Origin of the sequence: Nocardioides ungokensis, assembly GCF_013466985.1 — a bacterium.
In the GTDB taxonomy this organism is placed as follows: domain Bacteria; phylum Actinomycetota; class Actinomycetes; order Propionibacteriales; family Nocardioidaceae; genus Nocardioides; species Nocardioides ungokensis.
The window spans coordinates 1373758-1603949 of record NZ_CP059164.1 but is presented as its reverse complement, the minus strand read 5'-3'; the positions used below and the strand labels follow the sequence as shown (position 1 = coordinate 1603949).

The 230192-nt window shown below is 69.3% G+C and carries 204 protein-coding genes and 13 pseudogenes; 94 read left to right on the top strand and 123 right to left on the bottom strand.

What is annotated here, in order from left to right:
• Together H0S67_RS07910 and H0S67_RS07905 are read left to right on the top strand one after the other, a co-directional pair.
• The gene (locus tag H0S67_RS07910; RefSeq protein ID WP_180936146.1) at positions 1-1629 is read left to right on the top strand and encodes an NAD(P)-binding protein; all 1629 of its coding nucleotides are present in this window, start codon (positions 1-3) and stop codon (positions 1627-1629) included.
• Between the two features lie 101 nt (positions 1630-1730).
• Positions 1731-2096: a cupin domain-containing protein gene (locus tag H0S67_RS07905; RefSeq protein WP_180936145.1), complete on the top strand. Its 366-nt coding sequence runs from the start codon at positions 1731-1733 to the stop codon at positions 2094-2096.
• On the opposite strand, the gene rocD is transcribed toward H0S67_RS07905, so the two are convergent.
• From rocD to H0S67_RS07855, 11 genes and pseudogenes are all read right to left on the bottom strand, one after another.
• A complete protein-coding gene (gene rocD, locus H0S67_RS07900) occupies positions 2078-3319 on the bottom strand; it encodes an ornithine--oxo-acid transaminase (RefSeq protein WP_425489898.1) in 1242 nt (413 codons plus the stop codon). The two genes, H0S67_RS07905 and rocD, sit on opposite strands and share 19 nt — an antisense overlap.
• Positions 3316-3777 (bottom strand): hydrogenase maturation protease, encoded by a 462-nt coding sequence (locus H0S67_RS07895; protein ID WP_180936144.1) that lies wholly within the window; start codon positions 3775-3777, stop codon positions 3316-3318. Before H0S67_RS07895 ends, rocD begins: the two co-directional genes overlap by 4 nt.
• A complete protein-coding gene (locus tag H0S67_RS07890) occupies positions 3774-5087 on the bottom strand; it encodes a Ni/Fe hydrogenase subunit alpha (protein WP_219635556.1) in 1314 nt (437 codons plus the stop codon). Before H0S67_RS07890 ends, H0S67_RS07895 begins: the two co-directional genes overlap by 4 nt.
• Before the next feature lie 9 nt (positions 5088-5096).
• Positions 5097-5900, bottom strand: coding sequence for an NADH-quinone oxidoreductase subunit B family protein (locus tag H0S67_RS07885; RefSeq protein ID WP_180936143.1), 804 nt, complete (start codon positions 5898-5900; stop codon positions 5097-5099).
• Complete coding sequence (locus tag H0S67_RS07880) at positions 5900-6757, bottom strand: FAD/NAD(P)-binding protein (protein WP_219635555.1); 858 nt, start codon at positions 6755-6757, stop codon at positions 5900-5902. Before H0S67_RS07880 ends, H0S67_RS07885 begins: the two co-directional genes overlap by 1 nt.
• Entirely contained in the window at positions 6747-7223 is a 477-nt protein-coding gene (locus H0S67_RS07875) for a cyclic nucleotide-binding domain-containing protein (protein ID WP_219635554.1), read from the bottom strand. The genes H0S67_RS07880 and H0S67_RS07875 overlap by 11 nt, the downstream gene beginning before the upstream one ends.
• Positions 7216-8403 (bottom strand): 4Fe-4S dicluster domain-containing protein, encoded by a 1188-nt coding sequence (locus H0S67_RS07870; RefSeq protein ID WP_180936142.1) that lies wholly within the window; start codon positions 8401-8403, stop codon positions 7216-7218. Before H0S67_RS07870 ends, H0S67_RS07875 begins: the two co-directional genes overlap by 8 nt.
• A 90-nt stretch (positions 8404-8493) precedes the next feature.
• Positions 8494-9879 carry an NAD(P)/FAD-dependent oxidoreductase gene (locus H0S67_RS07865; protein WP_180936141.1) on the bottom strand — a complete coding sequence of 462 codons (1386 nt, stop codon included), beginning with the start codon at positions 9877-9879 and terminating at the stop codon, positions 8494-8496.
• A complete protein-coding gene (locus tag H0S67_RS07860; protein WP_246355208.1) occupies positions 9780-10970 on the bottom strand; it encodes an aminotransferase class III-fold pyridoxal phosphate-dependent enzyme in 1191 nt (396 codons plus the stop codon). Before H0S67_RS07860 ends, H0S67_RS07865 begins: the two co-directional genes overlap by 100 nt.
• A pseudogene (locus H0S67_RS26540) lies at positions 10955-11116 on the bottom strand (aminotransferase class III-fold pyridoxal phosphate-dependent enzyme); the annotation flags it as partial. The pseudogene H0S67_RS26540 and the gene H0S67_RS07860, both read right to left, overlap by 16 nt.
• Before the next feature lie 94 nt (positions 11117-11210).
• Positions 11211-12746 (bottom strand): CoA-acylating methylmalonate-semialdehyde dehydrogenase, encoded by a 1536-nt coding sequence (locus H0S67_RS07855; RefSeq protein ID WP_180936140.1) that lies wholly within the window; start codon positions 12744-12746, stop codon positions 11211-11213.
• Positions 12747-12870: 124 nt separating this feature from the next.
• On the opposite strand from H0S67_RS07855, the gene H0S67_RS07850 reads away from it, so the two are divergent.
• Both H0S67_RS07850 and H0S67_RS07845 read left to right on the top strand, forming a co-directional pair.
• A complete protein-coding gene (locus H0S67_RS07850; protein WP_246355207.1) occupies positions 12871-14469 on the top strand; it encodes a PucR family transcriptional regulator in 1599 nt (532 codons plus the stop codon).
• A gap of 88 nt (positions 14470-14557) precedes the next feature.
• A complete protein-coding gene (locus H0S67_RS07845) occupies positions 14558-16387 on the top strand; it encodes a SulP family inorganic anion transporter (RefSeq protein WP_180936139.1) in 1830 nt (609 codons plus the stop codon).
• A gap of 165 nt (positions 16388-16552) precedes the next feature.
• On the opposite strand, the gene H0S67_RS07840 is transcribed toward H0S67_RS07845, so the two are convergent.
• The 5 genes from H0S67_RS07840 to H0S67_RS07820 all read right to left on the bottom strand — a co-directional run bounded on the left by H0S67_RS07840 (position 16553) and on the right by H0S67_RS07820 (position 21727).
• Positions 16553-16873, bottom strand: a complete 321-nt coding sequence (locus H0S67_RS07840; protein WP_180936138.1) for a hypothetical protein — start codon at positions 16871-16873, stop codon at positions 16553-16555.
• A gap of 202 nt (positions 16874-17075) precedes the next feature.
• A complete protein-coding gene (locus tag H0S67_RS07835) occupies positions 17076-17852 on the bottom strand; it encodes a hypothetical protein (RefSeq protein WP_180936137.1) in 777 nt (258 codons plus the stop codon).
• 298 nt (positions 17853-18150) lie between these two features.
• Entirely contained in the window at positions 18151-19845 is a 1695-nt protein-coding gene (locus H0S67_RS07830; RefSeq protein WP_180936136.1) for a M4 family metallopeptidase, read from the bottom strand.
• Positions 19835-20323 (bottom strand): HAD family hydrolase, encoded by a 489-nt coding sequence (locus H0S67_RS07825; RefSeq protein WP_180936135.1) that lies wholly within the window; start codon positions 20321-20323, stop codon positions 19835-19837. Before H0S67_RS07825 ends, H0S67_RS07830 begins: the two co-directional genes overlap by 11 nt.
• Positions 20324-20434: 111 nt before the next feature.
• Positions 20435-21727 (bottom strand): patatin-like phospholipase family protein, encoded by a 1293-nt coding sequence (locus H0S67_RS07820; protein ID WP_219635553.1) that lies wholly within the window; start codon positions 21725-21727, stop codon positions 20435-20437.
• Positions 21728-21826: 99 nt separating this feature from the next.
• Here H0S67_RS07820 and H0S67_RS07815 point away from each other — a divergent pair, with 99 nt between their 5' ends.
• The 3 genes and pseudogenes from H0S67_RS07815 to H0S67_RS07805 form a co-directional block, all read left to right on the top strand.
• Positions 21827-23044 carry an NAD(P)-dependent oxidoreductase gene (locus H0S67_RS07815; protein ID WP_180936134.1) on the top strand — a complete coding sequence of 406 codons (1218 nt, stop codon included), beginning with the start codon at positions 21827-21829 and terminating at the stop codon, positions 23042-23044.
• Positions 23041-26682 carry a hydantoinase B/oxoprolinase family protein gene (locus H0S67_RS07810; RefSeq protein WP_180936133.1) on the top strand — a complete coding sequence of 1214 codons (3642 nt, stop codon included), beginning with the start codon at positions 23041-23043 and terminating at the stop codon, positions 26680-26682. The genes H0S67_RS07815 and H0S67_RS07810 overlap by 4 nt, the downstream gene beginning before the upstream one ends.
• Positions 26679-27188, top strand: a pseudogene (locus tag H0S67_RS07805) (dihydrofolate reductase family protein); the annotation flags it as partial. The gene H0S67_RS07810 and the pseudogene H0S67_RS07805, both read left to right, overlap by 4 nt.
• A gap of 126 nt (positions 27189-27314) precedes the next feature.
• Here H0S67_RS07805 and H0S67_RS07800 read toward each other — a convergent pair.
• The 5 genes and pseudogenes from H0S67_RS07800 to H0S67_RS07785 all read right to left on the bottom strand — a co-directional run bounded on the left by H0S67_RS07800 (position 27315) and on the right by H0S67_RS07785 (position 32185).
• Positions 27315-28799 (bottom strand): WS/DGAT domain-containing protein, encoded by a 1485-nt coding sequence (locus H0S67_RS07800; protein WP_180936132.1) that lies wholly within the window; start codon positions 28797-28799, stop codon positions 27315-27317.
• A gap of 138 nt (positions 28800-28937) precedes the next feature.
• On the bottom strand, positions 28938-29417 hold the full coding sequence (locus H0S67_RS07795) for a hypothetical protein (protein WP_180936131.1): 480 nt from the start codon (positions 29415-29417) through the stop codon (positions 28938-28940).
• Positions 29418-29562: 145 nt separating this feature from the next.
• The gene (gene katG, locus H0S67_RS07790) at positions 29563-31272 is read right to left on the bottom strand and encodes a catalase/peroxidase HPI (protein ID WP_281368972.1); all 1710 of its coding nucleotides are present in this window, start codon (positions 31270-31272) and stop codon (positions 29563-29565) included.
• A pseudogene (locus tag H0S67_RS26535) lies at positions 31209-31439 on the bottom strand (peroxidase family protein); the annotation flags it as partial. The gene katG and the pseudogene H0S67_RS26535, both read right to left, overlap by 64 nt.
• A gap of 314 nt (positions 31440-31753) precedes the next feature.
• Positions 31754-32185: a Fur family transcriptional regulator gene (locus H0S67_RS07785; RefSeq protein ID WP_180936130.1), complete on the bottom strand. Its 432-nt coding sequence runs from the start codon at positions 32183-32185 to the stop codon at positions 31754-31756.
• A gap of 148 nt (positions 32186-32333) precedes the next feature.
• Between H0S67_RS07785 and H0S67_RS07780 the strand changes: the two genes are divergently transcribed.
• The 5 genes and pseudogenes from H0S67_RS07780 (at position 32334) to H0S67_RS07765 (ending at position 36375) form a co-directional block, all read left to right on the top strand.
• Positions 32334-32756, top strand: a complete 423-nt coding sequence (locus H0S67_RS07780) for a MaoC family dehydratase (RefSeq protein ID WP_180936129.1) — start codon at positions 32334-32336, stop codon at positions 32754-32756.
• A gap of 302 nt (positions 32757-33058) precedes the next feature.
• Complete coding sequence (locus H0S67_RS07775) at positions 33059-34234, top strand: globin domain-containing protein (RefSeq protein WP_180936128.1); 1176 nt, start codon at positions 33059-33061, stop codon at positions 34232-34234.
• Positions 34231-34320, top strand: a pseudogene (locus H0S67_RS27925) (hypothetical protein); the annotation flags it as partial. The gene H0S67_RS07775 and the pseudogene H0S67_RS27925, both read left to right, overlap by 4 nt.
• Before the next feature lie 74 nt (positions 34321-34394).
• A complete protein-coding gene (locus H0S67_RS07770; protein WP_180936127.1) occupies positions 34395-34952 on the top strand; it encodes a DivIVA domain-containing protein in 558 nt (185 codons plus the stop codon).
• Between the two features lie 4 nt (positions 34953-34956).
• Positions 34957-36375, top strand: a complete 1419-nt coding sequence (locus H0S67_RS07765) for a multicopper oxidase domain-containing protein (RefSeq protein WP_246355205.1) — start codon at positions 34957-34959, stop codon at positions 36373-36375.
• A 25-nt stretch (positions 36376-36400) separates the two neighbouring features.
• On the opposite strand, the gene H0S67_RS07760 is transcribed toward H0S67_RS07765, so the two are convergent.
• The 4 genes from H0S67_RS07760 to H0S67_RS07745 all read right to left on the bottom strand — a co-directional run bounded on the left by H0S67_RS07760 (position 36401) and on the right by H0S67_RS07745 (position 43076).
• Positions 36401-38542, bottom strand: a complete 2142-nt coding sequence (locus H0S67_RS07760) for an MMPL family transporter (protein ID WP_180936126.1) — start codon at positions 38540-38542, stop codon at positions 36401-36403.
• Between the two features lie 96 nt (positions 38543-38638).
• Positions 38639-40249 (bottom strand): phytoene desaturase family protein, encoded by a 1611-nt coding sequence (locus H0S67_RS07755; RefSeq protein WP_180936125.1) that lies wholly within the window; start codon positions 40247-40249, stop codon positions 38639-38641.
• Positions 40250-40251: 2 nt separating this feature from the next.
• A complete protein-coding gene (locus H0S67_RS07750; protein WP_180936124.1) occupies positions 40252-41451 on the bottom strand; it encodes an aminomethyl transferase family protein in 1200 nt (399 codons plus the stop codon).
• 173 nt (positions 41452-41624) lie between these two features.
• A complete protein-coding gene (locus H0S67_RS07745; RefSeq protein WP_180936123.1) occupies positions 41625-43076 on the bottom strand; it encodes an MFS transporter in 1452 nt (483 codons plus the stop codon).
• A gap of 105 nt (positions 43077-43181) precedes the next feature.
• On the opposite strand from H0S67_RS07745, the pseudogene H0S67_RS26530 reads away from it, so the two are divergent.
• Both H0S67_RS26530 and H0S67_RS07735 read left to right on the top strand, forming a co-directional pair.
• Positions 43182-43427, top strand: a pseudogene (locus H0S67_RS26530) (winged helix-turn-helix transcriptional regulator); the annotation flags it as partial.
• A 25-nt stretch (positions 43428-43452) separates the two neighbouring features.
• Positions 43453-43803, top strand: a complete 351-nt coding sequence (locus H0S67_RS07735; RefSeq protein WP_246355456.1) for a hypothetical protein — start codon at positions 43453-43455, stop codon at positions 43801-43803.
• A 34-nt stretch (positions 43804-43837) separates the two neighbouring features.
• Here H0S67_RS07735 and H0S67_RS07730 read toward each other — a convergent pair whose 3' ends face one another.
• The 5 genes from H0S67_RS07730 to H0S67_RS07710 form a co-directional block, all read right to left on the bottom strand.
• Positions 43838-45217, bottom strand: a complete 1380-nt coding sequence (locus H0S67_RS07730; RefSeq protein ID WP_180936120.1) for a TrpB-like pyridoxal phosphate-dependent enzyme — start codon at positions 45215-45217, stop codon at positions 43838-43840.
• 56 nt (positions 45218-45273) lie between these two features.
• Positions 45274-46134, bottom strand: a complete 861-nt coding sequence (locus H0S67_RS07725; protein WP_180936119.1) for a hypothetical protein — start codon at positions 46132-46134, stop codon at positions 45274-45276.
• 294 nt (positions 46135-46428) lie between these two features.
• A complete protein-coding gene (locus H0S67_RS07720) occupies positions 46429-46941 on the bottom strand; it encodes a SigE family RNA polymerase sigma factor (RefSeq protein WP_246355204.1) in 513 nt (170 codons plus the stop codon).
• An 83-nt stretch (positions 46942-47024) separates the two neighbouring features.
• On the bottom strand, positions 47025-47708 hold the full coding sequence (locus H0S67_RS07715; RefSeq protein WP_180936118.1) for a class I SAM-dependent methyltransferase: 684 nt from the start codon (positions 47706-47708) through the stop codon (positions 47025-47027).
• A complete protein-coding gene (locus H0S67_RS07710) occupies positions 47705-48631 on the bottom strand; it encodes an NAD(P)/FAD-dependent oxidoreductase (protein ID WP_180936117.1) in 927 nt (308 codons plus the stop codon). Before H0S67_RS07710 ends, H0S67_RS07715 begins: the two co-directional genes overlap by 4 nt.
• 91 nt (positions 48632-48722) lie before the next feature.
• On the opposite strand from H0S67_RS07710, the gene H0S67_RS07705 reads away from it, so the two are divergent.
• The 3 genes from H0S67_RS07705 to H0S67_RS07695 all read left to right on the top strand — a co-directional run bounded on the left by H0S67_RS07705 (position 48723) and on the right by H0S67_RS07695 (position 53235).
• A complete protein-coding gene (locus H0S67_RS07705) occupies positions 48723-49322 on the top strand; it encodes a helix-turn-helix domain-containing protein (protein ID WP_180936116.1) in 600 nt (199 codons plus the stop codon).
• 117 nt (positions 49323-49439) lie between these two features.
• Entirely contained in the window at positions 49440-50303 is an 864-nt protein-coding gene (gene ppk2 / locus H0S67_RS07700; RefSeq protein WP_180936115.1) for a polyphosphate kinase 2, read from the top strand.
• 43 nt (positions 50304-50346) lie between these two features.
• Complete coding sequence (locus H0S67_RS07695) at positions 50347-53235, top strand: cation-translocating P-type ATPase (protein ID WP_180936114.1); 2889 nt, start codon at positions 50347-50349, stop codon at positions 53233-53235.
• On the opposite strand, the gene H0S67_RS07690 is transcribed toward H0S67_RS07695, so the two are convergent.
• Positions 53139-53633, bottom strand: coding sequence for a DUF7144 family membrane protein (locus H0S67_RS07690; protein ID WP_219635552.1), 495 nt, complete (start codon positions 53631-53633; stop codon positions 53139-53141). The two genes, H0S67_RS07695 and H0S67_RS07690, sit on opposite strands and share 97 nt — an antisense overlap.
• Before the next feature lie 173 nt (positions 53634-53806).
• On the opposite strand from H0S67_RS07690, the gene H0S67_RS07685 reads away from it, so the two are divergent.
• The 3 genes from H0S67_RS07685 to H0S67_RS07675 all read left to right on the top strand — a co-directional run bounded on the left by H0S67_RS07685 (position 53807) and on the right by H0S67_RS07675 (position 56052).
• Positions 53807-54442 (top strand): GNAT family N-acetyltransferase, encoded by a 636-nt coding sequence (locus tag H0S67_RS07685; protein WP_180936113.1) that lies wholly within the window; start codon positions 53807-53809, stop codon positions 54440-54442.
• Positions 54443-54446: 4 nt separating this feature from the next.
• Positions 54447-55496: an AfsR/SARP family transcriptional regulator gene (locus H0S67_RS07680; RefSeq protein ID WP_180936112.1), complete on the top strand. Its 1050-nt coding sequence runs from the start codon at positions 54447-54449 to the stop codon at positions 55494-55496.
• Positions 55497-55698: 202 nt separating this feature from the next.
• Complete coding sequence (locus tag H0S67_RS07675; RefSeq protein WP_180936111.1) at positions 55699-56052, top strand: alpha/beta fold hydrolase; 354 nt, start codon at positions 55699-55701, stop codon at positions 56050-56052.
• A gap of 9 nt (positions 56053-56061) precedes the next feature.
• Here H0S67_RS07675 and H0S67_RS07670 read toward each other — a convergent pair whose 3' ends face one another.
• Together H0S67_RS07670 and H0S67_RS07665 are read right to left on the bottom strand one after the other, a co-directional pair.
• Positions 56062-56712, bottom strand: coding sequence for a response regulator transcription factor (locus H0S67_RS07670; RefSeq protein WP_180936110.1), 651 nt, complete (start codon positions 56710-56712; stop codon positions 56062-56064).
• Positions 56700-57395 carry a sensor histidine kinase gene (locus tag H0S67_RS07665; RefSeq protein ID WP_180936109.1) on the bottom strand — a complete coding sequence of 232 codons (696 nt, stop codon included), beginning with the start codon at positions 57393-57395 and terminating at the stop codon, positions 56700-56702. Before H0S67_RS07665 ends, H0S67_RS07670 begins: the two co-directional genes overlap by 13 nt.
• A gap of 755 nt (positions 57396-58150) precedes the next feature.
• Here H0S67_RS07665 and H0S67_RS07660 point away from each other — a divergent pair.
• The 4 genes from H0S67_RS07660 (at position 58151) to H0S67_RS07645 (ending at position 61118) form a co-directional block, all read left to right on the top strand.
• Positions 58151-58552, top strand: coding sequence for a hypothetical protein (locus H0S67_RS07660; protein WP_180936108.1), 402 nt, complete (start codon positions 58151-58153; stop codon positions 58550-58552).
• A gap of 255 nt (positions 58553-58807) precedes the next feature.
• On the top strand, positions 58808-59455 hold the full coding sequence (locus H0S67_RS07655; protein WP_180936107.1) for a hypothetical protein: 648 nt from the start codon (positions 58808-58810) through the stop codon (positions 59453-59455).
• Positions 59452-60363: an ABC transporter ATP-binding protein gene (locus tag H0S67_RS07650; RefSeq protein ID WP_246355203.1), complete on the top strand. Its 912-nt coding sequence runs from the start codon at positions 59452-59454 to the stop codon at positions 60361-60363. The genes H0S67_RS07655 and H0S67_RS07650 overlap by 4 nt, the downstream gene beginning before the upstream one ends.
• Complete coding sequence (locus H0S67_RS07645) at positions 60360-61118, top strand: hypothetical protein (protein WP_180936106.1); 759 nt, start codon at positions 60360-60362, stop codon at positions 61116-61118. The genes H0S67_RS07650 and H0S67_RS07645 overlap by 4 nt, the downstream gene beginning before the upstream one ends.
• A 41-nt stretch (positions 61119-61159) precedes the next feature.
• Here the strand turns inward: H0S67_RS07645 and H0S67_RS07640 are convergent.
• A pseudogene (locus H0S67_RS07640) lies at positions 61160-61739 on the bottom strand (NADPH-dependent FMN reductase).
• A 231-nt stretch (positions 61740-61970) separates the two neighbouring features.
• Between H0S67_RS07640 and H0S67_RS07635 the strand changes: the two are divergent.
• Positions 61971-63002 carry a hypothetical protein gene (locus H0S67_RS07635; protein ID WP_180936105.1) on the top strand — a complete coding sequence of 344 codons (1032 nt, stop codon included), beginning with the start codon at positions 61971-61973 and terminating at the stop codon, positions 63000-63002.
• A 261-nt stretch (positions 63003-63263) separates the two neighbouring features.
• On the opposite strand, the gene H0S67_RS07630 is transcribed toward H0S67_RS07635, so the two are convergent.
• Positions 63264-64166 carry a glycosyltransferase family 2 protein gene (locus H0S67_RS07630; RefSeq protein ID WP_180936104.1) on the bottom strand — a complete coding sequence of 301 codons (903 nt, stop codon included), beginning with the start codon at positions 64164-64166 and terminating at the stop codon, positions 63264-63266.
• Positions 64167-64360: 194 nt separating this feature from the next.
• Between H0S67_RS07630 and H0S67_RS07625 the strand changes: the two genes are divergently transcribed.
• The gene (locus H0S67_RS07625) at positions 64361-64738 is read left to right on the top strand and encodes a VOC family protein (RefSeq protein WP_180936103.1); all 378 of its coding nucleotides are present in this window, start codon (positions 64361-64363) and stop codon (positions 64736-64738) included.
• Positions 64739-64952: 214 nt separating this feature from the next.
• Here the strand turns inward: H0S67_RS07625 and H0S67_RS07620 are convergent, their stop codons facing one another.
• The 3 genes from H0S67_RS07620 to H0S67_RS07610 all read right to left on the bottom strand — a co-directional run bounded on the left by H0S67_RS07620 (position 64953) and on the right by H0S67_RS07610 (position 67807).
• Complete coding sequence (locus H0S67_RS07620) at positions 64953-65768, bottom strand: class I SAM-dependent methyltransferase (protein ID WP_180936102.1); 816 nt, start codon at positions 65766-65768, stop codon at positions 64953-64955.
• A 270-nt stretch (positions 65769-66038) separates the two neighbouring features.
• Positions 66039-66494, bottom strand: a complete 456-nt coding sequence (locus H0S67_RS07615; RefSeq protein WP_180936101.1) for a hypothetical protein — start codon at positions 66492-66494, stop codon at positions 66039-66041.
• Positions 66495-66763: 269 nt separating this feature from the next.
• On the bottom strand, positions 66764-67807 hold the full coding sequence (locus H0S67_RS07610) for an aminotransferase class III-fold pyridoxal phosphate-dependent enzyme (protein WP_180936100.1): 1044 nt from the start codon (positions 67805-67807) through the stop codon (positions 66764-66766).
• Positions 67808-68263: 456 nt separating this feature from the next.
• Here H0S67_RS07610 and H0S67_RS07605 point away from each other — a divergent pair, with 456 nt between their 5' ends.
• Positions 68264-69061, top strand: a complete 798-nt coding sequence (locus tag H0S67_RS07605) for an alpha/beta fold hydrolase (protein WP_180936099.1) — start codon at positions 68264-68266, stop codon at positions 69059-69061.
• A gap of 3 nt (positions 69062-69064) precedes the next feature.
• A pseudogene (locus tag H0S67_RS07600) lies at positions 69065-70221 on the top strand (PP2C family protein-serine/threonine phosphatase).
• 37 nt (positions 70222-70258) lie between these two features.
• Here H0S67_RS07600 and H0S67_RS07590 read toward each other — a convergent pair.
• Positions 70259-70402, bottom strand: a complete 144-nt coding sequence (locus H0S67_RS07590; RefSeq protein ID WP_180936096.1) for an ANTAR domain-containing protein — start codon at positions 70400-70402, stop codon at positions 70259-70261.
• Here H0S67_RS07590 and H0S67_RS07585 point away from each other — a divergent pair.
• The 9 genes and pseudogenes from H0S67_RS07585 (at position 70366) to H0S67_RS07550 (ending at position 76530) form a co-directional block, all read left to right on the top strand.
• Positions 70366-71871 (top strand): annotated as a pseudogene (locus H0S67_RS07585) (4-alpha-glucanotransferase). The gene H0S67_RS07590 and the pseudogene H0S67_RS07585 sit on opposite strands and share 37 nt — an antisense overlap.
• Positions 71872-72084: 213 nt before the next feature.
• Complete coding sequence (locus H0S67_RS07580; protein ID WP_180936095.1) at positions 72085-72573, top strand: hypothetical protein; 489 nt, start codon at positions 72085-72087, stop codon at positions 72571-72573.
• Between the two features lie 214 nt (positions 72574-72787).
• A complete protein-coding gene (locus tag H0S67_RS07575) occupies positions 72788-73288 on the top strand; it encodes an RNA polymerase sigma factor (protein ID WP_343050493.1) in 501 nt (166 codons plus the stop codon).
• Positions 73279-73398 (top strand): annotated as a pseudogene (locus H0S67_RS27920) (hypothetical protein); the annotation flags it as partial. The gene H0S67_RS07575 and the pseudogene H0S67_RS27920, both read left to right, overlap by 10 nt.
• A gap of 122 nt (positions 73399-73520) precedes the next feature.
• Positions 73521-74120, top strand: coding sequence for a hypothetical protein (locus H0S67_RS24685; RefSeq protein WP_246355202.1), 600 nt, complete (start codon positions 73521-73523; stop codon positions 74118-74120).
• Positions 74117-74956, top strand: a complete 840-nt coding sequence (locus H0S67_RS07565; protein WP_219635547.1) for an ATP-binding cassette domain-containing protein — start codon at positions 74117-74119, stop codon at positions 74954-74956. Before H0S67_RS24685 ends, H0S67_RS07565 begins: the two co-directional genes overlap by 4 nt.
• An 81-nt stretch (positions 74957-75037) precedes the next feature.
• The gene (locus tag H0S67_RS07560; protein WP_180936093.1) at positions 75038-75922 is read left to right on the top strand and encodes a hypothetical protein; all 885 of its coding nucleotides are present in this window, start codon (positions 75038-75040) and stop codon (positions 75920-75922) included.
• A gap of 4 nt (positions 75923-75926) precedes the next feature.
• Entirely contained in the window at positions 75927-76130 is a 204-nt protein-coding gene (locus H0S67_RS07555) for a hypothetical protein (protein WP_180936092.1), read from the top strand.
• 121 nt (positions 76131-76251) lie between these two features.
• On the top strand, positions 76252-76530 hold the full coding sequence (locus tag H0S67_RS07550; protein WP_180936091.1) for a hypothetical protein: 279 nt from the start codon (positions 76252-76254) through the stop codon (positions 76528-76530).
• Between the two features lie 45 nt (positions 76531-76575).
• On the opposite strand, the gene H0S67_RS07545 is transcribed toward H0S67_RS07550, so the two are convergent.
• The 3 genes from H0S67_RS07545 to H0S67_RS07535 all read right to left on the bottom strand — a co-directional run bounded on the left by H0S67_RS07545 (position 76576) and on the right by H0S67_RS07535 (position 79019).
• Complete coding sequence (locus H0S67_RS07545) at positions 76576-76776, bottom strand: hypothetical protein (RefSeq protein ID WP_180936090.1); 201 nt, start codon at positions 76774-76776, stop codon at positions 76576-76578.
• A gap of 471 nt (positions 76777-77247) precedes the next feature.
• On the bottom strand, positions 77248-77904 hold the full coding sequence (locus tag H0S67_RS07540; RefSeq protein WP_180936089.1) for a response regulator transcription factor: 657 nt from the start codon (positions 77902-77904) through the stop codon (positions 77248-77250).
• On the bottom strand, positions 77892-79019 hold the full coding sequence (locus H0S67_RS07535) for a sensor histidine kinase (protein WP_180936088.1): 1128 nt from the start codon (positions 79017-79019) through the stop codon (positions 77892-77894). Before H0S67_RS07535 ends, H0S67_RS07540 begins: the two co-directional genes overlap by 13 nt.
• Before the next feature lie 428 nt (positions 79020-79447).
• On the opposite strand from H0S67_RS07535, the gene H0S67_RS07530 reads away from it, so the two are divergent.
• Positions 79448-79807, top strand: coding sequence for a hypothetical protein (locus H0S67_RS07530; RefSeq protein ID WP_180936087.1), 360 nt, complete (start codon positions 79448-79450; stop codon positions 79805-79807).
• 27 nt (positions 79808-79834) lie between these two features.
• Here H0S67_RS07530 and H0S67_RS07525 read toward each other — a convergent pair whose 3' ends face one another.
• Entirely contained in the window at positions 79835-80203 is a 369-nt protein-coding gene (locus H0S67_RS07525; protein WP_180936086.1) for a cupin domain-containing protein, read from the bottom strand.
• Between the two features lie 451 nt (positions 80204-80654).
• Between H0S67_RS07525 and H0S67_RS07520 the strand changes: the two genes are divergently transcribed.
• The 4 genes from H0S67_RS07520 (at position 80655) to H0S67_RS07505 (ending at position 85139) form a co-directional block, all read left to right on the top strand.
• Positions 80655-80906, top strand: a complete 252-nt coding sequence (locus H0S67_RS07520) for a hypothetical protein (protein ID WP_180936085.1) — start codon at positions 80655-80657, stop codon at positions 80904-80906.
• 676 nt (positions 80907-81582) lie between these two features.
• Positions 81583-81876, top strand: a complete 294-nt coding sequence (locus tag H0S67_RS07515; RefSeq protein WP_180936084.1) for a hypothetical protein — start codon at positions 81583-81585, stop codon at positions 81874-81876.
• A 247-nt stretch (positions 81877-82123) separates the two neighbouring features.
• The gene (locus tag H0S67_RS07510) at positions 82124-83500 is read left to right on the top strand and encodes an alpha/beta hydrolase (RefSeq protein WP_219635546.1); all 1377 of its coding nucleotides are present in this window, start codon (positions 82124-82126) and stop codon (positions 83498-83500) included.
• 811 nt (positions 83501-84311) lie between these two features.
• Positions 84312-85139, top strand: a complete 828-nt coding sequence (locus tag H0S67_RS07505; protein WP_180936082.1) for a DUF305 domain-containing protein — start codon at positions 84312-84314, stop codon at positions 85137-85139.
• Positions 85140-85364: 225 nt separating this feature from the next.
• On the opposite strand, the gene H0S67_RS07500 is transcribed toward H0S67_RS07505, so the two are convergent.
• Entirely contained in the window at positions 85365-85781 is a 417-nt protein-coding gene (locus H0S67_RS07500; protein ID WP_180936081.1) for a hypothetical protein, read from the bottom strand.
• A 107-nt stretch (positions 85782-85888) separates the two neighbouring features.
• On the opposite strand from H0S67_RS07500, the gene H0S67_RS07495 reads away from it, so the two are divergent.
• Positions 85889-86164, top strand: coding sequence for a three-helix bundle dimerization domain-containing protein (locus H0S67_RS07495; RefSeq protein ID WP_180936080.1), 276 nt, complete (start codon positions 85889-85891; stop codon positions 86162-86164).
• A 258-nt stretch (positions 86165-86422) separates the two neighbouring features.
• Here H0S67_RS07495 and H0S67_RS07490 read toward each other — a convergent pair whose 3' ends face one another.
• From H0S67_RS07490 to H0S67_RS07475, 4 genes are all read right to left on the bottom strand, one after another.
• Positions 86423-86572, bottom strand: coding sequence for a BBE domain-containing protein (locus tag H0S67_RS07490; protein ID WP_180936079.1), 150 nt, complete (start codon positions 86570-86572; stop codon positions 86423-86425).
• A gap of 17 nt (positions 86573-86589) precedes the next feature.
• Entirely contained in the window at positions 86590-87855 is a 1266-nt protein-coding gene (locus tag H0S67_RS07485; RefSeq protein WP_180936078.1) for an FAD-binding oxidoreductase, read from the bottom strand.
• Positions 87856-88021: 166 nt separating this feature from the next.
• Entirely contained in the window at positions 88022-88651 is a 630-nt protein-coding gene (locus H0S67_RS07480) for a dihydrofolate reductase family protein (protein WP_180936077.1), read from the bottom strand.
• Positions 88652-88681: 30 nt separating this feature from the next.
• The gene (locus tag H0S67_RS07475; protein ID WP_180936076.1) at positions 88682-89518 is read right to left on the bottom strand and encodes a DMT family transporter; all 837 of its coding nucleotides are present in this window, start codon (positions 89516-89518) and stop codon (positions 88682-88684) included.
• Between the two features lie 83 nt (positions 89519-89601).
• On the opposite strand from H0S67_RS07475, the gene pdxR reads away from it, so the two are divergent.
• Positions 89602-91074 (top strand): MocR-like pyridoxine biosynthesis transcription factor PdxR, encoded by a 1473-nt coding sequence (pdxR, locus tag H0S67_RS07470; protein WP_180936075.1) that lies wholly within the window; start codon positions 89602-89604, stop codon positions 91072-91074.
• Positions 91075-91428: 354 nt separating this feature from the next.
• On the opposite strand, the gene H0S67_RS07465 is transcribed toward pdxR, so the two are convergent.
• Both H0S67_RS07465 and H0S67_RS07460 read right to left on the bottom strand, forming a co-directional pair.
• Positions 91429-92064 (bottom strand): response regulator, encoded by a 636-nt coding sequence (locus tag H0S67_RS07465; RefSeq protein ID WP_180936074.1) that lies wholly within the window; start codon positions 92062-92064, stop codon positions 91429-91431.
• Complete coding sequence (locus tag H0S67_RS07460) at positions 92061-94043, bottom strand: sensor histidine kinase (protein WP_180936073.1); 1983 nt, start codon at positions 94041-94043, stop codon at positions 92061-92063. Before H0S67_RS07460 ends, H0S67_RS07465 begins: the two co-directional genes overlap by 4 nt.
• A gap of 169 nt (positions 94044-94212) precedes the next feature.
• Between H0S67_RS07460 and H0S67_RS07455 the strand changes: the two genes are divergently transcribed.
• The 4 genes from H0S67_RS07455 (at position 94213) to H0S67_RS07440 (ending at position 101589) form a co-directional block, all read left to right on the top strand.
• Positions 94213-94950 carry a hypothetical protein gene (locus H0S67_RS07455; protein ID WP_180936072.1) on the top strand — a complete coding sequence of 246 codons (738 nt, stop codon included), beginning with the start codon at positions 94213-94215 and terminating at the stop codon, positions 94948-94950.
• A gap of 676 nt (positions 94951-95626) precedes the next feature.
• The gene (mobF, locus tag H0S67_RS07450) at positions 95627-99115 is read left to right on the top strand and encodes a MobF family relaxase (protein ID WP_180936071.1); all 3489 of its coding nucleotides are present in this window, start codon (positions 95627-95629) and stop codon (positions 99113-99115) included.
• Between the two features lie 57 nt (positions 99116-99172).
• On the top strand, positions 99173-100504 hold the full coding sequence (locus tag H0S67_RS07445; RefSeq protein ID WP_180936070.1) for a hypothetical protein: 1332 nt from the start codon (positions 99173-99175) through the stop codon (positions 100502-100504).
• Entirely contained in the window at positions 100501-101589 is a 1089-nt protein-coding gene (locus H0S67_RS07440) for a toprim domain-containing protein (protein ID WP_180936069.1), read from the top strand. Before H0S67_RS07445 ends, H0S67_RS07440 begins: the two co-directional genes overlap by 4 nt.
• Before the next feature lie 366 nt (positions 101590-101955).
• Here the strand turns inward: H0S67_RS07440 and H0S67_RS07435 are convergent, their stop codons facing one another.
• A complete protein-coding gene (locus H0S67_RS07435; protein ID WP_180936068.1) occupies positions 101956-102432 on the bottom strand; it encodes a hypothetical protein in 477 nt (158 codons plus the stop codon).
• 749 nt (positions 102433-103181) lie between these two features.
• A pseudogene (locus H0S67_RS27915) lies at positions 103182-104327 on the bottom strand (IS30 family transposase).
• Positions 104328-104742: 415 nt separating this feature from the next.
• Here H0S67_RS27915 and H0S67_RS07425 point away from each other — a divergent pair.
• The 3 genes from H0S67_RS07425 to H0S67_RS07415 all read left to right on the top strand — a co-directional run bounded on the left by H0S67_RS07425 (position 104743) and on the right by H0S67_RS07415 (position 106828).
• Positions 104743-105252, top strand: a complete 510-nt coding sequence (locus tag H0S67_RS07425) for a SigE family RNA polymerase sigma factor (RefSeq protein ID WP_180936067.1) — start codon at positions 104743-104745, stop codon at positions 105250-105252.
• Entirely contained in the window at positions 105249-106472 is a 1224-nt protein-coding gene (locus tag H0S67_RS07420) for a PASTA domain-containing protein (protein ID WP_180936066.1), read from the top strand. Before H0S67_RS07425 ends, H0S67_RS07420 begins: the two co-directional genes overlap by 4 nt.
• 152 nt (positions 106473-106624) lie before the next feature.
• Positions 106625-106828, top strand: a complete 204-nt coding sequence (locus H0S67_RS07415; protein WP_180936065.1) for a hypothetical protein — start codon at positions 106625-106627, stop codon at positions 106826-106828.
• An 81-nt stretch (positions 106829-106909) separates the two neighbouring features.
• Here H0S67_RS07415 and H0S67_RS07410 read toward each other — a convergent pair whose 3' ends face one another.
• The 3 genes from H0S67_RS07410 to H0S67_RS07405 form a co-directional block, all read right to left on the bottom strand.
• Complete coding sequence (locus H0S67_RS07410) at positions 106910-107344, bottom strand: hypothetical protein (RefSeq protein ID WP_180936064.1); 435 nt, start codon at positions 107342-107344, stop codon at positions 106910-106912.
• A 225-nt stretch (positions 107345-107569) separates the two neighbouring features.
• A complete protein-coding gene (locus tag H0S67_RS27910; RefSeq protein WP_425489894.1) occupies positions 107570-107734 on the bottom strand; it encodes a winged helix-turn-helix domain-containing protein in 165 nt (54 codons plus the stop codon).
• Positions 107691-108443 carry a hypothetical protein gene (locus H0S67_RS07405; RefSeq protein WP_219635766.1) on the bottom strand — a complete coding sequence of 251 codons (753 nt, stop codon included), beginning with the start codon at positions 108441-108443 and terminating at the stop codon, positions 107691-107693. The genes H0S67_RS27910 and H0S67_RS07405 overlap by 44 nt, the downstream gene beginning before the upstream one ends.
• A gap of 152 nt (positions 108444-108595) precedes the next feature.
• On the opposite strand from H0S67_RS07405, the gene H0S67_RS07400 reads away from it, so the two are divergent.
• From H0S67_RS07400 to H0S67_RS07385, 4 genes are all read left to right on the top strand, one after another.
• A complete protein-coding gene (locus H0S67_RS07400) occupies positions 108596-109069 on the top strand; it encodes a cupin domain-containing protein (RefSeq protein ID WP_180936063.1) in 474 nt (157 codons plus the stop codon).
• A gap of 42 nt (positions 109070-109111) precedes the next feature.
• A complete protein-coding gene (locus H0S67_RS07395) occupies positions 109112-109522 on the top strand; it encodes a DUF4267 domain-containing protein (RefSeq protein WP_219635681.1) in 411 nt (136 codons plus the stop codon).
• A 440-nt stretch (positions 109523-109962) separates the two neighbouring features.
• On the top strand, positions 109963-110493 hold the full coding sequence (locus H0S67_RS07390) for a DUF402 domain-containing protein (protein WP_180936062.1): 531 nt from the start codon (positions 109963-109965) through the stop codon (positions 110491-110493).
• 139 nt (positions 110494-110632) lie between these two features.
• Positions 110633-110998: a YciI family protein gene (locus H0S67_RS07385; RefSeq protein ID WP_180936061.1), complete on the top strand. Its 366-nt coding sequence runs from the start codon at positions 110633-110635 to the stop codon at positions 110996-110998.
• A gap of 46 nt (positions 110999-111044) precedes the next feature.
• Here the strand turns inward: H0S67_RS07385 and H0S67_RS07380 are convergent, their stop codons facing one another.
• The 19 genes and pseudogenes from H0S67_RS07380 to H0S67_RS07290 all read right to left on the bottom strand — a co-directional run bounded on the left by H0S67_RS07380 (position 111045) and on the right by H0S67_RS07290 (position 129009).
• Positions 111045-112142 carry a hypothetical protein gene (locus tag H0S67_RS07380; protein ID WP_180936060.1) on the bottom strand — a complete coding sequence of 366 codons (1098 nt, stop codon included), beginning with the start codon at positions 112140-112142 and terminating at the stop codon, positions 111045-111047.
• 50 nt (positions 112143-112192) lie between these two features.
• The gene (locus tag H0S67_RS07375) at positions 112193-113239 is read right to left on the bottom strand and encodes a hypothetical protein (RefSeq protein WP_180936059.1); all 1047 of its coding nucleotides are present in this window, start codon (positions 113237-113239) and stop codon (positions 112193-112195) included.
• A 21-nt stretch (positions 113240-113260) separates the two neighbouring features.
• Entirely contained in the window at positions 113261-114292 is a 1032-nt protein-coding gene (locus tag H0S67_RS07370; RefSeq protein ID WP_180936058.1) for a hypothetical protein, read from the bottom strand.
• A gap of 188 nt (positions 114293-114480) precedes the next feature.
• Entirely contained in the window at positions 114481-116877 is a 2397-nt protein-coding gene (locus H0S67_RS07365; protein ID WP_180936057.1) for a bifunctional YncE family protein/alkaline phosphatase family protein, read from the bottom strand.
• A 175-nt stretch (positions 116878-117052) separates the two neighbouring features.
• The gene (locus tag H0S67_RS07360; protein WP_180936056.1) at positions 117053-117196 is read right to left on the bottom strand and encodes a hypothetical protein; all 144 of its coding nucleotides are present in this window, start codon (positions 117194-117196) and stop codon (positions 117053-117055) included.
• Between the two features lie 299 nt (positions 117197-117495).
• Entirely contained in the window at positions 117496-117945 is a 450-nt protein-coding gene (locus H0S67_RS24680; protein WP_246355200.1) for a lytic murein transglycosylase, read from the bottom strand.
• A gap of 302 nt (positions 117946-118247) precedes the next feature.
• Positions 118248-119121, bottom strand: a pseudogene (locus H0S67_RS26525) (phosphate ABC transporter ATP-binding protein).
• Positions 119122-119321: 200 nt separating this feature from the next.
• The gene (locus H0S67_RS07345; RefSeq protein ID WP_180936054.1) at positions 119322-120791 is read right to left on the bottom strand and encodes a substrate-binding domain-containing protein; all 1470 of its coding nucleotides are present in this window, start codon (positions 120789-120791) and stop codon (positions 119322-119324) included.
• A gap of 69 nt (positions 120792-120860) precedes the next feature.
• A complete protein-coding gene (locus H0S67_RS07340; RefSeq protein ID WP_180936053.1) occupies positions 120861-121034 on the bottom strand; it encodes a hypothetical protein in 174 nt (57 codons plus the stop codon).
• Positions 120992-121831 (bottom strand): class E sortase, encoded by an 840-nt coding sequence (locus H0S67_RS07335; protein WP_180936052.1) that lies wholly within the window; start codon positions 121829-121831, stop codon positions 120992-120994. The genes H0S67_RS07340 and H0S67_RS07335 overlap by 43 nt, the downstream gene beginning before the upstream one ends.
• A complete protein-coding gene (locus tag H0S67_RS07330) occupies positions 121828-122652 on the bottom strand; it encodes a hypothetical protein (RefSeq protein ID WP_180936051.1) in 825 nt (274 codons plus the stop codon). Before H0S67_RS07330 ends, H0S67_RS07335 begins: the two co-directional genes overlap by 4 nt.
• On the bottom strand, positions 122636-123040 hold the full coding sequence (locus H0S67_RS07325; RefSeq protein ID WP_180936050.1) for a hypothetical protein: 405 nt from the start codon (positions 123038-123040) through the stop codon (positions 122636-122638). The genes H0S67_RS07330 and H0S67_RS07325 overlap by 17 nt, the downstream gene beginning before the upstream one ends.
• On the bottom strand, positions 123037-123507 hold the full coding sequence (locus H0S67_RS07320) for a hypothetical protein (protein ID WP_180936049.1): 471 nt from the start codon (positions 123505-123507) through the stop codon (positions 123037-123039). The genes H0S67_RS07325 and H0S67_RS07320 overlap by 4 nt, the downstream gene beginning before the upstream one ends.
• A 135-nt stretch (positions 123508-123642) precedes the next feature.
• Positions 123643-124425 carry a hypothetical protein gene (locus H0S67_RS07315; RefSeq protein ID WP_180936048.1) on the bottom strand — a complete coding sequence of 261 codons (783 nt, stop codon included), beginning with the start codon at positions 124423-124425 and terminating at the stop codon, positions 123643-123645.
• Positions 124425-124643 (bottom strand): hypothetical protein, encoded by a 219-nt coding sequence (locus H0S67_RS07310; RefSeq protein WP_180936047.1) that lies wholly within the window; start codon positions 124641-124643, stop codon positions 124425-124427. Before H0S67_RS07310 ends, H0S67_RS07315 begins: the two co-directional genes overlap by 1 nt.
• A gap of 478 nt (positions 124644-125121) precedes the next feature.
• Complete coding sequence (locus H0S67_RS07305; RefSeq protein WP_180936046.1) at positions 125122-126069, bottom strand: substrate-binding domain-containing protein; 948 nt, start codon at positions 126067-126069, stop codon at positions 125122-125124.
• Positions 126066-127331, bottom strand: a complete 1266-nt coding sequence (gene pstA / locus H0S67_RS07300; RefSeq protein WP_180936045.1) for a phosphate ABC transporter permease PstA — start codon at positions 127329-127331, stop codon at positions 126066-126068. Before pstA ends, H0S67_RS07305 begins: the two co-directional genes overlap by 4 nt.
• 4 nt (positions 127332-127335) lie before the next feature.
• Entirely contained in the window at positions 127336-128355 is a 1020-nt protein-coding gene (pstC, locus tag H0S67_RS07295; protein WP_246355199.1) for a phosphate ABC transporter permease subunit PstC, read from the bottom strand.
• Between the two features lie 144 nt (positions 128356-128499).
• Positions 128500-129009 (bottom strand): hypothetical protein, encoded by a 510-nt coding sequence (locus H0S67_RS07290; protein ID WP_180936044.1) that lies wholly within the window; start codon positions 129007-129009, stop codon positions 128500-128502.
• Positions 129010-129132: 123 nt separating this feature from the next.
• Between H0S67_RS07290 and H0S67_RS07285 the strand changes: the two genes are divergently transcribed.
• Positions 129133-129408 (top strand): three-helix bundle dimerization domain-containing protein, encoded by a 276-nt coding sequence (locus H0S67_RS07285; RefSeq protein WP_180936043.1) that lies wholly within the window; start codon positions 129133-129135, stop codon positions 129406-129408.
• 136 nt (positions 129409-129544) lie between these two features.
• On the opposite strand, the gene H0S67_RS07280 is transcribed toward H0S67_RS07285, so the two are convergent.
• The 10 genes from H0S67_RS07280 to H0S67_RS26515 all read right to left on the bottom strand — a co-directional run bounded on the left by H0S67_RS07280 (position 129545) and on the right by H0S67_RS26515 (position 139727).
• A complete protein-coding gene (locus H0S67_RS07280) occupies positions 129545-129754 on the bottom strand; it encodes a hypothetical protein (protein ID WP_180936042.1) in 210 nt (69 codons plus the stop codon).
• Positions 129755-130113: 359 nt separating this feature from the next.
• The gene (locus tag H0S67_RS07275; RefSeq protein ID WP_180936041.1) at positions 130114-130392 is read right to left on the bottom strand and encodes a hypothetical protein; all 279 of its coding nucleotides are present in this window, start codon (positions 130390-130392) and stop codon (positions 130114-130116) included.
• 34 nt (positions 130393-130426) lie between these two features.
• Positions 130427-132265, bottom strand: a complete 1839-nt coding sequence (locus H0S67_RS07270; RefSeq protein WP_180936040.1) for a M23 family metallopeptidase — start codon at positions 132263-132265, stop codon at positions 130427-130429.
• A 19-nt stretch (positions 132266-132284) separates the two neighbouring features.
• On the bottom strand, positions 132285-134165 hold the full coding sequence (locus H0S67_RS07265) for a hypothetical protein (RefSeq protein WP_180936039.1): 1881 nt from the start codon (positions 134163-134165) through the stop codon (positions 132285-132287).
• Positions 134162-136678: an ATP-binding protein gene (locus tag H0S67_RS07260; protein WP_180936038.1), complete on the bottom strand. Its 2517-nt coding sequence runs from the start codon at positions 136676-136678 to the stop codon at positions 134162-134164. The genes H0S67_RS07265 and H0S67_RS07260 overlap by 4 nt, the downstream gene beginning before the upstream one ends.
• Entirely contained in the window at positions 136656-137030 is a 375-nt protein-coding gene (locus tag H0S67_RS07255) for a hypothetical protein (protein WP_180936037.1), read from the bottom strand. Before H0S67_RS07255 ends, H0S67_RS07260 begins: the two co-directional genes overlap by 23 nt.
• Positions 137031-137036: 6 nt before the next feature.
• Entirely contained in the window at positions 137037-137297 is a 261-nt protein-coding gene (locus H0S67_RS07250; protein WP_180936036.1) for a hypothetical protein, read from the bottom strand.
• A 369-nt stretch (positions 137298-137666) separates the two neighbouring features.
• On the bottom strand, positions 137667-137987 hold the full coding sequence (locus H0S67_RS07245) for an STAS domain-containing protein (RefSeq protein WP_180936035.1): 321 nt from the start codon (positions 137985-137987) through the stop codon (positions 137667-137669).
• A 158-nt stretch (positions 137988-138145) separates the two neighbouring features.
• A complete protein-coding gene (locus tag H0S67_RS26520; protein WP_219635542.1) occupies positions 138146-138835 on the bottom strand; it encodes an alkaline phosphatase D family protein in 690 nt (229 codons plus the stop codon).
• A complete protein-coding gene (locus H0S67_RS26515; protein ID WP_219635541.1) occupies positions 138804-139727 on the bottom strand; it encodes an alkaline phosphatase D family protein in 924 nt (307 codons plus the stop codon). The genes H0S67_RS26520 and H0S67_RS26515 overlap by 32 nt, the downstream gene beginning before the upstream one ends.
• A 191-nt stretch (positions 139728-139918) precedes the next feature.
• On the opposite strand from H0S67_RS26515, the gene H0S67_RS07235 reads away from it, so the two are divergent.
• From H0S67_RS07235 to H0S67_RS07190, 10 genes are all read left to right on the top strand, one after another.
• Positions 139919-140227, top strand: a complete 309-nt coding sequence (locus H0S67_RS07235; protein ID WP_180936034.1) for a hypothetical protein — start codon at positions 139919-139921, stop codon at positions 140225-140227.
• Between the two features lie 127 nt (positions 140228-140354).
• The gene (locus H0S67_RS07230) at positions 140355-140876 is read left to right on the top strand and encodes a hypothetical protein (protein ID WP_180936033.1); all 522 of its coding nucleotides are present in this window, start codon (positions 140355-140357) and stop codon (positions 140874-140876) included.
• A gap of 44 nt (positions 140877-140920) precedes the next feature.
• Positions 140921-141862, top strand: coding sequence for a M23 family metallopeptidase (locus H0S67_RS07225; RefSeq protein ID WP_180936032.1), 942 nt, complete (start codon positions 140921-140923; stop codon positions 141860-141862).
• Between the two features lie 13 nt (positions 141863-141875).
• On the top strand, positions 141876-142175 hold the full coding sequence (locus tag H0S67_RS07220) for a DUF6112 family protein (protein WP_180936031.1): 300 nt from the start codon (positions 141876-141878) through the stop codon (positions 142173-142175).
• Positions 142176-142189: 14 nt separating this feature from the next.
• On the top strand, positions 142190-143521 hold the full coding sequence (locus H0S67_RS07215) for a hypothetical protein (RefSeq protein ID WP_180936030.1): 1332 nt from the start codon (positions 142190-142192) through the stop codon (positions 143519-143521).
• Positions 143518-144978, top strand: a complete 1461-nt coding sequence (locus tag H0S67_RS07210; RefSeq protein ID WP_180936029.1) for an SCO6880 family protein — start codon at positions 143518-143520, stop codon at positions 144976-144978. Before H0S67_RS07215 ends, H0S67_RS07210 begins: the two co-directional genes overlap by 4 nt.
• Before the next feature lie 71 nt (positions 144979-145049).
• Positions 145050-146333 carry an ATP-binding protein gene (locus H0S67_RS07205; RefSeq protein ID WP_180936028.1) on the top strand — a complete coding sequence of 428 codons (1284 nt, stop codon included), beginning with the start codon at positions 145050-145052 and terminating at the stop codon, positions 146331-146333.
• Positions 146330-147928, top strand: a complete 1599-nt coding sequence (locus H0S67_RS07200; protein ID WP_180936027.1) for a type IV secretory system conjugative DNA transfer family protein — start codon at positions 146330-146332, stop codon at positions 147926-147928. The genes H0S67_RS07205 and H0S67_RS07200 overlap by 4 nt, the downstream gene beginning before the upstream one ends.
• Before the next feature lie 70 nt (positions 147929-147998).
• Complete coding sequence (locus H0S67_RS07195) at positions 147999-148619, top strand: hypothetical protein (RefSeq protein WP_180936026.1); 621 nt, start codon at positions 147999-148001, stop codon at positions 148617-148619.
• Positions 148609-148812 carry a hypothetical protein gene (locus H0S67_RS07190; protein ID WP_180936025.1) on the top strand — a complete coding sequence of 68 codons (204 nt, stop codon included), beginning with the start codon at positions 148609-148611 and terminating at the stop codon, positions 148810-148812. Before H0S67_RS07195 ends, H0S67_RS07190 begins: the two co-directional genes overlap by 11 nt.
• Before the next feature lie 109 nt (positions 148813-148921).
• Here the strand turns inward: H0S67_RS07190 and H0S67_RS07185 are convergent, their stop codons facing one another.
• A complete protein-coding gene (locus H0S67_RS07185) occupies positions 148922-149791 on the bottom strand; it encodes an NPCBM/NEW2 domain-containing protein (RefSeq protein WP_180936024.1) in 870 nt (289 codons plus the stop codon).
• 392 nt (positions 149792-150183) lie between these two features.
• On the opposite strand from H0S67_RS07185, the gene H0S67_RS07180 reads away from it, so the two are divergent.
• Positions 150184-150945 carry a DUF6308 family protein gene (locus H0S67_RS07180; protein WP_180936023.1) on the top strand — a complete coding sequence of 254 codons (762 nt, stop codon included), beginning with the start codon at positions 150184-150186 and terminating at the stop codon, positions 150943-150945.
• A gap of 23 nt (positions 150946-150968) precedes the next feature.
• On the opposite strand, the gene H0S67_RS07175 is transcribed toward H0S67_RS07180, so the two are convergent.
• Complete coding sequence (locus tag H0S67_RS07175) at positions 150969-151532, bottom strand: hypothetical protein (RefSeq protein WP_180936022.1); 564 nt, start codon at positions 151530-151532, stop codon at positions 150969-150971.
• Between the two features lie 284 nt (positions 151533-151816).
• Positions 151817-152140: an Lsr2 family DNA-binding protein gene (locus tag H0S67_RS07170; RefSeq protein ID WP_180936021.1), complete on the bottom strand. Its 324-nt coding sequence runs from the start codon at positions 152138-152140 to the stop codon at positions 151817-151819.
• 932 nt (positions 152141-153072) lie between these two features.
• On the opposite strand from H0S67_RS07170, the gene H0S67_RS07165 reads away from it, so the two are divergent.
• Positions 153073-154236, top strand: coding sequence for a hypothetical protein (locus H0S67_RS07165; RefSeq protein WP_219635540.1), 1164 nt, complete (start codon positions 153073-153075; stop codon positions 154234-154236).
• A 1573-nt stretch (positions 154237-155809) separates the two neighbouring features.
• Here the strand turns inward: H0S67_RS07165 and H0S67_RS07160 are convergent.
• Both H0S67_RS07160 and H0S67_RS07155 read right to left on the bottom strand, forming a co-directional pair.
• Positions 155810-156517 carry a hypothetical protein gene (locus H0S67_RS07160; RefSeq protein WP_180936020.1) on the bottom strand — a complete coding sequence of 236 codons (708 nt, stop codon included), beginning with the start codon at positions 156515-156517 and terminating at the stop codon, positions 155810-155812.
• 291 nt (positions 156518-156808) lie between these two features.
• A complete protein-coding gene (locus H0S67_RS07155) occupies positions 156809-156979 on the bottom strand; it encodes a hypothetical protein (protein WP_180936019.1) in 171 nt (56 codons plus the stop codon).
• Between the two features lie 856 nt (positions 156980-157835).
• Here H0S67_RS07155 and H0S67_RS07150 point away from each other — a divergent pair.
• Positions 157836-158006 (top strand): hypothetical protein, encoded by a 171-nt coding sequence (locus H0S67_RS07150; RefSeq protein WP_180936018.1) that lies wholly within the window; start codon positions 157836-157838, stop codon positions 158004-158006.
• A 237-nt stretch (positions 158007-158243) separates the two neighbouring features.
• Positions 158244-158543: a hypothetical protein gene (locus H0S67_RS07145; protein WP_180936017.1), complete on the top strand. Its 300-nt coding sequence runs from the start codon at positions 158244-158246 to the stop codon at positions 158541-158543.
• Between the two features lie 147 nt (positions 158544-158690).
• Here H0S67_RS07145 and H0S67_RS07140 read toward each other — a convergent pair whose 3' ends face one another.
• The 7 genes from H0S67_RS07140 to H0S67_RS07115 all read right to left on the bottom strand — a co-directional run bounded on the left by H0S67_RS07140 (position 158691) and on the right by H0S67_RS07115 (position 177773).
• Positions 158691-158960 carry a nucleotidyltransferase domain-containing protein gene (locus H0S67_RS07140; protein ID WP_180936016.1) on the bottom strand — a complete coding sequence of 90 codons (270 nt, stop codon included), beginning with the start codon at positions 158958-158960 and terminating at the stop codon, positions 158691-158693.
• A 52-nt stretch (positions 158961-159012) separates the two neighbouring features.
• Positions 159013-160005 carry a Tc toxin subunit A-related protein gene (locus H0S67_RS27905; protein WP_281368970.1) on the bottom strand — a complete coding sequence of 331 codons (993 nt, stop codon included), beginning with the start codon at positions 160003-160005 and terminating at the stop codon, positions 159013-159015.
• A 53-nt stretch (positions 160006-160058) separates the two neighbouring features.
• Positions 160059-168293 carry a neuraminidase-like domain-containing protein gene (locus H0S67_RS07130; protein ID WP_180936015.1) on the bottom strand — a complete coding sequence of 2745 codons (8235 nt, stop codon included), beginning with the start codon at positions 168291-168293 and terminating at the stop codon, positions 160059-160061.
• Positions 168294-168605: 312 nt separating this feature from the next.
• Entirely contained in the window at positions 168606-173678 is a 5073-nt protein-coding gene (locus H0S67_RS23250) for an RHS repeat-associated core domain-containing protein (RefSeq protein ID WP_219635539.1), read from the bottom strand.
• On the bottom strand, positions 173675-176728 hold the full coding sequence (locus H0S67_RS23245) for a SpvB/TcaC N-terminal domain-containing protein (RefSeq protein WP_219635538.1): 3054 nt from the start codon (positions 176726-176728) through the stop codon (positions 173675-173677). Before H0S67_RS23245 ends, H0S67_RS23250 begins: the two co-directional genes overlap by 4 nt.
• 144 nt (positions 176729-176872) lie before the next feature.
• Positions 176873-177130, bottom strand: a complete 258-nt coding sequence (locus H0S67_RS07120) for a hypothetical protein (RefSeq protein ID WP_180936014.1) — start codon at positions 177128-177130, stop codon at positions 176873-176875.
• A gap of 46 nt (positions 177131-177176) precedes the next feature.
• Complete coding sequence (locus H0S67_RS07115; RefSeq protein ID WP_180936013.1) at positions 177177-177773, bottom strand: hypothetical protein; 597 nt, start codon at positions 177771-177773, stop codon at positions 177177-177179.
• 260 nt (positions 177774-178033) lie between these two features.
• Between H0S67_RS07115 and H0S67_RS07110 the strand changes: the two genes are divergently transcribed.
• Both H0S67_RS07110 and H0S67_RS07105 read left to right on the top strand, forming a co-directional pair.
• Positions 178034-180091: a hypothetical protein gene (locus H0S67_RS07110; protein ID WP_180936012.1), complete on the top strand. Its 2058-nt coding sequence runs from the start codon at positions 178034-178036 to the stop codon at positions 180089-180091.
• Positions 180088-180426 carry a Pepco domain-containing protein gene (locus H0S67_RS07105; protein ID WP_180936011.1) on the top strand — a complete coding sequence of 113 codons (339 nt, stop codon included), beginning with the start codon at positions 180088-180090 and terminating at the stop codon, positions 180424-180426. The genes H0S67_RS07110 and H0S67_RS07105 overlap by 4 nt, the downstream gene beginning before the upstream one ends.
• A 431-nt stretch (positions 180427-180857) precedes the next feature.
• On the opposite strand, the gene H0S67_RS27900 is transcribed toward H0S67_RS07105, so the two are convergent.
• Positions 180858-181205: a DUF7669 domain-containing protein gene (locus tag H0S67_RS27900; protein ID WP_425489893.1), complete on the bottom strand. Its 348-nt coding sequence runs from the start codon at positions 181203-181205 to the stop codon at positions 180858-180860.
• Positions 181206-181575: 370 nt separating this feature from the next.
• A complete protein-coding gene (locus H0S67_RS07100; RefSeq protein ID WP_180936010.1) occupies positions 181576-183201 on the bottom strand; it encodes a hypothetical protein in 1626 nt (541 codons plus the stop codon).
• A 137-nt stretch (positions 183202-183338) separates the two neighbouring features.
• Between H0S67_RS07100 and H0S67_RS07095 the strand changes: the two genes are divergently transcribed.
• Together H0S67_RS07095 and H0S67_RS07090 are read left to right on the top strand one after the other, a co-directional pair.
• The gene (locus H0S67_RS07095; protein ID WP_180936009.1) at positions 183339-184250 is read left to right on the top strand and encodes a tyrosine-type recombinase/integrase; all 912 of its coding nucleotides are present in this window, start codon (positions 183339-183341) and stop codon (positions 184248-184250) included.
• A 619-nt stretch (positions 184251-184869) separates the two neighbouring features.
• A complete protein-coding gene (locus H0S67_RS07090) occupies positions 184870-185679 on the top strand; it encodes a hypothetical protein (protein ID WP_180936008.1) in 810 nt (269 codons plus the stop codon).
• Positions 185680-185686: 7 nt separating this feature from the next.
• On the opposite strand, the gene H0S67_RS07085 is transcribed toward H0S67_RS07090, so the two are convergent.
• The 5 genes from H0S67_RS07085 to H0S67_RS07075 all read right to left on the bottom strand — a co-directional run bounded on the left by H0S67_RS07085 (position 185687) and on the right by H0S67_RS07075 (position 189034).
• The gene (locus tag H0S67_RS07085; RefSeq protein WP_180936007.1) at positions 185687-186514 is read right to left on the bottom strand and encodes a hypothetical protein; all 828 of its coding nucleotides are present in this window, start codon (positions 186512-186514) and stop codon (positions 185687-185689) included.
• Positions 186515-186708: 194 nt separating this feature from the next.
• The gene (locus H0S67_RS23240) at positions 186709-187038 is read right to left on the bottom strand and encodes an IS30 family transposase (protein WP_219635537.1); all 330 of its coding nucleotides are present in this window, start codon (positions 187036-187038) and stop codon (positions 186709-186711) included.
• On the bottom strand, positions 187017-187343 hold the full coding sequence (locus tag H0S67_RS23235) for a hypothetical protein (protein ID WP_343050395.1): 327 nt from the start codon (positions 187341-187343) through the stop codon (positions 187017-187019). The genes H0S67_RS23240 and H0S67_RS23235 overlap by 22 nt, the downstream gene beginning before the upstream one ends.
• A complete protein-coding gene (locus H0S67_RS27895; protein ID WP_219635343.1) occupies positions 187328-187753 on the bottom strand; it encodes a helix-turn-helix domain-containing protein in 426 nt (141 codons plus the stop codon). Before H0S67_RS27895 ends, H0S67_RS23235 begins: the two co-directional genes overlap by 16 nt.
• Before the next feature lie 261 nt (positions 187754-188014).
• Positions 188015-189034 carry a hypothetical protein gene (locus H0S67_RS07075; protein WP_180936006.1) on the bottom strand — a complete coding sequence of 340 codons (1020 nt, stop codon included), beginning with the start codon at positions 189032-189034 and terminating at the stop codon, positions 188015-188017.
• 1132 nt (positions 189035-190166) lie between these two features.
• Between H0S67_RS07075 and H0S67_RS27890 the strand changes: the two are divergent.
• The 3 genes and pseudogenes from H0S67_RS27890 to H0S67_RS07065 all read left to right on the top strand — a co-directional run.
• Positions 190167-190427: pseudogene (locus H0S67_RS27890) on the top strand (AAA family ATPase); the annotation flags it as partial.
• A 102-nt stretch (positions 190428-190529) separates the two neighbouring features.
• Positions 190530-191903: a hypothetical protein gene (locus tag H0S67_RS07070; RefSeq protein ID WP_246355198.1), complete on the top strand. Its 1374-nt coding sequence runs from the start codon at positions 190530-190532 to the stop codon at positions 191901-191903.
• A 612-nt stretch (positions 191904-192515) separates the two neighbouring features.
• Positions 192516-192761: a hypothetical protein gene (locus H0S67_RS07065; protein ID WP_180936004.1), complete on the top strand. Its 246-nt coding sequence runs from the start codon at positions 192516-192518 to the stop codon at positions 192759-192761.
• A gap of 133 nt (positions 192762-192894) precedes the next feature.
• Here H0S67_RS07065 and H0S67_RS07060 read toward each other — a convergent pair whose 3' ends face one another.
• Positions 192895-193344 carry a hypothetical protein gene (locus H0S67_RS07060; RefSeq protein WP_180936003.1) on the bottom strand — a complete coding sequence of 150 codons (450 nt, stop codon included), beginning with the start codon at positions 193342-193344 and terminating at the stop codon, positions 192895-192897.
• Between the two features lie 161 nt (positions 193345-193505).
• Entirely contained in the window at positions 193506-193856 is a 351-nt protein-coding gene (locus H0S67_RS07055) for a hypothetical protein (protein ID WP_180936002.1), read from the bottom strand.
• 65 nt (positions 193857-193921) lie between these two features.
• On the opposite strand from H0S67_RS07055, the gene H0S67_RS07050 reads away from it, so the two are divergent.
• Entirely contained in the window at positions 193922-194650 is a 729-nt protein-coding gene (locus H0S67_RS07050) for a DUF6454 family protein (protein ID WP_180936001.1), read from the top strand.
• Between the two features lie 652 nt (positions 194651-195302).
• On the opposite strand, the gene H0S67_RS07045 is transcribed toward H0S67_RS07050, so the two are convergent.
• On the bottom strand, positions 195303-195752 hold the full coding sequence (locus tag H0S67_RS07045) for a hypothetical protein (protein WP_180936000.1): 450 nt from the start codon (positions 195750-195752) through the stop codon (positions 195303-195305).
• Between the two features lie 1279 nt (positions 195753-197031).
• Here H0S67_RS07045 and H0S67_RS07040 point away from each other — a divergent pair.
• Entirely contained in the window at positions 197032-197388 is a 357-nt protein-coding gene (locus H0S67_RS07040) for a hypothetical protein (protein ID WP_180935999.1), read from the top strand.
• A 264-nt stretch (positions 197389-197652) separates the two neighbouring features.
• Positions 197653-198435 carry an alpha/beta fold hydrolase gene (locus tag H0S67_RS07035; RefSeq protein ID WP_180935998.1) on the top strand — a complete coding sequence of 261 codons (783 nt, stop codon included), beginning with the start codon at positions 197653-197655 and terminating at the stop codon, positions 198433-198435.
• 163 nt (positions 198436-198598) lie between these two features.
• Here H0S67_RS07035 and H0S67_RS07030 read toward each other — a convergent pair whose 3' ends face one another.
• From H0S67_RS07030 to H0S67_RS07015, 4 genes are read right to left on the bottom strand one after another with little or no spacing between them, the layout of a single operon-like run.
• Positions 198599-200080: an NAD-dependent succinate-semialdehyde dehydrogenase gene (locus tag H0S67_RS07030; protein WP_180935997.1), complete on the bottom strand. Its 1482-nt coding sequence runs from the start codon at positions 200078-200080 to the stop codon at positions 198599-198601.
• A 58-nt stretch (positions 200081-200138) separates the two neighbouring features.
• Positions 200139-200843: a GntR family transcriptional regulator gene (locus H0S67_RS07025; RefSeq protein ID WP_219635536.1), complete on the bottom strand. Its 705-nt coding sequence runs from the start codon at positions 200841-200843 to the stop codon at positions 200139-200141.
• Positions 200840-201343, bottom strand: coding sequence for a flavin reductase family protein (locus tag H0S67_RS07020; RefSeq protein WP_180935996.1), 504 nt, complete (start codon positions 201341-201343; stop codon positions 200840-200842). Before H0S67_RS07020 ends, H0S67_RS07025 begins: the two co-directional genes overlap by 4 nt.
• A 44-nt stretch (positions 201344-201387) precedes the next feature.
• Entirely contained in the window at positions 201388-201816 is a 429-nt protein-coding gene (locus H0S67_RS07015) for an ester cyclase (RefSeq protein ID WP_180935995.1), read from the bottom strand.
• Between the two features lie 252 nt (positions 201817-202068).
• Here H0S67_RS07015 and H0S67_RS07010 point away from each other — a divergent pair, with 252 nt between their 5' ends.
• The 12 genes from H0S67_RS07010 to H0S67_RS06955 all read left to right on the top strand — a co-directional run bounded on the left by H0S67_RS07010 (position 202069) and on the right by H0S67_RS06955 (position 215577).
• Complete coding sequence (locus H0S67_RS07010; RefSeq protein WP_180935994.1) at positions 202069-202689, top strand: amino acid synthesis family protein; 621 nt, start codon at positions 202069-202071, stop codon at positions 202687-202689.
• Complete coding sequence (locus H0S67_RS07005) at positions 202686-203237, top strand: amino acid synthesis family protein (RefSeq protein WP_180935993.1); 552 nt, start codon at positions 202686-202688, stop codon at positions 203235-203237. The genes H0S67_RS07010 and H0S67_RS07005 overlap by 4 nt, the downstream gene beginning before the upstream one ends.
• A gap of 25 nt (positions 203238-203262) precedes the next feature.
• On the top strand, positions 203263-203994 hold the full coding sequence (locus H0S67_RS07000; RefSeq protein ID WP_180935992.1) for an alpha/beta fold hydrolase: 732 nt from the start codon (positions 203263-203265) through the stop codon (positions 203992-203994).
• Positions 203987-205474 (top strand): aldehyde dehydrogenase, encoded by a 1488-nt coding sequence (locus tag H0S67_RS06995; RefSeq protein WP_180935991.1) that lies wholly within the window; start codon positions 203987-203989, stop codon positions 205472-205474. Before H0S67_RS07000 ends, H0S67_RS06995 begins: the two co-directional genes overlap by 8 nt.
• Before the next feature lies 1 nt (position 205475).
• Positions 205476-205697, top strand: a complete 222-nt coding sequence (locus H0S67_RS06990; protein WP_180935990.1) for a tautomerase family protein — start codon at positions 205476-205478, stop codon at positions 205695-205697.
• Positions 205698-205699: 2 nt separating this feature from the next.
• Positions 205700-206743 carry an LLM class flavin-dependent oxidoreductase gene (locus H0S67_RS06985; protein ID WP_180935989.1) on the top strand — a complete coding sequence of 348 codons (1044 nt, stop codon included), beginning with the start codon at positions 205700-205702 and terminating at the stop codon, positions 206741-206743.
• Positions 206744-207193: 450 nt separating this feature from the next.
• Positions 207194-208681, top strand: coding sequence for a purine-cytosine permease family protein (locus H0S67_RS06980; protein ID WP_180935988.1), 1488 nt, complete (start codon positions 207194-207196; stop codon positions 208679-208681).
• An 88-nt stretch (positions 208682-208769) separates the two neighbouring features.
• Positions 208770-209348: a cysteine hydrolase family protein gene (locus H0S67_RS06975; RefSeq protein ID WP_180935987.1), complete on the top strand. Its 579-nt coding sequence runs from the start codon at positions 208770-208772 to the stop codon at positions 209346-209348.
• 694 nt (positions 209349-210042) lie between these two features.
• A complete protein-coding gene (locus H0S67_RS06970; protein WP_180935986.1) occupies positions 210043-211779 on the top strand; it encodes a hypothetical protein in 1737 nt (578 codons plus the stop codon).
• Between the two features lie 78 nt (positions 211780-211857).
• Positions 211858-212925 (top strand): hypothetical protein, encoded by a 1068-nt coding sequence (locus H0S67_RS06965; RefSeq protein WP_180935985.1) that lies wholly within the window; start codon positions 211858-211860, stop codon positions 212923-212925.
• A 177-nt stretch (positions 212926-213102) separates the two neighbouring features.
• The gene (locus tag H0S67_RS06960; RefSeq protein WP_219635535.1) at positions 213103-214755 is read left to right on the top strand and encodes a tyrosinase family protein; all 1653 of its coding nucleotides are present in this window, start codon (positions 213103-213105) and stop codon (positions 214753-214755) included.
• Positions 214756-214941: 186 nt separating this feature from the next.
• On the top strand, positions 214942-215577 hold the full coding sequence (locus H0S67_RS06955; RefSeq protein WP_180935984.1) for a copper chaperone: 636 nt from the start codon (positions 214942-214944) through the stop codon (positions 215575-215577).
• 8 nt (positions 215578-215585) lie between these two features.
• On the opposite strand, the gene H0S67_RS06950 is transcribed toward H0S67_RS06955, so the two are convergent.
• The 10 genes from H0S67_RS06950 to H0S67_RS06905 form a co-directional block, all read right to left on the bottom strand.
• The gene (locus tag H0S67_RS06950; RefSeq protein WP_180935983.1) at positions 215586-216917 is read right to left on the bottom strand and encodes a hypothetical protein; all 1332 of its coding nucleotides are present in this window, start codon (positions 216915-216917) and stop codon (positions 215586-215588) included.
• 178 nt (positions 216918-217095) lie between these two features.
• A complete protein-coding gene (locus tag H0S67_RS06945; RefSeq protein WP_180935982.1) occupies positions 217096-217593 on the bottom strand; it encodes a hypothetical protein in 498 nt (165 codons plus the stop codon).
• Positions 217527-217952: a hypothetical protein gene (locus H0S67_RS06940; protein ID WP_180935981.1), complete on the bottom strand. Its 426-nt coding sequence runs from the start codon at positions 217950-217952 to the stop codon at positions 217527-217529. The genes H0S67_RS06945 and H0S67_RS06940 overlap by 67 nt, the downstream gene beginning before the upstream one ends.
• Positions 217952-218290 (bottom strand): hypothetical protein, encoded by a 339-nt coding sequence (locus H0S67_RS06935; RefSeq protein WP_180935980.1) that lies wholly within the window; start codon positions 218288-218290, stop codon positions 217952-217954. The genes H0S67_RS06940 and H0S67_RS06935 overlap by 1 nt, the downstream gene beginning before the upstream one ends.
• A gap of 10 nt (positions 218291-218300) precedes the next feature.
• The gene (locus H0S67_RS06930) at positions 218301-219407 is read right to left on the bottom strand and encodes a hypothetical protein (protein WP_180935979.1); all 1107 of its coding nucleotides are present in this window, start codon (positions 219405-219407) and stop codon (positions 218301-218303) included.
• A 3-nt stretch (positions 219408-219410) separates the two neighbouring features.
• The gene (locus H0S67_RS06925) at positions 219411-220442 is read right to left on the bottom strand and encodes a trypsin-like serine peptidase (RefSeq protein ID WP_180935978.1); all 1032 of its coding nucleotides are present in this window, start codon (positions 220440-220442) and stop codon (positions 219411-219413) included.
• A gap of 7 nt (positions 220443-220449) precedes the next feature.
• The gene (locus tag H0S67_RS06920) at positions 220450-222441 is read right to left on the bottom strand and encodes a DNA/RNA non-specific endonuclease (protein WP_180935977.1); all 1992 of its coding nucleotides are present in this window, start codon (positions 222439-222441) and stop codon (positions 220450-220452) included.
• Between the two features lie 26 nt (positions 222442-222467).
• Entirely contained in the window at positions 222468-223619 is a 1152-nt protein-coding gene (locus H0S67_RS06915) for a trypsin-like peptidase domain-containing protein (protein ID WP_180935976.1), read from the bottom strand.
• Positions 223620-223623: 4 nt separating this feature from the next.
• On the bottom strand, positions 223624-224784 hold the full coding sequence (locus tag H0S67_RS06910; RefSeq protein ID WP_180935975.1) for a trypsin-like serine peptidase: 1161 nt from the start codon (positions 224782-224784) through the stop codon (positions 223624-223626).
• 543 nt (positions 224785-225327) lie between these two features.
• A complete protein-coding gene (locus tag H0S67_RS06905) occupies positions 225328-225561 on the bottom strand; it encodes a hypothetical protein (RefSeq protein ID WP_180935974.1) in 234 nt (77 codons plus the stop codon).
• 1365 nt (positions 225562-226926) lie between these two features.
• Here H0S67_RS06905 and H0S67_RS27885 point away from each other — a divergent pair.
• Positions 226927-227025: pseudogene (locus tag H0S67_RS27885) on the top strand (DUF2510 domain-containing protein); the annotation flags it as partial.
• A gap of 111 nt (positions 227026-227136) precedes the next feature.
• The gene (locus H0S67_RS06900; RefSeq protein WP_246355197.1) at positions 227137-227952 is read left to right on the top strand and encodes an Ltp family lipoprotein; all 816 of its coding nucleotides are present in this window, start codon (positions 227137-227139) and stop codon (positions 227950-227952) included.
• Positions 227953-228108: 156 nt separating this feature from the next.
• Here the strand turns inward: H0S67_RS06900 and H0S67_RS06895 are convergent, their stop codons facing one another.
• The 3 genes from H0S67_RS06895 to H0S67_RS06885 form a co-directional block, all read right to left on the bottom strand.
• Positions 228109-228447, bottom strand: a complete 339-nt coding sequence (locus H0S67_RS06895) for an Lsr2 family DNA-binding protein (protein ID WP_180935972.1) — start codon at positions 228445-228447, stop codon at positions 228109-228111.
• A 163-nt stretch (positions 228448-228610) separates the two neighbouring features.
• Positions 228611-229390: a hypothetical protein gene (locus H0S67_RS06890; protein WP_180935971.1), complete on the bottom strand. Its 780-nt coding sequence runs from the start codon at positions 229388-229390 to the stop codon at positions 228611-228613.
• A gap of 195 nt (positions 229391-229585) precedes the next feature.
• Positions 229586-229948, bottom strand: coding sequence for a hypothetical protein (locus H0S67_RS06885; RefSeq protein WP_180935970.1), 363 nt, complete (start codon positions 229946-229948; stop codon positions 229586-229588).
• Positions 229949-230192 lie beyond the last annotated feature (244 nt).

The window sequence follows — 230192 nt, the reverse complement described above, 5'->3', positions numbered from 1 at the left end:
ATGGAGAAGCCCTTCGCGATCACCCTCGACATCGGCTCCAGCCGTGCCAACAAGACCGGCTCGTGGCGCACCGAGCGCGCGGTCTACACGAACCGGATGCCGCCGTGCAACGACGCCTGCCCGGCCGGGGAGAACATCCAGGGCTGGCTCTACGAGGGTGAGGAGGGCGGCGCCGGCTACGAGCGCGCTTGGCGGCGGATCATGGAGGACAACCCGTTCCCGGCGATCATGGGCCGGGTCTGCTACCACCCGTGCGAGACCGCATGCAACCGCGGACAGCTCGACGAGGCCGTCGGGATCAACTCCGTCGAGCGGTTCGTCGGGGACGAGGCCATCCGGCAGGGCTGGACGGTCTCGGTCGACGTGCCGCCGACCGGCAGGCACGTCCTCGTCGTCGGTGCCGGGCCGTCCGGCCTGTCCGCGGCGTACCACCTCGCCCGCCGCGGCCACACCGTCACGATCCGGGAGGCCGGCCCGATGGCCGGCGGCATGATGCGGTTCGGGATCCCCCGCTACCGCCTCTCCCGCGACGTGCTGGACGCCGAGGTCCGGCGCATCCTCGACCTCGGGGTCACCCTCGAGCTCGACGCCAAGGTGACGGACCTGATGGCGCTCAAGGACGAGTACGACGCGGTGTTCCTCGCCGTGGGCGCCCAGCTCGGGAGGCGCACCTACATCCCGGCCGGCTCGGCCGCCCACGTGCTCGACGCGGTGGACATGCTGCGAGACCTGGAGACGGGCGAGAAGCCGCTGCTGGGCCGGAAGGTCGCGGTCTACGGCGGCGGCAACACCGCCATGGACGCGGCCCGCACCGCCAAGCGGCTCGGCGCCTCCGAGGCGGTCGTCGTCTACCGGCGCACGCAGGATCGGGCGCCCGCCCACGAGTCCGAGCTCGCCGAGGCCGAGGACGAGGGCGTGCTCTTCAAGTGGCTGACCACCATCAAGCAGGTGGACGCCGGCAAGCTGGTCGTGGAGCGGATGGAGCTCGACGACTCCGGCTTCCCTCAGCCCACCGGTGAGCTCGACGAGCTCGACGCGGACTCGCTGGTGCTGGCGCTCGGCCAGGAGACGGACCTCTCGCTGCTCGATGGCGTGCCCGGCCTGGTCGTCGACGACGGCGTGGTCGCGGTCGGGCCGGACCTGATGACCGGCTGTCCGGGGATCTTCGCCGGCGGCGACATGGTGCCCTACGAGCGCTCCGTCACCGTCGCGATCGGCCACGGCAAGCGAGCGGCGCGCCACATCGACGCGTGGCTCTCCGGCGCCGCCCCGGAGCCGGTCGCGCGCCCGGCCCCGGCCACCTTCGACACCCTGAACACCTGGTACTACGCCGACGCCCCGCGGTCGCACCGCGCCGTGCTGGACCGGGCCCGGCGCGAGTCCACCTTCGACGAGGTCGTGCTCGGCCACGACGAGTCCACTGCGCTCCTGGAGGCCCGGCGGTGCATGTCGTGCGGCAACTGCTTCGGGTGCGACAACTGCTACGGGGTGTGTCCCGACAACGCGGTGATCAAGCTCGGCCGGCCCGGCGAGAGCTATCTGATCGACCTCGACTACTGCAAGGGCTGCGGCCTCTGCGTCGCGGAGTGCCCCTCCGGCGCGATCCAGATGTTCCCCGAGGAGATCTGACCGCAGCTCGCGGCGGCGCGGGGTCCCCGGGGCTTTCGCCTCTGTCAGCGCCTCGACCGGTCGTGCTGGGCTGCCACCGGGGGTGACCACGAGGAGGAGGAATGACAACAGCAACGATCGACACCCACAACATCGACGCGCCCGACGAGACGCGTCCCTTCAAGGCACACGGCCACATGGACGTCGTCACCATGGGTGACTTCACCCTCGGGCGCGGGGTCTTCGAGGCCGGGTGGCGCTGGTCCGAGGACGTCAAGCCGATCGCCGGGACCGAGAGCTGCCAGGTCCGGCACACCGGCTTCTGCCTCTCCGGCCAGATGCTGGTGCGGCACGACGACGGCACCGAGGTCACCATCAACGCCGGTGACGTCGTGCTGATCGAGCCGGGCCACGACGCCTGGACGGTCGGCGACGAGGCGTGCGTCCTGCTGGACACCGGCGTCGCCGCCTACGCCAAGCCGGACTGAGTTCTCGACAGCGGGGGCCGGGCGGCCAGCTCCTCGACCGCGTCGGCCAGCTGCTCGAGCCCCCACGCCAGGTCCTGCTCCTCGATCGTGAGCGGCGGCGAGATCCGCATCGACGACCCGTGGGTGTCCTTGGCCAGCACGCCTCGCCTCGCCAGCGCCTCGCACAGGTCACGGCCGGTGCCGAGCGCCGGGTCGAGGTCCACGCCCGCCCACAGGCCGCGCACGCGTACGCCGACCACGCCGCGACCGACCAGCGGCTCGAGCCCCGCTCGCAGGGTGCCCTCGAGGGCTGCGGCCCGGCGCTGGGGCTCCCCCGTCTCCAGGAGCCTGATCACCTCGCGTCCGACGGCGGTCGCGAGCGGGTTGCCGCCGAAGGTGCTGCCGTGGCTGCCGGGCGTGAGGACCCCGAGGACGTCGCGGTCGGCGACCACCGCGGAGAGGGGGACGATCCCGCCGCCGAGGGCCTTGCCGAGGACGTAGACGTCGGGGACCACCGACTCGTGGTCGCAGGCGAACGTCCGGCCGGTGCGCCCGAGCCCGGACTGGATCTCGTCGGCGACCATGAGGGCGTCGTGCGCGACGCAGAGGCGACGGACCTCGGCCAGGTAGCCCGGAGGAGGCAGGATGACGCCGGCCTCGCCCTGGACCGGCTCGACGAGCACAGCCGCGGTGGTGTCGTCGAAGGCGGCGGCCAGCGCCTCCGCGTCGCCGTACGGGACGGACCGGAAGCCTGGCGTGTACGGCCCGTAGTGGGCCTTCGCCACGTGGTCGTCGGAGAAGCTGACGACGCTGATCGTGCGTCCGTGGAAGTTGCCGCCCATGACGATCACGCTCGCCGTGCCATCCGGGATGCCCTTCACCTCGTGCCCCCAGCGGCGGGCCACCTTGAGCGCGGTCTCGACGGCCTCGGTCCCGGAGTTCATCGGCAGCACGACCTCCTTGCCGGCCAGCGCCGACAGCTCGGCGCAGAAGGGGCCGAGCTGGTCGTGGTGGAACGCGCGGCTGGTCAGCGTGAGGCGGTCCAGCTGCTCCCTGGCCGCAGCCACCAGTGCGGGGTGGCGGTGCCCGAAGTTCAGCGCGGAGTACGCCGCGAGGAAGTCCAGGTAGCGGTGCCCCTCGTCGTCGCTCAGCCACGCGCCCTCGCCGTGCGTGACCATCACCGGCAGCGGGTGGTAGTTGTGCGCCCCGTGGACGTCCTCGAGCTGGATCGGGGTGACGTTCACCGGTCCACCCGCTCCCGCAGCGACTCCACCACCGCGCGGACGGCGTCCTCGAGGCGGTCGCGGACCCGGTCCGACACCGCTGCCCCCACCTCGACGCCCTCCGCCTCGATCCCGACGAGCGTGAGCCGGCGCGGGAGCCGCCCGAGCGCCCGGGCCAGCTCGACCGCCTCGACGACGCCCAGCCCGTGGGAGCCCAGCGCCACGGGGTCGCGGTGCAGGGGGGCGGGGCCGACCCGGATGACGTGCACCGTCCCCGGGCGTCCGCGGCTGCTCCGCACGGCGTCGACGACCACGACGTCGTCGCGCCCGGCGAGGTGCTCGACCAGGGCCAGCGGCTCGTCGTGGGTCACCACGTCCACGTCCGCCAGCCCGAGCCGGGCGACGCGCTCGGCCACGAGCGGCCCGACCGCGTCGTCGCCCCGCGACGGGTTGCCGATCCCGACCACGAGCGCGCTCATGCCTCGTCCACGGTCAGGTCGAGGAAGTGGGTGGCGCAGGAGATGCACGGGTCGTAGTTGCGGATCGCCTGCTCGCACTGCCGGGTCAGCTCCTCGGTGTCGAGGTGCAGCCGGGCCTGCACGAAGCCGCGCAGGTCGGACTCGATGCTGGCCTGGTTCTGCGAGGTGGGCGGCACGATCTGCGCGCTGACCACGGTGCCGTCCGCGGCCAGCTCGTAGCGCTGGTAGAGCGTCCCGCGGGGCGCCTCCGTCGCGCCGTGGCCGGTGCCGGCGCGCGCCGGCACCTCCACGGCCGGGGCTGCGTCGGTGGCCGGGCCGTCCGACCAGTCGTCGATGATGCGCAGCGCCTCCTCGCAGGCCACGACGATCTCCACGGCCCGCACCACGATGGAGCGGAACGGGTTGCGGCAGGTCGCCCCGAGCCCCGCGGCGTCGGCCGCCTGGCGGGCCGTCGGCGGGAGCCGGTCGTGGTTGAGCGTGTAGCGGGCGAGCGGCCCGACGACGTACGGTCCGGCGTCCCGCAGCCGCGCGTGCAGCGCGTTGGAGTGCGCCACGTGCTCCTCGGCCACCCAGTCGCCGAACGCGTCGACCCCGAAGGCGTGGCCGCTGCTCGTGACGAAGGACCCCGCCTCGATCGGGTAGTCGTGGTCGGTGCGCAGGGAGACGTACTCGTGGTCCTGCTCGAAATCGGGGAACTCGAAGCCCGAGGCCATGGTCACGGTTGCGAGCGCGTCATCGAGGGCGCCCTGCAGCCGCGGCCGCAGGGCCCGCAGCTCGGCCCTGGTGGGGAACCGGTAGAAGCCGCCCACCTTGACGTTGACCGGGTGGACGGCACGTCCGCCCACCAGCGTCATCAGTGCGTTGCCGGCCTGCTTCAGCCGCAGCCCGCGCTCCACCACGTCGGGGTGGTCCGCCGCCATCTCGATGGCGCCGGGGTAGCCGAGGAAGTCGGGAGCGTGGAGCAGGTAGACGTGGAGCGTGTGGCTCTCGATCCACTCGCCGCAGTAGAGCAGGCGGCGCATCAGGGCGATGTCCCGCGGGATGTCGATCCCACAGGCGTCCTCGATCGCGTGGCAGGCGCTCATCTCGTAGGCGACCGGGCAGATGCCGCAGATCCGGGAGGTGAGGTCGGGCGGCTCGGTGTGCCCACGCCCGCGCAGCATGGCCTCGAAGAACCGCGGCGGCTCGTAGATCCGGAGCTGGACGTCGGTGACCAGGCCGTCGTGCACGACCACCCGCATGGCGCCCTCGCCCTCGACCCGGGCCAGGGTCTCGGCGGTGAGCTCCCGTCTCCCGTCCCTCCCCCACACCCTTGTGCGTCATCGTGCGCCCCCTGCTGCGGACGGGTGCCGCTCGCTCTCTGCAGCGAAGGCGGGGGCCGCGGCGTTGAAGGTGCGGAAGACGCGGTGCACGTCCCGCTCCGGCATCCCGAGCTCGACCAGCCGTCCGCTCAGCGACCCGGTGTTGGTGGTGTCGGCGGGGCCGAAGCAGCCGTAGCAGCCGCGGTCGTACGACGGGCACAGCGCGCCGCAGCCGGCGTGGGTGACCGGTCCCAGGCAGGGCGTGCCGTGGGCGACCGTGACGCACACGTTGCCCCGCCGCTTGCACTCCACGCAGACGCTCTCGGCGGTGACCCGGGGCCGGCGTCGCTGCACGAACGCCGCGATGACCTCGAGCAGCTGGGCGCGGTCGATCGGGCACCCGCGCAGCTCGAAGTCCACGGGCACGTGGGCGGAGATGGGGGTGGAGGTCGCCAACGTGTCGACGTACTCGGGCCGCGCGTAGACCACGGCGCGGAACTCGGCCACGTCGGCGAAGTTCCGCAGCGCCTGGATGCCGCCGGCGGTGGCGCAGGCGCCGATCGTCACGAGCCGCCGGGAGCTCGCACGCACCTGCTGGATCCGCGCCGCGTCACCGGCGGTCGTCACCGATCCCTCGACCAGCGAGAGGTCGTAGGGCCCCTCGACGACCGCGCGTGTCGCCTCCGGGAAGTAGGCGATGTCGACCCGTCCCGCCAGCTCGAGCAGCTCGTCCTCGCAGTTGAGCAGGGTGAGCTGGCAGCCGTCGCAGCTGGCGAACTTCCACACCGCGAGCGTCGGCCTGCGGGCCTCCACGGTGGTCATCACAGCTCCCGGATGCCGAGCTGCGGCCGGACCGCGTCGAGGGACAGCACCGGCCCGTCCACGCAGAGCAGGTACTCGCGCAGCTGGCAGTGGCCGCACAGGCCCACGCCGCATCGCATGTTGCGCTCCAGCGAGAGCCGGACCTGCGAGGCGGGCACGCCCCGCGCGGTCAGCTCGGCGCCGACGAACCGCATCATCACCTCGGGACCGCACACCAGCGCCAGCGTCCGGGGGGCGTCGAACGCCGCCGCCCGGACCAGCTCGGTGACCAGCCCGACCCGCCCCGGCCAGGAGGTGGCCGCCCGGTCCACGATGACCGCCACCTCGGTGTCCGGCTCGGCCGCCCACTCCTCGAGGTCATCCCCGAAGAGCAGGTCGTCCTCGGTCCTGGCGCCGTAGAGCACGTGCACCCGTCCGAACCCGGACCTGGCCCGGACGACCTCCAGCACCGCGGCCCGCAGCGGCGCCAGGCCGATGCCGCCGGCGACGACCACGACGTCGCCACCGCGGGCGTCCGACACGCCCCACCCCCGGCCGTAGGGCCCGCGGGCGCCGAGCACGTCACCCACCTCGGCCGCGCAGAGGGCCCGCGTCACCCCGCCCACGTCGCGGATCGTGTGCACCAGCAGACCCGGCCGGGCGGGGTCCCCGCTGATCGAGATCGGCACCTCGCCGACCCCGAACGCCTGCAGCATCGTGAACTGCCCCGCAGCGAACGCGAGGCCGTCGCCGTCGAGCGGCTCCAGCTCGAGGGTGACGGTGTCGCTCGTCTCGCGCCGGTTGGCGACGACGCGGAAGGGCCGCGGCAGCAGGGCGTCGGCCGCGGCGGTGGCAGGATCCGCGACGTCAACCGGCACGATCGGTCCCGTAGAGGTCGAGCAACCGGATCCGCGCCGACTGCAGCCGCTGGTACATCACCCCGGCCACCCGTTGCATCAGCGCGTAGCCCAGGGCCGGGTCCTGGTCGCACTTGTCGCGCAGGCACGACGCGTCGACGGCGACCGCGGACACCTCCTGGGTCGCGCGGGCGTCGAAGAACCACCGGTACGGCGGGACCAGCCACGACCAGCCGACCACCCCGCCCTCGTCGACGGTGTCGACCACCATCTCGGTCCGGCCGGGCCCGTGCACGTCGAGCGCCACCCGACCTCGTCGTACGACGAAGAAGCGGTCGGCCGGGTCGCCCTGGCGGAAGAGGTACTCCCCCGGCCGGTAGTGCACGTTGCGCGCACACCCGACCAGCATCCCGACGGTGTCCTCGTCGAGGCCGGCGAAGAAGGGGTGCTCCGCCAGCAGCTCCTGCAGCGACCGCACGTCAGCCACCTCCGCCCTGCTCGATCGGGGTCTGCTCGATCGGGGTCTGCTCGGCCGTGGGCCGCGGGTCGGCCCGGATCGCCGCGACCTCCTCGGTGATGTCGATGCCGACGGGGCACCAGGTCAGGCAGCGACCGCAGCCGACGCAGCCGGAGGTGCCGAACTGGTCGATCCACGACGCCAGCTTGTGGGTCATCCACTGCCGGTAGCGGGACTTCGTGCTGCTGCGGACGCTCCCGCCGTGCAGGTAGGAGAAGTCCGAGGTGAAGCAGGAGTCCCAGACCCGCCAGTGCTCGGCCGTGTCGCCCGCCAGCGAGGTGTGGTCCTCCGCCGACGTACAGAAGCAGGTGGGGCAGACCATCGTGCAGTTGCCGCACGACAGGCACCGGCTCGCGACGTCGTCCCAGCGAGGGTGGTCGGCGTTGTCGTAGAGCAGGGTCCGGATGTCCGTGGTGTCCATGGTGCGGCCCATCCGCCGCGTCGAGCGCTCGACGACCTCGTCAGCGGCCACGACCTCGCCGTCGGCAGCCGGTCGCGAGCCGAGGCGGTCGAGCACGGTCCTCCCGCGCTCGCTCCCCGCGCGCGCCAGGAACGTGTGCTCGTCCCCGAGCAGCTCGGTCAGCGCGAGGTCGAAGCCGGACTCGGCCCGCGGCCCGGTGCCCATGGACACGCAGAAGCAGGTCCCGCTGGGGTCGGAGCACGACACCGTGACGAGGAAGGCGTCCTTGCGGCGGGCGGCGTAGTGGACGTCGGGAAGGGCGCGTTCCTGCAGGACGCGATCGTGGATCGCGACGGCGTGCAGGTCGCAGGCGCGGATGCCGAGGATGGCGTACGGCGGGTCACCGAGGCCGCCACTACCCTCGCCGGCAGTGATGGAGAACCCGTCGGCCGTGCGCGTGCCCGACCACATCAGCTCGCGGGACGGGAACAGCACCGACTTCCAGCTGATCGCGTCCGCGGCGTACCCGAAGAGCGCCTCGTCGTCGCGGCGCCGCAGCCGGTAGCTCCCCGGCTCCTGGGTGTCGCCCCATCCGCGGGGCAGGTCGTCGACCGTCGTCACGCGCCCGGGGACCACGGCGCCGGCGCGGACGGTGGGACCCAGGACGGTGTAGCCCTCCGCTGCGAGCAGGTCCACCAGGGCCTGCAGTCCGGCGAGGTCGAGGGCGACGGCGGACTCCACGTCGGTCATGTCCGCCCCCCCCTGCTCTCCGAGGTCAGTCTGGGGAGGTGCGCGACGTCCTGGCTAGGGACCTCTGACCGTTGCCTTCGTGGGCGGTGCTCACGAGTCGAACCCCAGCCCGAGCCGGTCGAGCAGCCGGAGCCAGAGGTTCCGGCGCCCGGTCGCGTCCTCGTGGGCCAGCGACCAGCGGGTGAGCTGGATGCCCAGCCAGGCCAGCGGTTCGGGCGGGAACGGCACCGGTCGGGTGCGGACCATCCGGAGCCGGGTGCGCTCGGTGTCGGCGCCGGCGAGCAGGTCCAGCATCACGTCGGCGCCGAAGCGCGAGGCGCCGACGCCCAGGCCCGTGAAGCCGGTCGCATAGGCGACCCGCCGCCCGCGGGTGACCCCGAAGAACGCGCAGAAGCGGGTGCACGTGTCGATCGCCCCGGCCCAGCGGTGGGTGAAGCGGACGCCGGCGAGCTGGGGGAAGGTCTCGGCGAAGTGCCGGGCCAGCGTCTCGAAGGTCGCCGGCCGGTCCTCGTGCCCGGCGTCGACCGAGCGGCCGTAGTGGTAGACCGCGTCGTAGCCGCCCCACAGGATGCGGTCGTCCGGTGTGAGCCGGTAGTAGTGGAACTGGTTGCCGGTGTCGGAGATGCCGACCCGGTCGGTCCAGCCGATCTCCCCGAGCTGGGCAGCCGTGAGCGGCTCGGTGGCGAGCACGTAGTCGTAGACCGGCACGATCGAGAGCCGCAGCCGCCGCAGCAGCGGACGGAAGACGTTGGTGGCCAGCACGACCTGGTCGGCGTGCACCTGCGCGTGCGGCGTGCTGACGACGACGCGGCCGCGCTCGGTGCGGACGTCCGCGACCGGGGTCTGCTCGGCGATCCGCACCCCCAGGCCCTCCGCGACGCGGGCCAGTCCCCACGCCAGGCGGGCGGGGTCGAGGGTCGCGCAGTCGTCGCGGGAGACGCGGCCGCCCAGGTACGTCGGGGAGTCGACGACCCGGCGCACCTCCCCCGCGGCGAGGAAGCCCGCGACGTCCGGCTCGAGGGCCGCCACCTCGTGCGGGCGGGTGGCGACGGCGAGCGTCCCGGACCGGTCGAAGCCGCAGTCGATGCCGTGCCGCTCGATGGTGGCGGCGATCTCGTCGAGGTTCCGCAGGCCGAGCCGCTCCAGCTCGTCGTACTCCTCGGGCCAGCGCTGCCGGCCGTTGGCCTCGCCGTGGGTGAGGCTGGCCTCGCAGAAGCCGCCGTTGCGGCCGGTGGCGTGCTCGGCGATCCGGTCGGCCTCGAGCAGCAGCACCCCACGAGCGGGGTCGCGCTCCTTGGCCCGCACCGCCGCCCAGAGCCCGGTGAAGCCGCCCCCGACGATCACCAGCGGGACCGCCAGGCCGTCGTCGGCCCCGGTCAGCGCCGGCCGCGGCGCGGGCCGTCGCGGGGAGTCCAGCCACAGCGGCCGGAGCACCGACCCCGCGAGCATCGCCCGCGCCCCGCCCGGGTCAGGCATCCGGGCGCGCGCGGGGTGAGCGCGCGGTCGAGCATGTCGAGGCCGGTGCGGGCCTCCTCCGCGGAGATGGTCAGCGGCGGGACCACGTGGATCCGGTTGAAGTTGGCGAAGGGCAGCAGCCCCTCCTCCCGGCACGCCTTCAGGACGGCCGCCATCGCCGGGCTGCTCCCGCCGTACGGTGCCAGCGGCTCGCGCGTCGCGCGGTCGGTCACCAGCTCCAGGGCCCAGAAGACACCGGTCCCACGCACCTCCCCGATCCACTCGTGCCGGCCGGCGAGCTCGTGCAGGCCGGGTCCGAACACCTCCTCGCCCAGCGCCGCGGCGTGCTCGACGACCCGCCTCCTCCTCCCTCCATCACCTCGATGGTGGCGACGGCCGCCGCGCAGGCGAGCGGGTGGCCGGAGTAGGTCAGGCCGCCGGTAGGGCCGCTCCGCGAAGGTCTGGTAGATCGGCTCGCTGATCGCCACCCCGCCGAGGGGCACGTAGCCGGAGTTCACCCCCTTGGCGAAGGTGAGCAGGTCGGGGACCACGTCGTCGTGCTCGATCGCGAACCACCGGCCGGACCGGCCGAAGCCCGACATCACCTCGTCGGCGACGAGCATGATCCCGTGCCGGTTCGCAGAGCTCACGGACCCGCTGAGGTAGCCCGGCGGCGGGATCATGATGCCGGCCGTGCCCGGGATGGACTCCAGCACGATCGCGGCGATCGTGCTCGGCCCCTCGAGGGCGATCACCTGCTCGAGGTGCGCGAGCGCGCGCTCGCACTCCTCGGCCTCGGTGCTTGCCGAGAAGGCACTGCGGTAGAGGAACGGACCGAAGAAGTGCACGGTCCCGGTCGAGGCGGTGTCGTTGGCCCAGCGACGCGGGTCTCCGGTGACGTTGATCGCGAGCTGGGTGCCGCCGTGATAGCTGCGGTACGTCGAGAGCACCTTCTGCCGGCCGGTGTAGCCGCGCCATCCGGATCGCGTGCTCGTTGGCGTCCGCTCCCCGTTGGTGAAGAAGATCCGGTCGAGCCCCTCGGGGTGTGCGAGGCGATGAGCCGCGCCGCCTCCGACCGGGCGCTGTTGACCGTCGAGGGCGCGATCGTGCACAGGGTCGCGGCCTGGTCCTGGATGGCCCGGACGATCCGCGGGTGCTGGTGGCCGAGGTTGGTGAAGACCAGCTGGGAGGTGAAGTCGAGCAGCCGGTTGCCGTCGCCGTCCCAGAGCCATGAGCCCTCGGCCTTGGTCACGACCATCGGGTCGAGGGTCGCCTGGGCCGACCAGGAGTGGAAGACGTGGCGGCGGTCGAGCTCGTAGGCACGCGCGACGTCGTCGTGGGCGGTGTGCGTCTCAGTCATTCTGCGGGAACCCCAGCTCGAGGCCACCCTCGGGACGGGCGGCGGGATTGATCCAGCGCGAGGTCACGACCTTGCCGCGCGTGAAGAAGTGCACGCCCTCGGTGCCGTGGGCGTGGGTGTCGCCGAAGAGCGACCGCTTCCAGCCACCGAAGGAGTAGTAGGACACCGGCACCGGGAGCGGGACGTTGACGCCGATCATGCCGACCTCCACCTCGTTCTCGAAGCGTCGTGCGGCCCCGCCGTCGTTGGTGAAGATGGCCGTGCCGTTGCCGTACTGGTTGCTGTTGACCAGCGCCAGCGCCTCGTCGTACGACGCCACCCGGACCACGGAGAGCACCGGGCCGAAGATCTCCTCGGTGTAGATGTCCATGTCCGGCGTGACGTGGTCGAAGAGGGTCGGCCCGAGCCAGAACCCGTCCTGCTCGCCACGGGCCTCGACCTCCCGGCCGTCGACGACGACCTTGGCGCCGGCCCGCTGGCCGGACTCCACGAAGCCGGCGACCCGGTCGCGGTGCGCGCGGGTGACGAGCGGGCCCATGTCGGACTCCTTGTCCTCACCGGCGGCATCCGAGCGTCCGTCACCGATGACGAGGGTGCGGGTGCGGTCTGCGATCCGGGCGACGAGCTCGTCGGCGACCGGCTCGACGGCGACCAGCACGCTGATCGCCATGCAGCGCTCGCCGGCGCTGCCGTACCCGGCGTTGACCGCCGAGTCGGCGGCAAGGTCGAGGTCGGCGTCGGGCAGGACCACCATGTGGTTCTTGGCGCCGCCGAGGGCCTGCACGCGCTTGCCGGTGCGGCTCGCCTGCTCGTAGACGTACTCCGCGATCGGGGTGGAGCCGACGAAGCTGATGGCCGCCACGTCGGGGCTCTGCAGCAGCGCGTCCACGGCGACCTTGTCGCCCTGCAGCACGTTGAAGACGCCGTCGGGGAGACCGGCCTCCTTCCAGAGGGCGGCCAGCCAGAGCGAGGCCGACGGGTCCTTCTCGCTGGGCTTGAGGACGACCGTGTTGCCGGCCGCGATCGCGACGGGGAAGAACCACATCGGCACCATGGCCGGGAAGTTGAACGGGCTGATGATGCCGACCACGCCGAGCGGCTGGCGGGTCGAGTGCACGTCGACCCCGGTCGACGCGCCCTGCGAGTGGCCGCCCTTGAGCAGGTGCGAGATGCCGCAGGCGAACTCGACGACCTCCTGGCCGCGGGCGATCTCGCCGAGGGCGTCGGAGTGGACCTTGCCGTGCTCGGCGGTGATGATCGCGGCGAGCTCCTCCTTGCGGGAGTTCAGCAGCTCGCGGAAGGCGAACATCACCTGCGTTCGCCGCGCGAGCGAGGTCTCGCGCCAGCTGCGGGCCGCGCGGCTCGCCGCCGCGATGACGTGCGCGGCGTCCTCCTCGCCGGCCAGCGCGACCCGGCCGGTGACGCGGCCGGTGGCGGGGTTGGTGACGTCGGCGGCCCGGTCCGAGGCGCCCGCGAAGGGCGCACCGTCGGCCCAGTGCCCGATCGTGGGCACGGTGGTGTCGGTCATGTGATCTCCTCCTGGGTGACCCGTCCATCCTGTCGCAGCGCCAGCGCCGACCGGCTCGACAGAATGTACGATCGAGGGACCGATCCCGACGATCTGTCGGGCACTCACCCACCGGAGCCGCCCCGTGCCCGACGTGACCGTCCGTGACGTGCTGGCCATGCCGGTGATCCGGGGCGCGGAGCCGACGGTGCTGGCCGGCGAGGACGAGCTCGACCGGCGGGTGCGGTGGGTGCACGCCACCGAGCTCGCGGACATCGCCCCGCTGCTGCGCGACGGTGACCTCGTGCTGACCACCGGCATCGCGCTGCCCGACAACGAGCGCGGGCTCACGTCGTTCGCCGAGAGCCTCGGTGAGGTGGGCGCCGCCGGGCTGATGGTCGAGCTGGGGCGACGCTGGCGGCACCAGCTCCCCCCGGTGCTCGTCGAGGCCTGCGGGCGCATCTCGCTGCCGCTGGTGCAGCTGGCGCGGGTGTCCCGGTTCGCCTCGATCACCCAGGCCGTGGGCGAGCGGGTCGTGGACGAGCAGCTCGCCGAGCTGCGCGACGCCGAGCGCGTGCACGAGACGTTCACCGCGCTCAGCCTCGCCGAGGCGGACCCGACCGAGATCCTCACCGCGGTCCAGCGGCTGGCCGGCGCCGCCGTGGTCCTCGAGAGCGAGCAGCACCAGGTCCTCGACTACCTCGCCGGCCCCGGCGACGTGGCCGGCTTCCTCGACGACTGGCAGGCCCGGTCGTCCCGTGTCGAGCTGCCCGGCCGGACCGTGTGGGACGAGCAGCAGGGCTGGCTGCTGACCCGGCTCGGGCCGCGCGAAAGGGGTTGGGGGCGCCTCGTCCTCCAGGCGCCGGCACCGCCCTCGCAGCGCCAGATCGCGCTGGTCGAGCGGGGCGCCGCCGCGCTGGCGCTGCACCGCCTCCACGACCGCGACCGCGACAACGTGGTCCGGCGGACGCACCACGAGCTGCTGCTGGCCCTCCAGTCCGATCCCACCGCGGAGGACGTCGTACGCCGCTGCGAGCTCGCCGGCTTCCCCACCGCCCGGCGAGGCTACGTGGGCCTGACGATCCGACCCCGTCCGGCGATGGACGGCACCGGCGCCTCGAGCCGGCGGTCCTCCGGCGGCGAGGTGCTCGCCGCGGTGGTCCACGCCGCGCACGAGAGCAGGACCCCGGCCCTGATCAGCGAGATGGACCACGACGTCCGGGTCCTGCTCGCGGTCGCGCCGAACGCCTCCGAGGCGGCGACCGTCGATCGGCTGGCCACCGACCTGGCACGTCGCCACCAGGTCGTGGTCGCCGCCGGCCGCGCCGCGGCCTCGCTCCAGGCCGCGGACCGCACCCTGCGCGAGTCCCGGCAGGTCGCGGACGCGGTGCGTCCCGGGACCGCCGACCGGTCGGTGCACCGGCTGGAGGACGTCCACCTGCGCGGGCTGCTCGCCCTCTTCGGCGACGACGACCGGCTCCGGCTCTTCGTCGCCCGCGAGCTCGACCCGCTGCGCCGCCACGACGAACAGCACGGCACGACCCTGCTGGACGCGCTGCGCGCCCTGGTGCAGCACCCCGCGAGCAAGTCGGACGCGGCCGCGAGCCTGCACCTGTCGCGCCCCGCCTTCTACGCCCGGCTGGCCAAGATCGAGTCGCTGCTGGGTGCCCGTCTCGACGACCCCGACATCCGGGTCTCGCTGCACGCCGCGCTCATCGCGGACGAGCTGGTCGCCGGCTCCTGACCGTCCGGCAGATCTCCCCTCGGCAGACGAGTCGCGCGGCCCCGTGGTCCCGATAGCGTTCCGGCACGAGGCGGAACAGGTGGACCGGATGAGCGACGGCACGCAGGCACTCTCGGAGCAGCGCTGGCGCCGGATCCCGATCGTCGCCTGGCTGCCGCTCTACCGGCCTGCGTGGCTGCGCGGGGACCTCGTCGCAGGGGCCGTCGTGGCGGCGCTGGCCGTGCCACAGGCGCTCGGCTACGCGTCGATCGCGGGCGCGCCGGTCCAGGTGGGCCTCTACGCGGTCCCGGTGGCGCTCGTGGCGTACGCCGTGTTCGGCTCGTCCCGCCAGCTGGTCGTGGGGCCGGTCTCGACCGTGTCCGTCCTGTCCGGGTCGTTCCTGGCCAGCTTCGGGGTCGCGGGCACGTCGCAGGCGGCGTCGTACACGGCCGCGCTGGCGCTCGGCTCGGGGCTGGTGCTCGTCGTGGCCGGCTTCCTGCGGATCGGCTGGATGGCCGAGTTCCTGTCCAAGCCGATCGTCACCGGCTTCGTCCTCGGCCTGTGCCTGCTGGTCATCCTCAACGAGGTGCCCCACCTGCTGGGGGTTCCGACGCCGGAGGGCCGGGTGGTCGAACGTGTGGGTGCCCTGGGGTCGAGCCTCGGCCACGGCGACGCCGACCTGACCACCGTGGTGGTGTCGGCGGTGTCACTGGCGATCCTCTTCGGCGGCGGCTGGTTGGCTCCGAAGGTGCCGTGGGGGTTGCTGGTGCTGCTCGCGGGTCTGGCCACGTCGGCCGCCCTGGATCTCGAGTCCCGGGGGGTCGAGGTCGTGGGTACGGTGCCTCGCGGACTGCCGACACCAGGCGTGCCCACCGTCGACTCGGGCGACCTGACCAGGCTCTTCACCGCGGGGGCGGCGCTGGCCCTGGTGGGCCTCGCGGAAGGCCTCAGCGCCGCCCGCCTCTTCGCCTCTCGGGGCGGCTACCGGATCGACGCGGACCAGGAGCTCGTCGCCTCCGGCGCGGCCAACGTCGCGTGCGGACTCTTCGGTGGGCTCGGCGTGGCCGGCAGCCTCTCCAAGACCGCGGCGGTCAGCGATGCACGGGGACGCACGCAAGTGGCCGGACTGGCCGCGGCGGTGCTGGCCATCGTCGTGATCGTCGCGATCGCACCCGCCCTCTCGGTGCTCCCACGTGCGGTGCTGAGCGCGATCGTGGTCAACGCCGTGTGGAAGCTGATGGACTTCCCGGCCCTCGGTCGCTACGCCCGGGTGCGTCGCAACGACATCGTCGCCGCGGTCGTCGCCGCCGTGGGCGTGCTCGCCCTCGGTCCGCTCGACGGCCTGCTGCTCGCCGTCGCCGGATCGGTGCTGGGGCTGGTGTTCCGCTCCAGCCGGGTCGACGTCGAGATGATGGGCAAGGTGCCTGACGAGAAGGCCGCGTGGGGCAGCCTGCGCGACCACCCCGAGCGACCGACGTACCCCGGGGTGATGGTGCTCCGCATCGACGTGCCGATCTTCTGGGTCACGGCTGCGCCGGTCCACGACCGCGTCCTCGCCCTGGTGGCGTCCGTACCGAGCACCCGCGCGCTGGTCCTCGACCTGGAGGCCACCAACCAGATGGACACGACCAGCGCCGACGCGCTGGCGGACCTGCTGGCGAACCTGCGCGAGCGGGGCGTCGACCTCTACCTCGCCCGCGTGATGTGGCCGGTCCGCGGGGCGTTGCGGCGCTCCGGCCTGTTCGCGGACCTCGGCGACGACCACCTGTGGCACAGCATCTCGCAGGCGGTGCGAGAGGCGCGACGCAGCCACGGCCTGAGGGACGTCCCGGCACAGGAGGGCGGGCTGTTCGACGACGAGCTGCTCGACGCCGACGTGGAGGAGCACATCGTGGCCCACCACCCCGGCCCCGCGCCCCCGGACGAGGAACCGTCCTGAGCCAGGGTCTGGGTCCCGCTCACGCTGCCGCTCTCCCCTCCGCTGCGGGCGGGGCCGCGGCCGCCAGCCACTCGAGCGCTGCGAGCGCCAGGTCCTCGTCCGAACGGGGTCCTAGTGTCTCGAGGGGCATGGCCTCATTCCAGCGGTCGCCCTCCTGCGGTCGCGTCACTCCCGCCGGCTCCTGCTTCGGATCCAGGTGGGTGGTGGTGCTCCGGGTCTCTCGGGTGGGAGGAACTCGGGCCTTCCGTCGGTCGGGTTGAGCCGGACCTGCCAGGGGGTGTGGTGGATGGTGCGGTGGTGGTGCCGCAGAGCAGCACCAGGTTGTCCAGGCTGGTCTCCGTGGTCGGCCCAGTGGACGATGTGGTGGGCGTGGCCCATCACCGGGGGTCGGGTGCAGCCGGGGAAGGCGCAGTGCCGGTCGCGGCAGACCAGGGCCCGCCAGATCGCCGGGGTGACCAGTCGGCTGGTGCGGCCGACGTCCAACACCTCGCCTGGGTGCCGAGGACGATGGGGATGAGGTCGGCGTCGCAGGCCATCCGCCGGACGACGGGGGTGAGCTCCACCCGTCGTCGACTGGGGAGGTCGGTGCCGAGGGTGGCCCAGTCGATCTTCTGCCGGAGGGCCTCGAGGCTGGTGGTGACCGCGATCCGGGGCCGGGCGCCGTGGCAGTCGGGTGGCAGGTCGGTGGTCAGGGCGTGCCGGCAGGTCTCGACCAGCGCGTCCCACAGCCGGGCGCCGTGGTCCCGGGGTCGGTCAGCTGGTCGCCGTCCGGACCGCGGGTCGAGGGCGCGGCTTGGTGAGCGGGAGGAGGGCGGCCTTGATCGCGGCGGCGTCCTCGACGGTGCCGCCCGCGGAGCCGGATGCCGCCGGCCCGTCCTCGACGATCGCCAGGAGGACCGGTGGTGGTGGGCGGCCCGGTCCTGCCGGTCCAGCTCCTTCTCGGTCTTGCGTTCGGCGGCGTCGGGGTCGGCGACCTCGACCAGGTGCGGGCGGCCTTGGCCAGGTCGGTCGCGTTCAGGCGGGTCGCGGCATCGAGGAGGAACGCCTCCCCGTCGCCGCCCGGGGTCGGTGGGGAGCCTGTCGACCGCGTCACGATCACCGCGCCTGCTCGGGTGAGACCCGCCCGCGACCATCGCGGCGTGGGTCGCACGCTCGTGACCAGGGTGTCGGCGTGCCGGATGGTCTGGTGGCCGGTGCCGCGGTGGGTGCCGGCCAGGTGGGTGAACCACTCCGCGGTCGACCCCCACGCCAACTCCTGCTTGGCGACCCCGCGGGCGTGCACCTCGGCCACCACCGCGGCTTCCAGGGCGGCGAGGTGGGCGCGGAGTCGCTCGGCGACCACCACCGCCTCGACCAGCTCCTCCGACGTCTTCGCGACCCACATCGTCTCGTCCAGGTCCGAGACCAGCGTTCGCGGCAGCGACACCCCGGCGGGGGTGGTCGGCGTACCGGTGGGCTGCTCCATGACCCAACTCAACCAGAGGCCACCGACAGTCAGGGGCCGCTGACCTGCGGTTATCCACCGAGAGGTAACGAATCGATCACATGTTCGAGACATTGCCGATGGTCGGCCAAGGACCGCCGGCCCGCAGCCCGGGAAGCACCGCAACCCAAGCGGCGCCCCCGCGTAGCTGCCAAGGACCGCAACCACCCACGGCCCGCAAGCCGAAGACATCAAGCCCCTGCCTGGGCTGCGGGGGTTTCGAGGCTCGCTGACGCTCGCACCTCAACCACCAGAGGGGACCCGCGAGCAACGACCCGCCTCAGACGATCCCGACCGCGTCGAACGCCCCCTCCACAACAGCGACCTTGGCGGCCAGCTGGTCGGGAGGAAGGTTGCGGAAGAGGGTGCGGGCGCTGGCGACCGTGGCCCGCCGGCTGTCGATGAACTGGGAGGTGCGGGACAGGCGCTGGGTCAGGGCCAGGTAGTGGACGGCGGCCACCTCCGCCACCGTGAGCGCGAGTGCCCCGTTCGAGTCCTCAGCCGTGAGCAGGTTGAAGGCGGCCTTGTTGGGGATGCCGCTGTTGGTGTGGACACCGCCGAAGTCGCCGGCCCTCGTATTGGGCAGCACCCGGAAGTCGTGCATGTTGTCGGGCTGGCCGAACTTGGGCGGGTCCGACAGGTCGCGGAAGGGCTTGTCCCCCGGCAGCAGCTTCTCCCCGAGCAGCCAGTCCCAGGTGCGCGGGTCGTCGTTGCCCCGGTTGGCGACGATCGTCCCGAAGATGTCGGAGTAGGACTCGTTGAGGGCCCCGGACTGGAAGGCGTACTCCAGCCGCGAGGTCGAGTCGGTGACTCCGTGGAACATCTCGTGCGCCACCACGTCGAGGTTCGCCGAGAGCGACCTCAGCCCGTCAGGGCGCAGCACCTGGCCGTAGACCATCTGCTGGCCGTTCCAGAAGGCGTTCACCCACTGGTGGGGACCGGGGCTGTCGTCGGCGACGACGCAGTTGATGCTCGACGCCATCAGTCCGCCGCGGTCGTCGATGTTGTTGCGCATCAGCACGGTGTGCATGAAGTCCGAGACGGCCACCGCGTTCGCGTGGGAGCTCACGGCGCCAGGTGTCCAGTCCGGCGGGTTCACCACCAGGTCGCCCGGGAGGCTGGCACCGTTGACCGAGGGATCGCCGAAGCCGAAGTCGTAGGTCTCGACGTTGTGGATCGGGTCGCGCAGGACGAGGTGCCCGCCCTCGCTGGAGGCGAGGAAGGTGCGCGGCACACCGAACGAGTCGGTGGCCGTCTGCTCCACGTCGGTCATGCTGGGGGTGCGCGGCAGCACCACCACGACCGAGCCGTCGTGCGCGTCGACCACGTAGTCGACGAACCGGGGTGGCTCGAGCGTGCTCGCGCGGTCCGCCTCCGGCTCCGCACCCCGGTCCAGCCGCACCGGCACGTCCTCGAGGATGTAGACCAGGCGCCACTGCGACGCGGCGGCGTCGTAGTAGAAGTTCAGCCGGGGTACGACGCCCTCGACCGTCGGCGCGTAGCCGTCCGGAGCCGCTCGGGCCGCCTCGACGGCCTGGGCCGGAGAGACCGAGGCGACCGGGTCGACGCCGTCGGGCTGGCCGAGGGCGGAGTCGATCCCGATGAGCTGGTTGGCCTCGTCGAGCTCGACCGTCACCAGCGAGCCGTAGACCGGGATGTCGTGCAGGGTCTGGCGGAACTTCACCGTGCGCGTCCCCGTCAGCGGGACCGTCTCGGTGCTGATCGTGCGGAACTCGCTGCTGGTCCCGTTCGCGACGGGGGCGGTGAGCGAGGGCATCGCGGCGCTCGCCAGCGCCTGGCTCAGGAACCGCCGGGCCGCCGACTCCGGGTCCAGGTCGCCCTCCCCCGTCACCGTGAGCCCGGGCGAGGCGGCGCGCTCCTCCTGCAGCCGGTCCAGCGCCGGGGCGGAGGACTCCTCGAAGGCGTGTGCGGAGAAGGTGGTCAGTCCGTTTCCTGCGTCGTGCTCAGGTGACATGGCGTGCTCCCTCGTGGTGGTCCGTGCCGAGCTCCTGCTCGACCAGGTGAAGCGCGTGCAACGGGTGCGGCGAGACCCGCAGCCCGGCCGAGGCCCCCACGGCCCGCTCGGCCGCGTCCTCGCCGACGTACACGCACCGGTCCGGCGGCAGGCCCGCTCGCTCGTGCGCGCGGGCGAAGAAGGCGGGGTTCGTCTTGTCCAGGCCCTCCACCGAGCTGAAGAGGCACAGGCCGGCGTCGACGAGGGCCAGCAGCCCCGCACCGTCGAGCAGGTCTTCCATCGCGGCGGCGCTGGCGTCACCGGTGTTGGACAGCAGGCCCACCCGCACCCCGGCGTGGTCGGCCGCTGCCTCCCGCAGCCGGGCCAGGACGTCGGGGACGAAGGGGTAGACGTCCAGACCGGTGAGCCGCCCTCCCGCGACGACCGGGCTCGCCAACGTGTCCCCGATGTCGAAGAAGACCGCGAGACCCTCGCTCACTGCGCCGCCCCCTTCACCCGACAACAGTGCGGCAACGCCCCTCCCCCACCATCTCCGCGCGGGAGGGACTGGTCAATGACCCGGACGTGCCAGCCCGGTCGGGCCAACCCGTCAGCGCGGGCCGGTCGTCGGGGGCCCGATCTGCCAGGGCACCCGGCCGGACGGCACCCCCGCGAACGCCGCCTCAGCGTCCCGCCTGCCGCATTCGATCGAGGCCTCCATGAACTCCGGGTCGAAGAAGAGGTAGCTCAGCAGGTCGCCACGCCGGCTCCCGTCGCCGTGCAGCAGACGGCCGAGCAGGCGCATGTCCGGGTCGCGCGCGAGCCGCAGCAGGCCGCCCAGGGCGCCGCCCTGCCGGTCGTCGAAGATCTCGGCGGCGAGCAGTCCGAGGGTGCCCCGCTCGGGAGGACCGATCGCCAGGAACGGCACCACTGCGTGGCCGGTGCCGGGCTCGTCCGCGGCGCCCGGGCGGTGCGCGGCGGCGACCAGCACGTTCATCTTCGCCAACGTGTTGACGTCCTCGACCATTCGGTCCACCAGGGCTGCGTCCATGACCCGCACGACCGTGTCGTCGACGTCGGGCGGCCGGCTCTCCCCCGTGTGCGCGATGCCGGGCGCGGCGTCGAACGCCGGATGGGTCGCCACGATCACCACGGCGTCCGCGCCCAGCGCCAGCGCAGGCTTCAGGGGCGTGTTCAGCCGGACCCCGCCGTCGAGGTACCAGCCTCCGGGCGCTCCGTCCTCGGTGGGCACCCGCACCGGTGGGAACGCGACCGGGATCGCCGCGGACGCCAGCACGTGGGCCGGTCCGACCTCGGCCGGCCGGTAGTCGATGGGACGGCTGTCGTCGGAGGGCGGGAGATCCCGGTCCCCGGCCCGGTCCACGAAGACGACGGTGCGGTTGTCGTGCCCGGAGGTGGTGACCACCGCCAGCGACGTCCGACCGTCGTCGACGTTCCTGCGCACCTGCGACCAGTCGGCGGCATGGTGCGCCATCCGCTTCAGCGGGGTCGTGTCCAGCAGGCTGGTCACGCGTACGCCGGGGATCCCGATCAGCTGACCCGCCCACCGGCCCGTGGTGCCCAGGCCGGTGCGCACCGGCGACCGGAACACGTCGGTCGTGTGGATGCCGCGCCACACGTCGAGGACGGGCTCGCCCTGCTCGGCGGCCGGCCGGTCGGCCACCGCGGCGTACAGGGCCGCGTTGATCGCGCCGGCGCTGGTGCCCACGAGCAGGGTCGGGACCGCTCCGGCCGCCTCCAGGCGGGGCAGGAGCACGGAGAGCACCCCGGCCTCGTAGCCGCCACGGGCACCCGCGCCGGCGATGACCACGGCGACCCGCTGCGGCCTGACGTCGGCCACGTCCGCGTCGTTCACTGCCTCACCGCCCTGGCTTCGCTGCACCCGCCACGATCCTCGCGGCGGGCCGACCACGTCAACGCCTCGCGCCGGACGTCGCTCGCGGCTACCGTGAGCGGGGTCGAGCGTTCAGGGGAGGTCGTCATGCGCGTGCTCTTCGCCGACGCGGTCAGCGGGGCGACTGTCACCGAGCTCGAGTCGCGAGGACACGTGTGCGTCGTCGATCCCGCGCTCCGGGCCGGGGACCTCGCGGCCAGGGTCGACGGCTTCGACGCGCTGGTGGTGCGCAGCACGAAGGTGGGCCGCGACGTCTTCGAGGCCGCGGACCGGCTGGCGCTGGTGATCCGGGCGGGTGCCGGCACCAACACCATCGACACCGAGGCGGCAGCGTCCCGGGGGATCCTGGTCGCCAACCTCCCGGGCCGCAACGCCGCGGCGGTGGCCGAGCTGGCCCTGGGCCTGCTGCTCGCCATCGACCGACGGATCGTCGACAACGCCACCGACCTGCGGGCCGGGCGCTGGGACAAGAGCGGCTACAGCCGCGCCCAGGGACTGCTCGGGTCGACCATGGGCATCCTGGGACTCGGCTCGATCGGGCTCGAGGTGGCCCAGCGTGCGCGGGCCTTCGGCATCGACGTCCGGACGCTGTCGAAGCCCGGCCGTGACCCGGACGTCCTGGCCCGCGCCGAGGACCTGCGCATCGGCATGGTCGACTCGCTGGCAGACCTGCTTCCCTGCTGCGACATCGTCTCGCTCCACCTCCCGTCGACCCCCGACACGGTCGGCCTGGTCGACCAGGAGTTCCTCGGGCAGATGCGGCACGGCTCGATCCTGCTGAACACCTCGCGTGGCGAGCTGGTCGACGAGCAGGCGCTGCTGCGGGCGCTGGACGACCGCGACCTGCGCGCCGGGCTGGACGTGTACGCCGACGAACCCGGCACCGGCACCGCGCAGTGGTCCTCGCCGCTGGCCCAGCACCCGCGCGTCGTCGGCACCCACCACATCGGGGCCTCCACGCAGCAGGCCCAGGACTCGATCGCCGCCGGGGTGGTGGAGCTCATCGACGCCTTCGTCGAGGGCGAGGCGCGCAACTGCGTCAACCTGACCCCGAGCCGGATCGGGTCCGCGACCCTCACCGTGCGGCACCTCGACCGGGTGGGGGTGCTCGCCCACGTGCTGGACCGGCTGAGCCGCGCGAGCCTGAACGTCGAGCACATGGAGAACCGCGTGTTCCGCGGTGGCGGGGCCGCGGTCGCCAGCATCGACGTCGCCGGCGCCGTGCCCGAGGGCCTGCTCGCGGACCTCGACGCCCTGCCCGACGTGCTCGGGGTCTCCGCGACCGAGATCGCCGGGGACGCATGACCGCGTCGACCACCGGCCCGTGGGAGTTCTGGATCGACCGCGGCGGCACGTTCACCGACGTCGTGGCCCGGCGCGCGGACGGGACGCTGGTGACGCACAAGCTGCTCTCGGAGAACCCGAAGCGGTACGACGACGCCGCGATCGCCGGCATCCGCGAGATCCTGGGGCTCACCGACGGCGAACCGATCCCCGTCGACGACGTCGCCGCGGTGAAGATGGGGACGACGGTCGCCACCAACGCGCTGCTGGAGCGCGCGGGTGAGCCGACGGTGCTGGTGACCACCCGGGGCTTCGCCGATGCGTCCCGCATCGCCTACCAGAACCGCCCCCGCATCTTCGCGCGGCACATCGAGCTCCCCGACCTCCTGCACTCGCTGGTCATCGAGGCGACCGAGCGACTCGACAACGAGGGCCGGGTGGTCACCCCCCTCGAGCCCGGTCCGGTGCGCCGCCGGCTCGAGGAGGCCTTCGCCAGCGGCTACCGCAGCGTGGCCGTCGTGCTCATGCACTCCTTCCGCAACCCCGGGCACGAGCTCCGCATCGGCGAGCTGGCCCGCGAGGTCGGCTTCACCCAGGTCTCCCTGTCCCACGAGGTCAGCCCGCTGATGAAGCTGGTGTCCCGGGGAGACACGACGATCGTCGACGCCTACCTCTCGCCGATCCTGCGGCGCTACGTCGACCAGGTGAGCAGCGCGCTGCCGGGCGTGCGGTGCCAGTTCATGCGGTCCTCGGGCGGCCTCACCGAGGCCCACCACTTCCGGGGCAAGGACGCGATCCTCTCCGGGCCCGCCGGAGGCATCGTCGGGATGGCCCGGACCTCCGAGGCGGCGGGGCTCACCCGGGTCATCGGGTTCGACATGGGCGGGACCTCCACCGACGTCTCCCACTACGCCGGCGAGCTCGAGCGGCAGTACGACACCCAGCTCGCCGGTGTGCGGGTGCGGGCGCCGATGATGAGCATCCACACGGTCGCCGCCGGTGGCGGGTCGATCCTCCAGTTCGACGGCCAGCGCTACCGGGTCGGCCCCGCGTCGGCGGGCGCCGATCCCGGGCCGACCGCCTACGGCCGCGGCGGCCCCCTGACCGTGACCGATGCCAACGTGATGCTGGGTCGCATCCAGCCGGCGCACTTCCCCGCGGTCTTCGGCGACACCGGCGACGAGCCGCTCGACACCGAGGCCGTGCGGCGCTCCTTCGAGGAGCTCGCCGGCACCATCGGCGACGGCCGCACTCCCGAGGAGGTGGCTGCCGGCTTCCTGCGCATCGCGGTGAACAACATGGCCGAGGCGATCAAGAAGATCTCCGTGCAGCGTGGTCACGACGTCACCCGCTACACCCTGGCCACGTTCGGCGGCGCCGGCGGTCAGCACGCGTGCGCCGTGGCCGACGCGCTCGGCATCACCCAGATCCTGATCCACCCCTTCGCGGGCGTGCTGTCGGCGTACGGCATGGGCCTCGCCGACGTCACGGCCACGCGCGAGTCGGCCGTGGAGGCCGCCCTGTCGGTGCTGGGGACCAGCGGGCTCGACGCGGCGCTGGCACCACTCGTCGACGACGGGATGCGCGAGCTGTCCGACCAGGGTCTCGCCGAGGAGCGGGTGGGGGTGACGCGCCGGGCCCACCTCAAGTACGCCGGCACCGACACCACGGTCCAGGTCGACTGCGGCGACCTCGACACGATGCTGGCGGAGTTCGAGCGGCTCTACCAGCGGCGGTTCTCATTCCTGATGCCGGAGCGGGAGGTCGTGGTGGAGGCGGTCTCGGTGGAGCTGACCGCCCGCACCCACTCGCAGCCCGAGGAGGTCGCGGGCGCGCCTCGGCAGGGGCCGCCGACACCGGTCTCGCGGGTCCGGATGTACACCGGGGCCTGGACGGAGGTGGACCTCTTCCGCCGCGAGGAGCTGTGCGCCGGAGACGTCGTCGAAGGACCCGCGATCATCGCGGAGGCCAACGCCACCACGGTGGTGGATCCGGGCTGGCAGGCCGGGGTCACCGAGCGCGACCACCTGCTGGTGCGCAGGACCGTGGCCCGCCCCCGGAGCCCGGGCGCCGCGACAGAGGTCGATCCCGTCCTGCTCGAGCTGTTCAACAACCTCTTCATGTCGGTGGCGGAGCAGATGGGCGAGCGGCTGCTCGCGACGGCCAGCTCGGTCAACATCAAGGAGCGGCTCGACTTCTCCTGCGCCCTCTTCGACACCGAGGGGCGCCTGATCGCCAACGCCCCGCACATGCCGGTCCACCTGGGGTCGATGGGCGAGTCCATCAAGGCGGTGATCGAGGCCAACGCGGGCGAGATGCGGCCCGGCGACGCCTACGTGCTCAACAACCCCTACCGCGGTGGGACCCACCTGCCGGACATCACCGTGGTGACCCCCGTCTTCGACGACCGCGACCGGGTCCTGTTCTTCGTCGCCTCCCGCGGCCACCACGCCGACGTGGGCGGGGTGACACCAGGGTCGATGCCGTCCTTCAGCCGACGCGTCGAGGAGGAGGGTGTCCTGATCGACAACGCCCTGCTCACCCGCGACGGTCGGATGCGCGACGCCGAGATGATGGCGATGCTCACCGGCACCGAGTTCCCGGCCCGCAGCCCCCACGACAACGTGGCCGACCTGCGGGCCCAGCTCGCGGCCAACGAGAAGGGCGTCGCCGAGCTCCACTCCCTCGTCGAGCACTTCGGTCTCGACGTGGTGCTGGCCTACATGGCCCACGTGCGCGAGAACGCCGCCGAGGCGGTGCGACGCGTCATCTCGGTGCTGGACGACGGCAGCTACCGCTACGAGCTCGACTCCGGGGCGGTCATCGAGGTCGCGATCACCGTCGACCGCGTCGCGCGGTCGGCGCACGTCGACTTCACGGGCACCTCCGACCAGCAGCCAGACAACTCCAACGCGCCGTCGTCGGTAACCATGGCGGCGATCCTCTACGTCTTCCGCACCCTGATCGACGACGAGATCCCGCTCAACGCCGGCTGCCTCGAGCCGATCGAGGTCACCATCCCCGAGGGCTGCCTGCTCGCGCCCCGCTACCCGGCCGCGGTGGTGGCCGGCAACGTCGAGACCTCGCAGGCGGTCACCGGCGCGCTGTACGCCGCGCTCGGGGCGCAGGCGGAGGGCTCGGGCACGATGAACAACCTGACGTTCGGCAACGACCGCTACCAGTACTACGAAACCGTGGCCAGCGGCTCCGGGGCCGGGCCCGGCTTCGACGGCACCGACGTCGTGCAGACCCACATGACCAACTCGCGCCTGACCGACCCCGAGGTGCTCGAGTGGCGCTTCCCGGTGCGGGTCGAGAGCTACGAGATCCGGCTCGGCAGCGGCGGTGCGGGCCGGCACACCGGCGGCTGCGGTGGACGTCGCCGGTTGCGGTTCCTCGAGCCGATGACCGTCACCCTGCTGAGCAGCCACCGCCGGGTCGCGCCGTACGGCCTGGCCGGAGGCGCACCCGGCGCGCTGGGCCGGCAGTGGATCGAGCACCGCGACGGCACGACCCGTCCGGTCGGTGGTCGTGACTCCGTGCAGGTCGATGCCGGCGACGCGTTCGTCATCGAGACGCCGGGCGGAGGCGGCTACGGACGGGCCGCGGCTCGGCGACCCGATGAAAGTCCCCCACGGAGAGAGTCGGACCTGACATGACCTTCACGACCGCACACATGTCGATCTCCCTCGACGGCTTCGTCGCCGGGCCCGACCAGACGATGGACGACCCGCTCGGGCGCGACGGCCTGTCCCTGCACCAGTGGCACTTCGACGCGGACCTGCCCGGTCACGAGGTCGACGCCCGCTGGACGGCCGCGTTGCTGCGACCGCGTGGCGCCTACGTCATGGGGCGCAACATGTTCGGCCCAGTCCGCGGACCGTGGTCGTCGTACGACGGCGACTGGCGCGGCTGGTGGGGCGAGGAACCGCCCTACCACGCGCCCGTCTTCGTGCTGACCCACTACGAGCACGAACCGATCGAGATGGCGGGCGGCACGACCTTCCACTTCGTCACCGGGGGCTTCGACGAGGCGTTGGCGAGGGCACGCGAGGCGGGCGACGGAGACGTCGACATCGCCGGCGGCGCCTCTGCTGTCCGCCAGGCGCTCGGCAGCGGCGAGCTCGACGAGCTCACCCTCGACATCAGCCCGGTGCTGCTCGGCTCGGGCGAGCGGATCTTCGACGGCACCGTCTCGGCGCGCTTGGAGCCGCTCGAGGCGGAGCACTCGCCCCTGACCACGCACGTCCGCTACCGCGTCCACAACCCCGCGGGGACGCCTGACCGCCCCTCACCCGGCGTGCTGCGAGAGCCGCCGGAACGCGTCGGCGAAGCCGTCGACGATCTGCCCGTGCTCCGGGACGAGGCCGGCATCCGCGGCGATCCCGACGAACACCTTGCCGTCGTAGCTGTAGATCGTGAAGCTCATGACCTGGTCGGCGGTGAGCGGCGCCCAGCCCATCATCCCCTCGACCTTCTGCCCGGCGACGTAGAGCGGCATCTGGGGGCCGGGCACGTTGGTCAGGACCCCGATGGCGCGGTTCGCGAGCAGGTCGATGGTGAACCGGTACAGCCGGGTGCTCATCCGGGAGATGGCCGCCTGGACGCCGAAGTCCACGACGGCCTCGTGGCCGCCCTTGATCCGCCCCATCCGGCGGCGCACGACCTCGAGCGTGCGCACGGGGTCGTCGATGTCCGTCGGGAGCTCGAGCTGCACGAGCGCGAAGCTGTTGCCGAGCTCCACGGGCAGGTCTGGATCGAACGGCTTGAGGTTGACCGGGACGTCCCAGGTCACGCTGCGGCAGACGGCCCGGTGCTGCTGGAGGTACGCGCGCAACGACTCGGCGACACAGGTGACGAGGACGTCGTTCACCGTGGCGTCGTGGTCGTGGGCCACGGCCTTCACGTGGTCGAGGGGCAGTGGCGGCGACCAGGCGACCGCCTTCCGTGGCCCGACGGTGCCGGTCCAGCGGGTGTTGTCGTTGCGGGTGCCGAGGACGAGCTTGCGCGCGGTGTCCACGTCGCCCGGCACGCCGGTGACGAAGGGCGGGACCCCGCGCGAGCCGAGGTCCCGGGCCGAGCGGGCTCCCGACCTCACCGCGCCCACCAGCGACCCGGACAGGGACCCCGACAGCGTCAGGGCGGTGTGGGCGGCGCCCACCGGGTTGGTCACGGCGCTGTGGGCGAGCTGGAGCGAGGTGCTGGCCACGCTCGTGGCGCCCGAGCGCACCTGGCTGACCAGCGACAGCGGGCCGTCGGTCGGGTCGGGCGCCGGTGCCGGGACCCGGGGCGTCTCGCGCCGGCGCGCGGGGTGGACGGGGACGGCGGTGCCGTCCGGACTGGCGTCGAAGACGCTCAGCGTCACCTGGACCATGCGGATGCCGTCGGCGATCGCATGGTGCGTCCGGAACAGCACGGCGCCACCGCCGTGGAAGCCGTCGACGAGGACCGCGCGCCACAGCGGCTCCCCCCGGTCGAGGGGTACGACGCGCTGCGCCGAGATCAGGTCCTGCAGCTCGGCGTCCCCGCCGGGCTCGGGCAGCACCGCCCGCTCGTAGCGGGCCTCGAGGTCGGCGTCGTCCTGCTCCTCCCAGTACCACCCGTCGTCCTCGCCGCGGACCACCACGCTGCGGAACACCGGGAACCGGTCCCACAGCCGCTCCTTCACCAGGTCACGGAAGCGGTCCCAGTCGACCGGGGTCGCGGTCCAGAACAGGCTGTCGACCACCATCAGGTTGCCCGGCTTGTCCATCTCCAGCCACAGGGCGTCCTGCACGCCAACCGCTGCCGTTCGCCCATGGATCCGCCTCGCTCGTGCCGGTGGCCGCTACGGACCCATGGTTCGTGCGGCGCGACGCCCCCGGCAGGGGCGAACGTCACGAGCTGTGGGCCGGCCGGCGAGGCAACGTGGAAGTCACCCGGCCACGGCGGTGCGCACCCGGTCCAGCATGGCCTGCTCCCGGTCGCTGATCCGCTGGGCGTGGAATCCCATGAACCCGCCGTCCTTGGCGGCCTCAGCGGCGGCCTGGGCCGATGCCATGAGCCACTGCCCGAACGCCGCAGCCTCGTCCGGCGTCGCCTTCTCGGCGACGAGAGCCTGCACGGAGTGCAGCTCGTCGAGGATCTGTTCGCCGGGCTCCCGGTCCTTCGTGGGCTTGTACCCCTTGAGCGGGTTGTGCCGCTGCTGAGTCATGGCCTGGACGTCCAGCGCGACCTCGGTCAGCAGCTGCTCGCGGCTGGGAGGGTTGGTGGCGCTCTTCATCGTCGCCATCGTCTCCTTGGCGGCCTCGATCGGGCCACCCGGATCTGCCAGCGAGATGGCCAGTCCGGCCACCATCGGCGCCCGCGTGACGCGCGCCCACTCCTCGTCGGTGAAGTCACCCTTCGTCGTCACCAGCGTCTCCTTCGGTCGGAACTCCCCCATCGGGCCACGTCAGGAACGCTAGGCAGACACAGGGGCCGGCGGCATCATCCCCGCCGGGTGATCGACCCCGGCCTCGTCGGGGCCGGCCCACGCGGGGCCGGCCCCGATGTCGAGATCAGACCAGGTCGAACCGGTCCAGCTCCATCACCTTGGTCCAGGCGCCCACGAAGTCACGGACGAACTTCTCCTGGGCGTCGTCGGCGGCGTAGACCTCGGCCAGCGCCCGCAGCTCGGAGTTCGACCCGAAGACCAGGTCGACCCGCGTCGCGCTGCGCCCGTCGGCCTGGAACGAGGTCGCCTCGTCGTCGGTGGCCTGCCACTCGGCCGGCTCCAGCAGGTTGACGAAGAAGTCGTTCGTCAGCGTGCCGGACCGGTCGGTGAAGGCACCGGCGCCGGAGCCCGCGTGGTTGGCCCCGAGGACGCGGAGGCCGCCGACCAGCACCGTCATCTCCGGCGCCGTCAGTGTGAGCAGGTTGGCCCGGTCGAGCAGTCGGGCCTCGGCCGGGACCCTGTCACCCGCGGAGGCGAAGTTGCGGAAGCCGTCGTCGCGGGGCTCGAGCACCGCGAACGACTCGACGTCGGTCTCCTCCTGGCTCGCGTCGGTGCGACCCGGGTGGAACGGCACGGTCACGTCGACCCCGGCGTTGCGCGCAGCCTGCTCGACCGCCGCCGAGCCGGCCAGCACGATCAGGTCGGCGAGGGAGATCCGGGTGCCACCGCCCTGCGCGTTGAACTCCTGCTGGATGCCCTCGAGGACCTCGAGCACGCGGGCGAGCTCCTGCGGCTCGTTGGCCTCCCAGCCTCGCTGCGGCTCGAGCCGGATGCGGGCGCCGTTGGCGCCGCCCCGGTTGTCGGTGCCGCGGAAGGTCGACGCCGACTTCCAGGCGGTCGCGACCAGCTGGCCGACCGAGAGCCCGGAGTCGAGCACCTTCGCCTTGAGGTCGGCGACCTCGCTCCCGCCGACCAGCTCGTGGTCGACCGCGGGCACCGGGTCCTGCCACAGCTGGGCCTCGGGGACCCAGGGGCCGAGGAAGCGGGAGACCGGGCCCATGTCGCGGTGGAGCAGCTTGTACCAGGCCTTGGCGAAGGCGAGCGCGAAGGCCTCGGGGTCCTCGAGGAACCGGCGGGAGACCTTCTCGTACTCCGGGTCGAAACGCAGCGAGAGGTCGGTGGTGAGCATCGTCGGCTTGCGCTTCGGGGAGTCGGCGGTGGGCCCGGGGATGATCTCCTCGGCGTCCTTGGCGACCCACTGCTTGGCGCCGGCCGGGCTGTCCTGCAGCTCCCACTCGTAGCCGAAGAGGTTCTTGAAGAACTCGTGGCCCCACTTCGTCGGGGTGCTGACCCAGGTGACCTCGAGGCCGCTGGTGACGGTGTCGGCGCCCTTGCCGGAGCCGTAGCCGCTCTTCCAGCCCAGGCCCTGCTGCTCGATCGGGGCACCCTCGGGCTCGGGGCCGATGCTGTCGGCCGGGCCCGCGCCGTGGGTCTTTCCGAACGAGTGCCCGCCGGCGATGAGGGCCACTGTCTCCTCGTCGTTCATCGCCATCCGGCGGAAGGTCTCGCGGATGTCGCGGGCCGCCTTGAGCGGGTCGGGCTCGCCGTTCGGGCCCTCGGGGTTGACGTAGATGAGACCCATCTGGACCGCGCCGAGCGGGTTGGAGAGGTCACGTTCCCCGCTGTAGCGCTCGTCGCCCAGCCAGGTGTCCTCCGAGCCCCAGAAGACCTCCTGGGCTCGTAGACGTCGTCGCGGCGAAGCCGAAGCCGAAGGTCTTGAAGCCCATGTCCTCGAGGGCGAACGTTGCCGGCGAGGACCAGCAGGTCGGCCCACGAGATCTTCTTGCCGTACTTCTTCTTGACCGGCCACAGCAGGCGCCGGGCCTTGTCGAGGTTGGCGTTGTCGGGCCAGCTGTTGAGCGGCGCGAAGCGCTGGGACCCGTCGCCACCGCCACCGCGACCGTCCTCGATGCGGTAGGTACCGGCCTGGTGCCAGCTCATCCGGATGAACAGCGGGCCGTAGTGGCCGAAGTCGGCCGGCCACCAGTCCTGCGAGGTCCGCATGACGTCGGCGACGTCACGCTTGAGCTCCTCGACGTCGAGCTTCTTGAACTCCTCGGTGTAGTCGAAGTCCTCGTCCATCGGGTTCGCCCGGGACGAGTGCTGGTGCAGGACCTGCAGGTTCAGGCGGTCGGGCCACCAGTCCTGGTTGGTGCGCGGGCGGTGCGTCCCCTGGGGTTCGGGGGACTCGATTACCGGGTTCTCGCTCTCGGACACGTCGGTCCTTCTCCTGTCTCGTTGATGGATGACGCCTGCTACTGGTGCGCCTGTGCGGCGCACCGGGGACAGGTGCCCCAGTAGGTGACCTCTGCCTCGTCGATGACGAAGTCGTGGTCCTCCGCGGCGGTCAGGCACGGTGCGTGCCCCACCGCACAGTCGATGTCGGCGACGCTGCCGCAGGACCGGCAGACGACGTGGTGATGGTTGTCCCCGACCCGGGCCTCGTAGCGCGCGACCGAGCCCGAGGGCTGGATGCGCCTGAGCAGCCCGGCCGAGGTCAGCGCCCGGAGCACGTCGTACACCGCCTGGTGGGACACCTCGCCGAGGTCCTGCCGCACGGCGCGGATGATCGAGTCCGTGTCGGCGTGCGGGTGGTCGTGCACCGCGGAGAGCACCGCGACCCGCGGTCGCGTCACCCGCAGGTCCACTCCCCGCAGCAGGCGCTCGAAGTCCGACGTGTGTCCCATCGCTCCGGAGTCTCGACTGCTTTCTTGAACGAGTCAAGATCCGTTGGTCCTCCGGCGTGGGAGAGGGCCTTGGCGGCCCGGGTGCGGCGTCCTACAGTCGGCCCACGGGCGTTCTCGGGCGCTGACCACCCTCGACCGAGGAGCACCCATGTCCGGCTGGCCCAACGGCGCACCCCGCGTGGGTGACACCGCCACCATGAGCCGCACCGTCGAGGCCGAGGACATCGTCCGCTTCACCGAGATCAGCGGTGACCGCAACCCGGTCCACTACGACGCCGAGGCTGCCGCCCGGACCGCGTTCGGCGGCATCGTCGTCCAGGGCGGCGTGACGAGCGCGATCCTGAACGCCGTGGTCGCGGAGAAGCTGCCCGGTCCCGGCACCGTCTTCCTGGAGACCCACTGGCACTTCCGTGCTCCCACGCGTCCGGGCGACACCATCACCGGCGAGGTGGAGGTGACCGCGGTCCGCGAGGACAAGCCGATCACCACGCTGAGCACCCGCGTGGTCCGCGGCGACGGCGTGGTCGCGATCGAGGGGACCGCCGTCTGCTGGACCATGCACGTCGGCTGACCCGCCACCGGCGTCCTCAGGACCGCTCGGGTGGCGGGGCGGCGGGCCCAGGCAATGACCCGCGGCGGACCGGGTCACGTCCCCGCAGCGCCACCCGGTCCGAAAAAAAGTTTCGACCGAGAGGTTTGGGGGCATGTCCGAAGGGTAAGAAGGCCGCGGGAGTAAACGGGGGCAGATGAGTTGGAGGGCTCTTTGTCAACGCAACGCCTGTCGGCTGAAGCCGGCGCCTGGGAGCATGCACGATCCGATACCGGTCCACCCGGCTCGTCCGAGGGGGTGTTCGGCGGGGACGGATAGCACCCATGGATTCAATCGCACTGCAACGCAGCTGGGACCGAGTCACGAAGCACGGGCACGCGGTGCCGCTGTACTTCTACTCGCACGTCTTCGTCTCGCACCCCGAGGTGCGGTCGATGTTCCCACTCTCCATGTCGGGACAACGGGACAAGTTCGTCAGCGCGCTCGGCCGGGTCGTCAGCCACGTGGACCAGATCGAGCAGGACGCCACCTTCCTCGCGCACCTCGGGCGTGACCACCGCAAGTACGCGGTCATCACCGAGCACTACAACGCCGTCGGCGCGTCCCTGTTCGCGACCCTGAAGCACTTCCTGGGCGACGACTGGACCGAGGAGCTGGCCGCGGACTGGGCCGAGGCCTACCAGGTGATCGCCAGGATCATGGTCGAGGCGGCCGACACGTCCACCGAGAGCACCCCGGACTGGTGGGAAGCCGACGTCGTGTCGGTGGAGCGCAAGATGATGGACCTCACCCTGGTGCGGGTCCAGCCTCGGCGCGAGCTCGCCTACGTCCCCGGCCAGTCGCTCTCGATGGAGATCCCGGAGCGCCCACGGCTCTGGCGCTACTTCAGCCCCGCCAACGCCCCACGCGAGGACGGGTCGATCGACCTGCACGTGCAGAAGATCGACGGCGGCCAGGTCAGCTCGGCGCTGGTCCGGTCCCTGAAGGTCGGCGACGAGGTGAAGCTCGGCGCGCCGGTCGGCGACCGCCTCACCCGCAAGCCACAGGACCCCACCGACCTGCTCATGGTCGCGGGCGGCACGGGTCTGGCCCCCCTCCGGGCAGTCCTCGAGCAGATCGACCGTGAGTGGCAGCGCTACGGCGCAGCACCGCGGGTGCACCTCCTCCACGGCGTCCGGATGCCCTGGCACCTCTACGACCGCCCGCTGCTCCGCGACCTCGCGAGGAGCCGGCCCTGGTTCGACTACACGGAGGTCGTCTCCGACGACACGTCGTACCCCGGAACGCGCGGAAAGGTCGGCACGCACGCGGCGAGGCAACACCTCGGTGGGCGCACGGCGATGGTCTGTGGTGGTCCGCAGATGGTCGCGCACACCCTGGAGCAGCTGACGGCTGCCGGGATGGCCCCCGAGGACATCAAGTACGAGCACTTCTACTACGCGGCCGGTAGCGAGAACAGCGCCGAGGCCGCCCTCAGCAGGTCAGGAGACAACAAGTGACGAGCAACGCCGCGGAAGGCATCCCCCACTACCGCTCCCCCGCATCCATCCGCAACGAGTCCTTCGGACGACGTCTGCGAGGTCTGGACGAGGAGCAGGTCTACCAGTACCTCGACCTGCTGGCCGACCAGGTGCAGGTCGCCGACGACGACGGCGCGCGATGCGCGCGGAGAACGAGCGCCTCCGGACCGAGAACGAACGTCTCCAGGCCGACGTCCAGAGGATGCGCAAGGAGATGTCCGAGTTCGAGGAGGCCGGTGACCGCGTCAACGACCAGGTGGTGGAGCTGTTCAGCCAGGCCCAGCTGATCGCCGAGGAGATGACCGAGGACGCCAGCCGCGACGCCCGCCAGAGGCTGGGGCAGGCTCGCGCGCAGGAGCGCCAGATCCTCGAGGAGGCCATGCAGACCGCCGAGAGGACCCGCCGGGACGCGGAGGCCCTGATCAGGTGGACCGTGCCGGGGGCGTTCGACACGTCCGCCCTGGACGCCCTGCCCGGGCCCGAGCTGGGCCAGTCCGCGTCGGACCGCTCCGCCGCGGCCGACGAGCTCGAGCGGATCCGCTCCTTCGCGCAGGCGGCCCAGACCCAGATGCAGACGATCATGGAGTCCTTCGCCACCGAGGTGGAGCGGCTGGACTCCCCCGCGGTGAACCGCTCCGGCTCCGCGGGACGGCACAGCAACGGCTCGTCCTCGTCAGACTCGAGGAACTGGGACTGATCTGGTGAGCCCCCGGCGCGGTCGGCTGACCGGTCTCGGGACGCTGGTGGTCAGACGGCTCGGGCGACGGCGGGCGACGCTCCTCGTCGCGGTCACCGCCCTGGTCCTGGTCGCGGCTGCGGGTCTCGCCTGGAGCCAGGTGAGCGGGGGCGTGCAGCCGACCGGCCGCACGACGTACGTCAGCGTGTCGATGACCCACATGCGCTACTCGTTGCCCGAGATCGACGTCCCGGCGGGCAACCGGCTGGTCATCAGCCTGCGCAACGACGACGACGACATGGTGCACGACCTGGTGCTGGCGACCGGTGAGAACAGCGGGCGACTGGCACCCGGTGAGTCGACCCGGATGGACGTCGGGGTCGTCGACCGCGACATCGCCGGATGGTGCTCGGTGCCCGGCCACCGGCAGATGGGCATGACGCTGGACATCGTGGCGACCGGCGCGGGCGCCGACCAGGCGTCGGACAGTGCATCGGACGGGGCACCGGACGGGGCACCGGACCGGGCGGCCGACGCCTCGACGACCACCGGGGGCGACGCAGCCGACGACATGGACCTGATGGCCGATCCCGGGCCGGGATTCACGCCGTACGACGCGGTGCTCCCCCGGCTCGACGAGCCGGCGGACGGCGTGGTGCACCGGATGACGCTGCCCATCACCGAGCAGGAGAAGGAGGTGGCCCCCGGGGTCCGGCAGAAGGTGTGGACCTTCGGCGGCACCGCCCCCGGGCCCGTCCTGCACGGCCAGGTCGGCGACACCTTCGTGGTCACCGTCGTCAACCACGGGAGCGAGTCCCACGGGATCGACTTCCATGCCGGGTCGCTCGCCCCGGACAAGGTGATGAAGCCCATCCCGCCGGGCGGCTCGGTCGTCTACCGCTTCACCGCCACCAGGGCCGGGATCTGGATGTACCACTGCTCGTCGATGCCGATGTCGGTCCACATCGCCAGCGGCATGTTCGGCGCCGTGGTCATCGAGCCGCCGGACCTGCCGAAGGTGGACCGCAGCTACGTCCTGGTCCAGTCCGAGCAGTACTTCGGCCCGCAGGGCGGCAGCGCGGACCCCGACAAGGTGGCGGCCGAGGAGCCGGACACGGTGGTCTTCAACGGCTACCCCGACCAGTACGACCACAGTCCCCTGAAGGCGAAGGTCGGGGAGCGGGTCCGGGTGTGGGTCCTCGACGCCGGCCCGAGCCGGGAGACCGCCTTCCACGTGGTCGGCACGCAGTTCGACCGGGTCTACGCCGAGGGGAGTTACCTGCTCGACGGTGGCAGTGGCGGCAGCCAGGCCATGGCGCTGGCGCCGGCGCAGGGCGGCTTCGTCGAGATGACGTTCCCGGAGCCGGGTCACTACCCGTTCGTCTCGCACATCATGGTCGACGCCGAGCGCGGCGCGCACGGGCTGTTCGAGGTGACCAGGTAGCGATCGCCGCGCGTCGGAGCGTTGCTCAGCGTTCCGCGGCGAGGTCCGGCTCCGGCTCCTCGGCGTGGGAGCGCGAGGGCTCGATCCGCAGCAGGCGGGCGACCCAGTCGGGCAGGTACCAGTTCCACCTGCCGAGCAGCGAGACCAGCGAGGGCACCAGCAGCGAGCGGACGACGGTCGCGTCGAGCAGGATGCCGAAGCCGAGCGCGGTCGCCATCACCTTCAGGTCGGTGCCGGGCCCCGAGGCCAGGGCCGCGAACGCGAGGAACAGGATCAGGGCCGCGCTCGTCACCAGCCGGCCGGTGCGTCCGATGCCCTCGATCACCGCCTCGTCGTTGGAGCGGCCGGCGTCGTACTCCTCCCGGATCCGGGACAGGATGAAGACCTCGTAGTCCATCGAGAGCCCGAAGAGGAACGCGAACACCATCAGCGGGACCCAGAAGGTGACGGCGCCGGTCTCCGGGATCCCGAAGAGGGCGTCGGACCCGTAGCCGTTCTGCCAGAACAGCACCATCGCGCCGTACACCGCGGTGAGCGAGACGAGGTTGAGCACCACGGCCTTGAACGGCAGCAGCAGCGATCGGAAGGCGCGCACCAGCAGCACGAAGGTGAGCAGCGCGATGATCGTGAGCATCAGCGGGAAGTTGCCGTAGACCGCGTGCAAGAAGTCCACCTGCGCGGTGCCGAGACCCGCCACACCGATCACCCCCGGCGTCTGGTCTGCGGCGTCCGTGACGCGCCGGACGACAGCCACGCTCTTGGAGTTGACGGTCTCGGCGTCGGGGATGAGCACGACGACCGTCCGGCCGTCGGCTGAGCTCGACGCCCCGGTCGAGACCAGTGCGGCCTCGATGCCGTCGACCTGGCCGAGCCGGTCCGCGACGGCCTGCGCCTGGTTGCTGTCGGCGAGCACCTCGATCGGCGTCAGCGCGCCGGTGCTGACACCGCCCCGCTCCAGCCGGTGCAGCGCGGTGACCGCCGGCCCGCTCTGGGCCAGCGAGTCCGAGGAAGCCGCGCCGATCTTGATGCCGAAGAAGGCGGCGACGAGGAGCCCGAGGACCACCGTCGCAGCGACCACGGCGGCGACCCGGTGGCGCACGACCAGGCGCGCCCAGCGGGTCCACCCCGGGCTGGCGCTGCTCTCGTGCCGGATCTTCGGCCAGTCCACGCGCGGCCCGATGCCGCCCAGGATCGCGGGGGTGAGCGACAGCGTGACCGCGACACTCGCGACCGGGATCAGTGCGCCGCCGTAGCCGATGCTCCGCATGAACGGCACCGGCAGCACGACCAGCGCCAACAGGCCGATCGCGACGGTGATGCCGCTGAAGAGGACCGCGTGGCCCGCGGTCTCCATCGCGGCGACGACCGCCTCGTGGTTCTCCCGCCCGTGGTCTCGTTCCTCGCGCCATCGGGTGACGAACAGCAGCGAGTAGTCGATCGCGACTCCGAGGCCGACGAGTGCGACCAGGAACTGCACGATGAACGAGACGTCGGTCAGGTAGGTCAGCGGGAACAGCATCAGGAACGTCGCCAGGATCGACACCGCCGCCACGGCCAGCGGCAGCAGCGCCAGTGCCGACGCGAAGACGAAGAGGAGCACCAGCAGCGCGCCGGCCGCGCCGAGCAGGGTCTCGGCGAGGACTCCCGGGCCGCCGGTGTCGCTGCCCACGGCGAGCGCGTCCATGCCGGTGACCCCGACGGTGGCGCCTGCGGGCGCCGCCCCCGTGACGGCCGCGCGGATCGGCTCGGTGGGCAGCTGCTCGGAGAAGGTCTGCGGGAACGGGTAGAACACCATCGCGTACGCCGTGCGGTCGTCGGCGGTGCGGAACGCGCGGTCGCCGGTGTTGGCCTCGTCGACCACCCGGAGGTTCGGGACGCCCCGCTGGACCGCGTCGAACGCGCGGGCGACCTCCTTCTCGTGGCCGGTGATCGTCTGCCCCGGAGGCATCGTCACCGTGGCCAGCATCGGCGTGGTGTTGCCGCCGTTGTGGACGGCCGCGACGATCTGCTCGGTCGCCTTGGTGCCGGGCTGGCCGGGCAGCGAGAAGTCGACCGTGAGCCGGTTGCTGGTCTTTCCGGCCGCCAGGCCGCCCGCGACGAGCACGCACAGCCAGAAGACCACGACCCACCTGCGGTGCCGCAGGACGAACTCTGCCCAGCTACCCATCGACAAGCTCCTGTCGCGCGCGGACGGCGAACACGACACTAGTGGCAACCGGCACCCGGCGCGTCCTCCGGAACAGGGATATCGGCCCGCTTCCGGTCAGCCCGTGGCGGCCTTGTCCGCGGTGAGATCGCGCAGGATCTGCTGGCTGGCCAGCTTGCCCGGTGCCCCCATGACGCAGCCGCCGGGATGGGTCCCGGAGCCGCACTGGTAGTAGCCGTCGATGGGCGTGCGGTACTGGCTCCAGCCCGGTGCGGGCCTGAAGAAGTACATCTGCGGCGCGAAGAACTCGCCGGCGAAGATGTTGCCCTCGGTCAGGCCGACGGTGCGCTCGATGTCGAGCGGGGTCCTCACCTCGCGCTGGAGCACGAGGTCGCCGAAGCCGGGGAAGAACGACTCCAACGTGCCCTGCACGGTGTCCGCGAAGCGCTCCCGCTCGGTGTCCCAGTCGCTGCCCTTGAGGTGGTACGGCGCGTACTGGACGAAGCACGACATCACGTGCTTGCCCGGAGGCGCCATGTCGGGGTCGACGAAGGACTGGATCGCGCAGTCGATGTAGGGCCGCTGGCTGTACCAGCCGTACTTCGCGTCGTCGAATGCGCGCTCGAGGTACTCCATCGACGGCCCGATGTTGACGAACCCGAGGTACTGGTCGGTCCGGTCGCCGAGCGCGGGGTAGCGAGGGGCCCCGTCCAGGGCGAAGTTGACCTTCGCGGAGGTGCCCTGGAACTTCATCCGGTCGATGTTCTCCACCAGGTCGCTCGGCAGCTCCCGGGGCTCCACCAGCTCGGTGAAGGTTCGTCGCGGGTCCACGGCGCTGACGACGGTCCTGGCCGTGAGCTCGGTGCCGTCCTCCAGGGCGACCCCCACGGCTCGTCCCTCCTTGGTGACCACGCGGGACACCGGCGCGTTCAGCATGATCTCCGCGCCGAACGACTGCGCTGCCCGCGCCAGCACCTCGGTGAAGCCACCGTTGCCGCCCTTGTGGAACGACCAGGCCCCGAAGTGCCCGTCGTGCTCGCCCATCGAGTGGTAGAGCAGCACCAGGCCAGAGCCCTGCGACATCGGCCCGACCTTCGTGCCGATGATGCCCGAGGAGGCGATGTAGCCCTTGAGGATGTCGCTCTCGAAGTAGTCGTCGAGGAAGTCGGCGGCGCTGCCGGTGAGCATCCGGACCAGGTCGTGGATCACCTTCTGGTCCACCCCGCGCAGGTGCCTGACGAGATCGGCGGTCTCGGCGAGGTCCTCCGCGGACTTGCCGAAGATGTTCGGTGGAACCTTGTCCAGGAGCGGCTTGACCAGCTGGCAGACCCGCTCCACGTCGTACTCGTAGCGGTCCATCGCGTCGGCGTCGTGCGGCGAGTGCCGCATGATCTCCCTGATGTTCTCGTCGCGGTCCTGGCCGAGCAGCAGGTAGTCGCCGTTCTCCATGGGCGCGAACGAGGAGGGCATCAGGATCGGCATGAAGCCGTGCTTGACCAGGTCGAGCTCGTGCACGATGTCCGGCCGCAGCAGGCTCAGGGCGTAGGAGAACGAGGTGAAGTGGAAGCCCGGCCGCAGCTCCTCGGTGATCGCGGCACCGCCGACGACGTGGCGGCGCTCGATGACGAGGACCTTGAGGCCGGCCTTGGCGAGGTAGGCGCCGTTGACGAGGCCGTTGTGGCCGCCTCCGACGATGATCGCGTCGTAGCTGGTGCTCTTCGTTGCCATGCTCAGGCCGTCTTTCGGGCTGGGTTGAAGAACGGGAGGCGGGTGACCTCCGCCGCGATGGTCTGGTACTCGTGGTTGATGGTCAGCTCGTAGTCGACCCGGGTGCCGAGCGCGGCGAGGTCGGGCCGGACCCGGGCGATCGCGATGTGGCGCTGCAGCACGGGTGAGTACATCTGGCTCGTGGTGTAGCCGATCCGCGCGCCGGCGTCGTCGTAGAGCATGAACTCGTCCTCGACCGGGGTCTCGTCCTTCGGCGGGACCAGGCCGGCCGCGACGTAGACCCGGTCGTGGTCGGCCCAGTCGAGGAGCAGGCCCACCGTCGCCCACCGCGACGTCTTCTCCGCGAGCTCGCGCCGGATGGCGTCGCGGCCGATGAAGGGCCGGGTCTCGTCATCGATGCCGTGCAGCATCCAGCCGAACCCGAGCTCCTTCGGCGTGACGCGTTCGTGGTCGGTGTACGCGAAGCGGCTCGAGGAGAACTCGACGCCGATCAGGGCGAGACCGGCCTCGATCCTGGCCATCAGCAGCGCCTGCTCGCCGAACGGCCGTAGCCCGTGACCCTCCCCCGCCGCGATCACGGCGTCCAGCACCGGGAGCGCGTCGTCGCGGGCGACCCGGATCTCGAAGCCGAGGTCGCCGGTGTAGCCGGTCCGTGACACGGTCACCGGCGTGGTGCCGATCTTGGCGTCGGTGTGCTCGAAGTAGCCGAGCTCCTCCACGCCCGGCGCGATCTTTGCGAGGATCGCCCGCGAGCGGGGGCCCTGAACGGCCAGCATCCCGAGCTCGTCAGTGACGTCCTCGAGGGACACGTCGAGCCGCCCGGCCAGGTCGCTGAAGTAGCCGAGGTTCGGCTCGGCGGCCGTGAGCAGGAACTCGTCCTGGGAATGTCGGAAGACCACGCCGTCCTCCAGGACGAACCCGCGGTCGTCGCACCAGACGGTGTACTGCGCCTTGCCGGGCCGGCACTGCCGGATGTCGCGGGTCATCACCCCGGCGAGCAGCCGCTCGGCGTCACGTCCGACGATCCGGTACTTGTACAACGGGGAGGTGTCGAAGAATCCCGCGCTGTTCCGGACGGCGAAGTACTCGTGCTTGGCAGAGGAGCAGTAGCGCGTGGCCGACAGGTAGCCGGACCAGTGGCCCCACAGCCCGGTCTCGTTGAGCTGGTCGAGCCGTTCGTGGAACGGAGTCGTGGTGATCATGGGTCGACCTCCCCGTGCTCGCGCGTGAGCACACTCCGAGATTACTGAACGTTCAGTCAACCGTCGAGAGGAACCGACCCCCGGGCCGGGCTCGACCAGAGACACGCCCTTGCCCCGACGCGCCCTCGATGGCCCTCCGGGAGGGGCAAGAGGTCGCGCCGGGGCCGGACCGCTCAGGCGGCGTCGGGGAGCGCCTCGTCCACGTCCACGACCTCGGGGGCCACGGACTCGAGCTCGTGGCGCCGGATCAGGGTCAGGGCGGCGATCACGCCGGTGGCCGCGACGAACGCACCGACGGTGAAGGCCGAGGAGAACCCGTCGACGAGCGCCTGGGGCAGCAGCGTGCCCGACGCCACCGCACTCTCCGTCCGCGAGCTCGCGATCGTCGAGAGCACCGCGATCCCGAGCGCGCCGCCGATCTGCTGGGAGGTGTTGATCAGCCCCGACGCCAGCCCCGCCTCGGTCGGGCGCACCCCGGCCAGCGCGGCGATCGAGATGGGGACGAAGGAGAACCCGATCCCGACCCCGATGAGCAGGAAGCCGGGCAGCAGGTCGCCGAGGTAGGACCCCGCGAGCGACACCTGCGTGAAGAACACCAGGCCCGCGGTCAGCATCGCCATGCCGACGACCATGACCGGCTTCACGCCGACGCGGGTGACCAGCTGGCCGGCCACGGCCGACCACAGGATCGCCGTACCGGCCACGGCGAGGTAGGCGACGCCGGACTTCATGGCGGAGTAGCCCAGCACCTGCTGCATGTAGAGGGTCAGCATCAGGAACATCGAGAACAGCGCGGTCCCCAGGATGAACCCGGCCACGTTGGCCCCGCTGACGGTCCGCGTCCGCAGGATCCCGAAGCGCATCAGCGGGTCCGGGTGGCGCAGCTCCCAGGCGACGAACCCGGCCAGCAGCAGCCCCGACAGGGCGAACACCGTGAGCGCCGGTGCCGACAGCCAGCCGTGCTGGCCGGCCTGCGTGATCGCCAGGACCAGGCCGGACAGCCCGCTGGTCACCAGGACCGCGCCGGGCAGGTCGAAGCGCTGGACGCGTGCGTCGCGGCTCTCGTGCAGGAGGACCGGGGCCAGCGCGAAGCCGATGACTCCGACCGGGATGTTGACGAAGAAGATCCACTCCCAGCTGAGCGCGTCGGTGAGCACTCCTCCGAGGAGGACGCCGGCCACGGCACCGAAGCCGCCGACGGCGCCCCAGGCACCGAGCGCGATGTTGCGCTCACGACCCTCGACGAACGTCGTCGAGAGGATCGACAGGGCAGCCGGGGTGATGATCGCGGCGCCCAGGCCCTGGAAGGCACGTGCGGCGATCAGGGAGGACTCCGACCAGGCCAGACCGGCCCCGAGCGAGGCGGCCGTGAAGACGACGATGCCGATGAGGAACATCCGCCGTCGACCCACGATGTCGGCCGCGCGCCCGCCGAGCAGCAGGAAGCCGCCGAACACGAGGGCGTAGGCGCTGATGACCCACTGGAGGTTGTCCTGGGAGAAGCCGAGATCGAGCTGGATGGAGGGCAGTGCGACGTTCACGATCGCGATGTCGAGGACGACCATGAACTGGACCAGGCACAGGAGCGCGAGGGCCAACCACTTGCGGCGGTCGGAGTGGACCATCGTCTTTCCTTTCAATTTCGTAGTCAGATGAACGACGGTAGGCACTCTCGCTTTCATTTTGGAAGCATCGACATGCAATTAGTCATTTTGTGGTAAGGTTTTGGCATGGCAAAGCGGTATGACCAGTACTGCCCGATGGCGCACGCCCTGGACCTGGTCGGCGATCGTTGGTCGCTGCTCGTGGTGCGCGAGCTGATGCACGGCCCTAGGCGCTACACCGACCTCGTGGAGGGCCTGCCCGGGATCGGGACCAACATCCTCGCCACCCGGCTGCGGGACCTCGAGACACATGGCGTGGTCAGCCGTCGCACGCTGCCCCCACCCGCGGCTTCACGGATCTACGAGCTGACCGACTACGGCGCGCGCTGCGACCGTCGTGCGCGAGCTCGCCCTCTGGGGTGCCCGCTCCCTCGGCCCGCCCACGCCCGGGTCGGGCCTCTTCGACGGCTGGGTGGCCAACGCCCTGGACATCGCTCTGGCGGCGGTGGCGCCTGCGGGCAGCTTCGAGTTCCGCGTCGGTGACGAGGTCGCCTCACTGGTCGACGGCGAGGTACGCCGCGCGCCGGTCGACGACCCCGACGTCGTGGTCGAGGCAGACCCCGCCGCCCTCTACGCGATGTTCGTCGAGCAACGGCTGGACGCCGTGACGGTGACCGGCGACCGCGACCTGCTCGAACGGCTGGTCGCCGCTGCTCCCCCGCGCCTGGACGCGCCGGTCACGTCGTAGCCGTCAGGACGCTCGACGCGCTCGCCGGTCGACCTCAGGCGAGCGTGGGCAGCTTGGCGAGCGCCTCGGCCACCGCGGCCTGGATGTCGGCGTCCTCCCACGCGTGGTCGACGACCCTGCCGGACAGGTAGGCGTCGTAGGCGGGCAGGTCGAGGTGGCCGTGGCCGCACAGCGCGGTCAGGATCACCTTCTCCTCGCCGCTCTCCTTGCAGCGCAGGGCCTCCTCGACGGCGGCGGCGAGCGCGTGGGTGGGCTCGGGGGCGGGCACGATGCCCTCGGTGCGCGCGAAGAGCACGCCGGCAGAGAAGCACTCGGTCTGCGGCTTGGCGACCGCCTCGATCTCGCGCGTCTCGTACAGGTGGCTGATCAGCGGGCTCATCCCGTGGTAGCGCAGGCCCCCGGCGTGGATCGGGTCCGGCACGAAGTCGTGGCCCAGGGTGTGCATCTTCATCAACGGCGTCATGCCCGCGGTGTCGCCGAAGTCGTAGGCGTAGGTGCCCTGGGTCAGCGAGGGGCACGCGGCCGGCTCCACGGCCCGCACGGTCGGGTTCATCCGGCCGGCCCACTTCTCCCGCAGGAACGGGAACATCAGGCCGCCGAAGTTCGACCCGCCGCCGGTGCAGCCGACGAGGAGGTCGGGGGTCTCCCCCGCCTGCGCGAGCTGGAGCAGCGCCTCCTCGCCGATGATCGTCTGGTGCATCAGCACGTGGTTGAGCACGCTGCCCAGCGCGTAGTTGGTGGTCGGGTCCTGGGCGGCCACCTCGACCGCCTCGCTGATCGCGATGCCGAGCGAGCCGGTCGAGTCCGGGTGCTCGGCGAGGATCGCGCGACCGGCCGCGGTGAGCTCCGACGGGCTGGGGTGCACGGTGCCGCCGAACGTCTCGATCATCATCCGCCGGTACGGCTTCTGGTCGTACGACGCCCGCACCTGCCAGACCTCGCAGCCCAGGCCGTACTGGGCGCACGCGAACGCCAGGGCCGTCCCCCACTGGCCGGCCCCGGTCTCGGTGGTGAGCCGCTCGACCCCGGCCCTGGCGTTGTAGAACGCCTGGGGCACCGCCGTGTTCGGCTTGTGCGAGCCGGCGGGCGAGACCCCTTCGTACTTGTAGTAGATCCGCGCCGGAGTCCCGAGCGCCTTCTCCAGCCGGTGCGCCCGGTAGAGCGGGCTCGGCCGCCACAACCGGTAGACGTCGAGCACCTCGTCGGGGATGTCGACGTACTGCTCGGTCGACACCTCCTGCAGGATCAGGTCCATCGGGAAGAGCGGCGCGAGGTCCTCGGGCCCGACCGGCTGCCCGGTCCCCGGATGCAGCACCGGCGGCGGGGGCGTCGGCAGGTCGTGCAGCACGTTGTACCAGCGGGTGGGCATCTGGCTCTCGTCGAGCTGGAACTTGTGCTGCGGCACCTGCGACATGACGCCTCCTGCGGCTTGTGACGACCGTTCGGCTCGAGCCTAGTGACAGGACCGGTTCAGTGGCTGTCCACGAGCACGCAGCGGTTCGACCGGACGCTGCACCGGGCCATCCGCTCGGCGCCGTCGCCGCCGTCACGCACCACCGGGGAGACCAGGTGGTCGTCGTCCTCCCACGCCCACGCGCGGACCTGGAACCCCCAGCCGTCCGGCGCGGCCAGGGTCGCCTGCTGGGTGCCGTCCACGGCCTGTGTCTCGAGCGTGGGGATCGCGGTGACCTCGCCGCCGGTGGTCCCGGCCGGCGTCCAGACAAGCCAGGTCCCGCCGGGGCTGACGCTGAGGTCGTCGTGGTTCGGGACCGGGCCGACCCGGGTGACCGCGCCGGCGTCGGAGATCGTCGCGAGGTAGGGAGCTCCGACCGTGGCGTCGACCGCGCCGTCCGCCCCGTCGTTCACGATGAACCCGGCCGGGGTGTTGCCCAGGACCTGGAGCCCCGGTGCGGTCCGGGTCAGGTCCACGGTGCTGTTGTCGACGAGCGGCAGCCACAGCACGGCGGTCTTCGTGCCCTGGGCGATCACCCGACCGTCGTCGGTGACGCCCCGGACCCGGACGGTGCTGCCGTCCTGCTGGTCGCCGAGGTCGATCGGTACGCCGCCGAGCCCCTCCCCGCCGGCCCCGGTGCCGAAGCCGCTCAACGTGCCCTGCCCGTTGTCGTCGACCACCTCACCGACGTACTTCCCGTCGGGCGAGAGGACCGGGGGCACGTCCAGCTGCGCCTCGATCGCCGTCGGCTCGGCTCCTCGCCCCCACCACCAGGTGTTGTCGGTGCGGAGCGCGAGCCACCCCGCGCCACCGGACTGCACCGACCACCAGGTGCCTGGCACCTGCGTGCCGTCGACGTACAGCTTCTGGTCCAGCACGTAGGGCACGGTCGGCGCGCTGGTCGGGATCGGCCGGTCCGAGTCCGTCCGGCCCGAGTCCGTCCGGCTCGGCGCCGGCGGTGCGGGCTGCGGATCGTGACCACCCCGCGTGCCTGCCACGGCGACGAATGCGCCGGCGAGGACGAGCACGACCGCGGCGGCGACCAGCAGCGGCTGCCAGTGCCGTGACGGCCGGGGCGCCTGCTCCGGCAGCGCGGCAGGGGTGGGATCGGCAGGCCGTCGGCCACCTCGCGCAGCTCCCGGCTCAGGGTCTCTTCGACATCGGTGAACATGTCAGTCCTCCCTCCCGTCCGTGTCGTCCGAGCCCATCGCGGCTCGCAGCGCCTTCAGGGCGCGGTGTGCAGTGGATTTCACGTTCCCCCGTGAGCAGCCGAGCGCGTCGGCGATCTCCTGCTCGCTCAGGTCCTCGTAGTAGCGCAGCACGATCACCGCACGCTGGCGCGGCGGCAGCGACTTCACGTGCGGCCACAGCGCCATGCGTTCCTCGGGCCCCCCGACCGACGCGTGCACCGGCTCGGGCGGGGCGTCCGTGAGCAGCTCGAGCCGTCGCCCCTGCGGTCGTCGGTGTGACAGGTAGGTGTTGGTGAGCATCCGGCGGACGTACGCCGTCGGCGAGTCCGAGGCCTGCACGCGAGCCCACGACGCGTACGCCTTCATCAGGGTCTGCTGGGCGACGTCCTCGGCGTCGGCGTGGTTGCCGGCCAGCAGGTAGGCGTAGCGGTAGAGCGACGGCCAGGTCGCGGCGGCGTACTCCTCGAACGTCGGCGCCGTCGCGCTGCTCGTCACGGTGTGCATCATCGGACACCTCCCCCTTCTGCCCACTCTGACTCCGGCGAGCCGCGGAAGGTTGCGTCGGTCCGGCCCCCGTCTCAGGAGGTCCGGCGGGCGCGCAGCACGGTGTCGTGCACGGTGACCTGGTGGCCATCGGGGTGCCGAGCGGTGCGCGGCCTCGCCTCGGCGATGACGACCTCCCACGACCCCGGCCCGTCGCGGAGGTCGGCGACCAGCTCCTCGGCGGTGAAGAACAGGTCCGGCTGGGGCGGGCGGGGCACCACGTCGCGGTCGCTCGGGTGGTGCGCGGCGACGAGGAACGTCCCGCCCGGCGCGACAGCCGCGGCGAGACCGGCGTACACCTCTCGCCGTTCGGTCGTCGGGAGGTGCATGAACGCGGCGCACACCAGGTCGTAGGCACCCGCCGGCGGGGTCCAGGCCAGCAGGTCGCGCTGCTCCCAGGTGGTCCGCCCGTCCAGGCCGGTCTCGCGGGCCCGCGACGCCGCACGGTCGAGCGCTACCCGCGAGACGTCCGCACCGACGACCTCCCAACCGTGGCCGGCCAGCCACAGCGCGTCGCCGCCCTCGCCGCAGCCGACGTCGAGCGCCCGGCCGGGAGACAGCTGCCCGGTCTCGTCGCGGACGATCGCGTTGACGTGCCCGCTCCACAGCGCCTCGGACGCGCCGTACCGCTCGTCCCAGTACGCCGCGTCCCACAGTGGCGTCGCGGCCGGGTCGGACGCGTCCCCGCCTGCGTGGTGGTGCTCGTGCGCCCCGCTCATGAGACCCGCTCGGCGAGGTCGGCCTCGATGAGGTCCAGGTTGATGGCGGCGCCCGCCATCGTGCCCGCCGCGGCGGCGCCCACGACCTGCGCGGACAGGTCGGCCACGTTGCCCGCGATCCACACGCCCGGCACGTCGGTGCGGCCCATCTGGCCGCTCGGGTACTGCTCCCCCATCCCGGACGGATGCTCCTCCGCTGACAGGCCCAGCGAGTCCAGCACCGCCGAGCGGGCCAGCATGCGCGGTGCAACCACCAAGGCGTCGAGCGGGACCCGGGTGCCGTCAGCCAGCCGGGCGGCCTCCAGCCCCTCGGCCGGACCCTCCAGGGCGACGACCTCGCCCTCCTGGATCCGCACCCCCGCGGCGGCCAGCCGGCGGCGGTCCTCCTCGCCCGGCGGCGCGGAGTGCGCCAGCACGACGACGTCGTCGCTCAGCTGCGAGAACAGCAGTGCCTGGTGGACGACAGTCGGCCCGGTCGCGAGCACACCGACCCGCTGGTCGCGGACCTCCCAGCCGTGGCAGTAGGGGCAGTGCAGGACCTGGTGTCCCCAGCGCTCACGCAACCCCTCCAGCCGTGGCAGCTCGTCGACGAGCCCCGAGGCGACCAGCAGCCGGCGGGCGGTGACCAGCGCACCGCCGTCGAGGCGCACCTCGAAGCCCTCGCCCAGCGGTGCCGCCGAGGTCGCACGCCCCTCCCGCACCTCGCCGCCGTAGCCGCGCACCTCGTCACGTCCCAGCTCGACCAGCTCCAGCGGCGGCAGCCCGTCGCGGGTCAGCAGGTTGTGGACGCCGTCCGCGGGTGCGTTGCGCGGCGAGCCGGCGTCCACGACGAGCACCCGCCGTCGGGACCGCAGCAGCGCGACCGCCCCGCTCAGCCCCGCGGCGCCACCCCCGATGATCACCACGTCGTAGTCGTAGTCCATGCGCTCTCCCTCGATCGTTCCGTCGCGCCCCACTCTGCGCGAGCGATGCGCAGGACGACAAGCCTTGTTGCCGATATGGCAAACTCTCCCCATGGAGCCGACCGTGGACAGCGTCCTGGGCGCCGTGGGTCCCCGCCTGCGGGCCCTGCGCCTGGAGAAGGAGATGACCCTCGCCGACCTGGCGTCGAGCACGGGCATCTCGGTGAGCACGCTCTCGCGGCTGGAGTCCGGCGGGCGCAAGCCGACCCTCGAGCTGCTGCTGCCGATCGCACGCGCTCACGGGATCGCCCTCGACGACCTCGTGGAGGTGGCCGCCCCCAGCGACCCGAGGGTGCGGCAGCGCCCGGTCACCCGCGGCGGAATGACGATGGTCCCGCTGAGCCGACGGGCGGGCGGACTGCAGGCCTACAAGCTGACCATCCCGTCGGGCAGGCAGCGACGAGAGCCGGATCCGCAGACGCACGAGGGCTACGAGTGGCTCTACGTGCTCGACGGCCGGCTCCGGATGGTCCTCGGCGAGCACGACGTCGTGCTCGAGCCGGGCGAGGTGGCCGAGTTCGACACCCGGCTGCCGCACTGGTTCGGAGGCGCTGACGAGCGGCCGGTGGAGTTCCTGTCGATCTTCGGTCGAGAGGGCGAGCGGATGCACATCCGGGCCCGCTCCACCGCGCGGCCGCGCCAGCCGAGCTGACCCGAGTCGCCATCCCTGAGGGATGAGTTGCGCGACGGACCGGAGACCTAGTCTGACGCTGACCGACGATGGGCGTGGTGCGGCGACGTCCGGGGAGGGACGGGGAGGGACGGGGCCATGGGCAAGAAGACCAGGAAGTCCGGGAGGTCGCGCGGGTCGACGCGGTCGGACTCCTCGTCTCCCGCAGCCGCCGGCGACGCCTCCCGACCGAAGCTGAAGAGGAAGCCGTACGAGAAGGAGATGCGTCGCCTGCAGGGTGAGCTGGTGGCGATGCAGGAGTGGGTCAAGTCCTCCGGCGCCAAGCTCTGCCTCGTCTTCGAGGGGATGGACTCGGCGGGCAAGGGCGGCACGATCCGAAGGATCACCGAACGCACGAGTCCCCGGGTGTTCAAGCACATCGCCCTGCCAACACCGACCGAGCGCGAGAAGTCCCAGATGTACATCCAGCGCTACATCGCCCACTTCCCCGCGGCCGGCGAGGTCGCCATCTTCGACCGCAGCTGGTACAACCGCGCCGGCGTCGAGCCGGTCATGGGCTACTGCACGCCGGAGCAGACCGAGAAGTTCCTCGAGCAGGTGCCCGGGGTCGAGAAGGCGATGGTCGACAACGGGATCATCCTGATCAAGTACTGGCTCAACGTCAGCGTCGCCGAGCAGACCCGGCGGCTCGAGAGCCGGATCGAGGACCCCCGCAAGATCTGGAAGCTCTCCCCCACGGACCTGAAGTCCTACAGCCGGCACTACGACTACTGCCGGGCGCGAGACACGATGCTGGCCGCCACCGACACCGGATGGGCGCCGTGGTTCGTCGTTGACAACGACGACAAGCGACGGGGCCGGCTCAACATCATCTCCCACCTGCTCAGCCAGGTCCCGTACGAACCGCTCCCGCCCCGGGACGTGTCGATGCCGAAGAAGCCCAGCCCGCGCGGGTACCACGAACCAGACCTTCCGCTGCGCCACGTCCCGACCGCCTTCTAGGGCGACGTACGCGGACACGAACGACTCACCGAGAGGAGTGGCGATGACGGACGAGGCCGTGACGTCAGGCACGGGTGAGGCACCGGCCGGCGCGACCGCGAAGTGGTATGCGCTCGCGCCGGACGAGGTCGCGCGGAGGCTGGACGTCGATCCGGCCGGTGGCCTCTCGGCAGCCAGGGCCGCGGAGGTGCTGAGGACGGATGGTCCGAACGCGCTTCCCGCCGAGGAGCCGCCGCCGGGGTGGCGGCTGTTCCTGGCCCAGTACCGGTCCTACATGCAGATCATCCTGGTCGGGGCTGCGGTCGCCTCGCTCCTGATCGGCCAGTTCGCGACGGGCCTCGCCGTACTCCTGATCACCGCGCTCAACGCGCTGGGAGGCCTGCGCCAGCAGGGCAAGGCGGAGAGCGCCATGAACGCCCTGCAGTCGATGCTGAAGACCTCCGCACGGGTCCGCCGCGACGGCACCGAGGTCCAGGTCGATGCCGACCAGGTGGTGGCGGGCGACGTCGTCCTGCTCACGGCGGGTGACGACGTGTGCGCCGACGGACGGCTGGTCGAGGCCACCTCGTTGCAGATCGACGAGTCCGCGCTGACCGGCGAGAGCGTCCCCGCCTCGAAGAGCACCGAGGTGATCACGGAGCCCGACCCCGTGCTCGGCGACCAGTCGAACATGGCGTTCATGAACACCCCGGTGACGCACGGCAGCGGCGTGATGATCGTGACCGGGACCGGCGCCGGCACTGCGGTGGGCAACATCTCCGGGATGCTGAAGTCCGCGCCCAACCTCAAGACACCACTCACCAGGCAGCTCGACACGTTGACGTTGTGGATCGCGGCGGCGGCCGGGCTGACGATCGCGATCATGTTCGCCCTCGGGATCGCCCGCGGCGACTCGACGCAGACGATCTTCACGACGGCGATCGCGCTCGCGCTGGCAGCCGTGCCCATGGCCATGCCGACCGTCCTCCAGGTCATCCTCTCCAGCGGGTCCCGGGAGCTCGCGGCGCACGGCGCGGTCGTGAAGAGCCTCGACTCGGTGGAGACCCTGGGCTCGACCTCGGCCATCAACTCGGACAAGACCGGCACCCTGACCATGAACCAGGTGACGGTCGTCGAGGTGATCGACCCGACGGACCGCTACAAGGTCACCGGGACGGGCTACGGCCTCGACGGCGAGGTCCAGCACGTCGCCGGCAACACGAACACCATCGAACCGGCGATCCTGCCGTTCCTGATCACCAACGACGCGAAGCTGGTCGAGGGCAAGGTCGTGGGAGACCCCACCGAGGGTGCCCTGCTGGTCCTGGGGCACAAGGTGAAGCTGGACGTGGAGGGCACCCAGGAAGCCCACCCCCGGCTCGCCACCCTGCCGTTCGACCCCACGTACAAGCTCATGGCTGCCTTCTGCGAGGCCAGGGACGAGTCCGGGAAGCCCGTCGTCCGGGTCTTCGTCAAGGGTGCCGCGCCCGCGGTGATCGGGCGGTCCACCAGCGCCCTGGCCCAGGGCGAGACCGTGCCCTGGGGTGAGCAGGAGAACCGCCGCGCGGACCAGGAGATGGCGCGGCTGGGCAGCAACGGCCTGCGGATCATGGCCGCGGCCACGAAGGACATCGACCCCGAGGGCTTCGATCCCGAAGGTGACCTGCTCTCCATGGTCCAGGGCCTCCGGCTGACCGCGCTGGTCGGGATGATCGACCCTCCCCGGCCCGAGTCCCTGGACGCGGTCCGGTCCGCCCAGGAGGCCAACATCCGGGTGCGCATGGTGACCGGCGACGACGTGGTCACCGGCGCGGCGGTCGCCAGGCAGCTCGGCATCCCCGGCGAGGCCGTCCTCGGCACCGACCTGGCGGCGATGTCCGAGGACGAGCGGCTGGCCCGCATCGACGACATCGGCGTGGTCGGACGCGTCGCCCCCGAGCACAAGGTGCTGATGGTCGAGACCCTCCGCAAGCGGGACGAGGTCGTCGCCATGACCGGCGACGGGGTCAACGACGCCCCCGCGATCAAGGCGGCCGACATCGGCATCGCGATGGGCACGGGGACCCAGGTCGCGAAGAACGCCGGTCGGATGATCCTCACCGACGACAACTTCGCCACGATCGTGCGAGCCGTCTCGGAGGGCCGCAAGCTCTACGACAACATGCTGAAGTACATCCGCTTCATGCTCGTCGCGCTGGTGACCTACGTGGTGACGTTCCTGGTGGCGAGCCTCTTCGACATCGCCGACGGGCAGCCGTTCTCCGCCGTCCAGATCCTGTGGATCAACTTCCTGATCACCGCGCCGGTCGGCATCGCGCTGGGCCTGGACGCGGAGACCCCGGGGCTCATGAAGCGCCGGCCGCGGCCCCGCGAGGCCTCCATCATGAGCCCGGCCGTCATGACGACCGTGGGGCTCGCCGGAGTGTTCATGTCACTGGCCATCGACCTGGTGGTCGTGGCGGCGAAGAGCAGGTACGACAACATCGACACCGCCAGCACCATGGGCCTCGTGGCGTTCTCACTCATGCTCGTGGTCGCGGCCTTCGAGAGCCGCGACGAGAAGGCGACGATCCTGGCCGTGGAGACCTTCGACAACAGGGCGCTCAACATCACGGCCCTGGTCGAGGTCGCCCTGGCGATCCTGATCGCACGTGGCGGTCTGCTGACGTCGCTGCTCGGCACCGCGGACCTCACCAGCCGGCAGTGGCTCCTCGGAGCCCTGCCCGCGCTGGTGCTGTTCGCCGGGTGGGAGCTCGGGAAGGAGCTGGCCCGCCGCCGGTCGAGCAGTGCGCACGAGGCGGTCCCCCGCCGACGTCGTGCCCGACGCGGCCACCGCGTGACCGCAGGCGGCCGCGCTCAGGCCTTCGGTTCGCGCAGCTCGCCGCCGTGGATGGTGATCGCCCAGATCACGATGATGTCAACCGCGATCATCACGGCCGACAGGACCGGGTAGGCGGGCAGGAAGGCGACGTTGGCGAGCGCGCTCAGGCCCGCCACGATCACCGCGACGATCCGGGCCCACATCTGCCCGGCGAGCAGGCACGAGCCGACCAGGACGGTGAGCACGCCGAACACGACGTGCATCCAACCCCACGCGGTGTAGTCGACGTTGAGGACCAGCCCCTGCCGCCCGACGACGAACACCTCGTCGCGGAACAGCGCGACCAGGCCCTCGATGACGTGGAAGGAGCCGAGGAGGACGAGCATCACCCCGGCGAAGTTCACCCAGGCCACCCAAGCCGACTGCCGCATCCGGTAGTCGTGCTCGTACTCCGGCGAGCCCGGTGCGGCGAAGTGGCTGACGGTCTGGACGTCGGCCATGCTCCTGGGGTCAAGCTGGTTGCTGCTCATGGTTCGCTCCGATGTCGAGGCTGTAGGTCTCCCCCGAGCGTCGTCGCGTGAGCGGTCGTCCGCGTCACCCGACAAGGATGAATCCGGCCGACAGGAAGCCGGCGGGAAGCGCCGGGGAAGGCGTCCCGCGCACGGTGAGGAGGTCCGCTCCCCACTCACCTCAGGAGACCACGATGACCGTGCTTCCTCTGGCCCGGCGCCGACCGGCGTCGGTCCGAGTCCCACTCGCCGACGGAGGTACGGCGCTGCTCCGGCCCCTCCAGGACGGCGAGACCGGTCCCTTGCTGGACGTGTTCGCGGGGATGTCCCCGGCGTCCCGCGCCAACCGCTACCTGGTCGGGGCGCCCCGACTGACGGGGGCGTTCGTCCGGGCGCTCGCCGCGACCGACGGTTTGATGCACGTCGCCTGGCTGGCCTCTGTCGACGACCGCCCGGCCGGGATCGCTCGCTACGTCCGGACCGACGAGGACCCGTGCACCGCTGAGCTCGCGCTCGAGGTCGTCGACGAGCACCAGCGCCGCGGCCTGGGCCTCGCCCTGCTGGACGCGGTCACCACCGTGGCCGCCGTCAACGGGGTCCGCCGCGTGGCAGCGACGGTGCACGCCCAGAACATGCCCTCCCTGCGGCTGCTGTCCAGGCTCGGCATCAAGACGTCCTTCCAGGGCGGGGTCCTGGAGGGGAACGCGCCGCTCCGCCTGCTCGACCCCCCGCGCGTCGACCGCCACGCGATCGTGGCGCTCGCGCGGCGCAGCACCCCGGACTCCTCGGAACCGGTCTGGACCGCGCCCTGCGCGGGGACGGCACACTAGAGACGTGCTCGTCGGAGTGCTGGGGCCGGTGACGCTGCTGGACGCAGGCGGCGCGGTGTCCGCACTGCCCGGACACCGGCGCCAGGCGCTGCTCGCGGCCCTGGCCGCCCGTGTGGGCGAGGTGGTCAGCGTGGACCTGCTGACCGACCTGCTCTGGGGCGAGGACGAGCCGCCGGACCGGCCCGCCCCCTCCCTGCACAGCGCGGTGTTCAAGCTGCGGGCGAACCTCGGCGCGGTGAGCGACCGGCACCTCCTGCGCACCCGCGACCACGGCTACCAGCTGGTCCTCGAGCCCGGAGACCTCGACGCGTCGGTCTTCGCCGAGCTGGTGCAGCGGGCGCGCGACGAGCCGCCCGAGCAGGCGGCGGCCACGTTGGCGAGGGCACTCGGGCTGTGGCGGGGCCCGGCGTACGGCGGGTTCGCGGACTCCGACATCGCCCGGGTCGACGCCGTACGGCTCGAGGAGATGCGGCTCACCGCCACGGAACGGCTGGGCGAGGCCCTGCTCGCGGCCGGCGACCCGGCCGAGGCGATCCACCTGCTGCAGCCCTTCACCCACGCGCACCCGCTGAACGAGGCTGCCCGGGCCACGCTCATGCGAGCGCTGCAGGCGGCGGGGCGCACGGCCGACGCCCTGGACCAGTACCAGCAGTACCGCGCGTTCGTCGGCGAGGAGGCTCGGGCTGGAGCCGTCGCGCGCCATGCAGGACCTGCAGGTCGAGCTCCTGCGGGACCCCCGTCGTCGAGACGCACCCCGCGCTCACGAAACCGCGCACCCCACCCCCGGGCCTCCCTGGGCTGCAGGTGCGCTACCTGCGCACCGAGCGTGGCAACGTGCTGGCCTACGGAACCACCGGCACCGGACCGCCCGTCGTGGTGGTGCTCGGCTGGGTGTCCAGCCTGGACGTGGTCGCGTCGGGGCGTGACCCCCGTTCCTCGCTGCTGGAGCGGCTGGCCGGGACGTTGTCGACGACCCTCTACGACCGCGCAGGCACCGGCCTCTCCCCCGGTCCGGTGCGGGACTACGGCCGCGAGGCCAGCGTCGAGGAGCTGACGGAGATCGTCCGGGTGGTCGGGCCACCGTGTCCCTGCTCGCGATGTCGGCGGCCGTCCGATCGCTGTCACGGTCGCCGCCCGGCGGCCCGAGTGGGTGAGCTCCCTGGTGCTGTTCGGCACCTTCGCGGACGCGCCGTCGACCTTCAAGGACCAGCACATGAAGGAGATGATGGTCGACATCGTCCGCAGCCACTGGAAGCATGGGCTCGAAGATCTTCGCCGACCTCTACCGCCCCGGTGCCTGCGACGACGCCGCCTGGCACCTGGCCAAGGTCTTCCGGGACTCCGCCACAGCGGACGTCGCCGCCGACTACCTGCTCTCGATGTACGACCACGACGTGAGCGACCTGCTCCCGTCCGTGACGGCGCCGGCGCTGGTGCTCCACTACAGCAGGGACCCGCTGATCCCCGTCCGCGGCAGCCAGGACCTCGCCGCGGGCCTCCCCCACGCGACGTTCGTGCCGCTCGACGGCCGGGTGCACCTGCCCGAGGCCGCGACCTTGGAGCAGATCGAGGAGGCGGTCGTCGAGCACGTACGCCGGTACGCCGGGTAGGCACTCGGCTCAGCGCCAGTCGTGCACGTCACGAAGCAGGACGAGGACCGCGAGGACCCGGCGATGTCCCTCCTCGCTCTCGGCGATGTCGAGCTTCAGCAACACGTGCCGCACGTGTGTCTCGACCGTGCGCTGGCTGAGCACCAGGCGCTGCGCGATGGCGGTGTTGGTGAGCCCCTCGGCCATCAGCTCGAGCACCCCGCGCTCCCTCTCGGACAGCCGCGCCAGCGGGCTGCCGGCCGCAGGCATCACCAGCTTGGCAACCACGGTCGGGTCGAGCGCCGACCCACCACTGGCGACCCGCCCTGCCGTCTCCAGGAAGTCATCGACCGCGAGCACGCGATCCTTCAGGAGATAGCCGAACCCCGGCCGCCCGACGAGGTCCATGGCGTGCTCGGTCTCGACGTGCTGGGACAGGACCAGGACCCCGACCTCCGGGTGCCGGTCCTTGATCTCGCGGGCAGCGCGAGCACCTTCGTCGGTGAAGGTCGGCGGCATCCGGATGTCGATGACGACCAGGTCCGGTCGCTGTTCGTCCACGACGTCGGCGACGGCGCTGCCGTCACCCAGGGTCGAGAGGACCTGGTGGCCGCCGTCGTCGAAGAGCCGCGCGAGCCCTTCGCGGAGCAGCACCTGGTCCTCGACGATCACGACACGCACGGGAACTCCGCACTGAGCGTGGTGCCACGTCCCGTGACGCTGAGGATCTGGAGGTTGCCGCCGCGCGCCGCGACCCGGTCCGACAGCCCGGTCAGGCCCGTGCCTCGCCCCGCGGTGGCCCCACCCACGCCGTCATCGGCGACGCTCACCACGAGTGTGGAGTCCTGTCGCACCACCCGCAGCCTGACCTGACCCGCATGCGCGTGCTTGACGGCGTTCGTGAGCCCCTCGCACGCGACGAAGTACGCGGCCGCCTCGAGCTCCGCCGGGTAACGATCGGCGCTGGCCGTCACCTCGACCGGCATCGGCGCCCGCGTCGCCAGCTGCCGGAGGGCGGGCCCCAGGCCTGCCTCCAGCAGGGTCGGGCGGAGGCCGTGCGCCAGCGCTCGGAGCTCGTCGATCGCAGCGCTGATCTCCACCACCGCGCCGTCCAGGGTCCTTCCCGCCTCGTCCGGGTCGGCGCCGAGCTGGTGCTGGGCGTGGCGAAGCGCCAACCCGATGGAGACCAGGCGCTGCTGCGCACCGTCGTGCAGGTCGCGCTCGATGCGCCGTCGTTCGTCGTCGGCCACGGCGACGAGCCGGGCCCGGGACTCGTCCACCTCGTGGAGACGACGACGCAGCTCGACGCGGAGGCGCGCCATCTCGACGGCCAGCACCGCCGCGCCGACGACGGTCGGCAGCAACGCCCGGTCCTCGTCGCTGCCCGGGGACCAGAGGACCTGTCCCAGGACCGTGCCGCCGCCGCACGTCGTAGCACTCGCGCGTGCCGTCGACCACGGCACTCACGGGGCGACCGCGCTCGTCGACGGGTGGCTCGTCCGGCTGGAGGACGAACCAGAGCTCGAGCCCGGGGTCCCTGCACGCGGCCCGGAGCACGTCCACGACCTGCTCGGGTTCGGCGCGGTCGTTGCGCAGCGCGTCGACGAAGCTAGCGACGACCCGTAGCGCCTCGTGGCGTGCTGGGCGGAAGCGACGGTCGACACTGTCCTGGACCCGTGAGTGCAGGAACCGGAACGCCACCGCTGCCAGCAGCGTGGCTCCTGCGGTCACCCAGTCGGAGTCTCGGCCGATCAACGCTCCGAGGACCACCACGGCGACCGCGTACACGACACCGAGGAGGACGGTCAGCAGGCCGTAGCTGAAGGTGCGGCTGATCACCAGGTCGACGTCGTAGAGGCGGTAGCGCAGGATCGCGACCCCGATGGCGACAGGCCATGCGGTCAGGGCGAGAGCCGCGAACACGTGGAGCACAGGGACGGCGTTCCAGAGTGCGCCGGAGACCGACAGCACCACGACGAGAAGGACGCTGGCGAGCGCAAACCACTTCATCTGCTGGCGCTCGACACCGGTCGAGCGACGGAAGCGCAGGGTCGCGGACGCGAGGGCGGCGACCATCGCAGCCGCGGTGAGGGCGAAGCCGACGGCGAACAGGACGCCGGTGGGCAGTGCCTCGACGGCGAAGGGGTTGGTGCCGCCGACGAACGCCTGGCCGGTGCCCGGGTCGAGCGCCCAGCCGGGCTCCCCGACCACGACACCGACGATGCTGACCCAGACCACGACCGACCAGCCACGCCCGAGCAGACGACCTGTCGGGAACAGCAGCAGGACCAGCACGAGGCCGGGCGCCGAGGCCAACCAGGCCGAGGCCCCGACCCACTCGGCGAACGTGCCGGCCGGCCAGCCCTCGGTGGCGGCTCGGAGCCCCCAGCCCTGGGCGAGGTCGGAGGTGACGGCGTTCGCGACCCCGAGGCCGCACAGCAGCCAGCCGATCGGGTGGCGACGGTGCCGGCTCAGGATCAGCAGGCCGGTCGCGGCGAGCACCAAGGAGAACACGGCATAGAGCAGGGTGTCGTAGGCCGGCTCGAGACCCCACGACAGCGGCACCGACGCGAGCTCCGCCACCACCGTCAGGGCGAGCAGGAACCCGGGAACCGACCGGACCCTCAGGGTGCTCACGGTCAAAATCTTCCTCCCGCCCGCGGCCACCGCGCAAAGGTGCGCGCACCGACATCGCGATGCGTGCTGGCACCGATGTGGGCCCCCTCCTCCCTCCTTAGCGTCGAAGCAACCCATCGACGTCCCGAGGAGCCCACCGATGACTGCCACCGTGACCCGGCCCGTACCGCAGACCGCCCCGACCCGCCTTCGCACGCTCGGCTGGCTGACCGTCCTCGCGGGGGCGGTCGGCGCCGCTCAGGCCGTAGCCGTCCTCGCCTGGCCCGACCAGGTGTCCGACCGGCACTACAGCTATCCCTTCGACTCGACCGGGTTCGTCGTCGCCCAGGTTTCCTTCGCGGTCCAGCATCTCGGCCTGCTGGCCGGCCTGTGCGGGATCACGCTGGTGGCCTGGCGCCGGTCCAGCCGACCCACGCGCACGGGGCTGGTGCTGTGCCTGGTCGGCATGGTGGCCCTGACGGTGTGCGAGATCGTCGCGATCACGGCCGCCGACGCCATCGTCGGCAGTGCCCGCGCCGACGCGGTCGACAACGCCTACGGCGTCCCGATGACCGTGCTGGGCATCGGGCTGGTGCTGGCCGGCGCCGGACTCATGCGACACCCCGTGCTCAGCGGGCTCGGCCGGTGGGTGCTGCTGGCCCTGGGTCTGTACCTCTTCCTGGTCCTGTTTCCTGCCGTGTTCGGCCCGATGGTGGCCGGGCGGATCGCGATCGGCATCTGGATGCTGATGTTCGTCGGGCTCGGGGTCAGCCTGCTGCGCGCCGACCGTGACGGGGTGACGACGTGACGGCCCGCGGTGACGTGGCCACGACCATCGTGTTCGACGGCCTCACCAAGCAGTTCGGGCAGACCCACGCGGTCCACGAGCTCAGCGCCACCGTCCGGCCCGGTGTCGTCACCGCTTTCCTCGGCCCGAACGGTGCCGGCAAGACCACCACCTTGCGCATGTTGCTCGGTCTCGTCACTCCGAGCAGGGGAACCGCGACGTTCGACGGCCGTCGGTACGACGAGCTCTCGCACCCGGTCCGCCAGGTCGGCGCCCTGCTCGAGGCGACTGGCTTCCACCCGAGCCGCACCGCCGTCAACCACCTGAGGACGATCGCCGTGGCTGCTCGCCTCGATCCCCGGGCACCCGGGCGGGTCCTCGAGACCGTCGGACTCGCCGACGCCGCCGACCGCAAGGTGGGTGGGTTCTCGCTTGGCATGCGGCAACGCCTCGGGCTGGCTGCTGCGCTGCTCGGCGACCCGCCGGTGCTGGTGCTCGACGAGCCGGCCAACGGCCTGGACCCGCACGGCATCAGATGGCTGCGCGAGTTCCTGTGCGGCCTGGCACAGGAAGGACGGACGGTGCTGGTCTCCAGTCACGTGCTGCCGGAGGTCGAGCAGACCGCGGACGACGTGCTGCTGCTGGCACACGGGCAGCTGGTTCGTCAGACCAGCCTGTCCGAGCTCCGCGCCGAGCACGCACACGGAGCGGACATCCGCACCCCTCACGCGCAGGAGCTCGACCTGTTGCTCACCGCGGCCGGCTACCCCTCCTCCGTCGTCGGGCCGGGGCGACTCGTGGCCGATGCGCCGCCCTCGGTCGTCGGCGACCTCGCTGCGGCACATGGCATCGCCGTCCATCGTCTCGTCGAGTCGACCGTGGGGCTGGAGGACCTGTTCCTGACGCTGACGGCGGACGTGTCGCCATGACCGCCCTGATCCGTGCCGAGCTGTTCAAGCTCCGCACCGTCCAGGTGACCGCCTGGCTGCTGGTGGCGACGCTGACCGTCGTCGTGGCTGGAGGTCCTCGCCCTCGTGCTCGGCGCTCAAGCCGGCACCGGGCACGCCCAGCGGCAGGATCCGCACTGCTCGCCGTGGCCGTGGCGAGTGCGAGTGCCGGAGAGATCATCGTGATGATCATGGGCATCCTGGCCATGAGCCAGGAGCTCCGCTTCGGCACCGCCACCTCGACGTTCCTGGTCACCCCGCGGCGCGGCCGCGTCGTCGGCGCCAAGCTCGCTGCCCTCACCATCGCCGGACTCGTGTTCGCACTCGTCTCGATGGTGGTGGCCGTGCCGCTGAGCGTCGTGCTGATCCGGGCTGAAGGCGGCACCATCATCTGGGACGGCCAGGTCGCCGACGTGCTCGTCGCGGCCGTGCTGGTGATGATGCTCTACGGCCTGCTCGGCATCGCGATCGGAGCGCTGGTGCGCAACCAGATCGCCGCCATCGCCGGCTCGCTGACCTGGGTGTTCATCATCGAGGGGGCCCTGGCCGGGCTGCTTCCCGACGCCGCGAGGTGGAGCCCTGCCGGTGCGACCGGAGCGGCGCTCCAGATCGGGACCTGGACCGGCAACCAGGACATGCTCACCCCGTGGTGGCTCGGACTGCTGGTGCTGGCCGGTTGGACCGTGCTGATCGCTGTCGTGGGCACCCGCTCTGCCCTGCAGCGCGACCTCACGTAGCCCTGAGGCAGCAGCACCACGCGCGCCGATCTCCGGCGGCCTCAGCTCCTGGGGAGCACGGTGAGGACCCGCTCGACGTGGTCGTGGAACTCCTGCATGAAGTCGCGGAGGAACGCGGCCGTGGAGTCGTCGGTGACCTCACCGGTGTCGGTGAAGAGCCCGGGTCGGAAGTGCACGTACGCCTCGGGCGCGGTCATCTGGCGGGCGTTGCAGAAGCTGAGCACCGCACGGAGGCTCTGCTGGCCGACCGCGGTCCCGATCTGCCCGGGCGAGGCACCGATCACCGCGGCGGGCACGTGGTCGAAGGAGTTCTGCCCCCACGGTCGCGAGGCCCAGTCGATCGCGTTCTTCAGGGGCGGGGATCGACCGGTTGTACTCGGGGGTGATGAACAGGACCGCGTCCGAGGCCTTGATCGCGTCCTTGAGGGTCCGGGCCTCCGGCGGGTAGTCGCTGTCGAAGTCCGGGCTGTAGAGCGGGAGGTTCCCGATCGGGATCTCGGTGAACTCCAGCTCCGGCGGCGCCAACGTGAACAGGGCCCGACTGAGGACCCGGTTGATCGACGTCGAGGAGAGGCTGCCGATGAAGTAGCCGACCTTGTAGTGGGTCTGGTCTGAGGGCATACCGCGCTCCCGGTGCTCGTCGGTGCGGTCGACACGGCCTGCCGACCGATCCTCTTCAGCCTTGCAGAGCCCCCGCCGAGCGACAACGGTCGGCAACGCCGCGCGTAGCCGCTCCACCCGGCCCGTGGCCGGCAGCCGACGGCACCGGACTGCAACCCCTGGCGCCAGGACGGCGTCTAGCAGGCGTGCCGGGACCATCCCGGCGAATCTCGAGGCACCAGGAGCCGACCCATGCGTGAACACGCCACCATCTCTCGCACGTCCCCGACCGGCCGGCTGCGTCGCCGGCTCGCCCTGCTGGTCACCGGCGCCGCCGGCGCACTCGTGCTGGCCGCGCCGCTGCTGGCCGCCGACCCGGGAGCCGCACAGGCCGCGGCGCGTCACGTCACCGACGTCAGTCCCTCGGCGCTCGACCGCGGACCGGCCCGCAGCGACGCGCACCTGGAGGGCCAGCGGCTCGTGCACGGCGACCTCTCGGTCAGGATCCCCGGCCGCCGGGCCGTGCTGGTCGGGTACGGCGTCGAGAACCACCTCGTGGGCACCCGGCTGCACGGCCGTTGGGTCACGATCCGCGTGGACGCCGACGGCACCCGGAAGCGGATCGCCACCGGGCTCTCGCCGTACACCATGACCTACAGCGAGGACGGCCGCCTGGTCGCCTCGTCCCGGTTCGACGGAGACGCGACCCGGGTGGTCGTCCGCTCCACCGCCGACGGGTCGACGGTGGCACGCCGGACCTTCCGCGACGGGTCGTCGGTGCTGACCCTGGACAGCTCCCGCGTGGTGCTCGGCTCCTGGGCCCCGGCCCGGACCCGCACCTGGCAGCTCGACACCGGCCGGCTGCTCACTGTCGCCCACCAGGCCGGCTACCGCGCCGACCTCACCCACGGCCTGCTCGCCACCCTCACCGACGACCCCTACCAGGGCGGGTGCAGCGTGCTGCGCCGCCTGAACCAGCCCGCGACCCGTCTCTGGCGCAGCTGCGACGAGCGGGTGGAGCGGTTCTCCCCGGACGGTCGACACCTGACGTCGGTCGCCCTGCTCAGTGACGGGGCCGGTCCCTCGCAGGTGCTGATGCGCAGCGTGCGGGGCCAGTGGCAGGCCGCGTGGCGAGTCACGGGTGGCTGGATCGACGTCCAAGGCTGGGAGGGGCCGGACACCTGGGTCGGCGAGGTGCACGGCCCGCACCGGAGCGCAGGGGTCCGCTGCACCGGCGGCGACTGCGAGCGAACCTCCGCGCCGCGGCCGACCGACGCCCCCTGACGTGGGTACCTAGGTCGCCTACCTGTCTCCAACCTGTCTCCTGGACAGGCGACGGTTGCGCACGCAGAAGGCCCCTCACCGTGACCGTGAGGGGCCTTCTGCTCTGCGGGTGGACTCGTGCCGGCCGCTCAGTCGATCCGGGCGATCGGTGCCCCCTGTCGGACGGCGGCCCCCTCATCGACAAGGAGGTGGACGACGCGCGCGGCGGCGCGCCGGCACCTCCGCGGCCACCTTGCTGCACCCGTTCGTGGAAGGCCCGGCTCACACCATGCCGTGATACCTGGCCGGCACCCGCAGCAGCGGTCCGTGGCGCATGACGTTCATCTGTCGCGGACCGCTGGCTCGCCAGACGCCGTCCCGTTCGGAGACGAGCTGGGTGGGGTCGACCAGGTCAGGATCGAGCTCGGGCACCTCGGGGCCGCCGTTCAGGAAGCTCCGGAACTCGTCCGCCATCGAGTCACCCGTCATCGCCCACGCGCTGTTCTCCGTCAGCCCGGACTGCACGCGCACCGAGTTCCGAAGGTCCGTGGTGCGCCGGGTCAGGTCGAAGTCGGCGAACTTGAGGTGGACCATCAGCAGGTCGGGCAACGGCGTGTACGCCGCCTCGATGCCGTGCGAGGCCTTGACCCACGGCGCCCGGACCCGCTTGAGCGACGGCTTGCTGAGCTGGCCCACGAGCTTCCCGAACCGTCGCTGGCCGAGGACGGGCAGTCCTTCCACCAGTGCCGCCTCGTGGTCGAGGTGGTGCAGGACGTTGAACCCGAGCCCGGCGCCCACGCGGACCTCGGGCCGACGGGCCACGAAGTCGCGCAGACCCTCGTAACGGTCAGGGTCGGCGAGGAGGAACTCGTCGGCATCGGTGAAGATCACGGCGTCGTGGTCGCGCAGCAGCTCCGCCCCGAGCCGGGAGACCAGGGCCATCCTGGCCTTCTCGAACCGCCCTTCGGGGAAGCCTCCGGACGGAATCACACGGCACGGGAGGTCGGCGGTCGAGCCGTCGGTCGTGCAGTCGTCGACGACCAGCAGGTTCTCCACCCCCAGCTGGTCGCCGTAGTAGCGGACCCAGCGCGGCAGCATCGCCCGCTCGTCCCGTACGACGGTCAGCGCGGCCACGCGGACCGGGCGTGCCGTTCCGCGGCGTCGCCATCGCATCGTCTTGCTCACCACTTCCACCTTGCCGCTGGTGGCCCCCACTCAGCCAGTCCCCGACCAACCGGAGTCGACTGCCGGTCGACACCACGATGAACGTTGCCGGGTCGTGTCGCGCTGACTCAGATCGACGGCGCGGGAAATCGAGCGACCGCGCCGACGGGCGGGACATACCCTGACCCGCCAGCCGAGACGACACCAGGAGTGCTGTGCCCCACCTCGAGGCGATCACCATCCACGCCCGCCGGCCGTCGAGGCTGGCCGAGTTCTGGTCGGCCGTCCTCGACCTGCCGATCGATCCCGCGGACGTCTCGGCCATCGCCGACGGGACCCTGGCGGACGACGAGTCGGTGCTCCTCGGCCGCAGGGACGGACTCCACGTGTGGATCAGCCCCGCCGACGACCTCGCGCCGGTGGGCGGGCGACTCCACCTCGACGTACGACTCGACGCGACCTGCGGCGCCGACAGGCTCATCGAGCTCGGCGCCGTCCACGACTGGGACGACCCGCAGGGCCGCTGGACGGTCTACACCGACCCCGAGGGCAACCGGTTCTGCGCCGTGCCCGCCGCGCCCGCTGGTCGGTAACCCGTCGGGGTCTGACCTCCATGGCCTCAGCCGCCGTACGCGGTGGGGACGGGCCAAGCCACAGCGCGCTGAGGGCCCAGCCACGCGAGGCCGCGAGCAGTCGCGCACGGCGAGGACGACTCCGAGGACACCCGGCCCACCGAGCCGGAGTATCACGTCGTGGACTGGTGGGGCGGCGGCCCTGATAGCGGCCGCCCCACCAGCGGTCGGTCGTTCACGAGGCCTTTCGCGAGGTGACGAGGTAGGCGGTTCCGAACACTCCTCGCATCCGCGATCCGATGGTGGTCTCGGGGTGGTCCCGCCAGCGGCGGTTCATCCGGCGAGCCAGTCGATCCAGAGGCGGCACGGTCGGGGTCAGGTCGAAGTAGACGAGATCGTGAGGTTCCAGTCCGGCCGCGCGCAGGGCTCTGCCAAGACCGCGCACGGTGAGCGCCCGGATGCCGGTCTTGGCACATCCGTGACGCTGCGCGGCCGGGACGCCCAGCGCTTCCTCGAGGCGGCCGAGCAGCCGAAGGCCCGGCCAGAAGAGGCCCCACTCGACCAGTCGGTAGAAGCTGTGCGGATTCAGCATGGTCACCACCACGACCCCGCCCGGTCGGGTCACGCGGCAGATCTCGGCGAGGCTGCGTGGAACGTCCGCGTATTCGAGCACCCCCATGGCCAGCACGACGTCGAAGCTGGCGTCCGGTAGGGGCATGTCTTCGGCCGCACCGACGCAGAACTCCACGCCCGCGGTGTCGCGCAAGCGCATCTCGGCTGCCCGGATCATGGCAGGCGACTGGTCCAGGGCGTGGACCTTGAAGTCCCCGGGGCGGGTCTCCGTGAGGTGGCGGACAAGCATGCCGGGACCACAGCCGACGTCGAGCAGGCAGCCACCGCTGATGGGTGCGAGCTGCTGAGTGACTGCATGGAGGCGTGAATGGAAGTACCTGGCGTAGACGCCCCACCCGTCGTGGGCTGCGGCGTACTGCTCGGCATCGTGGGTGTCGACGTCGGTGTAGGTGGTCGTTGTTCTTGGTCGATCGTTCATCTGGCGTCCTTTGCATGGCCGAGCGCGCTGATGGGCGGGGCTGGGTTCGGGCCCGGCCTCATCGGCGCCGCGCGGCGCGTGTGGTCGGCGAGCAGGTCGAGCGCAGCGGTTCGCCGCTGGCTGCGCGCGTCTGGTCGCGCGCGCTACACAGCGGGTCGCGTTGGGACTGAACAAGCTCGAGAGGTGGCGCGACCACCGCAGGACCGGTTGCCGGTCCCCCGATCATCGGTCGCGCTGAACGGGGACGAAGTCCCCGGTGCGGGCTCTGCTTCAGGCGGTGGACAGTCCGGGCGGGCCACGTCGTCCGGAGGCCGAGACCAACAACAGGGGACGAAACGTCGGCTCGTCAGGGACGGGCGGCAGGGTCGGCGTGTCCGGGGTGATGGGAAGAGCCGGCGACGGCATCGGGCACAGCACGCGGAGGGCGGCGATGCGGAACCATGTCCAGAGGTTGCTCTCAAAGCCATAGAGGACAGCGGCAACGAGCAGGTCCAGCACGAGATGGGTGGCAAGCATCCGGGCGGTGCCCTGAGCGCCGAACGCCCACCCCACGGGCGGGAAGTGAGCGTGATACGTCCAGACTTGCTCGGGATCACGACGGTCGACCGTCACCTTGAGCAGGGCGTGCATGGCCAACTGCCCCGCAATGATCATCCCTGCCAGACTCAGCCAGGACACCTGACGGACAGCCAGTCGGAGACCAACTCCCACCAGCACCAGGATCATCAACCCGATGATCGAGCCTCGGTTCAGAATCCTGTCCGGATTGTGCCCCAAGAGGGGCAGGCCGCAGCAGACCAGTGCCAACGTCGCCCCCCGAACGACGCGACAGGGTCCCTCTCCTGGGCCGCTCATGCTGGGGACGCTAGCCGTTACTCGACTCAGGTGACACCACCACGTGAGGTATCCGCGAACCCTGGTGCTGGCGGGTCCGGCAGCTGAGCGCAGGACCGGTGCTGTCCCTCTGGCTCCCCTGCATCTCGATGCGCCGCGGGTCAGACCAGCTCGCCGATGAGGTCGGCGAAGGCGGCGAGGTAGGCGTCGACGTCCTCATCGGTCGCGGCGACCGAGCAGGTGGGCCCGGCCCCGACGATGGCGTCCCAGACACCCCGGTTCGCGAGGTGGACGCGCAGGAGCCTGCGCAACGGCACGTCGAAGTCCTCCATCGCCTCGGCCGCAGTACGCGGCGGGGACGGGCTGAACGACAGCCCGCTGCGGGGCCAGAACCGATGGGTCGTCCACTCCAGTCCCGCCGCGGCCACGACCTGGGACAGCCCGTCGGCCAGCCGGGAGCCGAGGCGTTGACTGTGCGCGTAGGCGTCGTCGGTCAACACCTCGCTCATGGCCGCCCGCGCCGCGGCCATGGAGAGCGGGTTGCCGAACAGTGTGCCGCCGACCGCGACCTGCGGCTTGTCGTCGTCGCGGCCGTCCGGGCGCTGCAGCACGGCCGCCACCTCCTCGGTCATCCCGTACGCCCCCAGCGGGATCCCCGCGGCGATCGACTTCCCGACCGTCACGAAGTCGGACGCGAGCCCCCACCGTCGGGTGAGCCCACCGGGGCCGACGACCTGGGTGTGGGTCTCGTCGTAGGCCAGCAACGTGCCGGTACGACGGGTCACCTCGCGCAGGCCCTCGTGGAAGCCGTCGTCCGGCATCAGCGGGCCCACGTTGTTGGTGAGGGCGGGCTCGGTGATGACCACGGCCACGTCGCGCGCCGAGAGGACGCGCTCCAGGGCCTCGAGGTCGTTGAACGGCACGACGCGCGTCCGTGTGGTGACGTCGTGCGGCAGGCCGTCCTCCTCCGGCACCAGGTGGCCGTCCTCGATCTCCACCAGGACGTCGTCGAAGTGGCCGTGGTACTTCCCGTCGAAGAACAGCACCTTCTCGCGGCCGGTCGAGGCGCGGGCGATCCGGATGACCTCGGTGTTGGCGCTCGTCGCGCGAGAGCGTGAACTGCCACAGTGGAAGGCCGTAGCGCCGCGCCAGCTCGCCTGCGACCCAGATCGAGTCCTCGGTCGGCAGCAGGTACTGCGATCCAAGGCCCACCTGCCGGCTCACCGCCTCGACCACAGCTGCCGGGCCATAGCCGGTGAACATGGACATGTCGGCGATGTTGAAGTCGGCGTACTCGTGTCCGTCGACGTCACGCAGGCGTGATCCGCCGGCCGACTCGATGAACAGCGGCGGGTGGTCGTACGACGTGCGCAGCCAGCTCATCGGCACGCCGTTCGGCATCACTGCCTGCCCCGAGGCCCACAGCTCCCGGCTGCGTGGGCGCATCTCCACGAAGGCGGCGTCCTCGCGCTCCTTGAGCGCAGCCACCCGGGCGGGGTCCAGACCCGATCCACCCATGCCAGAAGCGTAGGCCAGCATGCTGAGGGCGCCAGCGGTCCGCAGGGCGAGCAGCTTCGGGATGGACCTGACCCGGCCGGTGGCTGACCCCCACGTGCTTCAGCAGGACCAGGGGGAACGGTCCACACCGGTAGTCTGCGGGCATGGACCTGGCCAGCCGGCTGAACGTCACCCTCCTCGGGCCGGCGGATGCGAACCCCATCGTCTTCGTGCACGGGTTCGGCTGCGGTCAGCAGATGTGGCGCCACGTCGCGCCCGCCTTCGAGATCGACCACCGTGTCGTGCTCTTCGACCTGCCGGGCTCCGGTGACTCGGACCTGTCGATGTACACCGCCGAGCGCTACACGAACCTCGAGGCCTACCGCGACGACGTCGTCGCCCTTCTCCGTGAGCTCGACCTGTCCGATGTGGTCCTCGTCGGGCACTCGGTCTCCGCCATGATCGGCGTCCTTGTCGCCAACGCAGCCCCGGAGCTCGTCGGGCAGCTCGTCCTCGTGGCGCCGTCGGCGCGCTACCTCGACGACGACGAGTACGTCGGCGGGTTCGCCGAGTCCGACATCGAGGAGCTGCTCGACCTCATGAGCCGCAACCACCTCGGCTGGCAGGACCCGCTCGCTGGTCTCGTCGCCGGCGCCGCGCAGCCGGAGGTCAAGCAGGAGCTCGAGGACAGCTTCTGCCGCACCCGTCCTGACATCGCCGCCCAGTTCGCGGCCGTCACGTTCCGCGGTGACAACCGCACCGACCTCGCGGACGTCCACGTCCCCACCCTCATCCTGCAGTCGAGCGACGACGCGATCGCGCCGCTGACGGCCGGCGAGTTCGTCCATGACCACACCGACGGATCCGTCCTGACCGTCATCGACACCCACGGGCACTGCCCGCACCTGAGCGCACCCGGCCGGACCATCGAGGCCATCCGGACGTTCGTCACCGCCCGCTGACCCATGGGATCCGACACCGACAGCCCGAACGGCGGCGTCACCGGCACCCCGGACTACTTCGGGGACGCCCCGTGCGGATACGTCGTCACGAACGACGACGGCCTGATCGTCCGTGCCAACTCCGAGTTCCTCCGCACCGTCCAGAGGACTGCGGACGACGTGATCTCCGTCCGCACGCTCACGAGCCTGCTGACGGTCGGCGGACGGATCTTCGTCGAGACCCACCTGTACCCGATGCTTCGCAACACCGACGTCGTCCGCGAGATCGACCTCGACCTCGTCCGCCCCGACGGCAGCAGGGTCCCCGTACTGCTCAACGCCAGCCTGACCCTTCCGGGCGGCGGCCTCGCGCTGCGCGCCGTGGTCCTCGAAGCGCGCGACCGGCACCGTTACGAGAAGGACCTGCGACAAGCGACCCGCACGGCCGAGAACGCCCTCGAGAACGCCGCAGCGCTCGCCCAGACGCTCCAGCAGACGCTCATCCCGCCCGCGCCACCACAGATCCCGCACCTGGACATCGCGGCCGCCTACCGGCCGGCCGGCAACGGCCGCGAGGTCGGCGGCGACTTCTACGACGTCTTCCAGGTCAGCCCCTCGGCATGGGTCGTCGTCGTCGGTGACGTCAGCGGCAAGGGCATCCCGGCCGCCACCGTCACGTCGCTGGTCCGGTACACCGTCAGGTCGTTCGCCATCGAGCACCCCGACCCCCCGACCTGCTCCACCACGTCGACGCCGTACTGCAAGCCAACGACACCGACCGCTACTGCACCCTCGTCGTGGCCCGACTCGACCGCCACGACGACATCTGGGAGCTCGCGCTGGGCCTCGCCGGCCACCCACCCGCGCTCCTGAGGACCCCGGACGGGATCGTGACTCCCCTCGGCGTGCCCGGCACGCCGGTCGGACTCGTCCACGACCCGCACTTCCACACCGTCCGGCACCGCCTCACCCAGGGGACCGTCACCCTGTACACGGATGGAGTCACCGAAGCCCGCGGCGCCGACGGCCTCTACGGCGAGGAGAGGCTGAACGACCTGATCGGCAACCTCCCCAGCGACTCACGCGGCCTCACCGAAGGTATTGCTCGTGATGCGCTCGACTACCAGGGTGGCAACGCGAGCGACGACATCGCCATCGTGACCTTCTCGCCGCGCAGCTGATCCGGGCGATCGCGGGCACCCGCAGCTGTCGCGGGCGTCAGCCCCCCTCGTGACCGGCCACCTCCGCCAGCTGCGCGCCCGACAGGGAACCGTTGATCACCAGGGAAGCCAAATCGCGAAGCGCCAGCCGGTGACGACGACTGAATGCCCGCAGCAGCGCGAACGCCTGGTCCACGTCCACCCGAAGCCCTTCGAGGCGGCTACGCTCGCCATCGCGACCGAAGGAGATGCATGGGCGAGAAGAGCGGGCCGTTCGACCGTCGCAGGGCGGGGGTCCTGCTGCACGTGACCTCCCTGCCCGGACCTGGGACCTCGACGGGCTCGGCGTCCGGCGATCTCGGTGACGAGGCCTACCGGTTCGTCGACTTCCTCGCCGCGGCCGGCTGTTCGGTCTGGCAGGTGCTGCCGCTGGCGCCGACCCACCCGGAGGATGGTTCGCCCTACAACGCGCTGTCCGCGATGGCGGGCAACCCCGCGCTGATCAGCCGGGATCACCGGGCCGCTCAGTGCCTCGAGGACCTCGCGGCAATGGCGGAACCCCAGCAGTCCGCGTTCGTGGCGTGGTGTGCCGAGCAGGCCGAGTGGCTGGAGCCGTACGTCGAGTTCGCCGCCCTCCGCGAGCTGCACGGCCACGCTCCCTGGCCGACCTGGACACCCGCCCTGCGGGACCGAGACCCGCAGTCCGTCGCGGAGGCGCTCACCCGACTCACGGACCGCGTGCGGGCGCTGCGCTTCGAGCAGTGGGTCTTCGCGGTGCAGTGGGCGCGGCTTCGCGAGTACGCCGCGTCCAAGGGCGTGCTCCTGTTCGGGGACCTCCCGATCTTCGTGTCCCTCGACAGTGCCGACGTGTGGGCCTCGCGGGAGCTGTTCCAGCTGGACGGGCACGGCCGTCCGATCACGGTGTCCGGTTGCCCGCCCGACTACTTCGCAGCGGACGGCCAGCGCTGGAACAACCCGCACTACGACTGGGATGCGATGGCCGCCGACGGGTTCGCCTGGTGGCGGCGGCGGATCGCGCGCCAGCGCGACCTCTTCGACCTGGTCCGCATCGATCACTTCCGCGGCTTCGAAGCAGCCTGGCACGTGCCCGTCGACGCGGCCACGGCCAGGGAGGGCTACTGGGTCCCCGGGCCGGGCGCCGAGATCCTGACCATCCTCGTCGACACGGCAGGTCCCGGGACACTGGTGGCGGAGGACCTCGGGTGATCACCCCGGAGGTCGAGGAGCTACGGATCCGGTTCCAGCTCCCGGCATGAAGGTCCTGCAGTTCGCGTTCGACGGCAGCCCGACAACCCGTATCTCCCAGCCGCCATGGGGCAGAGCGTCGTCTACACCGGCACCCACGACAACGACACCACCGTGGGGTGGTGGCAGCTCCTGGACGAGCGGACCCGCGACCAGGTGCGCTCCAGTCTCTCCGACCCCGACGAGCCGATGCCCTGGGCGTTGATCCGGCTCGCCCTGGAGTCGACGGCCCGGCTGGCCGTCGTACCGGCCCAGGACCTTCTCGCACTCGGCAGCGAGAGCCGGATGAACACACCCGGCACCGCGTCGGGCAACTGGTCCTGGCAGGCGCCCGCTCACGGTTTCGACGACGATCTCGCTGCCAGGATCCGCGGTCTGCTGGCGGCAACGGACCGCGTGGGCTGACCTGACGCCCGGCGGACCGGTGCGGTGCACGAGGTCGGAGCTCGACCGTCAGGCGGCCTTCAAATGGGCGTGGTCTGTCGGGATGGCACTCCCCGTACTAGCGTTGCAGGACGACGACGTGCCCGCGGACGCTCGAACTCGGAGCGGAACGGCGCCTCCACCCCGGAATGCTGCTCGGCCCGCCCCACCCCCCGAACCGTCAGAGAGAAGACCATGAGCATCAACGCACACCTCCACGGCGACGGTGTATCCCCCGCCCCCGCGAGCCCTTCGGCTTCCTCGGACGACCACCCGGACAGCTCCCAGACCGCCGCACGCATGTTGGAGAAGATCGCCAACGAAACGGACCAGTGGCGCTCCGACGCCAAGGACGAGGCTGCCGCGATCGTGGCCGGGGCCCGCGCGGAGGCCGAGAAGCTCGTGCAGGCTGCCCGCGACGAGGCCGGCAGGCTCGTGGCCTCGGCCCATGCGGAGGCCGACGGGCTCGTGGCCACGGCGCGGAACGAGGCCACGCAGATGGTGGACAGTGCGCGCGCCGAGGCCCACCGGGTGCAGGAGGAGACGAGGGCCGTCCGCAGTCGCCACGACGAGGCCGTCGCGCAGCTTCAGCAGCTTGCGACCGAGCACCGCACTCGGCTGCGGTCCCATCTCACCGAGATGCTCGACCGCGTCGACTCCCTCCCCGGCGGCGACACCCAGTAGCCGCGCCCCGCAGGAACGGCGAACCACGCCCGGGGCAGCCGCCGGACCCCACGGTTCGTGCGTGGAGTCGCGCGGCGTCACGAGGTGTCAGGATCTGACCTCGGCAGCCGGGAACGAATCCGCGCCGTCACTGCGACAGTAGAAGTATGGGCACCATCCCGACGGTCACCGACGCGGCACTGGTCGCCGCGCTCGCTGACGGGAGACAGGGGCGCTGCGCGAGCTGTACGAGCGGCACGGCGCCTGGTTGCACGCCCGGCTGCTCCGCCGCTGCAACGACCGCGAGGTCGTCGTCGAGGTCGTGCAGGACACCTTCGTGGCGCTGTGGAAGGACGCGCGGCGCTTCCGCCACGACGGTGAGGTCGGCGCATGGCTGTGGGGCATCGCGTTCCGGCGGATGGTGTCGAGGCTGCGCTCACGCCGGGATGTCGTGCTCCTTCCCGAGTGGGACGTGGTGACGGCGCCGCAGCGGGTGCTGCCGTCCGCCGAGGACCAGGTGCTCCTCGGCGTCGAGTACGGCGACCTGGCCCCGGCGCTGCGGCGCCTGTCGCCGGAGTTCCGCTCGGTGGTGCAGGCGGTCGTGCTCGACGGTCTGACCACGAAGGAGGCAGGGCGACTGCTGGGCGTCCGCGAGAACACCGTGAAGACCCGGCTCCACCGCGCCAAGGCGCAGCTGAGGGCTGCACTCACCGAACCGCAGGAGGGATGGCGATGACCACCGAGGCCCAGCGATGGCACGCAGACCCGGCGCTGCTGGAGCGCTACCTCGCGGGCGCGCTGGACGCCGTCACCGGCGCGTCGGTCGAGCAGCACGTCAGCCGGTGCGAGAGCTGCCGGCGGTCGGTGGGGCCCCTGCTCGAGCCCGGGCTGGTGGACCGCACCTGGGCCGGCATCCGCGACGCCGTGGAGCGTCCGCCCCTGCCACACTCCCTGCGCCTGGCGCGCAGGTGCGGGCTCCCGGAGCCGAACGCCGTGCTGCTCGCCGGCGCGGCCTCCCTGCGCAGCGCCTGGCTGGTCGCGCGTTCCTGTCGCTGTCCTTCGCCACCCTTGCGGCGTACGTGTCCGGCGGGACCGCGCTGGCGCCCTTCCTCCTCATCGCACCGCTGGCGCCGGTGCTCGGCGTCGCCGCCGCCTACGGCCCGCGGCAGGACCCGCTCGAGGCGTTGGTCGCCACTGCACCGTACGGCCGGACCCGGCTGATCCTGCTGCGCACGCTCGCCGTCCTGGTCTCGGTGCTGCCGGTCACCGCCCTGCTCGGTCTCGCCGTGCCCGGGCCTCCGTGGCTCGCCGCCGCGTGGCTCGGCCCGGCCCTCTCGCTGGTGCCGGTGCTGCTGGCGCTGGCCGGCTTCGTCGGCCCCCGGGCCGCGGCAACGATCGTGCTGCTCGGATGGTCCTCCGTCGTGGTCGCCTCGACGCGCGGCGGCCTGGACCCGGCCTGGCCGGTCGAAGCCGGTCAGCAGGGCGTCTACCTCGCACTGGCGGTGGCCGCCTGCGCGGTCATCGCGATCCGGCTCCGCATCGACCGGCAGCGGGGGGTGGCGCTGTGAACGTCACCCGGAACACGGTCGAGCTCACCGGCGTGGGCAAGCGGTACGGCCGCAAGCATGCCCTCGTCGACGTCGACCTCACCTTCGACCAGGGCATCACGGGCCTGCTCGGGCCCAACGGCGCCGGCAAGACCACGCTGCTGCGCATCGTCGCCACCTCGATTGCCGCCGACACCGGCGAGGTCCGGTTGCTCGGGCGTGACCCGCACCGCGCCTTTGCGGACGTGACCGCGGTACGCCGCGAGCTGGGCTACCTGCCGCAGGAGCTCGGCTACCCGTCGGACATGACGGCCTTCGGGTTCGTCGAGTACGTGGCGGTCCTCAAGGAGTGGAACGACCGCGAGCGCCGCACCCAGGAGGTGCGACGGGTGCTCGATCTCGTCGATCTCAGCGACCAGGCGACGGTTCGGGTGGGCCGGCTCTCCGGTGGTCAGCGCCGGCGGGTCGGGCTGGCGCAGGCGCTGCTGGCCGACCCACGGCTGGTCGTGCTCGACGAGCCGACCACCGGCCTCGACCCGGCACAGCGCGCGGACCTGCGGCGCACGCTCTCCACCCTCGGCCACCGCTCGACCGTCCTGCTCTCCACCCACCAGACCGAGGACGTCGCGGCGCTGTGCGAACGCGTGGTCGTGCTCGCGGGCGGAACCGTCAGGTTCGACGGTGCCGTCACCGACATGGTCGCCACCGCAGTGGGCAGGGTCTGGCTGGCCGACGAGCCCGGCGACGACGCCCTGGTGAGCTGGCAGACCGCACCGGTCGCCACCACGTCGTGGGCGGTACGCCGCCGGCGGGCGCGGACCCCGCCGAGCCGACCCTCGAGGACGCCTACCTGTTGATGCTCGGCCCTGATGCGCAGCGGTTCCGCGCACCTGCCTGACCTGCCGGTCCCACTCATTCCGACCACACCTGGAGCGACCATGAGCAGTCTTTCCGTGCCCGCGTCCGGCCTCGCCGGTCACCGTGCGATGGCCGTCATCGAGGCGCGCCGGATGGCGCGTCAGCCCGTCTTCCTGCTCGGCGTCGTCCTCGCCTTCGTCGTGCTGGGGCTCTTCCTGGCCACGAAGAAGGAGGAGGGAGTCCCGGACGTGCTGACGCTCCCGCTGCTGGGCGCGTTCTACATCGGCCTGACCAGCGTGATCGCCGCCGCGCGGCTCACCAGCTCCACCGAGGTCGCCGCCGAGGCCGTCGCCACGGCCCCCGGCACCGAGGCCCGCCGGACGCTCGCGCTCGCCGCGACCGGCATCCCGGCGTTCCTGGCCGGGCTGGCATTCTCGCTCGTCCTGGTCGTCGTCGCCCAGGTCCAGGGCGTGGCCCCGCAGGAGTGGTGGTTCGGCACGCTGCCCGACTGGCAGGTGTGGAGCATCCTGCTGATGTGCCCGGCCGCGTGTCTCGGTGGTGCGCTGCTGGGCGTCCTGACCGCCCGCTGGCTCCGGTTCCGGGGCGCCTCGGCCATGGCGGTGGTGGCCCTCATCGTGGTCAGCCTGCTCGGCCAGGCCCCGCTCCTCGAGACCACCAGCTCGGAGTGGCGGCTCTGGGTGCCGTGGGCGATCTTCCACACCGGGGACAACGCGGACGGAACCCAGACGCTGATCGCCGGCAACCCCGGCGCCTACCTGGGCTACATGCTGGCCCTCTGCGTCCTCGCCGTCCTGGGCGCGATGTGGCACGACCGCACGCCCGGACACCGCGGTTCCGCGCTCTCGTCGCAGCTGTCGCGGCGAGCGCGCTGGTGCTCTTCGCGGTGGCAGCAACGACAGGCAGCCACGACAACCGGGACTCCGACCCGATCCCGTCGAGGGTGACAGCGTGAGCGCTCGGCTGTGGTACCTCCGTCACGGCGTCGCCTGGCTCCCCGTCCTCGCGTGTTGCGCGGCCGCCGCCGCCACCGCACTGCTCGTGGTGCGCTGGCCGGACGTGGCGGGGGTGCTCGCCCCCACCGTTCTCGCGCCTGCTGTGCCGGCGCGGCTGCGTTCGTCTACGACGAGGACGCCCTTCCGGTGGTGGCGGTGACGCCGCGTGGCGCGGGCTGGCGCCGGACCGCCCGGCTCGGTGTGACGCTGCTGCCGCTGTCGGTCTGGGTCGTGGTGGTGGCGCTGCGTCCCGGCGACGTTCCATTCGTGCGGCCGGGCTGGTGGCTGCTGGGTGGCGCCACGCTCCTCTCGTCACCGGCTCCGCGGCCCTGGCCTCCCGCCGACTGGTGCAGACGCCCGGCGCGCTGCTCGCGCCGGTGGTCGCCCTGGCCGCAGTGGCGCCGGTGACACTCACGGGGATGTTCAGCTGGGGCAGCCTCTACCCGATCGGTGACTTCCCGCACGCCGTACGGATCGTGTGGTTCGGCGTCGCGCTCGTCGGCGCCGCGGTGTGCACCGTTGCCTTCGGCCGGGCTTGCGGCCCTGAGGACGGGCGTTGAGGAGCGGACCCGCGGACCGGTGCCTGACGCCCGGCCGGATGACCGCTATCGCTTGGACCCCCGACTCCGATGCCCCCGATAGATGAAGCCCACGGTGGCCAGGATCAACACTCCCCAGGTGCCAAGCCCCACGTACCGGTCGTCCGTGTCGGTCGCCCACAGGCTCACCCCCACTCCGACGCAGGCGACCGCAGCCAGAAGCAGCCAGTCCTTCCATGCGTCGGACTTGGGCTGCAGGGCGGTCATGCGTAGATGGTAAGCGGACTGTCGTCGCCACGAGCGTCGATTGACATTGCCGGGCGGCAACGGCAGATCCGCGCCACCAGGGGCACCGCCGGTGGGCGACCTCGGTCTGCGCGCTCGTACTCGGCGTCCACATGGCGCCGACCCGCGGCCACGGAGTCGGCGGGGGCCGTCGCTGGACCAGCCGCGCACCTTGGGCAATCGCACCCCGAGGACCGGCTACGTAAACGGGTTCGTACTGCAGAAGGGGAAACTGCCCTTCCGCGACGAGGCCGAGCTGGCCCGCGATGACGGGCGCGATCATGGATCAGTTGCAGGCCGAGGACTTCCCCTTCCCGTTCGAGCTGACGTCGAGCGCGTCCGGCAACCGGGCTACAGCGACGGCAACGACCTCGACGTCGGTATCGAGGTCGTGCTCGACGGCGTCGCGACCCGACCCAGCGGGTTGGCGGCTGACGGAAGCCAGGCGCTGTCTCAGGCGTTCGTTGCGTCGTGCACCATGATCGCGACCTGCACCCGGTTGCTGACCTCGAGCTTGCTCAGCAGCCGCGACACATGAGCCTTGACCGTTGCCTCGCTCATGAAGAGCGAGGCGGCGATCTCGGCGTTGGTGGCCCCCAACCCGACCGCGGTCGCCACCTCCCGCTCCCGATCGGTGAGGGTGACCAGCCGCTGCGCAGCTGCTCGGTGGCGCTCGGAGGCGTCGGTGCTCCCGAAGTGGGACAGCAGGGTGCGGGTGACGGAGGGCGAGACGATGGCGTCACCGGCGGCCACCAGCCGGACTGCGTTGATGATGTCGGCCGGCGGCGTGTCCTTGACCAGGAACCCACTCGCCCCGGCGCGCAGGGCGGCCACCACCTGGTCGTCCGCCTGGAACGTGGTGAGCACGACGACCTGCGGTGCGGGGTCGAGCCGGCGGAGCGCCTCGGTGGCCTTGATCCCGTCGACCCCCGGCATCCGGATGTCCATGAGGACCACGTCGGGACGGTACTGACGGACCGCTGCCACCGCTCCGGAGCCGTCGTCGGTCTCGCCGACGACCTCGATGTCCTCGGCCGAGGAGAGGATCAGACGCAGCCCGGCGCGGACCAGGGCGTCGTCGTCGACCAGCAACACCTTCACGGGCGCCATGTCAGCTCTGCCTCCACGACGAAGTCGCCGGTACCGTCGTGGCCCACGACGAGGGTGCCGCCCGCCAGCGCGACGCGTTCCTGTAGGCCCAGCAGCCCCGCACCCGAGCCGGGCAGTGTCGCGGCGCCGTGGGCCGGGACTGGCTGGCGGTTGCGGACACTGATGCGCAGCCCGTCGCCGGGTGCCCCCGCGACCCGCACCCGGGTCGCGGCGCCTCGAGCGTGCTTGGCGACGTTGGTGAGTGCCTCCTGCACGACGCGGTACGCGTCGCGTCCCAGCGTGGCCGGTACGTCGTCGACGCCCACGACGTTCATCTCGAAGTCGATGTCCCCTCCGGCGACTCGGATCTCCTCGACGAGCCGGTGAAGATTGCGCAGCGTCGGCTGCGGGGCCGCGGGGGCCAGGTCCTTCCCGGCGTCGTCGCGGAGCAGGCCGATCACGCTGCGCAGCTCCTCGAGTGCCTGGCGCGCCGTGACGCGCAGCAGGGCGGCGGTCTCCTGGACCTGGGCCGGCGGCAGGTCCGGACGCACCTCGAGCCCCCCGGCGTGCAGTGCCAGCAGCGAGATCCGGTGTGCCAGTACGTCGTGCATCTCGCGGGCGATCCGGGTCCGTTCGGCCACCCGTGCCCGGTCCTCGTGCAGCGCCTGGTCGGCCTCGGCGCGCAGGGCTCGCTCGCGCAGCGACCAGAGCAGCTGCCGGCGCGCCCGGATGAACATGCCCCACCCGCTCGCGGCCAGCGCCAGCGGCATGACGAACAGCACCACCGCGATCGGACCGGTCGTGGGGCTGTAGGCGGCGAAGACCAGTACCGACGGCAGCCACAGCGCCGTGACCAGGACGGCCGGCCGGGCCGGCCGGTGCACCGCCAGCGACGACAGCGCCAGCAACCCGGCGGGGGTCGCGGAAGTCGAGACCGTCCCGAGCAGCAGACACACGAGCGCGACGCCGACCGGCCACCGGCGCCGCCACCACAGCGAAGTGCAGGCCAGCGCACCGGCGCCGACGTCCACGGCGACCTGCGTGCCGGAGAGGGCGTCCGGGTTGTCGTGCAGCTCCGGGCTGAGGAACAGCGCACCGAGACCAACGGCGACGAGGATCCCGAGAACGTCGATCACCCGTTCACGTCCAGCGTCGTGGTCGGTCGGGTCAGGCAGGGGCAGGTCGTCTGACGCCGCCACAGGCCTCGCCAGCGCGGCCCACGACCAGCGCGACCAGGACACGGCCTCAGCGTAGTCCCGCGCGACGGCCGCGGGCATCGACGAAAGTCGACAGCAGCAACTCCGAAAGGCGGTACTCACCGCGCCCACCCGTCACCCTGCGACCTCCCCGGCGTAGTCAGCCGGCCGATGCGCGAAGCCGGTCAGCACGACGAGTCTGAGGGACACCGGCAGCCACATCCGCAGCCGCCACCGATCCCTCGAAGGGAACCGCCATGTACCCGCTCCTGCAACCAACCCGCCCCGCCACCCTCCCCCCGAACCCCCGAGAGGGCTCCACCCGTGACCCGGCATCCCTGCCGACGTGGCGCCTCAACGTCATGCGCGTGGGCTATCTCGTCATGGTCGTCGGGCTGGCGGCCACCAAGTGGCCCGAGTTCTTGGCCCACGGGCCCTGGGAGCTCGCTGAGGGCACCGTCCTGACGATGCTCGTGGCGATGTCGGTGCTTGCGCTGGTGGGGCTGCGCTACCCGCAGCGGATGCTGCCGATCCTGCTGTTCGAGGTCGGGTGGAAGCTGATCTGGCTCGGCGTCGTCGCGCTACCGCTGTGGCTGGGCGGCGACCTCACCGCAGCGACACGTGAACAGGCGGCTGCCGTGCTGTGGGTGGTCATCATCATCGCCGTCGTGCCGTGGCGCCACGTCGTCCGGCAGCTCGTCGTGGCACGCGGCGAGCGGTGGCGCTGACATGAGCAAGGTCCTCACCACCCACCTCTACGTCTCCTGCATCGACGCTTGGATCGCGGCAACCGTTTCGTTCAGGGCCTCGGCCGGGCTGATCTGCAAGAACTCGCTGCCCTTCGTCGCGGCCGGCACGTGACCCGGCGTCATGTAGAAGGCATCGCCGGCTTCGTATACCTCATCCCGATCGGCGTAGGTCACCGTGATCTGGCCCTTGAAGACGTAGCCCCAGTGAGGGCACCAGCAGCGTCCCTCGCGTAGACCGGACAGCATCGGCGCGAGGCTGTGATCCTCGTTGATGGTGACGAAGCTGAAGGCGTAGCCATCGAGTTCGTCGTTGCGGTCGACCGCGACACCAAAGTCGTCGACCTTCGCGGTTGTCTTTGCGGACACCTTCGGCATGTGCTCGCTCCCTTCTCTCTGCGACGGTGCCGAGGAGACCTGTGCTCGCACATGAGGCGATCGCCTCTTGCGCGGTCCTGCCGAACTGAGTGCGTCGAGATGGCGACCCTGCGGAGCGTCCACCGGGCAATGGGACATGACGTCCGATCCGATCCGTCGCCTCGAGGTCGATGGCGAGTCTTCGACGTGACCACTCGCCTGGACCTTCCTGGACAAGTCGATCTCTCGTGGATGACCGGGCCTGACGCCGGCTACGGGTACTCCTCACGACGGTCATCCGGGGTGCACACTGACGACGAGTTGAGGCACCACATCCGGGGCTTCCTCGCCAACATCAACCCCGAGACGGGCCACCTCCACCAGACCCGGATCTTCGCGTCATGGTCGGTCCCTGCCGGCGTGCGGACAAGTCACTCTTGAGGTCGTGACTGCCCCGCCTCGTCCTTCGAGCGTGAAAGAGTTGCCCTATGAGAGCGTCAGGTGCGGCCATCTCGGGCGTGTTCTGCTTCCCCGTGCCGGCGTCATTACGACGCCGGCATCGCTGCTGCTGCGGAGCCCGCCGGCACTGGCTGTTCGGGATGGGCCTTGCAAGATGACCAACAAAGAGCGATTCATCCGGCTGCAAGCCCAATCATGGGTGATAGGCATGGTGCTGTTCCTGCTCTTCCTGCTTGTCCCCTTCCTGTGGAAGGCCCTGACGTGACAGAAGGGCCCGGAGCACTAGCTCCGGGCCCTTCTCCATGCCCCCGACCTTCCTACAGAGCCCCCCAGCCGGACTCGAAGCAACACCCCCGGAGCGTTCATCGCGGGTTACTCGTACCCCCGAGCGAGCCGACCGTGACCGCCCGCATCGATATCGACGGCGACTACTACAGCGGGCTGGTGTTTCGCCGAGACCATCGAGCCTTGTCGTACGCCTGGGAGCCCAGGCAATCCGAAGCGCTCTCATGCAGCGCCCGCGCCAGTACGGTGCGGTTGCGATCACGAGGTCCGCTCCAGACCTTGCGAATCTGCGCGGTCTCCGACTTTGCGCCGCATTCCTGATCGTCCTGGCCGGCCTTGGTGGAACCGCGGCCCTCTTGCTCGGCCATCGGGAGTTGGGGTCAAGCCTCGTCGGCTGACTGTCGTCGGCAATGTCTTCTTTCATGGTGTGGATTCGCGGCGAGCACCAGCCCACACGAGTGCGCTAGCCGTACGCGCTCATGCCGCGTTGTTCGCGGTCTCGCCGTGATCCGTGAAGGCATAGCATGCGCCTCCATGTCCTCACCCGGCCTTCTGTCCTTCGCCTCGCTGGCGGCGTCTGCTGCCGAGGCCCGCCGCCTGAGACAACTGGCTGGATGATTGCGTTCACTGTGGTCTTGGCCGGAGCAGGTTGGTGGATGCACTGGCGGTGGCGCACCGGGCGGTACTTCATGAGCCGGTTCACGACTCATGAACGAGAAGCGGCGAAGCTGGCGAGCATCGGCTACATCGCACTGCCCGCAGCGATTGGGTCTACCGCGATGGCAGTATTGGTTGCGCTGTTCACGTTCTTCGACTCCGACGCCGGGGTTTGGCTTCGTTACGTGGTCGCGGTCGTCTCGGTGGTCTTTCTCGGCTCAGGAGTGTGGCTCGCCAAGGAGTCGTGGCGGCCCACGAAACGCAGGACGCCGGAATGGGCAAGACGGCTCTGACCTGAGACTTCTCCCTACTGGGCTCCGAAGTGCACTCAACTGTCGAGTTGTGCACGGTCCTGCCGATGAGCGGTCGGCGTGAGCGTGGACTGGGAACGCTTGCAGCCACCTTCCGGCAGTCGCTGATCTGGTCATCCTCGGGCAGTCCAGCTCGACGTCAATGCGCGTACTGTCCTAGATGACGGAACGTGTCTCCAGTGCAGTCGACTGCGCTCGCGCTGCGCCAGCTGCGCGAGGAGTTGCGTTCATGGCCACCACCCCAACCGACCCCGTTCAGGTCCGGTCTGGCGACGGGTCCGCTCCTGCATCTGGCCATATCGGCCGGATTGTGGCCGGGTCACTAGCAACTGGGCTCGTCGCCGCTCTCCTTCTCGCCGCCGCCCCGTTCATCTCCCCAGGGGAGAACGACGTCACGGGCGCCGTGCTTTGCGGATTCGCTGTGGGTTGGGCGATGTTGGCCATCCTCTCGTCGCGGTCCACCGACCAACCCCAACGATGGGCTGCCGCACCTGCGCTGTTCATGGGTCTGAGCGGTCTTCTCCTCATCGCCTTCGGCGGCGACTCGCGAGCGGTGCTGAACTGGGCATGGCCTCCTGCCCTGCTTGCTTTGTCGATCTGGATGGGCCTGCAAGCCCACCGCCACCTGCGGAGCCCTACTCGTCGATGGCTGCTCTACCCGGTCATCGCCCTGATGGCCGTTGTCTCAGTGGGCGGCGGTTACGAGACCGTGCGCGAGCACCTGGATGCGAGCAGGTACCCCATGTCGGGTCAGCTGATCGACGTCGGTGGACACCGGCTCCACCTCAGCTGCACGGGCTCCGGCAGCCCCACCGTGGTCCTGCAACCGGGAGGCGGCGACTTCTCCTCGGTCCTGGCGTGGATAGCGCCCGCCGTGGCCGCCGACACCCGGGTCTGCGTCTACGACCGAGCGGGTCGCGGCTGGAGCGACCCCGCAGGCCCTCAGGACGCCAACCGGATAGCAAGTGACCTGCATACGCTGCTGCAACGCGGAAACGTTCCAGGCCCCTATGTGCTGCCCGGTCACTCCTTCGGAGGCCTCTACGTCCTCACCTACGCCGATCGCTACCCCAGCGACGTTGCCGGCCTGGTCCTGATCGACTCCACCAACCCGGGCACGCACGCCGACCCGACCAAAGCAAAGGCGTATGACACCGGCTCCTACGACGCAGCCACGGACCGTGTCGCAGCACTCGGCGCTGCGGCTGCACGTGTCGGGTTAGTGCGCCTGGTCGGCAGCCTCGCTTACGGTGACTTGCCCCCGCAGTCACGTGACGAGGTCCGTGCGAAGACCGCAACCGCCGACTACGCCTCGGGCTGGATCGACGAGTTCGTCCAGGCCAACGCCTCCGGAGCAGAGGCCGCGATGCTCACCGACTTCGGTGACAAACCGCTGGTCGTCCTCACTGCCGGCGCCGATACCGACGCCACCCATGATGCTGCGCAGAACAAGCTGGCAACGCTGTCGACGAACACCTCGCATCGCGTCGTCGAGGGCGCCAGCCATCCGGCGCTGATTTACAGCGAGCGGTACGCCAAGGCCACCACCCAGGCGATCCTCGATGTCGTCACATCGCTCCGGAACAACGAACCACTGGCGAAGTGACCTACTTAGAGCGCCCCCGGCGGCATAGCTCCACTCCGCCAACCTCCGCTCATGCTGCGTTGAGGCGCGCTCGGCGGGCCTGGCAACGACCCGGCGTACATCGACTCGGCCGGCTCCCTCGGCGCGACTACGACCGTCTGCGTATGGGCGCAGGCAAAGACTTGGTCGTCGCCGCCAATGACGGTCACCCCGACCGGATCCACTGCGGGCGCGGGAAGCACGGACGTGGTCAAGGGATGTGAAGTGGTCGACCGGATCGCGTAGGCACACCGACGCGACTAGGCGCACAGCACCAAGTTCGTCCTCGCCACAACAGCCCGCACATGGGGCGTGTGCACGTTCGCGCCGTTGGTCGCGCACCACGCCTGATGCCTCTTGGGGTACGCGAAGGGTTCGAGTCCGGCATCCCACGCCGGGCACGAGCGTGCGACGTCAGCGGTGGTGACACCGGCGATGGTGGTGCCGGCACCACAGCGGTGGTGGTGTCGCTGGCAGTGCCGGCGGCCGGCGGTTGTGCTGGTGGTCTGGCTGGTGCTGGGCGCGGCGGTGACCGGAGTGGTCCCGGCCGCCTGCGCTGTGGTGACCGCGAAGCCGGGAGTGCCGGTCAGCATGGTGATGAGAACGATCGCGGGTCCAGCCTTCGACGGGCCGGCCAACCAAAGCAGGGGCGTACGTCCTGCACGGGTGTGACCGCCGGAACGCCGCGCTGCCGCGGGTGTGTCGAAACCGCTGCATGCTGGCGTGACCTACGCCCTTGCGGCCGTGTCCAACGACCCTGACCAGCCGTGAGTCCCGGCCGCAGTCTGGGTGTGTGCCGACCCCTCGGGCTCATGCCCGGACCTGGCTGATCCTCGCGGCCGCGGCCGCGGTCGTGCTCATCGCCGCCACCACCGCAGCGGCCGTGATCACCCTCGGCCGCGGGGACGACAACACGCCCGCGGGTCGGGCCACCGCCAGACAGAGCGCCGCCAGCAACTCCGGGCGAGGGGTGCCCTGGGCGTGGATGCACGGCGGGCAGGTGCTCAACGAGGCCGACTACCTGAGCCGGATGGTGGCCCACCACCAGGAAGCCGTCACCGCCGCCCGCCAGCTCCGACGCTCCGACCGCCCCCAGCTGCGCGCCTTCGGCACCGACATCGTCCGGACCCAAACCGCGCAGATCCACCAGATGGTCGCCTGGCTGCACCGGTGGTACCCCGACCAGCCCACCGACACCGGCTACCAGCCGATGATGCGCGACCTGTCCGGCCTGTCCGGTGGCGCCTTGGACCGGGCCTTCCTGCGCGACATGACCATCCACCACATGGCCGCGGTGATGATGTCCCAGCAGCTGCTCGTCCGCGGGCTGGCCACCCACTCCGAGGTGGCCCACCTGGCGCGCAACATCCGCGACCAGCAGCACGCCGAGATCTACCGGATGCAGCGGTGGCTCCACGGCTGGTACGGCGAGACCTGGCACGGCGGCTACGGCTGGATGACCGGCCGCGGGTACCGCTGGATGATGGGCCGCCGCTCGATGATGGGCGGCTACCGCTGGATGCATGACCACCGGTGGGACACGCCCTACCGCCACCAGGACCGTAGCCACGGCTGGTGGAACGGCGACCGGGGCGGCATGGGCCCCCAGATGATGCGCTGACCCAACCCCACGGGCCACCGGCCCGGACCACCCGAGGATGCGCCAAGGAGGGCGCCACCATGACCGCCACCCGACTGTTCACCACCCGACACCGGATCGCCGCCGCGGTCACCGCCGTCCTCGCCGTCGCCCTCAGCCTCGTCGGCCCCACCCCCGTCCAGGCAGCCGCCCGCCGGACTGACCTGCCTGCGCGACTGCACTGCGCGCACCGTGGGCGGAGGCGCGCTACGCCCCGGGCGCCAGCTCGCTGTCATCGTCATCGTCGGGCGACCCGTCGACACCATCTGATGGGTCCTCCTGGACGGTGGGGGCAGCAGCCCGCCACCGTTGCCGCAGTGCGATCTCCTCGTTGACGAGCTCGACGAACTCGATGGCCTGTGCGGCCGACTTGCGCGGGACCTTGACGGCATGCGGATCCTCGCGATGCCGGGACGCGCGCCGGGCGCCCTCGACGGCGATGCGCACGATCGGACGCCCCTTGCGCGACCAGGCCACCTCCGCGCTGAGGATGTGTGCCCACTCCACCTCGTGGAGTCGCCGGGTGCCACGGGCGAGGGCCGCCGACTTGGAGCGCCGGAACGTGAGCCCCTCGAGCGTGAGCTCGACCCGACCATCGATCCCCGTCAAGCGCGTGACTGCCATGCGGCGAGTCGACCACAGCAAGGTGAACAGAACCGGCCCTGGTCGGATCTCGGAAGACCCCCGATCTGGGCATGGAGGCTCCCTCCTCCAGGGTGCTTCACTGAAGCGTGAGCGAGCCAGCCACCGCCGGGCCGGACGAAGCTCAGGCGCTCCATCACCTCTCTCAGCGTCTGCGCCGCGTGCTCCCCCACCAGCGAGCCGCGACGATTGACCAGGCGATCGCGGACGCACTGGAGGAGTTCGACGGCCGGCCGATCCGGGAGTTCGTGCCCATCCTGGTCGAACGTGCCGTGCTGGACCGGCTGCGGCAGGCGGGGGCCGGAGGCGACGCGGGTGCAGGCGCGGAAGGTACTGAACTGGGATCGAGGCATCTCGCCGTTTGATGTGCGTTGACCGGCGGTCGCGACCAGGCAGTCGCCCGAGTGCAAGCGGGGCTATTCCGAAGGCGCGCTGCTGGTCAGCCGGCGCCGCCGGAAACCCTCGCGTGGTCGGTTGCAATCAGCGTCGGCGATGCCGAAGGCGAGCGGAACTGTGGCCGTGCCAACCGACCCGCAGGCGCTCCCTGCCAACAGGACCCGGCCCTCCATCCGGGCGCACGTCGCGCACCTCCTCGAGCGCGGACACCGGGTACCCCGCACCGACTAGGAACTGGGGAGGATGTTGTTGTTCAGGCGGAAGAGGTTCTCGGGGTCGTACTTCGCCTTGATCTCGGCGAGGCGTGCGAGGTTCTGGCCGAACGCGCTCTCCACCCCCGTCGTGACCGCTTCGTCCTCGACGCCCGTGAAGTTCAAGTACGTCGTGCCGGTTCCTAGCGCGTGCACCCCGGCCCATGCGTCGCGAACCACGAGATGACCCGGTCATCGTCGCTCGCATCCAGCCAGTTACCGTCGATCGAGACCATCCAGTTCGCCGACCGCTCGCTGTAGGGGGTCGCCTGCGCCCCGACTCGATTGATCGCGCCGCCCATCTGGAACGCGACCACGAAGACCCGGTCATGGGGACGGTTGAGAGCCCGGTCCACGAGGAGATCGAGGACCGGGTCGGTCAGCTCCTCGACGTACGTCGACTTCCAGTAGCTGCGCAGCGTTCCGCGCTGGTAGAACTCGTCGAACGCCGCCTGGACCGCGACGAAGGGCAGGGGCCCGGAGATGTCGGCGAGCGGGGTCCCGATCTCGCGGAGGGGCTGGATGATCTTCATGCCCTCCAGCGGATCCCCCGTGTAGAGGGCGCCCGTGACGATGAAGGGCCGGTTGTGGATCTCGGGCGGCGTGTTCTCGCTGGCCGGGAGCGTCGTGCAGCCGATCAACGCCGAGATCTCGTCGGGAGCCGACTGCGCCCAGTCTCGGAACCTCGGGTAGACGTTCTCGGCATCCTCCGCCGGGTGGAAGACCCCGGCGAAGGCCACGATCGGACCCACCGGGTGGCAGCGGAAGGTGAACGACGTGACAACGCCGAAGTTCCCGCCACCTCCGCGGAGCGCCCAGAACAGGTCCGGGTTCGAGTCCGCCGATGCGGTCCGCACCTGGCCGTCGGCACCGACCACCTGGGCCGAGAGCAGGTTGTCGACCGACAGTCCGTACTTGCGCCGGACCCAGCCCTCCCCGCCCCCGAGGGTGAGCCCGGCGACGCCGGTGTCGGAGACGATGCCGGAGGGTGCGACGAGCCCGAACGCCTGAGTCTCGTGGTCCATGTCGCCGATCAAGGCCCCGCCCTGGGCCCGCACGGTGCGAGCGTCGGGGTCGACGTCGACACCGTCCATCCGGCCGAGGTCGAGCAGCATGCCTCCGTCGACGCTCGAGAGCCCGGCGATCGAGTGACCCCCGCCGCGGACCGCGACCACAAGGCCGCGGCTGCGGGCGAAGTTCACCGCAACCACGACGTCGGCGGTTCCGGTGGGACGCACGACCAGGGACGGCGTCCCGGGATGCATGGCGTTGTACGGCCGGCGGACCGCCGCGTATCCGGGATCGTTGCGGGTGAGCACATCACCTCGCACCATCATTCGGAGCTCTTCGAGGCTCTCCTCGTCGATCTGAGCCTCGGTGCCCGTCAGGGTTGCCACAGAAACGGTCATGACGCTGCCCTCCGCGGGTTGGGATGTGGCCCCCGTCACTCGAACGTAGACCTCGGACGATCGGCGCAGAAACCCCAGTTTTGGGCACCGAGCTCGCCGCGGCCCGTCTCGCGAATCACAAGGGGCGAGCTGGGGGACCAAGCTCCGGCGCTCCCCGACCCGCTCGTCAGTCATCGCTCGGCGCTGGCGTGCTCCGTGTCGTCTCCGCCAGCGTGCTGTAGCGCATCACCGCAGCGCCGCTGTCGAAGATGCGGGCGGAGGCCAGCGAGAAGCTCAGGTCGTGCGTGACGTGGTCGAAGAGCCGGGGTCCCGATGCGAGGACGGCCGGATGGATGATGAGGAGGTACTCGTCGATCAGACCCGGTACGTCGGCCAGCGGGCCGAGCGTCACAGGACCGAAGGAGGCGATGACATCGGCGCCGTCCTGCTGCTTGAGCTCGCGGAGGTGCGCGACGGCGTCTCCTGATCTCACCTCACGACGCGTGGCAGGGTCGCCGGCCAGGCGGCGCGAGAACACCAGCTTCGTCATACCTCCCAGAAGCCTGGCGAACTCGAGGCTGGCCGGGCTTTCGAGAACCTCTGTGTCGGTCGTGGTCCCCTCGGCCACCCGCTCCCAGTAGGGCACCACGACGTCGTACAACTTGCGGGACATGACCCACGTGTCCGCTCTGGCGTACGTGTCGTTGACGTATGCCGTCTCTTCCTCGCCCCATGCGAACGGCTGCCAGAAGCCCCCGTCCGCCTGGCTGATCCGGCCGTCCAGCGTTGTCTGCATGAGGACGATGAGCTTGCGCATGCGACTTCTCCTTCGTGATGTTGGTGGTGCTCAGCCGATCGCGAGCGCTGCGACGGCCAGGGTGCAGACACCGATGCCGAGTCGCTGTCCGTTGCCGAGACGCTCGCCCAGCACGGCCGAGGCGAGCAGCGCCGTCACCGCCGGGTACAGGGATGCCAGCACGGCGGCCATGCCGAGGTCGGTGAAGCGGGTCGACGCCAGGAACGCCAAGGTGCCCGTGGCCCCCAGCACGCCAGATGCTCCGCCCCAGCCGACGGCAGCCGGCGAGGGCAGCCACGCCTGCTTCAGCGAGGCCGCCACGCCGATCGTCACCGCCAGGCCGAACAGCTGGTTGACGGCCAGCGGCAGGAATCCAGCCGTGCTGGACAGCTGACCGAGCGCGACGAAGAGCAGACCGAAGCCCGCGCCCGCGGCGGCGCCGTCGACGAGCACGCCACGGGCGCCCGCGGCCGGCGAGGTGGATTGCCGCGAGACGAGCCAGATGCCGGGCAGCGCCACCAGGACGCCGAGCCAGGCGTACGCGGTGGGGCGTTCGCCGAGAGCGACGCCGACCAGGACCGGGAACGCCGCTGCGCCGACCGCAGAGACGGGCGCGACCAGTCCCATCCGGCCCCGGGAGAGACCCCGGAACAGGAACATGCTCCCGGCCCCCGAGCCGGCACCGGCGAGCAGCGCCCACAGGAAGTCGCTCGGTCGAGGTGTCGCGGGCATGAGGACGTCGCACGCAACCATCAGCACCGCCCCGGAGAGCTGCCCGACGACGACGAGCCGCCACGGGGAGTGCCGTCGCGAGCCCGTGCCTCCGACGAAGTCGCCGGCTCCGTAGGCGAGCGCCGAGGTGAGTGCCAAGACGAGTCCGATGCCCATGTGTCGATGCTCGTGCCTGATCGGTCCGCTCGGCAGTGCCACTTCTTCCGTACTGCAGTGGACCATTTGGTTGACTGGGAGACATGCCTGTCGACTGGCGCCGCAGCGGTCCGGACCTGACGATCACGTTGGACCGAACCGGGGCACCGCTCGCCGTCCAGATCCAGGAGCACCTGCGCGTCGCCATCCGCGAAGGTCGGCTCGCGGCGGGCGAGCGTCTGCCGTCAACCCGTCGGCTGGCCGACCACCTGGGCGTCTCGCGCGGCACCGTGGTGGAGGTCTACGAGCAGCTGGTCGCCGAGGGGTACGTCGACTCGGCGGTCGGATCCGGTACCCGCGTCGCCGAGCTGCTCGGCGGTGACGCTCGTCGCGACAGCCAGCGGCCTGTGGCACCACCGGCCATGTCGACAGCCCGGTTCGACTTCGAGTACGGCATCCCGGACCTCAGGTCGGTCCCGCTCAGGGACTGGGCCTGGGCCGTTGGGGAGGCCACCAGAACCATGCCGACCGCCGGGCTCGGGGATGAGGACCCTGCCGGCTCCCGCCACCTCCGCGAGGTGATCACCGCCTACCACCGTCGCGTCCGCGCGGGCTGCGCGAACACCGACGACGCCATCGTGGTCAGCGGGTTCCGCCAGGGACTGGCATTCGTCCTGGCAACACTGGGACGCATGGGGATCGACGCGGTCGGCCTCGAAGACCCCGGTCCGCGGGAGCACGATCGGATCGCTGGGCGGGCCGGCCTGACGGCGGTGCCCGTACCGGTCGATGCCGAAGGCCTCGACGTCCCGGCGCTCCGCAGGACCCCGGCACGAGCCGTCCTCGTCACTCCGGCGCACCAGTGCCCCACCGGTGTCGCCCTCAGCCCTGCGCGACGCCGCGCCCTGGTCGCGTGGGCCGACGAGGTCGACGGGGTGATCCTCGAGGACGACTACGACGCCGAGTTCCGCTACGACCGACAGCCCGTCGGATCCTTGCAGGGGCTGGCACCCGACCGTGTCATCGCGCTGGGGTCGGTCAGCAAGACGCTCGCCCCCGCCATCCGGATCGGCTGGATCCTCACACCACATCGTTTTGTGGACGCGTTGACGGAGGAGAAGCACCTCAGCAGCCGCGGCGCCCCGGGGCTGGACCAGGAGGCGCTCGCTCTGCTCATCGAGTCCGGCCGGTTCGACCGCCATCTCAGACGCATGCGCGACCTCTACCGCACCCGCCGCGATGTCCTGACTCGCGAGGTCACGGCCGTCTTCGGTCCCGACAGCCTCCACGGCCTCGCCGCCGGCTGCCACGCCGTGCTCGCTCTACCCACCGACGTCTCGGAGGACGCGGTCGTCGAGGCCGCGCGAACACTCGAGGTCCGCATCAGCGGGCTCGGACGCTACCGACTCACCCGCAAGCCCGCAGATCCCGCACTTCTGCTCTCGTTCAGCAACCTCACCGAGCAGCAGCTCGTCCTCGGCGTCCATGCGATTGCCGAGGCCGTACGCCGTTGCCGAAGGCCCCCGGAGGGGCCGACTCTGCCGCGGCGGTCGGGGACGCCTCCGACAGCACCCTGAGGAAAGGACCGCGCTCGACAAGGCCGCTTCCCACATGGGAGCGGCAGGGAGACGCCGTAGCGACCGGGTGCCGCGACAGCGCGTGGATGGTTGCACAAACAGAAGCGGCCCTCACAGTCACTGTGAGGGCCACTTCATCTTGTAGCGGGGGGACCGCGCAGATCTGCGCTCGTCTTCTGACCCGTCGCAAGGCTTCCGCGTCGCTAGCGGTCTGCCCTGGCATCCGCCACCCGTTGCTCATGCTCGCATCGAACCACCTCACAGGGACACTCAGGTAGATCTCGCGCACAGGGGCGGCCTCCTGCTGTAGCGACACGCCGTTCAAGGCAGGCAGCCCGTGGACGGCAGCGCGGCTCAGGCTCGGCCGAGCCCGTTCTCGCGTGCCTTGATGATCGCTGCTGATCGGTCCGAAACCTGGAGCTTGGCGAAGATGTTGGTCACATGGTTGCTGACGGTCTTGGATGCCATCCCGAGACGCCGGGCGATGGTGGCGTTCCCCACACCTTGCGCGATCAGCTCCAGCACCTCTTGCTCGCGGACGGTCAGGCTCGGAAATGGTGGGGTGCGGGGTGCGGCGGCGAAGACGTCGAGTGCCCGATGAGCGACACCTGCACCGAGAACTGCCCCGCCCTCGGCAACCGAGCGGACGGCTCGGAGCACCTCCTCGGGGTCGGCGGTCTTGACCACATAGCCGCGTGCACCGGCTCGCATGGCTGCCAGCACCGACTGGTCGTCGTCATGCATGGTGAGCATGAGCACGGCAACAGTGGGTGCCGTACGGCGCAACACGCGTACGACGTCGATGCCCGAACCGTCGGGGAGGTTGATGTCGAGAATCAGGACGTCGGGCCGGTCGTTCGCGCCGATCCGTCGAGCGCCCTCCGCGGTGGGCGCCGACGCGATGAGCTCGATGTCGTCCACGGTCGCAAGGAGGGCGTTGAGCCCGGCGAGGACCAGGGCGTGGTCGTCGACTACTGCTACCCGGATCACGGCGCCAGCACCACGGGGAGTGTCGCCTCCACCCGGCCGCCCGGCCGGTGGGGCGGTGGGCCGGCTCGCAGGGACCCACCGAGCTCCGAGGCTCGCTCGGCCATGGACTGCAGGCCGACCCCGGAGGACCAGTTGCTGGAGCCGGGTCCGTCGTCCTCCACGAGGACGCCGAGCGCTCCGGACTCGCAGGCGAGGACGACACGGGCGTGGGTCGCACCGGAGTGTCGGACAACGTTGGTGAGCGCTTCGGTGATGATGCGGTACGCCGCGACCTCGACGGCGGCGGGGAGACGGGGCAGGTCGGCGATGTGCACGGTGACCTCGAGCGGAGCGAGCAGCCTGGCATATTCGTGGACTGCGGTCTCGAATCCGAGCGAGTCGAGGTTGGGTGGTCTCAGGTCGCGGGCCAGGCGTCGAACCTCGTCGGCGACGTCACGGGCCTGTCTGCCGACGTCGCCGAGCAGGTCGCCGGACGGATGGTCAGCGGGCGCCCGGCGACGGGCGGCGTCCGCAGTCAGGATGATGGCGGCGAGGGCAGACCCGACGCCATCGTGCAGCTCCCGACCGAGGCGTCGGCGTTCTTCTTCCCGGGCCGTGACGAGCTCGGAACGCGCAACCTGGAGGTCCGTTGCGCTCCGTTCGGCCCGGAGCGCGACCGTGAGCGAGCGAGCCACCGGGCTGAGGATCTCGAGGTCGCGTGGGCTGAGCGCTGCCTCACCCGAGCGGAGGCCGACCCGCAGCCGGCCGGAGTCTCCCAGCGACAACTCGTGCCAGCGCGTGGCCGGCGGGCCGGAGCGGGCGACGACGTGGGCGCGGTCCAGGACTTCGGCCGAAGGTAGCCGCATGGTGTCGCACAGCGCATCAAGCACCGTGTCGAGCTTCGGCTCGTCGAGCCGATCGACGATCCTCGCGACGGCTCTGGCGGGCTCGGTCCGGCCGCCGTACAGGAGTCGGTCTATGCGTCGCTGGAGGAACGTGCGCGCCGGGTTGAAGCCGATCGCCACCGTCAGCGCTGCGATGACGGCCGAGCCGAACGGGGCTCGTGGCGACAAGGCAGCCGTGGTGCCAGCGACCACAGCGGCGTAGGTCGTGATCGCGAGGCCGGTGAGGATGAGGTAGAGGACCATGCGTGCGGTGGCGCGTCGGATGTCGAAGAGGTCGTCGACCACGATCGCGACCGCGATCGCCGCAGGAACCAGCACGATCGGGTAGATGCCCAGCCAGCTCTCCGGCAGGAACAACGCGCCCGCGACGAAGCACGCAGTCATCAGCAGGGTGCCCAGCAGGAGCCACAAAACCTGCCGTCGCTCGCGGTCGACGCCACGGCGGTACCGAAGGACCAGCACCACGATCGCGAACGGGTAGATCAGCGCGAACCAGACATCGCCCACGGCCCCGAAGCCACCCAGGTCGGTGGCCGTCGGCCAGGTGACCAAGGGCGTCACGTCCAGCTCGGATCCCAGATGCCGGGGCGCGGTCGAGTTCCTGACCGCGAAGAGTGCCCCACCCGCGAGCGCCAGGATCGAGCCACCTCGCCACCACGCGCCGGGCAGGAAGTGGCCGTCGGGGAAGACCAGCAACGTCGCGGGCATCAACACCCCGACCACCAGCGCCCACCCGATGCTCGTCATCAACGCGACAACCCGCCAGCCGAGACCGCCTTCACCCGGGTCGGTCAGCCACGCCATCGCGACGAACCCACACGCGCTTGCCGTGTAGCACAGCCCCGCCGCGAGCAGCAGCCAGCCGACCGGATGGCCCGGGCGCACCCGAGCGACCGGGTAGCCGGACAACCCGAGGCAGGCGCCGAGGACCGCGTTGCTGACCACGAGACCGTCGCCGACCAGCTCCTGATGTGAGAGGCCCGACCGCGGGGTGGCCAGCAGCGTCAGAGCGATCTGCGCGGCCAGGAGGAGAAGACAGGCGTCTGCGAGCACGCGCCTGCGGCTCACACCGGCCCCCACGACCACCTCGACCATGACGCCATGATCCTCGCCTCACGCCGACTCCGACTAGGGGTCTGGCCCCCAGACCGGCCCGGGAATCTTTCCCGGGCCGGTGCGCCCGGAGACCCGTGCGCCCGGGATGGAGGAACCCGGACGCTTGTCATCACCAGAGATTCGTGACTACCAGCGAAAGGACGCTGACATGGTTTCCACCACCGCACCCGCCACCGGCTCCTCGACACCGATGCGAGACGACCGGAGCTTCTACCGGATCGCCCTCGCCGTGGTGGCGCCGCTACCGATGACCGCGATGGGCCTCAACTACATCCTCCTCGACATGCCCGGCGACAGCTCGTTCCACGACATCGTCGCCTCGGCGGCCCGTCAAGAGACCGTCGTCCAGCTGAGCCTGTGGCTCTCTGTGGCCTGGTTCGCCTTTCTCATCCCCGCCGTGATCGGCGTGGCCGCGGTGAGCAGGCAGGCCCGCCCCCGCCTCGCGGCCTGGGGCATCGTGCTCACGGTCCCTGGCTTCGCCTTGGGATTCTCGGGGCCGAACGACACGGCGCTCGCCCTTCTCACCCACACCAAGCAGCTCGACGTACGCCAGATCTCGAACCTCGACGAGGCGCTGTGGGCCCTGCCGCAGTTTGCAGTCAGCTCACTGCTGTTCATCGTGGGAATCGTCATCGGGCTGCTCCTGCTCGGCATCGCCCTGGCCAGGTCCGGCGCCGTCCCACCCCTCTACGGAATCGCCCTGGCCATCGGCGGTTTCACCCACCCATTCCTCGGTGCACTCGGGCACACGGTCCAGGGGATCGGCCTCCTCGTTGCCGGCCTCGGGTTCGCAGGAGCCTCCATCGCCCTGTGGCGCATGCCGAACGACGCCTTCCTGCCCGCCCGCCCCACGAAGCAGGCGCGCCCTGCTCAGCTCCCCGGCTGAGCCATACCGAGACCAACGAACCCGGAGTCCCGCGCACACAAGACTAAGGAGTGTGATGACCGAGAAGGGACCAACCAGACGGGGAACCAGCCGGCGCACCATCGTCACCACCGACTTCTGCCAAGACTTCCTGAGCGCCACCACCCGATGAGGATCTCTGGATCGCGAGCGTTCTCCGTCACTCCCCACGAGGCGACGTGCCGGATGCGTCCTCGACCTCGGGCGGCAACCCAGGCGGGATCGCAGCTCAGTTCGGCCCCACGGAGCATGAGACGGTCCACGGATCTCCCCGAAGACCGCATCTGACCCGCTGCTGTTGCCTTGTAGCGAGACAACGGCGTTCCGTTCAGCGCCAAGGACACCGTGCTGAGACTCCGCGCGGGAATGGTTGCGCACATGCACGAGGCCCTCACAGTCTGACTGTGAGGGCCTCGTGCACTTTGTAGCGGGGGCAGGATTTGAACCTGCGACCTCTGGGTTATGAGCCCGCTCCAGCCCCGTCCCGGCCGTTGCACGGCGACCCGTACTTGCCGTCTGATCTGGGCAAACGCGTCCCAGCCGTCCCGGAATGTCTCCCAATTTCCGGCCCTTCGCGAGACGTTTCGTCCACAGATTCGGCCGCACTCGCCAGCCAGGTTGCAGGTTTGGTCGCCCGTCCGCGGGGGTGGTCGCAGTGATGACGGTCCACAAGCTCACGGCGGGCGACGGGTACACGTACCTGACCCGCCAGGTGGCGTCGGCGGACGAGGTCCGACCGGCCGGCCAGTCCCTCGCGGACTACTACGTGGACCGCGGCAACCCGCCCGGAGTGTGGATGGGCAAGGGAGCCGAACAGCTCGGTGTCGCGGGCTCCCCCGTGACCGAGTCTCAGATGAAGGCGCTCTTCGGCCAGGGCAGGCACCCCAACCGCGACGCGATGCTCGCGGCCGGAACACCTGACTCGGCCACGAAGCTGGGAGCCGCCTACCCCTCGTACGCCGACCTGGCGCCGTACGCCGAGCGCATCGCCGATGCTTTCGCGGCGTTCGAGGCCGAGCACGGCCGGTCACCGTCCCCGACCCAACGCAACCAGATTGCGGCGAAGGAGGCTCGCCGGGGTCGGCGGGCGGTGGCCGGTTTCGACATGGTGTTCACCCCGGTGAAGTCGGCGTCCCTGCTGTGGGGTCTCGGCGGACCGGCAGCCAGGGAGGCGGTCGAGGAGGCACACCACGAGGCAGTGGCCTCCGCCCTCGGCTGGATCGAGCAGCACGCGTCGTACACGCGGTCCGGGCACGGTGGCGCGGCGCAGATCGACGCAACTGGACTGGTCTGTGCCGCGTTCGACCACCGCGAGTCCCGATCCGGCGACCCCGACCTGCACACGCACGTAGCAGTGGCGAACAAGGTCTGCGGCATGGACGGGAAGTGGCGTTCCCTCGACGCGCGGAACCTGTACGGCCTCGGGGTCGCGGCGTCGGAGCACTACAACACCAGGTTCGAGGACGCGTTGGCCCGCCGGCTCGGCGTGGTCTTCGAGGAGCGTCCCGGCGGCGTCGCCGGCAAGCGACCGATCCGGGAGATCGCCGGAGTCCCGCGTGAGCTGATCCGTCACTTCTCCCGGCGCCGCGCCGCGATCGAGGACCGTTACGCGGAGCTGCGCCGGGAGTACCGGACCGCACACGGCCGGGAGCCCGACCGGAGTACCCAGCTGCAGCTCTCCCAGCAGGCGACACTGGAAACCCGGGAGGGCAAGGGCCCAGCGCGGACCCTGGCCGAGCAGGTGGCCGACTGGACCGCCCAGGCAAAAGCGGTCCTCAGCGAGCGCCGGACCTCACGAATGGTTCGAGACTGCGTGGGCCGTGATCAGCAGACGTACGAGCCGGACGAGCAGCAGCTGCGGGACTTGGCCGCCCAGGTGGTCCGGCGAGTGGCAGAGGAGCGGTCGACCTGGACCGTGTGGAACGTGTACGCCGAGGCCGAGCGGCACCTGCGCCCGCTACGATTCGACTCCCCCGAGCGCCGTGAGCAGGTGACCGGTGCGGTCGTGGACCGGGCCACCGGACCGGGACTGTCCATCCGAATCGCCGAACCCGAGCTGATCGCCGAAGCCCCGGCACTGGTCCGGGACAGCGACGGCCAGAGCGTGTTCGTACCGCACGGATCCGAGCGGTTCACCACCAGCGAGGTCCTGCTCGCCGAGGACCGCCTGGTCGCGGCCGGGCGCACGTGCGACGGTCCGCACCTCGACCCGATCGTTCTCGAGGCCGCCTTGGCGATCTACGAGGCCGGCGCCGGGGTCACCCTCGACCCCGGGCAGCGGGTCATGGTGGAGCGGTTCGCCACGGCCCCCGCGCGGCTGGCGGTCGGGATCGGCCCGGCGGGGTCGGGCAAGACCACCGCGATGCGCGCGTTCGCCGACGCCTGGTCCGCCAACGGCGGACGCGTGGTGCCGCTTGCGACCAGCTCGAAGGCGGCAGAAGTCCTGGGTCAAGAGCTCGGTGTGCGCGCCGAGAACCTGCACAAGTTCCTCCACGAGTACGACCGCCGGTCCCGCGAGCCGTGGTTCGCGCTGGGCGAGGGCGACGTCGTCCTCCTCGACGAGGCCGGGATGGCCGGCACCCTGCACCTGGCCCGACTGCTCGAGCTCGCCACCGCGGCCGGAGCATCGGTCCGGCTGCTTGGCGACCCCGCCCAGCTGGCCGCCGTCGACGCCGGCGGTGCGCTGCGGCTGTTGGAGCGCGAGGTCGGCGCGGCGTACCTGACCGACCTGCACCGGTTCCGCGACCCTTCAGAGGGCGAGGCCACGCTGCAGCTGCGGGCTGGCGACCCGGCCGCGTTGGCCTTCTACCGGCTGCATCACCGGATAGAAGCCGGCCCTCGCGAGTCGATGCTCGAGCTGGCCTACGACCGGTGGGCCGCCGACGTGCGCGAGGGCAAGACCTCGGTGCTGGTCGCCGCCGCCACAGACGACGTCACCGCGCTGAACGCTCGGGCCCGCGCCGAGCGCGTCGCGGCCGGACAGGTCGAGCACGACGGACTCGCGCTGCACAACGGCAACACCGCTGCGGCCGGCGATTGGGTCGTCACCCGCAGCAACGCACGCACACTCCGCTACGGACGCGGCAGGTGGGTGCAAAACGGTGACACCTGGCAGGTGACGCAACGGCACCGCGACGGGTCCCTCACGGTGCGACATCTCGGCAACGGCGGCACGGTCCGGCTCGGCGGCGAGTACGTCGCCGACTCGGTCGAGCTCGCCTACGCCGCCACCGCCCACCGGGTCCAAGGCATGACCACCGACACCGCGCACGCGCTTGTCACCCCGGAGATGACCCGCGAGTCCCTCTACGTCGCCTCCACCCGGGGGCGCGAGAAGACAACCTGGTACGCCGCCACCGAAGAGGTCCTGGACGTCGACTGCCACCACGAGCCCGACACTCCCCGTACTGCGGACGAGCTGCTCGGCACAGTCCTGGCCCGTACGGGTGCCGAGGACTCGGCCACCGAGACCACCCGAGCCGTCTTCGAAGAGGCCTCATCGCTGCGCACCCTGGTCGCGCGCTACGACCACGCCCGCAACCTCGCCTCGCTCGAGGCACTCGGCCTGGCGCTGGACCACTGGCCCGCGACCGAGCGCAACCGGATCTTGGGTGATCCCGCCGCGCCGCACCTGGCCCGCGTGGTCGCCGCGGCGGCGGGACAGGGCGCCGACCCACGAGCGCTGGTAACGGCGGCGTTCGCGTTCGAGGACATGAGCAACGTGCGCTCCCCCGCCTTGGTCCTGGCCAGCCGCATCCAGGATTGCCCCCGCACCCTCGGCGTCCCCGACCGTCCGCCGGCGGACGCGCCGCTGCCCTGGCTACCAGCCCCCGACGTCGGACACCCCGGATGGCTGCCTTACCTGCGCGAGCGCTCGGCCCTCATCCGTGCGCGGGCCGGCGAGCTCGGGTCGCTGAGCGCGGCCTACCGCGACCAGTACGGCATCTCCGACCCGGGCCCCGGGGCGCTCGGGCCACCTCCTGAAACCGGCACTCGCCAGGAGGCGGCGTACGCAGCCGCCTGTCGTGAGGCGCAGGCCGACCAGCCCCTCCCCTCCACAGACCCCACGGACCCTCGCCAACACGACGAGCCCATTCAGAGCCGACCCACCATGTCTCAGCAGCGAGGCCCTCGCCTGAGTCGCTGACCCCCTCCACATCCCAGCGCCCCTGACTCGGGAGGTGCCGTGCTGGCGCATGCCCCCATGCCCGAAACCGAACCCATCAGACCTGCCCAGGCCACTTACGGCGACTTGTTCGAGGACGCCTGCGACGCAGCCAGAAACGCCATCCTATTGCCGCACCGCCGGCAGCTAGGTCCCGACGAGGCACATGCAGAGCTCGTCGGCTACCAGCAGTTCCTCCGCACCAGCGGATTCCACTTGGGTCTGCTCGCGCGGTTCCACCACGAGCAGACCGGCGAGCAACGCCACCTGGTCAACCGGCTCACCGGGATCTCCAGCCAAGACTGCCCACCCAGCAACTGGCTGCGGGCAGCCCAGGCGCTGGGCGCCGGCCACGACCTGCTTGCCACCCACCTCGACTCGAGTCAGCAGCCCAAGACCCCCGAGGCCGAGGACGTGGTGACACCATCTGCCGCACACGCACCTGCCCGCGCGCTGACGGAACTGGTGATGGACGCCGTCAGCGCCGGCGAGGACCTGGCCGCCGCGGCGGCCCGCTCGCAGAGGGATCTCCAGCCACGACCCATCCCGCCGTCTCAGCTGAGCGAGCTACGCCGTTGGGCTGCTTCGCTGCTGCCCTTCGCCAAAGCAGCCACCCTGGACGTCTCCCGCACCGACCGCGGTGAGGCCGACCGGACCCTGTCCTCGCTGGCGCCCGCACCGCTGATGCGGGTCGGCTCCGGCAGCCGCGCGTTCGATTCCCAGCTCGAAGCGCTACGCGTCCTGAGCCAGCTGACTTTCGGCCAGGCGCGTGGACAGGTGCCGGCCAGCCCGACGAGCCTTCGCGATCTCGCGTTGCTCGGGGTCTCCGTCACAAACCCCGATTTCTCCTGGCTGCCCGAGCCGTCGACCGTCCTGGCACGACTCGACCGAGCCCAGGCCCGCGACCATGTGGAAGCCGCCCATGAGAGCTGGTTTCGGGCGGCGCAGGACCTGACTCAGACGATCGTCGGCACCACCCGCGCGCCCGGCCTCTACGGGCATGCGATCGAGCACCTGCGTAGCTCCGAGCAGCGTGGCCTGGGAATCCGCGTCGCCCTATTCGCGGCACTCCCCCGCCTCGGCACGGACGCCGCGGCCGCGATCAGCGGCCTGCAATCCCAGAACGGACTGGTCGCGAGAGCGCGCGAACCCGGACATCTCTCCTTGGCCTGGCGCCCCATCTCACCCGCCCACGCCGGCGAGCTTGCCGCCCGGTTCCGGGACGCCGGGACGTCGTCCGAGGTCGCCGCTCGAACCGTACGGCGAATCCTCAGCGCCCAAAGTTCGAGCGACCGGCAGCCAAACCCTGCCCCGGTGCCGTCGCCATCGACTCGTCGAGACCTCGCCCTGTCGCGATCGGCGCAGCGATGAACACGACGCCGTCCGAGTTGTCGCGCCGCGAACTGGTCGAAGCCAACGAACAGGCCGCCCACTTCTTCCGCTCGCAGCTTCTCGCCCCGTCCGCGACAGGACCGCGGTCCTACCTCGAGTCCCGAGGCTTCGCGCACCTCCTCCAGGAATCGTCGTGGACGGTCGGCTTCGCGCCCGGCGGCTGGACGGCGGTGCGCGATCATCTGACCCGGTTGGGCTTCCCGCCGGAGGTCCTGCAGTCGGCCGGCCTGACCTGCGCCACCCGCCGTGGAGGGGCGATCGACCGATTCCGCGAACGGCTCACGTTCGGCATCCGCGACGTCGACGGCAACCTCGCCGGGTTCACCGCCCGCTGCGCACCCGGCGCTGCCCAGGGCGTCCCAAAGTATCTCAACACCCCGCACACCGCCCTTTACGACAAGTCGTCCGTCCTCTTCGGCCTCGGGGAACAGCGGGCGAACCTGCGGGCCGGAGCGAACCTGGTACTGGTCGAGGGCCCTCTCGACGCGCTGGCCGTCGATCTCCTCAATGATGGCAACAGGAGACTCGCCCCGCTGGCTGCCTGCGGAACAGCCGTCACCACCCGCCACGGCGAGATCCTCGGTCGCCTGGTCCGCAGCCACGTCATAGTCGCCTTCGACCGCGACCCCGCTGGACTCAAGGCTGCTGAGCGGACCTGTGCCGCCATCAGCGGCCACCTGAGAAACCCCTTCGCCGCCGCACTGCCCCACCACGCAGACCCTGCCGAGACCCTCGTCCAAGAAGGCCCCGAAGGACTGAGCCGCTGCCTGACACGGCTGCGCCCCCTCGCCCAGGCCATCGTCGACGAGCACCTCGATGCCTGGCCCAACCTGAGCGAAAACGCGGAAGCGCGAGTCGCCTGCCTTCGCGAGGTCAGCCGCGTCCTCGCCCGCCTCGGCACAGGCGACATCAACACTCATGCCACGCGACTGACATCGGTCCTCGGCCTGGGCCAGGGAACGGTCACCCGTGAACTCACCGACGCCGTAAGCGCCCCACCTGAGAGCCTCGCGCCAGCGGCGACCGGTCGTCGTCAAACCACACCCGTTCGACATCTGGCCTGAGCACAGGGTCCAACGGTCGCCGGCGCGGCCCCTTTCGCCGCCAGCTGACCGCGTGCGAACCGCACTGATCTGCCGATGTGCGGGCAGCCTGCCTGAATGGTTCAGACTGTCAGCATGCTCGGCCGTCCCCCTTTGCGCTTCGCGCGCAGACATCGCGCAGAGGTGATCTATCTGCCTCTTCGTCAGATGCCCGATGGCGAGGTCGCACCGCAGGAATTCCAGGCCGTTTGTCCCTGCGGCTGGCGAAGCGCGCCCACGGCGTCACGGGTCTTCATGAGCAGTCAGCGCCTGGATCACGTTAGGCAGGAATGGCAGAAGCAGCAGGGCCAGCGTTAGCCTCCTTGTCGCCGCATTTGCAACGACCGATCATGAGCCAATGGAGTCCTCCGACCGCACACGGGCAAACCAGGTCCTCGAGGCGGGCGTGTAAACGATCACCACAGGAATCGCCGCCAGCACCAAGATCGTCGCGCCGATGACGTTACTGCGCGCGCTCTCGGTTCCCATGATGTCGTGCAGCTCCCCAGCACTGCCCACAGCGATGAACACCAGAAGAGGCGCAACGAGCAGCCCCCGACCGCGGCCAGCGGCGGCGCGACGGGCCCCAATGATCAGAACGAAAACAAGGGCATTCACCGCCATCGCAAAGATGGCGACTCCGAACACCGAGACCGGCTCCAGGCGTTCATCGCCCGGACCGCCCGTACCGGTGATCAGCTGCCACAGCAGAATGATGGCCACGCCGCCGGCCGCGAGGGCATACAAGCTAGTCAGCACCGCCGCGACATACACCCTCCTCGGACGCGACGGCACGTGCCCGTCCTTGGCTTCGACGGGCTCCACTAGGGCTTCCGCTCCCAATTGACTGCCGCACGACAGGTCGACAGGAACCTCGGAAGTTCAACCCACACCACGGGCTCTCCTTACCCCGCGCCGACCCCAAGCAACCCGTGACTAGACCTGTTGCGTTGACGGATCATTCCACCGAGAGCGTCGGCTGTGAGGCCTCGGTTCAGACGCGAAAGCGTCACCCGCGTGAAGCGAGCCATCCCATTGGGACCGAGCGTTCCCCGTCAAAGGCCATGGGCTCCGTGACGCAAGTCGTGCCATCCTCCAAGTGTCCGGTCCCGTATCCAGGAGCCGCCCGCTCGTTCCGCTGAGTGCGCGGTCCTGCCGATCAACGTGGCACTCCGTCCGTTTAGAGCGCACCCAATGCCAGCCACGCCAGGATCCAAGTGCCCTCGGCGACAATGACAGCCGCCCAAAAGGTGAACCGCTGAGCTCGTTGAACAGCCTCCGTTGACCGCAGGCCAGCTCGATTCGCCGAGTCGATCTTCGGGAAGATGCGAACGAGGGCGAGGAACCATATCGGAAGGGCGATGGCGACCCCGAAGAACTTGATTCGATTCCCTGTCTCGGGTCCGACACCACCCATCGCTGGAACGACCACAATGACCACGAAGAGCGCTGCGAGGACGACCCAGGTCGCAGCGGTGAGAGCTTTGCCTCCGCGGTTCTGGGCCCCCATGGTGGGCTTGTACCCCTCGCTCGACATGCCTGAAACGTCCGATCATGCCTGCGGGCTCAGGCGGTCAGCGCAACACCTCGGCTAGTGCTTGGGATGGTGTCTTGAAGCCGAGGGTTTGTCGAGGTCGTCCGTTCAGCTCGTCGGCGATGGCGTCGAAGTCCGGGGGTCAGGGTCCGGAAGTCGAGGGTGCGGGGCAGGTATTGGCGAAGCAGGCCGTTGGTGTTCTCGTTCGACCCGCGTTGCCACGGTGACTTGGGATCACAGAAGTAGACCTCGACTCCGGTGGCTTGAGTGAACTTGGCGTGCTCGGACATCTCGTGGCCTTGGTCCCAGGTCAAAGTCCTGGTGAGCGCTGCTGGCAGGTTCGTGATCTTCGCAGCCAGTGCGTCTGCGACCAGATCTGCCTTGTGGCCGTTGGGCAGCGCGACGAGCATACGAACCGAGTCGAGCGTTCGACCAGAGTCGCGACTGGGGTCATGCCCTTGCCGAAGACCAAGTCGCCCTCCCAATGACCCGGCACAGCGCGTCGTCGGCCTCAGCCGGTCGCTCGGAGATGTTGAGGATCCCGGGCCGGCCACCACGACCATCAGGAAGCCGGATCCCTGCCGACCGCCGAAGTACTCGCTTGGTCCGCAGATAGGCGGTCAGCTCTTTGCGCAGCGCACCGCGGGACTGGATGAACAAGGTGCGGTAGATCGTCTCGTGCGACACCTGCATCTCCGGTTCATCTGGGTAGGTGGCCTTCAGCCAACCCGCGATCTGCTGCGGTGACCACCGCTGCCTCAGCTTCTCCGCCACGATGTCACGCAGTAGCGGCCGGCTGGCCAGCTTGCAGGTCTGGGGACGCCGAGCTCGAGCCCACGCCTGCTCATCTGCCCTCGCCGCGCGGTACCGACTCCGCCCGCCGTGCCCGCGACCTCACGACTCACCGTCGACGGCGCCCTGCCCAAGCCGGCCGCGATCGTCCGCAACGACCATCCCGCTGCCAGACCCCTGGAGATCTCCTCGCGTTCGAGCAGACTCAACCGGCCCGTCGAACGCCGTCGAGCAGCGCTGGACGGATCCCGCCACACCGCACCAGGTAGCCATGGACTCCGCTGGTCGACAGCCCCAACGCACGAGCCGTCGGCTTGGCCGCATAGCCCGCCCGCAGACGAGCCCAGATCTCATCCTCAACAGCCGGCGTCACCCGGTGATAGCCACGTCCCATCGCAACCTCCTCGAATCAAGGAAAGTGTTGCGCTGACCAATTGAGACCGCCCCGCGATCCGTGCGCCCAACAACGTCGCGAGACGCGACACCCAGGCACCTACCCTGTGGCGTCCAAGCCCAAGCCGAGGGCTCCTTGACGGAGGATCCTGACGGCTGGGAGTGGTCAGGCTTGGGCGGGCAGTCGCCATGGGCCCGTAGAACGGGAGTCGAGTCGATGTAGAACGGGGTCCAAGGGAAACCCGGAACTCCCACTTGAAACCGAATAGTGTCGCCGCCCCGCGCGCGCGGTGAACGTCCGATGACACCGGGCGACCGGACAGTGGCGTCGCGTCCCGAGATCTGTCCGGGTACCGATGGAACCTGAGACCCTCGTCATCTCGTCGGACGAGTGACGGCACCGGAATGGGGGACAGATGGATCACGACGGAGACTTCTCCGCCTACGCCACCGCACGCTGGTCGACGCTGGTGCGGTCGGCGGTGTTCCTCGGCTGCACCCTCGACGAAGCCCACGACCTGGTGCAGACCACGCTGCTGCGCTGCTACACCGCCTGGCGCAAGGTACACAAGGCCGACGACCGCGACGCCTACGTCTACCGCATCCTGCTCAACTGCCACCGCGACAGCCGACGCCGCCGTTGGTGGGGCGAACAGCCCACCCAGACGCTGCCGGACCAACCCGCCGGGACCGAGGCGACCGACGCTGTCGAGACCGCCGACGCCGTGCACCGAGCACTGGCGGACCTCAGCAAGGTCAACCGGGAGGTCGTCGTGCTGCGCTACTACGCCCACCTGAGCGAGCAGCAGACCGCACAGGTCCTCAACATCGCCCCCGGCACCGTGAAGAGCCGCCTCTCCCGCGCTCTCGCCCAACTCGCCACGAACACCCACCTGGTCGACCTTGCCGAAGGGACCCAGTCATGACCGAGAAGACCCCCGCCACCCTCGACCGACTCTGGGACGACATCCCCACCGGACACGCCCCCATCGGCGACCTCCTGACCGCCGGGCGGGCCGCGAAGCGCCGTCAGCGCCGCACCGCCGTGGGGTCCGTTGCGGCCGCTACCGTGCTCACCCTGGGCGTCGGGGCCCTCGGCACCCAGGTGCTCGGCGGCGGACAGCAGGACCACTCCGGAATGGTCGCCGACGGCACCGTCCCGGGCACTCGGCTGGTCGGCATCGGGCACGTTGCGGTCGCTGTGCCCACGTCCTGGGCCGACAACGCCGCCTCCTGCAACGGTCGGTTCGAGGGCACGGTCTACTTCGGGCCGCAGGGCTGCGTCAGGGAGCGCACGTGGCAAGTCTCGTCGGTGGCCATCGCCACGCATGCCTACAGCGAGACTCCTCTCGACGACCTCCAGTCCGCCGGACGCATGGACGGACACCAAGTCGTCGAGAACGCCCCGAACTGTCTCCAAGCCTTCTCGACCTCGGGCAACACCGGCAGCACCCAGTGCATGCAGACGTTTGCCATCCCCGACCTCGACGCCTACTTCGCCGCCACCGTCCTCGGCGACAACGCCGAGAGCCGACTCGCCGCGATCCGTCGGTCGCTCACGGTGCTGCCCGACGACCAGGTCACCGTCCCCTACGTGAAGCCGGGCTCGACTCCCGACGACGCCCGCGCCGCACTGGAGAAGGCCGGGCTCGCCAGCAAGGTAGCGACGGTCGCCTGTCTGCCAAACGCGTACTGCGGGGGCGGTGTCACCGGTGTCGAGCCCGGGTTCGGCAGCGTCGTCCCGACGGGTTCGGCCGTGACGGTCACCGTGCTCGTCCAGGCCGACACTCGGGACGGCTCCTGTGGACCGAACGACCTCTGCGTCCGCATGAACAACCCCGCCAACCTGCCGACCTCCAACTGGCGGCCCGGAGACCCCAGCATGCTCGCCACCGGCGCAGGACTTCTCTCGGTCGACAACGACTCCTGCCCCTACCTCGCCGGACCCGGGAACTCACGCACCTACGTCATCTGGCCCGCTGGATACACCGCCGCCATCGCTGACCACGGAACCCTCGTCATCAGCGACTCGACCGGGATCGAGGTCGCTCGCGCAGGCGACCGCGTGACGGCCAGCGGCGGCTACACCAGCACACCAACCAGCAACACCGGTGCCTGCCCAGCGACGGCGGCGAAGTCTTCGTGATCCAGTCACCCGTCACCGTTCAACCACGCTGACCTCCGCAGCCATAACCGAGTGTTGCACCTCACGAGGTTGTTGACACCGGGAGCCGACCGGATCTGCCGAGATGAGGGCGAACGCTCGCTCTACGATGGCCGAATTGAAGGGAGGCGTCGATGGCTTCCGGCGAACTCGGCCCACTGCCCAAGCACTTGGCAGGGCTTCCGGTCGCGGACGCCGAGCTACAGGCCCGCGACCTGGGCTGGGTAGTTCGCGTGAAGCGTCCCGGCGAGATCTACCCCGCAGGTCCGTTCCGTGCCGACCGCGCAAACCTGCACGTCGACGGGCGAGATGTCGTCATCGACGTCAGTGTGGGGTGAGTGATCGGATCTGCGGCATAGCGCGCGATCATGCCCATCCGGCATGCCGGCCCTTGCTCAGCGCCACTCACCCGCCAAGGGTCAGATCGGCACCGTGGTTCCGTCCACCCGGACGATGAACAGATTGGGCCGGAACCCAGCAAATGTGCGGGGCCGCTGCTTTTCGATCTCGACGAGTTGCTGGCCGATGATGTGGCGCCAAACTCGCTCAGTTTCGAGGGAGAAGTGAGCAGAGAAGTGCCAAGGGCTCTGAAGGGTCACTCGCTCTGTGTCGAACCGAAGCTCTGCTCGCCCGGTCAAGCGATTCCAGCGAAACTGCGCCAGCCGCCCGTCCACACTGAAGTCGATCTTCACCACCCGATCACGGGATAGTCGACCCACGCTGCTCCGAGCCAGGTCGGGCACCGGCGGTATCGCCCGCCGGTTCAGCATCACCGACGTGATCAGGAGAGCGATTGCACCCAAGAACAGCACGCCGGCAGCGGCAGGGCTTCCGACTCCGGCGGCCAGCATCAAGCAGACAAGGCCGAGAGCAAGGCATGCCAGCGATGCCCAGAACAAGCGGTGTCTTCGATTCCCCCCAAACACAGTCCAATGTTTCCCAATAGCTCGTGACCGAAACCGACCTCCGCACGCCCTCATCTGCCGCATAGCGTGCGCGCGGGCGCGCACGGATCTGCCGCATTGACCGGGGTACAGCCGAGATCGGTGCATCCGGGTAGCGGGCGTCTGCCGCACCCTTCATGGCCGCGGCGAGGCCGAGTCCAGGAGTACACGTCCCACGTTGGTGAGCTCGTGGGTGGCCGTGCGGCCGGCCCGGCTGCTGTCGATCAATCCGGCGTCTCGCAGGATGGCAAGGTGTTCACTGGCCGTTGGGGGCGTGACATTCACCAGCTTGGCGATCACGGTCGTCTGCAGCGGAGTGGTGAGCGCGGCCAGGATCCTCGCTCGAGTGGGTCCCAGGAGCCGGTCCAAGGACTTCGGCGTGGGCGGTGCCGCCCAGAGGTATCGCCCAGACGCCGGGTAGCAGAGCGCCGGAGTCCAGTGGTCTGAGGTGGTGCACTGCACCCGGTCTGTGATGAACAGTGACGGAACGAGGATCAGTCCGGGGGACAGTCGGTGTCGACCTCGACGCCCGCTCGACGGTGAAACTGTCGGCCTCGCAGGCCATGGAGTGATGAAGACGCGGAATGACCGCTCGCAGCCCCTCGCGGCTGACCTGGATGGCGCGGTCCAGCATCTCGGTCCGCAGCGCCTGCCGCATGGATGGCCACTCCGGCTCCACGGCTGCCTTCCAGAGGCGACGCACTGCAACCCCCGCCTCCGACCTGGCACGGTCGGGATCATCGAGCAACCGCCGGAACACGTGCGGGTCCCGCCCGATCGCGGCGTCGACCAGCTCGGCGTTCACCTGCTCCGTCGGCACCGCGAGCAGCGCAGCCATGCCCTCCTCGAACGTCGGCTCGCTGGAGACCGGCGATGGGTCAAGGAAGTCGGGCCGGTAAGCACCATCGGCCATGAAGACCGTCAGCGCGGCCAGGTCCAGGCCCGAGAGAGCATGCCGACGGCGACGAAGCCACTGGTGGTAGACCGGGTGACGCCGCGGCTCGGTCAAGAGGCGAGCAAGGCTGACCACCTCGTGAATCGGGGACAGGGCCCACCGAACGCTCGAAGCGCCGGTCCCCAGGCGATAGCGAATCACAGCCGTATTGTTAGGCCACCGCCGAAGTGAGCGCGAGCAAACGGCTGGGAACCGAGACTCAGGCCATGACCGACATGACACTCACGGCCGCGTTCCCGATGCGACCGGACCAAGTCCGCGACGACCGTCAGATCCGCCTAGGCGCCGGCGGGTCCTCCATCGAAGTCCTCGCCGCCCCGGCGGAGACCGACGGGGCCGTCAGCGCCTACCGCTGGCGCATGTCGCCCTCGAGCTGCGGACCCTCCCCGCACTTCCACACGACCTTCAGCGAGACCTTCATCGTGGAAGAAGGCGAGGTCGACTTCTTCGACGGACGGGCGTGGCGAACACTGCTTCCGGACCAGACCGCGCACGCCAAGACCGGTGTGGTGCACGCAATCCGCAAGAACCACGACGAGCCAGCCACTCTCCTCATGATCCTCTCGCCTGGCGTACCTCGCGAGGACTACTTCGCGCAGATCGCTCACGTGAAGGCGCAAGACATGGACCGGCTTCACGAAGCCCACGACAACCACTTCGTCGAGGACGTGGACCGCTGACGGGACCAACCACGGCGAGCTCACTGCCCTCCTTCAGCGCCCCTGACCAACCTTTCTATCGAAAGGCAGAACAAGCATGCTCACCAGTACCGCCACCGCGCTCGCCGGACTGATCGGCGTCAGCATCGTCCTCATGGGTACATACGCTTTCTGGCGCCCCATGCGGCGACCGGCTTCGGCATCCCCGACACGCCCACCGAGGACCGCAGCTTCCACGCCTGGCTGACCGTCAAGGCTGTACGCGACATCGCCTTCGGACTCTTCATCCTGGTCCTGCTGGCCGGGGCCACACCCCACCTTCTGGGCTGGCTCATGCTCGTTGCCACAGGTGTACCCATCGGGGACGCGGCGATCGTGCTGCGCAGCAACGGACCCAAGACCGCCGTCTACGGCGTCCACGGCGCGACCGCCGTGGTGATGTTGACGATCAGCCTTCTCCTTCTCGCCGCGTGACCGCCTGGGGTGACGGTCCGCTGCGGGCGGCGCTCCGCCCCGTCCGCGGCGAGCGCCAGGAAATTGAAGGACCCCGCCTCTGGATCGAGGTGGACAGCTACACCTCAACCCGGGCGGGGCTCTCATGCGCCGGGAAGCTGGCGCGACACCCATTCAGCCCGCCGACGGCCAACGAGCACCAACCTCCGGCCGACGTCGCGGTGAACGTTGCGGGGCCGCCTCCCACGCGATCGAACAAGCTCCCTTGACCCAGCCGGGCGCTGACCAAGTGCAGGCTGGTTACCAGGAGTACGGGGTAGCTATGGGAAGCCGCGGACTGACGCGAAGACCGCGGCCGACCGGGCGTAGCCGATGTGCGGGCCCAGACCACCTTCCGCCACTGACCTCCTGAACGCCTTCGCGCATTGCCCCATTGCGGCTGAACCGGGCATTCTGGGCTCGTGACCGACTCGGCACCGACTGCGACCGTGCGGGTGGTGAAGCGCAAGTGGGACGGGGCCGTGTCGGCACTGGACACTGCGTCCCCGCTGGCCGTTCCTGGCGAACCATCGGCCTGGCTCGTCCGCACTGGCAGCCGCCGCGAGCGCCCTCGCTCGGGCGCGATCGAGGTCGTGGGTTCCGACGAGCTGTGGGTCGCAGTCCCCGGCGAGTGGTGGGTCCTCTGCGGGTACCTGGACGTATCCCGGTCGCTCTGCGGCTACAAGGTTCACGCCGCGGCTGCCTTCGAGGCGCCGCGCGGAACCGCCGAGATCGGATGGGTCGACCTCGACCTGGACCTCGAGATCAGCAGCGACGATCTGGCGCTCCGCGATGCAAGCCAGTTCCACGAACGCGCCCATACGATGGGCTACCCCGGTCACATCGTGTCGGGCGCCTGGTCTGGTATCGCCACCGCCGCTGCGCGGTACACCAACGCCGACTGGCCCTTCGACGGATCGCTGCAGAGATGGGTGGACGGCACACAGTCGTAGGACGCCCGCAAGGCATGCTGCACCCGCACCGACGAGCCTGCGGCGCCGCGTACCGTGTCGTTTCCTGCGTCGAATCGGGCTGCCGCCGTTCGTGGAGAAGATGGAGGTGGCCGCAAGTGTCACCCCGTCAGGAGGAGACATGTCCGAGTACCTCATCGCCTTCAACGACGAGTGGGTGCCCGACCACACGGACGAGGAGCTGCGTGAGAAGTCCAGGACGCTCAGGCCTCTGATCGCGGAGATGAAGGCTGCCGGGGTCCTCATCTTCACCGGCGGTCTCGACATCGATGCACCCGTGTTCAGCGTCGACGCGTCGAGCGGCACACCGGTGTTCACCGACGGTCCGTACGTGGAGACCAAGGAGCACCTCGGCGGCTTCGCCGTCGTAGACGTGGCCGACGAGGAGGAGGCCCGGGCGTGGGCGGGAAGGATCGCGGTGGCCTGCGGATGGCCGCAGGAGGTGCGGCCCTTCCAGGTCCCCATGCGACTACCAGAGACTGATTGACCGGGTCGGCCCGGCAGCTTGGCCTAGCCTCGGCGAAGGAGCCGGCTCAGGTCCGAACCTTCGATGTCGCGCCGGCGACCACCAGGTCGGCGAGGGCATCGACAGCCTCGGACGGGCCAGGCGCGGTTGGCCAGTTCGGGAGCATCACAGTCACTCGCCGTTGCCGCAGGCGCTTGTACAACCCCTCGAACCCGCACCGGGCTGCCGCGACGAGCTCGGCTCCGGGAGTCTCTGCGGGATCGACGCCTGCGACGGGCACCGGCGCCAGGTCCGCCCAGTCACCCACCAGGTTGACCCCTGTCCCCCGAAGCCGCTCGACCATCTGCGCAGAGGTCTCCGCGAGCCATGGCTGCACCTCGAGACCGATCCGCTGCTCCTCGCCTCGACGAGAGCTGAGAACCCGTTTCGCCAACACTCCTTTGCGCAGCGACCTGGCGTCGGTGCCCCCGAGACCGCGCTCGGCGAGACGGGTGTTGAGGCGCTGGAGGAGCTGCACGGATGCCGCCCCGAGCGTGGTGTTCTTGGGTTCCGGAACCACGAGATCGTCGGTCACGAAGCCCACCGCCTGCCCGAAACGTTCGGTCAGGGTGCGGGAGGGTGCTCCGGGTGGCGGCAAGGTCACCACAGTGACCCGACTCGGGCCCACGACGTCCGCCCAACGCGAGACGATGCGGTGCGCATCCTGCTGCCGCCAGAACGTCCGGCCCGGTCCGGAGGGCATGACCGGCGAAGGTGTCTGCCACGGACGTGCGTCCTTGGCATCCGCCCGATAGTCGGCCCAGGACCAGGCTCTCCCGTTCTGGACGGCCTCCTGCCACAGCGACGGAACGGACCGGTTCAGGTCCCGTGCGGTGATCACCACATGGACGGGCAGGTCCCCGAAGCTCGCCACCGCTGCCTTGACCCGGCGTGGGATGAACGGACCCAGGAACTCCATCGAGATGACCGAGGAGCCCGGCCACCCCTGCGCCTGCTCCACCAACCGCAGCCAGGACCTCCCGGGAGCCTCCGGACTGGCGATGAGCTCGCGGACACCCTGGACCTGATCGGTCCAACGACTCCCCAGGGCAAGCACCCCTCTGTCGGCCAGAGCCTGTCGTTGATCGAAGAGAAGCGCTTGGATGCTGGTGGTTCCCGACTTCATGGTCCCGACATGAAGAACGACCTGACCTCGGGCCAACGAACCTGCGCTCGTCACACGTAAGCCTTGCGTTCGCGCCGACGAGCCCGCTCGGCAAACCGCGCGAAGGTCTCCACCGCGGCTCGGGCGACGTCGGCGTCGTCCACGGGCGTGTAAGGAGAGGTCCGCTCCTCCGTGGGGATGAGAGCGTCGAGCTCGCCCATGACCTTGCAGCCGCTCGTGCGGATCTCGATGACGGCTTCTTGACTCCGTTCCTGGACCCAGGTGAGCTCCGTGACGGGCAGCTCGAGCCGCGCGCTCGCCTCCGTGGGCAGCACGCCGGTGGTGAGTGGGCGTCGGACCAGTTGGCGGTAGGCCTCCGAGTAGTCGTCGAACGCTTCTGGAAGCGCGGCGTTGATGCGACGGAACACCTCGGCCTCGATCACACCGTGTGAGGTGTTGACCGCGTGGCCCGGTTGCCCGATCAACCCGGGATCGAGCCCGAGTGCCTCGTTCATGAGCCGGAAGACACCGCCCGGATCTGCGGAGTAGCTGGGCACGACGACGAAGGTGATCCGGTCGGCGTCAACCGCGCTCCAGCGGCGCTGGATGTCCACGGGGTCCTGGCGTCGCCAGAAGTGCTCCCCCCATCGCCCCTCCCGGTCTCGCACCTGGCGGATGAAATCGAGGTAGGGCTCGTGCATCCCGTGCCGCAGGAACTGTTGGTACTCCGACGGGATCTGCTGTGCCCAGTCCCGGAGTGTGACGACAAGGTGGAGCTCCAGCCCGGCAGCCGCGGTCAGCTCCTGGAAACGGTCGACCCCTCGAGCGGGGAGCTCCATGAGGTCCTCGTTGCTGATCAGGACGCGGTGGCCACGGGCGTTCGCCAGTCGTGTGCGGGTCTGCTCCAGCGCGGCGTCGTCCCAGCCGTCGGCGAAGCCCGTCGCCGGCTGCCAGCCGAACGGGTCGAGCAGACGTCGTCGGTGTGCTCGGCGGCCTACGAAGGGGACACCGACGTCAGCCGCCTCGAGACGTTGGACCGAGGCCCACAGACCGGCCTGGAACGACGAGGTTCCCGTCTTGCTGCACCCCACGTGCGCGTACACCGGGCGCATGCTCATCCACACTCCATCCGTCGGGCCTCAGTTCTCTCGTCGCACGATGGCCGCGTCAGCGTGGCGTTCCAGCTCCAGACGCAGGAGGTGTCCCAGCGCCCGGGTCGCGATGTGCAGCTGGTCCTCGATCGGCACTTCGTCGGGCGTGACCCCGGCAACGGTCACCGGGGCCAGCTCGTCCAGACTGCCGATGACCCTGACCCCGGTCGCCTCGACGTTCGCGCGCATCGAGACGGCTCGATGATGTATCCATTCAGGAACGGGCATGCCCAGCGCGAGGTCCTCGCCACGCAGGCTGCCGAGCACGTCCTTTGCGAACCTCGACTTGACCACCTTGGCGTAGCTCGGCCACGGGATGTCCCAGTCGGCCAGGTCCGCGTTGACCCGTCGAAGGACCTCGGCGGCGGCGGCGCCGAGGGACTCGTTCGCCGGCTCGACCGGTGGGCACCAGGTCGGGTCGGTGCCGACCGCCTCGCAGAACCGGGACCACAAGATCTCTCGGGGCGCGCCGGGTGGCGGGACTGTCACCACGGTGACGTTCGAGATGTCGACCGCCGCGGCCCATCGCCCGACGATGACGGCCAGCCGCTGCTGGCGCCAGAAGCGCTTGCCCTCGCCGGTGCCCTCTTCGACCGCCTTGAGGTACCACGGCCAGGTCTCGGTCCCGGAGTTCTTGGCCGACTCCTGCCACATCGCCATCAGGGCGCGGTTGAGGTCGCGAGCGGTGATCACCACCTCGACCGGGACACCCTCGAAGGAACGCACCACGGACTGGACATCCTTGGCGCTCGCAGGGCCGAGGAACTCCATCGACATCAGCGCCGTACCAGGCCAGTCGCGGATCTGGTCCACCATTCGCGGCCAGGCGTCGTTGCAGGCGTCGGGCCGCGGACGCCGGGGGATGTCGAGGACGTCGATCACTGCATCGACCTGGTCGCGCCAGCGGGGGAAGAGCACGTCGTGCTTCGCCAGCGTCTTGCGGCCGCCCATCAACCTCTTCTGCAGGTACGTCGTACCGGTCTTGAGAAGGCCGACATGCAGCACGACCCGCTCAGCCATGCGTCGTGCCTTCGCAATGCCCTGCCACGTCCGGACACCACATCGTCGCGCTCACCGCTTCCACCTTGCTGCTGGTCGTACGCATCGTTGCCGGTCCGATCTGACCTTCGGGACCTGTTGGCCGAACAGCACGAGAACGGCTGGTGGCGTGTGCGGGACGCTGCAGGCTGGGTTCGAGGGTTCTTGGCTCAGTCGTCCGGGTCCCCCATCCCCGGCGCCACCGTGAGCCCGGCGAGCAGAGGGGTGCAGGAGCAGCGGTCGCCGCGCGACCAGGCCTCGAGGGCCGCCGGCTCGATGCCGCCGAAGGCTGCGATCTCGTCCAGCAGCGCCGCCGGCATCGGCTCGCCCGGGTGTGTCGACTCCCAGATCTGCGCCTCGAGCATCGGCCCGGCCACGTCGATCGAGCTGAGGTTGAGTGGGACGGAAGCGGCCGATCCCTGCTTGGCCGATGGGTTCGTCTTGTCCATCGGGTAGGTCGGCGTCCGGAAGCGATACGGCCGCCCGTCTGGCTTGGAGGTGAACAGGTCGTAGGGCACGGCGGCGTACTGGGTGTACGACGACAGCGGCTTCAGCCCGAGGATCAGCTCCACCGTGTGCAGCACGGAGGCCTGGCTGACGTGCAGCGACGAGAGCGCGCCCTGCTTCGCATACGGCGAGGCGACCATCAGGATGTTGCGGTGGCCGTCGCGATGGTCGAGGCCGTCCTGGCTGTCGTCCTCGACGACGAAGACCGCGGTGCTCTTCCACTGGGGCGTGTGCGAGAGGTAGTCGACGAAGCGCCCGACCGCCAGGTCGTTGGTGGCGACCAGGGCCGACGGCGTCTTCTTGCCGGGCGCAGTCCCGTCGGTGTGGTCGTTGCCGAGGACGGCGTACATGAACTGCGGCAGCTGGTCGGAGGCGACGAGGGGAGCTAGCGTCTGCTCGATCTCCTTCTCCTTGTCCACGTCCGAGACCGACGTCAGCGACAGGTTGGCGCCCAGGTTCTCGTCGAAGCTCGCTGCCGACTGCCCGTCGTACGCACCGCCTGGCGTGGCGCAGCGGGCGCCGGGAGCCGCCTTGGTCGTGGGCGTCTGGGCGGTCGAGAGGCCCACCAGCTCCCCGAAGTTGCGGAAGGTCTTGCCCTGCCGGGCGAGCTGTTGGAAGACCGCGCCGCAGCGGGGGTACACGATCGGTGCGGTCGGGTCGTAGGGGTGGTTGCGACTGGAGTAGTAGTGCAGGTAGCTCTTCTCGGTGTAGTCGCTGGACACGCCCTCCGCGGTCCAGTGATGGCCCTGGATGCTGGCCTCCCCGTCGCTGTAGAAGTTCTGCGACAGTGCGAACCGGTGGGCCAGCGCGTGGATGTTCGGCGTGACCGTTCGCCCGGCCGAGTCGCGGCGCGGGAACTCCATGTAGTCCGGCTCGACGTCGGCGTCCTTCCGCTTCAGGTCACCGAAGACCTGGTCGAAGGTGCGGTTCTCGCGCACGATCAGGACGACGTGCTTGATCGGGCTGTGCCCGGCGTTCGCCAGCGTGGGGATCGGAGAGTGCGGCGGCCGCAGCCGCGAGGTGAGCGAGGGGTAGCGCAGGTTGCGCCGCGCGGTGGCCGTCCACTGCGCGAGCCGGGAGCCGGAGGAGGCATCCACTGCGGTGAGCAGGCCGTGACGATGGTTGACGATGTACTGGCGGTGGTCGGTGATCGGGGCCCCACCCAGCCCCTTGGCCGACGCGACGAGCAGTTGTCCGTGTCGACCCTTCGCGAGGGCGGTGGGGTACCAGCCGGTGGGGATGGCCCCGACCGGCTTCAGCTTCGACGGGACGATCCGGTCGCCGGTGTCGCTGCGGAGGGCCCGGACGACGTTGTCGCCGGCGTTCGCGACGTAGACGGTGTCGGTGGCGTCATCGACGGTGACGGCGTCCGGCGTCGAGCCGTTGGCCTCGTGGGGCAGCAGGTGAGTTGAGACCTGGGCGGCCTCGGTGGGCGTCGCACCCGACACGTCGAGCACCGAGAGCGAGTCGTCGTTGGCGTTGGTGACGTAGAGCTGGGTGCCGTGCTGCGCCAGCGTGAGGGCGACCGGGTGGTCCCCGACCGGTGTGGTCGAGGTGATGGCGCCGGTCGTTGTGTCCAGGCCGACGACCGCGTTCAGGCCCTGGGCGGCGACGTACGCCGTCGCACCGTCGCGACTCACCACGACCGCCTCGGGGTAGGCGCCGCCGGGCTGGCCGGGGCCACCGAGCGTGGTCTCCCACCGCAGGGACCCGTCCGCGGTCGAGAGCGCGGCCACCGTCGAGCCCTGCTCGTTCGTCACCAGGACCGTGCGACCGTCCGGCCCCAGGGCGAGGCCCCGGCTGTACGCCGCCGCGTCGCCCACGACCGGGGCCGTGCCGGGGATCCCGTCACTCCCGGACCCGTCGACCGTCGGAGCACCAGCACGGGCCGAGCTCTTCCAGCGCTGGAGCAGGCTGAGCCGGCCGCCCGAGTAGCGGTAGTCGTAGGCCTCGTCGTTGCCGCCCCCGGTGGCATAGAGGTGCGATCCGTCCTCGCTCCAGGCGAGCCCGGACTCGTAGAACGTCGGCGCCCCGTCCTCGTGGTCGGTGAGGGTCTGCACACCCGCCCGGTCCCCAGGTCGACGACCTGCAAGGACTCGTCGCCCTGCTCGGGCGCCCCCTCCCCCTGGCCGCTGTTGGCCACCACCGCCACCGACCGGTCCGGCGAGACTGCGACGGCCACCGGGAAGTCCCCGAGTGTCGTGCGTTCCCCCACGGGCGTGATCAGCCGCCCGCTCACCAGGCTGGTGCCCTCGGCGTAGTGCCGGTCGGGGTGTATGGCGTGACGTGGCGGGTGTCGTCGGCGCTGGCGACCTGCCAGGCCACGACGCCACTCAGGAGGGCGGTCGCCGTGATCGCGGCAACGGGGACGAGACGCATCGGGGCTCCTGGGATCCTGGGGACTCGCAGGTGCCAACTCCCCCGGTGGCCCGCGGGTCACGGCCGTCGAGAGGCGTTCATCCAGTGTTCAGACCGGCGTGACCGTGCCCACGACGGAGCCCTGCGCCCGCACTACAACCGGCCTCGTCACGCACGACCCCTCATGGGCGAACGGCCGTCCGAACAGGCGCACCTCGTCCCGTTCAGACGGGGGAGGCATGAACGGGACGAAGTGCTGCGCGAAAATATCGGGGCACAGTCACTTCTTCAAAGCAAGGGTGGGCCTTGACGGTCGTGCCTCAGGATGCGGACCGGTCGGCGTACGACGTGGCGGCGGCGTAGACCTCGTCCACGTAGACCTGGGCGTGGTTGTACGAGAAGACTGCGGCCGCCCACCCGGCCCCGGTGGAGAGGTCGCGTCCGCCAGCGCACAGGTAGCCGGCGGTTGCGGCGGCGGCGTCGTCCAGGTCGAGGGGATCGGCGCGCCCGTCGCCGTCGCCGTCCGCGGCGTACTGGTCCCACGTCGAGGGCAGGAACTGCATCGGGCCGACCGCGTGCTCCCAGACGGGGTCGCCGTGCAGGTTGCGCGAGGTGGGCGTCGAGCGGATCGCCGCGAAGTCGCCGGTTCCGTCGAGTGCCGGCCCCAGGATCGGGGTTGACGACTGTCCGTCGTCCAGCAGCGTCCGCCCACCGATCGTGCCGTGGCGCGACTCGACGTAGCCGATCGCGGCCAGCGTCGTCCAGTCCACCGCACAGCCGTTGGGCGCGGTCAGCTGGGCTCGGGCGTAGGCGCGTACCGCCGGTGCCGGGATGCCGGTGTCCCGAGCCGTGAGCGCGACCCAGTCGGGGCGACTTCGGGCACCGCGGCCCGCTGTCGGTCTCCCGACCTGGCGACGGGCGCGACCGCCCGGGTCGGGGCGCTGACGTACGCGGGGTGTCCCACGACCTCCAGGTCGTCGAGCCGGCCACCCCGGTCGTGGGCCTGGGTGGCCAGGGCGGTCGCGGAGAGCAGGCCGAGCCCGACCGCGAGGCCGGAGAACGAGGCGAAGGCTCACCCGAACCGGCCGTTGACGTAGTCGGCGGTGCGCGGGTCGCGCGGCTGCTGGAACATGGCGGTGGTGTCGCCGTGCTCGACGATGACACCCGGTGCCCCCTGTCCGGCCAGGAAGAATGCGCAGGTGTCCGAGACTCTCGCGGCCTGCTGCATGTTGTGGGTGACGATGACGATCGTCACCTCCCGTGCCAGCTCGAGCATGGTCTCCTCGATGACCCGCGTGGAGGTCGGGTCGAGCGCCGAGCACGGCTCGTCCATGAGGAGGACGCGCGGCTTGATGGCCAGGGATCGGGCGATGCAGAGCCGCTGCTGCTGACCGCCGGACAGGCCGCCACCGGCGCGTCCAGCCGTTCCTTCACCTCGTTCCAGAGGCCGGCCTTGACCAGGCAGGACTCGACCAGCTCGTCCCGCGTCGCCCGTGAGGCACGGGTCCCGGTCAACCGGAGACCGGCGAGCACGTTCTCCCGGATCGACATGGCCGGGAACGGGTTGGGCTTCTGGAACACCATCCGATGGACCGGCGGGCGTCGATGAGGCGCTTCTCCGGGTCGTAGACGTCCTGGCCGTCGAGCAGGACCTCGCCGGCGAGCTGGGCCGAGGGCACGAGCTCGTGCATCCGGTTGAGGATGCGCAGGAACGTCGACTTGCCGCAGCCCGACGGGCCGATCAACGCGGTGATGCCACCTGCGGGCATGGTCAGCGAGACCCGGTCGAGAACCTTGTGCCGGCCGAACCACGCGGTGATGTCGCGGGCGTCGAGCGTGGCTGCCCGTCCGGCGTCGGACAGCGGCCCGGGCCGCGGGGCCGGGACGGCCGGGAGGACCGTGGTGGCCGTGTGCGGGTCGGCGTGGGTGTTGGTCGAGGTGTTCATGGCTGGCCTTCTGATGAGGGGAGACGCGAGGTGTGTCGGTAGCCACCACGGCTGCGGCGGCCACCCGACACCCGGGTGGTGCGGTGCTACGGGTTGATCACTTCTGGGTGATCGTGAAGCTCTCTGCGAGCCGGCGGCGGTTGCGTTGCCGGCGTACACGGCCTTGAGCTTGTTGGTGCCCTTGGCGAGTGCGGGCAGCTTCACGGTCGCCCGGCCACCGGAGAGCGTGCGGTGGCGAGGGTCTTGCGACCGAGCAGGACCTTGACCTTGCCGGTTGCGGCGTTGGCGACGCCGGTGAGAACCACCGTGACGACACCCTTGGCGCGCTGGCCCTTGGCGATGCTGGCGGGGAAGGACTCGGTGACCTTCGAGGCGGTCTTGACGGTCGCGGAGCTCGTGCCCTGCGAGGGGTCGAAGGCGCTTCCCGAGGCCGGGGTGAAGGCCGCGCGGAAGTCGTGGCTGCCGGCGCTCAGGCCGGTGGCGTTGTACGTCGCCTGGCCCGAGACGGGGCACGTCGGCCTGGAGCACGCCGGCGCCGTCGTAGAACGTGACCGCGCCCTCGGGAGCCGTGGCGCCGGTGACCTTGGCGACCAGGGTGGCCGCGTTGGCCTTGCTGCTGGTCGCGGTGAGGTCGTGGCGGTGACCACCTGCTGGTTGACGGTGAAGTTGCTGGTGGTGTCCACCGGCGTGCCGCAGACGCCGCCGTGGGCCGGGGTCGCGAGCTGCTGGAAGCCGGCCTGGGCGATGAGGTCGCGAGCCTCGGTGGAGCAGATGAAGCCGTTCTCGCCGAAGACGGCCTGGATCTCGGGCTTCGTGACGTCGCCGCCGCGCACCACGTTGTAGAGGTCGCGCTTCGCCGCGAAGCCGTCCATGAGGCGCACCGTGCCGCCCTTGAGCTCGGCCCGGCCCTTCGAGATCGGCACGACCGCGTTGGCGTCGTCCTTCACCGTGCTGTCGTCGTGCTCCTGCACGTTCTGGTTCACGCAGGCGCCGTAGGTGACTGCGCTGCCCTTGGCCGCGTCGAGCTGCTTCTTGAAGAACTTGGCGGTGCCCGAGCCGCTCTGCGGGATCTGCGGCTCGATGGTGCCGGCGGTGCCGCCGAAGTCGCTCCAGTCGGTCGCCCCCGCTTGGCACTCGTAGATCTTGACCAGGTCGTTGACGGTGATCGACGCGGGGGCGTGCGACGGGGTGGAGTTGGACACGGCCATCACGACCGTGTCCAGGGCGAACGGGAAGGCCTTGAGGCCGTTGTCGGTCTCGGTGGTCGACAGGGCGTCGGAGGAGCGGGCGAAGTCGATCTGGGGCACGTTGCCGGTGCCGTAGAGGCGGCTCTTGCCGTCGCCGGAGCCGTTGGGGCGGGTGGCCTCGGTGCCGCCCGGCAGCGGGATGGTGGCGTCGGCCTGCTTGGGCGCGCCGCCTTCGGTCGCCGCGTAGGTGGCCACCTTGAAGGTGTGGCTCGAGTCGGCGTTCCACGCGTCGGCGAGGAGCTTGACCGCGTGCTGGGTGGTGTCGGAGCCGGCCCCGATCAGGTCCGCTGCGGTGGCGGTGAACGCGGTGTCGTCGGGGTCGGTGCGGTAGACGGCCGAGGCCGGGGCCAGGGTGACGAGGCTCAGCGCCGTGGTGACGACCGCGGTGGTGGCCAGGCCGGCGAGAAGCGAACGTGCGGACATTCTGGTTCTCTCTTCTTTCGCAGTGTTGGTACGGGTTTGGGTCGTGCTGAACTGGTGTGACTGAGCGAGTCAGATCAGGTTGGGCAGAAGGCGCATCACCACGTCCGTGGAAGCCCAGGACAGCGCGATGGCGAGCGGGCTTGCGACCACCCACACAAGCGCTGTCGACCATCGCTGACGGGCGGCGATGACCCCGAGCGTCAGCGCCAGGAGAAGGGCCAGGTCCAGGGCGAGGAGCGGCATCGCACCCTCGTCGCTGGCCATCGCCTTCTCGGATTGGGGAACCGCCGCGGCCGGCCGGGCGGTGCGGGGAACGCCTTCCTCGCCTCGGCGTCGACGTAGACGACGTCCTTTGGGGCGATGGAGGCCAGGCGCCCCGAGCCCTCGGCGGTCACCAGCGTGAGCCTGGCCCGGCCGGGCTCGACTGGCTGCGGCAGCGGGTCGCCGGCGCGGCGGACGTCGAGGACGGTGAACGTCAGCTTGCCCTGGGCTGCGGCCACGGTGACCGGGTCGCCGGGCCGCAGCCCGGTCAGCGTGTGGAAGGGGCCGCCGTACGTCGAGGCCCGCCCGTAGACGACCGAGGTGCCCTCCTGGCCCGGCAGTGGGGTGTCGCGCCGGTGTCCGGGCCCGGCCAGGGTGTCCCCGGAGGCGGTGCCCTCGACGACCACCTGCTCCAGGCCGACGGTCGGGGCGGACACGACCGCCACGGGGTCTCCGACCGGGACGATCGGGCCGAGCGGCGCGGTGGCTCCGGCCAGCTGGGTGCGGAACTCGCGGTAGAGCAGCTCCTGGGCCCGCTCGTGGGACAGATTGCCCAGGAACAGCATCTGGGCGGCGGTCCACAGGCACAGCAGCGCGAACATGGTGAACGCGGACGAGACCACGGCCGAGGTGTTTTCCGCGGGGGTCGGTGGGGTCGCGGCCCGGACGGGCGCGACCGCTCGCGGGTGCTGGGGGGCTCCGCCACGCCGTCGAAAGGTCGGCAGCGCGGCCTTGCTCCGTGCCCGGCGCCGGGGGCTCTCGGTGAGCGTCGCGGTCATCGCTTCCGCCCCACCGAGGAGGCGCCCACGCGGACCACTCCTGCGATGCCGAGTCCGAGGCCACCCAGGAGCAGCAGGGCGGGCAGCAGGCCGCCGGCGAGCGGCGAGCTGACCGGCTGGGTGGCGGGCATGGCCGCCGCCTCCTGGCCGGTGGACGGCGATGGAGACGCGGAGGCCGCTGCGGAGGGGGCCGCGCCGTTCCCGGGCGCCTCGCCGGGCACGCCACCGCTGGAGGAGGCCGGGGTGGTGCCCGGGCTGCTGCCACCGTCGGAGGTGGGCGTCGCCGAGGTGGTGGGGACGGGGGGTTCGGCCTTCTGGGCCTCGACCGCGGCCGCCACCTCCTGTGCGGACCGGTAGAGCGGGGCGGTCACGCCGGTGCTGCGGATCGGCAGGAAGCCGTCGGGGAGTTGGCCGTTGCCGCTGCCGGGCTGCTGTCCTTCGGTGGTGGAGACGCGGATGAACTGGGCGACCTTGTCGGCGTCCGCCTGTGGCAGGTTGCGCAGCCGGGCGGCCGTGTAGACGACCATCGTCCCGGGGTAGGCCCTGGTCGAGCGCCGGATGTCAGCCTGGTCGAGGACGAAGGGACCGTACTTGTCCTGCTGGGTCTCCAGCTGGAGTGCCGCCGCGAGGGACTGCGGGGACGGGGTCACGTAGCTGCCCTGCTTCGTCTCCAGAGCGGCCGTGCGCAGGCCGTAGCGCGCGGCGTCGCCCAGGCTGACCAGGCCGAGCATGAAGCGCGAGCCGTAGGACTGCCGGTCGATGCGTCCCAGCTTGTAGAGGTGCGGTGTCGTGCTGGTGTCGGTGTCACACCGGGTCTGCACGGGGCCAGGAGTCCAGGAGTGCCATGGCGACCTTCGGCAATGTCGTGACCGGGGCGGCCAGGGCGCTGAAGTAGGTCATGGGGTTCTGCTGCATGCACTCACTGCCGGTCTCCGGCACGTAGGTGTCGAGCAGCGGCCACTCCGCCGTGGGCAGGTCCAGGCCCTCGTAGGAGGGGTTGACCTTCATCCCCCACGGGTCGGGCTTGCCTGCGATGAAGTCCATCGCGTCCTTGTCCTGGGCGATCCACTCGGTGAGCTGCTCGATCAGGTCGGAGGAGTTGGACAGGGAAAGCAGGGTGGCGCCGGCCTCCTGCGTGGTCTGGCTCAGCCCCGGGTTGAGCTTGATGAACTCGGGGTCGGCCATGAGCGCCCACGGGTTGCCCGTCATCCCGGGGTGACCGGCCCCCAGGCCGGAGCCGAGGTAGGACGGGTGAGCAGCTTGGCCACCAGCCGCGCGTCCAGGCGCAGGTTGGTGTACTCCCCCACGTTGTCGGGCCTGTCGATGACGTAGCCGATCGAGAAGCCCGTCACGGCCGTCGGCGCGTACCCGACGGGGTCGCTGCCCCGCTGCTGGTGCTCGGAGGAGACCTCGGCGGCGGCGCCGCCGCCGCCTTCCATGAGGTTCCAGCCCGCCTCGTCGGACATCTGGTTGAGCTGGAACTTGAAGCGGTCCTTGCGCAGGCAGTACGCCGGGGACCACTGCAGCGCGGCCTGGGCGAGCAACTCCGAGCCGTAGAAGCCGGTCGCGGGCCGCTGGTCGAGGATGTCGCAGGTGTCCGGCGGGAGCCCGAAGGTGATTGGGATCGTGAAGCGGTTGTTCCAGTTGGAGGCAGACCACCACAGTGCTGGGGACACGGCCTGGTCCACGCCGAGCCCCGCGAAGTTGCTGGAGCCGGGTGCCCACTGGCCGGTGCGTCGGCAGCTCTTCTCGGGGCCGTGAGGTCGCCGGTGACGTTCGCGGCTGGTCGCAGCTGACGCCGAGGATCGGGATCACGACGATGGAGCAGTCCGTGCGGTGGTTGCAGCCCAGCGACTCGTTCTCGACGTCACTGCGGACCTCGAACTGGACCGACCCCCTGCCGTCGGCGCCGGTGAACGCGGCGATCTCGGCGGGTGGGAAGGCCGAGTCGGCGGCCGCCTCCGGGGGCATGTGCTCCTTGTCGCAGGCGGAGAGACGGTGCCCTTGGCCGAGATGAAGGGGGTGACGTGGCTGTAGTAGGTCCCGCTCCGGTCGACGTTGGGGCACTCCTCCTCGGAGGGGAACGGGGACATCCCGCTCACGTGCTCCTTGTCCGCCGGGTCGGCGTCGACGTCATCGGTCCACACCGCGTCCGAGGCGGATCTCGAAATCTGCGAGCGCTGCGAGAACGACGAGGTCCAGCAGGTCTCGGGAGTCACCTGCGCGCCGGTGCCCCGGCATTCCAGGATCACGACCGGGTACTCCTGCGTCAGGCCGGCCAGTCCGTAGGGATTCCCCGAGCGCCCGGCGCTCGGCTGCGCGCCGGACCAGCTGATCTGGACCCGCTCCCGCCCGCGGAGGTTCTCGGTGTGGTCGGCGCTCACGGTGATGCCGAACGGGTCGGCGAAGGGGTAGTTGTGGGCCACCCCGTCCGCGCCGACCACCTGGCGCGCCTCCTGCTTGGTCTCCGACCATGCGCCGCTCGGCTTGGCCAGCTGGTCCGCCTGGGCGGGGGTGCCGACCAGCCCGGCGGCACCGAGCATCATCAGTGCCGCACCGGCCCAGATCGCGCGGCGGCCTGCCGTGGTCCCCATCAGCGGCCACCGGCCTTCACCGAGCGGCGACGGCGCAGGGTCGCGACGTACAGACCGGGCAGCAGCACCAGGGCGAGCAGCTCCACCGCGGCCAGCCAGCCGAACGTCCGTGTGTCGATGGCGCGGGAGGAGACCAGCTCGGTCGGGTTGGCGTAGATCGCACCGCCGGCGGCCGTGGTCTGGTCTCCGCCGACCACCGCCCCGGTCTCGGGATCCACACCGGGGCCCCCGGATCCGGGCGCGGAGCCCGGCGAGGACCCCGAGGCCCCGCCGGCTCCCCCGCCCGAGCCGCCAGCGCTGGTGTCATCCCCGCTGGCGGTCGCGGTCGTGCGTTGGGGTCGTCGGTGGACGGCGTGTTGGTGCCGGTCGCCGTGCCGCACGGCCCCTCCCCGACCTTGTCGCAGGCAGCGGGCTGCGGCGCGATCTGGGCCAGGTGGTTCTTCGACAGGTCCCCGGCCACGAAGGTCGGGTTGTTGCACTTGGTGACGTCGCGGTCGGTGAGGTCGACGTCGGGGTCGGCCTTCTTCAGCTTCGCCAGCTGCTGGAAGCCCGCTTGCACCAGGTTGAGGGGCAGCGGCGAGTAGCCGTACGGGCCGGCCTTCGACTGCCCCGCGCACAGCGAGTAGTACATGAAGTCCGCGAGGGTCTGCCGCTTCGCGGTGGTCATCCGGGGGTCATCGGCCCCGGTCGGGATGATCATGTAGGAGTACGAGGAGATCGGGTAGGCCCGCGGGTCCGGGTGGTGTACACGCCGTCGAGGATCTGGGTCAGGTAGAGCTGCGAGCTCTTGTCCTGGTTGATCCGCGCCTTGGTCAGCGCGACCGCCACGTTGTACTGGGTCGGTTCGACGTAGTAGCCGGCCCGGTTGAGGACCTTGACGACCGGGTAGTCCTTGTTGACCGGGTAGGAGTACTCGACGTACCCGATGGTTCCGTTCCCCGCGAACCCGGCGATCGTGTTCATCACCTGGTCCGACCCGGCCTGGCTGATCATCCGGGTGCCGTTCTTCTTCGGGTAGTACGACGTCAGGCCCGAGCGGCCGAAGTAGGGCCGCCAGATCGACGGGTACTCGTGGTCCAGCCAGGTGGTGAACTGAGCCGTCGTGCCGGAGCCGTCGGAGCGGACCACCGGGGTGATCGGCAGCGATGGGAACTTGCGGCCGTTGTTGTCCTTCGTGATCGCTGGGTCGTCCCAGTTGGTGATCTGGTTGGTGAAGATCTTCGCCAACGTCTCGCCCGAGAGTCGGAGGTTGCGCACCAGCTCGTTGCCGATCTTGAGCTGGTAGGTAAACGCGGTGCCGCCGGCGACGATCGGCAGGTAGGCGAAGTCGCGGCCGTTGCTGGTGTCCGCGTTGCCCTGCTCGTCGACGCCCTGGTAGGGGATCTCGGAGATCGCGAAGTCGGTGCTGTCCTGGGAGAAGTCCTTGCGACCCTTGGTCGAGCCGCCGCCGGTGTAGACGACCTTCATGCCGTTGGCGTCGACGTCGGCGATCCACTGCTGGACGATGAGCTCCGACCAGGTGGAGCCGGTGCCCTCGATCTGGGCGTAGACGGTCGCGCTGGCGGTGCCGGGCATGGCAGCGACGCAGCCGAGCGCGAGCAGGAAGGCGACCACCTGCCCTGCGATGACGCGGACGCGGTTCAACGATTCTCCTCGGTCGAGGTGGGCGGGTAGTGGTTGTCGGGATCGGCAGGCAGCACGGGGCCCATCTCGACGAGCGGGTCGGCGCGGACGATGTCGTAGCCCCGGTTCCGCCAGCCGCCGCTCGGGGCCAGCCGGCTGCGCAGGGTCCGGCGGTTGCCGCGTGGGCGAGCCACCAGGCGGGCGGTGACGAACAGGACGAGGACGAGCGTCAGCAGCACCGTCGCGGCGGCGAACGCCCGGGTGATGGCAGCGGGCTCGCCACTGCGCACGGTGGAGTAGATGTACAGCGGCAGGGAGTTCATGACGCCATCGCTGGGGTTGGTGACCAGGAACGCCGCGGCCCCGGAGGTGAGCAGCACCGGGCTGGTCTCCCCCACACCACGCGCGACGCCCAGGATGACCGCGGTGGCCAGGCCCGGCCGCGCCGTCGGCAGGACGACGTGCCAGACAGTGCGCCACCTGCTCGCACCCAGGGCGAGGCTGGCTTCGCGCAAGCCGCCGGGGACCACGCGCAGCACGACGTCGGCAGCTCGGGCGATGATCGGCAGCATCATCACCGCGATCGCCATTCCCGCCGCGAGCCCGGAGCGTGGGTAGCCCAGCGTGACGATGAGGACGGTGTAGACGAACAGTCCGGCCACGATCGACGGCAGCGCCGTCATCGCCTCGACCACGGTGCGTACGACGCGAGCGAACCGGCCGCCGACCTCGGTCATGAAGACCGCGGTGCCGATGCCGAGCGGAAGGGTCACGACCAGTGCCAGCGCGAGCTCGATCAGCGAGCCGACGATCGCGTGCAGCACGCCCCCGTGGTCGAAGGGGTCCTTGGGGCCGACGCCGGCCATGTCGTCGGTGAAGAAGTTCAGGTGCATCAGCGGGCGCCATCCCCGGGCCACCACGAAGACGAGGGTGCTGACCAGTGCCGCGCCCACGACGAGGGCACCGCAGGTCACGACCGCGCCGGCGACCCGGTCGCGGACCTCGACGAGACCGCCGGTCATGCCCGCGGTCACCGCCGTCACGGCGAGGCCGCAGAGGAACCAGGCGACCAGGAACCAGGCCACGCCCTCCAGCGGCAGCATCCGCTGGGTCAGCAGCCAGGCCAGCGCGAGGCCCGCCACCCACGACCCGATGCCGGCGAACCGCTCGTCGGGGCTGGGCCTGCCCAGGGACGGTCGAGGGGTCGGGGGCGCGGTGTCGTCGTCGTGTGCAGGCAGGTGGGTCGTGCCGACCGTCGGGTCGGCGTGGAGCTCGGTCGTCATGGTCCTAGGCGTCCGTTCCCGCGCCCGAGCGGCTCTTGTTGACGATCACCGCAGCGATCGTGTTGACGACGAGGGTGATCAGGAACAGGACGAACCCGGCGGCCAGGAGCGCGGAGAGCTGCGCGGCGCTCGCGTCGCCGAACCGCCCCGCGATCAGGGCGCTCACCGTGTTGGTGCCGATCTCGAGGATCCGCGGTTTGATCTCGAAGGCCGGCGAGATGATGAGCAGGACCGCGATGGTCTCGCCCAGCGCCCTGCCCAGGCCGAGCATCGTCCCGCCGATGATGCCGCCGCGGCCGAACGGGAGCACCACGGCGCGGACCATCCCCCAGCGGGTGGCACCGAGGGCGAGCGCCGCCTCCTTCTCGCCCTGCGGCGTCTGGGAGAAGACCTGTCGCATCACCGCGCACGACATCGGCAGCACCATCATCGCGACGGCGATGCCGGCGCAGAACGCGCTCGAGACGTACCGGCTGGCGTCCCAGACGGCGGCGTCCGGGTCGGCGTCTACGCGGAAGATCGGGATCCAGCCGAGGTGCCGCTGCAGCCACAACGCGAGCTCGGCGGCTCGCGGCATCACCAGGAAGAAGCCCCACAGGCCGTAGACGATCGAGGGGACCGCAGCCATCAGGTCGACCAGCGAGACCAACGTCGGCTTGAGTGCGGCAGGCGCGTACTCGCTGATGTAGAGCGCGGTCAGCAGCGCCAGCGGGAAGGCGAAGAACATCGCGACCAGCGCGACCTCGAAGGTCCCGATGAGCACCGCCGCGATCCCGAGCACGTCGGACTCGGGCTGCCACTGCGTCTCGGTGAAGAAGCCCCACCCGTAGCGCTGGAGCGTCGGGTAGGCCTGCCAGGCCAGGAACAGCCCGACCCCGCCGGTGATGACGAGCACCGAGGCCCCGACCGCCCGGGCACCGTGCTCGAAGACGGCGTCGGCGCCGGTGGCGCGGCGCGAGATCTTGCGAGCCCGCACGTCGTCAGCCGCGTCGTTGCGAACGTCCTGCAGAGGAAGGGTGGTCACCTGATCGTTCCTGGCACCTCAAGGGTTCAGCACCGTGCTGAGCCGCGAGAAGTCTCGGGGACCACCCGGGAACTGAAACCCCTGCGCGGATGAACGGCCAACGAACGTCCGGGCGGTGATTCCCAAACAGGTCAGCGTCTTCGCTCACGCATGGCCCAACTGGGCCATCTGCAGAGGCCCTGACGTAGTCACCTTGGAACTGGGGAGGGACTTTTCGTGGCCGGCCCCACGGGCGGACGTGCTCCACGCCCCCGGCGCCAGCTCGCTGTCGTCGTCACCGTCCGGGGGGCCCTCGACCCCGTCGGACGGGTCCTGCGCCCGCCCCTGGCCGGTGGGGGCAGCAGCCCGCCACCGTCGCCGCAGTGCGATCTCCTCGTTGACGAGCTCCACGAAATCGCCGGCCTCTGCGACCGACTTGCGCGGGACCTTGATCGCATGCGGATCCTCGCGGTGCCGGGACGCGCGCGGGGCGCCCACGACGGCGATGCGCACGATCGGACGGCCCTTGCGCGACCAGGCCACCTCCGCACCGAGGATCTGTGCCCACTCCACCTGGTGGAGCCGCCGGGTGCCACGGGCGAGGGCCGCCGACTTGGAACGCCGGAACGTGAGCCCCTCGAGAGTGAACTCGACACGACCATCGATCCCGGCCAAGCGCGTGACTGGGATGCGGCGAGTCGACCACAGCAAGGCGAACATACCCAGGCCCGGGCCGGATCTCGGAGACCCCCAGATCTGGGCATGGAGTGTGCCTCCGTCGGGGTGCTTCACTGGAGCGTGAGCGAGCCATCCACCGCCGGGTCGGGCGAAGCCCAGGCGCTGCAACATCTCTCTCAGCGCCTGCGCCACAGGCTCCCCCATCAGCGGGCCGCGACGATCAACCAAGCGATCGCCGACGCGATGGAGGAGTTCGACGGTCGGCCGATCCGGGACTTCGTTCCCATCCTGGTCGAACGTGAGGTGCTGGACCGGCTACGGCAGGCGGGGGCCGGAGGCGATGTGCGGGGAGACGCGGAGGCTTCGGATCTGGGACCAAGGCATCTCGCCGTCTGACGATCGGGCACTTCAGCAGACCTTGGGGACGCGTGTGGCGCTGGCCGATGTTGCTGGGCGAACCTTACTTTCGGGCGGTGAGGGCGAACAGCCGATCAGCCGGCGCCCCAGGAGCCCCTCGAGTAGTCGGTTGCGATCAGGCCGGCCGCGAGCACATTTCTGCCCACAGGATCAGCCGCTGGGTGAGCCAGACGGCGGACCGCGGGCTCGCATGGCGGCCGAGGGTGATCACGATGAGTAGCCCCTCCGCGGTGAGTACTACCGGCCGCAGCGGCTGGGCCCAGTTGCCGATGTCGTCGGCGATCTGAGGCATCGCCACCGTGCGGGTGACCGCGTAGGCGACCATGGCCCGTGCCGGCAGGGTGCCGGCCACCCCACAGCAACGACCGATCGATGAGAATAAGACCGAGCGCGACGAGCGGCACACCACGCCTACGCGATGGGGCTGAGCTGTTCGCGTTCGCGGTCGGGATCGCGGCAGTCAAGACGGCGATGCCCGGGTGCTCGCGCTCCTGGTCGCACTGTCAGGGCTCGCCTGTCTCGCCGACGGCCGCGGGATACGACGGCTTCAACTCCACCCGCTCGATCCTCACAATCCACCGGGGTGCGCGGAGCCTCGTGTGGATGATGTGACTGCACGCACGGCAACTGGCGGGCCACCGAGCGCTGATCGGTCGGCCGGATGCGGCTCGAAGATGTCAAGGGCTACTCGACCCATACAAGACGCGCGGGGAACGGCTGCGGGGTGGGCACGACCTGGCGGAGCATCCAACGGTAGTAGTCCTCCTCGGTGAGGATGTCGACCACGTCTCCTGCATCTGACGCCGTATAGATCGCGCTCACTGCACGCATGTCATAGACGAACCCATCAGGGGTCGACAAGATCACGCGCTTGCCGTGAAGCGCCGACTCAGTGCGTGCGGGCCGCGGCGTTCGCGTTGGCGGGGCACCGAAGTACGGCAGTCGTTCATTGCCTTGTTCCACTTCGGACTCCTCGCCTCGTGCTTGGTCGGCAGCCCTATCGAGGGGCTACCGCAGCCCATGCTGCCTCGGGATCGCCATGACTCCCACCGGTGCAGCCTCGATCGACGGCGTGCAGATAGTCGGGATTGAAGGCGAAGGCATCTAAACCAGGGCCCTCCTCAGCGCACCGGGATGGCGCGCCGCTCAGCGTGAGCTGCACGTCATGCAGCTGTTGCTCGAGATGCCGAGCTCCGCGCGTGCCCGGGGTGGCCCAAGTTCCCCCGACGACGGGCGGGTAGCCGGCGTCGTTCATGTCGCTGACCATGTGCTGCAGCTTGCGAGTCACGGTCGATGTGGCGCCCGACGACTTGGCTGACGCAGGGACTGGCATCTGCATCGACACCACCGGCAGCGTTCCCTGGTCGGACTCGAGCAGGGCCCAGGCCATCCACGTCGAGTCCACCGGGGAGCGGAGGCCGGGCACGACCCCGCGTTTTGTGGCCGCGAACCTGCTGGCGTCCCACACGATCGCGGAGGTGCCGCGCTCCCCCGGTGGCTGCCAGACATCCCAGTCGCCATTGAGCGAGGCCACGATGCGTCCGACATCGCGGGATGCGACGCCGTGAAGCAGCAATACGTCCGCGCCCTGATGTAGCCAGCGGTTGAACTGACCGCGGGCCGCTTCCGGCGAGAACGTCGCCGGAACGGCCGCGGTGAGGACCGTGAACGCGTCCCCGGTCTGCTCAGGACCACCCCCTCCACCGGAGACGGGTGTCACCAGGTCGTGGCCGGCGTGCTGGTGCAACCAGGGAGTGGGGTTGACGGTTGTGGTTCCCCCGTCGGGGTGTACCTCGAAGTGCAGGTGGCAGCCGGTCGCGTTGCCCAGGTCGCCGACGGCGCCGATCTCCTGACCAGCGGAGACGCGTTCCCCGGTGCGTACCGATAAGGACTGCATGTGGGCGTACCACGTCATGAGCTTCCCAGTTCCAATGCTGATCTCGACCAGCCAGTTGCCTGCCCAGGCTTGGTCGGTTCGCACTGTCACGACCCCGTCAGTGGCGGCGCGGACCGGCGTGCCGCAGGCGGTCGAGAGATCGGTTCCCGTGTGGGTGGAGGACCAGTGCGAGCCGCTGCTCCCCCAGTTCTGGAGATCGACGTACGTCGCCCACGGAGCCAGGGGGAACGCGACCTTGCCCGTGAAGGCCGCGGCCTGGGCGCCGCAGCCGCCGTTGGCGGTGCCGCCGAAGTAGGCGGCTGTCTGCGCTACGTCTCCTTGGGGTGGGGCGCCGTTCAGGATGGCCTCGGCCACCGGGACGTCGTCGGTGTAGGCGTCGGGGTACGCGGATTGCTGCACCGCCTGGCCGGCCTGGGTGACGGTCATGTGCTGCCACCCGGGGACGCTGAGGAGTCGCAGGTAGAACTTCCGGGCCGCTGTGGCCGGGTCCATGAGCTCGGGCATGGAGCCCCACCAGGGCCACTGCTGCTGGAAGATGCCCAGAGAGCCGTGATCTGACCCGACGGCTTCGTGCGACAGGTCGAGCGACGCGGCGATGCCCAGCTGGTCGGGGGCGAGGTCGTTGCCCTGCCCGTCGTTGCCGTAGTTGCGAAAGCCGGACTCCTGGTGCGCGACCGCGAGGGCGATCACGATGGCTCGGTGAGGGACAGCCATCCCGTACCCCTCGCTGACGATGGCCGAGGCGTTGGCGAGCTGCTGCCTGTCCAGGCCGTCGGCTGTGCCCGCTGCCAGATCCACCGGGTCGGAGCCGGGCGCGCAGACATCTCCAAGGTCGGCCTCGCCGCCCATCAGCACCATGACCATGAGGAGTGGGACACCGATGATGGTGGCGCCGCCGATCAGCAGGACGGTCAGGCCGAGTGCGCCCTGCCTCTTCACGGCTGAGCCGTCCGGAGGCTCATTGGCTGAAGGACTCCGCGTCGTCTTCGGTGGGGCGGTAGATGGTGTAGACGTCCTCGCCCTCGTACCACTCCGGCTCCGTCGGGGGCAGCGGCACTCCTGAGGAAGACGGCATCGGTACGAACCCCGGGTTCAGCTCGTGCGTCGCCGAGGGAGTGGCTACCGGGGCGGCTCCAGCCACATGGGCCGGCGCCGGCTGAGACGGAACCGGTCCCGCCGCCGACGAGGCTGGCCCCGGCGACGGCTGCTGCGCTCGCACGTCGTCGCCTGACGACAGAGCACCAGCGACTGATCGTGCGGGCGGCACCGGACCAGGAGCTGCCGGCGAGGGACGTGCCTCAACTCGGTCCGGTGGTGGCACAGGCTCGTCATCGGCGTGCGCGGCAGCCACGGCTCCCGCGGTCGCACCGCCCGTCGCTCCCGTGACCCCGGCAATCGCCAGCTTCTTGGCCAGTCTCCCGCTGGCTCGCGCGGTCGATCCCAGGCCACCGGACATCCCACGGAAGTGGTGGTCATCCGCGCTGACCATGGAGGTGAGGCGTCGGAACGGACGCAAGGCGACCCACATGACGACCGTGAAGACAGGCATCAGCACGATGCCCAACCAGGCGGGCGCTCCTCCCCCGGGATGGAACAGGACGCCGAGTACGGCGACCGTCACGCCGGTCCCGATCCCGAAGATGATGGCGTTGACCAGGGCGGCGGCGACCGTCCTCCCGAGTCCGATCACCAGGCCGCGCGAGGCGGGGAAGGCACCAAGTGTGGCGAACGCGGGGAACATCATCACCGCGAGCCTGACGATGAGGAAGCAGCCAAGCAGTAGCAGCGCGGACATGAGCAGAAAGGGCAGCGCCAGGAAGGCGCCGGTGGCGGACAGGATCGCGTAGCCGATCCGGGTCTCAGAGCGCTTCCCGGTGAGGTATTCGTACGCCTCGGGGTCCTCGTCCTGGATCTTGGAGGCGATGTCCTTCCACTGGTCCTCCTTGTCCTGGATGATCTGCTCGCCCCTGTCGGGGTCGGACTCGAGGATGGCGGCCTGGTGCCAGTCCAGGGCCTGGGCCTTGAACAGGGCGGGCCCGTACTTCTTGGCCACCTCGCTGTCCGGGCTCCCTAGCTCACCGGCCAGCCACGCTCGGTAGAAGATCGACTCGTCGACGTTGGAGGCGACCGCGGTCCCGGGGTCGACGTCCGGTCCGTTGCCGTCCAGCCGGCTGACGACCATCCCGAGGGTCCCGGTGACGGTCGCGTCCGCGGCGCGGCCGGCCTCCACGGGCCAGCGGAACAGGGCGGTCGCCAGGAGCACGACAATCAGGGCCCAGCCGACGGCGGCGGCGGTGGTCGCCAGGGACGATCGACGGGCCCGGAAGATGATCAGCGCACCCAGCACTGCGATGACTGCCGGCACCCACGAGCGGAACAGGCTGTCGTGCAGGGCGGTGGACACGTGGGTCACGACCCCGTCGAACGAGCTCAGGAACGTCGGCTGGAAGGCGGTCTGGGTCAGAGAACCGGTCAGGGCGGTGAGCGCGATCGGCAGCTGCATCACCCAGTTGCTCATCGCGGTGCCGATGACGGCGTCCGGTTGCCGCATTGCGTCGGGCCCGCACCCCAGGTCGTAGGTGTGCCACCGCAGGCCGGCGTACCCGTACTGCTCGTAGATCGTGGTCCCCGAGCCGGCCTTGAACGGATCGGCCTCGGCTGGGAGGTGCTCTGGAGGTTGGGAGAAGAACCCGGCAATCCCCCGCCCGGGAACTTCGGGCGTCGGCGCCTCCTTGCAGTCGGAGAGTCCGGGGATGGCCATCGCGGCTGGGGGAAGCGCAACACTCACGCCAACGAGCACCGCGAGGATGGCGACGATCCGCGCCACCTGTCGCCTCATGCGACCTGCTCCTCGCCGCTGCGGTTGCCGTGTCGTCCGGCGGTGGTGTTGAGCGCTGCAAGCAGGCGGGGGTTCGCCGACAGGTCGACCCGGAGCTTGTCGACGTGACCGTCCACGTCGCGCATCACGAACTCTCGGGACGCGGTCTCCCCACGGCCAGAGGAGAGGGTGGAGAGAGCGCGTTCGTATCCGACGCCGGTGGCAACGCGCAGCATTCGCAGGCCGTCCCGGGCAGCCGCCTCGTCCTCGAGCCGACCGACGAATGCAGCGGACATGAAGTTGGCGACGTCCATGCCGAGCACGTCGGACGGGTTCTGCGAGGCGGCGAGAACGCATGTGTTCCACTTGCGCGAGTCGCGGCCGAGCCGGGTGAAGAGGGCCCGGCCGGCAGACCACTCGCCGAGGAAGTGGGTCTCGTCGAGGGCAACCAGCTTCCGGCTCTGCATCTCCCTGCCATAGACCGCTCGGGTGGCATACCAGGACGCCAGGTGAAGGAGTGGGACCGCGAGCTGTTCCGAGGTCGACCAGTGGTCCCGCGGCACTGACCGGGGTGGGAGGACGAGCCCGGGCATGGTCAACACGGTGAGCCGGGCTCCCAGTCGGGTCGCCCCCTGCTCGGTACTCGGGAAGAACAGCCTGGACAGCGGCAGCTCGGCCATGTCGCTGAGGTAGTTCGCCACGATCTTGCCGTGCGGCGAATCGAGCGCCTCGAGGTTGCGCACGACATCCCACAGCGAGGCATCGCGTCTTCCCTGGGTGGCACGGACCGCGTCGGAGACGACCAGCGACGTGTCGGGAAGCGAGTCCACCGAGGCGGGGAGCAGCATCTTGACGACATCCATCGCCAGCAGCTTGCGATCCTGGGAGGCCATCACCTCGGCCTCGGTAAAGGAATCCTCTGTCGCGTACGCGGAGCGCAGCGGTGCGGCGACGACCTCGAACGGGTTCAGCGTCCCGCTCGCGGCGGTGGTCAGGTCCAGGTGCTCACTGTGCTCCCGGAGCTCGGGCATCTCGGTGAGCCTGGCGAGAGGCCCGGACGGGTCGAGGACGACCGACGGGATGCCCCGCCGTACCGCCTCGTAGGTGATTTGGCCCAGGAGCACGCTCTTGCCGGCGCCGAGCCCGCCGACGACCGGCACCAGGCCGGAGGTCTCCCGGACCTCCGTCGCGTAGTGCGTGTCGAACATGACGGCACGGCGCGACGAGCCGGCCGTGTAGCCGACGTACGGACCACGACGGTCGCCCAGGCGGCTCGACGCCATCGGGACCCCGGCGGCGAGGTAGAGCGCGGGCAGCCGTCGGCGGTATGCCGAGGTCGAGATCGGCTCGCTCGGGATGAACTCCCGCAACAGCCCGAACTGACCGCGAGGGTGCTCGATCGAGACGCGGCGGGACCGGTACGACGTCGTCACCTTGCGGACCCGCTCCAGGCACTCCTCCTGCGTCCGCGCCGCCACCGCGACCCGGAACCAGCCGTGGATACGGGTAGCAGCGACGTCGACGCCACGGGTCATCTCGTCCTCGACCTCGCGTGCCTGCCGGGCCTGTCGGTCGAGCGCCAGCGGCTCGTCGAGGTCGTGCTCAGCGAAGTGTCGCTGCATGTCCCGGACCACGAGCAGCTTGCGCTGGATCGCCTTGCGAGCGTCGACCCCCGACAGCACGTCGAACTGGCAAGACCACTCGACCGGGAAGGGCAAACGGTCGGTGTGGGACAGCCAGGGCTCGTGGCCAGGGTCTGGCGCCTCGATCTCCTCGAGACGCCCCACTGACAGCACCGCGACGTGACGCTCCACGGGGTCCGCGGCACCACGGCTGGTGAGCTTCACCGTGCGCCCGAGAGGCTCGGCCTCGTACTCGACCTGGTCGACGAAGCTGTGGAGGTCGTCGCTAGTCCATTCCCGGATGGGCACTGGTGCGAGCTCGGCAGGCGCTGGGAGCCCCAGCCCCATGGATCGCCGGAGAAGCCACTCCATCTCGTGGGCAGTCGCCGGTCGACCCTCCAATCCCGGCAGGGCCACCGTCTCGGTGATCCGCTCGACCTGCGGCAGCAGCCGCGAGTGCTCGATGTTGCCCGGATGGCGCCACAGCGCGCCGATCGCCCGGTGAGACATCGCCCTGCTGGAGACCCGGACGCCGAGGAACACCTCCTTCTCGGCCATGGTCTGGTTCCGCAGATGCTTCTGCATGGTGACCATGTGCTCGGTCCAAGGCTCAACACCAGGAGTGTCGAGCGGGTCCGGGGTGAGCTGGTGCAGACCTCGTGCCCACTCGGCGGTCGGGTACGGCCTCGTCGTGACCCTCAGGTGGAGACGATGCCCCGCGAGCCACGCCAACGCGTCTCCGAACCCGAACATCAGCGCCTCGCGCTGCGAGTCGGACCGGAAGGCCCATGGTTGCGTCGGCAGCACGTACCAGGCCCACGCCTCATGGCGACTGAAGCACAGGTTGCCCTCGATGTTGCGGACGGTCAGACGGGCATCGACGACCCGGTCACTCAGCTTCTTGTTGGACATGGATCTCCCTCACCCGGACTGTGGAGGCGCAGAGCCGAACGGTGCGCTGTGACCGCCCGGCGCGAGGCGCGGAGGCCTCGTTCCGCAGCAGCTCCCAGACACTGATCAGCGGACGGTCGTGATCGATGACGCCGGTCAACGCGTAGGTCGCGAGGATGCTCAGCACGAGCTCCCACACGGGAGGCACGCTGACTCGCATCGGCAGGGCCGCCTCGACTAGCAGCACCGACACGAACACGACGAGCCAGATGCCGTACGCCGAGTACCGGGCCGACCAGGGCAGCGTGAACCCACGCGGGCCTAGCCACACCGCATCGACCCGGTAGACCTCGTCATCGGGCCGGATCAGCACCGGCGATCAGCCCTTGAACACGAAGCTCGCGATGCTGTCGGCGAACCCGTAGAACAACGCCGCACCGGCGATGACGACGCAGCCGAGCATGATGTTGGTGATGGTCATCGCGTTCTGACTCATCTGACCCTTACGGGCGCTGGCGATGATGCCGATACCGACCACCAGCAACAGGATCGGGATGATGTTCTTGACACCCCAGGCGACGATGCCGTCGGAGTTGAACCTGGGTGCCATCACCACGACATCCGTGACGAGACTGCTCATTTCAAACCCTCCCGAGAAGGCTCGCCACGGCAAGCAGCAATATCAGCCGTCTCCCCCGAGCGAGCGCGGACTTGATGTGCGTACCTACTCAAAACGACCAACACCGTTTTGGGAAGGGGCCTGTCCAGAAGCAGGAAGATTTTCGGCAGATGGCCAGATGCCAGCTGACACAGGGATCTGCGACACGCGCGCGCCCCACTGTGAAGATCATGCGACTCGCAAGAGCGCCGCGCTGAACATGCGAAAACTTCTCGGGGTGAGGCTTGCGGGCACGAGCCATGCCCGGGCGATGTTGCCGTGGCGAGCTCCGATGCCGGTACACCGATCAACGCCCCCGGCTCTCAGCAACGTGCTCGCAGAGTGATGGCCTCAGACGGCCTTGCCGTGTCGGCGTCGGACTCGGACGAAATTGCTCAGTGGCCCGCCTTGCGCAACCAAGTACCCGAGGGGTGCGCTGATGCTCGCAAGGCCCAACCGTGCCCCGCGAGTCCTCGCCTCTGCCAGACAGCCACGCAGCTCGGCATCGCAACCGGGCTCCACGCGCGGCACGCGGGACAGGTCGAGCCAGACCTTTCGACACCCCTGCGCCAGCGCGGATTCCATGGCGCGTTCGAGGTCGTGGACACCGATGAGGTCAAGCACGCCGTCGACCTCGACCGTCGCGACACGGCCAGTCACGGACAGGATCACCCCAGGCATTCGACTACCCCCTTCGGCTCGTCTGGCGCCCCTCGGCACCTGATGGCGCAAACGGTGCGCGCCACCTCGATCGTGAGCGAGAGATGAGGCCACGGGGTTGCCGTGGGGTTGCCGAACGGTTTCCTCCCGGACGAGTGCCGCCAGCGGACTCATGCGGGATGGAGGCCCGGACGCCCGTCCTCGACGGCGAACGCCGCAGCCGTGTGCGCCCGGGCCCCGGGCTTCTGGACGTAGCGCAGCACCTTGAAGTCGACTTCGGCATGCGAGCGGTGGAAGCGAGCCAGAACATATCCGCGTCGACTGGTGGCGAACTTGATATGCGGGTTGGCCGCCATCTCGGCGCGGATCTCCGGGGTGGTGTCCTGCCCATCGCCCCCGCTGGTGATCGACGTCGTGATCAACTCGACCCCGATTGGTCGGGTCTCGGGCCGATCGAAGTCCAGACGGAGGTCGTTGGCGTAGTGGCGGTGCACGTCCCCGGTGAGCACGACCGGGTTGCGGACGCCACGGTGGGCGAAGCCGTGGAGGATCCGCTGTCGGTCGGCGGCGTACCCGTCCCAGGCGTCCATCCCGACCTGCAGACCTGCCGACCGCGAGGTGTCGCGCTGGGCGAAGAAGATCTGTTGGGCGACCACGTCCCAACGGGCCCCGGAGGCACCGAGTCCGCGCAGCAGCCACTTCTCCTGGCGCCGGCCCAGAATCGTGCGACGGGGATCGAGGCGTTCCTGACAGCCGGCCATCCGCTCGTCGCCGCAGGCCTGGTTGTCGCGATACTGACGGGTGTCGAGCAGGTGCACGGTCGACAGGTCACCCCAGCGCACCCGGCGATAGATCCGCATCCCCGCGCCAACGTGGCACCGAGGAGCGACGCAACGGCATGTTCTCGTAGTAGGCGCGGAACGCGGCGGCCCGCCGATGCCGGAAGCCAGGCTCGGGGTGCTCGGGGTGGAGCCCCGCCCAGTTGCCGTCCACCTCGTGGTCGTCCCAAATCACGCTCCACGGCGCCGCCGCGTGCGCCGCTTGGAGGTCGGGATCGCTCTTGTATTGCCCGTGGCGCTGCCGATAGCCCGCCAGCGTGACCGTCTCCGGTCCGAGAGTTCGGCGTACGTTGTGCGGGTTCGCCACGAAGCCGTTGTGGCGGAACTCGTAGAGGTAGTCCCCGAGATGCAGGACCAGGTCAGGCCGTTCCTCGGCCAGCCGCCGGTACGCCGTGAAGAATCCGTGCTCGTACTCCGCGCACGAGGCCGCGGCCACCGTGAACGAGCTCGGCGAGCTCTCGTACCCCGGCGCGGTACGTGTCCGACCCACCCGCGAGTGGTGGCGCTCTGCCCTGAAGCGATAGAAGTACTCACGCTCCGACCGGAGCCCACGCACCTCGACGTGCACCGCATGCGCCTTCCGCGGCGTCGCCCACACCGATCCATGCCGGACCACTCGACGGAACTCCACGTCCTCCGCCACCTGCCAGTCGACTCTCACCTCGCGCGAAGGCATGCCGCCGCGGCCGTCGAACGCCAACGGCTCGGGGGCGAGTCGGGTCCAGAGCACCACGCCGTCCGGCTCTGGATCGCCGGAGGCGACGCCGAGGGTGAACGGATCGCGGGTGTCTTTGGCGACTGAGCGACCGCCCGCTGGCAGCACGTTTGCCTGGGCAGGTGAGCCAGAAGCGGACGCGAGTGCGAGGGAGGCGGTGCCGCCAGTAAGGACGGCGCGACGACCGAGTTCGATCACATACCTGAGGGTCTCGACAGCACGGGTCGGGCTGGCGAGGCCCAGACGGATGGCCGGCTAACGGCGCACCAAGTTCAGGAATCAGCGCCATGTGTCGTGATGCTGGGAGTCGGGTGCGCCTCGCTGTCGGAGACCACGGCTACTCTCGAATCCGAGCCTTCTTCGCCGTCATCCATCGGGAGGTGAGCGGCATGAGCGAATCGACACATCCGAAGCGCGTGGTGATCGTGGACGCCGACAATCCACTGCAGGAGATCCACGGCGAGTTCTTCTGGCGCGAGGATCATGAGCGGATCCTGTCCGCCGAGCGTCAGACCTCGTACTGGGACGGCTACAACGAGGGCCGCACTGCCGCCGAGCGCGGTCAGCCGACGACCGTCCTCGTCCGTTCGGCGCGCCCCGGGCTCATCCGGCGCGCGACGGTTCGGATGCTCGTGCTCCTGGCCATCGTCGCCTTCGCCATCGACGTGTTTCTACCGGCACTCACCCACATCGTTTAGCCCGACTCCACAGGCATTCGGCTGATCGGGCGTCATCCACAGATCGCCCTGAGAAGGCTTCTTCGATGGGCTCCCCTGCCACAGGGTCGAGGCGTCAATCTCTTCCAAGCGTCGTCTCGGGGAACCCATGGATCTGCGCTCCCGCACGGCAATCGCCGTGCTACCAGCTCTCCTGTGCTTCGCATGCGCTGACGTCAGCGGTGACCAGAACGCGCGAGCCGCAGCCGCATTGCCGTCGACGCAGGCGACCGGACCCGGGTTCGCCACCCCAAGCCCCTACGTCCGACACCTGACCGCACGATTCGTCAGGGCCGCCTGCGAGTACGACGCGGCAACGGACGGAGCGCGCGACTTCCTGGCCAGCATTGACCGGCTGGTCACCCCTCATGAGCTCTCGCGGCTGGCGGACAGTCCCCGCGCGCACCTGCCTTGGCGGGTCCTGCGCGCCCGTCAAGAACGCACCGATGTTGCCGTCGACGGCATCAGCCAAGGCGCTTCTGCGGCACCAAGGGTGCGAGTCCTGGTGTGGATCACGGTCACAACCAATTCGAGCTTCGCAAAGGTGCGTGAGCACGAGCACGTCACGCTCAGCCTGATCCACGACCACTCGGGCTGGAAGGTAGAGCGGGCTCGAGGAGCCGGGCTGTGAAAGCGCCACTTCTGATCGCTGCTCCGGTCGCTGCCCTGCTGAGCATGGTGCTAGGCGTGGTCGTCATCCTGTCGCCGGGAGACTCCGCATCCGGGATGCCAGCCTGCATCCCCGCAGCGACCACGACCGCTCTCGACGTCCACCTGGATCGTCAGCAGCTGTCTGTAGCGGCGACGGTGATCGCGGTCGGCAAGCAGCACGACGTGCCACCCCGAGGCTGGGTGGTCGCACTCGCCGCGGGGATGCAGGAGTCCGGGCTACGCCCACTCCCGTATGGCGATCGCGACTCCGTAGGCGTATTCCAGCAGCGCACCAGCTGGGGACCTCTGAGCGAGCGCCTCGCCCCCCGCAGTGCCGCGGTCATGTTCTTCACGGGTGGACACGCCGGACAGCCGGGCCTGCTCGACATCGACGGCTGGGCAGCGATGCCCGTGACCGAGGCCGCTCAGGCCGTCCAGGTCAGCGCCTACCCCGACGCGTACGCCAAGTGGGAGCCAGTCGCGACACGGCTCGTCGCGCAGCTGTCCCACCTCGACGCCAGGTGCGACGCAGCGGCCGACGGATCGGGCGGCAGCTGGACGTTCCCGCTCGGGGACGCGCCGTACGTCGACACCGCAGGCTTCGGCGACTGCGGTGCGCACTGGGCGGACTGCCACACCGGCCAGGACTTCGCGGCACCGATCGGCACCCCTGTGATGGCGGCAGGCGATGGCGTCGTCACGTTCGCCGGCTGGGCCGGGCCCTACGGCAACGCGATCCACGTCCTGCATTCGGGCGGCACCGCCACCTGGTATGCCCACCTGAGCCGGATCGACATCAGGCCCGGCCAGCGGGTGCACGCCGGCCAGCTCATCGGGCTCGTCGGTGACACCGGCAACACCACCGGCCCCCATCTGCACTTCGAGGTGCGCACCGGTGCCTCGCACTCGAGCGACGGCACCCCCATCGACCCCCTCCCCTGGCTGCACAGCCACGGGATCAAGTGAACAGGAGAGAACGATGCGATTCCCCAGCCAGATCCTCCACGAAGTCCGCGTCAACCCGGACCCCGGCAAGCTCCCCGGTGGCGCCCAGATCCAGCAGATCCTCGACGGCCTCGGCGGCTGGGCACTCTTCGCGGCACTCGGCGGCATCTTGATCAGCGTCATCATCTGGTCGCTCGGGAGCTTCGGCGGCAACTACCACGCCGCCTCCCGCGGCAAGACCGGCGTTCTCGTCTGCGGTGCGGCCGCGCTGATCGCCGGCGGGGCCGGGCCGATCATCAACTTCTTCGCCAACCTCGGCTCGCAGATCCGCTGACCCGCGGAGTGGCAATGCTGACCGAGACAAGCCCGATGACGGGCACGCTGAGCAGCTCCGCCTCCGGCTGCGCCTGGTGGAATCTCGCCTGCCAAGGCGCCCATAGCGCGGCCGAGAGCGCCGCCAGCACCGGCATGAGCGCCATCACGCAGTCGATCGCGTCCGGTGCGCAGATGCTGATGGGCGAGCTGCTCAAGAACCTCGACGACTCCGCCACGGTGCCGCTGGCCGATCCGACCTATCGAGGTGTGTACTTCGGCTTCCTCGGGCTGGCCGCGCCGCTGATCGGTGTCGTCCTGCTCATCGCCGTCGCGGTGGCATGTGTACGCCGGGACGGGGCCACCCTCAGCCGTGCCGCCGTTGGCGTCGGGGTCGCTGGACTGGGCGGAGCCTTCTACATCGTCTTCGCCCAGCTGCTGGTGGCCGTCGACAACTGGCTCTCCCACGGAGTCGTCAGGGTCACCGGCTACGACTTCGCCCGATCAATCCAGGGCCTGGGTGCCGGCTTCAATGCGGTCGCCGGCAACGCCGGGCAGTTCGCTGCGAACATGCTGCTCATCCTGCTGATGATGACCATGCTGGTCGCCGCGCTGATCCTGTGGTTCGTCATGATCTTCCGCAAGATCGCGATTCTCGTGGTCGTGGCCTTCGCGCCGCTGTTGATCGCCGGCTACCTCTGGACGCCCACCCGCCGCTGGGTGGTCCGCCTGACCGAGGTCCTGATCGCGCTCGTGTTCACCAAGACCGCCATCTACACGCTTTTCGGGGTCGGGCTCGCGCTGCTCTCCAGGGGCAGCGGCCAGTCGCTGAGCGACTTCGTCGCCTCCACGGTCCTGATGTGCGGTGCCTGCTTCGCGCCCGTGGTGATGCTGCGGCTGGTGCACTTCGCCGCTGACACCCACCTGGCCGGCGACGCCCTCAACACCCTGCGAGGCGGCACCGCCCCCGTCACTGGCCGCGCGGCCGGCGCCGTGGCCGGGATGGGACGGCACGACCATGCGCGCTCCCAGGGCCAGGCCCGATCCAGCTCGACCGGACCGACGGCGCAGGGAGCTCCCGCCATCCAGTCGGCGTTGAGTCCGAGCGCGTCAGGAACCTCAGGTGCCGTCGGCAGCACGGGCGCGGCTTCGGCCGCCGGCCCAGCGATGGCGACCGTGGCCGCCGCCCAGGCCACGACGGGCGCGGTACGGAGTGGAGCTGATCAGGCAGCCAACACCGCCGACGGGCTCTCGACCGGAGCACGCGGTCCCTCCCTCGACACCGCGGCTGACGCCGACTCCACGAGCACACGCCGCGGTCCCGAAGCACAGACCCAGAACATCAACTCGGACGGAGAGACGCCGTGACTGTCCACGACACACCCGCGACCCACAGCTTCGGACGCCGTGACCGCGGCGGCCTGCTGCTCGGGCTCCGAGCGCCGCAGCTGGGACTGCTCGGGATCGGCTGCGCCTGCCTGCTGCTCGGGCTCCTGTCCGCCGGTGCCCGCGGCGGCGGCGCGGGGCTCGCCGTCCTGGCCTGCCTCGCGTTCCTCGCCCTCTTCCCGGTCCAAGGCCGCGCTCTGGTCGACTGGGCCCGACCCGTGGCGAACCACTTCTACGCCCGTGTGAAGGGTGAGGCTCGCTACTTGGGTGGGCCGTTCGCGCTGCGCCGATGCGACTCCCGGGTCAGGCTCGACCTTCCCGGACTGGGCCAGCAGCTGCGACTCTTCGAGACCCGCACGCTGGACGGTCCGGTCGCCGCGATGCGGATCGGTGAGCGGTGGACGCTGGTCCTGTCGGTGCGTGGCGCCAACTACGTGCTGGCTGACCGCGCCAGCCAGGAACGCCGGATCTCGGCCTGGGGTGCCTTGCTCTCCCAGGCCGGACAAGAGGGATCGCGCATCGCGGCGGTGCAGTGGCTCGAGCGGACCATCCCGGACAGCGGCCACGACCTCGCCCGATGGTGGCGTGAACACGGCGACGAGCAAGCCCGCTATGCCGATGCTTACGCCGAACTGATCGGACGCGCCGGCCCCGCCGCCACCCGTCACGAGGCCTACCTGGCGGTCTCCATCGACGCCCACCGGCTGCGGAGGCAGATCCGCCGTGCCGGAGGTGGCCCTGAGGGGACGACCAAGGTGCTACTCGGAGAGCTCGCCTGGATCAAGCAGGCACTGCGATCTGCCGATATCGAGGTACTCGGCACCCTCGACGCCGCCGACCTGGGACGACTGGTGCGGGGACAGTTCGACCCCGTCTCCTCCGACTCACTCGACGACGACCAGCGCCAGAGGCTGCCCATCGCGGCCGGACCCGTCGCCGCCGAAGGCAACTGGGACCACTACCGCTCTGACAGCGGACTCCACGCCGTGTACTGGATCGCCGAATGGCCTTCGGTCCCCGTCGAGGCGGCCTGGTTCTACCCGCTGCTCGCACTCGGCGGCGTACGACGAACCGTGACCCTTACCTACGAGCCGATCCCCCCGTCAAGGTCCATGCGCGAGCTGAGAAGCCTCCGCGTCGGCAAGCGCGCCGACGAAGCGCAGCGACACCGGCTCGGACAGGTCGAGACCGTCCAGGATGAGGAGGAGTACGACGCTCTCGAGCGCCGCGAGCGCGAGCTCGTCCGCGGCCACACCGAGTACCGCTTCACCGGCTGGATCACCGTCACCGCCACCGACCGCGACCAGCTCGAGGCCGCCTGCGCCCAGGTCGAGCAGGCCGCCGTCCGCAGCGCGCTCGAAGTGCGGCGGATCTACGGGGAGACCGACCAGGCGTTCCTCTGCGCAGCCCTCCCCCTCACCCAAGGTGTCGGCCGATGACGCGAACAACCATTCAGCAGCACGGCCGTCGGATGTCGGTCCGTCGGGCCACCGGCAGGTCCCTGCGACGGATGAGTGTCCCGGCCCACCGGGCGACCACCCGCAACCTGCAGGCCGCCTACCCGTTCATCGTCGACGCCGCGCTCGGGTCCCGAGGTGTCTACGTGGGCCGACAGGCGGGGTCCGACGGGAGCTTCGTGTTCGACCCGTGGGAGCTCTACAACGCCGGCGTGATCACAAACCCCAACATCCTCCTCGCCGGTGTGATCGGCCGCGGCAAGAGCGCACTGGCCAAGTCACTCGCCCTGCGGATGACCGCGTTCGGTATCAAGGTCTACGTTCCCTGTGACCCGAAGGGCGAATGGGGAGAGGTCGCCCGCGCCCTGGGATCGGAACCGATCGCGCTGGGCCGCGGTCTCCCCGCCCGGATCAACCCCCTCGACCCCGGGCCCAAGCCAACCGCCATGGCAGTCGAGGAGTGGCACCGCGAGGTGTTGGCCCGACGCAACAGCCTGCTCGCCTCCCTCGCCGAGACCGCGTTGGACCGGCGGCTCCAGCCCGTGGAGCGCAATGCCCTCCTGGTCGCCCTCACCGCAGTGACCGACACCCACGCCCGCGCCGGGTCGACCCCGGTGTTGCCGGAGATCGTCACCGCCCTGATGGCGCCGACCGAGGCCACGGCGAAGGCGTTGAACATGACCGGCCGCGAGCTCGCCGTGGAGTCGCGGAACCTGGCCCTCGAGCTGCGCCGCCTCGTGGTGGGTGACCTCGCCGGTCTCTTCGACGGCCACACCACCCACCCGATCGACTTCACAGCACCCGTCCAGGTGCTCGACACCTCCCGGCTTGCAGGCGACGACACCGCCGTCGCCCTGCTGATGACCTGTGCCTCGGCGTGGATGGAGGCCGCTCTTGCCGCGGCCGGCTCCGAGCGACGGCTGGTGGTGTACGACGAGGCGTGGCGCATGCTCCGTCACCTCGCACTGGTCCGCCGGATGCAGTCGCAGTGGAAGCTCTCACGCGCCCTCGGTGTCGCCAACCTCGCGATCGTGCACCGCATCTCCGACCTGGGCGCGGTCGGCGCCTCGGGCAGCGAGGCCGTGGCACTCGCCCAAGGGTTGCTGGCCGACTGCTCGACCCGGGTCGTCTACGCCCAGGAGACCGACCAGGTCGAGCCCACCGCGGCCGCCCTCGGGCTCACCGACGTCGAGGCCGAACAGCTCGTCCACCTCCCCCGCGGCCGCGGCCTGTGGAAGGTCGGACGGCACTCCGCCATCGTCGACCACATCCTCGGCGAGGCCGAACTGCCGGTCGTGGACACCGATGCCCGCATGCGCACCGGGAGCCGGCCATGAGTGACCAGCGTGCGGCCAGCAACGATCCCCTCGTCGCCGGCGCCCTCGGAGTTGCGGGCCTCGTCATCGGCTCGTCCGCGCTGTGCTGGATCGCCGCCGTCGGCACCCTGTGGTTGACCGGCGCCGCCACCGGGCCTGCCCCGTTCCATCGCTCCCCCGGCTTCGCGCTGCGACTCATCCACGGCGACCACCCGAGTGACGCCTGGACGACGACGTACCCCCGCGCGGCGGGACTCACGGGCTGGCTGTTCTGGCTGCTGCTCGCGCTCCTGGCGATCCTGCTCCTCGCAGGGAGCCTGATCATCGTGCGCCGGGTCTACGCCGGGCACTCCAGCCGTTCCGAGCCGGCGACCTGGGCGACCTGGCGACAGGAGCGGCGCCTCGCGGTGCCCACGGACCCGGCCCGGCGCAGCTGGCGACTGACGGCCGGGCGTGGCCGCGCAAGTGGCCGGTTGCTGGCAGGCCACGACTGCGTCTCCGCGGTGGCGTTCGGCCCCAACGGGTCCGGAAAGACGACCAGCCTCATCATTCCCAACGTGATCGACTGGGACGGCCCCGTCGTGCTCACCACTGCCAAGCCCCAGGACCTGGCCCCCATCTGCCGGGCCCGGGCGGCATCCGGGCCGGTCTGGGTGGTCGCGCCAGGCGGCGCCCCCGGCCACGGGACGGTCGGATGGTCCCCGATCTCGGCCGCGAGCGACGACGACCAGGCCGACCGTATCGCCGAGTGGATGGTCGACTCGTCCGGGATGAACGGGGACCCCAAGGCACGTCCCTGGAACTCGCAGGCCCGCAAGTACCTCAAGGGTCTGCTCCTGGCCGCGCACCTCTCCGGAGGCGGCCTGACCCAGTGGGTCGAGTGGATCCACGGTGGCGAACGGGCCCGCGACCACGTCGAGGACATCCTCCGCGGCGCCGGCCACGATGCCACCGCCCGCGAGTACTCCTCCACCTGGTCCATCCACGAGGAAGGCAAGGGATCGGTGCTCTTCACAGCCCTCGGACTCGCCGACACCTACTCCCGCCCCGGGGTCGCCGACGCCGCGGACCGAGGAGGCTTCTCCCCGGCCCAGCTCCTCGACAGCAGAGGCACGCTGTGCATCGTCACCCCCAACGCCGAGGGCGACCGCTTCGCGCCGTACTTCACCACCCTGGTCTCCGCGATCGTCCACGAAGCCGAATCCCGGGCCGCCGCCACGAGCGGGCCACTGTCGCCCCGGCTGCTGCTCGCCCTTGATGAGGCTGGCAACGTCTTCCGCTATCCGCGACTCCCCCACCTGCTCACGACTGCACGTGGCAACGGCATCCAGCTGTTGCTGATCTACCACGACCTGGCCCAGGTCGAGCACCTGTACGGCGGCCGCGAGGTTGCCCGCACCGTGGTCTCCAACGCGAAGATGAGGATGCTCCTGCCCGGCGTCGGCGACCTGGAGACCCTGCGGTACTGGTCAGAGCTCATGGGTCAGACCCGGACCGAGACCCATGGCACCACCACCGGCACCGACGGACGCCGCAGTCGCACCCGCAACGAGCACACCGACCACCTCGCGCCGCTCCACCGACTGCAGCAGCTCCCGACGGACAGGCCGTGTTGAGCTACCAGAACCTGCCGCCGGCGCGGGTGCGCCTGCTCCCCTGGTATCGCGATCGCCGGTTCCGCGCACTGTGGTCATCCAGCGGCAGCACAGAAGGGAAGACGTGATGAACGCCGCCACAAGCACTCCGACGCAGGCAGACGATTCAGTCCTGCGCCAGCTCATGAACCATGCACAGCTGATCAGTCAGATCCGCCAGGACATCGACGCCCTCGCCCACGAGGCGACCGACACTGTCGCCGGCCTCATCGCCCGCCTCGAAGACATCGAGTCGCAGAGCACCACGCCGGGCAGTGCACCCACCTCCTGGTGCTGGCGCAGCATCGGCTCCAACGCCGCCGACGAGCTCTGGCACCTGCTCACCGACTGGATCAACTGGATCCGTGGCCGCTACCCCCTTGCCCGCAAGATCCCGCCCTGTTGGGCCGACCACCCCGAACTCGTCGAGGAGCTCACCGCCCTCTGGCTCGCATGGCAACACGCGTACGAGGACCGGAACGCACCCCTGACCGCCGCTGCGGACTGGCACGACCGGTGGCTACCCGGCGTGCTCTACCGACTCGAGCACGGAGCCTTCGCCCTCGACTGTGCCAACGACCACCACCCTCGACCAGCCGCCGCATACGCGTCACCGGAGCCCAACGGGGTCGCCGAGCGGACGCGAGAAGGAGATTCCGCCCATGCTGATTGACCCAGCCCTCATGAGCATCCGTCGAGGTGGCAACCCCGAGTACCTCAACATTGACTACGACGACAAGCAGATCGGCCACCTCAGGATCAACGCCGACGGTCGAATCACTGGATCGTGGGCCACCAACTACTCCGACCGCCCTCTGATCGACCTCGCAGCGCGCTGCTACCTCGCAAGCACGAGGCTGCATTAAGGGCCCGCTCGAAACATTGGTCTAAGCGCCGCTTTCGAGGGCGTGCGGAACTATTCGCGCCCAGTCGGAGCGAGGGTGGGTGGGCTCGCGTTGCCCACCTGACTTCGCCTCAGACTCCGGTGCACAGGAACGCTGGTTCGCCGAGGACCGGCCAAGACTCCACGGCATCGTGGCCGGTGGTGCCACCGGGTGTGGTGTCGAACAATTGGATGCCGAAGCGGTACGGCTTCGCCAGGTCGACGACAACGGGGACGCTCATGCCCGGCGTCAGTGTCGGCGAGGCGTATAGCTGCGTGTCGTCTGCGGTGAAGGTGATCGCACCGGATGAGTCATCGCCGGAGATGTCGGCGATGCCGAGGACAGCCTTGAACGCCTTGCAGTGCCGCCCGGGGGTGAACCGACTCTCCCAGGTTCCGGTGTGGGAGTACGTGAAGGGTCCCCACCCGCTGTACGCCTGACCGGCGATGGTGGTGGTCCCGAAGCCGGCTGCGTATGGCTCGGCCTCGTAATACGGGCGGTACTCATTGAGAGGGATCCAACGCCATACCGTGATGGTGAGCGCGCCCGAGGTCACGGGTCTTGTGGCGCTGCGGTACCCGACGGAAACGCGATAGCGCTCCGAGTTCTCATCGGTGGCGACTGCCTTGAATGGGACCTTGCTCCGGCCATTGACCTTGACCGTCTTCACGGTCTGCCACGAGGCAGTGCCGTACGGCGGTATTTCCCACTTCTGGAGCGTCGCAAAGGTGGCGAGCTTGGGCGACTTGACCGTCGCCGTCAGGATCAGCCGGTCTCCTTCTTCCACCTGGCCCGCCGAGGAAGTCAGCACCGGCCTGGCGATTGTGGCGACGGCGGCTGGGCTCGAGAATGCTGCGGTAGACGTTGCCGCGCCGGCCGGAGCGCTCATGCCTCCCAGCGACGCCAGACCGAGCAGCAAACCGGCGACCAACCCGAGACGCACACGATTCAACACCTTCACCCCATCGCCACAGACCCCTGCTTGCGACCCCGAGTATTGGTCATTCAGCGTCCCAACATGGCCCTTTCACGGAGACGGCTCACCATTGACGTTCCGTGAGCACGAAGAGACTCCAGGCCAGGCAGCTATCTCATTACCAACAGTTCCTGCCGGCGAGTCGCGGTCACAGGCCCGGGGTCAACGCGGGTGCGGCGCCGCGGCTACCGCGGGGACTTCGGCACTCCGTCAGGTCGCGTGCCAGCCCCCGTCAGTGTTCGGGGGGACGTGAGGTTGCCAGGTTCTCGCGGTGTGCTCCTGCGGCCGACTCGACTCCCACATCAGGGACTGGACTCGATCTGGCTCATTTCACGCTTGTGCGCGTGTAAGTCGCCGACCGATGGTTTCCTGACGCCATGACCGATCATGGCCGCTACGGCGACGACCGCACCTTTGCTCTCCCGGACGGCTGGGCGCCACTGCGCGACGAAGTCCTTGCAACCGCCACGGACCAAACCCTCGCCGCCGTCACCGGCACAAAGGCCGTCGAAAGCCTGGTGCGTTACTACGATCGGAACGGCTCATATGCGGGCACCCTCTTCCTCGACGCGCAACCGAACGATCCCAACGCCGTTGAAGCGTCAGACCTCTACGCCGTCACCACGCTGAGCATCAAGCTCGACGCGCGCCAGGGTCGCCTGCTGCTCGACGAAGGCGATGTCCGCGAGCAGGTGAAGAGGCACCTGCGCAACCTCGATCCGTGCCTGCCCATCACTGACCTCACCCATGGAGAAGGCGGCAGCGCGGAAACACTCGCCCGGATGTACGAGCTGCACGGCCAGTTCCGGTCGTTGCTCGCCGGCGCAAGCAATAGGTGGGTGACCGCAGCAAAGCTGTGTGCGCGAAAGCGTCCGCGGCTGTTCCCAGTCCGCGACAACCTTGTGTGCGAGTACCTCGGTGCCGGGCGCTCGCTGAAGAGCGGGGACGGATGGCCCGGCGATTTCTCGATCGACATTCAGGTGTACGGCCATCTCATGACGAACCCGAAGATCGTCGCCGCGCTGAGCTGGCTGCGTGAAGAGCTCACGGCGACCTACGGTCTCCGCGTTGACGTGGAGGATCTGCGGCTACTCGACAGCGCTCTCTGGATGGCCGCCCGCCGACACCTTCGCAGCTGATCTCATTCTCTCGTTCTAGCGAGCTATCGAACGACGGAGACCACGTATGCGTCGTGATCGGAGAGTCGACGCCCGCTCACGGACGCTTCCAGGCGCCAAGCACCGTTGACATCCCAGGTGATCGGGACCGCGATGTGGTCGATGGACCGATGCCCTTTCGACGCGCTGCCCAGGGCACCCGTCGGAACCGAGAGCCGTGAGTCACTCACGAGTTCGAGGATCCTTGCGCGGCCGGCCGCACTGCCGGCGTAGTCGCGACCCTCCAACGCCTGGTTCCAGTCACCGCCCCAGATGGTCGCTCCCTCGACGTGCTCCCGCAGACGCGCCAAAGTCACGCTCATCTTCTCAGCCAGGGACGTCTCGTCCCAAGGAGCGCTGCATGAGCGCCATGGCAGCACCGAGCTCATCAAGCGGACGCCGTCGCACAGCGCCATCGCGGTCGCAGGGTGCGGGTCCGGCTGAGGCGCGAGACCAACGCTGCTGAAGATGCCCGCCCACGTCTTGCCCGGCCCCATCGCATGCGCCGTGCGGTGAGCAGTCATGCCGGTGATCGATGCCTCTGATGGCACCTCCGTCACGAGCCACACGTCGCACCCTTGACCTTCCAAGAGCGCCCGATGCTCCGAAGACCACCTGCCCTCCAGGTTCCAAGTCCCGATCCGCACGTGAAGATCCTGCCGGGTGTCGACTCGTCCCGCTCCCGAACCCAGCGTTCGGCCTTGGAGGGTGCGTCAAACCGCCGCTTGCCGTCCACCAATCGGCTGATGGCTCGGCATCATGTTCAGATGGCTGTCGGCGGAGAATCTGTCCACTTCCAGGCGTCGGGCCCGACAGCCGGCACTCAGCACCGCGACAGGCTCGAGTCACTTCGTCAGGACTGCGCGGCTTGGTACTTGTCAATCACGTCCTGTCGGATCCTGCCCCGCGGAGATACGTCGATACTGTTCTCCAACGCCCATGCACGCACGGCCGAACTGTCCAGCTTCGACTTCCGCGAGCGGTTGACCGGTCTGGCCGGCCGCTTGGCGATCGTTGTTCGGGTCACGCTGCGCAAGAACTCGAGAAGCGGTCCGACCTCCTTCTCGTAGCACTCGTCACACAGGTCGGCGGTCGTCTTGAACGCATCGATGGCGAAACGCCGAGTTGTGCCCGGCACTTCCTCACCTCGCTGGTGGTGACGGTCGCAGATCGTCATGGTTACTTGTGCCATGTTGGGTTCCCTCTCTCCCTGACAGGAGCGTAGCCAAGTCCAAAGAGACATGGGCACCACAAGAATCTCGGGATACCGCCGAGACCGATGTCTTCCGCACGGAAAGCGCATGGGACGAGACGACAACGGCTTGTCAGGACGTTCGATCGAACTCGCCCAGAGTCACTCTGAGTTTGGCAAGGTGCTTTCGATGCTCGACTGGCCACCTATTGCGTTCAGGGTTGCCAGTCCGCATCAGGATGCCGGGATGTGCAAGTGAGCAGCTCTGACGGTGTGCGCTCCTACTTGGAGGTCCGTCTCACCACTCAAGACTGTCAGGCGTCCGGGCCGCAGGTTCTGCATTCAACGAAACTTCGTGGCGCCGAGGAAAGCGAGACGGGATCTGGCTCCGATCTGCCCTAAGGCTGTGTCTTACCGCCGCCAGCCGGGCGGAGGCCAACCAAGGTGGCAGACGGGTCCCAAATGTAATGAACCGCCGGAGTCTCGGGTCTCCGGCGGTTCGAGGTAAACCTAACTAGGGTCACCACAAGGGAGGCTCCGGAAACCCGCAAGACTGACGCAAGGCTCGAGGACGGCTGGACGGTGGAGCCGAGCGGTCCGGCGGACGGCACACGGGCACACCTCACGGACCGGCGGATAGCGAGCCTGCGTCATTGCGCCGCCTGTCCGCGTGAACGTAAGAGACTGGCGGCCTGACGAACGGGACGTCACCGCTCGCAGCCGAATTACGTCTCGATCTGCAACCCAGCACCGGAACCTAACTGACCAGGCTGCGGGCTTGACGCTAAGTGAATCGCGAGCGAAACAAGGCGTGCCGCATGTCCCGGCACTAAGTCGCAGCCGGTTCAAAGGCCAGCGGCAGCGCGGTCTTCATCGTGAGCCAAACTTGTGCTCACCGTCCAGCGAGGAGAACCGAAGTGACCAGTCCTGAGGACCGACGCCCCATCGGTCAGCCGACCGAGCAGCCCGAACGGCATTCGGAACAACAACCCGCCCTCGAAGGCGAGTCAGGTCACGCCCCCTTCGGCATCGAGGAATCGCCCTGGCTGGGATCGACGGCAGAAGCGGCCCTTCGCGCAGTTATTCCGGGCTTCATGGAGGACACTTCCGCAGCGCTGTACGCACGTTGGTGGCAGTTGGAGTGCTGGCTTCGATCGCTTGCCTACGTCGAGCTCAGGGCGTTGCATGGGACTAAGTGGATCGACGCTGTGAAGGCTGCAAATCTCCGCTTGGAGCAGGACGCCGTGTACACGCACATGGCCGGCCCGGACAGCGATAACCCTCTCGCGTATCTGGACTACAGCCAAGTCGTCGAATTGATCGAGCGTTTCTGGGACCAGATCGGCTACGCGTTGTTCGAGAAGGCGTCGTGGCAAGGTCGCCAGGTTGACCTCAAGAGGATTCGCCACAGGATCGGACACATGCGCCGTCCACATGCTGACGACCTGGGCCGGCTCGAGCAGGTGCTGCGCGATCTCGAAGGGGGGACGTTCAAGGCCCTGAGCACGTACAACGACCGGCACGTCCCTGATGCCGCCTTGTACAGCGATGCGGTGACGACCGGCTGGATTCTCGGCGAGCACGAGGATGCTCGTCGGCTCGTGGCACACGCGGATCGCCAGTACGAAGCGCGAATCCGAGTGCGGGTAAGTACGCGCACTTGGGCCGAGCGAAGCCCGACAAGGATTGCCGGGACCCCCGGCCACCTGTGGCACGTCGACTTCTTCAAACGTGGTCGAGGCATCGACGTACCCGCGTTGTGGCGCGACGTGGAGAGCAACGATGTCGGCCGACTGCTCGTGCATCTGGAAGCACACGGAGGTCATCACGTCGGATTCACCTTCAGCGCCGTCGACGATGACTCCAAGGTCGCCGACGCGATCGGAAGCGCCTTCGACTACGTACTGATGAATCTCGCCCACGGTCACCAGGTGGATCACGGCGCAGATTGGTCGCGCCGGATGCGGGACATGGACTACCGGATCGTCTCGGGTGATGGCTGGACGGCTGTTGATGAGACCACCGTGCCGATCAGCAACTTCGGCGCCGGCGGCGGGGTCACCAAGCGCCCACGCGGGTGAGGCTCCAACAGTCATCACCCGATCGAGCAGGACGGAGAGTCCACCAGTGGCACCTGGCGAAACCTTTCGAAGTGCCGCGCTGACCCTGTCCCCGCGCCCGCCGAGGGCTGAAGGGGTCAGAGCCGCTTCAGCCGGCGGCGTCGGTGCCGCCAGTGGCACAGTCGGCAAGGAAACCGCGCGGACATACCAGCGGGATCAGTCGATCAACGCAACCAGCGTCCTACCGCCGCCGTTGGGAGTGTCCATGGCAGCTGTGGCGTTCGTGCCTCGCGTTGGGGGTTGAGCGACAGGACAGCGACGAAACGCCCGCGGGGTCCGATCACACGGGCACACGGGTGCGGCATTCCGCCGCGACCGGGCTACGCGGTCAACTCACTCTGAATCTCGCGCAGGTTCGCCGTACACGGGATCTTCCGCTCGGGGGACTATCTGTGCGTCCTCACGGATGCTTCCTCGATCGCGGTCAGAACATCGTCTAGCCACGCCCGAACCTGGTCTGTTGACAAGTGCCCGATGCCAGTCCGCGAGCCGCCGTAGTGGATAGTCGAACTGTCGAATCCCGGCTCCAATTCCAACAGTCGTGTCAACGAAGGTCCGGCATCGTCTTCCCAGTGTTCGAGCACATTGCGCCACAATCGGACGTCTCGGGGATCTGGATACGCAGGAATGTCATCGCCGGGTAATAGCGAACTGGCCTTCTCTATCTGAGCCAAGACAACGACCACCAGGTAGGTGGCATTCTGCGTGTCCCAAAGATGTCCTCTCGTGAGCACGTCGGGCCGAGAGCCAACGGCCGCCTCCCACTCTTCGTGTCGCCCGTGACGGTGGAGGTTGACTCGAAGTCTTGTGTCCATTCCTGCTCTGGTCATCCGTTGGTCAGCGGCTTCCAAGGCCGCTAGGCGCTCACCGGCAAGATGGATCCACGCGGCTAACCGGTGACGCATCACCCGGCGAAACCTGGAATCGTCCGCCTGGTCAGTTGGCTCGTCCTTCACCCGCACAGCCTCTCAGGCTTGTCGCTGATCCGGTGTGGGCTTGCGTTTGACCGCCGCGCTGCTCCCCACTCGTGTGCCAAGTCGACAAGGTCGCGACCCAATCCGAGAGGTGCGTCTTACCGCCGCATACATAGGCGGGCACCGAAGTGCCCAACCAGCGGGCAGCAACGGTCGAGCCTGCATTCCAAGTCGATGCAGGCGCCGGTCGCGCTCGTTTGTGCTCACCTGCCCCCGCATGGACAACGTGCCGTGAAGCCGTCGCCAACTTGCACCACAGCCGCTGCAGATGTGCCAGCCGGCAGCTCATGCGTGTCCGCTCCCTCAGAACGAGTCGACCGTAACGTCGCCGTCACGCTCGCGATACCGGCGCCCGACAGGCGCCCCGTGTCCAAGTTCCTCAAGCTCCGCGTACTCGACTTCCAGACCGCACAACGGGCAATGTAGGTAGCCGAGGTACAGGTCATATTCGACCGAGCTCTCATCCTCCTGGACATCGCTGAGTTCCGCGTCGAGCTCGAACCACGCAAAGTGCCCACCGGTTGGGCACTGGCTCAGGAAAGGGTCATCAGCGTCTGGCTTCACTCTCGGGTCAGCCGCCAAGTCGCGCAGGACATCGGCGGGCAGTCGCTCATCATTGAAAGCCACTCGTTCGATGCTCTCCACTTCTTCGCGAACGCAATCGGCGCGCGAGCCGACCCATTGCTCTTCAGGATCGCGGTGGCGATCTCCCCCATGCCCGAGTCCTCTTGGAGCCACTCAATAATGCTCAGCCGCAGGTCCTCGAGGAGTGGCACGCCCAGCCGCATCGTCTCGGCAAGGGCACCCAGGCTTGCAGCTTGGTCGGCCTGAGCCATGTGGACCGCTCGGTTCCGGGGGCGGAACACAGCATCGACACGCGCCTTTTCGGGAGGCTCGGCTCCAATAAGGTCGTACGCCGTTTCCACAGCAGTAGTGCCATTGACCGTGGTGACGTCGGCTAAGGACCACACGTCCGGGTGGCCGCGCCCCTCGAGGAACGCGACCGCGGCCTCACGGTACTTCTTGGGGGCTCCGCTGAGCGCGCCGCGCTCCCGCCCGAAGATCACGGCCTTGGCGAGCAACTCAAGAGCAAGTCCTGCATTGCGGGCTGAGACCACCGGCTCGTCAACGTTCGCGAGCGCCTCACTCAGAGCAACTGTGGAGGCCTCCAGCAGGTGCACCTGGAGGCCGTTGGTTTGGAACGCCGACATGAACTGCGAGGCGAAAGCCGCATCGACACCCTTAGGTCCATTCACTTCCTTAGTCACCCGCATATCGTTCACCATCTCGAGGCCGCCGCAGGTGGTAACGGCTCACGCAGGTCGCGCCCAACCGGCGGGGCTTGACCCTGTACCAGGACACCGGATGGCGAATCGGAGCCTGGACTGGGTTCCCGTGCGTCATACCGCCGCCCATGGGCGAAGACCCGGGTGCCCAGTTCGTTGAGTGAACCGGGCTAAGTAGTGCGTTCTGTTCCGTTTCTCCCGCGGAAACCTTGGTCGCCTGCGACGATTGGTGGCCTCACCAACCTATCCATCGGGGCCGTTCTAATGACTTTCCTAGTTGTTTGGCTTGTCTGCGCCATCATCGGCGGACTCATCGGGACGAATAAGAATCGCAAGGCGGAAGGCGTTGCCCTTGGGGCCCTGCTTGGTCTGATCGGCGTGCTCATTATCGTCTGTCTGCCCGCGAAGTCGCCCGCGGCCTGACCGTGCCAGCGTGTCGGCCACCTCCGCGTCACGTTAGGTCCCCCGTGCGGCTCGATTCCGCGTCCTACCGCCGCATGCCAGGTCCCTTTGAGGCGAAGGACGTCGCCCCGGCCAGTCGGTCCTGAACCTCGGGCTGTATGCCCGTCACGCACTCGAACTGGAAGTCCGCGGGAAGTCTGACATCTTCCCGGCCCATGTCCTGGCGCGAGTACCTTGTGCCTCGTCGGGCCGTGCGTCTGCTCGCACGCTACGCGCCAGACGTCCCGCATTCCGCCATGTCCTCGGCTGGACACGCCGGCTGCACTAACAGACTGCTGGTGTCAGCGTCGGCGCTTGGTAGCCGGGGCGTCCGCCTCGGGTGCGCAAAAGCTTCGGATCTCCGGCGGCGCCCGGGGTAGCCTGCAGAGGCGTGGCGGGCCCGCGTCACGGTTCCGGTTCGGGAGGGACGCACATGCAGACACCTCACAGGATTACTGTCGCAATCACGGCGGCTGCGCTGGCCGTGGCCTTGTTCGCTGGAGGCGCATCCGCCCAAGGTGGATCGAAGCCGGTTATCCAGGACGCGCAAGGATTCCGTGCCCCCATCAACGGCAAGGGCGGAATCGAGAACCCTTACGTCTCCTGCACCAACTACAGGGTCGAACCACGCGTGCGATGGGTCCTCAAGAACACGGCGACTGGGTACACCCGCACGTATCGATGGAAGGGCGCGCTGCCGGGGGTGTACTTCCCTCGCGTCAAGGTCGGCACGTACCGGTCAACGACCACGGCGTGGTGTCGAACTACCAAGGCAACCCGCACCCAGACCGTGCGTGTCACCGAGAAGACACTGAGAACCACCATCTCACGCGCGGAGTTCCGTCGTATCAAGCGCGGCATGAGCCGGGACCGAGTCCGCCACATCGTCGGCTATCCCGGCCTGGACGCCGGGTCGTACGCGGGCGAGACGACGCGCAACTACGACATGATGGCGTTCTGGAGATGGGCCTCCATCACTTACCGTGACGGGCGCGTGGTCCGAAAGGCCTGGGACGTCGACCACGACTGAACCTCGTCATGCGCCAACGCGACCCACGAGCAACAAGCCGTTGAGTTCTGACGCCCCGCTCGCGCTCGAACTGTTGTTGGCGTCAGCACGCTGATCACCAAGCACAGCATGACGGGCATTCTGGTCGTTGGCTCAGGCGCAGGCCGAGGACGTGCGCGACGTGCTCGACGCGTCAGTCGGAGCATCAGCCAAGCTGACACGGGTCGGATGCCATTCGATGACCGGACAATCACTCAGTTGGAGGTAGAGGTGCTAGGTCCAGACTTCTTCAACAACGCCAGCGCCCTGCTACCGATCCTGCTGCTGACCAAGGTGGCCGACCGAGCCCGCAGACAGACAACCGGCAACGTCGTCTCTCCCATGACGCTCCACCGCTTGTTCATCGTCGTGGCGCTCATCGGCGAGGTCGGCGCACTGGTGGGCGCATCGATGGAGGACACGAGGGGCTGGATGATCTGGTTGCTGTGGGCTGCCCTGCTCTTCTGCGGCGCCCTCTTCGCATGCGAGTTGCTGCGGGCCGATGCGGGCGTTGGCTGACGCAACTGGTCTGCCACATGAAAAGACCCCGGTAGACCCGGGGACTCTTCTGATAACTGGAAGCTTCTTGCAATGACGCGAATTTCTGTTCCCAGACGATTCACACTCTTCAATACAACACTCTTAAGTCCTTCCAGTGCCTCCACTCTACGCCCGCGGCAGGACCGGCGGCAATGCCCCGTGGAGCACAACCGCGTGTGACATCACCGAGCCGCGGAACCCGTGCGGGTCGGCCCGGCCCGCCGCGACGTCGGCAACGGTCCAGATCAACAGGTCGACATGCATCGGGACGCCGTGGACAGCATCGCAGAGCGCCGCGCGCAGCGCAGGTGTCGGCCGCTCCGCCACCACCACGACGAGATCCACGTCGCTGAAAGGGACCGCCCGCGCCTTGGCCCAGGAGCCGAACAGCAGCACGGCCACGGGGTCGCACACAGCCGCTATGGACTCCGCTAGGTAGGTGGCGAACTCATGCATCGGAGGTTCCGAACCGCAGGAGCAGCCATGCATGGCGTACGACGCCCTCCGCGAGCGCGTCCCATCCGGCATCCGCTACCCGCTTCACCTGAACGGTCCACGTCCCCATGAGGTCCTGGGCACCCGGAGCCCAGCCCGCGATCGCATGCTCCAACCCGCCGAACGCGTTGTCGCGAGGAGCATTGGCGTCGATGACGACACCGCCGGGCGGCGTGAGGCGAACGTCGAACGCGTCGAGGTCGGAGTCCAGGAAGAGGTCTGCGCCGGTCACCACCAGCCGCTTGTGCTGGGCGAGCTGCTGGTACAGGTATTGCAGAGCATCGACTCCGAGGTCGACCGAGAGGACCTGCTCTCCCGCTGCCGGGTGGAGGAATCGGGACCACGGTGCCGCGTACGTGCCGTCAAGCCACAGCACCAGAGCGCCGTGCTGCGGCAGTGCCTCCGCCACGGCTCCCCGCGCCAGGTCGGTCAGCGCCGCAGATCCTGGGTCGCCCTCGTACTCGAGGCTCAGCACGAAGTCGGACAGCGTGCTCAGATCGAGGGCGTTGTCGCGCGGGTCCACCACGATGGTCCATCGACTGATCGCACCCGCTCCCTCGAACGCGTCGTAGCGGTCGTCGGTCCGCGCACCGGGCACCCGGCCCTTGTCGGTGACGCCGTGGCTGGTTCGGATGGAGGAGATAGCGGCCGGCGCTGCGGCGAACCGCGGGTCGCCGCCGAAGGCGTCGCCGAATCCGCCGCCGACGTCGTCATTTGTCCGTACCACGGCGGACGTGAGCGTCAGCCCGGCGTGGAAGCCGGTGTATGGGCCGGCGACGCAGGGGGCGGTGACCGCCACGGACAGGATCCGCTGGTTGATCCAGCCCGGGTTCTCGCGTGCCAGCATCCACTCGGCGATCTCGATGGATGTCGTACCGGTCGCCTTCAGCTCGAGCAACCGGTCCGGCATCAGCGAGGCCAACGAGATGTGCGTCGTCGCCTGCATCCTCCGGCGATTGCGCTCGAGCGCGGTCGCCTCGAGCCGGCGTAGGTCGTTGATCAGCCGTCACCGGCCAACAGGCCCTGCTTGAGGCTGTCCCAGTAGCCGAAGGTGATGACTGGCGCCGCCGCGGTCTCACCGACCTCGAAGCGGTACGCGAGCTCGGCGCGGCGCGCCATGTCGAACGCAAGCTGGTAGGCCTGGAAGTAGACTGACGACAACTGGGCCACCGTCCACTCGTACAGCTGTTGGCCCGTGTATCGGGACCGCAGGAACTCCTCGACGCTCCTGGCGTTGTCGACGGTGCGCAGCTGTGTGTCCAGCTCATGCTGTGCCACGGCCTCACGAACCTCCGCGGCGATGATCTGCTTCCCGAGCTGGACGAGCTCCTTGCGTGCCAGGTCAGCCTGATGCTGTTGCTCTGCGTACCGCCGCTGGTATCCGCCTTGCGCCTCCAGCAGCGATCCTGTGCTGTGCAGAATCCCGCTGATGCCTTCGAAGGCCCGGGCGAACGAACCCACGGAGTCGTTGACGTTCTGGCCCCCGTACTTGACGGTCACGACCGGCGAGCCACCGAAACCAGAAGCGCCGGCTTCGAACGACGGGACCAGGCTCGCGCCGCCACCCACGGTGTTCAGCACGGTGGCGACGACCTGTGAGACGACCGCGGCTGTGTGCACGATGGTCGCTGCGGTCTCCCAGTCGTTCATGTACGGCTGGGAGGAGTAGTAGTCGATCCGTGCCTGGACCGCGTCCCGGCTTTGCTCGATCGCCTCGCGCGAACGTTCGGCTTCGAGCAACTGGTCCTCGCGGACCCCTTGCACGAGCGCCACGACGGCCGTCTCGTTCCCGGCACGCAGCCGCTCTAAGGCGTCCTCGTCGCGCCGCTGAAGAGCGCTCAGCATCCGCTCCCCCAAGGCGCGGACGTCCGAGGCGGCCGACATGGCAGCGGAGAACAACGTCGCGTAGCGATACGGCGACGCGGCCGTCGGCTGGATGCCGACGACGGTGGTCAGATCCACGCCGGCGGCCGTGGCCCGCACGAGCAACGCCGGGTCGATGGGGGGCTCGAAGAGCGGCAGCTGCCGCACGTTGCCGGAGATGTCCATACAGTTCCTGATCTTGAAGAGCCGATCGGCCACACGATCCCAGTACGCGAGCAGGTCGTCGTTGGCGGGAATCGCGAAGTAGGACAGGTTGACGACAGGCAGCGCCTGGCTGTCCGAAGCGACGACGAGCGTCGGGCGCTCGGCGAGGTTCTCGAGCTGCACCTCGACCTGTTGGTTGCCGAACGGATCGAGGGCAGCGGCCGCGGTGAGTTCCTCGTACGACCGCCCGTCGCGCGGAGTCATCGGCACGTGTTCGGGTCGTCGCCCGAGCAGCTCGCCGGCGAGGACGTAGAGGAGCGTCGCCTCGTTGATCGCCTCGATGGTCTCCCGACGGAACAACTGGTCGCCCCAGCCCGTGAGGGCATCGATGTACCGCATCACCACCGCCTTCTGGTACGCGACCGGGCGGAAGCGCGCGATGACGTCCGGCATGAACGGGTGGTTGCGCCACTGGGCGATCTGCTGGCTGACCTCCGGGTCACTAGCGTCAGCGAGGATCGCCTCGATGCGCTGCCGGGTGGCGTCCTCCGAGGTGGTTTCGAAAAACGGCTTCGTGATCCAGTAGCGCTGCGGCGCGTCCACCGCCTCGGTGTTGGACGGGTCGAAGACGCGGTGGAACCAGTCGAGCGACTCCTCGAACCGCTGATTGGTGGCCAGCTTGCACGCGATCATGAACGGGATGTGGAAGAAGACCTCCCAGTTGTAGACCGACATGGCACCGGACCGGCTGAAGTCGATCGTGTCGGTGGCCGCCGTCGGATCGACGACGGCGACCCCGCCGACCGGGGCGTAGCCGGCGAACGAGAAGGCGTTGCCCGGAGGGTAGGACGCTGGGAAGCGCTGCATCGCACGGTTGAGCAGTCCGTCCGGTCCGCTGCGGTTCAGCTCGCGGACGAACAACGGGGCATAGGGGTGCGAGAACGGCTTGAAGGTGTACCGCTGACGCTGGACGCTCGTCGTCGAGTCGATCGTGACGTTCACCCAGTCCGAGGTGACGAAGTAGGACCGAGTGAGGTCGGTGTAGACGAACGGGCTCCGGTCATACGCGGTGTCGGCCTGGAGGCGGTGCAGCGACTGCACCGCCGCGAACGGCGAGCGGGCCGCGGTCAGGAGTGTCACGGTGGACCCGTTCGACAGCACGGTCAGGGAGCCGTCATTGCCGGTCCAGGTGTTGTTGACCATCCGGCCCGACTGCAGCCGCATCCCGTCGGGCTGGACGACCCGCGCGGAGACCTGCCGGGTCGTCCTCAACGGCTGGAGCGTGGCTTGTGGATCGCTGAGCGCGCGCACGTAGTCGTAGGAGTTGTTGACTGTGGACGCGTCGACCAGCTGGTACCGGCCGTCGAGCGACTTGAGACGAAGGGCGACGACGTGGCCGTCGAAGACGAACGACGATGAGTGCCATGGCCGCGCCGTCTTGTCGAAGGGCTGGCCCAAGGCTTGGCGGGCGTCGTTGATCGGATTCCAGAAGGATCGGCTGTTGAACTCCGGACTCATCGAGATGTAGACGTCGAGCCACATCTGATTCTCGGCCACGTGGTAGCGCGGCTTGAGGCTGTACGAAGTCGTCGGTCGCGGCCACGGGTGGATCAGCACGTGGGGCGCCGTCTGCTTGGGGGTCCATGCGCCCTGGCGCCGGAGCGTCCATGCCAGCTTGAGCTCGACCTGTGTCGGTGCCTCCGGGCTCTGCTGGGTGTTCGGGTTCGCCTTGGCTGCAGGCTGGCGCTGCTTCTTCTGAGGCTTCGTCTCCGTCTGCAGCCAGAAGAGGTGCAACGTCCGGTTGTAGACGACCGGGAGCACCTGCTCTCCGGTGATGTCGACCTCGATGGGTTCCCACGGCGACCACAGGGCCGCGTTGAGGTCGTAGCTGCGGTAGTAGTACCGGAACGGCTCGCCCCGGGTGCGCCCGACGACGTGGAGCACGTTGACGGAGGGGCCGAGGTCGTCCCACGGATGGTCGTCGTCGATCTCGTGGTGCACGCCGACGACCTCGAGGTTGGCCACGGTGGTCAGCTTCTCGAGGTAGTCGCGCATGGCGACTTCGCAACGTTCGGCAGTGACGTCGCCGGAGAGGATGGACTGCTCGAGGTCCTTGAAAAACGGGGTCTTGTCGTCGCGCAGCTCGGGAGCGATCCAGTTCTCCGGGTAGAGGAAGACCTTCCGGTTCGCCTCCCAGAGCCGGTAGCTCTTCATCCACGTCCACTGGTGCCAGGAGTTCGGGGCGGACAGGTCGCCCTTCTCGTCGGTCGTGATGACGACCTTCGGCTTCTCCAGGTTGAGGAAGGCGCGTTGGACGAACATCTGGGTGCTGCCGATCGCCTGCTTGAGGCGCGACGTGAGCGCGCACGACGACATCTCGACGTCGATGAGGAAGTACCGCAACAGGTCGTCGGGCCTGGTCCAGCGCTGCGGGTTGGGGTAGTCGGCCCCGTCGATCTGGACGGTGAGAGCCTCGTTGCGGGCAGAACTCTCGAGGAGGTACGCCACGAGGGCGTCCCGCTTGCGCTCTCGCCACGTGTCCTGCAGTGGGGTTAGGACGGAGAGCCATGCACCTCGTTCGTACTTGGCCTTCGCTGCACGTGTGACCGACGAAGAGATGCTTCGTTCGCTCGGACCGGCTCCACCGCGGTCCCGGGTGGCCCACACGGCGGCTTCCGCGGCCGGCACCCCGAGCCGCTTCACGACGGCCGCGACGTCGACCAGGCGTCGTCCGACCATCGGGTCGGCGTACGCCGCGGGGTCGCCGCCGTCCAACACGGAAAGGGTCGCGGCGTCGATGCCCGACAGGGTCGTCGCGATGGCCCGGACGGCGTCGAGCGGCTGACCGGAGGTCGAAGCATGGACGAGGTCGTCGGGCGTGCTGGTCGGCGAGCTCGGCGCGGCACCCGGCCCCGCCGAGAGAGACCGGGACCCCGTCAAGAGATCGCGGCGAACCGAGGCCCAGCGGAGCAGTCGGACCCAAGCCGCGCCGAGCGGTGCCGCGGGCTCCGTCTCCGCCGGTAGGTCGGTCAGCCGCAGGCCCACCGCGTCCACGTGAGTCAGCATCCAGGCCAGCTCGTCCTCGTCGAGCCTGAGCAGGTTGACCACCCGTCCCGCCTTCAGCACGCGGCGGTAGACCTCGAAGAGGCGCGGGAAGTCGGCACGGGTGACCTCCGCATGCACGTAGTCCCCATCCGGCCTTCGCGCAAGAAGCTCGGGGTCCGCGAAGGCATCGCCGAGAACACCGCCGGCATCGCTGAGGCCGAGCAGGCTGCCGACTTGGCTGGGCAACAGCCTCGTGGTGATCGCCAGCGCCGAGATCACGGCCCCGGCCGGGTCGGGTGCGGAGTTGGCGCGCAGGCTCTCCCGCAGCGACGAGAGTGCAGCACCGATCGAGGCGTCGGTGATGGCGAAGGGGGATTCGGGGCGCGCGTGCAGGAGGAAGTCCTGTTCCGTCGGGGTGGCCCCGCAGCCGCGCAGGAGGTCGACGGTCTCCAGGAAGGTGAGCATCTGCCTCGGTGAGGCGAACGGGTCGGCGACGACCGGCTCGGCGAGGTCACTGAGAAGCAGGAGCTCGGCCAGGTTGAGATGGAGGGTCCTGGCCAGCTCGACCCAGGCGACGAGGCGCGACAGAGTCGGGAGGTCGTTGGCGGTCCCGGTGCGCGCCAGCAGTGCGCTGACGTCCGCGTCGGTCGCTGCCAGGGCGGCGCACAGAGCTGGGCGGTGGTCGGTGAGGTCGCTGCCGTCCGGTTGCGGGTCGAAGGCGGGGTCGGGTGTGCCGGACAGGGCGCGTGCCCGGAACAGCAGGTCGTATCGCGACGGCGCGGCGTCGGGGAGGGACGTGGGGTCGGTCGGACTCGGCCGCCCGACGACCGGGAGCGTGCCGAACCACGTGGCCAGCTGCAGAACATCGACACCGAGCCGCTCGGCGACCCGCCGGGCCGCGGCGAGGGCGACCAGAGCGTCATCACCGAGCGTGCCTGCTCCGATCCGTGGAGCGCGCAGGAGAAGATCCAGCTCCCAGGTGTCCCAGGGGGTGTGGCGCGCGAGTCGGAGCAGCCGGTGGATGCGGTCGAGGACCCCCGGGGTGACCGCGTCGAGCGTCTGCTCGTTCAGGTCCGCACTGTCTGCGGGGCGAGTGAGGTGCACGCGCGGGTCACCGTCCGGCGTGATCCAGCTGCTCTGCAGCAGCAGCTGGAGCTGGAGGTAGGTCAGCCCCGTGCGCTCCAGGATCTCCAGGACGGGGATCGAGGCTCGGCTCGCATCGAAACCCCAGTAGCCGCCCTGGTCGCCAGCCGCGTCCTTGGCAGTGGTCACCAGACCGGCCTCGTGCACCGATATCCCGAAGAGCTCCGCCGCGACCTCGGCCGGCCGGTCAGGGCCGAGGAGATCCATCAGCCGCCAACGTGGCACGCCGAGATGCTGGAGCAGCACCCGGATCTGGTCGGCCCAGAGGTCGTAGGAGGAGGACATCGGCAGGTCCGCGACGCGCAACGCGTCGTAGACGCTGCCGTCCTGGTGCTCCGGCGCTGCGCGGAGCTCATCGGCGGGCAGGGTGGTCTGCAGGTCCACCAGCCCGGCCGAGCCGGGGAAGGCACTCTCCAGCACCTCGTTGACCAAGTCGATGAACGGCAGAGGGGTCTCGGTGTTGGCGCAGTCGAGCTTGACCTTGGTCAGGTCGGGCCGCCGTGCCTTGAGCGCGTCGAGCACGCTGCCGCCTCCGGAGTTGGCCTGGTGGCTGTCGAGGAACCGGAAGACGTCGGCGAGGTAGGCGGCCGGCCCGTACACGGACGCACAGTGCGGGCAGTCGCAGGCGTCCAGCGGCCCGAACAGCAGCTCCAGATCGGGCAGGTCCGAGAGCACCTGGGCCCGGGTCGCCGCGGTCAGAACGTGCGGTGCCAGCGCTGCCGGCATCGTGGACTGCACCTCGGAACGCATCTCGCCGAGTCGCTGGAGCACCTGGGCGTACTGGAACTCGGCGAAGCCGTGCATCGACTCCGCGACGGTCCCGTCGACCCCACTCGCCGTCATCGCCGAGACGAACGACTCCCGGCCCATGCCTAGGATCTGGACCGAGCTGTGCAGGTGGTTCGACAGCAACGCAGTCGCAGCGTCTGCCGTCGGAGCGATCCGATGGACCCGCTGCAGAACCTTGAGCTCCGTGCGCGTCTCAGGCTCGAGCTGCAGGTTATTCACGGCCGCGTAGGTGTCGATGTTCGAGACCCGCAGCTCCAGGTCCGGGTGCTCATCGATGATCTGCTCTACGGCGTCGAGGTGGTTGAGGCCGGTGGCGTCGCTCCGCTTCACCGCGGCCACGACCGCCACGGTCGGGTACAGCCGCTGGGCCTGGGCAGCCATTGTGCGGGCGTACGTCGCCCGGCGCGCCTCGTCGGTGTCGCCGTCCGTGCCGTCCGGGACGGCGCCGACGTCGGCGACGAGCTGGGTCCAGTCGGCCTGGTCCAGCTTGGCGAGCGCGCGGGGTGAAGCACCGGTGAGGTTCTGATCGAGTGCCTCCACCATCGGGCCGAAGTTCTTCGCGACCGTGCCGACCTGGACCGTCCGTTCCAACGAGCTCAGGGCGGCCGCGCCTCCGTAGGTGGCAGGGGAGGCGTCCAGCAAGCTCCAGAAGCTGGGCCCGAGGCCACCGGCCTGGACAAAGGCATCGGCGATCGCGTCGTACTTCGCGGGCGGCACCGTGCTGTTCTGCAGCGCAGCCCGCAGCGTCCCGTTGCCGACCAGCAGCGGCTGATCGAGGGCGAAGCGGCGGCGCGCGGCGGCGAGGTCGGCGAGCACGGCGTCGCGCCTCGCGGCCAGGCTGACCGGCACGAGGTTCTGTTCGAGGGCGGCGTTGATGGCGGCCGCGGCCAGCTCCGGCTCCATCGCGGCGACGCCCGAGGCGACAAGGTCCGTGAGCTGCTCGATCAGCGTCCAGCCGTGGGTCTGGGCCAGCAGGTCGTTGGGCAGGCTGCTCGGCAGGCTCTGCGCGAGGAACGCGAAGCAGACTGTCGCGTCCAGCTGGGCACCCAGCTTCGCCGCGGCCCGCGCGGCCAGGACCAGTCGCATGACGTCGTCCTGGCTGAGCCCGGCGACCTGGGCGATCCTGCTGACCTCAGGCCTGTCCTCGGTCTCGACGAGGGTTGTCACGTCGGCGCAGCCTGCGGCGCGCAGTGCGGCGAGCTGCGTCTCCTGCAGGGACTGCCCTCGGTAGGGATAGTCACCCTCGGTGAAGTTGACCCAGGTGATCATGGTGGGGTTGACCACCCGTTTGGTGCCGATCTCCGCGCCCCCGGGCGCGGTGAAGCGCACCCGCAGCGCCAGGGACGGGATCGATTGTCCGCTCGCCGGGTCCTTCGGGACCTCGAACGGGAGGTCGTAGAACCCGTTGGCCAACGTGGTCCGGGTGGCCAGCACCACCGGCGCCCCCGTCGGGGGGTCGGACGAGAGCTCCACCGTGACGCCGGGCCGTCCGGTCCAGGAGGCGTCCCTGACCGCGCCACGGATCCGGTACGAGTGCTCCGGCCCGGGAGTGGCGGCCCGGATCTGCAGGTTGAGCGCCCGCACCGTGGCCGCGTCCGCCGCACCGGTCTGCGGCAGACCGCTCGCGGCCTGGAAGGCGATGACGGCCTGGCGGGTGCTCGCGCCGAACCGCGACGCCTTGAGCTCGCCCTCCGCGGGCGCGTGGCCGAGGAAGGCCAGCGCGCGCTGCAAGGTCGGCACGTGCTTGTTGGCCATGTTCAGGCGCAGCTGCCGTGGGATCGTCTCGAGATCGGCGGGGTCGGGGGGGCCGACTTTGGGGGCCGGTCCGCGCCGGCTGGCGGCGACTGAGTTGATGCGCTCGAAGGTCGTCGTGTCGACGGTCCCGGTTGCGGGCAGACCGAGTGAGGTCTGGAGCTTTCGTACCGCGTCCTGGGTGCTCGGACCGAGGTTGCGTGCGGAGAGCTCGCCGGCATCGATCGTCACGTCGAGATGCCGGATCTCGGCAGCCCGCCGGATCCTGCGCTGGAGAAGGTAGGTCTGCCGCTTGGTGGAGAGCGTTGCGGTCAGCGCCGCCTCGCGCAGGGTTCCCAGGGTCTTGGGGCCGATGAGCCCGTCCTCGCTGAGGCCGTTCGCCCGCTGGAAGTCCTTGACCGACGCGATCGTGGACGCGCCGATCTTGCGCGACGCCGTCTCCGCAGAATCCGGCGCGAACCCGACCTTGGTCAGCATCTCCTGCACGCTCGAGGTCCGCAGCCGACTCGTCGCGACGTGCTCGTTCGCGGTTTCGGCAACGATCCGCGTCACCGTCGCCGTATCCGCCCACCCCGTCTGCGGCAGCTCTGCCCGCCTCTGAAACTCGGTCAGCGCCGCCCTCGCGTCGGCCAGAGAGCGCGCACCATCGGAGCCCGCGGCGGCAGCAGCGCGCGGGGCGAGCGCTTCTACCGCCGCCGCGGCGGCGAGGGTACGACGCCGTCCTTCCGGCAGGTCTTGCACTGACCGCGCAAACTCCATCGCCCGACCCGACATGATGCCTCCCTTGGTTCAGAAGATCTTGTTCCACACCCATTTCGCGCCCCGACCGATGCCTTTCCCGACCGCGATCGGGACGAACACCGGCGCGGTCACGATCGCGGTTCCGGCCGCACCGACGGCCCCCAACGTGCTCGAGCCCGTGACCCTTTCGACCAGGGATCCCCCTGCCATGGCGACGTCGGAGATCGCTGTGTTCTCGTTCGTGTATTCGCCGAGCTTCCAGCCGGCTACCCCCGCACCGACCACCGCTGCCGGGGCAGCGATGACGGTGCCGGCGCCGACCAGCGTCGTCGAGCCGACGGCTGTACCCCCAAGCGCGAGGCCGCCGCCCGCGAACGCCGTCCCGTTGAGCGCGGCCGAGCCCCATCGCCCTTCGGACACGTCCTCGCCGAATGCGTAGGCGGAGTACACCGTGCCCGCGACGGCCAGACCCGTTCCGCCAGCCCGCAGCAGGGTGCGCGCGGTCGAGGCCGGGGCACCAGTCGGGGCCTTGAGCGAGCCCGCTGGGGCCTCCACCTCGGCAGGTGCGGGCACGGCCTCGGGCTGGGCGGGCGACACCGCCTCGGGCGACGTCCCCTTGGCTGACCCCGAGAGCCGCGTCGGCTGCTCCGACGACAGCGTCTGTCCCGCCTTGAGGGCACGCGGCGCAGAGCGTGGGCCGTTGGGGACGCGGGTCGGCGTGGCGCCGGCCTTCTCGAGTTGGTCGGCGGAGGAGAACACCTCGTTCAGCGCGTCGTCTGGCGACAATCCCGCCTCTCGTAGCTTGTAGTAGGACTTGACGTCCTCGAACCACTGCGAGGGCGACGCTGAACTCGATGAACCGACGGTGGTCTCGCCGGACGCGTTAATGGTCACCCGGCCGGTCTTGGCCGGGGCACCGTTCATGTCGCTGCCCCATTGCGCACGGTTCAACGCAGATTCCACCCGTTGGCCGCCGGCGTCGTTGTAGCCAGGAGAGTTCGTGCTCACCGACCGCCCACCCCAGAACTCGGACGCTGACGTGCGGCTCGCGCCAGGACCAGCGTTCCTCGACGCCACCTGATGGACGTGGTCACCTCTGACGGTCCGGTACGGACCCGAGACGGGCTTCACCGGCTCACGACCAGTTGGGTCCGACAACGTCACCGGGTTGAGGTCACAGAACACGTACAGGTTGAGCTGCGGCACCGGGTCACAGCTGGTCCAGCGAGCCAGCCACGGCGCGTAGTAGCGGGCGCCGTAGTAGCACAGCCCGGTTTCCTCGTCCCGCTCCTTACCGGTGTACCGGTAGCGCTTCGGAGTCTCCGTCTGACTTCGCACCGCCTGGTAGGTCGAGCTGCCGTACGGCGAGTACTCCTCGTAGGAGATGATCCGCGCACCTTCGTCGAGCTCGAGGCCGACGGAGCCGAGGTGGTTGCCGGCTTGGTACCGGATCAGCTGGCGCGGAGCCGGGTCGTTTCCGCCCGTGTCGAGCGTGCGCGTCTCGACGAGGGCGACGCTCTGCTGGTCGTCGGTGACGTGAAGCGTCTCCCGTTCGAGGGTCGCGGTGCCGGCGCCGATCGGCCCAGGGTGCCGGCGGTGGAGCTCGACTCCGCCCAGGTAGATCCGCTCCTCCACCAGCCCTGGTGCCTTCTCCCAGATCTTGCGAACACGCTGACCTGAGGCGTCGTAGACGGTGTGAGCCGTTCCGCCGCCGCCGAGGTCCGCCTGCACCGCGCGGTCGTCGTAGTCCCAGTGCAGGTTCGGTCCGGGCTGGCCCCCTCCGAGGTGTGGCAGCCGGGTCATGTTGCCGTGGACATCGTGCAGATACAGCTCGACAGCGGCGCCGCCGACCTGCGTGCTGGTCAGCCGGTTGCCGACCCGGCCCCCCTCGATCAGGCTCGCCTCGGTGTAGGAGTAGGAACGCGTCCAACCCCCCGGTGCCGTATCGGAGCGGCGGTGCTGCATCTGCAGGATGTTCCCGACGGCGTCGTACACGTAGCGCTCGACGTAGGTGCCCATCGCGTTGCCGTCGCCGGGAGCAAAGCCACCGCCGCCGTCGGCACTGACAAGACCCACGCGACCGTCGTCGACGTACGTGTGGACGAGAAGCGCACCGTTCTGGCCCAGATGCTCACGCCCCGTCGCCTGCACCAGACGGTAGAGCGCGTCGTAGACGTAGTCGTTGCTCGGCTCGACGCGCTTGTTCGCGAAGAAGATCGCCTGCTGCGCGTCGTCCGCGACGTGCGTAATGTTGCCGGCCGCGTCGTAGGTGTAGGACAGGCTCTGCAGCCGGCTGCCCGGCCAGCGCGCGACGGGAGGTTGCGGGTCGTCGCCCGGGAACGTTGCGGCGCTGCGGTTCGTGACCAGGGCAGTGAGGCGGAACGTGAGCGGGTCGTAGGCGTAGGACGTGCTGGTGCCGTTCTTGTACTGGATCCTCACCCGCCGACCGTGGGCGTCGTATTCGATGTCGTCGACGCCGACGGGCGACGACGGCTCGGTCGTGGGGTCGAGCAGCGCGTCGGGCTCGTCCGCGCGCTCGAGCCAGACGTCCACCCGCTCGAGCAGGTTCGCCTCGTTGAAGAGTGGCTGGATCACGTTGCGCTTCGCCCGGGCCAAGCTGCTGTGGGGCTCGACGGACTGGATCGTGCGGTTGAAGGCGTCGTAGCGCGTGCTGCTCTCGAACGTCTCGCCGTCCAGCACAGGCGCCTGGCTCCAGTCGGGGATCGCGGCGTAGTCAGTGACGAACCGGCGGGTGCTGTGCAGCAGGTTGCCCTTGAAGTCGTACGCCGCCTGCGGATCTCCGTTGCCGTCGAGGCGGGCGCTGGTCGTGACTCCGGCCGAGTCGGAGCGTCGGTAGGTGCGCGTGCGCAGGTTGAGCTGTTGGGCGCGACTCCGCTCGGCGTCCGTTGCGCCCGGAGCCGGCTCGCCGTACTCGATGCGATCGACGAGGAGTTCCGCACCGATCGTGCGCGGATCGGAGCTCGGATGCGCCGGATCAGGGTCGGCGAAGGTGCCCCGGACATACTGCTCGATCCGCCTGCGGAGCTCGTCGTAGACGACGCGCACGTCGTGGCCGCGACCATCCCAGGACCGGATCGAGTTGCCGACGACGTCCTGGAGCATCCATCGGGGCCCTGCCTCGATGCTCAGCTGCCTGATCCGATGGCCGAGCATGTCGTAGTCGTAGAGCACGACGACCCGCTGCTCGACGGTACCTGTCGGGATGCCTCCGACCGCCGGTCGGCGCTCGTCGCGGACAGCGCGCTGATTCCCCTCGATGTCGAGATCGGTGCGGGTGACCACCGCATCCTCCGTCCCGTCGAGGTCGTGCCCGGGGCAGACCAGCCGGTTGTGAGCGACGGTGAGGAAGGGGCGGCCGAGGGAGTCGAGATGTGCGACCGCAGGGGTGTCGGAGTGAGCGGCGGCCCGTTGCGCGGCGTCCTGCTCGGCGCCTCCGAGGGCCCCACCGACTCGCTGGTGGTACCAGGTCTGCCATCCGGGCCGGGTGACGAAGTACGCGTCGACGTACCCGCCGACGTCGGGATCGGTGCGGGGGTCTCCGGTCTGCGACCCGTGCGGGGCGCAGGTGTCGTTGGCGTCGTACGTCGACTGCCGCCAGGCGTCGAAGACGACCTTCTCGTAGACGTCGTTCGGGTGCAGGGTGGCGACGACGCGCTCGACCGGGTCGTAGAACAGGACGGGGCTGACTCCCACCGTGATGCCGAGCTCGAAGTCGTGGGTGGCGCTGAAGAAGGGCTCGTACTGACGAACCGGCTTGCCCTTGTTGTTGAAGACGGTCCATCCGCTGCCCACCCACCGTGGGCTGATGACCGGGGCGAGCGGCTCGCCCGGATCCACCGGACCCGGCTCCGCCTGGACCTTCTTCTGGATCTCCCGGCCGAGGCCGTCGGAGTAGGAGAAGCTGACCTGGATGCGGGCGTCGTCTTCCGGTGGGAGGTCGCTGACATGGGTCTCACGGGCGATCGTCGCCGCGCAGACGGGCTGCCAGCGGGAGGGGTCGTCGGGGTGGTCCTCCTTGGTCCGACGGAACCGGTCGAGGTCATAGACGATCCTCGTGCTCGCGTCGTGCAACAGCCCTCGACCCGCGACGCGCGGGTCACCGTCACCGAAGAAGCCGTCGACCTCGACTGGGGTGAGGTCGGCGTCGAAGCCGACCAGCGAGTCACCCTCTGCCGGTGCCGGTGCAGGTTTGCCCATCACGGCTGTGCCCGCGACCAGGCCGAGCGTGTCGAACGCGACCTCGTTCTGGTTGCCGTTCGGATCGCTGACCAGCCGCGGTTCCAGGACGCGATAGTCGTTGGCGTCGACCGTTGTGCGGTTCCCGAGCGCGTCCTGGGTTCCGGCGACCAGCAGGCGATGCTCGTCGAAGTCGACGACCGCGTCGTGTCCGAACGGGTCGCGGAACCGACGTACGCAGTAGAAGTCGTGGCGGGCCTGCGCCAACTCGGCGGCCGGGGCGGCGGCTGTGTCTGTGGTGAAATACGAGGTGCCGGACGGCACCCACCAGGTGTCCGCGGGATCCTGCGCTTCAGGGAAGCGGCCGTCGGCAATCAGGGTCTGTCCGGCGACGTAGCCGCCCCGGTCACCTCCCTGTCCGCCGAGGACCACTGACGCGTCGGGCACGAGCGTCTCGGCCGGTTGACCCACGCGCGGGCGTTGCAGCAGGGCGAGCAGCCCCGCCGTGAGAGCCAGCTGGTAGGCCTCGCCTCCGAGTGCCTGCGACTCGAGCTGTCCTAGTGCGAGCAGGCCGCTCAGGTCGTTGCGCCGGTAGAGGGTTCGGTCATGCTCGATCGGCCGCCGACAGCGGCCGGCCGTCGGCGCCTGCTCATAGCCGACCTCGTCGGTGAATCGCAGCCGCACCCGCCGCGGATCGGTCGGATCAAGCTCGACCAGGTCCGACGCCAGGAAGCGGCCCGAGGCCGACGTCGGCGCGAACCCGGTCAACTCGAACGTCACAGCCTCAGCGGGCAGTGGCGAACGCCGACCATCGGGCTCGACGACGGCGTTGGTGGTCCTGTTCTGCGAGTACGTGACGACGGTGGCGGTCTGCTTGGCCCGGTCGGCGGGGTCGAGGCCCGCAAGTCCCGGGTTCGGCGTCACCCGGACGTGCCCCTCACCATCGATGACGCGGACCTGCGGGCGCCGGCCATAGCCGACGGTCGCCGCTGGAGGGTGTTCCCCCACTCGTCGACCTCGAGCGTGAGCGAGTGCTGGAGGCGGGGGTCGGCGGGGTTGCGCTCGTAGTGGAAGGTGAGCGCCTCTCGCGCGTGCGGGAGGAAGACGGCGTGACGGTTGCCCGCACGGGGCTGCACCACCCGGACCGCCATGTTCTGCTCTGTGACGGTGTACGGGGTGTGCGCGCGGCGAACGTCGTCGTCGCCGCTGCCCGGTCCTGCGTCATCGGCGTAGAGCTCACGTCGCAGCACGGTGCCCTTGAGCGCCCGGCACGCCTCGCGCTCCTCCTCAAGGCTCAGGCCGCTCGGCAGGACGGTGTCGGCGAGCAGGAGGTCGTGCGCCTCGCTCGCTGTGAGCCCCGGCTCTCGGAAGTACTCGCCCGACTCGGTGCCGTCGAGGCTCCCCGCATACCGGTCGGCGATCTCGTCGCGGGCGCGGAATGCACCGGTGTGGAACCAGGTCTTGGTGTGCACGGGCGGCACGACCGAGTCGAGTGCGATGTTGGCGCCAGGGAGCGCACCGGCCGACAGGGCAGCCATCTCCTCGGTGTCCCATTGCTCGACCATGCCGAACCCGCGGAACTCACGCTCGTCGCCGTCGTAGTAGCCGTCGTGGTAGGCGTAGCGGGCGACGAAGCGGTTCTGGCTGACCTGGTCGTAGGTCTGGACACGCTCGACAACGTGCACGGGGAACGGCAGACGGGTCACCCAGGGCCGTCCGTCGAGGCGGTCCCGCACGAAGAACTTCGTGGACGGCGCGTACTCGACGCGTGTCTCCGCCCCGAGATTGTTGCTCGACCTCACCAGAAGGTGCGGCTTGCGGCCCCCCATGAGGTCGACGTAGCGCAACGGCCGGCGGGTGTCCTCGGCCAGTGGTGAGGACCAGACCAGGCAGGTGGTGCCGTTGCCGAGCAGGTCGACGGGGATGACCCGGACCAGGTCGTCGGCGTGCGGGAACACCTTGAGCTGGTGCGGCGCACTCCACCCGTTGCCCGACTGGTTGAAGTAGAGCCGGACGCCGTCGCGGTGCAGGTAGATGAGATCGACGGTTCCGCTGCCGTCGATGTCGGCCAGCAGAACTCGCCTGGGGTCGAACAGGTCCGGGTTGTCGAACCACGGGGCGTCGTCCATTGTCACCTTGGCGCCGAACCGGCCGCGACCGAGGTTCGGCCAGTAGCAGACCTCGCCGTTGCGGATGCGAGCGATGTCGGGGAGTCCGTCGCCCGACAGGTCGGCGAGGTAGGTGGACTGGCTGGCGTCGGCGAAGACGACTCGCGGGCTCTGCTGCTCGTCGAGCCGGTGCCCGACCCTCTGCTCAGGGCCGAATCCCGCCTCGCCGCGGGAAGGGTGCCACACGAGAGCGTCGTCATCGGTGATGAGCAGCTCGGCCCTCCCGTCACCGTCGAGGTCGACGAACCGGAGGTTGGGGTCATGCATGTCCCGGGTCAATGGGGCGGCGAAGGCACGGAACGGGAGCCAGCCCTCGTCGTCATCGTGGGCGAAGAACCCGGGCGTCGGGCGCTGCCAAAAGTCAACGACGTCGGGTCGTCCGTCGCCTGCGAGGTCGAGCAGCTCGGCGCCCGTTGCGAAGGAGAGGCTCGGCTTCGTGGCGACGGTCTCGGCCCGGGCAAGGCGCGCCCTGCCGGCGCGCCCGTCCTCCGCGACGGGGCTCAGGTTGCGCTGGTAGAACCAGGCACCGTCGTGCTCGCTGAGGACGCCGGCGACGCCGTCGCCGTGAAGATCGGTCCAGCGGTAAGTGGACCCATCGAGGCCGACGGGAAGCTGATCCAGACTTGTCGGGTCGAGCTGGCCCACGTCGTCGCTCACCATCGGGTCTGTGTATTCGAACTCCACGGGCGGGAGGCTCCGCGCGTCGTAGCCGGCACCATCTCGTCGGTAACCGGTCTGCGTGACGGCGCGCAGGAACGTGTAGATCGGGTTGCGCTCGTCGGCAGGCTGCTGCTCGTCGGAGTAGGTGAGGTCGGTGGAGCGCGTGAGACAGTCCGTGCCGACCTGCGGCTCGTCAGGGAAGTGGTGGAACATCAGCACACGGCGGCAGATCCGGTAGGTGCGTATCTCGAACCCGGCACGGTAGGAGGAGAACGGGTCACGGCGTGCCGACCAGGTGCGGTCCTCGGTCGGAGTTGGCGCGTCCGTGCCGTGCTCGCCGTAGTCGAGGACGACCTCGAAGAGCCAGTCGCCTCCGGCGGAAGCATCGATCGAGGGCGGCTCCGGCCACGGGATCGCGGGGTCGAGCACCGGGAAGTACGGCGAGCCGTTGGCGTAGCGGATGCGCTTGAGATAGCGCTGCGCCGAGCGTGAGCCAGCTGTCCGGTGGCGTTCGTGGGCTTTGCTGACGGGGCTGCCGAGAGCGTCCTCGAAGATGCCGTCAGAGTCTTCGGACTTGTAGCCGTAGCTGACGACGTTGCCCTTGTCGTCGTGCGTCTCACAGGTGAGCCAGCTGAAGATCCGGGTGGGGTCCGCCGGATCGGCGACCCGGCTCTCGGCGGTCCTGCCGTACAACGTGGTGACGTTGTCCCTGGAGATCGAGCGCCAGAAGACCTCGGCTCCGTCGTCAGTGTCGGTCCAGCGCTCGATCCGCGCGAACAGACCCTCGATCCGCGGCCGATAGGGGTCGACACGGTAGATGTGGCCACCGACTGTTCGCGTCGAGGTCTCCCGCCTCCACGCCCCGCCTCCGTCCTGAACCAGGCACGGCACGAGGTCCTCGGCCCCGGAGAGTACGAAAACGTCCGACTCCTCCGCGTCGAGGTAGCGCGGCAGCCCCGCGTCCGTCCTTCGGGTGATCGCCGGCAGCGCGAGACTCCAGCCGAATCCGAAGGCGCCGTTGCCGGCGCCGGAGTCGTAGGACAGAGCGAGTGACGGGCCGAAGCCCGACCGCCCTGGACTGACGGCCACCGGGATCGACATGGAGCCCGTCCCGGTCACAGGGTTGGCCTCGAACTTCTCACCCATGCCCCGGATGGCGCCTCCGCCCTTGGGCAGCGACACGGTCGGTGGAGCGCTCGCCGATGCTGGGCGCGTCCGCGACCCTTCACGGAGGTCGTCGTCCATCGGCCCGGTGACCATGTGCGCTACCTCGCGCCGCCTGTGTGTCGCCTAGTGCTCGTCGTCTGCTGAGACGCGGAGCCCGACGTTGCCAATGCGACTGCCCAGCGCCTTGCGCAGGTAGGTCTCACCGTCCGGGAAGAACATCCCGAGCACGAATACGACAATGGTCGTCGTGAAGCCAGTGAGTGCGGCGATCGTCGCGTCGCTGAACGTGTCGTTCCAGAACGTCGCAGCCGCGATCGTCCAGAACAGCGCCGAGATGGCAGCGCCGACACTGGCGACGTTGACCTTGTCCGATGTGGCCATGATGCGACTCCTTCTCCAGGTGGACGTGTGCTGCAGGGGACGGTGGCTAGAGGCTGAGTTGGAAGGTGACAGTGCCGAAGGCGCCCTCAGGCAGGTCCATGAACCGCACGTACCGAGTGCTCCGGTCGAGCTCGCGTCCGGTGAGTGGCGCCAGAAGCCCGTACGTCTCCCCCGTCATCGCGTCGGAGAGCAGCGCCCGATAGTCCTTGTGGTCAGGGAGGCCGAGGTCGTAGAACACCCTCCGGGCTGCGTTCGGCACACGGATGTTGGGCTGCTCCATGCCATGGCCCAGGAACCAAGTCCGACTGGCCGAGGTCGGCCGCGACCCGCTGACCAGGGCCGCGTGTGCCTCGATATCGGGCTGGTTGTCGTCGTTGCAGTTGCGCACGCGCAGCTCCCACGGCGTCATCGGCAACGGCAGAACGGTGCCCTCTCGTACGTCGAAGTCGACGCGAAAGTCGCCGCCGGGCGTGATGTAGCGGAGCGTCCCCAGCGGGCTCCGGCTACCGCCGTCGTCCCCTGACTCCTTCTGAGTGGCCCAGACCAAGAGGCTGGTAGGCCCCAGGACCCCATCGCCGCGGATCACGCGCAGCTGGTGTCCCGGCGGAATGACGGCGTTGCCGGTCGAAAACTTGAGCGTCATGACGACCCCGATCTCGTCTCGTGGTGACGCGTCTCTTGCTCACTGCGATGCAGCGTTGCAGCGTGATCGCGGTGCAAGAACCATTGACATCCGTGAGATGTGGGCCGGCGACGGTTCGCCTCAAACATCCCGAATTTTGGGTAAGTCCAGGCTCTCCGGCGAGCAGGTCGCCGAATCGCGCGAATCGTGTGGTGCAAGCACGCGTCTTCGGGCACGTCCCGGCGTCTCGGCCGGGCCTCGGAACACGGAGGGAGCCTCGGGTGAGCCCTCAGAGCGCCGATCGCAACTTCCTGCTCCGACTCCCGCGGTATACGCGTGATCGGCTGGCCAACCGACGTCTGCTCTCGGCGCTCAGGGCCGGTGAGCCGATCGACTGGCGCCGGTTGGACAGCCCGGCGCGCGTCACGCGCAGGCTGCTCGAGCTCGGGCTCGACTCCTACGTCGAGCTGCTCTTCGATGGCGTTGCCAGCGGAAGCCACGCCTATCTCGAGATCCTCAGGGCCACGCGGCACTCGAGCGCTCCGTCCCTCCTCCGGGGTCATGCAGCCGCGGCGGCGACCGGACGCATCACAGGGGACGGCGAGAAGACTCCTACCGGAACAGGCTTCCTCATCGGCGGCAGCCTCATGATGACGTCGGAACGAGTCCTGTCAACGCCCGACGTCGCCAAGCGGGCATCGCTCGTGTTGACGACGACGGAGGCGGGAGCACCCGGGACGGACCGCGTGCCGCTGAGACCGGACGACTTCTTCTACAGCAACAGCGACCTCGGGATCGCGGTGTCGGCCGTAGTTCGGCCGACCGGTGCGCCCTCTGCTCGGTCGACGATATCGGTGGCGGGCGGCTCCACGATGGTCGTCGGCGAGCGCGCCAGCCAGCTTTGCGCCGAGGATTCCGGCGTCGTGCAGGTCCACCGATGTCTCATCGATCTTCGTCACGGGAGGTTCCTGCAGTATGCGATCGGGGACGGTGACGTGGACGGGGAGACACTGCCTCCGCCCGGGGCACTCGCCGATCCCGGCACGGCGATGTCGCACGGAGCTCCGATGTTCGATGCGGGGTGGAACCTCGTCGCAATGGTCCGGGACGCAGCCGGGGACGTCGGCGAGGCTGTGGAGGCTCGCGAGATCGAGGTCGAGCTCCGCCGCGTCGGCGAGCACTATGGAGCGGCCGCGCTCGGATTCCTGGATGACGCGTTCCGCGTAGCCGCGCCCGTCCGCAACACCTCGCCGTCCTTGGAGCCCGACGTCACCGAGGTCGTCGTCCCGGTCCGCGTTAGGATCTCGGTCGCGTCCGAACCGCCGCCTGCGACCCGGACCGAATCCGAAGAGGAAGCACGAAGCAGCGCCGGCACCCTGGCACCGCTTCCCATCCCCGGGATCGACCTGAACGCCACCAGTGGTCCCGGCGAGGTCCCCAGCTGGACGAATGAAGGGGCGCTCGGGCGCCGCGGTGCCGAGCACTTCTTCCGTGCCCAGGAACACTTCGCAGGCCAGCCGGACGAGTCGCGCCTCTGGTACTGGGGCACGCGACTTCTGCTCGAGGCGCGCCGCAGGCCGAAGCTCCGTGCTGTGCCGGGATACGTCTACACGGCGGCTGGGTTCCTGGATCCGCACGCGGAGCGAAACCCGGACGGCTACTTCGGGCTGATCGTCTACACGACCTCGGCGACCGACAGTCCTCTGGAGCCCCGGTTCCTGAGCAGGATCGACATCGACGGAGAACGGTTCCCGGTCGTCGTGCGGCCGACCAGGTTCGAGCTTCAGGCACCGACCGTGCAGCCGGCAGACGGATGGTCATCCTGCTGGGCCCGGACGAAGGTCAAGAGCGATCAATCCCTGGGGCCGGGCATCCTCACGGCACAGCACGTCTACCCCCAGTACACGCAGGGACAACGAGTTCCGCTCGCCAACGGTACGTACGGCCGGTTGCTCGACGTCGCCCCGCCAGGCATCGACGCTGCCATCGTCGAGACCAGCGAGGCACCGCCGCCCACCGCCGGGCCCATGACGCTGACCCCATACGTCGCAGCCGGTAGCCCGGTCACGATGCAGCTACGCGGCCGCCTACTGGAGACCGTCGTCGTGGAGACGAACAACACCTTCCTCATCTTCAACTCTGCCGCTCTGCCGTTGCGGATCGGCTTCCAGCACGCAGGGACGGCGGGCGACTCGGGAGGGCTCGTCCTGGATCACACCGGCGCTGCGATCGGGATCTACCTGGGTATGGCGGTGAATGTCGCGGAGCAGAGGCTGGGCCTTGCCCAGCACCTGTTCCAGGCGAGCGAGGTCATGGGAGGGATGGAGGTGTTGCATTGACGACCGAGGAGTCCACGCCGGACACGATTTGGTTTGTGAGCGCTGCGGATGTCTCCGGGCCGGGCGTCACGCTCCACAAGAGCAGCGGCGCCACGACCGCACTGACGAGACGCTTCGACGAGGTCAAGGAGGACTGGCGGGCGATGGTGACCAGTATCATCAACCTGGCCAACACGACCGATGCCCTCGCGCCGAAAGCGGGCCTGCGCCTAGACGAGCTGACGATCGAGCTCGGGTTCACCGCGGCCGGGAAGCTGGCATTCATCGCGGAGGCGGGGGTCTCGGGCTCCATCACCCTGAGCTTCAAGCCGGGCGAAGGTCGAGCGACCCCCTGAATGCACATGCCGCAACGATTCCCATGGCGAGCTTCCCGCTGCGCGAGCTCGGCGGCAGGGTCACGGGGACGTCGACTCTGACGTTCGGAACTCTGCTGCCCTGGGTGACGCCTGCGAACGGCCAGAGCGTCAACGTGCAGATCAATCCATTCCGCTGGTGTCGCTTCACCTCGAACACTCCGTCGACCCAACTTCGGTGACCTGTGGAGGGACGAGCTGGATCTCCAGGATCCAGTAGACCTGCCGCCGCGCAATTGGTGGGTCACCCGGGTATCTACGTCTATCGCCCCGTGGTCACCGACCCACGTCAGGGCCGCTGCCACCCGCTTCCCAAGACACGCGGCACGCATGCTATGAAGGTTCGTAGGTGGCGATGCGCACCTTGAGGCCGAAGGGTCTCGGGGGGGTCGCGTGTATGGCGGGGTGAAGTTCTACCACGGCGCCGCGAAGGCAGCGCGAGCGTATGTCGAGCGCGACCGGCCTGACGTCTCCGCGTCTGCGTGGCCCGTACGCCAATGCTGAAGCTCTTCGAGAGTGGCTAGCCGAAACAGTCCGCGATCGATCCGGGTGAGGAACGGTTCCCTCTTGGAGAACTGTGACCGGTCGCCGACGTTCCAGCACGCTCCACGGATGTGCGTGCGCACGGTTCGATCGTTGGCCTGCGAGGGAGCATGCCGGCGAAACCACGACAGTGCTTCCTGAGACGTGAAGGCTCCCGACTGCGTCGCGGCGTACTCGCGCAACCGCTCCCACACCGTTAGAGACGTGCCACCGTTCATGCGCTCACGCTTTCACAGGCTGCCCACGTCGGGGAGCCCATCGGCTACAAGGGGGTCGCTCCGATCGGGTCGGATCGACGGGTTGGTTGCCTGTGCTGAGGGTGGGTCACTCGTCGGGCTTCCACCCTGGCGGGATATGCGCGGCCCCCGCGGTCTCGCAGAAGTAGAGAGTTGCCGGCCCGTAGGCCGGCTCGTCGTTAGGAACGGTGACTAGCGCGTCACCGCATGTCGGGCACACGAATGTCATGAGGTCGACGGTAGGTGATGCTTGGAACGTCCGTAGTGGTCTTGCGTCGAACTCATCAGGACCACCGAGGCAGCGTCATACCGCCGCCTGTTGGCTGCCTGAACGAGCTGTCGAGACTGATCTTCAGTTGACTCGCGGCTCGAACTTGGGGGCTTCCTGCGAGGTGCGTAGCCAACGGAGTTCGCCGTGAACCTCACTGTCTGGGTAGGCCGACACGTCGTAGGACCGTGACGCCGGCAGGACCATCAGCCAAGGTGTCGTTGCCTGCTTGAATCGGCTGACCTGCAGCCAGGCTCGCTGGACCGGGAGCAGATCAACGATCCGGTCGAGCAGCCCGATGAGGGAAGACACCGGGACGATCGCCGCGAACTCGGCATCAACCCGGACACTGAGACTTGGGGGTGTCGGCGGGGCCAGGTCTGGGTCTTCTTCTAAGTCGGTCAACGCTAGGTGGTAGCCGAGGGACGCCGTTGCGTGGTCCGGCCAGGTGTTCCCGAACGCGTTCGTGCGGGTGGCGCTGATGTCGACCTCGGCTAGGTCCCCACTGCGAACCCTGCCCAGGAGTCGGGACCAAGCCGACGGGCTGGCAGTCGTGACCCCGAAGCGTCCGCTGGTGTGTCGCGTGGCCCCGCCGACCTGCAGCTCGAAGGCACCAGGCTCGGCCTGCTCGCCGTAGTGCACGCCTCGACCCTGGAAGAGGAACGCGCCCACCACCGCGATGACCACCCGCTCGTGCACCACGGCCAGCGCATCCGCGACGGCCGCCGGGTCCGCGCCCTCGGACCATTCCACCACCAGGGAAGCGCTGAGCGGAGGCGCGATCGCGTGCAACTGCCAGTCGACACCCGATCCAGCACCAGACTGGACGCTGCCGCGGTCGGCGCCGTCAATCACTTCGAACAGCAACGGCGGGCGGCCGTCCGGCACCCCCGCGCCCGGAGTCCCGACATGGGTCCGCGCCCACGTCGCGGCCGCGGTGAGGGAGCCAGTGTGCCGCTCCGGGACCTGCACCCAGTCCCCGGTCGCACCGGTCACCTGCGCGAGCAGCGACTCGTCACATCCGAACAGGGTCACCGGTGGATCGGTCGCCAGGTACAACGTTCGATGCCACTCCACGAGGCAGGGTGGCTCACCGAACCGCCCCATCAAATCCCCTGCGTTCAGGTGCGCCCACCCCGGAGAGGAGTGGTCCAGCGCGATGGCCCGCGGAGGCCGTGGCGACGGGATGTCGGCCGACGGGACCGAGATGACGTAGGGCTCACCCTCGTCGACCATCTCCGTCTCGACACCGTCCAGGCCCAACAGAGAGCGCAGCATCCACCAGCCGGTCTCAGCGAACACGTCATGTGTCATGAGTGCCCCTTCAACCGCACCCCGATCCAGGTCCGCGAGGCCGCTGGCGGCACCCCATGCCACCACTTCCTCCGCACACGCAGCGGCCCGCTCCGTCAAGGTGTCCTCCAGCTCATCGGGGTCCACGCTCGATAGCCAGCGATGGGCTGCCGCGAAGTTCAACGCCGCAGGCTCCCCGTACATCCAGGACCACTCCCGACCGTCTGGAAAGCGCCCAAGTAGGAGGCACCAGTCGGAATCCTCGATCCGCACGGCCAGAAGCGGTCGCGAGGGGAGCACCGAAACGTCCTCGACGGATCCATCCTCGACACCGCGCCAGCCACGGTCCGTCCGCGTGTACACGAACGAGGTCGTCAACCCCATGCCCGAAGACTCCCAGAAGATGCCGATGACCACCGCACGTCGCGGTATCCGAACCAGCGTCTTTGCCGCCCAGCGGCGCGTGGAAGCGAGACCCTTCGTTCATAAGGGCGCCTCACTCGCGTGTGGCGATCCGCGGCCGAGGCGTGGACTCTGATCGCCGGGAGTGCGCCATGCCTGAGACCACGTTGCTGCCGTTCCAGCCCGAGGCGATGAGCCAGGCCGAACTGGCTGCCGTCTCCTACCTCGCCCGATATGCCGGGCACACCCACGCCCTGTATGCATACCAGCTGCGTCGCTGGTTCGGCTGGTGCGAAACCAACGGTCTCGACCCCTTGGTCGGGATCCAGCGGGCGCACGTGGAGCTCTACATCCGCCACCTCGGCGAGGCCGGCCTCATGCCCTCGTCGGTGAACACCTCCATGCACGCCGTGCGTGGCTTCTTCCGGTTCGCCCACATCGACGGACTGATCCCGGCCGACCCGGCCGTCTATGCGCGGCTGCCCAAGGTCCACGCCGATGAGTCCCGTACCCAGGGGCTGGACCGGCTCGAGCTGATCCGCTTCCTGCAGGTCGCCCAGACCATCACCGTCCACCACGGCGCCCTGGCCTACCTCCTCGGCATCAACGCCCTGCGGGCCTCCGAGGCGGCCGCCGTCCGCATCGAGGACTACCAGGAGACGCTGCGCGGACACCGGGTTCTGCACTTGGTCGGCAAGGGCGACAAGCCGGCCACCATGCCCGTGACCGTCCCGGTGCTCCGGGTGCTGGAGGCCTGCCGCGGCCAGCGCATCGAGGGACCGCTGGTCCTGCGACCCATCTCGGGCAATCCCATCGACCGTCGCGACGCATACCGGATGGTCGTGCGGATCGCCAAGGTCGCGGGCATCCCTCGACACATCAGCCCGCACTCGCTGCGGCACGCCGCCATCACCAACGCGCTCGACGCCGGCGTGCCCCTGCGAGACGCGCAGATCCTGGCCCGCCACGCCGACCCCAGGACCACCGAGCACTACGACCGCGCCCGCGGCAACCTCGACCGACACGGCGTCCACTTCCTCACAGCCTACGTAGCCGGCGTCTGAGACGAGCCGCGGCATCCATCCCGCCTTGACGGAGAGCCTGAGTTCCCCGGCAGGCCATGCACGAAGCACCTCATATGCCATGTGCGGTCGTTCGAAGCCTCGTGCCGCTGGGCTCTGTCATAGTCATCTGCGTGGATCGAATCCCACGAGCAGTGCGGGAACTGTTCCGAGAGTTGCCAGTCCCTCTGCGCCATGCCGCCATCGGTGCAGTCGCTCTCGGCATTACCGGTGGGATCGTCGGGCTGGTGGTCGGCATCAACGCCTACTGGCCCACTGCCTGGGCCGCAACTTTCGAGCTGGGAGTACCCGCGTCATTGTTGGGATTCGCACTCGGTTTGGTAAGCGGCTCGCTCACCTACGTCTTCCGCCGAGTTCATCCCCACTAAGCGAAGAGAACACGCACACAATCGGCCTCTTTGAGTGCGGGCCACACAGGTGCGTCACTCCGCCGCCTGCCGGCGCAGCTGACTTACCGGACCTGCCGATGTCCGCGTGGTTCGAGCCCGGCGTCTGCCGCCCAGTGAAACCCGGACCAGCGTGCTCAACTGCCGCGAGTAGCGCGGAAGCACTCAACAACCTGTTGAGATGAAACATCTAGCCTTTCGCTGTGGATCTCCCCGTGAAGAGCGGCAACCAACTCCAGGGCGCCGAGCGGCTTATTGGCCTAGCTGGCATCAAGGAAGACCTCAACGTCGTCAACGACACCTGCCTTGCAGCTCTCGAACTCTTGGGCGGCGACCCGGAGTCGGTGCAAGCGCTTGATGAGCGTGGACGCGTCTGGCTTCAGAGCTACTACACGACCGCGGTCATCACGTACGCGCGTTGCTTCGCCGGCGGTGTGCGTACCCGGTTGAGCGACGAGCACGTTCGGCGCTCTGCTGGGGAACAGGCGGACGCGGCGGTCGAGGTGCACAAGCTGATGCTCCTAATCAGAGACAAGCACCTGGCGCACCCGGTGAGCGCGTATGAGGATGGCAACGTCGGCATCATCGTCCGCCCCGACGGCACCGTGTGGGGCCTAGACATCGCTCTGTACCGACAAGCGGTCGCTCCGCAGGCGTTCGGGCAGTTGCAGTTGCTCGCATCGAAGCTGCTGACTGTCGTGAACGAGCTCATCGTCGAGGCGTACGACCATGCCCGGGCGAAGGCAGCGGAGTTGAGCGTCGACGATCTTGCTGCGCTGGGCGATGCGGAGTGGATTCCTCCGCAACTCCCGGACCTTGAGAAGCGGCGCAAAGACGGTCGCGCAATTCCTGTGAGCGGTGCTTGGGGCTATTTGAGGGCAGTGACGGTCGCGGACGACGCCGTTGCTGCTGGGCAGACCTTCAAGGTGGGGCCTGACGGCCCTCGTCGCAGTCGCCAGTCGGTCCTGGTCGACAAGCCGGACGAGGAAGCGGTGTTCACCGACTTGGGCGAACCGCTGACCTGACGTCGAATCAGTGCGGTTCGTGGGCCTCGGTGCACTCGGGGTCGTCCCACGTGTCGAGGACCTCGGAGACGTGGACCCACTCCCATTCGGTTCCTCGCCACCCGGCTGCCGGGTCCCAGTGAAGGCTGAGCGCGGGTAGCCACCGTGGCGTTATCCAGAGGTGGGTGATCTCGGGGTCCAACTGCGGCGGCGGGAGCTGGTCAAGGTCGTCGGACGTTGCGTTCCGGAGCCACTCGAAGACGGGGTCGTTCTCGCTGTCGACTGTCAGGACGGCGTGCCGCTCGGGGCCACCGAACTCGCTGAGTTTCTTTGGCACGTCCGCGTACCCCGGGCGAGCGAGGACTGCACAGGCTGCGGCTACGACGCCCGGGCCGTCCGTGATGGGTCGCCCTCCACCGGAACCGATCATGAACCGGACCTCACCGGGTGCGAACCTGTCGAACGGCGCGATGAACTCGTACTGCTCAGTCCTTCTCGGTACCAGGTCGCGTTTGGCGGGGTCTTCGAGGTCACGCAACGTGTTCTCGAGCCACGTCAGATCCTTGACCCTGGCCTTGGACGTCAGCGAGACCCAGTAGCCGTGCTGGAGACCGATGTACTGCTTGCGCCGGCCGAACTTCTCCAGCGCATTGGCGAGTTGATTCTCCGCCTTGTTCGGGTCGGACACGATCTCGAGTGGAACACCACCAGCGCGGTGAATGACGGCGTCCGGGAGGCTCTGGCCACGCCGGTCGTCGTAGGAGCAGACGCGTACGCCGAGGGTCATCTCGACGATGAACCGGGCGATGGTTTCGTCGCCGTTCTCTCCATGGTGTCCGACTGCACGTGGCGACATCGAGTTCTCCGTTCGTCTTTGACTGCAATGCAGACACCAACGGCTATGGTGCCTGATTGGTCGCACTCATTTGCCTGCGGGCTCAGGCGGTCAACGCAACACCTCGGCTAGTGCTTGGGATGGTGTCTTGAAGCCGAGGGTTTGTCGAGGTCGTCCGTTCAGCTCGTCGGCGATGGCGTCGAAGTCCGCTTGGGTCAGGGTCCGGAAGTCGAGGGTGCGGGGCAGGTATGGCGAAGCAGGCCGTTGGTGTTCTCGTTCGACCCGCGTTGCCACGGTGACTTGGGATCACAGAAGTAGACCTCGACTCCGGTGGCTTGAGTGAACTTGGCGTGCTCGGCATCTCGTGGCCTTGGTCCCAGGTCAAAGTCCTGGTCGAGCGCTGCTGGCAGGTTCGTGATCTTCGCAGCCAGTGCGTCTGCGACCAGATCTGCCTTGTGGCCGTTGGGCAGCGCGACGAGCATTACGAACCGAGTCGAGCGTTCGACCAGAGTCGCGACTGGGGTCATGCCCTTGCCGAAGACCAAGTCGCCCTCCCAATGACCCGGCACAGCGCACGGTCGTCGGCCTCAGCCGGTCGCTCGGAGATGTTGAGGATCCCGGGCCGGCCACCACGACCATCAGGAAGCCGGATCCCTGCCGACCGCCGGAGTACTCGCTTGGTCCGCAGATAGGCGGTCAGCTCTTTGCGCAGCGCACCGCGGGACTGGATGAACAAGGTGCGGTAGATCGTCTCGTGCGACACCTGCATCTCCGGTTCATCTGGGTAGGTGGCCTTCAGCCAACCCGCGATCTGCTGCGGTGACCACCGCTGCCTCAGCTTCTCCGCCACGATGTCACGCAGTAGCGGCCGGCTGGCCAGCTTGCAGGTCTGGGGACGCCGAGCTCGAGCCCACGCCTGCTCATCTGCCCTCGCCGCGCGGTACCGACTCCGCCCGCCGTGCCCGCGACCTCACGACTCACCGTCGACGGCGCCCTGCCCAAGCCGGCCGCGATCGTCCGCAACGACCATCCCGCTGCCAGACCCCTGGAGATCTCCTCGCGTTCGAGCAGACTCAACCGGCCCGTCGAACGCCGTCGAGCAGCTGGACGGATCCCGCCACACCGCACCAGGTAGCCATGGACTCCGCTGGTCGACAGCCCCAACGCACGAGCCGTCGGCTTGGCCGCATAGCCCGCCCGCAGACGAGCCCAGATCTCATCCTCAACAGCCGGCGTCACCCGGTGATAGCCACGTCCCATCGCAACCTCCTCGAATCAAGGAAGTGTTGCGCTGACCAATTGAGACCGCCCCGCTGCGAGTGCGTTTCGAGGTCGCGTCTTTCCGCCGCAACGGCGCGGCACAGTCGCTACACCTCGGCAACGTCATCTGCGGTGAACTCTTGCGCTGTGGTGCGCCGCGGGCTGAGGACGGGACCTACCGGTCACTACAGCTCGATGTGCGTGTGGACCGCGTTTAGACCATGTCCGCGCCCACGGCCGTGCCCAGTCGTCCCGCTCGGATCAGTCCGACGCCGCCTGGTCGCGACCTTCGACCCAGCGCAGATACGCCGAGAGGTAGGCGTGGGCGCATTGCTGTGCCTTCGGGAGCCAGCCGACCAAGTCTTTCGCCGTCTCTCCTGCGGAGGGAACGTGGCCGAGCTGCGAGTTGCGCAGGTCGGCGAACTGCCCGGCTGTACGAACGACGTTCTCGTCGACGTCGATGGTGCCGCCGGCCTCGACCACGCGTCGCTTGATCCCGCGCGAGTGGAGCGCCTGCAGCTTCTGTGCGGCGACGCGGACGCACTCGACCTTCTGCTCTACCGACGTCGCCCGGTCGAGAGCCTTCTCCAGAGTCTCAACCAGGGGCGCCGACTCGTCGGGAGTTGGCTTGGGTGGGAAGAACCGGCCGATCCGGTCGGCGATGCGCTCGAGTACGAAGAAGTAGGTCAGCAAGGCCGTCCGCACGTCGGCTGCGTCATCGCCGTGTGAGAGGTAGCGGTTGTTCGCGACATACATGTCGACCGCCGCGTGCCGGGCGGTGTAGTCGTGCTGTGCCGCCCAAACCACCCCCGCCCACTCGTCGGGGTCGGCCTCCTCGGCTTTGAATTGCCGGGGTGTGAAGGCGTCCACCCACGCGTCGCTCCTTCGGGGCAGCCACTGCTCTGGCTCGTTGGCGGCGTGGAATGCCACTGGTGCGCCGAACATTGGTGAACCGGTCATCGCCGAGACGACAGCCAGGAGCCTGGGGAGCACCTCCGCCTCGGCGGTGCGCATCGCGTCGTCGGGATCCACAACCCGAACGGAGACCTTGAATACCGCTGCGGACCGAACTCGAGTCCGCCGACCCGTCCCGGTGGCCCAGGTACCGCCGCCGAGCTGTGCCTCGACCACCCCGGGAGGATCCAGTCGCCGGAACGAGTCGGGCACATCCTGGGTGACGCATAGCCAGTCGCCGCCCTCCGGGCCGTCAAACTCGAGGTTCGGCGGCAACACCGCGCCCGCGATGTAGCCCCAGACGACGTACACATCCCCGTTACCCATACTTGGGAACATGCCACAGGCGTCGCGGTGACACCCGGCCAGTGCCCGGCAAACCGCATGAGTCGGTCCGTTCCTCACCGAGCGTCAGCGCCCATGGCGCCTCCTCCGGCCCGAACGCGTTGCCGGCGACGTTCAGGCTGCGGGCCGGGATGTCGCAATCCTCGCAAGCCGTCTAGCAAGTCGCTCGGCTCCTTGACCCGCCCGCAACTCGACGCTGGTCAGCCAGACCTGGTCGAGTGATTGGTGGAGTCGAGGGTCTGGGCGGCGTAGGTCGAGTCGTGCCAGACGATGTTGCGATTGTTGGTCAGTCGCCACACGTCCAACTGACCGGTCGCTCCAGGCGGCCGGCGACCCGCTATCGCTCGCCGGCGACAGTGATTGGAGCAGCCGGTGAACGCCGACCGACGTGCGTCATTGCGCCGCGCGTGACAGCGCACGATTCGTGCGAGACTGTCGACGGGAGCGGGCAGTAGTCGCCATGACCCGCGGACGTGCGAGTCGTTGTCTATCCCTTGAGTCGGAATGGGCGGAAGCCGCGGCCTTCTCGGAACACCGTCAACTGGATGCGTGTCGAGCCCCTCCTGCCGCTGCCTCCCTCGACGATGGTTATGAGCGTGAGAGGGGGAACCGTTGCGTTCGTATTCGGTTCTCGCCATACAGGCGCCTGCCCTCGACAGGCTGCAACGTTCATGATCGCCTCGTGAGTCCTGTTGGCGCGAACGGGGCCGTCAGGACACCGGTCTTAAGAGCCATCGCGTGGATTACTCGCCCGATGGCTCTGCACTGCCCTAGCGCCTCCGCGAGGCGAGGTCGAGACTCGGGCGACCGCGACGAGTCAGACACTCGCCCACGCGCCTTGCGAAACTAGGAAGGATCTGCTCCTCTGCTCAAGAGCCAAGAGCCAAGAGCCAAGAGGAGGGTGCAGGAGTTGCACAAGAGCATCACTGCAGCGCTGGACAGTCGCGTTTCCCATCAGGTCTCCTAGGGCTTGACGCTCTGCGCTCGGGTACAGACGCTGAGCCGCGAGCGACCATGAAAGTCTTCGCTGAAACGAACTTGGTCGAGGAGTCTATTGTGCCGGCGCCGCAGGAATTGCCTCGAGCGGATCGGTATCTGAACGGGGAGGATTGCGGTGTCATTTACTGAGATCAAGTTAGAGAATTTCCGAGGGGTCCGGCAGGCGACGACGATCGTAATGACTCGCCCCGGCGACGGAGCTATTTGTAGCCTACTGCTCTACGGCGAGAACGGGAGTGGCAAGTCGTCCATATGCGATGCGTTCGAGTTCGCGACCCGAGGCGTGGTTAGCAGGCGACTTCGAGACGGAACGAAGATCAGGCGCGAGATACGAAACATGAGCGCGGGTAAGAAGAGTTTTCCCTGCGTGGAGGTTCAGCTTTCGTCGGGCGAGAAATTCAGGCGTGGCAATCGGGTCCCATCGTGGAGTAAAGGTGAATCGAATCCGCCGCCTACGTACTTGGATCGCGCGCGCGTCATGTCGGCCTATGAGTACGCCCCAATCGTTATTCGGCGCAGCGCTGTCGAAGTCTTCTGGCAAATCCCACCGGTCCAGCGCCAAGAATTCTTCTGGGACTACTTGAAAGCCCCGGCCGAGGGTGTCCGCACAGCAGCAGACGAACAATCTATCGAGGAGCACGCAAGAGCAAACGTTCGGTTGATGGAGGCCGACGTCGCCGTTCGCAAGTTGATACCAGTGGGTTTTCGTTTTGCCAGAGCAACCACCGACTACTCCCTCCCAACTCACGCGGCAGGGATGAAAAGTCTGCGGAACGCGGCCTCAATCGTCCTCCACGGTGCTCCTGGGCGGGCGCTCGACCCTGCAACTTCCGCTCTACTCGACAGGTACGAGCAAGCACTGCGCCAGGTACTGGACCTGACACCCCTGGCCAACGCCGCTCGCCGGCGTAGTCCACGTGACTTTTCGGCGCTGCAGGAAATTCTTGAAGACGTTGGAGCGCGCGTCTCGGAGGACTATCGCTCGATCACCCAACAGCCTTGGGTGGCGGAGGTGCAATTCGTCCTTGAAGAGACTGGGGCACTCGAGATCCGATTAATCCGGGACACGGGTAAGGAACTTCTTCCGGAAGAGGTCCTGAGTGAGGCACATCTCGATCTACTCGCACTACTGATCCTGCTCGAGGTGCACGTCGCCTGCGCCGAACGAGGCCAGTCGAAATTCATTGTCCTGGACGATGTTTTCCAGTCGATCGACGCGCCGCTACGATCAAGAGCACTTCAACACCTTGCGAATAGACTCGTAGGTTGGCAGATGGTAATGACGGTTCATGATCGTCTATGGATGGAGATCGCCCAGCGCTGCTTAAACGAGACCGGCAAACCCACTCAAGCACTCGAGATCCGGAGCAGCGGTTTCGGATCGACCCCAACAGTGATCGGCGTCAACCCGGGCCACCTCCGAGACCTACATCAAGTGGTGCAGAGTGCCGCCTCGGCCGTTGTGGTCGCTGGGACTGCAGGGCGAACTTTTGAAGCGTTGTGCCATCACCTTTCGATATGGTGCAAAGTCTCCGTAAGACGGAAGGCGGAGGATAAGTACACGATTGGCGATCTGTGGCCCGGAGTACAGGCCGCACTTCGCGCATGCACAGACTCCGAGGTGGCGTCGCTTGCAGAAGAACTGGGCCATTCGCAATTCCTTCGAAACATCGCTGGGGCTCACTTCACAGCTTGGGCCGATGGGCTGTCTGACGCCGAGGCTTTGGACTCCGCTCACCGAGTGGAACTGCTGCATAACAAGTTCTGGTGTGAAACTTGCAGACGCCCAGCGAAACGCACGGACTCTGGCAACCGGACGTGGTCAATCTCCAAGACCTGCGGTCACGTATGAAGTGCGGTGCGCTCCGAGGTCGGCCGCTCTTGAGCAAGCGTCCGCATGCAGCGATGCGCCGCACTCCGGTAGTGCGTCTTATCACCCCGGTTGCGACGGGCCGGCGGCGCTAGTCTGCGAGGCCGCAAGCCCATTCAACGATCTGCCGCCAGTGGTCGTTGAGCTGACGAAGAGGGCATCGAACGCGTTTGAGATGCTGATCGTTGGCCATTCGCGTGCGCGAGGTGGATTGTGCGCCTGATGGTCCGGCCGGTTCGCCGGGTGTTCTTCGCGCCGGTGAATCTGTCGTTGTGGTTTGGCGTACGCGGCGCGGTCGGTCCCGCTACCCTCACCGAGTCGGAAGTCGTTTCGGGGTGAGGCGCAATGTTCAGGCCTGGTTCGTCGAGGGCACTGGCTGCCGCCGCTGTCTGTTTCACCGCCGTGTCACTGGCCGGTTGCGCCACTGACAAGTCGAATGTGCTGACGGCGGAGGAAGCCGCTCCCAGTGCGCGTGTGCAGACCAAGCAGGCGAAGCCGGTCGACGCGGTCGGCTCGTCAAGAGGCGAGCTGAACACCTACGTTGCAGCGGCCCGAAAGCAGCTGCCTGGGCTGTGGAGTCCGTAGTTCCGGAAGATGTTCACATCGATCCGGATCAACCCGGTCTATCCGAGCGGAATTGAGTTCGTCTACGTGTACAAGGTTCGGGTCGACGTGGCAGCAACGTCCGACTACCTGGACACGCAGCTTCCGCTGTTGAAGGCGACGTTCCGTACCCTGGTTGAGCCCGAGGTGACGAAGTTCGGGTTGCAGCACCCGTCGGCGGCTTGGACGTACAAGAACCCAGACGGCACTCTGGTCTGGGGCCACACCGTCTCGTAGGGCCGATGGACGCACGCCGAACAGCCGCTCCAGACTCTTGGGCCACAGGCGCGGTTGGGGTGTTCCGCCACGTCTCCGGCACCCGTGGCCTGCGTCTTTCCGCCGCGTCAGGGTGGTGCTGGACCGAACACGCTCAGTGTGGGAAGAGCTGCTCCGCCCGATCCTCGAGCAAGTACTGAGCCATCTCTGCTTCATGTCGGGCGCCGCCGGCGCCCCCAGCCGGCGGCTCCACGAACCAGTACAGCTTCCGAACTCCCTTGGGGGAATGCTGCTGCGCCAGCTCGCGTGCTTCCGCCAGGGTGAACAGCCAGACGCGGTCCACATCAAGCGCTACCAGCGCCAATAGCTGGGCGGGGCAGGTATGCGGAAAGTCCCATCCTCTGCTCAACTGTCCCTTCCCGCCAGCAGGTCTGGCAGAGAGGTTGCTCTTCACTTGAACAGTTGTGGCCTCGGCGCTTCCTGGCGCGTAGACGACCAAGTCGATGCCCGCATCCGTGGTCAAACGCGCACTGTCGATGCCGACCTTGAGCAAGCGATACTGCACTAGTAGCTCGCCGGCCGCACCGATGTGCTGAGTCGTCACTCGCTGAGGCTAAACGACTGCGGGGAACGCGTTCACCGAATCCTTCTGACCCCGGTCTGGTTTCGGAGTCTGGGCTGCGATCCGCGCTGCCACTACTGGCGTCATTCCGCCGCCAGCCGGACACGGGGACCAGCCGATGTGCGGTCGTAGGCGCCCGGACGTCAGGAGCCGTACGCGTCGAACGACTGGTTTGAATACGGCAGTGCTGTTGCTGCGGCGACATGGTGTCCACCGTCACGGCCGCCTGACCGCGTCTTCGCGTCGGCGACTTTCCCCGGTCGCTCGGGGTTCACCACGCCTTGCGAGCGTCGCAGCTCCCCCGACAAGGAGAAGACATGCCCCGATCCCGTGCGCGCCCTGGCCGAACGGCCGCGCTGGCCCTCGCCATCGGCGGCGCCGCGTTCTTCGCGAACGGCGCTATTGGTGCCGGCGCCACCACCGACGGCCCGCTCGCGAACGACTTCAACGAGGTCACCCGCAGCACCGCGTGGAACCAGGTCGACAAGCTGCACCTGAACTTCCAGACCTACCACACCGAGGCCTGGCGATCACCGACAAGCACATCTTCCTGTCGGCCGTGCAGATCATCGAGCCGACGCAGAAGTACCCCAGTCCCGTGAACGGCTACGACCGCACGCCGGGCAAGGGCGTCGGCCACCTGTTCGTGATGGACCGCGAGGGCAACCTGCAGAAGGACATCACCCTCGGCGAGGGCGACATGTACCACCCCGGCGGCATCGACTACGACGGGGAGAACGTCTGGGTGCCGGTCGCGGAGTACCGCCCCGACAGCTCCTCGATCATCTACAAGGTCAACGCCAGCAACCTCAAGCTTTCCGAGCAGTTCCGCGTCAACGACCACATCGGCGGCATCGTCAAGGACGACACCACCGGCGACCTGGTCGGCAACAACTGGGGCTCGCGGAAGTTCTACGACTGGACGCCCACCGGGCAGGAGACGCGCAGCTGGCTGAACCCCAGCCACTTCATCGACTACCAGGACTGCCAGTACGTCGACACCGCCAAGGCGATCTGCGGCGGCGTGGCGAACCTCGGCCAGACCCCGAGCGCGGGCGGTAACAACGCGACGTACGAGCTCGGCGGGCTGGCCCTGGTCGACCTCCACTCGCACGAGGTGCTGCACGAGTTCCCGTTCCAGAAGTGGACCGCCGCGGGCCACGTGATGACCCGCAACCCGGTCAAGATGGCCGCCGACGGCAAGCACCTCACGCTGTGGGCCGCGCCGGACAACGGCGACGAGACCAACGGCACCGAGCTGTTCATGTTCACCGCCGACGTCCCCTGACTCCTTGACCGCGACACGACCCGCTCGCGGCGCTTGGCCGCGGGCGGGTCAACCCATCTCCTGACCGGATCGGGACAGGGGCGAGCCCGCCCTCACCGTGGCCGACCTTCATGGCCGGTGGAACGTCGAAACGCACTCTTCGGCAAACAACGTGCGCTGCGGCATCGGGTGTACCACGATCCGCTCGCGTCGAAGGTGAGTCTTATCGCCGCCCAGTGGCGCCTTGGAAGCGAGACCCTTCGTTCATAAGGGCGCCTCACGTCGCGCGTCGCGATCCGTGGCCGAGGCGTGGACTCTGATCGCCGGGAGTGCACCATGACTAAGACCACGTTGCTGCCGTTCCAGGCCGCCGATGAGAAGCTTGCGCCCAGCCTGACACCCTCGAGCAAGGCTGGGCCGCGACCTCAAACCCCAGTAAGGTCGTGGCCCAGCCGCTGGGCTCACCGGCGCGGCATCCCATCGGCCTCTCGAACGGCTCCAGCCAGATGGACGTCACATGCTGAAATCGTCTGCTTTGGTCCGACCACGGTGAACGCAGGTGGTGTGGCGCAATTGTCGGAGCCGCCCTGCCCACATCGCGTCTCACTTGCTCTTCCCACGTGCATCGCGGCGTCGAACGCCCGTACCTCGGCCACGGTCACTCACCTCCTTGCTACGGCTGCTCAAACGTCGCCAACGGATCTCCATTGCTCGCTTTGACGGTCACGAACAAGCCTCGGGGAATCCCCTTCGAGCCCGAGAGGGTGGAGAACGATGCGGCGATCTTCTTCGCTGTGGCGGCGTTGGACGCTTTCGGGAACAGCGATGTCTTGACGGTCAGGTCTGTCCCATCCGCTTCGTAGCCCGTGATGTTGTCCCACCAGTCAGGCTTCATCCATTCGAGTTGCGCCTTGGCCTCGCGGCGGACGGCGAGGACGAGCGCCGCGTTGTGGTCCGCATGCGACGGCGACGAGGTCGGTGTCGATGTGGCGGATTGCGACACCGGCTGCGACGACGAGGGTGCGTCCTTAGCGCTGCCAGTCTCGTCCCCGGAACAGCTCGTGGCGCCGACAACGATGACCGCCAGTGCGAGGGCGCCGCTGAGGCAGGTCTTGGCGCGCATGATCCCCGTTTCCTCCGCTGGTTTCTCTAGTGAAACCCCGACGCGGGTTGCGTGTCGATAGGCGGGGTCGCTTGACCCAAGGGCGGGACCGTTGGCCCCTACGAGTGTCGCCCACCGTTTCCGATGCTGTCGCAATGGATGCCGAGCTCATGCGAGTCATCCCCGTCCGTGACCTGGGGGAGCGTGCCGTGGTCCGGCGCGACAACCAGCGTCGGGTGGGACCTCTCTTCTTCAGCTCGGGCGACATCGACCTGCTCTGTGGCTCTTGCTCGTTCCTGTTGTTCAAGGGACTGCGGAGCGCCACGCTGATCGGAGACACCGTTGCGATATGCCCGAATTGCGGTTCCGGCAATGAGTCGTCAGATCTCCGTTGAAACTTCACCCATTGCGATGACGGGCAAACTGAAGACCCCAGCGAGGATTGGTATCACCGCGCCACTCAGCCCCGTTGGGTTGCGCGGAAGGGTTCGGCTCCGACTTCCCCCCACCACCGGGCCGAACCCTCCGGCCCCATGTCCTCCCTTCCCGCACGGTCCACGAGCACTGACCGGCTGCCTGCTGTCAGGTCGCCGCTGACAGCAGGCGGGCGCTGGCCGCTCGGGGGCACACGTTTCCTCACGCGCTGGCTGTACCCCCAGGCAGCGATTCTGGCCGTCTGGTATGACGGCAGAGCAGACCCCCCGGCGCGGGCACAGGGGCGTCGGGGGTCTGCCCGCCGGGTGGAAGATCCCCAAGCAGCGTGCGAGGGTCGGGCTCGATGCTTGGGCGTGTTTGCGCGTCCCCCGATCTTGTGGTGGAGCGTCCCGACCTCGGGGACGGCTACGGCTCGTTCTACGCCGAGGGCAGCCGCATCCCGGCCCAGCACCGCATCGGGTGCTGCCGTGGTGATGTTCCACCGGGCGCGGACGGGCCTCCAGACGCCGCAGCAGCCTACGCCTCGTCCCGACATCGTTCGGGAACCGGCGGTCGTCGTCCGGCGACACGTCGGGGTCGACCCACTCGACGTCCGGCTCCGGCAGATCCTCGTCCAGCGTCCCCACCATGTCGGTGTCTTCGAGGTGCTGGATCTCCTCTCCGAGGTCGGCCACGGCCTGATAGACGCCCACCACGTCAGCGAGGGCGACCGACGTCGCCAGCGGCGAGTCCGGCGCGAGCATCCGCCCGTGCTCGGCGAACGAGAGCATGCCCGAACTCGACGACATCGAGTCGGCCCCAGGCCCGGAAATCGACTTCTCGCGCTCGGCTGCCGGACGCATCAAACGCGCTTGACCTTCCTAGCATGAACCGCCGAGACACCCCGCTCAGCTGGATCGTCAACCTCTTCACGATAGGCATCGCCAGAGCGAAGAGGATCGCTCAATCGAATGAGCGTCCCGGCCAGGGCGGCGCCGGCTTCAGGTTCGCTCGGTTCCTGCAGCCCTTTGCCAACAACGGCCTGGCCGACCAAATGAATGATGCGCTGCGTGCGGCCGGCTCGAGCCACCAGGTCTCCCCTGTGCTGTGCTTCTTCCCCACCGGCTGGCTATTCATCGGATCCAACAAGCGCTTTCGTCGTGGCACACAGGCCTACAACGACGCGGTGAACGTCTGGACCCAGGCCCAAGCGCCTGCCGCTGGCATCTGCCAGGGTCTGTGACCCTCGGCCTTGAGAGCAGCAAGCCCCCGGTCGTGTCACCGTGGGCTTCGTCGCCGTCGACGGCACGGCCGAGGTGCGTCACTTCGCCGCTTGTCGGCGCGGGCCAAACAGCCGACGCAGCCCGGTCTGCATGGACCGGCAAGTCAGGGCGCTCAGCGCCGGTCGCCTTCAAACGTCCGGATCTAGCAGCGGTGGAGTGTGTTTCGTTGCGGATCGTCTTGCGGTGGCGATGCACAGATTTCCGCGTGGGCTAGCGTTCAAGAAATGACGTTGAACCATGCGCGCCGCGGAAGCGGCAGGCCATTGTTGCTCGTGCACGGTCTGGGCGCTGGATGGCGATCCTGGTCCCCGATCATCGACGAGCTGGCCGAGAGCCGTGAGGTCATCGCCGTCGACCTGCCGGGTTTCGGCGAGTCGCCTCCTTTGACCGGCGAGGTCTCGATCGCCACCCTGACCGACTCCGTCGCAGAATTCATCCGCGAACAGGGTCTGGACGGGGTGTCGACGGTCGGTCAGTCGATGGGTGGCCGAATGGTGCTTGAGCTCGCACGGCGAGGCGTCGGCGGCGACACCGTGGCGTTGGACCCGGGTGGTTTCTGGAGCGACCGCGAGGTCGCCGTCTTCGGGGCCACGCTTCGGCCATCGATCGCTCTGGTCCGGGCGCTGCGAGGCACGCTGTCAGCACTGCTGGGCAACCCCGTGGGAAGGACGCTGCTGTTGGCGCAGTTGTCGGCGCGGCCCTGGGCACTCTCGCGCGAGACCGTGCTGCCGGATGTGCGCGGGCTGGCTGAGTCCCCGTCGACTGGCGCGGCCTTGGACGCCCTGACCAAGGGGCCCAAGCAGCAGGGTGCGCCGGCCGGCACTGTGCCCGGCCGGGTCACGATCGGTTGGGGTCGTCGTGACCTGGTGACCGTGCCGAGGCAGGCCGCACGTGCGACGGAACTGTTTCCGGACGCGGTGCTGCACTGGTTCGAGCGGTGTGGCCACTTTCCACAATGGGACGCACCGCATGAGGCGACCCGACTGATCCTTGACAGCACCAGTTGAGGTCGGTCGCGCTGCCCGGCCGACGAGGGCGCTTGTCGCCCTAGCCGGATCGTCATTCGGAACGGGTCGATCTGCGTCTTAACGCCGCGAGCCGGTGTCATGTGGTTGGCGCTGTGTCCATCACCTTCCTGTGCAGCAGCGAGCCACGGATGTGGACCTGAGGTCAGCCTTGGTTGGGCCAGTCCACGGAGAAGTACTGGGTCTCGGTGTACTCGAGCATTCCCTCGCGGGCACCCTCTCGTCCGAGTCCGCTCTGCTTGACGCCCCCGAATGGCGCCGCGGGGTCGGAGACGAGGCCCCGGTTGATCCCGACCATGCCGGCCTCCAGTCCCTCGGCGAGCCGCATCGCCCGCTGCAGGTCGCCGGCGTAGACGTAGGCGGCCAGTCCGGACTCCGACTGGTTGGCGACAGTGAGGATCTCCTCGTCCGAGGAGCACCTGATGATCGGGGCCACAGGTCCGAAGATCTCCTCGGAGGCGATGGCAGCGTCGGGGGTGACGTCGCGCAGGACCTGGGGGGCCACGAAGTGGCCGGTCAGGTCGGGGTCGAGGGGGGCGCGGTGGGACACCCGGGCGCCGGCCTGCACCGCCTCGGCCACCACCCGCTCGATGCGAGCAGCCGCGCCAGCGGAGATGACCGGTCCGATCTGGGCTCGCTGGTCACTTGCCGGCCCGGTACGCAGCGTCTCCACCGCCGCACCGAAGCGAGCGCCGAAGTCCTCGAGGACCGCCTCGTGCACGAGGAAGCGGTTCGCAGCCGTGCAGGCCTGGCCGCCGTTGCGGAACTTGGCGACCAGCGCACCCTGGACGGCGGCGTCGAGGTCGGCGTCCTCGGTGACGATGAACGGCGCGTTGCCGCCGAGCTCCATCGAGGAGTTCACCACCCGGTCGGCGGCCTGCCGGAGCAGGATCCGGCCGACGTTGGTGGACCCGGTGAAGGAGATCTTGCGGACGCGGCTGTCGCTCAGCCAGGTCGACACGACCGTGGGTGCGTCGGTCGTCGGCACAAGGTTGACGACCCCGGGAGGCGCACCCGCTTCCTCGAGCAGCCGGGCGATCGCCATTGCTGTGAGTGGCGTCTCCTCGGCGGGCTTGAGCACCACGGTGCAGCCGGCGGCGAGTGCCGGGGCGATCTTGCGGGTGGCCATGGCGGCCGGGAAGTTCCAGGGTGTGACCAGCGCGGCTACGCCCACGGAGCGGTGCGTGACGATGGTCCGCGTGCCGCCGGCAGGCGACTCTCCGAAGGCGCCGCCTGGGCGGACCGCCTCCTCGGCGAACCACCGGAAGAACTCCGCGGCGTAGGTGACCTCGCCACGGGCGTCCGCCTCGCACTTGCCGTTCTCGGACATGATCAGGCCGGCGAGGCGGTCGAGGTCGGCACGCATCCGCTCGTAAGCGCCGTACAGGACGTCTGCCCGCGTGCGGGGTGCCGTCGAGCGCCACGAGGTCCAGGCCGCTGCTGCGCTGTCGACGGCCGATCGAGCGTCGGAGGCGGAACCGTCGGCGACCGCGGCGATCACCCGTCCACTGCCCGGGTCCCGGACCTCGAAGGTGGTGGTCGCTGGCTTCCAGCTTCCGTCGATGAACAGGGCGCGGGCAGGGTCGAGGTCGGCGATCGAGGGGTCGACGGCAGGCGTGAGCGGCATGGGGTGCCTTTCGGGGTGCGGCGCGGGGGCGGGCGCCGGAGACGTGGTCGGGTAGGCGTCAGGACTGCAGGCCGGTGAGCAGGGCTCGTCGAGAAGCACGGACGTGCTCGCGCATGACCCGCTCCGCGCTGTCGCCGTCCTTGGCGATGATCAGCTCCAGTACGTGGTGGTGCTCGCGGTCGGACTGCACCGGCCGACCCGGCTGGCTGAGGGACGTGGCGACGAGCCGGGAGTAGGCGAGCTGGTTCATCAGCGTGCGGTAGTGCGCCTCGAGCTTGCTGTTGTCCGCGCCGATGATGAGCAGGTCGTGGAACTCCTGGACGAGCTCGGCGACGCGATCACGGTCGTCGCGGGCGACGGCGCGATCGGCCTGCCGCAGGTTCTCCTCGAGCTGGTCGATCTCCGGCACGCGGCCGCGCTGTGCCAACAGCCTGGCCGCGGCGCCCTCGAGCAGCTCCTTCATCTCGAAGAGCTCGGTGATCTCGCGACGCGACGGGCTGGTCACGAAAGTGCCGACGCGGGGCCGGATCTCGATGAGGCCTTCGGTCTGCAGCTGCTTGAGGGCCTCGCGCACCGGCGTACGACTGACGCCGAACTCCTCGGCGAGCGCGAGCTCGGACAGGTTGACGCCGGGCTCGATCTCACCGGCGATGATCCGACGACGCATCTCGCTGATCACCCGACCCTGGATCGAGCCGGCACCGGCCCCGTTCACGCCCGCCACCGCGTTCCTCCTCTTCACGTCGTCCGAGGTGAGCATCATGCCAGCGGCGCGAGTGCGCCGCCGTCGAAGAACTGCCCGGCGCTGTAGACCATGGGGTGTCGATCCGTGCATGCCGCGTGGACGACCCGGCAGATGAACACCGTGTGGGTGCTCGCCTGGAGTCGCTCCCGGATCTCGACCTCCATCTGGGCGCTGCTGCGCTCGAGGAGCGGGCTGTCGAAGGGCCCTGGCGTCCAGTCGAGGCCTGCGAACTTGTCGGCCGACTTCGACGCGAACCGCGTGACGACGTCCACCTGGTCGGTCGAGAGGATGTTGATCGCCAGGTGCTGGGCACGGAAGAGGCAGTCGTGCGTGGAGGACGTGCGCTGGACACACACCATCACGGTCGCCGGGTCGAGCGAGATGCTCGAGAAGGCGTTGACCGCGAGGCCGCGCGGCATGTCGTCGTCCATGGCCGTGACCACGGTGACTCCGGTGACGAACTGCCGGTTGACCTGTTTCATCAGGTCCAGGTCTGGCTGCGTCGGACTGGTGGCCATCGCTTTGCTCCTTGTCATGGCGGGTGCGCTCGTGCTCATCGTGATCAACGGTCCTGTCCGACACTGATGATGCCCAGCGCGGTCAGCAGCGCCCGCGGGTCCCAGGTGACGAACTCTTCGACGATCCGGTCGTCCTCGAACCGGGCGAACGTCGCCCCGCTGACCGAGACCCGCCGCTTGGTGGCCGGGACGCCGAGGAAGGAGTGCTCGTGGGTGCCGTCGCTGTGCCAGCGGACAGCGGCACGATCACCCTCGACCAGTACGTCGTCGAGCGTGGTGACGAGGTCGGGGAAGGCGGTCCTGGTCGAGACGATCGACGCCTTGAACTCGGCGAGGCCCTGCGCGGTCGGGTCGCTGCTCCAGCGCTGGTAGCCGTCGCTCAGGAGCTCGTCGAGGGCGTCGACCTCGCCTCGGTCCCACGCGGCTAGCCAGGCGCGCTCGATCCGGGCCCGCCGCTCGTCCTGCTCGGTCATCTGAGCCTCCTCAGCCTCACTGTTCTGAACACTCTGTTGCATACATCATGACGTTAGGCATGCCACCTCATGATGTCAATGGAATCCGGCCAAGTTCCTCGTCCCAGGCCCGTACAACAGGACAGTCAACCCGCATCTCAGGCGTGAATTGGTCAGAAGCCGGACGAGTAGAACCTGGTCTCGGATCGTGATGGAGCTCAGTTTGACTGGATGGGTTGACCGATACAAGAGGGCGGTCTATCGTCCTGTTGCATGCAAGCAACTGAGACGAAGCCGGTTCCCGGTCTCCGCAAGCTGGTGGTCTACCGGGAGACGCTGGTGACCGAGGCCGGTGCCCGGCCGGCGCGGCCGGTGCAACAGGCCAGCGCGGCGGCGGTCCTGCGCAACCCCTGGGTGCGCACAGGGCCCTCGCGTGACCTGTCCGAGGAGGTGGCTCAGATCGCTCCCTCGCTCGCAAGGTTGCTCACCGACCGGCTCGCCGACGCGCTCGGTGGGGTCGCCGCGATCGAGGCGTTCGGCAAGGCGGCCATCGTCGGGACCGCCGGTGAGATCGAGCACGGCGGCGCGCTGATCCACACGCCGTACTTCGGCAACCTGATGCGCGAGTTCCTCGAGGGCGAGTCGATCATCTGCTTCGCGGACGCTCGCGCCGAGGCCGGGCAGCCGCTCGTGGTACCGCTGTGGCACAAGACGCACGCCGCCACCCGCAGCCACTACCAGACCGTCAGCACCCGCGTCCCGGACGCCCCGCGCGCCGACGAGCTCGTCGTCGTGGCGGCGGCATCCACCGGGCCGCGACCCCATCCGCGCATCGGGGACCGCGCGACCGACCCCGTCATCACCGTCAAGAGCTTGGAGAGTGTTCTGTCATGAAGGTGCGCAAGATCGTCACCGTCGTCGAGGAGATCCGGACCGAAGGTGGCCGCGAGGTCTGGCCGCCGGCGCGGGTCGCCGTGGTGGCCGCGGTGATCGAGAACCCGTGGGCCGGGCAGGGGTTCGTCGAGGACCTGGGTCCGGGGATCGACGAGACGGCGTCCGACCTAGGCGCGATGCTTGCACCCCAGGTGCTCGCCGCGCTGGAGCTGCCGGCCGAGGCCTACGGCAAGGCGGCCATCGTGGGGCTGGACGGCGAGGTCGAGCACGGCTCGGCCCTGATCCACACGCTCAAGTTCGGCGACCACTTCCGCAAGGCGGCCGACGCCACCACCCTGCTGCCTGCCGTGGAGAAGCGTGGTCCCGCCGGGGTGGTCTTCGACATCCCGCTCAAGCACATCACCGACGCCACCATCCGCTCGCACCACCAGACCATCGAGGTACGGATCGCGGACGCGCCCCACCAGGACGAGATCGTGGTGGCGTTGGCAGCAGCGGCGCAGGGTCGTCCGCAGCAGCGCCTGGCGGCCCTGTCCACCGAGCAGTGACCCGGCGAGCGGTTGTGAAGCAGTCATGAACAAGCCGACAGTGGTCCTCCTGCACGGGGTGGGCCTCGACCACGCCACGTGGGCGGCGGTCACCTCGCTGCTGCGCGACGACTTCGACGTGGTGGCACCGGACCTTCCCGGCCACGGTTCGCGTCCCGTCCCCCCCGGCCCGGTGACCCTGACCGACCTGGCCGACGGGGTCGCGTGCGACGTGCCTCCGGGGTCCCACGTCGTCGGGTTCTCCCTCGGCGCCCTGGTCGCCCAGCACCTGGCCGTCCACCGGCCCGAGCTCGTCGCGACCCTGACGTCGGTCAGCTCCGTGTGCCGTCGCACGCCGGCCGAGCGCGACGCCGTGCTGAAGCGGCTCGCGGTCGCCGAGCAGGACTTCGCGGCGAGCGCGGCCGCCTCGGTCCGTCGGTGGTACGACGGCACCGACGTCAGCCCCGCGGACGCGCGGCGGACCGAGGAGACCCTGCTGCGCAACGACCCGGCCAGCTTCCTGAGCTGCTACCGGGTGTTCGCCACGGCCGACGCCGAGATCGCGCCCGGGCTCGCCGGCATCGCGGTGCCCTCCCTGGCCGTCACCGGAGAGGACGATCCCGGCTCGACGCCCGAGATGACCCACCGGCTGGCCGACGCCATCCCCCACTGCCGCGCGGTGATCGTGCCCGGCGCGCGCCACATGCTCCCCGTCGAGCGGCCCCGCGAGCTCGTCGACTGCCTGACAACCTTCATCGGAGGAGAGGTCCATGCCTGACACCAAGAAGCTCCAGCACTTCATCGGGGGCGAGTGGGTGGAGCCCGCCAGCGGCGAGCACTTCGAGAGCACCAACCCCGCCACCCGCGCGGTCAACTACGTGGCCGCCCGAGGTGGCGCGGCCGACGTGGCCCGGGCCGTCGAGACCGCCCGCGACACGTTCGAGGACCCGCGCTGGCGAGACCTCAGCGCCACCCGGCGCGGGCACCTGCTCCGCCGCCTCGGCGACCTCATCGGGGAGAACGCCGAGGAGCTCGCGCGCATGGAGACCCAGGACAACGGCAAGCTGCTGCGCGAGATGCGCGGGCAGCTCGCGACGCTGCCCGAGTACTGGTACTACTACGCCGGTCTTGCCGACAAGATCCACGGCGGCTTCATCCCCACCTCCGACCGGCAGGTCCTGAACTACACCTCACGGGAGCCCCTCGGGGTCGTCGGGGCCATCACGCCGTGGAACTCGCCGCTGACGCTCACCACCAGCAAGCTGGCCCCGGCCCTCTGCGCCGGCAACACCGTCGTCGTGAAGCCCTCCGAGCACACATCGGCCACGATCCTGCGCCTCGCAGAGCTTGCGGTCGAGGCCGGCTTCCCCCCGGGAGCGGTCAACGTCGTCACCGGCTACGGTGCGGAGGCGGGCCAGGCACTCGTCGACCACCCCGCGCTGGCCAAGCTCTCCTTCACCGGCAGCACCGCGACCGGGTCGCGAATCGCGTCCAGCACCGCCAGTCGCTTCATCGGCTCCACCCTGGAGCTCGGGGGCAAGTCCCCCAACATCGTGTTCGAGGACGCCGACGTCGCGAACGCAGCGATGGGCGTGGTGGCCGGGATCTTCGCGGCCGCCGGGCAGACCTGCATCGCCGGCAGCAGGATCTTCGTACACCGGTCGGTGCACGACGAGCTGCTCGAGCGCGTCGCCGAGCGGGCCCGCACCATCAGGATCGGCGACCCGCTCGACGACGCCACCGAGCTCGGTCCCCTGGCCTTCGAGGACCAGCGCGACAAGGTCGCCGGCTACGTCGATCTCGGCCGCTCCGAGGGGGCCCGCGTCCTCACCGGCGGCCGGTCGAGCGACGGCGGTCTCGGCGGCTACTTCTACGAGCCGACCGTGCTCGTCGACGTCGACAACTCGATGCGCGTCGTACGCGAGGAGATCTTCGGTCCGGTGGCGGCGGTGATGCCCTTCGACACCGAGGAGGAGGTGGTCCGGCTGGCCAACGACACCGAGTACGGGTTGGCGGCCGGGGTGTGGACCCGCAACCTCTCGCGCGCGCACCGCATGGCCGCCCGTCTCGACGCCGGCACCATCTGGGTGAACACCTACCGCGCGATGTCACCCATGTCGCCGCGACAGGGCTTCAAGAGCAGCGGCGTCGGGGTTGAGCACGGCACCGAGACCATCAAGGAGTACACCCGCCTCAAGAGCGTCTGGATCAACACCAGCGAGGACCCCGTTGCCGACCCGTTCGTGATGCGGGGCTGACATGCCGCTCGTCGAGATCACCCTCGCGGAGGGCCGCACCCCGCAGCAGGTCAGGAGCCTGATGCGCGAGGTCCACGAAGCCGTGCTGCGGACCGCGGACACCAGGTCCGAGCACATCAGGGTCATCGTCCGCGAGGTACCGCGGGCGCACTGGGCCACCGGCGACGTCACGCTCAGCGAGATGGACGCCGTCCGAGCCACTCACAGAGAGAACCAGGAGTAGTCGTGAGATTTTCGCTGTTCGTCCACATGGAGCGCTGGGACGAGGAGGTCACCCACCGCCAGCTGTTCGAGAACCTGTCCGAGCTCACCCTGATGGCCGAGGCCGGCGGCTTCGGCACGGTGTGGATCGGCGAGCACCACGCCATGGAGTACACGATCTCCCCGAGCCCGATGCCGTTGCTCGCCTACCTGGCCGGGAAGACCTCGACCATTCGCCTGGGCGCCGGCACGATCATCGCGCCTTTCTGGAACCCGATCCGGGTGGCCGGTGAGACCGCGCTGCTCGACGTGATCAGCAACGGCCGGGCGGAGGTCGGCCTGGCTCGGGGCGCCTACCAGTTCGAGTTCGACCGGCTGGCCGGCGGCCTGCCGGCCACCGACGGTGGCAAGCACCTGCGCGAGCTGGTCCCGGCCGTGCGGGAGCTGTGGCAGGGGGACTACGCCCACGACGGCGCGATCTGGCAGTTCCCCACCTCGACCAGCGTGCCCAAGCCGGTGCAGCAGCCGACGCCGCCCATGTGGATCGCTGCCCGCGACCCCGACTCCCACGACTTCGCCGTACGCGAGGGCTGCAACGTGATGGTCACGCCACTGATGAAGGGCGACGAGGAGGTGGAGGACCTGAAGCGGAAGTTCGAGACCGCGGTCGCCAACCACCCCGAGGTGCCACGTCCCGAGCTCATGGTGCTGCGCCACACCCACGTCCACCCGGCCGACGACCCCGATGGCTGGCGGCCGGCCGCCGAGGCGATCTCGCGCTTCTACCGCACCTTCGACGCCTGGTTCGGCAACAAGACCACTCCGATCAATGGCTTCCTGGAGCCCAGCCCGGAGTCGAAGTTCGCTGAGCGGCCGGAGTTCGAGCTCGACTCGCTCCATCGCACCGCGATGATCGGCACCCCTCAGGAGGTCATCGAGCGCCTGCGCCACTACGAGGCGCTCGGGGTGGACGAGTTCAGCTTCTGGTGCGACAACAGCCTCCCGCACGAGGAGAAGCGGAAGTCCCTCGAGCTCTTCATCAAGGAGGTCGTACCCGCCTTCCAGTGAGGAGGGTCAGGCCCGGCGCTCCACAACGCGCTCATCCGGCGATGGCCGGTCACGGACGAGGTTCGTGGCCGGCCATCGGTCATTTCGTCACTCCCACAGCGCGCGTCCCACCGTCACCTGTGATCCATCACGCTGGGGGCTTCTAGGGATGCATCCCGTCTCTTGCATGCAACAGGTGGGTACGGATGGCCAGATGCAGCAGGAGCGCAAAGTCTTGCACTCGCTGACGGATATCGGTCAGTTCCGCCCGCTGGCGTCCGCTCAAGAGAAACTTGCCAGCAACTTCGGCCAGGGTATTGACGTCTCTGCCATGCAAGATCTACGGTCTGTGGCATGCAACAAGGGCGTGACTACAGTCACAGGCAGGCGCAGTCTGCTGGGAGCCCCCCGAGCGCTGTGTCGCCGGCCCACGGAGGCCCGATGCCGCGGAACTACCAGAAAGGCAGCGATGTGAACCTGGACGTCTCTCACGCCCCCACGGGCGAGCTGGCTGCGGACCTCCACTACCGAGACAAGATCGCGGCAGTCGAGCCCTACGGCGTCGACGCGATCCCGGACTCCGAGCGGCACGGCAAGCCCGTCTCCCAGTTCTTCATCTGGTTCGCGGCCGGCATGAACTTCCCGATCATGGTGCTCGGCTTCGTCGGCGTCAGCTTCGGACTGTCGCTCACAGCGGCCGTCACCGCGATCGTCGCGGGCTCCTTCGTCGGCTCCGTCGTCATGGGTGTCCTCTCGCGCATGGGCGGTCGGCTGGGCGTCGCCCAGCAGATCCAGGCGCGCGGACCGCTCGGCTTCTTCGGCAACTTCGTGCCGGTCGCCTACGTGAACATCTTCGCCGGCATCGGCTGGGCCGCGGTCACCGTGATCCTCGGTGCCCAGGCGCTCACGACGCTCGCGCCGGCCATCCCGTTCTGGGTCGGCGCGCTCGGGCTGGTCTCGCTGCAGCTGGTCGTCGCCGTCTACGGCTACAACATGATCCACTACCTCGAGCGGATCCTGGCCGTCGTCCTCTTCTTCGGCTTCCTCATGATCACGGTCGTGTCGGTCACCCGTGGGTGGCAGGGAGGGTTCGGCACCAACCCGCACGCGGCGTACTGGGTCGGCGGGGTCGGCGGCTGGATCACCTTCTCCGGCTACTTCCTCTCCTTCCTGATCGCCTGGTGGCCCTTCGCCTCCGACTACTCCCGCTACCTGCCCGACGAAGACCACGTCAACCGCGCGACGGGCTTCTGGACCTTCGCCGGCAACTTCATCTCGCTGGCGTGGCTCGGCGTGGCGGGCGCACTGCTCGGCAGCTCGGCGGCGGCCGGGGAGAGCCCCATCGCAGCCCTCGAGCGACTGACCGGCCCCTTCCACGTGGCCGCGCTGCTCATCGTCCTGATCTCGTCGTTCTCCCAGAACTTCCTCAACGTGTACGGCGGGGCCATCTCGGTCCAGACGCTGCGCATCCCGGTCAGCCGGCGCACGGCGGTCGTCATCATCTGCGCCGCCGCCTACGTCATCAGCCTGTGGGCCGACGCGAGCTTCGAGGCCAAGTTCAAGAACTTCCTGTTCATGGGCGCCTACCTGATCGCCCCGTTCGGCGCGATCCTGCTGCTCGACTACGTGCTGGGGCACCGGCACGACCGGGAGCGAATCGCAGAGCTGTACGACGCCCGACGCGTCCTGGAGTGGGGATTCATCGCGTGGGTCGTGGGTGCAGCCGCGTCCCTGCCGTTCTGGAACCTGTCGTTCTACGTCGGCCCGGTCGCCAAGGCGCACCCGGAGTGGGGCGACCTCTCCTACTTCGTGGGATTCCTCGTCGGTGCACTCGCCTTCGTGGCCACCTACAAGCTGCCGCCGCTGTGGCACCGCCCGGCCGGGGCCCATGCGCACGCCCTCGCCGGCGCGGAGCTGGGGTCCCAGCCCGGCACCGAGATGCAGTCGACGGCGCTGTAGGCGGGCGTCACCTGGTCCCCCGCCGCCGGCAGACCCGGCGGCGGGGGCCTCGTTCGTGTCGGGACAACCACCACCGATGGAGAAGCAGATGGGCGAGCTGAGAACCGCGACGAGGAACCAGGTTCCGTGGCTGGTGGTCATCGACCTGCAGCGGGCGTTCGCGGATCCGGCGAGCGGGTGGGCCACCGAGGGTTACCGGCCCGCCGAGAAGCAGGTGGCTCGCCTCGTCGAGCACTTCGCGGGCTCGGTCGTGTTCACGCGCTTCGTCCGCGATACCAACGAGCGTGGCGCCTGGCGGCAGTACTACGACAAGTGGCCACAGTTCCGGGTGACCCCCGAGAGCTCCCAGTGGGAGCTGACGCTCGACGCGCCGCCCGGCACGCCGGTCGTCGACGAGTCCACGTTCTCGAAGTGGGGCACCCAGTTGCGAGACCTCGTGGGAGACGCCCCCTTGGTGCTCTGCGGCGTGGCGACCGAGTGCTGCGTCCTTGCCACGGCATTCGCTGCGGCCGATGCCGGAAGCCACGTGACCGTCGCCTCGGACGCGTGTGCCGGAGCAACTCGGGAGCTCCACGTGGCTGCCCTGCGCATCATGGGGACGAACAGTCCCCTGATCGACGTCACGACCGTGGACGTCCTCATGCACGCGGACATCAACTCGATGTAACTGAGCCGCTCGTCCACGAACGTCAGCAGTCAGTCGGGGTCTCGGTCCACAGGTGGGCGGGGCTCGGCAGGGTCACCGTTCTTCGCGAGATGAGCCAGAGCCGACGAACATGGCTCGCTGTGCCTTTCACAACCCGCGTCTTTCCGCCGCGTGTTGGGCGCGCATCTGTTGGGCGCGCATCTGGCCGAGATTCGTCCCTTCCTGTCGCGCCGTGGTGCGGCATGGCGAAGGCCCGGATGGGTGCCCAGTGTGGAACGAACTATCGGAAGGGATCCACCGACCCACCCGAGCTGCGTCTACTGCCGCGGGACTACGCTTTGCCGCCCGGGGCGCTTTGAATCAACGAGCGCGCACATGTTTGCGATTTGAACGCGCCGGGACCTACCTGCCGCTCATCTCGGCGAGGACGAGTCGGCGGAACTTCGCGGAACGCAACTCTCAGCACGCCCCCGATAGTTGCCCGACGACCCAGACCAAACCTGGCTTTCCGCCCCCTCGGCCGGTGAGCCGCTGACACTCTTCAGGATTCCTTAGGGCGTCCGGCCTTACGACCACTCTGCTCGACCATCACCGGAACAGTCGCGATTCGAATTGCGCGTTGGGAGTTCGCCTTCTCGGGACTACCTATGACCGGGTTTTCCTGCCACGATGCAGCAAACACGCGACGCAAGCGGTCCGTGTGACGGGGAGAGACATGGCCATACCAACAGTCCTCAGAATCGGCCTCGGCACGCTCGTGCTTGGGGCCTCGGCTCTACTCGGCTTGGCGCCGGACTCCCCCACATTCGCCGATGCGGATCCGAACGCGATCACAGTGGCCGTCACGCCCGCCGAAGTCACCCTGACCCCTGGCGCGAAGACAAGGGTCACCGTGATCGTCGCCAACCCTAGTGACAAAGATCAGGCCGTCACAGTGGACGCCATCCCCTCAGACAACTCGATCACGGTGACTCCACCCGAGCCGGACCCATCGGCTGGTCAGATCATGGTCCCGTCCAAGTCTTCGATGGCGTTCCAGTTCTCGGTCAAGAGAGACCTCGATGGGACGGGCCAGAATCAAAGCGTGCAGTTCTTGGCCATCGGTAGCGGCACGCAGGTACCTAGCAACGCGACCAGTGGTGGTCTCAAGGTCAACGCCGCCAAGACAGCCGACCTTGTCACGGCGGTGATCAGTCCAGATCTCAAAGACTTAAAGATCAGCGAGTACCGGCCAGCTGACACATCGATCGTCATTACCAACGAGCGTGGCGATCCCATGAACGTTCTCACGATCACCCTCAGGGTGCCTGAACAGGTGACAGCGACGGTGACCTGCCCCGGCAGTAATGCCTTGGACAAAGAGAAGATGAACGAGGAAGTCATCAAGGGAGGAGACCGCGGCCAGACAGGACAACTCCCGAACTGTGTGGATCAGATTGCCCCCAGGTCGCAAGCGGTCGTACCAGTTCACCTAACAGTCGGAGACACATTGACGCCCGGCTCGCGCACCCTGACTGCCGTCGTGCAGGCCGAAACAGCAAAGCAGACCGACTCCACAACCGTCGCCGCGGCCGCCAGTTTCGACGTTGAAGTCTTCGCCGAATCCGACATCCTCAAAGCAATTGGTGTACCAATCTTCCTTTTGCTTCCTGGCGCGATCATCGTGCTCAGTTCAGCGTGGCTCGTCAGCAAGGCTACCGGGTGGCGTCGAGCCCTCGGCGGACCGCCCGCACCAAGTTTCAATACTCTGTCCGTCCAGGTCCTTGTGAGCCTGGCCGTCTCACTGGTGTTCGCAGCGGTCTACCCCTGGGCGACCGAGCACATCGTCCCAATGACCCGACGTGACTATCTACGCACACAAGGTTTCAGTGACTTCTATTACGTGATCTTGTGGTCCTTCATCGTCGCCGTACTGATCTGGATCCTCTCTCAACTGCTCTACTGGACCACCAGTCACTGGTACATCTTCCGCGAGGGAGACACCGCTACAGATGTCCTCCGCAAGGTCAAAGCGCGGTCGAAGTTCGGCAAACCCGTCCAATATTTGCGAGTCAAGACGGGTGAGGGTGATAGAGACAAGGGGGTTCGCGTGCGGGGGCTGAACGCCTCGAAGACAGAGTTGGTGGCACCCCGGATTATGTACACGCCTCCGACTGATCCCCACAGCAGTGCCGGCACGGCGGCCAGCAACTACGACGACAGTCCGACAGCGAAGAACCTCCGTGCCCTGGTAAAGGAGCACGGCCTCCTCAACGGCAACAAAATCGCCTTCTACCAAGCGGACCTGCCGGCACCCGAGAAGTGCCCATCGGCGAGGCCACACCAAACGGTGTATACCTGCGAGCAATCCTCATCCGCAAACTCGACTAGGCACCCGCCAACGCGAATCCTTGAACAGAGTGAACGGCCGGCTTCGCCGAAGCAGCCACCGACCGTTCCCACATCCAATTAAGGAAATGGAGTCAGCGATGAGGCTACCGCTAGTTCGGCCATGAACGGAACGCCTCCGACAGCAGCGACCGTTACCAAGGTGCTGGCCAACGTCATCTGTGTCGTCGACCAATCAACGCTCCTCGGTGAGCCTGGTCTAGGTCGAATGTCGACACGGCGGGGATATCAACGCGAGCATGACACCCTCGATGAGGGTCACGCGCTCCCGTGGACCACAGGCCCAGATCGGCACTGGTCGCGCTTCTGGAGCAACTACTTGAGCGCCAAGATGATCAAGCCTGGCGCGCCGCTCTCGGCCGACCGTGCCTTCGACTACGTCATCCCCCATCAGTTGGTCCCGTCCACGACTCTGATCACGCCAGACAAAAAGGCGACCGCAACCGTCCGAGTACGCGTCTACCCCACCGCTATCGCCGTCATCGCAGACATCGAACTCGATGGTGAGATCCGCCTCGAGTCCCTACCTGACACTGTCAGAACAATTCGAGACTCCAACGCCTGGGGCCGCCCGGGACACACGGCGGACCGCTCCCTCGACGGGATTCTCCAAGAACTCGCCGACGAGGCCCGAGTCGAACTATTTGCCGACCCTGCTCGAGCGCTCGAACCGGGTGCCACCATCATCCATACGGCGGTGGCCCCAGTCACCGGAACCCTTTCCGCGGATGACGTCCGGCTGCCCAGCCCCGACGACCCCAAGGCCGCTTCATCCATCGCAGCGAAGACGGTTGCCGGCCTTGCCACCCTCAAGCCCGGCGCCGAGTTCGACGCCACAAAGCTGCTCGAGGCCAATACAGCCGGACCCGCCAGGACGTACATCACGAGCCGTGGCCACTCTCTGTGGAACACCATTACCCTGCTAGCCGACTACGCCCCCGACAAGAAGGACCCCGTGGGTTGCCTTCTCCGCAACCACACAGACCTAGTCGCACACATCGATGCCCTCACACCGATCGTCACGTGGGCGGCCAACCAAGTGAGAAGCGGTGTCGGCCTCAACGACTCACAGGCTGATCTCGCACGAGCCGCCGTGACGCGACTTCGCATACTCAAAGTTGGCGGCACGACGACGTACAGAAGCAAGCTCGCCGCCATACGGATCGCCGCGATCGACAAGGACCTGAAGGACGCAGCCAGCGGAATCTGACCCGACTACGGTTCCCCGGCGGCCGTCGCCTTCCACTTGACGGAGATGAAGCCTTGTATTCCGTTCTCGAAGGTCACATCGATGCGATGTCGTCCATTGGATCAGAGGTTTGGAAGTCGACGCCCGCGATCGCTAATCGTTGTGCAGTGTGGCAACCGTTAGGCCGGCAAGGGTCGCGTGCCGCTCTGTAACGGCGTAGCGTCGTTTCCACGTGATGCATATTCGAGGGATCCCGGACGGCCCCTACTCGCACGCGTCGGACTCCGGGGATGTCGTAGCGGAGGCACGGGGAGGTGCGCGGGCATGACGTTTATCCGACGCAACGTGTGGGATCTGGGCGACGACTGGGCCGACGAAGTCCTCTGGTACGCCCGGGGCGTGGAGGCCATGAAGGCCCGGCCGCTGGCCGATCCGACGAGCTGGCGCTTCTACGCCGGCATCCACGGCTTCGAACAGGCGCGGTGGGTGCGCCTGGGTGCTCTCACCGCCGCGGACGTCCCACCGAGCCAGGAGTTGCTGCTGAAGTTCTGGGTGCAGTGCCAGCACGCCAGCTGGTACTTCCTGCCCTGGCACCGGGGCTACCTGCTGGCGTTCGAGGCGAACATCCGGGCAGCCGTGATGAATCTCGGGGGGCCCGCGGACTGGGCGCTGCCGTACTGGAACTACTTCAAAGCGAACCAGAACGGGCTCCCGCCCGCGTTCGGCTCGCCGGACTGGCCCGACGGCACTGGCGACAACCCGCTGTTCACCGAGTTCCGCTTCGGCCCCAACGGCGACGGGGACGTCTTCGTCCCGCTCCAGTTCGTCGACCAGGACGCGCTTGGTGACGTGCAGTACACGGGAGTCTCCAACGGCGGCACCACCGGGTTCGGTGGGGTGGACACGGGTTTCCATCACGGCGGCGGCCCGCACGGGCGCCTCGAGTCGCAACCTCATGACCAGGTGCATGGCTGGGTGGGTCGCTTCGACGCGCAGCCGCCCAACGAGGACGGCCTGATGTCCTTCCCATCGACGGCGGGACTCGACCCGATCTTCTGGCTGCACCACGCCAACATCGACCGACTGTGGGCGAGCTGGTTGACGGTCTCGACCCACCTCAACCCGTCGGATCCCGAGTGGCTCCTTGGCCCGGCGAACAACGGCGAGCGGGGGTTCTGCGCCCCGATGCCTGACGACTCGACCCTCACCTACACCCCCGAGGGGATGATGGATCTCGAGGACCTCGGGGGCCACGAGGACCTCGCCTACGAGTACGACGACCTGTCACCGGACGGGGGAGGGGCGATGCCCGAGGACCAGCCCGGACCAGAAGGTGTCGCCGTGCCGCGAGCAGCCAATGTCGAACTCGTGGGCGCCAACGACGAGAGCGTGCAGGTCGGCGGCGACGAGTCCCGCACGCGGGTCCGCCTCGATGCCGACGCCCGCCGGCGGGTCTCCGACGGCCTCGCCGCCAAGGACAGCGGCGCGGAAGCCGTGGCTGCCCCAGAGCAGGTGCTGCTCAATCTCGAAAACGTCCGCGGTCAGTCCGACGCGTCGGCCTTCAGCGTTTACGTCGGCCTCGGCGACGACGAGGACCCGGCGGAGCATCCCGAAGCGCTGGTCGGCACGATCATGCCCTTCGGCGTCAGCCAGGCCAGCGATCTGAAGGACGAGCACGCGGGTCAGGGCCTCCGCTTCGTGCTCGACGTCACCGACGTCGTCGACCGGCTCCGGCGCGAGGGCAGGCTCGACATCGACGAGATACCGGTGCGGATCGTTCCCGCCTTCCCGCTCCCGGACGACAAGGGCCTGAACATCGGCCGTGTCAGTGTGTTCCGCCAGGGTCGCTGAAGGCCTGCTGTGTCGCCCGAAGCCCGCGAGCGTCGGCGAGTCCGGAGGCCAGTCCTGGTAGTGACCGCGGCGGCCTGGTCACTGCTCCTTTTCGCGCAGCCGCTGTCATCGCTGTTGGGCGGTGGACGCGCTGCCCCCACGCACTCGATGGCAGAGCCCATGCCATCCGGACACCACCACCACTTGATGGGCGGCGACACGGCGGCCACCGCGACGCCCGCCAGCAACCTGGACGTCGGGCTCGGCTGGGTGCTGATGGTGACAGCGATGATGGCTCCGCTGTTGATACCCGCGGTGCGGCACGTCTATGCCCGGAGCCTGCGCAGGCGTCGCCGTCGGGCGATCGGGCTCGTGACGGTGGGGTCCATGTCGGTGTGGATGCTCGGCAGCCTCGCCCTGCTCGTGGTGGCCTCGCTGCTTCGATCGGTGACTGGTTCGACTCAGCTGGCGTGGGCGGCCGGACTGGTGGTCGCTGTCGTGTGGCAGCTCTCACCCTGGAAGCAGTACTCCCTCAACCGGCACTGCACGCAGCCGCCGCTCCCGTCGTTCGGCTGGTCCGCTGACCGGGCGGCGCTACGGTACGGCGTCACGCACGCGGCGTGGTGCCTGGCTTCCTGCTGGGCACTGATGCTCGTGGCCCTGCTAGCCCCGGCCTGGCACCTGGCGGTCATGCTCGTCGTGTCCGTGTGGGTGTGGGTCGAACCCTTCGAACGCCCTGCGCGGCCCTCCTGGCGAATCCGCGTCCCACGACGCTCACTGCGCATCGTGGCCGCGGCATGGCGCCGTTCGCTGCCCGCCTTGCCCGTGGATGCTCGGTCCTGAGTCGCCGGTCACTCGAACGGAGACGCGTCGGCCTCGGCTCGGAAGGTCTCGGCGACGTCGGCGGCGACGCCCTCGTCCATCGACTCGGTCAGCTCCTGGCCGCGCTCGGACTGGGTGAGCGACTGCTTAGCTGGCCGTCGCTTGCGCGGCTTGCCCTTCGCGGGTGTGGCCGGGGCGTCCTTGTAGCCGCCGAGCCGTAACGCGTCGCGGGCCAGGGAAGGCACCTCCTTGCCGATCTCGGCGGCCAGGTCACGAACCAGGCTCGGGTCCCGGCTCCGGTCGCGTGCAGTCAAGGACCTGGCGTCCTCGATCAGCGACTCGCGCATGCGGACGGCCTCGTCGCTCTGGCTGGTTCCGGACTTACGGTGGATGCGCACGATGGCCACGCGCGCCGCGAGACGGTCCGGCAGCTGTTTCGGCAGGCGGACCAGGGCGTCGATCTCCCGGAGCCAGCCCAGGGCCTGGTCCGTGTCGCCGGTGTCCTCGGCGATCCTCGCCGTCAGTAGCCTGAGGTCGACGTAGGTGTCGCTGTCTTGTTTGTCGGTGGCGAGGACGGCCCACTGGTCCGCCACCGACAGGGCCTCCTCGAACCTGCGCAGGGACCCGAGTGCCTCGACCTCGATGGCTGCCGTGAACGGCAGGCTCACGTCGGTACTCCGCTGGGTCACCACAGCCAGCGCCTCCGCGGCCCTGTCAGCGTCGAGGAGGCGCCGAGCGGTCAGGGCGGCCTGGCGTGCCCACGAGAGGTCGTCGGCCTCGCTCAGCAGCTCGGGTCGGACGGTGAGGCCCAGCTTGGTCGCCAGGTAGACCTGGCTCGCGGCGGGGAAATCCGAGACTTCAGCCAGCTCCAGCCCGGCGGCACGGTCGAACGCCTTGTCGAGGGTGGCCGTCGACTGCCCCAAGCAGAGGCGGTAGTAGAGCTCCTCCGCCTTGGCCACGAACGAGTCCTGTTTGGAGTAGTAGCGGACGGCCGAGCTCTGGATCTTCTCGACCCTCTCGGGGGAGCCGTCGCGAAGCAACGGCAGCGCGACCTTGCGCAGGTCGGACCGCGCTACGAGTTCGTTGGGACCTATGCGTTGCACGAGCGCCACCTCGCCGGCCATCCGCTCGAAGAGGTCGCGAGCACCAGCGTCGTTCATGACTTCCAGGCCGGCCGGGCGGGCGAGCACGTGGCGGATCACACCTGGCGTGACGACGCGGACGACCAGGCAGCCCTCCGCGAGCTTGCGGACCTCGGGGTCGGCGATGTGAGCGAGGATCCGGCGTAGCAGCACACCCTGCACGGAGCTGTCCCGCAGGCCGAACAAGAACTGTCGCCGCGCCTCCTCGCTCGCAAGCACGGCCGCACCGTCGGTGCGCAGAGCCTGCGCTGCCAGACGGAGGCTGAGCGGGTGAGAGGAGACAGTGTCGACGACCGACGACAGGAACTGGTCGGGTAGGTCGATGCCTGCCAACTCCTGGCGCAGCAACTGCAAGGCCGAGGCTCGGTCCAGCCCTGCCAACGGCAGGTCGACAGTTTCATGTCCTTCCATCGGCACGCGCCCACACACACATGACCCGAAGGCGCGGACACTGGTCCTGGAAACGATCGAGGAACGCCCACAGCGTATCGACGTCGTTCGGAGATTGGCGCTGGGCGACCTCGAAGGTGTCCAGCACCCAGACGTGCGGATGGTCGCGGTCGCCGACAGCGGCCTCGACGAGCCCGGCATAGCGGACCAGCAGGACCTCCTCATCCGCGGCCGTGTCCTGGTAGCGCACGGTGCGTCCGCTCTTGGACGCGTGTGGGGCCAGCCGCGAAGCATCGGCGGCTGCCACCGATGCGCGCGCGGCATGGCCAAGTGCGACCGCCCCGGCTGCGACCTTCGGGAAGAGTGCGGCCAGCTGGTCTGCGGCATCCGCGAGCAGGGTGAGTGGTTGGTCGATCCGCAGCTCCTGACGGTCGAAGCTCAGGTAGGCGAAGGGGAAGCGGTGGGCGGCACCGTCATCGACATGGTCGAGGATGAACCTCGCCACGAGCGTCGACTTGCCCGCTCCTCCGGGTGCGTGGATGAGCAGCGGTGGTCGCTCGTTCCGCTGAGGAAGCGACGCACGCGGCGTGTTGCCGACGCCTTGCGCGAGCTGGGCGGCAGCACCTCGGCGTAGTCGGAGAGCTGCTGAAGCTCGGCCTTCCGACCGACGAAGCCCTCGGCGACGAGCCCGCGGAGCGGGCGCAGCAGGTTTTCGATCGTCCGCTGGCCGCGCGCCTCTTCCGCGGTTGGGATGCGCACCTTCGTGTCGGACAACCACTCCGAGGCGGTCGCCGTGCCTTGCAGCTCGTCAAGCGACTGCTCAGCGAGTGTCGGGGCCTCGCCGTCGATGTAGCGGCGGGCCATTACGTACCCGACGTCGAGCGGGTCCGCACCCCCGGTGAGGCTGCCCAGCCGCCCGGTGCGGTCCAGCTCAGCCAAGGTCTCCCGGCGTACGTCGGCACGAGTCGCCACTTCTCGCCGCTACGGGTTCTCACCGGCTCGCAGTCGCGGGCAAGGAACTGATCGACCTCGGGATCCTTTATCAGACCGGAGCCGGCGCCGGGCAGTGATGCAGCGTCGAACGCACTCGACAGTGCGACGTACTCGCGCAGCCGTTGACCGGGCTCGTCGACCTTGGCCGAACCCGTGGACCGGACCGACTTGAGGATCTCGAGGAACCTGGCATCGGAGAGCTCGTGCATCTGGGCCATGTCAGGCGCCTCCCTTCAGGCCGCGCGCCGCCGCGCTGAGCTTGGTCGCGTTGGCACGAATCGTCGATATCGGGACCGGATCGGGAGCAGGACTGCCGAACACCGTCACGACGAGCTCGGCGGCTTGGGTGTCAGTGAGCGCTGTGTGGGCCTCCTTCGCGACCTGCTGGAAGTAGGAGGTCACCTCGGTGAGCGGGATGTCGGCCAGCGGCGGCTCGCGCAGCACGAACGGGTCGACGTTCGGGTTGGGGATGGCCCGGTCGAACGCGAGGAGGACGACCCGGCATTCACCCAACTCGTCGTTGCCGGCAGCCGCAGCGATGTCCGCGACGAACTCGACCGTCGCCTCGGTGAGGTTGGACCCGTCGAGGCCGTCGAAGAACAGGCAGACGGGACCGAGACCGCTCAGCCGGTTCACCAGCTGCGGCCGCAAGATCCGAGCATTCGTCGCGTCTTGAGCCGTCGGATCGATGTCTGCCGGCTTGGGCCAGTCGGTCCACTCCAAGGAGTCGGCGATCATCCGGGCGACATCCACGGGCGTCGCCTGGGCATCGGTGAAGGTGGTGAGGTCGATCAGCTTGGTGTCCATCCCGCTGAACCGACGCGCCACGTGCGAGGCGAGCACCCAGGTGTAGCTGCGCCCCGAGAACCGTGGTCCGCCGACCACCATCGTGCGGGCGCCGTCGGGGTCGAACAGCGACACCAGGTTGTCGCGCAGCTGGACCCGGTTGACGAAGGGGCGCAGTCCGACGAGCGTGGTGCGAGCGAGCTCGTGGAGGGTAGGTGGCGCGGCGACCACGCCTGCCGCACTCTCGGCGTCGCAGACGGCGATGAAGGCGATGATGTCGTCACGCCCGGCCGCATAGTTCTCGTCGGCCTTGGCTGCCAGCAGGAAGTCGCGTATCCGGTGCAGGGCGGCGATGGCCGTGAGGGCCTCGCCCCAGACCTTCTTGACGCTCTGGTCCCAGTTGATGTCAGTGGGGGCGACCCCCAGCGCCGCGACGAACAGCTTGAGGGGCGCCTTGTCCTCGAAGCCGATGAGCGCGAGCTCCATCAGCTTGGCGCCCTTGGCGCTGGTGGGGTCGAACGGCTCGTCGTAGAAGGACATCGGCTAGATCACCTGCGCTGCCTGGAGGCCGGCCACGACGCGCTCGATGCGTCGGCCCTGGTTGCGGATCTCGGTCAGGCCGTTCGTCTTCGCCTCGACCCACTGGTGGTGAAGCGCGACGAGACCCCACTGCTCGTTGAACACGGGGGATCCCGACGACCCGCCTTCGGTGTCGGTGAGGTACTGGACCACGTCGTCGTCGACGGAGCGGACGACGTTGTGGATCATGCCGATCTTCTTCGGTGCCCCGCTCGGGTGCTGGATGATGTACACGCGATCGTCGACCCGGACGGGTGCGGCGCCGGTCAGCTCGATGACCGGCGCGTCCGTGGGCATGGCGTCCGTGGTGCGTACGACGGCCCAGTCGTGGTCGGCTGCACCGACGATCGACGCGGGGTCGCCGTTGACGACCGTCGGTTCCAGGTCGAGCCCCGCGAAGGTCCGTTCGTAGCCGAACCACGCCTCGACGGCGGCGGCGGGAGCATCGCCGTGGTCGCGGTCGAACATGACGTGGTGGTTGGTGAGAATGAGGTCCTCGCCGATCCGGAAGCCTGTGCCGAGGAAGTGCTGGCCGCTCATCGTCACCAGGAGGCGGCAGACAGCCGCGCCCAGCTCGACGCCTCGACGGAGGAACGCGATGTCCAGGAACGTTGGCTCGGCTTGGATGACCTTCTCCAGTCCGGGGTCGCCGAATCCCTTCCATGTCGTGTCCGGCGCGGGGGCGGGAGCTGACGTCACCGGCGCCGGGACGACCAGCTCGTCGATCCTGGCGGCGATCGCCGTGTCTCCGGACTGGCTGATCTGCTCGAGAAGCAGGCGCAGCCTCCCGCGTCGGTGGGCCAGGTTGAGAATGTCGCGCCAGACCCAACGCATGGGCTGGTCCCAGTTGAACTCGCTGCCGTCGAGACCGGCCTGCTCCGACAGGTCGCGGACCTCTGGCTTCGACTGGTAGACGGATGCGAGAAGGTTCCACAGGTCCCGGGCAGCCGGATCGTTGAGGTCGAGCGGCGGCAACTTGTCGAGGAAGTGCGTCACGGGTGCCTCACACGAGCTTGATCTGACTGACGTCGGTGAGGACTGGCGGCTCGACGCCCTCGGGCTCCACGAACGGGTCGAGCGCCGCCAGTGGGCCGAAGGACAAGCCCGTGCGGGCCTCGATCGAGCTGATCGTCCGCTGCGCGGTGTCGTGCGCACCGAACACGAACTCCTCGTCCTTGAGGTGGCTGAGCTGGGACATCGTGTAGCCGGTGGCACTGAGCTTGCCGGTGTCGTCGTGGATGAAGGCGATCACCTTCCAGAACTCGACGGGAATCGTGACGCCGTACTTCACCGGGTCTTCCTCGGCGAAGATCGGTCCGGTGGCAACGCAGATCTTCACGTCGCTCTTGCGTGCGTTCTGGAGTGCGTACCCCTCCAACTGCAGCCAGACACCGCCGTTGAAGGTCTGCATCTGCGGGGCGACGTTGGTGACGTGCATCGTGTCGGCATTGGCCCGCTCGGCGATCTCCTGGGTGCCCCAGTTGGGGTACTCACGCCGGGTCATGTGGCCGCGCGCGAACTTCGGTGAGTTGCCGTAGGGCGCGTCCCTGATCTGCGCGTCGGTCGGGATCCGCGGGTCGTTGCGCCAGCCGGGCCGCCCGAGGTTCTCGATCTCGGTGGTGCCGTCGATGTTGACGGCGCTCCACCGTAGCAGCTTGCGCCGCGTGCCCATCTGCACCGAGAAGTGCTCGTACTTGAGCACCTGCTGCCGCTCGCCGGCGAACTCGAAGGTCAGCACGTCGTCGAGGTCTGCTGTCACGACGGGCAGTGGCACGGCGAAGCCGTCGCCGAGGAAGGCCGGGTCGTATCCCGTGCGGTCGAGATAGTCCTCGACGCGGGTCTCGACGAACGTCTCGCCTGTCTCTTCCATACGTGCGCCGGATGACCCGGCCGCGACCGTCACTCCCGGTGCCCCGGCGACGGTGGGGTCGCCTAGCTGGACAGTCACTGTCAGGGGAACCAGGAAGCTCATCGTCGACGAGGCACCGGCGACGGAAGGTGCGGACGGCGAGGCAAGCGGCGCTGCTCCGGCCTCGATCATCGGCTGGCGCATGGGCCGCCCGCTGCGGAGGTCGTCGAGCCGTTGCGCCACGACCTGGCTGGGCACGGCCAGGTTTCCCTGGAGGAACCTGCCCGCGAAGTGCAGCCCGACCGCCTCGCCGGTGTCGAGGGAAAGCAGCACCGACCCAGAGTTGCCGCCCAACGTCGAGCAGTCGTGGACCAGGGTCCCCTCGCGCGGCTCCATGAGTTGTCCCGGGGCCAGACGCTTCTTGTCATAGACGTTCCCGAAGATCTCGTCCATGAGGTCGGCGTCCGGGATGCGGCTGTCGCGGGCTGGGTAGCCGATGACCGCCACCAGCTCGTCGGGCTGCGAGGTCTCGGACAGCCGGATCGGGACGGGCGGGTTGTCGCCGGCGATCTGCTCCACCCGAAGGAACGCAAGGTCCGGCCCGTTTGTGTCTTCGATGTACAGGATCTCTGTGAGCTGGAAGGCCAGGCTCTCCCCGCGGTCGATCTCCTCAAGGAGGTCGATCGACGCGACCATGGCGGTGCCGCCGAGCCCCTCCCGGAACACGAATGTGGTCCCGGTGTCCCGGCCGAACTCGCCGGCCACGTGGCGGTTGGTAATGATCGTGTCGGGTGCGATCAGCCACCCGGTGCCAAGCCAGGCGAGGCTGTGGCCCTCCACCTCGACCCTGCCGACCGACCGGGCCGCCCGCGTGATGTGGGCGCTGGCGGCGGTCAGCCGATCGCGCCAGGTGACGGTGTCGGCTTCCTCCAGCACGAGCTCGGCCTGGTCCCGCTTGATCGCGAGCACCGGGCGGCCTTGACGCAGCACGATCGACTCGGCGCCGAACTCGTCGGCCATCCCCTCGAAGCCAGGGCGCTCGGCGTCAGCGCGCTGGGCCGACTTCTCGGCCAGCTCCTGGTGCAGCAGGCTGTCGCGCCGGCGTACGGCGGCGTTCATCGCCCTGAGGCGGTCCAGATCGCTCATGATTGCCCTCCTCGGTCAGCCTGCTCTCACAACATCGGCGCCAGAATCGGCGCGATGCCCCGGTTCTCCGGGTCGTCGTGCACCCTCTGGACGAGGGTCCCGAGGACTCCCTTGGTACTGGCTTTGTCGAGGATCCGGCGCCACACCACCTCCGCAGATCCCTGGTCGTCGACCGTCCCGCGGGTCACCCCTGCGTCCAGCGCGATGCTCATGGCGACCTCCGTGCTGCTGAAGGCCGTGAATAGGGTGCGCAGCAGCAGCTGCACCGTCGCGTTCGAGAAGTCGAGCGGGGGCAGCTGCTTGACGGTCCAGGTGCCCGCTGCGGGACCCGGTGAGGGCTGCGGGACGTCGGGCACGACCGGCGTACCCCACGCGTCGAGCCAGGGCGGTCTGGCCGCGGGACGGAAGAAGATGTCGAAGTCCCAGACGACGGGATCGCGGGCCAGCTCCCAGAGCGGCTCCGCGTAGTTGTTGGCGCCCGCAAGACCACTGGTGTGCAGCCCGAGGACGTCGCCGCTCGCGAGCTCGATCAGCGGGCCACCGCTGGATCCGCCGACGGTGCTGCAGTCGTGCAACAGGCCTGGTGCCCCACCACCCGAGAAGGTGCCGAGCCCGAGCACCTTGCCGGGTTGCACGAAGAAGAACTCGTCCAGGCCCTCGCCGAAGATCTTCGCCACGACGTCGGGGGCGTTGCGTGAGTCCGTCCCGGCACACGACACGACCGCAACGTCCCTGCCGCCGAGGTTCTCGGGACTGGTCGAGGCGATGCTGAGCGGTTCGGGGAGGCCATCACCGTCCGCCAGCTCGAGGAGCGCGACGCGGAAGAACGGGTGCAGGAAGAGCACGCGGGCCACGTCCTTGGCGCTCCCATCGGCGAACTGGACCGACAGCTGCTTGCCGGCCTGGAAGGCCACGCTGGTGCCGGCGCCTTCGGTGACCGAGCTGACCGCGAACGACGCTGCCAACACGAGTCCGGGTCCCGCCAGGAAGCAGGAGCCGACCCACGGCATCGGTGCGTTGCCCTTGGCCATCAGTCGGCCGACCGCCGCAACCGTCCGGGCTACCCGATTGTGCGGCGGCTCGGTGATCTCGACCGTCTCGGGCCAGTGCGACCAGTCGACGCTCAGGCCGGGCGCTACCCGGAGTGCGGGCCGCCCGATGTTGCGGATGATCGCCACGAGTTCACAAGCCGATCTGGGCCCGAACCGCGGCCTCAGTCACCTGCTTGCGCACGTCCTCGACAACCAGGCCGATGGGAACGCCCTGGTTGTCCGTCGCTCCCCCGAAGTGGTGAAGCGCCACCGCGTCAAAGTTGCGGTCGAGGACGACGGAGCCCGAGCTGCCCTTCTTGGTGTTCATCTTATAGCGCAGGCGGGTGAGGTTGGTCGACAGGTTCGCGCCCGACGGGCTGGCGAACGACAACAGCAACGGGAACTGGACGTCGGCCGTCGAAGGGTGGCCCAGCACCCACAGCGGCTCGTCCGCCGAGATGGGAGTCGTCCGGGCGCTCAGCGCGAACGACCCGCGCGGGTCGCCCGAGTGGTCAGGGGCGATGCCCTCCGACCCGACTGGTTCGGAGAGCTGCACGAGGGCGTAGTCGAACAGGCCCATGGCGGGGCCTTCGGGGCTGAGCTCGACAGAGTCGGCGGCGAAGCCGCTGGATGCCACCTTCCAGTCGGCCGCGAAGGGCACGGGGCGCCCGGGGTTGACCACCGCGCCCTGGGTGTCGCGCTTGTGGTCGAAGAGCGCCACTCCGTCCCTGCCCGGGCCGCCGAGGCTCTGTGCGACGTGCCAGTTCGTCAGGATGTGCTGGGGTCCGACCAGAAACCCCGACCCCGCCGCCTCGCCGCCCACCACCACCTGACAAACGCGTACCTCGCTGGCCGCCAGACGCGACCGAAAGAGAGCCGGATCCTCGAACGCCGCCATCGCGTTCAGCAGCGTCTCCGTGCCGGTCTCGCCCTGGACAGCCACGTCGGCCGGGAGACGACCGAGGAGGTCGAGAGACGGGCGCCGCGCCAGGGCAGCCGCCTGCACTTTCGCCTCGTGGCCCCGCATAGTCTTGCGCAACGCCTCGTGCAGGCCCCCGACCTCGGGGTCGGCGAACACCTCGAAAAGCAGCTGCTCGAGGCGATCCGCAAGACGCGCCTTCTCGAGGACGTCGCGGACGACGAACTTGATCGGCCCGTTGAAGTCGATCGACCCCGTGGCCAGCCCTGCGTTCTTGGCCAGCAGCATGATCTGGTTGGTCATCGGATAGCCGACGACGATCGCCGCCGTCGCATCGCGGACAACGGGCCGCGTCCAGTCGAGCGGCAGGTCCTCGAACCATGCAGTGTCCATGTCGTCCACACCTTCCGAGCGGCTGTCGACAGCGATGGAGCGTGACAGCGGAGCGGAACAATCTCGTCGTCCCATTGTCTGCTGCCGCAAGCGCACTGTGAAGGAGTTGCTAGCGGTCGATCAGATACTCGTTCCCCGCAGAGGCGAATCCCTCAACGCGCGAGCAACTACGCGATCGAGCGAATGCACCCACGAATGCCTCTTATGCCGCGAAGGTGGCCTTGCCCTACCACCGTGGCTAGCACGACCGTAGATGCTGCTAGGCGGGGCCGCAGGCCCATTCAACGATCTGATGCCAATGGTCGTTCAACTGAACGAAATTGGTGTCGAACGCACTGGGGGGACCACTTCTCGCCCGCATTCCCGCATCTATGAAAAGCAGGGACCGCTCGTCTATGACCGCCACGGGACGCCCTCTCCTCGCTTCATGTAGGGCAGTCCCCAGGAACCGATGAGCCAAGCGAGGTTCGTCGCGGCGCATGAACTGCAGCGATCGCTGGGGCCGACTACGGGCGGGTAGTCCTCTGAGTCGGTGGCCAGGGCTCAGACGAGCGCCGACTGACAGTGTCGGCATAGCGTCGCGCCGGACGGTACGTTGCTCTTGCAGGCGGGGCAGTTTCGCGTTGTGAACGCTCGCAGCAGCAGGATGACGCCGATGATTCCCGAGAGGAACATGGGCACGGCGAAGATCGCCGATTGCACGATTGCGCCCATGATCAAGAAGCACGTCGCGACCATGATCGCGACGACTCCTGCGGTCGCGTTCTTCACATCCATCGTTGGTTCCCCCGGAAACGGTTGACAGGTCGGCGGTCATCCTGACGCCTCCAAAGTCGGCGCCGCACGAGATTGCACAACTTCGCCACACCAGTCGATACGGCGATGAAGGGAAGTCGCTCAAACAGAAACGGCTGTTCACGGGACTGACTCGCGAAGATTCCGGCCGCTCCATGATGTGGGCCACCACCATAATCAGTTGCGACGGGCAGCCACTGGCTCGCGTGCAGCCAGCCCACATCCATTTCGCGGGCACCTGAACCAACGCTCGGCCTCGCTGATCCGCGCGACATCGAAAGGTGCGTCATTCCGCCACGTCGCGCGCTCGCCTCCGTCGTTCAAATAGTCGAGTGCGGAGTATCTAGTTGTCGGTTGCTGCCATACGGCTCCCTGCGCCCGGTGCGGACCAGCCACGCCTCGTAGCTCATCAGTTCCTTGGGTGCGTCTCGGCTCGAGTCTCCCCACTCGAGGATGGATCTGGCGGCGTAACCCAAGTACTCGTCCGCGTAGTCCTGCCACATGCCGCCCGGCTCACCCAGTCCCAGGTGAGCTGTGTCAGGCCGGATGTGTACGAGTGACACACCACCGAACACTGTTCCCGCGGCATCGCGAACGCTTCGCGCGATGTGGCGCCATCGCCGCGGTAGGCGGTGCCCCTGAGCGTCGTATGCCGTCGACCAACCAATGAACGCGGCGGTTACCTCGCTGGTCTCGACTGGCTCCCGTCCGAGCCATCGCAAGAGTCGCTGAAGCTCTCGGAGTGGCGCCGTCAGTTCGGCCGCTGCAATGAGGTTGCGGTCGCGCCGCTCCTTGTCCCGCTCGCGCCGCACTCCGAACATGTAACCGACCCCACCAGTCACTAGTGCGAGTGCAACCGTTCCGGCGGACGAGACCACCACTTCATACATGCGCCGATCTTTACCGATCCCACCGACAATCAAGGCCGAAACTCGCGACATGGCCACCCGACCCCGCTGGGTGAACTGAACTGCCCTCCCTCGGCGGCGTTGCGCGGAACTGAACTCCCGCGTCAGCCACCCGCGTCTATCCGCCGCGACTCGGTCCTGCTGGCAAACGATCGGCGCGGAACTCTCAAGTGGCGGGATGGGTTCGCCGATGGTTCAACCGTGGCCGGAAGGCCACGGATGACGACGACGGCTGTCCGTGCCGCGTTCCCACGCGGCGCGTCCAAACTGGCCAACCCACACCTCGGCTGAGGTCTTGCGAAGAGTCCTATCGGGGCCAGCTTCTCGACCAAGGGCCTAGGCGGGCGATTTCCCGCCGGCAGAACTTGCACACTAGCTGACGGTCGCCGTCCCAACCCGGTCCGCGCTGTCGGACCCGATCTCAAGGAATAAGGGAACGATGAACGCGACTCCCCCTCCCGGCTGGTACCCCGACAACGTGGGCAACGGTCAGCGGTACTGGGATGGCCAGAAGTGGACCGAGCACACGGCGCCCGCGAGGGTCGAGCCAGGTTCTGGCCAATCCTCGCAGCCGAGGGCGACGGCTCGCGGTGGCGTGACCACCACATCGCGGGGGAGCTGGTTCCTTCGCCACAAGGTGATCAGCGGCGTGTCGGCATTCGTCCTTCTGTTGGTGATCGTGGGGGCCCTTGGCGGCGCGAATGGAGATCCCAGTCCTGCGGCGGCGGGTACCTCGGCTGAGGTGGGTGGCGATTCTGGTGCGGGGAACTCTTCGGAAACCGGGACGGAGACCGAGCCCGTTGACACCGACGGCGACGGCGTGACCGACGCGGATGACTTCCGGCCCAAGGATCCCAAGATCCAAACCCGTGACGACCTCGACACCGACCGAGACGGTGTGAGGGATGGCGATGACTTCCGGCCCAAGGACCCCAAGATTCAAACCCGTGACGACCTCGACACCGACCGGGACGGGGTCGCCGACTACAAGGACGCCTTCCCCAAGAATGCCAGCTACAGCAAGGACACCGACGGTGACCTTGTCCCTGATCAGCTTGACGCGTTTCCTCGGGATCCCAAGTACAGCAAGGACGCCGACAATGACGGCGTTGCCGACTCTAAGGATGCTTTCCCAAGTGATCCGAGCCGGTCGAAGGTGACTCTTGCCATGGAAAACGCGCTTGCGTCTGCTCAGGACTACCTGGACTACTCGGCCTTCAGCCGACAGGGCCTCATCGACCAACTGTCGTCGAACTTCGGCGACGGCTTCAACCTTGCGGATGCCACTTGGGCCGTTAGCCAACTCCGCGTGGACTGGAGGCAGCAGGCGGTCCGCTCAGCTAAGGACTACCTCTCATATTCATCCTTCTCTCGCCAAGGACTCATCGAACAGTTGTCGAGTGCATACGGCGATAAGTACACCCTCAAAGAGGCGATCTACGCGGTCAACAAGATCGGCCTGTGACACGCCAGACGAGTCTTTCGGCATTGCAGGGCCGGGCAAAGTCCGGGCCGCGGTCATCGGGACATGGCGAGCTTCACTCGGTCGCGCACGCGCACCACGTCACGCATGGGTCAAGGTCGTGTGGCCCACCTCGCCGCGTTGGGGTGAGCCCATTCCTCAGCCCTGTGACGCTCGGTACCGCTCAAGGAGGTCCTGGCTGATCCTGCCCCGCGGTGATACGTCGATGCCGTTCTCCACCGCCCAGGCACGGACGGTCGAACTGTCCAGCTTGGACTTTGGTCGGCGTTTGCCGGATGTGGTTGTCCGCTTGGGGGCGGTCGTTCCCGTCATGGTGCGCAGAAAACTGAGCAGCGGTCCCGCTTCGGTCTCGTAGCACTCGTCACAGAGATCGGTTGTCGCCTTGAAACCGTCGATCACGAAGCGGCGGGAAGTGCCTGGCACTTCTGCGCCCTGCTGGTGGTGACGATCGCATATCGTCATGGTTACTTGTGCCATCGTGTGCTCCCTCTCCTTCCCCGCGATAAGAGCGTAGCCATCTCGTCAGAGGCATTGCCGCTGCGTCGATCGGGCTCGTCGTGCCTGCGTGGGCGCGCTTGAAACACGCTCGAGCGAAATCGCAGGGCATGAGCGCTCCGGACGGGCGAGGCCGGACTCCGGATCAGGAAAGGCCTGGCACTTCCCAGGCGCTCGCTCGAAAGTCAGTCAGACGGGTCAGTAGGTCGGATGCTGCGTCGCGGGACACGGCGCCGTCGTCAAGCCGTGAGAGCCATTGGAGAAGGTCGCGGCCGCGGACGAAGGCAACTCCTTCTACTGCCGCGTCCTCGCGGAGGTCGTGTTGGGCGGCGCCCCAGACGACGACCAGCGGCGTGACGGAGACTGATCGCGTGCGCGCTCTGTGAGCCCCCCGTTCTGTTCGAAGGAGCGTCTGCGCGAGGCCCTCGGCGCGGAGTCGGGCACGATTTGCGGAGCGAGCCATCTCAGCGGCGTCGTTCGCGTCTGGCGTGTTCCGCCACTTCGAGTCGATCGCGACGAGACCGCCGCGGCGGGTGATGACGAGATGGTCTAGGTCTCCCGCTTTGAGGCTGATGCTGTCGACCCATCCCCAGATCAGTCGCTTGCGTTTTGCACGTTGGAGCTCGCTGCGAGTGTTCTCCTCGCCCCACGCTCCGCGAACGTGGTGCATCGCTTGCCGATCGGTTGCGAGGAACGCCGCGTGCAGCAGATGAAGAAAGGCCGCCACAACTGCAACGTCGAAGGCACCAAGGCAGTAGTAAGTGATCGGACCGTGGCCACCTATCTTCAACTGCAGGATTGTCACTGCGACGGCGATCGTTAGGCCCCCGGCGGTGACGAGCGTGATGGCTGTCAGATTTCGTCGTATCCAGTGCCGACGCAGTAGACGCAACTGGTAACGCGAGTAGGGCCGATACTTCCTCATGCGCTTCTCCCCGAGATCGTTCGAATGCTGCACGCTCCAAAACGGACCGTCATGCGTCCCGACACAGCGTCCCGCGTGCCGTAGTGCCTTCTCCGCCGGCCTCGGATGCGACCGACGTTTGCCTGCGCCCTGGGCCCACAAGTGGTCCGTTCGCCAGGCCGCCAGGTAGGGGCCCGCTGAACGGTTCAGCGGGCCTCAGCTAGATGGAGTCGGTCTACGCCTCAGTGCCATGTTGAAGTTGACGACACCGATGCTGATGACGATGAACCCGATCCCGATATTGGCGCGTGACGACACCCGTCGCTCGATCCTGGCGTTCGTGTTCTGAAACGCGGCAAGAGCCCTCACGTTGTTGGCCGTGTTGGCAGTCGCGTTCTGGATGCCCGTGTACGCATCCCCGCCGTACGCCTGCGAGTTCGTCAATGCGGTGGGATGCAGCTTTACATCGTGGCCGGCAATGCTGTGGCTACTCGCCATTAGCCACAGGCCAACCGCGAGCGAGCAGACAAGCCACAATCCGGCGACCACCAGCCCAATGTCCGGACGCCGTCCGTCCACTCCCGGACCAGATCGAACCGCAGGCTGAGTAGCCGACCGAGACACGCTCGGAGGGAGCGGCGGAGCTGGAGGTGCGGCCTTCTCGCTCGTCGAGGACGAGGAGGGAATCGGGTCAGTCACAGAACTACTTTCAACGCAGAGGCGCTACGAACGATCAGAGACTAGGTCCTAGACCGCCTGCTGGCGGGAAGACGAATCCTCTCGGTCAATCAGACCGCCGCGGAGAATCTCGAGCCCCGGCCGC

What these genes read in the sequence shown, in the direction of transcription:
- H0S67_RS07375 (WP_180936059.1), bottom strand. Translation starts at nt 113,239, where the DNA reads ATGAGCATGCGCCCGGTGTACGCGCACGTGGGGTGCAGCAAGACGGGA.
- H0S67_RS07770 (WP_180936127.1), top strand. Translation starts at nt 34,395, where the DNA reads ATGCGCGCGGAGAACGAGCGCCTCCGGACCGAGAACGAACGTCTCCAG.
- H0S67_RS07340 (WP_180936053.1), bottom strand. Translation starts at nt 121,034, where the DNA reads ATGCCGCTCCTCGCCCTGGACCTGGCCCTTCTCCTGGCGCTGACGCTC.
- H0S67_RS07200 (WP_180936027.1), top strand. Translation starts at nt 146,330, where the DNA reads ATGAGTGACCAGCGTGCGGCCAGCAACGATCCCCTCGTCGCCGGCGCC.
- H0S67_RS07180 (WP_180936023.1), top strand. Translation starts at nt 150,184, where the DNA reads ATGACCGATCATGGCCGCTACGGCGACGACCGCACCTTTGCTCTCCCG.
- H0S67_RS07715 (WP_180936118.1), bottom strand. Translation starts at nt 47,708, where the DNA reads ATGAGCGGGGCGCACGAGCACCACCACGCAGGCGGGGACGCGTCCGAC.
- H0S67_RS07510 (WP_219635546.1), top strand. Translation starts at nt 82,124, where the DNA reads ATGGCCACCACCCCAACCGACCCCGTTCAGGTCCGGTCTGGCGACGGG.
- H0S67_RS07065 (WP_180936004.1), top strand. Translation starts at nt 192,516, where the DNA reads ATGTTCACATCGATCCGGATCAACCCGGTCTATCCGAGCGGAATTGAG.
- H0S67_RS07020 (WP_180935996.1), bottom strand. Translation starts at nt 201,343, where the DNA reads ATGGCCACCAGTCCGACGCAGCCAGACCTGGACCTGATGAAACAGGTC.
- H0S67_RS07075 (WP_180936006.1), bottom strand. Translation starts at nt 189,034, where the DNA reads ATGGGTAACGGGGATGTGTACGTCGTCTGGGGCTACATCGCGGGCGCG.
- H0S67_RS07385 (WP_180936061.1), top strand. Translation starts at nt 110,633, where the DNA reads ATGTCCGAGTACCTCATCGCCTTCAACGACGAGTGGGTGCCCGACCAC.
- H0S67_RS07225 (WP_180936032.1), top strand. Translation starts at nt 140,921, where the DNA reads ATGGTGCTAGGCGTGGTCGTCATCCTGTCGCCGGGAGACTCCGCATCC.
- H0S67_RS07560 (WP_180936093.1), top strand. Translation starts at nt 75,038, where the DNA reads ATGAGCAGTCTTTCCGTGCCCGCGTCCGGCCTCGCCGGTCACCGTGCG.
- H0S67_RS07760 (WP_180936126.1), bottom strand. Translation starts at nt 38,542, where the DNA reads ATGGGTAGCTGGGCAGAGTTCGTCCTGCGGCACCGCAGGTGGGTCGTG.
- H0S67_RS07910 (WP_180936146.1), top strand. Translation starts at nt 1, where the DNA reads ATGGAGAAGCCCTTCGCGATCACCCTCGACATCGGCTCCAGCCGTGCC.
- H0S67_RS07635 (WP_180936105.1), top strand. Translation starts at nt 61,971, where the DNA reads ATGCGTGAACACGCCACCATCTCTCGCACGTCCCCGACCGGCCGGCTG.
- H0S67_RS07235 (WP_180936034.1), top strand. Translation starts at nt 139,919, where the DNA reads ATGAGCGAATCGACACATCCGAAGCGCGTGGTGATCGTGGACGCCGAC.
- H0S67_RS07485 (WP_180936078.1), bottom strand. Translation starts at nt 87,855, where the DNA reads ATGACCGTTTCTGTGGCAACCCTGACGGGCACCGAGGCTCAGATCGAC.
- H0S67_RS07260 (WP_180936038.1), bottom strand. Translation starts at nt 136,678, where the DNA reads ATGTCCAACAAGAAGCTGAGTGACCGGGTCGTCGATGCCCGTCTGACC.
- H0S67_RS07905 (WP_180936145.1), top strand. Translation starts at nt 1,731, where the DNA reads ATGACAACAGCAACGATCGACACCCACAACATCGACGCGCCCGACGAG.
- H0S67_RS07865 (WP_180936141.1), bottom strand. Translation starts at nt 9,879, where the DNA reads ATGCCTGACCCGGGCGGGGCGCGGGCGATGCTCGCGGGGTCGGTGCTC.
- H0S67_RS07440 (WP_180936069.1), top strand. Translation starts at nt 100,501, where the DNA reads ATGAACACGACGCCGTCCGAGTTGTCGCGCCGCGAACTGGTCGAAGCC.
- H0S67_RS07730 (WP_180936120.1), bottom strand. Translation starts at nt 45,217, where the DNA reads ATGTCGCAGGTGCCGCAGCACAAGTTCCAGCTCGACGAGAGCCAGATG.
- H0S67_RS07315 (WP_180936048.1), bottom strand. Translation starts at nt 124,425, where the DNA reads ATGGGGACCACGGCAGGCCGCCGCGCGATCTGGGCCGGTGCGGCACTG.
- H0S67_RS07445 (WP_180936070.1), top strand. Translation starts at nt 99,173, where the DNA reads ATGCCCGAAACCGAACCCATCAGACCTGCCCAGGCCACTTACGGCGAC.
- H0S67_RS07025 (WP_219635536.1), bottom strand. Translation starts at nt 200,843, where the DNA reads ATGATGCTCACCTCGGACGACGTGAAGAGGAGGAACGCGGTGGCGGGC.
- H0S67_RS07620 (WP_180936102.1), bottom strand. Translation starts at nt 65,768, where the DNA reads ATGAACGATCGACCAAGAACAACGACCACCTACACCGACGTCGACACC.
- H0S67_RS07190 (WP_180936025.1), top strand. Translation starts at nt 148,609, where the DNA reads ATGCTGATTGACCCAGCCCTCATGAGCATCCGTCGAGGTGGCAACCCC.
- H0S67_RS07000 (WP_180935992.1), top strand. Translation starts at nt 203,263, where the DNA reads ATGAACAAGCCGACAGTGGTCCTCCTGCACGGGGTGGGCCTCGACCAC.
- H0S67_RS06930 (WP_180935979.1), bottom strand. Translation starts at nt 219,407, where the DNA reads ATGTCCTTCTACGACGAGCCGTTCGACCCCACCAGCGCCAAGGGCGCC.
- H0S67_RS07580 (WP_180936095.1), top strand. Translation starts at nt 72,085, where the DNA reads ATGAGCATCAACGCACACCTCCACGGCGACGGTGTATCCCCCGCCCCC.
- H0S67_RS07030 (WP_180935997.1), bottom strand. Translation starts at nt 200,080, where the DNA reads ATGCCGCTCACGCCTGCCGTCGACCCCTCGATCGCCGACCTCGACCCT.
- H0S67_RS06905 (WP_180935974.1), bottom strand. Translation starts at nt 225,561, where the DNA reads ATGGATGTGAAGAACGCGACCGCAGGAGTCGTCGCGATCATGGTCGCG.
- H0S67_RS06910 (WP_180935975.1), bottom strand. Translation starts at nt 224,784, where the DNA reads ATGGACACTGCATGGTTCGAGGACCTGCCGCTCGACTGGACGCGGCCC.
- H0S67_RS07005 (WP_180935993.1), top strand. Translation starts at nt 202,686, where the DNA reads ATGAAGGTGCGCAAGATCGTCACCGTCGTCGAGGAGATCCGGACCGAA.
- H0S67_RS07150 (WP_180936018.1), top strand. Translation starts at nt 157,836, where the DNA reads ATGAGCCGGGACCGAGTCCGCCACATCGTCGGCTATCCCGGCCTGGAC.
- H0S67_RS07215 (WP_180936030.1), top strand. Translation starts at nt 142,190, where the DNA reads ATGCTGACCGAGACAAGCCCGATGACGGGCACGCTGAGCAGCTCCGCC.
- pdxR (WP_180936075.1), top strand. Translation starts at nt 89,602, where the DNA reads ATGCCTGTCGACTGGCGCCGCAGCGGTCCGGACCTGACGATCACGTTG.
- H0S67_RS07400 (WP_180936063.1), top strand. Translation starts at nt 108,596, where the DNA reads ATGACCGACATGACACTCACGGCCGCGTTCCCGATGCGACCGGACCAA.
- H0S67_RS27895 (WP_219635343.1), bottom strand. Translation starts at nt 187,753, where the DNA reads ATGGGACGTGGCTATCACCGGGTGACGCCGGCTGTTGAGGATGAGATC.
- H0S67_RS23245 (WP_219635538.1), bottom strand. Translation starts at nt 176,728, where the DNA reads ATGGGTGAGAAGTTCGAGGCCAACCCTGTGACCGGGACGGGCTCCATG.
- H0S67_RS07685 (WP_180936113.1), top strand. Translation starts at nt 53,807, where the DNA reads ATGACCGTGCTTCCTCTGGCCCGGCGCCGACCGGCGTCGGTCCGAGTC.
- H0S67_RS06970 (WP_180935986.1), top strand. Translation starts at nt 210,043, where the DNA reads ATGGCCATACCAACAGTCCTCAGAATCGGCCTCGGCACGCTCGTGCTT.
- H0S67_RS07885 (WP_180936143.1), bottom strand. Translation starts at nt 5,900, where the DNA reads ATGACCACCGTGGAGGCCCGCAGGCCGACGCTCGCGGTGTGGAAGTTC.
- H0S67_RS07335 (WP_180936052.1), bottom strand. Translation starts at nt 121,831, where the DNA reads ATGACCGCGACGCTCACCGAGAGCCCCCGGCGCCGGGCACGGAGCAAG.
- H0S67_RS07475 (WP_180936076.1), bottom strand. Translation starts at nt 89,518, where the DNA reads ATGGGCATCGGACTCGTCTTGGCACTCACCTCGGCGCTCGCCTACGGA.
- H0S67_RS07540 (WP_180936089.1), bottom strand. Translation starts at nt 77,904, where the DNA reads ATGGCGCCCGTGAAGGTGTTGCTGGTCGACGACGACGCCCTGGTCCGC.
- H0S67_RS07170 (WP_180936021.1), bottom strand. Translation starts at nt 152,140, where the DNA reads ATGACGATCTGCGACCGTCACCACCAGCGAGGTGAGGAAGTGCCGGGC.
- H0S67_RS07655 (WP_180936107.1), top strand. Translation starts at nt 58,808, where the DNA reads ATGACTGCCACCGTGACCCGGCCCGTACCGCAGACCGCCCCGACCCGC.
- H0S67_RS07280 (WP_180936042.1), bottom strand. Translation starts at nt 129,754, where the DNA reads ATGGTCGCCTACGCGGTCACCCGCACGGTGGCGATGCCTCAGATCGCC.
- H0S67_RS07645 (WP_180936106.1), top strand. Translation starts at nt 60,360, where the DNA reads ATGACCGCCCTGATCCGTGCCGAGCTGTTCAAGCTCCGCACCGTCCAG.
- H0S67_RS07035 (WP_180935998.1), top strand. Translation starts at nt 197,653, where the DNA reads ATGACGTTGAACCATGCGCGCCGCGGAAGCGGCAGGCCATTGTTGCTC.
- H0S67_RS07745 (WP_180936123.1), bottom strand. Translation starts at nt 43,076, where the DNA reads ATGGTCCACTCCGACCGCCGCAAGTGGTTGGCCCTCGCGCTCCTGTGC.
- H0S67_RS06940 (WP_180935981.1), bottom strand. Translation starts at nt 217,952, where the DNA reads ATGGCCCGCCGCTACATCGACGGCGAGGCCCCGACACTCGCTGAGCAG.
- H0S67_RS06890 (WP_180935971.1), bottom strand. Translation starts at nt 229,390, where the DNA reads ATGAGGAAGTATCGGCCCTACTCGCGTTACCAGTTGCGTCTACTGCGT.
- H0S67_RS07040 (WP_180935999.1), top strand. Translation starts at nt 197,032, where the DNA reads ATGAACCGCCGAGACACCCCGCTCAGCTGGATCGTCAACCTCTTCACG.
- H0S67_RS07615 (WP_180936101.1), bottom strand. Translation starts at nt 66,494, where the DNA reads ATGATCCTGGTGCTGGTGGGAGTTGGTCTCCGACTGGCTGTCCGTCAG.
- H0S67_RS07780 (WP_180936129.1), top strand. Translation starts at nt 32,334, where the DNA reads ATGTCCGGCTGGCCCAACGGCGCACCCCGCGTGGGTGACACCGCCACC.
- H0S67_RS07830 (WP_180936136.1), bottom strand. Translation starts at nt 19,845, where the DNA reads ATGTCACCTGAGCACGACGCAGGAAACGGACTGACCACCTTCTCCGCA.
- H0S67_RS07230 (WP_180936033.1), top strand. Translation starts at nt 140,355, where the DNA reads ATGGATCTGCGCTCCCGCACGGCAATCGCCGTGCTACCAGCTCTCCTG.
- mobF (WP_180936071.1), top strand. Translation starts at nt 95,627, where the DNA reads ATGACGGTCCACAAGCTCACGGCGGGCGACGGGTACACGTACCTGACC.
- H0S67_RS07360 (WP_180936056.1), bottom strand. Translation starts at nt 117,196, where the DNA reads ATGCGTCTCGTCCCCGTTGCCGCGATCACGGCGACCGCCCTCCTGAGT.
- H0S67_RS07515 (WP_180936084.1), top strand. Translation starts at nt 81,583, where the DNA reads ATGCACTGGCGGTGGCGCACCGGGCGGTACTTCATGAGCCGGTTCACG.
- H0S67_RS07815 (WP_180936134.1), top strand. Translation starts at nt 21,827, where the DNA reads ATGCGCGTGCTCTTCGCCGACGCGGTCAGCGGGGCGACTGTCACCGAG.
- H0S67_RS07380 (WP_180936060.1), bottom strand. Translation starts at nt 112,142, where the DNA reads ATGAAGTCGGGAACCACCAGCATCCAAGCGCTTCTCTTCGATCAACGA.
- H0S67_RS07835 (WP_180936137.1), bottom strand. Translation starts at nt 17,852, where the DNA reads ATGGAGCAGCCCACCGGTACGCCGACCACCCCCGCCGGGGTGTCGCTG.
- H0S67_RS07010 (WP_180935994.1), top strand. Translation starts at nt 202,069, where the DNA reads ATGCAAGCAACTGAGACGAAGCCGGTTCCCGGTCTCCGCAAGCTGGTG.
- H0S67_RS07785 (WP_180936130.1), bottom strand. Translation starts at nt 32,185, where the DNA reads ATGGGACACACGTCGGACTTCGAGCGCCTGCTGCGGGGAGTGGACCTG.
- H0S67_RS07690 (WP_219635552.1), bottom strand. Translation starts at nt 53,633, where the DNA reads ATGAGCAGCAACCAGCTTGACCCCAGGAGCATGGCCGACGTCCAGACC.
- H0S67_RS07115 (WP_180936013.1), bottom strand. Translation starts at nt 177,773, where the DNA reads ATGACGCTCAAGTTTTCGACCGGCAACGCCGTCATTCCGCCGGGACAC.
- H0S67_RS07130 (WP_180936015.1), bottom strand. Translation starts at nt 168,293, where the DNA reads ATGCTGACCAAGGTCGGGTTCGCGCCGGATTCTGCGGAGACGGCGTCG.
- H0S67_RS27900 (WP_425489893.1), bottom strand. Translation starts at nt 181,205, where the DNA reads ATGAACGGTGGCACGTCTCTAACGGTGTGGGAGCGGTTGCGCGAGTAC.
- H0S67_RS07605 (WP_180936099.1), top strand. Translation starts at nt 68,264, where the DNA reads ATGGACCTGGCCAGCCGGCTGAACGTCACCCTCCTCGGGCCGGCGGAT.
- H0S67_RS07325 (WP_180936050.1), bottom strand. Translation starts at nt 123,040, where the DNA reads ATGACGGGCAACCCGTGGGCGCTCATGGCCGACCCCGAGTTCATCAAG.
- H0S67_RS07095 (WP_180936009.1), top strand. Translation starts at nt 183,339, where the DNA reads ATGCCTGAGACCACGTTGCTGCCGTTCCAGCCCGAGGCGATGAGCCAG.
- H0S67_RS06935 (WP_180935980.1), bottom strand. Translation starts at nt 218,290, where the DNA reads ATGCACGAGCTCTCCGATGCCAGGTTCCTCGAGATCCTCAAGTCGGTC.
- H0S67_RS07870 (WP_180936142.1), bottom strand. Translation starts at nt 8,403, where the DNA reads ATGACCGACGTGGAGTCCGCCGTCGCCCTCGACCTCGCCGGACTGCAG.
- H0S67_RS06990 (WP_180935990.1), top strand. Translation starts at nt 205,476, where the DNA reads ATGCCGCTCGTCGAGATCACCCTCGCGGAGGGCCGCACCCCGCAGCAG.
- pstA (WP_180936045.1), bottom strand. Translation starts at nt 127,331, where the DNA reads ATGACGACCGAGCTCCACGCCGACCCGACGGTCGGCACGACCCACCTG.
- H0S67_RS06895 (WP_180935972.1), bottom strand. Translation starts at nt 228,447, where the DNA reads ATGGCACAAGTAACCATGACGATATGCGATCGTCACCACCAGCAGGGC.
- H0S67_RS07425 (WP_180936067.1), top strand. Translation starts at nt 104,743, where the DNA reads ATGGATCACGACGGAGACTTCTCCGCCTACGCCACCGCACGCTGGTCG.
- H0S67_RS07705 (WP_180936116.1), top strand. Translation starts at nt 48,723, where the DNA reads ATGGAGCCGACCGTGGACAGCGTCCTGGGCGCCGTGGGTCCCCGCCTG.
- H0S67_RS07500 (WP_180936081.1), bottom strand. Translation starts at nt 85,781, where the DNA reads ATGGCAGTCACGCGCTTGACGGGGATCGATGGTCGGGTCGAGCTCACG.
- H0S67_RS07250 (WP_180936036.1), bottom strand. Translation starts at nt 137,297, where the DNA reads ATGAGCAGTCTCGTCACGGATGTCGTGGTGATGGCACCCAGGTTCAAC.
- H0S67_RS07895 (WP_180936144.1), bottom strand. Translation starts at nt 3,777, where the DNA reads ATGAGCGCGCTCGTGGTCGGGATCGGCAACCCGTCGCGGGGCGACGAC.
- H0S67_RS07480 (WP_180936077.1), bottom strand. Translation starts at nt 88,651, where the DNA reads ATGCGCAAGCTCATCGTCCTCATGCAGACAACGCTGGACGGCCGGATC.
- H0S67_RS07775 (WP_180936128.1), top strand. Translation starts at nt 33,059, where the DNA reads ATGGATTCAATCGCACTGCAACGCAGCTGGGACCGAGTCACGAAGCAC.
- H0S67_RS07070 (WP_246355198.1), top strand. Translation starts at nt 190,530, where the DNA reads ATGTCGGCCTATGAGTACGCCCCAATCGTTATTCGGCGCAGCGCTGTC.
- H0S67_RS07545 (WP_180936090.1), bottom strand. Translation starts at nt 76,776, where the DNA reads ATGACCGCCCTGCAGCCCAAGTCCGACGCATGGAAGGACTGGCTGCTT.
- H0S67_RS07370 (WP_180936058.1), bottom strand. Translation starts at nt 114,292, where the DNA reads ATGGCTGAGCGGGTCGTGCTGCATGTCGGCCTTCTCAAGACCGGTACG.
- H0S67_RS07845 (WP_180936139.1), top strand. Translation starts at nt 14,558, where the DNA reads ATGAGCGACGGCACGCAGGCACTCTCGGAGCAGCGCTGGCGCCGGATC.
- H0S67_RS07045 (WP_180936000.1), bottom strand. Translation starts at nt 195,752, where the DNA reads ATGCGCGCCAAGACCTGCCTCAGCGGCGCCCTCGCACTGGCGGTCATC.
- H0S67_RS07015 (WP_180935995.1), bottom strand. Translation starts at nt 201,816, where the DNA reads ATGACCGAGCAGGACGAGCGGCGGGCCCGGATCGAGCGCGCCTGGCTA.
- ppk2 (WP_180936115.1), top strand. Translation starts at nt 49,440, where the DNA reads ATGGGCAAGAAGACCAGGAAGTCCGGGAGGTCGCGCGGGTCGACGCGG.
- H0S67_RS07455 (WP_180936072.1), top strand. Translation starts at nt 94,213, where the DNA reads ATGGTTTCCACCACCGCACCCGCCACCGGCTCCTCGACACCGATGCGA.
- H0S67_RS07085 (WP_180936007.1), bottom strand. Translation starts at nt 186,514, where the DNA reads ATGTCGCCACGTGCAGTCGGACACCATGGAGAGAACGGCGACGAAACC.
- H0S67_RS07415 (WP_180936065.1), top strand. Translation starts at nt 106,625, where the DNA reads ATGGCTTCCGGCGAACTCGGCCCACTGCCCAAGCACTTGGCAGGGCTT.
- H0S67_RS07265 (WP_180936039.1), bottom strand. Translation starts at nt 134,165, where the DNA reads ATGAGGCGACAGGTGGCGCGGATCGTCGCCATCCTCGCGGTGCTCGTT.
- H0S67_RS07420 (WP_180936066.1), top strand. Translation starts at nt 105,249, where the DNA reads ATGACCGAGAAGACCCCCGCCACCCTCGACCGACTCTGGGACGACATC.
- H0S67_RS07675 (WP_180936111.1), top strand. Translation starts at nt 55,699, where the DNA reads ATGGGCTCGAAGATCTTCGCCGACCTCTACCGCCCCGGTGCCTGCGAC.
- H0S67_RS07710 (WP_180936117.1), bottom strand. Translation starts at nt 48,631, where the DNA reads ATGGACTACGACTACGACGTGGTGATCATCGGGGGTGGCGCCGCGGGG.
- H0S67_RS07345 (WP_180936054.1), bottom strand. Translation starts at nt 120,791, where the DNA reads ATGTCCGCACGTTCGCTTCTCGCCGGCCTGGCCACCACCGCGGTCGTC.
- H0S67_RS26520 (WP_219635542.1), bottom strand. Translation starts at nt 138,835, where the DNA reads ATGCGGATCTATCGCCGGGTGCGCTGGGGTGACCTGTCGACCGTGCAC.
- H0S67_RS07205 (WP_180936028.1), top strand. Translation starts at nt 145,050, where the DNA reads ATGAGTGTCCCGGCCCACCGGGCGACCACCCGCAACCTGCAGGCCGCC.
- H0S67_RS07460 (WP_180936073.1), bottom strand. Translation starts at nt 94,043, where the DNA reads ATGGTCGAGGTGGTCGTGGGGGCCGGTGTGAGCCGCAGGCGCGTGCTC.
- H0S67_RS07810 (WP_180936133.1), top strand. Translation starts at nt 23,041, where the DNA reads ATGACCGCGTCGACCACCGGCCCGTGGGAGTTCTGGATCGACCGCGGC.
- H0S67_RS06920 (WP_180935977.1), bottom strand. Translation starts at nt 222,441, where the DNA reads ATGAGCGATCTGGACCGCCTCAGGGCGATGAACGCCGCCGTACGCCGG.
- H0S67_RS06975 (WP_180935987.1), top strand. Translation starts at nt 208,770, where the DNA reads ATGGGCGAGCTGAGAACCGCGACGAGGAACCAGGTTCCGTGGCTGGTG.
- H0S67_RS07695 (WP_180936114.1), top strand. Translation starts at nt 50,347, where the DNA reads ATGACGGACGAGGCCGTGACGTCAGGCACGGGTGAGGCACCGGCCGGC.
- H0S67_RS06995 (WP_180935991.1), top strand. Translation starts at nt 203,987, where the DNA reads ATGCCTGACACCAAGAAGCTCCAGCACTTCATCGGGGGCGAGTGGGTG.
- H0S67_RS07855 (WP_180936140.1), bottom strand. Translation starts at nt 12,746, where the DNA reads ATGACCGACACCACCGTGCCCACGATCGGGCACTGGGCCGACGGTGCG.
- H0S67_RS07750 (WP_180936124.1), bottom strand. Translation starts at nt 41,451, where the DNA reads ATGATCACCACGACTCCGTTCCACGAACGGCTCGACCAGCTCAACGAG.
- H0S67_RS07525 (WP_180936086.1), bottom strand. Translation starts at nt 80,203, where the DNA reads ATGCCGAAGGTGTCCGCAAAGACAACCGCGAAGGTCGACGACTTTGGT.
- H0S67_RS27905 (WP_281368970.1), bottom strand. Translation starts at nt 160,005, where the DNA reads ATGCAGGCGACGACGCACATCTCGTTGGCCTCGCTGATGCCGGACCGG.
- H0S67_RS07755 (WP_180936125.1), bottom strand. Translation starts at nt 40,249, where the DNA reads ATGGCAACGAAGAGCACCAGCTACGACGCGATCATCGTCGGAGGCGGC.
- H0S67_RS06955 (WP_180935984.1), top strand. Translation starts at nt 214,942, where the DNA reads ATGGGCGGCGACACGGCGGCCACCGCGACGCCCGCCAGCAACCTGGAC.
- H0S67_RS07120 (WP_180936014.1), bottom strand. Translation starts at nt 177,130, where the DNA reads ATGGCCACATCGGACAAGGTCAACGTCGCCAGTGTCGGCGCTGCCATC.
- H0S67_RS07220 (WP_180936031.1), top strand. Translation starts at nt 141,876, where the DNA reads ATGCGATTCCCCAGCCAGATCCTCCACGAAGTCCGCGTCAACCCGGAC.